The 229,690-nt window shown below is 58.7% G+C and carries 214 protein-coding genes, 1 tRNA gene and 4 pseudogenes (2 of these 219 only partly in view); 133 read left to right on the forward strand and 86 right to left on the reverse strand.

The window, feature by feature from the left end; translation table 11 throughout:
- Both ACA066_RS04685 and yaaA read right to left on the reverse strand, forming a co-directional pair.
- On the reverse strand, positions 1-764 hold the 5' portion of the coding sequence (locus tag ACA066_RS04685; protein ID WP_497698316.1) for a nucleotide sugar dehydrogenase. The gene continues 553 nt to the left of window position 1, outside the view; the window shows 764 of its 1,317 coding nt (coding positions 1-764); it begins with the start codon at positions 762-764; its stop codon lies beyond the left edge, outside the window.
- An 813-nt stretch (positions 765-1,577) separates the two neighbouring features.
- Positions 1,578-2,357 (reverse strand): peroxide stress protein YaaA, encoded by a 780-nt coding sequence (gene yaaA / locus ACA066_RS04690; protein ID WP_017336634.1) that lies wholly within the window; start codon positions 2,355-2,357, stop codon positions 1,578-1,580.
- 308 nt (positions 2,358-2,665) lie between these two features.
- On the opposite strand from yaaA, the gene ACA066_RS04695 reads away from it, so the two are divergent.
- The 13 genes from ACA066_RS04695 to ACA066_RS04755 all read left to right on the forward strand — a co-directional run bounded on the left by ACA066_RS04695 (position 2,666) and on the right by ACA066_RS04755 (position 16,186).
- Positions 2,666-3,790, forward strand: coding sequence for a polysaccharide deacetylase family protein (locus ACA066_RS04695; RefSeq protein ID WP_497698317.1), 1,125 nt, complete (start codon positions 2,666-2,668; stop codon positions 3,788-3,790).
- 336 nt (positions 3,791-4,126) lie between these two features.
- Complete coding sequence (locus ACA066_RS04700; RefSeq protein ID WP_497698318.1) at positions 4,127-5,521, forward strand: PhoH family protein; 1,395 nt, start codon at positions 4,127-4,129, stop codon at positions 5,519-5,521.
- 228 nt (positions 5,522-5,749) lie between these two features.
- Complete coding sequence (moaC, locus tag ACA066_RS04705) at positions 5,750-6,223, forward strand: cyclic pyranopterin monophosphate synthase MoaC (RefSeq protein WP_497698319.1); 474 nt, start codon at positions 5,750-5,752, stop codon at positions 6,221-6,223.
- The gene (gene moaD / locus ACA066_RS04710; RefSeq protein WP_497698320.1) at positions 6,220-6,462 is read left to right on the forward strand and encodes a molybdopterin converting factor subunit 1; all 243 of its coding nucleotides are present in this window, start codon (positions 6,220-6,222) and stop codon (positions 6,460-6,462) included. The genes moaC and moaD overlap by 4 nt, the downstream gene beginning before the upstream one ends.
- Before the next feature lie 3 nt (positions 6,463-6,465).
- On the forward strand, positions 6,466-6,918 hold the full coding sequence (gene moaE / locus ACA066_RS04715; protein ID WP_497698321.1) for a molybdopterin synthase catalytic subunit MoaE: 453 nt from the start codon (positions 6,466-6,468) through the stop codon (positions 6,916-6,918).
- Positions 6,919-7,225: 307 nt separating this feature from the next.
- Positions 7,226-8,002 carry an ABC transporter substrate-binding protein gene (locus ACA066_RS04720; RefSeq protein ID WP_497698322.1) on the forward strand — a complete coding sequence of 259 codons (777 nt, stop codon included), beginning with the start codon at positions 7,226-7,228 and terminating at the stop codon, positions 8,000-8,002.
- A gap of 262 nt (positions 8,003-8,264) precedes the next feature.
- On the forward strand, positions 8,265-8,774 hold the full coding sequence (locus ACA066_RS04725) for a disulfide bond formation protein B (protein ID WP_497698323.1): 510 nt from the start codon (positions 8,265-8,267) through the stop codon (positions 8,772-8,774).
- Positions 8,775-9,601: 827 nt separating this feature from the next.
- Positions 9,602-10,546, forward strand: coding sequence for a ubiquinol oxidase subunit II (cyoA, locus tag ACA066_RS04730; RefSeq protein ID WP_497698324.1), 945 nt, complete (start codon positions 9,602-9,604; stop codon positions 10,544-10,546).
- 3 nt (positions 10,547-10,549) lie between these two features.
- Positions 10,550-12,580 carry a cytochrome o ubiquinol oxidase subunit I gene (cyoB, locus tag ACA066_RS04735; protein WP_497698325.1) on the forward strand — a complete coding sequence of 677 codons (2,031 nt, stop codon included), beginning with the start codon at positions 10,550-10,552 and terminating at the stop codon, positions 12,578-12,580.
- 3 nt (positions 12,581-12,583) lie between these two features.
- Positions 12,584-13,210 carry a cytochrome o ubiquinol oxidase subunit III gene (locus ACA066_RS04740; RefSeq protein WP_497698326.1) on the forward strand — a complete coding sequence of 209 codons (627 nt, stop codon included), beginning with the start codon at positions 12,584-12,586 and terminating at the stop codon, positions 13,208-13,210.
- The gene (cyoD, locus tag ACA066_RS04745) at positions 13,211-13,546 is read left to right on the forward strand and encodes a cytochrome o ubiquinol oxidase subunit IV (protein WP_008025399.1); all 336 of its coding nucleotides are present in this window, start codon (positions 13,211-13,213) and stop codon (positions 13,544-13,546) included. It begins immediately after the preceding gene.
- Positions 13,547-13,557: 11 nt separating this feature from the next.
- Positions 13,558-14,445 carry a heme o synthase gene (cyoE, locus tag ACA066_RS04750; RefSeq protein WP_497698327.1) on the forward strand — a complete coding sequence of 296 codons (888 nt, stop codon included), beginning with the start codon at positions 13,558-13,560 and terminating at the stop codon, positions 14,443-14,445.
- A gap of 229 nt (positions 14,446-14,674) precedes the next feature.
- The gene (locus tag ACA066_RS04755) at positions 14,675-16,186 is read left to right on the forward strand and encodes a Fic family protein (RefSeq protein WP_497698328.1); all 1,512 of its coding nucleotides are present in this window, start codon (positions 14,675-14,677) and stop codon (positions 16,184-16,186) included.
- Between the two features lie 70 nt (positions 16,187-16,256).
- Here the strand turns inward: ACA066_RS04755 and ACA066_RS04760 are convergent, their stop codons facing one another.
- Positions 16,257-16,535, reverse strand: coding sequence for a DUF3077 domain-containing protein (locus tag ACA066_RS04760; RefSeq protein WP_497698329.1), 279 nt, complete (start codon positions 16,533-16,535; stop codon positions 16,257-16,259).
- Positions 16,536-16,922: 387 nt separating this feature from the next.
- Positions 16,923-18,341 (reverse strand): aminotransferase-like domain-containing protein, encoded by a 1,419-nt coding sequence (locus ACA066_RS04765; RefSeq protein WP_497698330.1) that lies wholly within the window; start codon positions 18,339-18,341, stop codon positions 16,923-16,925.
- A gap of 148 nt (positions 18,342-18,489) precedes the next feature.
- On the opposite strand from ACA066_RS04765, the gene ACA066_RS04770 reads away from it, so the two are divergent.
- The 10 genes from ACA066_RS04770 to ACA066_RS04815 all read left to right on the forward strand — a co-directional run bounded on the left by ACA066_RS04770 (position 18,490) and on the right by ACA066_RS04815 (position 27,756).
- Positions 18,490-19,590, forward strand: coding sequence for an MFS transporter (locus tag ACA066_RS04770; protein ID WP_497698331.1), 1,101 nt, complete (start codon positions 18,490-18,492; stop codon positions 19,588-19,590).
- A 42-nt stretch (positions 19,591-19,632) separates the two neighbouring features.
- Positions 19,633-20,913, forward strand: a complete 1,281-nt coding sequence (locus tag ACA066_RS04775) for an ATP-grasp domain-containing protein (protein WP_497698332.1) — start codon at positions 19,633-19,635, stop codon at positions 20,911-20,913.
- Between the two features lie 50 nt (positions 20,914-20,963).
- Positions 20,964-21,461, forward strand: coding sequence for a RidA family protein (locus tag ACA066_RS04780; RefSeq protein WP_497698333.1), 498 nt, complete (start codon positions 20,964-20,966; stop codon positions 21,459-21,461).
- 82 nt (positions 21,462-21,543) lie between these two features.
- On the forward strand, positions 21,544-22,011 hold the full coding sequence (locus tag ACA066_RS04785; RefSeq protein ID WP_497698334.1) for a cupin domain-containing protein: 468 nt from the start codon (positions 21,544-21,546) through the stop codon (positions 22,009-22,011).
- Positions 22,012-22,220: 209 nt separating this feature from the next.
- Positions 22,221-22,865 carry a glutathione transferase gene (yfcF, locus tag ACA066_RS04790; protein ID WP_497698335.1) on the forward strand — a complete coding sequence of 215 codons (645 nt, stop codon included), beginning with the start codon at positions 22,221-22,223 and terminating at the stop codon, positions 22,863-22,865.
- Between the two features lie 31 nt (positions 22,866-22,896).
- Positions 22,897-24,237, forward strand: coding sequence for a KamA family radical SAM protein (locus tag ACA066_RS04795; protein ID WP_497698336.1), 1,341 nt, complete (start codon positions 22,897-22,899; stop codon positions 24,235-24,237).
- Between the two features lie 24 nt (positions 24,238-24,261).
- Positions 24,262-25,134, forward strand: coding sequence for a branched-chain amino acid aminotransferase (locus tag ACA066_RS04800; RefSeq protein ID WP_497698337.1), 873 nt, complete (start codon positions 24,262-24,264; stop codon positions 25,132-25,134).
- Positions 25,135-25,155: 21 nt separating this feature from the next.
- Positions 25,156-25,914: a TauD/TfdA family dioxygenase gene (locus tag ACA066_RS04805; protein WP_497698338.1), complete on the forward strand. Its 759-nt coding sequence runs from the start codon at positions 25,156-25,158 to the stop codon at positions 25,912-25,914.
- Between the two features lie 67 nt (positions 25,915-25,981).
- Complete coding sequence (locus tag ACA066_RS04810; RefSeq protein ID WP_497698339.1) at positions 25,982-26,941, forward strand: diiron oxygenase; 960 nt, start codon at positions 25,982-25,984, stop codon at positions 26,939-26,941.
- A 14-nt stretch (positions 26,942-26,955) separates the two neighbouring features.
- Positions 26,956-27,756, forward strand: coding sequence for an N-acyl homoserine lactonase family protein (locus ACA066_RS04815; RefSeq protein ID WP_497698340.1), 801 nt, complete (start codon positions 26,956-26,958; stop codon positions 27,754-27,756).
- A gap of 110 nt (positions 27,757-27,866) precedes the next feature.
- Here ACA066_RS04815 and ACA066_RS04820 read toward each other — a convergent pair whose 3' ends face one another.
- From ACA066_RS04820 to ACA066_RS04835, 4 genes are all read right to left on the reverse strand, one after another.
- A complete protein-coding gene (locus tag ACA066_RS04820) occupies positions 27,867-29,294 on the reverse strand; it encodes an aminotransferase-like domain-containing protein (protein WP_497698341.1) in 1,428 nt (475 codons plus the stop codon).
- Positions 29,295-29,513: 219 nt separating this feature from the next.
- Positions 29,514-30,218 carry a hypothetical protein gene (locus tag ACA066_RS04825; protein WP_497698342.1) on the reverse strand — a complete coding sequence of 235 codons (705 nt, stop codon included), beginning with the start codon at positions 30,216-30,218 and terminating at the stop codon, positions 29,514-29,516.
- A gap of 101 nt (positions 30,219-30,319) precedes the next feature.
- Complete coding sequence (locus ACA066_RS04830; protein ID WP_497698343.1) at positions 30,320-31,837, reverse strand: sensor histidine kinase; 1,518 nt, start codon at positions 31,835-31,837, stop codon at positions 30,320-30,322.
- Positions 31,834-32,550, reverse strand: coding sequence for a response regulator transcription factor (locus ACA066_RS04835; RefSeq protein WP_497698344.1), 717 nt, complete (start codon positions 32,548-32,550; stop codon positions 31,834-31,836). Before ACA066_RS04835 ends, ACA066_RS04830 begins: the two co-directional genes overlap by 4 nt.
- A 151-nt stretch (positions 32,551-32,701) precedes the next feature.
- Between ACA066_RS04835 and msrB the strand changes: the two genes are divergently transcribed.
- Genes msrB through msrA form a run of 3 tightly spaced genes read left to right on the forward strand, consistent with a single transcriptional unit; the run spans position 32,702 to position 35,757 of the window.
- Positions 32,702-33,220, forward strand: a complete 519-nt coding sequence (msrB, locus tag ACA066_RS04840; protein ID WP_497698345.1) for a peptide-methionine (R)-S-oxide reductase MsrB — start codon at positions 32,702-32,704, stop codon at positions 33,218-33,220.
- 31 nt (positions 33,221-33,251) lie between these two features.
- The gene (locus ACA066_RS04845; protein WP_497698346.1) at positions 33,252-35,018 is read left to right on the forward strand and encodes a cytochrome c biogenesis protein DipZ; all 1,767 of its coding nucleotides are present in this window, start codon (positions 33,252-33,254) and stop codon (positions 35,016-35,018) included.
- Between the two features lie 31 nt (positions 35,019-35,049).
- A complete protein-coding gene (gene msrA, locus ACA066_RS04850) occupies positions 35,050-35,757 on the forward strand; it encodes a peptide-methionine (S)-S-oxide reductase MsrA (protein ID WP_497698347.1) in 708 nt (235 codons plus the stop codon).
- 21 nt (positions 35,758-35,778) lie between these two features.
- Here msrA and ACA066_RS04855 read toward each other — a convergent pair whose 3' ends face one another.
- Both ACA066_RS04855 and ACA066_RS04860 read right to left on the reverse strand, forming a co-directional pair.
- The gene (locus tag ACA066_RS04855) at positions 35,779-36,792 is read right to left on the reverse strand and encodes a sensor domain-containing diguanylate cyclase (RefSeq protein WP_497698348.1); all 1,014 of its coding nucleotides are present in this window, start codon (positions 36,790-36,792) and stop codon (positions 35,779-35,781) included.
- 65 nt (positions 36,793-36,857) lie between these two features.
- Entirely contained in the window at positions 36,858-37,763 is a 906-nt protein-coding gene (locus tag ACA066_RS04860) for a LysR family transcriptional regulator (protein ID WP_497698349.1), read from the reverse strand.
- A 102-nt stretch (positions 37,764-37,865) separates the two neighbouring features.
- Here ACA066_RS04860 and ACA066_RS04865 point away from each other — a divergent pair, with 102 nt between their 5' ends.
- Complete coding sequence (locus ACA066_RS04865; RefSeq protein WP_497698350.1) at positions 37,866-39,041, forward strand: aspartate aminotransferase family protein; 1,176 nt, start codon at positions 37,866-37,868, stop codon at positions 39,039-39,041.
- Positions 39,042-39,063: 22 nt separating this feature from the next.
- Here the strand turns inward: ACA066_RS04865 and ACA066_RS04870 are convergent, their stop codons facing one another.
- Both ACA066_RS04870 and ACA066_RS04875 read right to left on the reverse strand, forming a co-directional pair.
- Positions 39,064-39,564: a P-loop NTPase family protein gene (locus ACA066_RS04870; RefSeq protein WP_497698351.1), complete on the reverse strand. Its 501-nt coding sequence runs from the start codon at positions 39,562-39,564 to the stop codon at positions 39,064-39,066.
- A 37-nt stretch (positions 39,565-39,601) separates the two neighbouring features.
- Positions 39,602-41,524 carry an alkaline phosphatase D family protein gene (locus tag ACA066_RS04875; RefSeq protein ID WP_497698352.1) on the reverse strand — a complete coding sequence of 641 codons (1,923 nt, stop codon included), beginning with the start codon at positions 41,522-41,524 and terminating at the stop codon, positions 39,602-39,604.
- Positions 41,525-41,804: 280 nt separating this feature from the next.
- Between ACA066_RS04875 and ACA066_RS04880 the strand changes: the two genes are divergently transcribed.
- Positions 41,805-42,284: a hypothetical protein gene (locus ACA066_RS04880; RefSeq protein WP_497698353.1), complete on the forward strand. Its 480-nt coding sequence runs from the start codon at positions 41,805-41,807 to the stop codon at positions 42,282-42,284.
- 131 nt (positions 42,285-42,415) lie between these two features.
- Here the strand turns inward: ACA066_RS04880 and ACA066_RS04885 are convergent, their stop codons facing one another.
- Positions 42,416-42,976, reverse strand: coding sequence for an NAD(P)H-dependent oxidoreductase (locus ACA066_RS04885; RefSeq protein WP_497698354.1), 561 nt, complete (start codon positions 42,974-42,976; stop codon positions 42,416-42,418).
- A 91-nt stretch (positions 42,977-43,067) separates the two neighbouring features.
- Here ACA066_RS04885 and ACA066_RS04890 point away from each other — a divergent pair, with 91 nt between their 5' ends.
- Both ACA066_RS04890 and ACA066_RS04895 read left to right on the forward strand, forming a co-directional pair.
- Positions 43,068-43,973, forward strand: a complete 906-nt coding sequence (locus ACA066_RS04890; RefSeq protein ID WP_497698355.1) for a LysR family transcriptional regulator — start codon at positions 43,068-43,070, stop codon at positions 43,971-43,973.
- A 45-nt stretch (positions 43,974-44,018) separates the two neighbouring features.
- Complete coding sequence (locus tag ACA066_RS04895) at positions 44,019-44,387, forward strand: PH domain-containing protein (protein WP_497698356.1); 369 nt, start codon at positions 44,019-44,021, stop codon at positions 44,385-44,387.
- 203 nt (positions 44,388-44,590) lie between these two features.
- Here ACA066_RS04895 and ACA066_RS04900 read toward each other — a convergent pair whose 3' ends face one another.
- The 8 genes from ACA066_RS04900 to ACA066_RS04935 all read right to left on the reverse strand — a co-directional run bounded on the left by ACA066_RS04900 (position 44,591) and on the right by ACA066_RS04935 (position 51,734).
- The gene (locus ACA066_RS04900) at positions 44,591-44,812 is read right to left on the reverse strand and encodes a formate dehydrogenase subunit delta (protein WP_497698357.1); all 222 of its coding nucleotides are present in this window, start codon (positions 44,810-44,812) and stop codon (positions 44,591-44,593) included.
- On the reverse strand, positions 44,809-47,691 hold the full coding sequence (gene fdhF / locus ACA066_RS04905) for a formate dehydrogenase subunit alpha (RefSeq protein WP_497698358.1): 2,883 nt from the start codon (positions 47,689-47,691) through the stop codon (positions 44,809-44,811). The genes ACA066_RS04900 and fdhF overlap by 4 nt, the downstream gene beginning before the upstream one ends.
- Positions 47,688-49,250, reverse strand: a complete 1,563-nt coding sequence (locus tag ACA066_RS04910) for a formate dehydrogenase beta subunit (RefSeq protein WP_497698359.1) — start codon at positions 49,248-49,250, stop codon at positions 47,688-47,690. Before ACA066_RS04910 ends, fdhF begins: the two co-directional genes overlap by 4 nt.
- Positions 49,247-49,723 carry a formate dehydrogenase subunit gamma gene (locus tag ACA066_RS04915; RefSeq protein ID WP_497698360.1) on the reverse strand — a complete coding sequence of 159 codons (477 nt, stop codon included), beginning with the start codon at positions 49,721-49,723 and terminating at the stop codon, positions 49,247-49,249. Before ACA066_RS04915 ends, ACA066_RS04910 begins: the two co-directional genes overlap by 4 nt.
- 527 nt (positions 49,724-50,250) lie before the next feature.
- Complete coding sequence (locus ACA066_RS04920; protein ID WP_497698361.1) at positions 50,251-50,535, reverse strand: DUF3077 domain-containing protein; 285 nt, start codon at positions 50,533-50,535, stop codon at positions 50,251-50,253.
- A 35-nt stretch (positions 50,536-50,570) separates the two neighbouring features.
- On the reverse strand, positions 50,571-50,810 hold the full coding sequence (locus tag ACA066_RS04925) for a pyocin S6 family toxin immunity protein (protein WP_497698362.1): 240 nt from the start codon (positions 50,808-50,810) through the stop codon (positions 50,571-50,573).
- Positions 50,811-50,818: 8 nt separating this feature from the next.
- On the reverse strand, positions 50,819-51,019 hold the full coding sequence (locus ACA066_RS04930; RefSeq protein ID WP_497698363.1) for a colicin E3/pyocin S6 family cytotoxin: 201 nt from the start codon (positions 51,017-51,019) through the stop codon (positions 50,819-50,821).
- A complete protein-coding gene (locus ACA066_RS04935) occupies positions 51,009-51,734 on the reverse strand; it encodes an S-type pyocin domain-containing protein (protein WP_497698364.1) in 726 nt (241 codons plus the stop codon). Before ACA066_RS04935 ends, ACA066_RS04930 begins: the two co-directional genes overlap by 11 nt.
- A gap of 483 nt (positions 51,735-52,217) precedes the next feature.
- On the opposite strand from ACA066_RS04935, the gene ACA066_RS04940 reads away from it, so the two are divergent.
- The 4 genes and pseudogenes from ACA066_RS04940 (at position 52,218) to ACA066_RS04955 (ending at position 53,873) form a co-directional block, all read left to right on the forward strand.
- The gene (locus ACA066_RS04940) at positions 52,218-52,577 is read left to right on the forward strand and encodes a potassium channel family protein (RefSeq protein WP_497698365.1); all 360 of its coding nucleotides are present in this window, start codon (positions 52,218-52,220) and stop codon (positions 52,575-52,577) included.
- A gap of 12 nt (positions 52,578-52,589) precedes the next feature.
- A pseudogene (locus tag ACA066_RS04945) lies at positions 52,590-52,667 on the forward strand (PH domain-containing protein); the annotation flags it as partial.
- An 82-nt stretch (positions 52,668-52,749) separates the two neighbouring features.
- Positions 52,750-53,532, forward strand: a complete 783-nt coding sequence (locus ACA066_RS04950) for a hypothetical protein (protein ID WP_497698366.1) — start codon at positions 52,750-52,752, stop codon at positions 53,530-53,532.
- Positions 53,517-53,873 carry a DUF7079 family protein gene (locus tag ACA066_RS04955; RefSeq protein ID WP_497698367.1) on the forward strand — a complete coding sequence of 119 codons (357 nt, stop codon included), beginning with the start codon at positions 53,517-53,519 and terminating at the stop codon, positions 53,871-53,873. The genes ACA066_RS04950 and ACA066_RS04955 overlap by 16 nt, the downstream gene beginning before the upstream one ends.
- A gap of 158 nt (positions 53,874-54,031) precedes the next feature.
- Here the strand turns inward: ACA066_RS04955 and ACA066_RS04960 are convergent, their stop codons facing one another.
- The 4 genes from ACA066_RS04960 to ACA066_RS04975 form a co-directional block, all read right to left on the reverse strand.
- Complete coding sequence (locus ACA066_RS04960; RefSeq protein WP_497698368.1) at positions 54,032-54,361, reverse strand: hypothetical protein; 330 nt, start codon at positions 54,359-54,361, stop codon at positions 54,032-54,034.
- 417 nt (positions 54,362-54,778) lie between these two features.
- On the reverse strand, positions 54,779-54,988 hold the full coding sequence (locus ACA066_RS04965) for a hypothetical protein (RefSeq protein ID WP_027605401.1): 210 nt from the start codon (positions 54,986-54,988) through the stop codon (positions 54,779-54,781).
- A gap of 169 nt (positions 54,989-55,157) precedes the next feature.
- The gene (locus ACA066_RS04970) at positions 55,158-55,457 is read right to left on the reverse strand and encodes a MafI family immunity protein (RefSeq protein ID WP_497698369.1); all 300 of its coding nucleotides are present in this window, start codon (positions 55,455-55,457) and stop codon (positions 55,158-55,160) included.
- Between the two features lie 129 nt (positions 55,458-55,586).
- Complete coding sequence (locus ACA066_RS04975) at positions 55,587-55,823, reverse strand: hypothetical protein (RefSeq protein WP_150634382.1); 237 nt, start codon at positions 55,821-55,823, stop codon at positions 55,587-55,589.
- A gap of 163 nt (positions 55,824-55,986) precedes the next feature.
- Here ACA066_RS04975 and ACA066_RS04980 point away from each other — a divergent pair, with 163 nt between their 5' ends.
- Both ACA066_RS04980 and ACA066_RS04985 read left to right on the forward strand, forming a co-directional pair.
- Positions 55,987-57,360, forward strand: a complete 1,374-nt coding sequence (locus ACA066_RS04980; RefSeq protein ID WP_497698370.1) for a transposase — start codon at positions 55,987-55,989, stop codon at positions 57,358-57,360.
- Positions 57,361-58,257: 897 nt separating this feature from the next.
- Entirely contained in the window at positions 58,258-58,932 is a 675-nt protein-coding gene (locus ACA066_RS04985) for a DUF3313 domain-containing protein (protein ID WP_497698371.1), read from the forward strand.
- A gap of 15 nt (positions 58,933-58,947) precedes the next feature.
- On the opposite strand, the gene ACA066_RS04990 is transcribed toward ACA066_RS04985, so the two are convergent.
- Entirely contained in the window at positions 58,948-60,222 is a 1,275-nt protein-coding gene (locus ACA066_RS04990; RefSeq protein WP_497698372.1) for a peptidase MATCAP family protein, read from the reverse strand.
- A gap of 194 nt (positions 60,223-60,416) precedes the next feature.
- Here ACA066_RS04990 and ACA066_RS04995 point away from each other — a divergent pair, with 194 nt between their 5' ends.
- The 4 genes and pseudogenes from ACA066_RS04995 to ACA066_RS05010 all read left to right on the forward strand — a co-directional run bounded on the left by ACA066_RS04995 (position 60,417) and on the right by ACA066_RS05010 (position 65,448).
- Positions 60,417-61,979 carry an MltF family protein gene (locus tag ACA066_RS04995; RefSeq protein ID WP_497698373.1) on the forward strand — a complete coding sequence of 521 codons (1,563 nt, stop codon included), beginning with the start codon at positions 60,417-60,419 and terminating at the stop codon, positions 61,977-61,979.
- Between the two features lie 144 nt (positions 61,980-62,123).
- Positions 62,124-62,774 (forward strand): annotated as a pseudogene (locus ACA066_RS05000) (hypothetical protein).
- 42 nt (positions 62,775-62,816) lie between these two features.
- Positions 62,817-63,638, forward strand: a complete 822-nt coding sequence (gene ppk2 / locus ACA066_RS05005; RefSeq protein ID WP_497698374.1) for a polyphosphate kinase 2 — start codon at positions 62,817-62,819, stop codon at positions 63,636-63,638.
- Between the two features lie 49 nt (positions 63,639-63,687).
- Complete coding sequence (locus ACA066_RS05010) at positions 63,688-65,448, forward strand: SulP family inorganic anion transporter (RefSeq protein ID WP_497698375.1); 1,761 nt, start codon at positions 63,688-63,690, stop codon at positions 65,446-65,448.
- Positions 65,449-65,491: 43 nt separating this feature from the next.
- Here the strand turns inward: ACA066_RS05010 and ACA066_RS05015 are convergent, their stop codons facing one another.
- From ACA066_RS05015 to ACA066_RS05040, 6 genes are all read right to left on the reverse strand, one after another.
- Positions 65,492-65,860, reverse strand: coding sequence for a DUF5064 family protein (locus tag ACA066_RS05015; RefSeq protein ID WP_497698376.1), 369 nt, complete (start codon positions 65,858-65,860; stop codon positions 65,492-65,494).
- A 110-nt stretch (positions 65,861-65,970) separates the two neighbouring features.
- Positions 65,971-66,156, reverse strand: a complete 186-nt coding sequence (locus ACA066_RS05020) for a hypothetical protein (RefSeq protein ID WP_142580013.1) — start codon at positions 66,154-66,156, stop codon at positions 65,971-65,973.
- A gap of 922 nt (positions 66,157-67,078) precedes the next feature.
- Complete coding sequence (locus ACA066_RS05025) at positions 67,079-67,354, reverse strand: hypothetical protein (RefSeq protein ID WP_497698377.1); 276 nt, start codon at positions 67,352-67,354, stop codon at positions 67,079-67,081.
- Positions 67,351-68,331 carry an integrase domain-containing protein gene (locus tag ACA066_RS05030; RefSeq protein ID WP_039592137.1) on the reverse strand — a complete coding sequence of 327 codons (981 nt, stop codon included), beginning with the start codon at positions 68,329-68,331 and terminating at the stop codon, positions 67,351-67,353. Before ACA066_RS05030 ends, ACA066_RS05025 begins: the two co-directional genes overlap by 4 nt.
- Positions 68,332-69,319: 988 nt before the next feature.
- Positions 69,320-70,648, reverse strand: coding sequence for a tyrosine-type recombinase/integrase (locus tag ACA066_RS05035; protein WP_027605406.1), 1,329 nt, complete (start codon positions 70,646-70,648; stop codon positions 69,320-69,322).
- 163 nt (positions 70,649-70,811) lie between these two features.
- A tRNA-Leu gene (locus ACA066_RS05040) sits at positions 70,812-70,896 on the reverse strand.
- A 107-nt stretch (positions 70,897-71,003) separates the two neighbouring features.
- Between ACA066_RS05040 and queA the strand changes: the two genes are divergently transcribed.
- From queA to ACA066_RS05070, 6 genes are all read left to right on the forward strand, one after another.
- Positions 71,004-72,053: a tRNA preQ1(34) S-adenosylmethionine ribosyltransferase-isomerase QueA gene (gene queA / locus ACA066_RS05045; protein ID WP_150710071.1), complete on the forward strand. Its 1,050-nt coding sequence runs from the start codon at positions 71,004-71,006 to the stop codon at positions 72,051-72,053.
- Positions 72,054-72,067: 14 nt separating this feature from the next.
- Complete coding sequence (gene tgt, locus ACA066_RS05050) at positions 72,068-73,183, forward strand: tRNA guanosine(34) transglycosylase Tgt (RefSeq protein ID WP_497699806.1); 1,116 nt, start codon at positions 72,068-72,070, stop codon at positions 73,181-73,183.
- Between the two features lie 43 nt (positions 73,184-73,226).
- A complete protein-coding gene (yajC, locus tag ACA066_RS05055; RefSeq protein WP_007982729.1) occupies positions 73,227-73,562 on the forward strand; it encodes a preprotein translocase subunit YajC in 336 nt (111 codons plus the stop codon).
- 63 nt (positions 73,563-73,625) lie between these two features.
- Positions 73,626-75,494, forward strand: coding sequence for a protein translocase subunit SecD (secD, locus tag ACA066_RS05060; protein ID WP_497698378.1), 1,869 nt, complete (start codon positions 73,626-73,628; stop codon positions 75,492-75,494).
- A gap of 9 nt (positions 75,495-75,503) precedes the next feature.
- A complete protein-coding gene (secF, locus tag ACA066_RS05065; protein WP_497698379.1) occupies positions 75,504-76,418 on the forward strand; it encodes a protein translocase subunit SecF in 915 nt (304 codons plus the stop codon).
- Positions 76,419-76,537: 119 nt separating this feature from the next.
- Positions 76,538-77,086, forward strand: a complete 549-nt coding sequence (locus tag ACA066_RS05070) for a glycine zipper 2TM domain-containing protein (RefSeq protein ID WP_064392076.1) — start codon at positions 76,538-76,540, stop codon at positions 77,084-77,086.
- A 245-nt stretch (positions 77,087-77,331) separates the two neighbouring features.
- On the opposite strand, the gene suhB is transcribed toward ACA066_RS05070, so the two are convergent.
- The gene (suhB, locus tag ACA066_RS05075; protein ID WP_008014726.1) at positions 77,332-78,150 is read right to left on the reverse strand and encodes a type III secretion system regulator SuhB; all 819 of its coding nucleotides are present in this window, start codon (positions 78,148-78,150) and stop codon (positions 77,332-77,334) included.
- Between the two features lie 145 nt (positions 78,151-78,295).
- Here suhB and trmJ point away from each other — a divergent pair, with 145 nt between their 5' ends.
- From trmJ to ACA066_RS05180, 21 genes are all read left to right on the forward strand, one after another.
- A complete protein-coding gene (gene trmJ / locus ACA066_RS05080; RefSeq protein WP_084320775.1) occupies positions 78,296-79,066 on the forward strand; it encodes a tRNA (cytosine(32)/uridine(32)-2'-O)-methyltransferase TrmJ in 771 nt (256 codons plus the stop codon).
- Positions 79,067-79,068: 2 nt separating this feature from the next.
- A complete protein-coding gene (cysE, locus tag ACA066_RS05085; protein WP_150710065.1) occupies positions 79,069-79,845 on the forward strand; it encodes a serine O-acetyltransferase in 777 nt (258 codons plus the stop codon).
- Between the two features lie 239 nt (positions 79,846-80,084).
- Positions 80,085-80,576 (forward strand): Fe-S cluster assembly transcriptional regulator IscR, encoded by a 492-nt coding sequence (gene iscR / locus ACA066_RS05090; RefSeq protein WP_007903581.1) that lies wholly within the window; start codon positions 80,085-80,087, stop codon positions 80,574-80,576.
- Between the two features lie 50 nt (positions 80,577-80,626).
- Positions 80,627-81,841: an IscS subfamily cysteine desulfurase gene (locus ACA066_RS05095; RefSeq protein ID WP_497698380.1), complete on the forward strand. Its 1,215-nt coding sequence runs from the start codon at positions 80,627-80,629 to the stop codon at positions 81,839-81,841.
- A gap of 85 nt (positions 81,842-81,926) precedes the next feature.
- Positions 81,927-82,313 carry a Fe-S cluster assembly scaffold IscU gene (gene iscU / locus ACA066_RS05100; RefSeq protein WP_003443374.1) on the forward strand — a complete coding sequence of 129 codons (387 nt, stop codon included), beginning with the start codon at positions 81,927-81,929 and terminating at the stop codon, positions 82,311-82,313.
- Between the two features lie 27 nt (positions 82,314-82,340).
- Positions 82,341-82,664, forward strand: coding sequence for an iron-sulfur cluster assembly protein IscA (gene iscA / locus ACA066_RS05105; protein ID WP_007903589.1), 324 nt, complete (start codon positions 82,341-82,343; stop codon positions 82,662-82,664).
- Positions 82,665-82,672: 8 nt separating this feature from the next.
- Positions 82,673-83,194 (forward strand): co-chaperone HscB, encoded by a 522-nt coding sequence (hscB, locus tag ACA066_RS05110; protein WP_497698381.1) that lies wholly within the window; start codon positions 82,673-82,675, stop codon positions 83,192-83,194.
- A gap of 51 nt (positions 83,195-83,245) precedes the next feature.
- On the forward strand, positions 83,246-85,111 hold the full coding sequence (gene hscA, locus ACA066_RS05115) for a Fe-S protein assembly chaperone HscA (protein WP_497698382.1): 1,866 nt from the start codon (positions 83,246-83,248) through the stop codon (positions 85,109-85,111).
- Entirely contained in the window at positions 85,111-85,452 is a 342-nt protein-coding gene (gene fdx, locus ACA066_RS05120) for an ISC system 2Fe-2S type ferredoxin (RefSeq protein WP_497698383.1), read from the forward strand. Before hscA ends, fdx begins: the two co-directional genes overlap by 1 nt.
- A gap of 14 nt (positions 85,453-85,466) precedes the next feature.
- Positions 85,467-85,667 (forward strand): Fe-S cluster assembly protein IscX, encoded by a 201-nt coding sequence (iscX, locus tag ACA066_RS05125; protein WP_008147746.1) that lies wholly within the window; start codon positions 85,467-85,469, stop codon positions 85,665-85,667.
- 92 nt (positions 85,668-85,759) lie between these two features.
- A complete protein-coding gene (ndk, locus tag ACA066_RS05130; protein WP_007916882.1) occupies positions 85,760-86,185 on the forward strand; it encodes a nucleoside-diphosphate kinase in 426 nt (141 codons plus the stop codon).
- Positions 86,186-86,213: 28 nt separating this feature from the next.
- The gene (gene rlmN, locus ACA066_RS05135; RefSeq protein ID WP_497698384.1) at positions 86,214-87,356 is read left to right on the forward strand and encodes a dual-specificity RNA methyltransferase RlmN; all 1,143 of its coding nucleotides are present in this window, start codon (positions 86,214-86,216) and stop codon (positions 87,354-87,356) included.
- Positions 87,357-87,373: 17 nt separating this feature from the next.
- Positions 87,374-88,132: a type IV pilus biogenesis/stability protein PilW gene (pilW, locus tag ACA066_RS05140; RefSeq protein ID WP_084320782.1), complete on the forward strand. Its 759-nt coding sequence runs from the start codon at positions 87,374-87,376 to the stop codon at positions 88,130-88,132.
- A complete protein-coding gene (locus tag ACA066_RS05145) occupies positions 88,132-89,166 on the forward strand; it encodes a RodZ domain-containing protein (protein WP_497698385.1) in 1,035 nt (344 codons plus the stop codon). Before pilW ends, ACA066_RS05145 begins: the two co-directional genes overlap by 1 nt.
- A gap of 3 nt (positions 89,167-89,169) precedes the next feature.
- Positions 89,170-90,279 carry a flavodoxin-dependent (E)-4-hydroxy-3-methylbut-2-enyl-diphosphate synthase gene (ispG, locus tag ACA066_RS05150; RefSeq protein WP_010457850.1) on the forward strand — a complete coding sequence of 370 codons (1,110 nt, stop codon included), beginning with the start codon at positions 89,170-89,172 and terminating at the stop codon, positions 90,277-90,279.
- A gap of 23 nt (positions 90,280-90,302) precedes the next feature.
- The gene (gene hisS, locus ACA066_RS05155) at positions 90,303-91,592 is read left to right on the forward strand and encodes a histidine--tRNA ligase (protein ID WP_497698386.1); all 1,290 of its coding nucleotides are present in this window, start codon (positions 90,303-90,305) and stop codon (positions 91,590-91,592) included.
- A gap of 42 nt (positions 91,593-91,634) precedes the next feature.
- Positions 91,635-92,276, forward strand: coding sequence for a tetratricopeptide repeat protein (locus ACA066_RS05160; protein ID WP_253436926.1), 642 nt, complete (start codon positions 91,635-91,637; stop codon positions 92,274-92,276).
- Positions 92,269-93,420, forward strand: coding sequence for an outer membrane protein assembly factor BamB (gene bamB, locus ACA066_RS05165; protein WP_497698387.1), 1,152 nt, complete (start codon positions 92,269-92,271; stop codon positions 93,418-93,420). Before ACA066_RS05160 ends, bamB begins: the two co-directional genes overlap by 8 nt.
- A gap of 235 nt (positions 93,421-93,655) precedes the next feature.
- Complete coding sequence (der, locus tag ACA066_RS05170; RefSeq protein ID WP_461996576.1) at positions 93,656-95,125, forward strand: ribosome biogenesis GTPase Der; 1,470 nt, start codon at positions 93,656-93,658, stop codon at positions 95,123-95,125.
- 292 nt (positions 95,126-95,417) lie between these two features.
- A complete protein-coding gene (locus ACA066_RS05175) occupies positions 95,418-96,566 on the forward strand; it encodes a pyridoxal phosphate-dependent aminotransferase (protein ID WP_497698388.1) in 1,149 nt (382 codons plus the stop codon).
- Positions 96,554-97,345 carry an amidohydrolase gene (locus ACA066_RS05180; RefSeq protein WP_497698389.1) on the forward strand — a complete coding sequence of 264 codons (792 nt, stop codon included), beginning with the start codon at positions 96,554-96,556 and terminating at the stop codon, positions 97,343-97,345. Before ACA066_RS05175 ends, ACA066_RS05180 begins: the two co-directional genes overlap by 13 nt.
- 205 nt (positions 97,346-97,550) lie before the next feature.
- On the opposite strand, the gene leuA is transcribed toward ACA066_RS05180, so the two are convergent.
- The 3 genes from leuA to xseA all read right to left on the reverse strand — a co-directional run bounded on the left by leuA (position 97,551) and on the right by xseA (position 101,888).
- The gene (gene leuA, locus ACA066_RS05185; protein WP_497698390.1) at positions 97,551-99,230 is read right to left on the reverse strand and encodes a 2-isopropylmalate synthase; all 1,680 of its coding nucleotides are present in this window, start codon (positions 99,228-99,230) and stop codon (positions 97,551-97,553) included.
- A gap of 453 nt (positions 99,231-99,683) precedes the next feature.
- Complete coding sequence (locus tag ACA066_RS05190; RefSeq protein WP_497698391.1) at positions 99,684-100,505, reverse strand: peptidoglycan DD-metalloendopeptidase family protein; 822 nt, start codon at positions 100,503-100,505, stop codon at positions 99,684-99,686.
- Positions 100,506-100,508: 3 nt separating this feature from the next.
- Positions 100,509-101,888, reverse strand: coding sequence for an exodeoxyribonuclease VII large subunit (gene xseA, locus ACA066_RS05195; protein WP_497698392.1), 1,380 nt, complete (start codon positions 101,886-101,888; stop codon positions 100,509-100,511).
- Positions 101,889-102,092: 204 nt separating this feature from the next.
- Here xseA and ACA066_RS05200 point away from each other — a divergent pair, with 204 nt between their 5' ends.
- From ACA066_RS05200 to tadA, 9 genes and pseudogenes are all read left to right on the forward strand, one after another.
- Positions 102,093-102,842: a sulfite exporter TauE/SafE family protein gene (locus ACA066_RS05200; protein WP_497698393.1), complete on the forward strand. Its 750-nt coding sequence runs from the start codon at positions 102,093-102,095 to the stop codon at positions 102,840-102,842.
- A 186-nt stretch (positions 102,843-103,028) separates the two neighbouring features.
- A complete protein-coding gene (locus ACA066_RS05205; protein ID WP_497698394.1) occupies positions 103,029-103,577 on the forward strand; it encodes a sugar ABC transporter ATPase in 549 nt (182 codons plus the stop codon).
- 186 nt (positions 103,578-103,763) lie between these two features.
- Complete coding sequence (guaB, locus tag ACA066_RS05210; RefSeq protein WP_497698395.1) at positions 103,764-105,233, forward strand: IMP dehydrogenase; 1,470 nt, start codon at positions 103,764-103,766, stop codon at positions 105,231-105,233.
- 126 nt (positions 105,234-105,359) lie between these two features.
- Positions 105,360-106,937: a glutamine-hydrolyzing GMP synthase gene (gene guaA / locus ACA066_RS05215; RefSeq protein ID WP_497698396.1), complete on the forward strand. Its 1,578-nt coding sequence runs from the start codon at positions 105,360-105,362 to the stop codon at positions 106,935-106,937.
- Positions 106,938-107,254: 317 nt separating this feature from the next.
- Positions 107,255-107,497 (forward strand): annotated as a pseudogene (locus ACA066_RS05220) (Arm DNA-binding domain-containing protein); the annotation flags it as partial.
- 368 nt (positions 107,498-107,865) lie between these two features.
- Positions 107,866-108,882, forward strand: a complete 1,017-nt coding sequence (locus ACA066_RS05225) for a glycosyltransferase (protein ID WP_497698397.1) — start codon at positions 107,866-107,868, stop codon at positions 108,880-108,882.
- Positions 108,883-109,719: 837 nt separating this feature from the next.
- Positions 109,720-112,431 (forward strand): AAA domain-containing protein, encoded by a 2,712-nt coding sequence (locus ACA066_RS05230; RefSeq protein ID WP_497698398.1) that lies wholly within the window; start codon positions 109,720-109,722, stop codon positions 112,429-112,431.
- Positions 112,432-112,597: 166 nt separating this feature from the next.
- The gene (locus tag ACA066_RS05235) at positions 112,598-113,974 is read left to right on the forward strand and encodes a multicopper oxidase family protein (protein ID WP_497698399.1); all 1,377 of its coding nucleotides are present in this window, start codon (positions 112,598-112,600) and stop codon (positions 113,972-113,974) included.
- A complete protein-coding gene (gene tadA / locus ACA066_RS05240; protein WP_497699807.1) occupies positions 113,974-114,462 on the forward strand; it encodes a tRNA adenosine(34) deaminase TadA in 489 nt (162 codons plus the stop codon). Before ACA066_RS05235 ends, tadA begins: the two co-directional genes overlap by 1 nt.
- Before the next feature lie 9 nt (positions 114,463-114,471).
- Here tadA and ACA066_RS05245 read toward each other — a convergent pair whose 3' ends face one another.
- The 9 genes from ACA066_RS05245 to ACA066_RS05285 all read right to left on the reverse strand — a co-directional run bounded on the left by ACA066_RS05245 (position 114,472) and on the right by ACA066_RS05285 (position 123,553).
- The gene (locus tag ACA066_RS05245) at positions 114,472-115,236 is read right to left on the reverse strand and encodes a retron system putative HNH endonuclease (protein WP_497698400.1); all 765 of its coding nucleotides are present in this window, start codon (positions 115,234-115,236) and stop codon (positions 114,472-114,474) included.
- A 46-nt stretch (positions 115,237-115,282) separates the two neighbouring features.
- The gene (locus tag ACA066_RS05250; protein ID WP_497698401.1) at positions 115,283-116,527 is read right to left on the reverse strand and encodes an AAA family ATPase; all 1,245 of its coding nucleotides are present in this window, start codon (positions 116,525-116,527) and stop codon (positions 115,283-115,285) included.
- Between the two features lie 148 nt (positions 116,528-116,675).
- On the reverse strand, positions 116,676-117,632 hold the full coding sequence (gene cmoB / locus ACA066_RS05255; RefSeq protein WP_497698402.1) for a tRNA 5-methoxyuridine(34)/uridine 5-oxyacetic acid(34) synthase CmoB: 957 nt from the start codon (positions 117,630-117,632) through the stop codon (positions 116,676-116,678).
- Positions 117,629-118,408, reverse strand: a complete 780-nt coding sequence (cmoA, locus tag ACA066_RS05260) for a carboxy-S-adenosyl-L-methionine synthase CmoA (protein WP_497698403.1) — start codon at positions 118,406-118,408, stop codon at positions 117,629-117,631. The genes cmoB and cmoA overlap by 4 nt, the downstream gene beginning before the upstream one ends.
- Positions 118,409-118,586: 178 nt before the next feature.
- Positions 118,587-119,222 (reverse strand): lysoplasmalogenase, encoded by a 636-nt coding sequence (locus tag ACA066_RS05265; RefSeq protein ID WP_497698404.1) that lies wholly within the window; start codon positions 119,220-119,222, stop codon positions 118,587-118,589.
- A 2-nt stretch (positions 119,223-119,224) separates the two neighbouring features.
- Positions 119,225-119,617, reverse strand: a complete 393-nt coding sequence (locus tag ACA066_RS05270) for a protease inhibitor I42 family protein (RefSeq protein WP_497698405.1) — start codon at positions 119,615-119,617, stop codon at positions 119,225-119,227.
- A 216-nt stretch (positions 119,618-119,833) separates the two neighbouring features.
- Positions 119,834-122,251 (reverse strand): endopeptidase La, encoded by a 2,418-nt coding sequence (gene lon / locus ACA066_RS05275; RefSeq protein ID WP_497698406.1) that lies wholly within the window; start codon positions 122,249-122,251, stop codon positions 119,834-119,836.
- A 194-nt stretch (positions 122,252-122,445) separates the two neighbouring features.
- Positions 122,446-122,949: a L,D-transpeptidase family protein gene (locus ACA066_RS05280; RefSeq protein WP_497399262.1), complete on the reverse strand. Its 504-nt coding sequence runs from the start codon at positions 122,947-122,949 to the stop codon at positions 122,446-122,448.
- A 52-nt stretch (positions 122,950-123,001) separates the two neighbouring features.
- Positions 123,002-123,553 (reverse strand): NUDIX hydrolase, encoded by a 552-nt coding sequence (locus ACA066_RS05285; protein WP_497698407.1) that lies wholly within the window; start codon positions 123,551-123,553, stop codon positions 123,002-123,004.
- A gap of 146 nt (positions 123,554-123,699) precedes the next feature.
- Between ACA066_RS05285 and ACA066_RS05290 the strand changes: the two genes are divergently transcribed.
- The 5 genes from ACA066_RS05290 to purT all read left to right on the forward strand — a co-directional run bounded on the left by ACA066_RS05290 (position 123,700) and on the right by purT (position 127,158).
- Complete coding sequence (locus ACA066_RS05290; protein ID WP_214380851.1) at positions 123,700-124,299, forward strand: CoA pyrophosphatase; 600 nt, start codon at positions 123,700-123,702, stop codon at positions 124,297-124,299.
- Positions 124,300-124,367: 68 nt separating this feature from the next.
- Complete coding sequence (locus tag ACA066_RS05295; RefSeq protein ID WP_497698408.1) at positions 124,368-124,892, forward strand: gamma carbonic anhydrase family protein; 525 nt, start codon at positions 124,368-124,370, stop codon at positions 124,890-124,892.
- Positions 124,889-125,104 carry a DUF1289 domain-containing protein gene (locus ACA066_RS05300; protein WP_497698409.1) on the forward strand — a complete coding sequence of 72 codons (216 nt, stop codon included), beginning with the start codon at positions 124,889-124,891 and terminating at the stop codon, positions 125,102-125,104. The genes ACA066_RS05295 and ACA066_RS05300 overlap by 4 nt, the downstream gene beginning before the upstream one ends.
- A 145-nt stretch (positions 125,105-125,249) precedes the next feature.
- Positions 125,250-125,717 (forward strand): preQ0 transporter, encoded by a 468-nt coding sequence (locus ACA066_RS05305; RefSeq protein WP_497698410.1) that lies wholly within the window; start codon positions 125,250-125,252, stop codon positions 125,715-125,717.
- Between the two features lie 259 nt (positions 125,718-125,976).
- Entirely contained in the window at positions 125,977-127,158 is a 1,182-nt protein-coding gene (purT, locus tag ACA066_RS05310; protein ID WP_497698411.1) for a formate-dependent phosphoribosylglycinamide formyltransferase, read from the forward strand.
- A 114-nt stretch (positions 127,159-127,272) separates the two neighbouring features.
- Here purT and ACA066_RS05315 read toward each other — a convergent pair whose 3' ends face one another.
- The 3 genes from ACA066_RS05315 to ACA066_RS05325 all read right to left on the reverse strand — a co-directional run bounded on the left by ACA066_RS05315 (position 127,273) and on the right by ACA066_RS05325 (position 130,978).
- A complete protein-coding gene (locus ACA066_RS05315; protein ID WP_497698412.1) occupies positions 127,273-128,589 on the reverse strand; it encodes an MFS transporter in 1,317 nt (438 codons plus the stop codon).
- 328 nt (positions 128,590-128,917) lie between these two features.
- Entirely contained in the window at positions 128,918-130,153 is a 1,236-nt protein-coding gene (locus tag ACA066_RS05320) for a transporter associated domain-containing protein (protein WP_497698413.1), read from the reverse strand.
- A 12-nt stretch (positions 130,154-130,165) separates the two neighbouring features.
- Entirely contained in the window at positions 130,166-130,978 is an 813-nt protein-coding gene (locus tag ACA066_RS05325) for a cytochrome C assembly family protein (protein ID WP_497698414.1), read from the reverse strand.
- Between the two features lie 195 nt (positions 130,979-131,173).
- Here ACA066_RS05325 and ffh point away from each other — a divergent pair, with 195 nt between their 5' ends.
- The 10 genes from ffh (at position 131,174) to ACA066_RS05375 (ending at position 141,014) form a co-directional block, all read left to right on the forward strand.
- On the forward strand, positions 131,174-132,550 hold the full coding sequence (gene ffh / locus ACA066_RS05330) for a signal recognition particle protein (protein WP_084321880.1): 1,377 nt from the start codon (positions 131,174-131,176) through the stop codon (positions 132,548-132,550).
- 250 nt (positions 132,551-132,800) lie between these two features.
- Positions 132,801-133,052 (forward strand): 30S ribosomal protein S16, encoded by a 252-nt coding sequence (gene rpsP / locus ACA066_RS05335; protein ID WP_010463010.1) that lies wholly within the window; start codon positions 132,801-132,803, stop codon positions 133,050-133,052.
- A gap of 5 nt (positions 133,053-133,057) precedes the next feature.
- Positions 133,058-133,594, forward strand: coding sequence for a ribosome maturation factor RimM (rimM, locus tag ACA066_RS05340; RefSeq protein ID WP_497698415.1), 537 nt, complete (start codon positions 133,058-133,060; stop codon positions 133,592-133,594).
- 2 nt (positions 133,595-133,596) lie between these two features.
- Positions 133,597-134,349 carry a tRNA (guanosine(37)-N1)-methyltransferase TrmD gene (gene trmD / locus ACA066_RS05345; RefSeq protein ID WP_007897583.1) on the forward strand — a complete coding sequence of 251 codons (753 nt, stop codon included), beginning with the start codon at positions 133,597-133,599 and terminating at the stop codon, positions 134,347-134,349.
- A gap of 45 nt (positions 134,350-134,394) precedes the next feature.
- Positions 134,395-134,745 carry a 50S ribosomal protein L19 gene (gene rplS / locus ACA066_RS05350; protein WP_003175895.1) on the forward strand — a complete coding sequence of 117 codons (351 nt, stop codon included), beginning with the start codon at positions 134,395-134,397 and terminating at the stop codon, positions 134,743-134,745.
- 99 nt (positions 134,746-134,844) lie between these two features.
- Complete coding sequence (xerD, locus tag ACA066_RS05355; RefSeq protein WP_008025604.1) at positions 134,845-135,741, forward strand: site-specific tyrosine recombinase XerD; 897 nt, start codon at positions 134,845-134,847, stop codon at positions 135,739-135,741.
- A 307-nt stretch (positions 135,742-136,048) separates the two neighbouring features.
- Positions 136,049-136,780 carry a bifunctional protein-disulfide isomerase/oxidoreductase DsbC gene (gene dsbC / locus ACA066_RS05360; RefSeq protein WP_309676127.1) on the forward strand — a complete coding sequence of 244 codons (732 nt, stop codon included), beginning with the start codon at positions 136,049-136,051 and terminating at the stop codon, positions 136,778-136,780.
- 134 nt (positions 136,781-136,914) lie between these two features.
- Positions 136,915-138,219 carry a homoserine dehydrogenase gene (locus ACA066_RS05365; RefSeq protein ID WP_027924910.1) on the forward strand — a complete coding sequence of 435 codons (1,305 nt, stop codon included), beginning with the start codon at positions 136,915-136,917 and terminating at the stop codon, positions 138,217-138,219.
- A 109-nt stretch (positions 138,220-138,328) separates the two neighbouring features.
- Positions 138,329-139,738, forward strand: a complete 1,410-nt coding sequence (gene thrC / locus ACA066_RS05370; protein ID WP_462009005.1) for a threonine synthase — start codon at positions 138,329-138,331, stop codon at positions 139,736-139,738.
- 991 nt (positions 139,739-140,729) lie between these two features.
- Positions 140,730-141,014 (forward strand): DUF3509 domain-containing protein, encoded by a 285-nt coding sequence (locus ACA066_RS05375; protein WP_497698416.1) that lies wholly within the window; start codon positions 140,730-140,732, stop codon positions 141,012-141,014.
- Positions 141,015-141,189: 175 nt separating this feature from the next.
- Here ACA066_RS05375 and ACA066_RS05380 read toward each other — a convergent pair whose 3' ends face one another.
- Both ACA066_RS05380 and ACA066_RS05385 read right to left on the reverse strand, forming a co-directional pair.
- Entirely contained in the window at positions 141,190-142,116 is a 927-nt protein-coding gene (locus tag ACA066_RS05380; RefSeq protein WP_497699808.1) for a TIGR02285 family protein, read from the reverse strand.
- Positions 142,097-143,296: a CaiB/BaiF CoA transferase family protein gene (locus ACA066_RS05385; protein WP_497698417.1), complete on the reverse strand. Its 1,200-nt coding sequence runs from the start codon at positions 143,294-143,296 to the stop codon at positions 142,097-142,099. Before ACA066_RS05385 ends, ACA066_RS05380 begins: the two co-directional genes overlap by 20 nt.
- 147 nt (positions 143,297-143,443) lie before the next feature.
- On the opposite strand from ACA066_RS05385, the gene ACA066_RS05390 reads away from it, so the two are divergent.
- From ACA066_RS05390 to ACA066_RS05400, 3 genes are all read left to right on the forward strand, one after another.
- Positions 143,444-143,986 carry a YaeQ family protein gene (locus ACA066_RS05390; RefSeq protein WP_084321888.1) on the forward strand — a complete coding sequence of 181 codons (543 nt, stop codon included), beginning with the start codon at positions 143,444-143,446 and terminating at the stop codon, positions 143,984-143,986.
- A gap of 58 nt (positions 143,987-144,044) precedes the next feature.
- A complete protein-coding gene (recJ, locus tag ACA066_RS05395; protein ID WP_497698418.1) occupies positions 144,045-145,754 on the forward strand; it encodes a single-stranded-DNA-specific exonuclease RecJ in 1,710 nt (569 codons plus the stop codon).
- Between the two features lie 267 nt (positions 145,755-146,021).
- Positions 146,022-147,128, forward strand: a complete 1,107-nt coding sequence (locus ACA066_RS05400) for an NADH:flavin oxidoreductase/NADH oxidase (RefSeq protein ID WP_497698419.1) — start codon at positions 146,022-146,024, stop codon at positions 147,126-147,128.
- Positions 147,129-147,332: 204 nt separating this feature from the next.
- Here ACA066_RS05400 and ACA066_RS05405 read toward each other — a convergent pair whose 3' ends face one another.
- Positions 147,333-148,958 (reverse strand): glucan biosynthesis protein D, encoded by a 1,626-nt coding sequence (locus tag ACA066_RS05405; RefSeq protein ID WP_497698420.1) that lies wholly within the window; start codon positions 148,956-148,958, stop codon positions 147,333-147,335.
- Positions 148,959-149,370: 412 nt separating this feature from the next.
- On the opposite strand from ACA066_RS05405, the gene ACA066_RS05410 reads away from it, so the two are divergent.
- Positions 149,371-149,556 (forward strand): hypothetical protein, encoded by a 186-nt coding sequence (locus ACA066_RS05410; RefSeq protein WP_017340256.1) that lies wholly within the window; start codon positions 149,371-149,373, stop codon positions 149,554-149,556.
- A 261-nt stretch (positions 149,557-149,817) separates the two neighbouring features.
- On the opposite strand, the gene ACA066_RS05415 is transcribed toward ACA066_RS05410, so the two are convergent.
- The 9 genes from ACA066_RS05415 to ACA066_RS05455 form a co-directional block, all read right to left on the reverse strand.
- Positions 149,818-150,324, reverse strand: a complete 507-nt coding sequence (locus ACA066_RS05415; protein ID WP_497698421.1) for a BRO-N domain-containing protein — start codon at positions 150,322-150,324, stop codon at positions 149,818-149,820.
- Positions 150,325-150,770: 446 nt separating this feature from the next.
- Entirely contained in the window at positions 150,771-152,255 is a 1,485-nt protein-coding gene (locus ACA066_RS05420; protein ID WP_497698422.1) for an APC family permease, read from the reverse strand.
- A gap of 253 nt (positions 152,256-152,508) precedes the next feature.
- Positions 152,509-153,933, reverse strand: coding sequence for a gamma-aminobutyraldehyde dehydrogenase (locus ACA066_RS05425; RefSeq protein ID WP_497698423.1), 1,425 nt, complete (start codon positions 153,931-153,933; stop codon positions 152,509-152,511).
- A gap of 190 nt (positions 153,934-154,123) precedes the next feature.
- The gene (locus ACA066_RS05430) at positions 154,124-154,933 is read right to left on the reverse strand and encodes an ABC transporter permease (protein ID WP_392885678.1); all 810 of its coding nucleotides are present in this window, start codon (positions 154,931-154,933) and stop codon (positions 154,124-154,126) included.
- Entirely contained in the window at positions 154,923-155,870 is a 948-nt protein-coding gene (locus ACA066_RS05435) for an ABC transporter permease (RefSeq protein ID WP_497698424.1), read from the reverse strand. The genes ACA066_RS05430 and ACA066_RS05435 overlap by 11 nt, the downstream gene beginning before the upstream one ends.
- Position 155,871: 1 nt before the next feature.
- Complete coding sequence (locus ACA066_RS05440; RefSeq protein ID WP_497698425.1) at positions 155,872-156,909, reverse strand: ABC transporter ATP-binding protein; 1,038 nt, start codon at positions 156,907-156,909, stop codon at positions 155,872-155,874.
- 261 nt (positions 156,910-157,170) lie between these two features.
- On the reverse strand, positions 157,171-158,322 hold the full coding sequence (gene ydcS, locus ACA066_RS05445; RefSeq protein ID WP_497698426.1) for a putative ABC transporter substrate-binding protein YdcS: 1,152 nt from the start codon (positions 158,320-158,322) through the stop codon (positions 157,171-157,173).
- 82 nt (positions 158,323-158,404) lie between these two features.
- Complete coding sequence (locus ACA066_RS05450; RefSeq protein ID WP_497698427.1) at positions 158,405-159,892, reverse strand: gamma-aminobutyraldehyde dehydrogenase; 1,488 nt, start codon at positions 159,890-159,892, stop codon at positions 158,405-158,407.
- Between the two features lie 99 nt (positions 159,893-159,991).
- Positions 159,992-160,906, reverse strand: coding sequence for a LysR family transcriptional regulator (locus ACA066_RS05455; RefSeq protein WP_008072897.1), 915 nt, complete (start codon positions 160,904-160,906; stop codon positions 159,992-159,994).
- Positions 160,907-161,093: 187 nt separating this feature from the next.
- Between ACA066_RS05455 and ACA066_RS05460 the strand changes: the two genes are divergently transcribed.
- Complete coding sequence (locus ACA066_RS05460) at positions 161,094-161,816, forward strand: tellurite resistance TerB family protein (protein WP_497698428.1); 723 nt, start codon at positions 161,094-161,096, stop codon at positions 161,814-161,816.
- 62 nt (positions 161,817-161,878) lie between these two features.
- Here ACA066_RS05460 and ACA066_RS05465 read toward each other — a convergent pair whose 3' ends face one another.
- Complete coding sequence (locus ACA066_RS05465; RefSeq protein WP_497698429.1) at positions 161,879-162,877, reverse strand: hypothetical protein; 999 nt, start codon at positions 162,875-162,877, stop codon at positions 161,879-161,881.
- A gap of 314 nt (positions 162,878-163,191) precedes the next feature.
- On the opposite strand from ACA066_RS05465, the gene ACA066_RS05470 reads away from it, so the two are divergent.
- The 14 genes from ACA066_RS05470 (at position 163,192) to ACA066_RS05535 (ending at position 178,889) form a co-directional block, all read left to right on the forward strand.
- Positions 163,192-164,814 (forward strand): methyl-accepting chemotaxis protein, encoded by a 1,623-nt coding sequence (locus ACA066_RS05470; protein WP_497698430.1) that lies wholly within the window; start codon positions 163,192-163,194, stop codon positions 164,812-164,814.
- A complete protein-coding gene (locus tag ACA066_RS05475; RefSeq protein ID WP_497698431.1) occupies positions 164,814-165,350 on the forward strand; it encodes a chemotaxis protein CheW in 537 nt (178 codons plus the stop codon). Before ACA066_RS05470 ends, ACA066_RS05475 begins: the two co-directional genes overlap by 1 nt.
- Positions 165,347-166,624 (forward strand): CheR family methyltransferase, encoded by a 1,278-nt coding sequence (locus ACA066_RS05480; RefSeq protein WP_497698432.1) that lies wholly within the window; start codon positions 165,347-165,349, stop codon positions 166,622-166,624. Before ACA066_RS05475 ends, ACA066_RS05480 begins: the two co-directional genes overlap by 4 nt.
- Positions 166,621-167,304, forward strand: a complete 684-nt coding sequence (locus tag ACA066_RS05485; protein ID WP_497698433.1) for a chemotaxis protein CheW — start codon at positions 166,621-166,623, stop codon at positions 167,302-167,304. The genes ACA066_RS05480 and ACA066_RS05485 overlap by 4 nt, the downstream gene beginning before the upstream one ends.
- Positions 167,301-169,610 (forward strand): hybrid sensor histidine kinase/response regulator, encoded by a 2,310-nt coding sequence (locus tag ACA066_RS05490; RefSeq protein WP_497698434.1) that lies wholly within the window; start codon positions 167,301-167,303, stop codon positions 169,608-169,610. Before ACA066_RS05485 ends, ACA066_RS05490 begins: the two co-directional genes overlap by 4 nt.
- A complete protein-coding gene (locus ACA066_RS05495; RefSeq protein ID WP_497698435.1) occupies positions 169,607-170,617 on the forward strand; it encodes a chemotaxis response regulator protein-glutamate methylesterase in 1,011 nt (336 codons plus the stop codon). The genes ACA066_RS05490 and ACA066_RS05495 overlap by 4 nt, the downstream gene beginning before the upstream one ends.
- A gap of 48 nt (positions 170,618-170,665) precedes the next feature.
- Entirely contained in the window at positions 170,666-171,667 is a 1,002-nt protein-coding gene (locus tag ACA066_RS05500) for a diguanylate cyclase domain-containing protein (protein WP_497698436.1), read from the forward strand.
- A 270-nt stretch (positions 171,668-171,937) separates the two neighbouring features.
- Positions 171,938-173,033, forward strand: a protein-coding gene (gene prfB, locus ACA066_RS05505; protein ID WP_139272976.1) for a peptide chain release factor 2 whose coding sequence is annotated in 2 segments (ribosomal slippage) — positions 171,938-172,009 and positions 172,011-173,033 — 1,095 coding nt in all. Because the reading frame shifts where the segments join, the coding sequence is not laid out codon by codon here.
- A gap of 102 nt (positions 173,034-173,135) precedes the next feature.
- A complete protein-coding gene (gene lysS / locus ACA066_RS05510; protein ID WP_497698437.1) occupies positions 173,136-174,638 on the forward strand; it encodes a lysine--tRNA ligase in 1,503 nt (500 codons plus the stop codon).
- A gap of 124 nt (positions 174,639-174,762) precedes the next feature.
- Entirely contained in the window at positions 174,763-175,464 is a 702-nt protein-coding gene (locus tag ACA066_RS05515) for a TetR/AcrR family transcriptional regulator (protein ID WP_497698438.1), read from the forward strand.
- A 171-nt stretch (positions 175,465-175,635) separates the two neighbouring features.
- A complete protein-coding gene (locus tag ACA066_RS05520; protein WP_497698439.1) occupies positions 175,636-176,190 on the forward strand; it encodes a hypothetical protein in 555 nt (184 codons plus the stop codon).
- 36 nt (positions 176,191-176,226) lie between these two features.
- A complete protein-coding gene (locus tag ACA066_RS05525; RefSeq protein ID WP_497698440.1) occupies positions 176,227-177,504 on the forward strand; it encodes a flavohemoglobin expression-modulating QEGLA motif protein in 1,278 nt (425 codons plus the stop codon).
- 144 nt (positions 177,505-177,648) lie between these two features.
- Entirely contained in the window at positions 177,649-178,563 is a 915-nt protein-coding gene (locus ACA066_RS05530) for an alpha/beta hydrolase (RefSeq protein WP_497698441.1), read from the forward strand.
- Complete coding sequence (locus ACA066_RS05535; protein WP_497698442.1) at positions 178,560-178,889, forward strand: PA3694 family proteiin; 330 nt, start codon at positions 178,560-178,562, stop codon at positions 178,887-178,889. The genes ACA066_RS05530 and ACA066_RS05535 overlap by 4 nt, the downstream gene beginning before the upstream one ends.
- A gap of 86 nt (positions 178,890-178,975) precedes the next feature.
- Here ACA066_RS05535 and ACA066_RS05540 read toward each other — a convergent pair whose 3' ends face one another.
- The 4 genes from ACA066_RS05540 to ACA066_RS05555 form a co-directional block, all read right to left on the reverse strand.
- Positions 178,976-180,382, reverse strand: a complete 1,407-nt coding sequence (locus ACA066_RS05540) for a metallopeptidase domain-containing protein (RefSeq protein WP_497698443.1) — start codon at positions 180,380-180,382, stop codon at positions 178,976-178,978.
- Positions 180,383-180,523: 141 nt separating this feature from the next.
- Positions 180,524-181,312, reverse strand: coding sequence for a lipotoxin F family OmpA-related lipoprotein LptF (gene lptF / locus ACA066_RS05545; RefSeq protein WP_497698444.1), 789 nt, complete (start codon positions 181,310-181,312; stop codon positions 180,524-180,526).
- Between the two features lie 48 nt (positions 181,313-181,360).
- Positions 181,361-181,774: a DUF4398 domain-containing protein gene (locus ACA066_RS05550; RefSeq protein ID WP_497698445.1), complete on the reverse strand. Its 414-nt coding sequence runs from the start codon at positions 181,772-181,774 to the stop codon at positions 181,361-181,363.
- Between the two features lie 342 nt (positions 181,775-182,116).
- Positions 182,117-182,461 (reverse strand): pilin assembly protein, encoded by a 345-nt coding sequence (locus tag ACA066_RS05555; protein ID WP_497698446.1) that lies wholly within the window; start codon positions 182,459-182,461, stop codon positions 182,117-182,119.
- Positions 182,462-182,663: 202 nt separating this feature from the next.
- Here ACA066_RS05555 and ppc point away from each other — a divergent pair, with 202 nt between their 5' ends.
- The 7 genes from ppc (at position 182,664) to ACA066_RS05590 (ending at position 189,944) form a co-directional block, all read left to right on the forward strand.
- Positions 182,664-185,294, forward strand: a complete 2,631-nt coding sequence (gene ppc, locus ACA066_RS05560) for a phosphoenolpyruvate carboxylase (RefSeq protein ID WP_497698447.1) — start codon at positions 182,664-182,666, stop codon at positions 185,292-185,294.
- Positions 185,295-185,581: 287 nt separating this feature from the next.
- On the forward strand, positions 185,582-186,229 hold the full coding sequence (adk, locus tag ACA066_RS05565) for an adenylate kinase (RefSeq protein ID WP_497698448.1): 648 nt from the start codon (positions 185,582-185,584) through the stop codon (positions 186,227-186,229).
- An 87-nt stretch (positions 186,230-186,316) separates the two neighbouring features.
- Positions 186,317-186,991 carry a tRNA (adenosine(37)-N6)-threonylcarbamoyltransferase complex dimerization subunit type 1 TsaB gene (gene tsaB / locus ACA066_RS05570; protein WP_497698449.1) on the forward strand — a complete coding sequence of 225 codons (675 nt, stop codon included), beginning with the start codon at positions 186,317-186,319 and terminating at the stop codon, positions 186,989-186,991.
- 234 nt (positions 186,992-187,225) lie between these two features.
- The gene (locus tag ACA066_RS05575; protein WP_497698450.1) at positions 187,226-187,531 is read left to right on the forward strand and encodes a hypothetical protein; all 306 of its coding nucleotides are present in this window, start codon (positions 187,226-187,228) and stop codon (positions 187,529-187,531) included.
- Positions 187,531-188,391 carry a DUF72 domain-containing protein gene (locus ACA066_RS05580; RefSeq protein WP_497698451.1) on the forward strand — a complete coding sequence of 287 codons (861 nt, stop codon included), beginning with the start codon at positions 187,531-187,533 and terminating at the stop codon, positions 188,389-188,391. Before ACA066_RS05575 ends, ACA066_RS05580 begins: the two co-directional genes overlap by 1 nt.
- Positions 188,392-188,424: 33 nt before the next feature.
- Positions 188,425-189,246, forward strand: coding sequence for an isocitrate lyase/PEP mutase family protein (locus tag ACA066_RS05585; RefSeq protein ID WP_497698452.1), 822 nt, complete (start codon positions 188,425-188,427; stop codon positions 189,244-189,246).
- A 2-nt stretch (positions 189,247-189,248) separates the two neighbouring features.
- Positions 189,249-189,944 carry an extensin-like domain-containing protein gene (locus ACA066_RS05590; protein WP_497698453.1) on the forward strand — a complete coding sequence of 232 codons (696 nt, stop codon included), beginning with the start codon at positions 189,249-189,251 and terminating at the stop codon, positions 189,942-189,944.
- A gap of 3 nt (positions 189,945-189,947) precedes the next feature.
- On the opposite strand, the gene ACA066_RS05595 is transcribed toward ACA066_RS05590, so the two are convergent.
- Complete coding sequence (locus ACA066_RS05595; RefSeq protein WP_497698454.1) at positions 189,948-190,568, reverse strand: energy transducer TonB; 621 nt, start codon at positions 190,566-190,568, stop codon at positions 189,948-189,950.
- Positions 190,569-190,661: 93 nt separating this feature from the next.
- On the opposite strand from ACA066_RS05595, the gene ACA066_RS05600 reads away from it, so the two are divergent.
- Positions 190,662-191,444 (forward strand): class I SAM-dependent methyltransferase, encoded by a 783-nt coding sequence (locus ACA066_RS05600; RefSeq protein ID WP_497698455.1) that lies wholly within the window; start codon positions 190,662-190,664, stop codon positions 191,442-191,444.
- Positions 191,445-191,576: 132 nt separating this feature from the next.
- On the opposite strand, the gene ACA066_RS05605 is transcribed toward ACA066_RS05600, so the two are convergent.
- Entirely contained in the window at positions 191,577-192,212 is a 636-nt protein-coding gene (locus ACA066_RS05605; RefSeq protein ID WP_497698456.1) for a TetR/AcrR family transcriptional regulator, read from the reverse strand.
- A 93-nt stretch (positions 192,213-192,305) separates the two neighbouring features.
- On the opposite strand from ACA066_RS05605, the gene ACA066_RS05610 reads away from it, so the two are divergent.
- The 3 genes from ACA066_RS05610 (at position 192,306) to ACA066_RS05620 (ending at position 198,010) form a co-directional block, all read left to right on the forward strand.
- Entirely contained in the window at positions 192,306-193,406 is a 1,101-nt protein-coding gene (locus tag ACA066_RS05610; protein ID WP_497698457.1) for an efflux RND transporter periplasmic adaptor subunit, read from the forward strand.
- A 6-nt stretch (positions 193,407-193,412) separates the two neighbouring features.
- Entirely contained in the window at positions 193,413-196,478 is a 3,066-nt protein-coding gene (locus ACA066_RS05615) for an efflux RND transporter permease subunit (protein ID WP_497698458.1), read from the forward strand.
- A gap of 191 nt (positions 196,479-196,669) precedes the next feature.
- A complete protein-coding gene (locus ACA066_RS05620) occupies positions 196,670-198,010 on the forward strand; it encodes a Fic family protein (protein ID WP_497698459.1) in 1,341 nt (446 codons plus the stop codon).
- Positions 198,011-198,042: 32 nt separating this feature from the next.
- On the opposite strand, the gene ACA066_RS05625 is transcribed toward ACA066_RS05620, so the two are convergent.
- The 4 genes from ACA066_RS05625 to plsB all read right to left on the reverse strand — a co-directional run bounded on the left by ACA066_RS05625 (position 198,043) and on the right by plsB (position 202,312).
- Positions 198,043-198,732: a DUF4197 domain-containing protein gene (locus ACA066_RS05625; RefSeq protein WP_497698460.1), complete on the reverse strand. Its 690-nt coding sequence runs from the start codon at positions 198,730-198,732 to the stop codon at positions 198,043-198,045.
- Between the two features lie 40 nt (positions 198,733-198,772).
- Positions 198,773-199,171 carry a YbaY family lipoprotein gene (locus ACA066_RS05630; RefSeq protein ID WP_497698461.1) on the reverse strand — a complete coding sequence of 133 codons (399 nt, stop codon included), beginning with the start codon at positions 199,169-199,171 and terminating at the stop codon, positions 198,773-198,775.
- Positions 199,172-199,272: 101 nt separating this feature from the next.
- Positions 199,273-199,650 carry a YbaY family lipoprotein gene (locus tag ACA066_RS05635; RefSeq protein WP_497698462.1) on the reverse strand — a complete coding sequence of 126 codons (378 nt, stop codon included), beginning with the start codon at positions 199,648-199,650 and terminating at the stop codon, positions 199,273-199,275.
- Between the two features lie 169 nt (positions 199,651-199,819).
- Positions 199,820-202,312 carry a glycerol-3-phosphate 1-O-acyltransferase PlsB gene (gene plsB, locus ACA066_RS05640; protein WP_497698463.1) on the reverse strand — a complete coding sequence of 831 codons (2,493 nt, stop codon included), beginning with the start codon at positions 202,310-202,312 and terminating at the stop codon, positions 199,820-199,822.
- 236 nt (positions 202,313-202,548) lie between these two features.
- On the opposite strand from plsB, the gene ACA066_RS05645 reads away from it, so the two are divergent.
- Positions 202,549-202,758, forward strand: coding sequence for a cold shock domain-containing protein (locus tag ACA066_RS05645; protein ID WP_019647794.1), 210 nt, complete (start codon positions 202,549-202,551; stop codon positions 202,756-202,758).
- 117 nt (positions 202,759-202,875) lie between these two features.
- Here the strand turns inward: ACA066_RS05645 and ACA066_RS05650 are convergent, their stop codons facing one another.
- The 4 genes from ACA066_RS05650 to ACA066_RS05665 form a co-directional block, all read right to left on the reverse strand.
- Positions 202,876-203,253, reverse strand: a complete 378-nt coding sequence (locus ACA066_RS05650) for a hypothetical protein (protein WP_497698464.1) — start codon at positions 203,251-203,253, stop codon at positions 202,876-202,878.
- Between the two features lie 76 nt (positions 203,254-203,329).
- The gene (locus ACA066_RS05655; RefSeq protein WP_497698465.1) at positions 203,330-204,139 is read right to left on the reverse strand and encodes a putative RNA methyltransferase; all 810 of its coding nucleotides are present in this window, start codon (positions 204,137-204,139) and stop codon (positions 203,330-203,332) included.
- A complete protein-coding gene (gene dapE / locus ACA066_RS05660) occupies positions 204,139-205,290 on the reverse strand; it encodes a succinyl-diaminopimelate desuccinylase (protein WP_497698466.1) in 1,152 nt (383 codons plus the stop codon). The genes ACA066_RS05655 and dapE overlap by 1 nt, the downstream gene beginning before the upstream one ends.
- A 213-nt stretch (positions 205,291-205,503) precedes the next feature.
- Positions 205,504-208,095, reverse strand: coding sequence for a glycosyltransferase (locus ACA066_RS05665; protein WP_084322261.1), 2,592 nt, complete (start codon positions 208,093-208,095; stop codon positions 205,504-205,506).
- Positions 208,096-208,372: 277 nt separating this feature from the next.
- On the opposite strand from ACA066_RS05665, the gene tcdA reads away from it, so the two are divergent.
- Positions 208,373-209,185 carry a tRNA cyclic N6-threonylcarbamoyladenosine(37) synthase TcdA gene (tcdA, locus tag ACA066_RS05670; protein WP_168187397.1) on the forward strand — a complete coding sequence of 271 codons (813 nt, stop codon included), beginning with the start codon at positions 208,373-208,375 and terminating at the stop codon, positions 209,183-209,185.
- An 89-nt stretch (positions 209,186-209,274) separates the two neighbouring features.
- On the opposite strand, the gene ACA066_RS05675 is transcribed toward tcdA, so the two are convergent.
- The 4 genes from ACA066_RS05675 to ACA066_RS05690 form a co-directional block, all read right to left on the reverse strand.
- Positions 209,275-209,679 (reverse strand): SufE family protein, encoded by a 405-nt coding sequence (locus ACA066_RS05675; protein ID WP_497698467.1) that lies wholly within the window; start codon positions 209,677-209,679, stop codon positions 209,275-209,277.
- On the reverse strand, positions 209,676-210,881 hold the full coding sequence (locus ACA066_RS05680) for an aminotransferase class V-fold PLP-dependent enzyme (protein ID WP_497698468.1): 1,206 nt from the start codon (positions 210,879-210,881) through the stop codon (positions 209,676-209,678). The genes ACA066_RS05675 and ACA066_RS05680 overlap by 4 nt, the downstream gene beginning before the upstream one ends.
- Positions 210,882-211,041: 160 nt before the next feature.
- Positions 211,042-212,076, reverse strand: coding sequence for a 2,3,4,5-tetrahydropyridine-2,6-dicarboxylate N-succinyltransferase (gene dapD / locus ACA066_RS05685; RefSeq protein WP_214380950.1), 1,035 nt, complete (start codon positions 212,074-212,076; stop codon positions 211,042-211,044).
- Between the two features lie 33 nt (positions 212,077-212,109).
- Positions 212,110-212,472 carry an ArsC family reductase gene (locus ACA066_RS05690; RefSeq protein WP_207203057.1) on the reverse strand — a complete coding sequence of 121 codons (363 nt, stop codon included), beginning with the start codon at positions 212,470-212,472 and terminating at the stop codon, positions 212,110-212,112.
- Between the two features lie 135 nt (positions 212,473-212,607).
- Here ACA066_RS05690 and ACA066_RS05695 point away from each other — a divergent pair.
- Positions 212,608-212,820: pseudogene (locus ACA066_RS05695) on the forward strand (Na+/H+ antiporter); the annotation flags it as partial.
- A 45-nt stretch (positions 212,821-212,865) separates the two neighbouring features.
- Here the strand turns inward: ACA066_RS05695 and ACA066_RS05700 are convergent.
- From ACA066_RS05700 to map, 7 genes are all read right to left on the reverse strand, one after another.
- Positions 212,866-213,615 carry a zinc metalloprotease gene (locus ACA066_RS05700; protein ID WP_497698469.1) on the reverse strand — a complete coding sequence of 250 codons (750 nt, stop codon included), beginning with the start codon at positions 213,613-213,615 and terminating at the stop codon, positions 212,866-212,868.
- Between the two features lie 110 nt (positions 213,616-213,725).
- A complete protein-coding gene (locus ACA066_RS05705; protein WP_497698470.1) occupies positions 213,726-214,550 on the reverse strand; it encodes a M12 family metallopeptidase in 825 nt (274 codons plus the stop codon).
- Between the two features lie 59 nt (positions 214,551-214,609).
- Positions 214,610-215,362, reverse strand: a complete 753-nt coding sequence (locus ACA066_RS05710) for a zinc metalloprotease (RefSeq protein WP_497698471.1) — start codon at positions 215,360-215,362, stop codon at positions 214,610-214,612.
- A 74-nt stretch (positions 215,363-215,436) separates the two neighbouring features.
- Positions 215,437-216,162, reverse strand: coding sequence for a M12 family metallopeptidase (locus tag ACA066_RS05715; protein ID WP_497698472.1), 726 nt, complete (start codon positions 216,160-216,162; stop codon positions 215,437-215,439).
- Positions 216,163-216,316: 154 nt separating this feature from the next.
- The gene (dapC, locus tag ACA066_RS05720) at positions 216,317-217,516 is read right to left on the reverse strand and encodes a succinyldiaminopimelate transaminase (RefSeq protein ID WP_497698473.1); all 1,200 of its coding nucleotides are present in this window, start codon (positions 217,514-217,516) and stop codon (positions 216,317-216,319) included.
- A gap of 197 nt (positions 217,517-217,713) precedes the next feature.
- Positions 217,714-220,416, reverse strand: coding sequence for a [protein-PII] uridylyltransferase (locus tag ACA066_RS05725; protein WP_497698474.1), 2,703 nt, complete (start codon positions 220,414-220,416; stop codon positions 217,714-217,716).
- Between the two features lie 49 nt (positions 220,417-220,465).
- Positions 220,466-221,248, reverse strand: a complete 783-nt coding sequence (gene map / locus ACA066_RS05730; RefSeq protein ID WP_497698475.1) for a type I methionyl aminopeptidase — start codon at positions 221,246-221,248, stop codon at positions 220,466-220,468.
- A 373-nt stretch (positions 221,249-221,621) separates the two neighbouring features.
- On the opposite strand from map, the gene rpsB reads away from it, so the two are divergent.
- From rpsB to bamA, 9 genes are all read left to right on the forward strand, one after another.
- Positions 221,622-222,359 carry a 30S ribosomal protein S2 gene (rpsB, locus tag ACA066_RS05735; RefSeq protein WP_007907989.1) on the forward strand — a complete coding sequence of 246 codons (738 nt, stop codon included), beginning with the start codon at positions 221,622-221,624 and terminating at the stop codon, positions 222,357-222,359.
- 193 nt (positions 222,360-222,552) lie between these two features.
- Positions 222,553-223,416: a translation elongation factor Ts gene (gene tsf / locus ACA066_RS05740; protein WP_214380961.1), complete on the forward strand. Its 864-nt coding sequence runs from the start codon at positions 222,553-222,555 to the stop codon at positions 223,414-223,416.
- A 209-nt stretch (positions 223,417-223,625) separates the two neighbouring features.
- Entirely contained in the window at positions 223,626-224,369 is a 744-nt protein-coding gene (pyrH, locus tag ACA066_RS05745) for a UMP kinase (protein WP_003189161.1), read from the forward strand.
- Positions 224,366-224,923, forward strand: a complete 558-nt coding sequence (frr, locus tag ACA066_RS05750; protein ID WP_033056300.1) for a ribosome recycling factor — start codon at positions 224,366-224,368, stop codon at positions 224,921-224,923. The genes pyrH and frr overlap by 4 nt, the downstream gene beginning before the upstream one ends.
- 13 nt (positions 224,924-224,936) lie before the next feature.
- On the forward strand, positions 224,937-225,692 hold the full coding sequence (gene uppS / locus ACA066_RS05755; RefSeq protein ID WP_084322274.1) for a polyprenyl diphosphate synthase: 756 nt from the start codon (positions 224,937-224,939) through the stop codon (positions 225,690-225,692).
- Complete coding sequence (locus tag ACA066_RS05760; RefSeq protein WP_497698476.1) at positions 225,692-226,498, forward strand: phosphatidate cytidylyltransferase; 807 nt, start codon at positions 225,692-225,694, stop codon at positions 226,496-226,498. The genes uppS and ACA066_RS05760 overlap by 1 nt, the downstream gene beginning before the upstream one ends.
- Positions 226,495-227,685, forward strand: a complete 1,191-nt coding sequence (gene ispC, locus ACA066_RS05765; RefSeq protein WP_497698477.1) for a 1-deoxy-D-xylulose-5-phosphate reductoisomerase — start codon at positions 226,495-226,497, stop codon at positions 227,683-227,685. The genes ACA066_RS05760 and ispC overlap by 4 nt, the downstream gene beginning before the upstream one ends.
- Before the next feature lie 53 nt (positions 227,686-227,738).
- Positions 227,739-229,091 (forward strand): sigma E protease regulator RseP, encoded by a 1,353-nt coding sequence (gene rseP / locus ACA066_RS05770; protein WP_497698478.1) that lies wholly within the window; start codon positions 227,739-227,741, stop codon positions 229,089-229,091.
- Positions 229,092-229,166: 75 nt separating this feature from the next.
- A protein-coding gene (gene bamA, locus ACA066_RS05775; RefSeq protein ID WP_497698479.1) for an outer membrane protein assembly factor BamA crosses the window boundary here: on the forward strand, positions 229,167-229,690 show its start. 1,852 nt of this gene lie beyond the right edge of the window; only the first 524 of its 2,376 coding nucleotides appear in the window; the start codon lies at positions 229,167-229,169; its stop codon lies off the right edge, out of view.

Genomic DNA, 229,690 nt, shown 5'->3' on the forward strand with positions numbered 1-229,690 from the left:
TGCGACAGGTTCAGTGTCTTGTCCTGGCAGACCACGTCCATCACGACACGACCATCGACGCCGACAGCCTTGGCGATGTTGCCGATCTCGTTGGCGAAGGTCACCTTGGTGGCGTGCCACACGTTGCAGGTGTACTTGATCATCTCGGCAACGGCGATGTCCTTGCGGATGATCGGCGCGTCGAGCTCTTCGTACAGCGATTGCAGAACGTCGCCAGACGCCTTGTCGAACTCGCCGATGACGGTCATCGGTGGCAGGTCGTAGTCGGCGATCGCGGTGCTTTCACGCAGGAACTCAGGGTTCACCGCCACACCGAAATCAACGCCGGCTTTCTTGCCGGAGCAATCTTCGAGAATCGGGATGACAACGTTTGCGACCGTGCCCGGCAGAACGGTGCTGCGAACCACGATGGTGTGACGGGTGGTCTTGTCACGCAGGACAAAACCGATCTCGCGGCATACCGCTTCGATGTAGTTCAGTTCCAGATCGCCGTTCTTCTTGCTCGGCGTGCCGACGCAGATCATCGACAGGTCGGTGTCGCGAATCGCCTCGGCGAAGTCGGTCGTTCCGCGCAGACGGCCGGTTTCGATTCCCTTGGCCAGCAGTTCGCCCAGACCCGGTTCAACGATCGGCGATTTGCCGGCGTTGATCATATCGATCTTGTCTTTGGCGACATCGACGCCAACGACGTCATGGCCCCGTGCAGACAGGCAACCGGCACATACTGCACCGACGTAACCCAAACCAAATATGCTGATGCGCATCGCATTTACCTCTGTATTTATCAAGCCATTACATGGCCGGAGTTAATGGTGTTCAGCGGTCATAGTGCACTCGGAAGTTTGGGCGACAGGCGCCGCAATGCCGTGTGCAGGCATATAAGTTCCGAGTGTCTAAATAAGTGCACTCAAGATGTGCGCAACTAGGCCTTATTATTATGATTTGCCCTGTTATGCAGCCGAGTCCTCTGGTCAGAGGTCATCCGTGCAAAGGTCTTGCGCGCTCAATGCCAGGCCGGAAGCCCGTGAATCAAGCGGTTCGGGTGCTCGGGTGAGCACGTTTATAGGGGCGCTGCCTTGGCCGTGTAGGGGATAGTAGTGATGCGTTATCTCCCGTCCTTCATGTGTTGCCCAAATCAGTGATTATTTAGCCAAAGTTATTGTGACAACTTCGCTACGTGATCTCTTCTCTGCGTAAGTTATCTCGTACATGTACAGAGATAATCGTTACCGGTGGTATGAGCTACGCATTTGGACATAGTTCCAGTCCGCTCATCGCGAATTCTGAAATTTCTTGAAATATTGAGAAAGATGGCACTACTTTCAAACTGATGGCACTTGCTGTCTCACCCTTGTTACACGGGGAGATAAGCAAGAACGATAGTTTTGTGCCACTACCGATAAAAATTTTCAGTGCCACTACTGAAAAAAATCATCGAAGTCGAGTGAAACTAAAGTTAGAAAACTGACCGGTGGTTTTTTTGGCGCCAAGATGTTGGCGATTAGGGCGGGAAATTGTTGGACGATCGGACGCAGGCGCACGACGGGAAATTTGCTGTCGTGCGCCGATCAGGCGCGTTACTCGGGAGCGTGATCGCGAAGAAACACCAGGTTGTCCGGTTTGGACTGTTCGGCGCTGTATCGATAGCCCTGGATGTCGAATTGCTTGAGGGCTGCCGGGTCGTTGATGCGCTCTTCGATAACGAAGCGGCTCATCATGCCCCTAGCTTTTTTCGCGTAGAAGCTGATGATTTTGTACTGGCCGTTTTTCAGGTCCTTGAACTCGGTATTGATGATGCGAGCCTTCAAGGCCGTGCGTTTGACCGCCGAGAAATACTCGTTGGACGCCAGGTTCAGCAGCACGTCATCACCCTGGTCGGCCAGGGCTTCGTTCAACCATTCGCTGATCCGCGTACCCCAGAAGGCATACAGGTCCTTGCCGCGGGCGTTGGGCAATTTGGTGCCCATTTCGAGGCGATACGGCTGCATCAGGTCCAGTGGACGCAGCAGGCCATAAAGGCCGGACAACATGCGCAGATGCTGCTGGGCGTAATCGAAATCAGCTTCGCTGAAGGTTTGAGCGTTCAACCCGGTATAAACGTCGCCCTTGAACGCCAGCAATGCCTGTTTGGCGTTTTCCGGTGTGAACGCCGGGGTCCAGCTGCCGAAACGCGCGGCGTTGAGCCCGCCGATCTTGTCGGAGACATGCATCAGCTCGCTGATCTGCGCTGGCGTCAGGTCGCGCAACTGCAGGATCAGCTCCTGGGAATGGTCGAGGTATTGCGGCTGGGTGAAGCGCTGGGTCGCCGGCGGTGTTTCGTAGTCGAGGGTCTTGGCGGGGGAAATCACCATCAGCATGAAGTCGTCTCCTTTAATGTGGGGGCGATTCTAGGGGGTTGTCCTTAATGACTCCAGCTATCAAGGCCATAGGTGATGGGTGGTGAACGCGGATCTCCTGCCTGGAGCAGATCCTGTGGCGAGGGGGCTTGCCCCCGTTCGAGCGCGCAGCGGTCGCAAAAACGCGCTGATGTTTTACCTGAAGAAATGCGAGAACAGGTTTTGGGGTTGCTTCGCAACCCAACGGGGGCAAGCCCCCTCTCCACAGTGGGTTGGGTCAACCTGTATCAGCTATAGTGCCGCGCGGGTTTTGTTATGGAGACATCCCATTGCGTATCGTTTTTCTATTTTCGGTCTGGCTATTGAGTTTCGGTGCCGTTGCGGCGCCGGGCGATGTGGCGACGCTCGATCGCAGCACCTGGCCTGAACAGCTCAGCAACCCGACGCTGTTCGATGTCGCCTCGCGGGCAGAGATTCTGATGTTTGCTCGTGTGCTGCTGGCCAGCGAATCGCTGGACGAGGCAAGCCTGGCCCAGCGCCTGGGCCTGCGCACGATCAATCTGGATTCGGTCAACAGCCTGCGTCAGCGCCTGTGGCAACGCTTGCTGACCAACTACAACTTCGCCCAGCAAAGCTGCGATCAGGATGCTTCCTTCTGTTTTCTGGTCGAAGACATGGCCTCCTTGCGCCAGCAAGCCGCCAAGTTTCAGGTCAGCGACGACAGCTACTACATCAAGTGGGCCGAACCGAGCCGGCTGTTCCATGCGCAGTACCTCGACGAGCAGTTGCGCAAGGCTGCGCTGTTTCCGCAAACCAGCAGCGAAGTCGATCGTTTTGGCGACTACGAGCGCAACGGCGAGCAGATGCATGACCGGCTGTTCCTGTTGACCTTCGACAGCGCCGCCAATGCCGCGCCGGACAACACGGCGTGGGTCACCGAGTACCTGCGCAAGGCGAACATGACGGGCACGTTCTTCGTCCTCGGCAAGGATATTCAGGCGCGTCTGAGCGAGCGTTCGGTGGCGAACCTGCAGGCGACTTACTCGACGCAGTGCATCGGCGTGCAAGGCTGGGAGTTCCGTTCCCACAGCCACTGGCAGGACTGGCAGGATTCGGTGCGGCGCAGTGCCGAACTGGTCAAGAGCAAATTGCCGGAGAACTACGTCCCGCTGTTCCGTCCGCCGGACGGCCAGCGCCGTTCTGACGCGGAAGGCTTCTTCAGGTCCCAGGGCTTGCAGGTGGCGCTGTGGGACATCGATGGCCAGGACGGCGCTGGCAAGCTCAAGGCCAACCAGAGCGCGCAGCGTGTGTTGACCCTGATGCTGTTGTGGCGGCATGGGGTGATCAACTTCAACATTAAACAGGATGGCGTGAAAACGGCGATGCCCTGGCTTGTCACGCAGACTGCGCCCAGCGGGATCGGTTGGGAAGATTGTCAGGACGCCTTTCGCTGAAAATAGCGAAAGCCCGTAAACATTGGGGATGGGGCGAATTTGGAACAGATTTCGGTGCAGGCGGACTTCCGACTTTAACGGGGTGATGGCAGTCCGCCAAGTGTTATTGGTCACTCTGAAAAATAAACTTCAAAAAAGCGTCAAAGTACTTTTTTCTGTCACGGGTTTTGGAGTATTACGAAGACAGACCGCCGAAACCTGCAACACAGGTGGCGTCTCCCAAGACCCATTTTGTGAGCAGTTCACTTGATCCCTCGCAGGTGAGTTCGGCAGTCACTTCGAGGCGCAGCACCGCCAAGGTATTGCGTCGAATGGCTCCCACAAAGGTGACCGAGTATGGATGATCACGGACGTAGTTCTTCCTCCAACCAGCCAATCCTGTATGTACTCGATACCAACGTATTGATTCACGATCCAAACGCCCTGCTTAACTTCGAAGAACACCACGTCGCGATCCCGATGACCGTGCTTGAGGAGCTGGACAAGCTCAAGAGCGGGCATCACAGCGTGGCTGCGGAATGCCGTCAGGCGATTCGCCTGATCGACAAGACCCTGGGCGATGCCAGCCCTGAAGACGTTGAACTGGGTGTACCGATCCAGCGTGGAAAAAGTGGGCCAAAAGGTTTGCTATCAATTCTGATGAGCAAACGTGCCGAACCGAACATCATTCTTCCCGAGCACCTGAACGACAACATCATCATCAACCAGTTGATCGACCTGCACGCGCGCGAGCCAAAGTTGCCCGTGGTGCTGGTCACCAAAGACATCAACATGCGCCTCAAGGCCCGTGCCTGCGGGATCGCGGCCGAGGACTACAGCACTGACCAACTGGTTGACGACGTATCGCTGCTGCCGAACGGCTACCACAACATGGCCGGGTCCTTCTGGGACCTCGTAAGGAATGTCGAAACCCGTCAGGATCACGGCCGCACCTGGCACCAGGTGAAGATGATCGACAACCTGCCGGCAGTGCATATCAACGAGTTCATTATCGACGAACAGGGTTTTGTCGGCTGGATCAAGGAGATCGACGAGGACAAACTGCTGATTCTCGACCTGCATCAGGAACCCCTGTTGCACCAGGAAGCCTGGGGCCTGAAGCCGCGTGACATCTATCAGAGCCTGGCGCTGTACGCCTTGCTGGACCCGGATATTCACCTGGTCAACCTGACCGGTGCGGCCGGATCCGGTAAAACCATCCTCGCCTTGGCGGCGGCGATCGAGCAGACGATGGTCAGCAAACGCTATCGCCGGATCATCGCGACGCGTAGCGTGCAGGGCCTGGACCAGGAGATCGGCTTCCTGCCAGGCACCGAAGCGGAAAAAATGGAGCCTTGGCTGGGCGCTATCACCGACAACCTCGAAGCCTTGCACATGGATGACGAAAACACCCATGGCAGCGTCGATTACATCCTCAGCAAAGTGCCGTTGCAGTTCAAATCCCTCAACTACATCCGGGGCCGGAGCTTCCAGCAGAGCCTGATCCTGATCGATGAATGCCAGAACCTCACGCCGCACCAGATGAAAACCATCATCACCCGTGCCGGCGCCGGTTCCAAAGTGGTGTGCCTGGGCAACCTGGCGCAGATCGACACCCCTTACCTGTCCGCGACCAGCTCCGGGCTGACCTACCTGACTGAACGCTTCAAGGATTTCCCGAACGGTGTCCACATCACCCTGCAAGGGGTGCCACGTTCGATTCTGGCCGAATACGCCGAATCGCATTTGTAACGGCCTCAGCAAAACCGGGCGGCCTCAAAGCCGCCCGGTTTTTTTATGCCCCACACAAAACCCTGTAGGAGCGAGGCTTGCCCGCGAAGACGGCGGCACATCCAATATCAATCCGCCTGACCTACCGCCTTCGCGGGCAAGCCTCGCTCCTACAAGGACATTGCAATCTTGCGTGCGGAAAATTGACCCGCAGGTTTACAATCGAGGCTCTTGATCAGGAGTAACCCTGTGCTGACTCATCTCGATTCCCAAGGTCGCGCCAACATGGTCGACGTCACCGAAAAAGCCGTGACGTTCCGTGAGGCGACGGCCCAGGCGCTGGTGCGCATGCTGCCCGAAACCCTGCAGATGATCGTCAGCGGCGGCCATCCCAAGGGTGATGTGTTCGCCGTGGCGCGCATTGCCGGCATTCAGGCCGCGAAGAAAACCAGCGACCTCATTCCTCTGTGCCACCCGCTGATGCTCACCGGCGTCAAAGTCGAGCTCAGCGCTGAAGGTGACGACATCGTGCGCATCGTTGCGCGCTGCAAACTGTCCGGGCAGACCGGCGTCGAGATGGAAGCGCTGACCGCCGCGAGCGTTGCCGCGCTGACCATCTACGACATGTGCAAGGCCGTCGATCGCGGCATGACCATTGAAAGCGTGCGCCTGCTGGAGAAACTCGGCGGCAAGAGCGGCCATTTCCAGGCGGATCAGCCATGAATGTCACCGTGAAGTTTTTCGCTCGTTATAGAGAAGCACTGGGCGTCGACTCGGTGAAGGTCGAAGGTGACTTCGCCACGGTCGATGACGTTCGCACACTGTTGGCCAAGCGTGATGGCGCCGATGTATTGAGCGAGCAGAACCTGATGTGCGCCCGCAACGAAGACCTTTGCCAACTCGACGAGCCGGTGAGCGACGGCGATGAAGTGGCGTTCTTTCCGACCGTGACCGGGGGCTGAGCCATGGCCATTCGTGTGCAATCCACGGCGTTCGATCCGGGCATTGAAGTCAACGCCATGCACGCCGCCAATGTCGGTGTCGGGGCAGTGGTGAGTTTTGTCGGCTACGTGCGTGACTTCAATGATGGGCTCGATGTGGCGGGGATGTTTCTTGAGCACTATCCGGGCATGACCGAAAAGGCCCTGGGCAAGATTGCCACTGAGGCCGAGCAGCGCTGGCCGTTGCTCAAGCTGGAAGTGCTGCATCGCATCGGCGCGCTGGAGCCGGGCGAGCCGATCGTCTTCGTCGGCGCTGCCAGCGCTCACCGCCAGGCGGCGTTCGACGCCTGCGCCTTTGTCATGGACTACCTGAAAACCCGCGCGCCGTTCTGGAAGAAAGAAAACACCAGCGATGGTGCGCGTTGGGTTGAGGGGCGTGACAGTGATCATGCGGCGGCGGATCGCTGGAAGCAGTAAATTCTGCGGCGTCTACAAATACGCCTTCGCGGGCAAGCCTTGCTCCTACAGGGTTTTGTGTCATACGCACATTATGTGAACGACACAAAACCCTGTAGGAGCAAGGCTTGCCCGCGAAGAGGCCATCCGCAACAACCAATATCTTCCTGACCCACCTCCCGACCACCGGCCGGCACATCCCCATTGCCCCAATTGACGACTTATACATAAAAGTCCAGTATGGAATTATAAGTACAAAAAAGCGTTCCCCCGTTTCTGCTCTTTCTTCTGTCTTGCCAAACCAACAACAACCCGCGAGAGAACGAACATGAAGAAATTCCCCCTCATCACCGGTCTGGCCCTGAGCCTGTTGGCGTGCAGCACTTTGTTCGCCGCCGATAAAACCCTGCGCATCGGCATCGAAGCGGCTTACCCGCCGTTCGCATCCAAAACCGACAAAGGCGAAATCGTCGGTTTCGACTACGACATCGGCAATGCCCTGTGCGCGCAGATGCAGGTCAAGTGTATCTGGGTCGAAGGTGAGTTCGATGGCCTGATTCCTTCCCTGAAAGTGAAGAAAATCGACATGGCGCTGTCGTCCATGACCATCAACGAAGACCGCAAGAAGTCGGTGGACTTCACCCACAAGTACTACTTCACCTCATCGCGTCTGGTGATGAAGGAAGGCGCAACCGTGGATGATCAATACGCCAGCCTTAAGGGCAAGACCGTCGGCGTGCAGCGCGCGACCACCACCGACCGTTACGCCAGCGAGGTGTTCGAACCGAAGGGCATCAACGTGAAGCGTTACGGCAACAACGAAGAGATCTACATGGATCTGGCGTCCGGTCGCCTCGATGCCATTTTTGCCGACACCATTCCGCTGAATGACTTCCTGTCGATGCCGCGTGGCAAGGGTTACGCCTTTGTCGGCCCCGAGCTCAAGGACCCGAAATACGTGGGTGAGGGCGCCGGGATTGCGGTGCGCAAGGGCAACACCGAGTTGGTCAGCCAGTTGAACACGGCCATTGACGGCATTCGCGCCAGTGGCGAGTACCAGAAGATTTCGGATAAGTACTTCAAGTCTGATATCTACGGCGACTGATCAAGCACGCTTCCCTGTAGGAGCGAGCTTGCTCGCGATGGACGTCAACGATAACGCGGGCTGTCTGAGTGAATGCGTTGTCCGGTCATTTTTCGCGAGCAAGCTCGCTCCTACAATGGGCCCGCGTGGAGTGTTACCAGTTAATCCCTTCTTAACCGCCTTATCGTTTATTTCCCGACATCTATTCCATGCGCCCCGGGCTCTCCAAGGTCCGGGCCAGCGTGTAGACTTCCGGTCAATCGATATCTAGAAGGGAAACGCAATGAGCGAGGAAACGATGCGGTTGGGCCGTGAGCGGCGCTACCTGGTGTTGCTGGGCATCATCTGCCTGGCGCTGATCGGTGGCGCGCTGTACATTCAAATCGTACTGGGCGAGGCGCCGTGCCCGCTGTGCATCCTGCAACGCTATGCCTTGCTGCTGATCGCGGTTTTCGCGTTCATCGGTGCGGCGATGCGCACCCGCCGCAGCATTACGGTGTTTGAAACCCTGGTGGTGATCTGCGCCCTGGCAGGCGTCGGGGTGGCCGGGCATCACGTCTATACCCAGTTCTATCCTGCGGTCAGCTGCGGCATTGATGTGTTGCAGCCGATTGTCGACGGTCTGCCGTTGGCGAAGATCTTCCCGCTGGGGTTCCAGGTCGACGGTTTCTGCTCCACGCCGTACCCGCCGATCCTCGGTCTGTCGCTGGCACAGTGGGCGTTGATCGCGTTTGTCCTGGTGGTGGTGCTGGTGCCGTTGCTCACTTCGCGTAACCGCAAGACGCTGCGCTGAGGTCATTCGCCCCATCGCCGCGTGACACAAAAAAACGCCCCGGTCCTCGTTGAGAGGGCCGGGGCGTTTTGCATTTTAGAGACCGGGCAAAAAGATCGTGATGTGCGGCAACGAGGGGTGCGACACATGTGCGACATGTTGTCACAGCACGAGTATCGCAAGGCATTTCAGCGTGCCGGATTGGTACATGTCTAGGCAATGAAATTGGTCTTTTGGCGCCTCTGCCGATTTCCATCCCCGCAACCCGGAACAGGCAGTTTTAACAGGCCCTGGCGAATTGCCAGAGCCCTTGTCTCATGGGGGCTTGGGCAGGGTCGCAGGGGAGGGCAGCGCCTTCGATACTGTCTGAACTGCGTGTGGTAGACCTACTATTTTTGGTGTTTTTGTTAAGAATCAATTTCGATAACATGGCGCGATTTTGCAAAAAACGTCAAGGATTGTTGCTGGAAAGGATAAAAATTATTTCGGGATGAGACATGGTTTATGAATCGCTACATATCTACAATCGCCCGCACTGAATTCCCGGCACTGCTCACCCTGACTCAGGTGCATGAGCAGCAACAGGGTGTCTAGAGGCCTGATGGCTTCCTGTGACGCCCAAGTGTCGGTGCCTTCCAACTATCCGCACCAAATGGAATTGGTCTGTAACAAGGCCTTTGACCACGAATTCGAATAAGAACTCACCGCTAGCCCAGGATTTGTCAAGCAGCGTCTGACGCGCGACGGGCAGCCCTTATTCAATCCAAGAAAATGCCAACCCTTGGCAGGGTGAAGTGTTGGCGATCAAAACCCAACTGCATTGCGCAAGCTGCTTTAGAGGTCGTGAGATGAGTAAAAACAGGTACCCCAGACTACTAGGCTTATTGCCGCTGATCGGCACGTTGTTGCTGTCAGGCTGCAACATGACCTTGCTCGATCCCAAGGGCCAGGTTGGCCTGGACGAGCGAAACCTGATCATCACCGCAACGCTGCTGATGCTGTTGGTCGTGATTCCGGTCATCGTCATGACCTTCCTGTTCGCCTGGAAATACCGCGCGTCCAACACTGACGCCGTCTACACGCCGAAATGGTCGCACTCCACCAAGATCGAAATCGCGGTGTGGGCTGTTCCAGTGCTGATCATCATTGCCCTGGGTTACGTGACCTACAAATCGACCCACGCCCTGGACCCTTACAAGCCGCTGGAATCCGACGTCAAGCCGATCACCATCGAAGTGGTCGCGTTGGACTGGAAGTGGATGTTCATCTATCCGGAGCAAGGCATCGCCACCGTCAACAAGATCGTGTTCCCGGCGCACACGCCGATCAACTTCAAGGTGACTTCGGACTCCGTGATGAACTCGTTCTTCATCCCGGCGCTGGGCGGCCAGATCTACGCGATGGCCGGCATGCAGACCAAACTGCACCTGATCGCCAACGAAAACGCTGAAATGGACGGTATCTCCGCCAACTACAGCGGTGCTGGTTTTACCGGTATGAAGTTCAAAGCTATCGCCACTTCTCAGGAAGATTTCGACGCCTGGGTAAGCGAAGTCAAAAAGGCACCTAAACAGCTTGAAAAAGCTGAATACGAAGCCCTTTCCAAGCCAAGCCAGAACAACCCAGTCGAGCTCTACTCCTCGGTCACGCCAAACCTGTTCCAGATCATCGTCGACAAGTACGAAGGCATGAAACCGGGCAAGCCGATGCACCACGAGAAGAAAGAGAAAGAAGTGGCCCATATGGAAGGGATGGACATGAGTTCGCATTCAGCTGCCGGGGCAGAGGAGTAAACGATGTTTGGTAAATTAAGTTGGGAAGCGGTCCCGTTCCACGAGCCGATCGTGATGGTGACCATCGCCATGATCGCCCTCGGTGGTCTGGCGCTGTTCGCGGGTATCACCTACTTCAAGAAGTGGACCTACCTGTGGACCGAGTGGCTGACGTCGGTCGACCACAAGAAAATAGGCGTGATGTACATCATCGTTGCCATGGTCATGCTGCTGCGCGGTTTTGCCGACGCCATCATGATGCGTACCCAGTTGGCCATGGCCACCGAGGGTTCGCCTGGCTACCTGCCACCTGAACACTATGACCAGATCTTCACCGCTCACGGTGTGATCATGATCATCTTCATGGCGATGCCATTCTTCACCGGCCTGATGAACCTTGCAGTGCCGCTGCAGATCGGCGCGCGTGACGTTGCCTACCCGTTCCTGAACTCCCTGAGCTTCTGGCTGCTGGTATCCGGCGTAGTGCTGATTAACCTGTCCCTGGGCGTCGGCGAATTCGCCAAGACCGGCTGGGTTGCCTATCCGCCGCTGTCGGGCCTGCAATACAGCCCTGGCGTGGGGATGGATTACTACATCTGGGCGCTACAGCTATCCGGGTTGGGGACGACGCTGACGGGGGTCAACTTCCTCGCCACCGTGCTGAAAATGCGTACCCCTGGCATGAAACTGATGGACATGCCGATCTTCACCTGGACCTGCACCTGGGCCAACGTCCTGATCGTGGCTTCGTTCCCGATCCTGACCGCTACCCTGGCACTGCTGACGCTTGACCGTTACATGGATTTCCACATTTTCACCAATGAACTTGGTGGCAATCCAATGATGTACGTCAACCTGTTCTGGGCCTGGGGTCACCCCGAGGTTTACATCCTGATTCTGCCGGCGTTCGGGATCTTCTCCGAAGTCATCTCGACCTTCACTGGCAAGCGTCTGTTCGGCCACCACTCGATGGTCTACGCATCGGGCGCGATCTCGATCCTGGGCTTCATGGTCTGGCTGCACCACTTCTTCACCATGGGTTCGGGTGCCAGCGTCAACGCCTTCTTCGGCCTGGCGACGATGCTGATTTCGATCCCGACGGGGGTGAAGCTGTTCAACTGGCTGTTCACCATCTACCAGGGCCGTCTGCGTTTCACCAGCCAGGTTCTGTGGACCCTGGGCTTCATGGTGACCTTCGCCATCGGCGGCATGACCGGCGTACTGCTGGCCATCCCGGGTGCGGACTTCGTCCTGCACAACAGCCTGTTCGTGATCGCTCACTTCCACAACGTAATCATCGGCGGCGCGGTCTTCGGTTACATCGCAGGCTTCAGCTTCTACTTCCCTAAAGCGTTCGGCTTCAAGCTGCACGAAGGTTGGGGCAAGGCAGCGTTCTGGTTCTGGATCTCGGGCTTCTTCGTCGCGTTCATGCCGCTCTATGCACTGGGCTTCATGGGCATGACCCGTCGTCTGAACGCCACCACCAACCCTGAGTGGGTGCCGTACCTGTACGTGGCCATGTTCGGTGCGGTGATGATCGCTGTGGGTATCGCCTGCCAGCTGATCCAGCTGTACGTCAGCGTGCGTGATCGCAACAAGCCAGAAAACATGTGCGAACACGGCGACCCGTGGAATGCCCACACGCTGGAATGGTCGACCTCGTCGCCACCACCGTTCTACAACTTCGCGGTCCTGCCAAAAGCAGAAACCATCGATCCGTTCACCGAAGCCAAGGAAAACGGTACCGCGTACCAGGCTCCTGCTCGTTACGAACCGATCCACATGCCAAACAACACCGCGACCGGCCTGGTCATGGGTGCTCTGTTGACCGTGTTCGGTTTCGCGATGATCTGGCACATCTGGTGGCTGGCCATCATTAGTCTGGTCGGCACCGTGGGCTACTTCGTGATCCACGCTGCACGTGATGATCAAGGCTATATGGTGCCGGTCGACGTGATCGAGCGCATCGAAGCCGAGCAGCACAAGCGTCTGGTAGCGGCCGGGAAAGTTCCAGCCACCGCCACCCGTGTTGAAACCTCGTTGGAACAGGCTTAAACCATGTCGAACTTAGTGACCAATGCTGGACACACCCATGTCGATGGACATGGGCACGATGACCATCACCACGACTCGGGCGAGATGACCGTATTCGGTTTCTGGCTCTACCTGATGACCGACTGCATCCTGTTTGCGTCGATCTTCGCGGTGTACGCGGTACTGGTTAACAACGTAGCAGGCGGCCCGTCGGGCGCCGACATCTTCGAACTGCCATACGTACTGGGCGAAACCGCTCTGCTGCTATTCAGCTCGATCACCTACGGCTTCGCCATGCTGGCGTTGTTCAAGGGCAAGAAGAACCAGGTGCTGGGCTGGCTGGGCATGACCTTCCTCCTGGGCGCCGGCTTTATCGCCATGGAGATCAACGAGTTCCACGTGTTGATCTCCGAGGGCTTCGGTCCTAGCCGCAGCGGCTTCCTGTCCGGGTTCTTCACCCTGGTCGGCACCCACGGTCTGCACGTGACCAGCGGTCTGATCTGGATGGCGATCATGATGTATCAGGTGCAGAAAAACGGCCTGACGGCGACCAACAAGACCCGTCTGAGCTGCCTGAGCCTGTTCTGGCACTTCCTGGACGTGGTGTGGATCTGCGTATTCACCGTTGTTTATCTGATGGGGACTATGTAAATGGCTAACGCTCATTCCCACGATAGCCACGACGCCGGCCACGGCAGCGTCAAGTCTTACGCTATCGGCTTCATCCTGTCGGTGATCCTGACCGTCATTCCTTTCGGCCTGGTGATGTACCCGTCGCTGCCGAAAGCCCTGACCCTGTGGATCGTACTGGCCTTCGCAGTGATCCAGGTGCTGGTGCACCTGGTGTACTTCCTCCATCTGGACCGTTCGGCCGCGCAGCGTAACAACGTGATTGCGTTTGTGTTCGCCGCGATCGTGATCGTCCTGCTGGTTGGCCTGTCGCTGTGGATCATGTTCAGCATCCACACCAACATGATGGCGCACTGAGGTAAATCCGGATGTCCTTGAAGCACTTTATCCAAATCACCAAACCGGGGATCATTTTCGGTAACGTGCTTTCAGTGGCAGGCGGATTTTTCCTGGCCTCGAAAGGGCATGTCGATCTGGCCATTTTCCTGGCCGCCATGATCGGCACGTCCCTGGTGGTGGCTTCCGGTTGCGTGTTCAACAACTGCATCGACCGCGACATCGACATCAAGATGGAACGCACCAAGAACCGGGTGCTGGTCCAGGGCTTGATCTCCCTGAAACTGGCCCTGGCCTTCGCGACCGTCCTGGGTGTCGCCGGCGTTGCGTTGCTGTACAAGGTGGCCAACCCGTTGGCCGCTTTGTTCGCGGTGATCGGTTTCGTCATCTACGTCGGTTTCTACAGCCTGTACCTCAAGCGCAAGTCGGTTCACGGCACGCTGGTGGGCAGTCTGTCGGGTGCAATGCCACCGGTGATCGGTTACGTCGCTGTGACGAACAGCTTCGACATGGCCGCACTGACGCTGCTGGTGATGTTCAGCCTGTGGCAGATGCCGCATTCCTATGCCATCGCGATCTTCCGCTTCAACGATTACCTGGCCGCATCGATTCCGGTGCTGCCGGTGAAGCGCGGGATTCAAGTGGCCAAGAAGCACATCCTGATCTACATCCTGGCCTTCCTCGTGGCGACCTTGATGCTGACCTTCAGCGGCTACGCCGGCATGAGCTACCTCGCCGTCGCCGCGGCCATGGGCATGTACTGGCTGTACATGGCCTGGACCGGCTACAAGGCAGTGGATGACACGGTCTGGGCACGCAAGCTGTTCGTGTTCTCGATCTTCACCATTACCGCGTTGAGCGTGATGATGTCCCTGGACTTCAAAGTGCCGACCGAGCTGTTGCTGACGTACGCGCCTTAAGCGTCGGATGCTGTAACGAAAAACCCCGCCCTTTGAGAGAAGGAGCGGGGTTTTTTATTGGGCACTCATACGAAGTTATAAACAGTTATAGGGGGAAATCGCTATAACTACGAGCAATGAGATAGAACTGGTCACTTAAGAAAAAATCGAGATATTCTAGGAATCTTAAGATTTTATTGGCCCGCTAAAGAAAAATCGCGCGGCCTGCTCAAAAATGAGGATTTGCGCGATGAACTCAGCTGGATATGCCTGTCTGCAAGACGCACTGCAGCTTTCAGCGTTTCCTTTGCGCCAACCTGCCAGAGTTCAGCCCGTTACACGGCTTGAACGAATCGGCGAGACATTGGCAGTCCCACCTGCAATTGCACCTGCACCAGACGATCTGCTCGGACATGTCCTCTTCGCCTTGAAGCATGAAGGGATCAACCTTGCCATTCTAGCTCAGGCGTTACCTCGAATTCCGGCACAAGCGCTCGAAACCGAATTGCGAAAGGCTCCAAACGGGATCTACATCCGCAAGGCCTGCTTTCTCCACGAAGCATTCACCGGTGAGGAGCTGACCCAAAACTCCCCCGTGAAGGGAGGCTTCATCCCCTTGTTCGACCCGGAGCAGTACTTGACGATGCCAGGGGAACGTAATTCCCGCTGGCGTATTGAGTTCAATGGTATTGGAACACTGGCTTACTGCGCCACCGTTGAGCGAACACCTCAAATCATGGCGTTGCTACAACACGATATCCTTGCGCGTGCGCAGCAATTCATTCAGAACCTGCCATCAGGAATGATGGATCGGGCAATCAACTGGGCCTATCTGAGCGAAACCCAGGACTCGTTCGCCATCGAGAAGGAATCACCGAGCGAAGACAAGTCCCGACGCTTCATCCAGTTGCTCCGACAGGCTCATGAACGCATTCCGTTGAGTGAGGATTACTTGGTGACCCTCCAGAATGCAACGATCTCCAATCCATACGATATGGCCGCTGCGTTCCGTCATGAACAGAACCATCTGGCAAGCGGTCTGCATGGGGCAGCGGGTGTAACGTATGTCCCGCCTGCACCGGACTTATGTCGGGAGCTGATGGAACAGCTGATGGCATTGGGGAATGACGCGGTAAAACATATTGACCCTCTGGTCGCCGCCGGGATCATTTCATTTGGATTCGTCTTTCTTCACCCTTTCATGGATGGGAATGGTCGCCTTTCCCGCTTCCTCATTCACCAGACGCTTTGCCGTGCGGGGGCATTGGAAAATGGCTTGCTGCTCCCGGTGTCGGTGGCAATGAAGCGTGAGGAGCGTCTGTATCTGGAAACTCTGCAGGAATTCTCCCGACCCGCGCGTGAGTTCTGGGACGTGCGGTGGATTGATCAGGGAAACTTGTCCTTCAACTTCACTGGCCATCCGACAATATACCGCTTCTGGGATGCCACGCCCGGCGTTCGATTCACTCTGGAGATGGCCAAGAGAGCTCTTGAAGTAGAGCTTCGTGAAGAGACGGTTTTTCTCGAAAATTACGACAAAATCGTCAAGGCGGTTGATGAGCGATATGACGTCCGAGGCAGTGACTTGGCCAATCTGGTAATGATGTGCTTGTCGCAAAATGGCACGGTCTCAAAGCACCGACGCAAGCAGTACAAGTATTCGGTTCAGGAGGAAGTGTTTGATTACATCGAGCGGGTCACGCAGACCTTGCTTCGAGATCAGGAACAGGAAAAGCAAGGGGCCGAAGTTGCTGACCAGTAATGCCTGGATTGATAGATCAAGCTTCGTATAAAAAGCCCCGCGTTTCGGAAGAATCGCGGGGCTTCTTCATTCAAGCGCGGTTGTTACACGGTGCGTCGAGCACCTTCGCGACATCATCGATAATCGCTTTACTCATATCCTGCAAAAAATGCGACGCCCAGGCATGCCGGTCGCTATCGCGAATCATGGCGGCGTCTGAGGCGAGAAGTTTGGCGATGTGGAGCAGGTCGGAAGCGTGGTAGAGGGCCTGGATTATCGGGACGTCACGGTTGATTCGGAATAGCGGTTGATTGGCGTGATAGGAGAAGGGGGGGAGGCCGATGGTTTTTAGGTCTTTGGGATTGGTCATTGGGCACCTCCGGTGGTTGGGAGGCGACGGGGGACCGGTGGCACAGAAGCATAAATTTTGAACGGATTGCTGGCGTGCATAAAGGAGAACTCCGATTGATGCCTACATCGTGTTCGAGTTATGAGGCCCGGTCGCTGAATTGGCAGCGACGGGTCGAAGTTAGCGTGTGGGAGGCGAGGATCACAATCGTAGCGATCTGGTGGCGGTGGGTGTCATGCGGCCAGTAAACGTTTCGCCGGACGCGATCCCTGTGGCGAGGGAGCTTGCTCCCGCTCGGCTGCGCAGCAGTCGCAAAAGCCTGTAAATACGGAGTGTTGGAAGAAGTGCAGGGGAGCGCTTCGCACTCCAGCGGGAGCAAGCTCCCTCGCCACAGGGGTGGTGTTGCGGTTACTTTTTGTAATCGTCGAGCAACCGAAAGAACCGTTCCCGCACCTGAACGTTATCGCTGTGCGCCACGTTGAAACGCAGAAAGTGACTGGCATCCGGTGCTTTGCTGAGCAAGGTGCCGGGCGCCAGCACCAGGTCGATGTCCAGACCCTTCCTCGCGAGCGTTTCGGCATGCAACCCTTCGGGCAATCGCGTCCAGATAAACAACCCTTCATGCGGCAGCGATGAAACGGAACAACCCGCCTCCACCAGCCAACTCGACACCCGACTGCTCGACTCGTAAAGCCGATCCACCGTGCGCCGGGTGTGTTTGGCATAGCTGCCATCACTGAGCATCGTGCAGATAATCTGCTCCGCCAGTTCCGACGTCATGCCACCGCAGGCCATTTTCAGGGTGACCATCCGTGCTGCCAGTTGCGGCGAAAGCACCGCATAACTGACCCGACTGTTCGCCGTCAGGGTCTTGGAGAAACCGGAAACGTAACTGACATTGTCCAGCCCGCCCGCTGCGAGGCGCGGCGTTGTACGTTGCTGCATGTCGCAATACAAATCGTCTTCGACGATGTGAAAACCATAGCGGTGGCTCAACTCCAGCAAGCGATAGACCTGCGCCGGGGAGAACGAGTGCCCGGTCGGGTTGTGCAGGGTGTTATTGGTCATGTAGAGCACGGGCCGATGGACGATCAGCAATTGCTCGAAGGCGTCCAGGTCCATGCCCTCAGCGCCACGGGGAATGGTGATGACCCGGGCGCCATGCAAGGCCAGATTGGTGTGCATGGTGAAGTAACACGGATCGTCGAGCAGCACCGTGTCGCCGGGTTTGACCAGCAGACGCATCAGCATGTCGATGGCCTGCACGGTGTTGGCGGTGGTGATGATCTGGTCCACTGGTACTTCGATGCCCAAGGTCGCCAATTTGACCCGCAACGCCTCGCGAAGCGGCAGGTAACCGGCGGCGACGCCGTATTCGCCCATGCGCAGGGAAGTTGCACGCAGGGTGCCGCGCACGGCTTTCAACAATTCTTCTGCCGGCAGCCACGAGGAAGGCAGGAAACCGGCACCAGGGCGCAGCGCGCCGTTGTCCTGCAGCACTGCGCGGCGGACCACGCTGAGGGTGTCCTGGGGTTGCAGGTCCGGGCCGGCATCGGTCTTGAGCGTGGTGGTGGAGCGGTGCACATAATGCCCCGAACCCTGGCGTGAAACCACCAGGCCCTTGGCCCGCAAGCGGTCCAGCGCATCCACCACCGTGGACTTGCCCACGTTCATCAACTCGGAAAGTTCGCGAATCGGTGGCAGCCGCGAGCCGTGAGGCAGCCCGCCCTGGCTGATCGCCACCGACAATTGATCGACGATCTGCTGGACCAGCGGCACTCCCGGCTGGAACTCGATGGCGGCGATCACTGCTCGCTGAACCTGCATTTTACTGGTCTCTCCGGCAGTAAAGTTCGTTTGATTCTATACGAACTTGCTCTGATGAAAACAAGCGACTCTCTCTACCATCACCTTACAGACTTTCCTGATTGTTCGCGCTGGACGCCTGAACAATCGCTGGTTCCAGAGGTGTTGCATGAGTGTTCAAACAACGGTCGCCGTCGCCAAACCGGTGATCAATATTCGCCTGTTCACGATCCGGATCATCACCGCCGTGTCGCTGTTTGCCGTGCTGGGCAAGGCCAACGTCTGGCTCGATACCGCCACCAACAGCATCCTCGCCCTCGGTTATCGGGCCTTGCTGTTGCTGCTGCCGCTGACATTGCTGGTGCTGGGCCGTCGGTCACTGAGCGTTACGCTCATGTGCGCTGCCCTCGGGTTGGTGTTGCTGGCGGTCACCAGCAACCAGGGCATGGTGATGTTCGCCGCAGCGTTGTTCGCCTACGGCATTGCCATTGCCGGTTACCTGATCAAGAGCGAAGCCGCCCAGACCAAAGAGGGCGCGGCCTACAACCGCGTCGCCATGAACATGGGCAGTCTGGTGGCGGGGTTGATCCTGCTCTCACCGCTGCTGACCCCAACCCTGTTTTTCCTCGGCGCCGCGGGTTTCGTCCTGCTGTGCCTGCCCATCGCCATGGGCGCGACCTTCACCACGCAATCGGTGGTTGCCCAACCGACCACCCACGACGGCAGCGGCTGGCGCAACAAGCTGCCATGGGTCATCGCCGGCATCATCATGGGCATCAAGCTGTTTGGCGTGTTCTCGATTCTGCCCCAGGCGATCCTGCTCAAGACCGGTGAATTGCCGGCCTGGTATGGCTTGATGCTGATCCTCAACAGCGCCGTGGTGGTGTTCGCCCAGGTGCCGGTGATGAAACTGATCGAGCGTACCGGGCGCTTCAAAGTGGTCGCTGTCATCGGGATCATCATCGGCGGCTTCGCCGTGCTCTCGTCGCCGGATGCGTTCCACGTCGAAACCCTCGCCGGCGCGTTGATCTGGGTCGCGCTGCTGTCCGTCGCCGAGTGCGCGTTCAGCTACCTCGATTACTTCTCCGTCAAACAAAACAACATGTTCGTCAAAGAAGTGTCCCTGGGCGTCGGCGCCGGGCTGACGGTGCTGATCATGCGGGTCATGCCACCGCCCTATAGCGCCCTGGTGCTGGCTGCCATCGGCGCGGGAGGCATCCTCGCCTGGTACTGGCTGAACCGTAGATCCAACGCGTCGCTGCACGACTGAGTCACCGCGTTTGCGTTTTTTACTCCACAGGTCGGAGGCTTCATGAACACCACGTCATGCGTAGTAGTGGTCGGGTACAACGGCAATCGGGTTCACGATATCCAGAAGCTGCGCGACCTCTGCAAGACGCTCTATAACGCCAGGCTGATCCTGGTGGTCGAGCAGATTCAAGCCGATGACGATCAGGTGGCGGATCACGTCTGCACGGCCTCGATGGCACCGCAGGACATCGCCGATTCCGTCGATCTGCTGGTCGGTTGCCTGAGTGCCGATTGCTGGAAGCTGATAGGCGTCCTGCCATTTTCCGACCGTGGTGTGTTGCTGGGTGCCGCGTTGGCCACGCATTTCGACCTGCCCGGCATTACCCCCGGCGAGGCGCGGGCGGGGTTGGATAAACAGATTTTTCGCAAGCTGGAAGCGGCCGCCGACACGGCGCCCGAGGATTACCGTCCGGTGTTTTCCGCACGTATCGAAAGCCTGGGCGAACTGCGTCAGCGGGTAGTCGAACTGGGCGGCAAAGCCTTCATCAAACCGGCCTGCGAAGGTGCGAGCAGAGGTTGCCGGGTCATCCATCATCCGTCCGAATGCGACGAGGCCTGGCAGGCGCTCAAGCCCTATCGCGAAGACGGCATCGTCCTCGAAGAGTTGATTCAGAACGCCTGGGAATACAGCTGGGATTACGTCGCGGGCAGCACTTGGGTCACCGAGAAAACCACCACCGAAGGCGCCTATCGCGCGGAAATCCAGCAAGTGGTGCCGGCACCTTTGGCGGCTGACGTACAGGCTCGCCTGGCGGCTGCCGGTCGGCACATGTCCGGATTGGTCTCGCTGGAAAACGGCGCCTATCACAACGAGATCTTCCTGCGCCGCGACGGCCTGACCTCGGCGGTGGAAACCAACATGCGCCCCGGCGGCATGCACATCTGGGACCTGGCGCGTCTGGCGTTTGTCGATTTCGATCCATGGGAACGCTGGGTCCGCTGGGCGGTGGAAGGCAAGGTCGACCATCACGACCCCGTTGCCCGTGGCTATTGCGGCATTCGCCTGCTCCGGGCGCCGGCCGGCGGTCTTTTGCGCTACGTGCCGGACATCGAGTCCCTCGCCCGGGAACTGAACATCGAGCTGGTCGAGGCGGTGTACGCCAAGCGCCTCAGTGATTCAGTCACCGCACTGGTGAAAGACAACACGTCGTTTATCGGCCACATCGTGTTGTTCAGCGAAGACTACGGGCAGCTCAGCGACAACCTGCTGCGTCTGGCAGAGGCGATCGAATCGCGCGTCGAAGTCACTTGCCTGGCTGTGCCGGCGAGAGCCGTGGGTTGAGCCTTCGGGATCAATGTTTCAAGCATTATTGGTTTAAGAGGGTTGAGTGAATGATTGAGCAAAAAATGTCGTGTGACGAACGTTTCATCGCCCTGGCGAAAGAACTCAACTACGACATCTACGGCGAGAACACCGTGGGCGGACGTTACGCACCGCTGGTTCGGCATCACGATGAAATCTACATCAGCGGTCTGGTGCCGCGCATGAGCGGCAAAATGCAATACCCGGGCAGGGTCGGGCTTGAGCTCAGCCTGACGGATGCACAAGCGGCCGCCAGCATCAGCACCATGCGCGGGCTGGCACTGATCGTTGATGCCATCGGTTCGCTGGACAAAATCAAGTCGTTGATACGGGTCACGGTTTACGTGAAGTGCACGGCGGACTTTGTTGATCTCAGTGAAGTTGCCAACGGCGCATCGGATGTCTTCAGTCATGTGTTGGGCGATGCGGGGAAACATACCCGAACCACTGTCGGCGTCTATCAATTACCTAAGAATGCCGCCGTGGAAGTTGACATGATTGTGGCGCTGCGGCCTTCGGTGTTGTGAGTGTTAGTTGGTCGGCTTTACAGTGATCGATTGTTCGCCTAGTGTCTGGTCACTCAAGTCGATAATAAGTCGGTGTGTGCGGATGAATAACATTCAAGGTGGGTTTTTTTCATATAAGGACTTTCGCCAGAGTTTGAACCAACCGCCGGTCAATGCCCGGGTATGGAAGGGTGATGAACTCACAGACATGCGTCAGAACCTCAAGGACAGCGAGGTCGATATTGTCGCGCTGGCTCACGACGACAGCACCGAAGGTTGCAAGTTGACGCCAGGGATGGCGGTGTCCATGCAATGGTTGAAACCGGGCACGACGCTGAATGGCCATGCGCATTCGTGGTGGCACCTGTTCATCATTCAGTCTGGCAACGGCGCGTTGACCCTGGGCGATGCCGATGCAGTGAACGTCAGCCCCGGCGACGTGTTGCTGGTGCCAGCCTGGACCCGGCACGGCTTCGTCAACACCAGCGCCACTGAACCGCTGGCCATGCTGAACATGAGCAACATGCCCCAAATGGCGCAGCTCTCCAGTGCGGCAGACGCCACGGTCTGACACGCTCAAGTTTCCCCTCTGTTACCCGCCAGGGAGTCCGCATTCGCAGACTCCCTTTTTTATTTCTGTTAAAGCCCTCCTGCCATTGCGTTTTTGAACTTCTGTATCCGTAGAAACAGGTAATTTCTGTATCTGTTCAGCGCTTAACCAACTAACTACGATCGTTTCCAATGCAACGGATTATTGTGGTTAAAGCAAGGGAGCGTTCTATGGATAGTACGAAGCTGAAACTGTATGTCGGGGCAGATTTTGTCAGTGCGTTTGCAATGTCTGCATGTGTGGCACTGAAGGAAAAACAACTTTCATTTGAACTTGTCACGCTTGACTTGAAAGCGCGCGAGAACTATCAGACGAGTTATCAAGATATCTCATTGACCTGCAAGATCCCCACGTTGGTTCACGAAGATTTCGCATTGTCGGAATCTTCGGCCATTGCCGAATATCTGGAAGAGATAGCGCCGGGGCATCCAAAACTGTTCCCGCTGGACCTCAAACAGCGCGCCCGCGCCCGTCAGCTCCAGGCCTGGTTGCGCAGTGATCTGCTGGTCATTCGCAAAGAGCGTCCGGCAGACCTCATTTACTTCGGCAAGAAAGAAACCCCGTTGTCGGATGAAGCCCAGGCAGCTGTCGGAAGACTGTTCTTTGTAGCCGACCGGTTGCTTCAGGAGGGGGCGGATCACCTGTTCGGAGACTGGAGCATTGCCGACACCGACCTCGCAATCATGCTCAACCGATTGCTCGCCAATGGCGATCGCGTTCCTCAGCGGCTCGCGGCCTATGTGCGCCGGCAATGGGATCGCGACAGCGTCCGGGCATGGATGGACATAGAGCGCGCAGCGCCGGCTATTCAGTAAAAACCGCCAGGCAATCACAAGGAGCGCTGCCATGCAGGGACTGTCGGAGCAGGAAAGATACAAACCCTATAACTCACGCACCATTCGCGACACGCCGTACTGGCAAAAACTGACGCCAGCGTTGCAGGAAGCCATGACCGTAGTGGCCCGGGTCATGCCGTTTCGCACCAATGAATATGTCCTCGGCACGCTGATCGACTGGAACAACATTCCGGATGACCCGATTTTCCGCATGACCTTCCCCCATAAGGACATGCTGTTGCCGGACGAGTACACGTCGCTTAAACAGTTGATCGAGCGCGATGACGCCGTCGCCATCAAGCGTCGGATCGAGGCCATCTGGCTGCGCATGAACCCGCATCCGGCCGGGCAACTGACACACAACGGCGCCACCCTCGACGGAAAAATCCTGCCGGGCATACAGCACAAGTACCGCGAGACCGTGCTGTTTTTCCCCGGTGCCGGTCAGACGTGTCACGCGTACTGCACGTTCTGTTTCCGCTGGGCGCAGTTCATCGGCGAGGAAGAACTCAAGTTCAACGCGCGTGAGTCCCAGGAGCTGGTGAATTACCTGCGGGTGCACACCGAGGTGACCGACGTGCTGATCACCGGTGGCGACCCGATGATCATGAACACCCGGTCGCTGGCGGGGTACATCGAGCCGCTGCTGGAATTGCCTCACCTCAAAAGCATCCGCATCGGCACCAAGTCCGTGGCGTATTGGCCGCAACGGTTTGTCAGCGACAAGGACGCGCCGGAACTGCTGGAGCTGTTTAAACGGATCGTTGCGGCGGGGAAACACCTGTCGGTCATGGGGCACTACAACCACCCGGTGGAGATCCGCCAGGACATCGCCCGTCAGGCCGTCGAACGCATTCGTTCCACCGGGGCGACCTTGCGCATGCAGGCGCCGGTGATCCGCCACATCAACGAAAACCCCGCCGATTGGGCCGCGCTCTGGACCGAGGGCGTGCGGCTGGGAGCGGTGCCTTATTACATGTTTGTCGAGCGCGATACCGGGCCGAGCCACTACTTCGCGATGCCGCTGGTGCGGGCGTTCGAGATTTTCCAGGCGGCTTACCGAACGGTGTCCGGGCTGGCGCGCACGGTGCGCGGGCCATCCATGAGCACGTTTTACGGGAAGGTGTTGATCAACGGCATCGAGACCGTGGCCGGGGAAAAAGTCTTCGTGTTGCAATTTCTTCAGGCTCGGGACCCGCAATGGGTATTGCGCACGTTCTATGCGCGATTCGATCCGCAAGCGACCTGGTTCGATGAGCTGCGACCGGCGTTTGGCGAGCGCTCGTTTTTCTTTCAGCCGGAGCCTGTTGCAGCGCCCGAATTGATACCGGTCCTGCTCGAAACGGCGTAGGACGATTCATCAGGAGATATGGATATGAGCGGCATCCCGTTTGATCAACGAGAAGGTTTTATCTGGCTCGACGGCGAGTTCGTCGAGTGGTCCGAGGCGCGCTTGCATGTGCTGACCCATGGTTTGCATTACGCGAGCACCGTGTACGAAGGGGAGCGTGTCTACAACGGAAAGATCTTCAAACTGCGTGAGCACAGCGAGCGGCTGTACCGCTCGGCGCAGTTGATGGATTTCGCGATTCCCTATGAGCTGGCCGAACTGGAAGCGGCCAGCCATGAACTGCTGCAACGCAACAACGTGGTCGACGGTTATCTGCGGCCGGTGGCGTGGCGCGGCAGTGAAATGATCTCGACCTCGGCCCGCTTCAACCGCGTGCACGTGGCGATCGCCTGCTGGCAATGGCCGAGTTACTTCGACCCGGCGGGGCACATGGGCGGCATTCGCTTGAAGACCGCCGAGTGGCGTCGGCCACCACCCAGCAGCAGCCCGTTCGAAGCCAAGGCGTCCGGGCATTACCAGATCGCCACACTCAGCAAACACGATGCGGAAAACAACGGCTATCACGATGCGCTGATGCTCGACTGGCGCGGCCACGTCGCCGAAGCCACCAGCGCCAACGTGTTCTTCGTCAAGGGCCGGACGCTGCACACGCCGCTGCCCGATTGTTTTCTCAATGGCATCACCCGCCAGACCGTTATCGAATTGGCCGGGGCGCTGGATTACCAGGTGGTCGAGCGCACGATTCTTCCTACGGAGTTTGGCGAATTCGATGAGTGTTTTCTGACGGGTACCGCCGCCGAAATCACCCCCGTGCAGAGCATCGACGAACAGCGCTATCGACCGGGCAACGCCTGTCGCGAATTCATTGCCGCTTACACCTCAACCGTTAACGCCTGATAAACCGCCAGGAACACCGCCATGTCAGATCAAGGGATTGTTGCGTCTACACCTTACGTTTCACTGGGCCACCGCCATGATGAATTGTCGTCCCGTGGCTGGACGGTGCTGACCCCAGCCGAATTTGCCTACGATGTCGTCGGCACGCTGCAGGCGTTCGGTCAGATCATCCCGCAATTCAACGGGCAGACGGCGTTCGCCATTACCCGCAAGCCGGGGTATGAAGCGTTGCCGTACTCCCAGAGCATGAACGGCATCGGCCCGCACACTGAAGCGCCGGTCTATGGGCCACCGCCGCGTTATCTGGCGCTGCATTGTCACCAACAGGCGACATGCGGTGGCGGGCATACGGGGCTGGTGGACGGGTATGAGCTCCTGAGGTTCCTGGAACGCACCGATCCCGAGTTGCGTGAATGGATCGACGACACGCCCGTAGAGTTCGTCGCCACCGCCAAACCGGGTGAGACGGCGCAAACCAGGGTCAAGGAGTACATCCTGACGCCTACAGAGGACGGGGACATTTTCCGCTTCAGCTACAACCAGTTTCACTATGGCGATGTGAATCCTTCCGAGGACGATTTGCAGCAATCGAAGGTGGCCAACAGTTCATCGCCACTGGCGAAATTCGCGGTGCTGGGCGAGGAATACTTCATTCGGAACAACACGCCGGTGCTGATTCCCGACGGCTGCATGCTGATTTGGGACAACTGGCGAATGATCCACGCCCGCAGTCGATACACTGACCCGGCGCGAAACCTGACCCGCTACTGGCTGGCCTGATTCATCCGTCGCTCACTATTCCATTGGCGTACCCCTCGGCGGGTACGCGTCCTACAGGTATCGCGTCATGCAAACAGCAATCGAGATCGCCAAGGTCGATCATCAACTGGTCGTGCGGCTCAACCAGGCCTGGACCAAAAGGGCCACGGTGTGTGCGCCGGACAAGGCCTCGGTCAGCGAAGCGTTCGATCCGGCACGCCCGGATTATCCGGAGTGCATGGTGCCGTTCTTCCATCACCCGAAATTCCAGGCCCTGAGCGACGAGCTCAAAAGCACCGTGGTGACCTGGGGCTGGATCGGCTACAACCTGCGTACGGTCACGGCCGAAGAGCACGTGGTGAACCCGGCGCTGAGCGTCATCGCCAATCAGTACCTGGGTAAAAACGACTGGCATTTTCGCGAGGCGATGCAGCAGACGTTGATCGACGAGCACTACCACACGCTCATGCACCTTCGCGCCATCGAGCGAACCAAAGAGGACCGCGCACTCGATCAGGATCTGGAGTTGCCGCCCTCGGTCACCTATCTGCGCCTTGTCGCGCTGCGCGAGGAGTTGCCCGAGCAATGGCAGCGCGACCTGGCGGCGATCACCTTTGCGGTGGTGGCCGAGATCAGCGTCAACGCTTACCTGGATCTGTTGGCCGACGATCAAACCATTCAGCCGCAAAACCGCCGCGTGGCAGAGCTGCATAACCGTGACGAATACGCCCACAGCAAGATTCTCGCTGAAGTGGCGAAGGTCATGTACGCGAACATGCAGCCGACTCAGCGGGTATTTTTCGCACAGACGTTGTCGGTGGCGCTGAGTGCCTTTGTCGCTCAGGACTACTCGATGTGGGAGGCGATCCTGACGCAGCTCGGCGTCGAGGAGGCTGCGCTGATCATTGCCGACACTCGGGAGAGCAACAAGAACGCCACGATCATGCGGGACTACAGCGGCCTGCATCGTCTGGCGCAGGATCTGGGGATTACCGACGAGATCGACTTCGACTTCCGTCCGACCCTCAAAGCGGCGGCCGTTGCCTGAATCAGGAGGTGAAAATGTCCGTTCCTGTGTACGAAGTGTTTGCCATCCGTGTCGGCGCCAATGCCCAGCGCACCGCCCGGGAGAACTTTCTTTACGACGCCTGCTGCGGTGATCCCAATGCGTCGATGCCACTGGATTACTACTTCTGGGTCATTCGCAACGAACAGCAGCTCATCGTGGTCGACACCTGTTTTCAACCGGCTACAGCGGATCGGCGCAACCGTCAGATGTATCGCCTGCCGGAAGAATCCCTACGCCAACTGGACATCGATCCGGCGCAGGTCGAGAACCTGATCCTCACCCATTTGCACTGGGATCACGCCGGCAACCTGGGGCTGTTTCCGAAAGCCACGGTGCATTTGCAGGAAGCGGAGTTGCGCTTCTGCACCGGGCCGAAAATGGCCCATCGCACGGTAAACAAAACCTACGAAGTCGAAGATGTGATGTCGGCACTGCCACCGCTGTTCGAAGGCCGGTTGCGCTTGCATACCGGTACGGTCGAGGTGATTCCCGGCGTGACTCTACATCCGGTGGGCGGCCACACGCCGGGTAGCCAGGTGGTGCGGGTGAACACCGAACGCGGGTGGATTGTCCTGGCGTCGGATGCTGCGCATTTGTGGGCGAACATTCGCCAGCGCAGCCCGTTTCCGATCCTGGATGATCTGGCGCAGACGCTGGAGGCGTTTAACCTGATCGACAGTTTGGCGGACGGTGAGGAGCACGTAATCCCCGGTCATGACCCGTTGATTGCCGAGCGCTTTCCCCATTGGAACGATGATCCACACATAATCTGCCTGCACCAAAACCCGGTCTGAACGCATTCCTTGTAGGAGCAAGGCTTGCCCGCGAAGAACGATAACGCGGTCATTCAGGAGAACCGCGTTATCGTTCTTCGCGGGCAAGCCTTGCTCCTACAGGTGACGTGTCAGCTTTGGTTTTTGAGGAGTTGGCCCAAGGTCGCCAGCGCCTCATCGATCCGCGGCGAATACGACGCCCCACACCCAATCCGCACAAAGTGGCCAAAGCGCTGGGTATTGGAAAAGATATCCCCAGGGGAAATCTGAATGCCCACTTTCAACGCCTCACGAAAAAGCGCCATGGACGAACAGTGTCGAGGCAGTTCCACCCACAGCAATGTGCCGCCCCGAGGGTCAGTCACGCAGGTGCCGGGTGGGAAGTAGCGGGTGATCGCGGCACTCATCTGTTGGCGTTGTTGCGTCAGGGTTTTCCTCAGACGACGCAGGTAACGCTCGTAGGACGGTGTTTTCATGAACGCACCTACCGCCAGTTGCGACAACGCCTCACAGCCGCGGGTCTGGGTGTGTTTGAGCATTTCCACGCGCTCGTGCCATTTCCCCGCGCTGATCCAGCCCAGGCGCAGGCCCGGTGCCAGGGTTTTGTTCAGCGAGGCGCAATAGATCACGTTGTCACTGCAGTCCCAGTGTTTGAGTGTGGACAACGGCTGCTCGGTATCCACCAGGTCACCATAGGTGTCATCTTCGATCAGCACGGTGCCGTGCTCGGCGCACAGTTGCACCAGCCGCGCCTTGTTGGCGTCGGGCATGATGCTGCCCAGCGGGTTTTGCAGGTTGGGAATGACGATCAGCGCCCGGATCCGCTCGGGACTTTGCAGCAGTTGTTCCAGTGCGAACAGATTGATGCCCGCGTGGGCCGTTGCCGGGACTTCGAGCACTCGCAGGTTCAGGCTTTCGAGAATTTGCAGCAGGCCGTAGAAGGTCGGCGACTCCACGGCCACGGTGTCACCGGGTTGGGTCACCGCACGCAAGGCAAGGTTGATTGCTTCGGTTGCGCCGTTGGTGATCACAATCTTCTCGGCAGTCAAATTGGCTTTGGCGGTCAGCGCCCGTCGCGCCAGGATATTGCGCAATGCGAGATTGCCGCAGGTCGAGCCTTGAACACCCAGCAAATGCTGGTCCTGACGCAGCGCCTTGATCATATGCTCCTGCATAATCTTCAACGGATAGAGCTCCGGCGCACAGTAGGCACTGGCGAAATTGACCTTGATCGTCGCACGCTGGCTGGCCTTGAGCACCGATGACACCTGCTCATGAATGCCGAGGTAGACGCCGGTGTCGGACGGCGGGGGAGCGGTCACGACAGGTTTGGGCAAGGTGTCCGGCTGGCGAATGTAGTTGCCGGAACGCGGGCGGGCTTCCAGGACGCCATAGTCCTCAAGCTCCCGGCAAACCTGCACGGCGGTCGACAGGCTGACGGCGTGTTTTTCCATCATCAGCCGAATGGAGGGAAACCGTTCACCGGTTTTCAAGGTGCCGCTGCGGATCGCGTCGAGGTAGTGGTTGGCTAACTGACGGTATAAAGGGGTCGAGTGCATGATGACCTCAGCAATCGCACCACTGAAGTCTTGGGCTGGAAAGTGAGTTGACGTTCCCCGCAGGCGGACCCGTGGTGCTCAAGGGTTAAGGGAAGTGTTTTCTGGCGTCGATACTGAGAGAGTAATCGGGCTTTTGCAGGAATCGCGGGCAATAAAAAGCCCCGCTCTAGGACGGGGCTTTTAGGTCAGTGGCGCCTGAAGCGCTGCTGATGGATCGTGTTACTGCGCGGCGATGCTGTAGCCATCGAATGCGGTTTGCTGCTGAAGCGCGGTAATGATGTTTTTGCGGTTGACCGCTTGTTCAGTCCCGGCGCTGTCCAGGAACGTCTCGCTTTCCAGCTCGGCTTCATCGCCCTCACCGACGAAAGTGAAGCCCAGGAATTCCAGCGCTTCACGGTCAACGTTCAGTCGCGAACGTGGTGTACGCAGCGGCAGGGTGACGCTCACGCCATCCTTGCTGATGGTAAACACTTCGACTTCTTTCTTGGCGCGGGCCGTTTTGCTCTTGCCGCTGGCCGGGTTGCTGATGGCTTGGTGCGTCTGGTTCAGTACCTTCAATGCCAGACCGTAGACGATTTCCTGAAACGCCGGATCGTCCTTGAAGCTGGAAAGAATGCGGCCGATCGAGAATTTGCTGCTCAGGTCTTCGAGGGCCGCGATGTCGGCGGCTTCGGCGTCCTTGAGTTGCTTGAGCTCGCCCATCAGTTCGTAGGCTTTGTCGTCGTCGAAGCGGTCGTGGGCCTGGCGAATCGCGGCGCGCAGCTCGCGGATCTGGTCGCTTTCACGAGTGGACTGGAAAGCGTCCAGAACCATCTCGCTGATGCTCTTGGCCTGGGGCACGTGCTGTGAAAGATTGATGGAGTTTTCGTATTCCGCTTTGGACGACAAGGTGACTACGGATTCAGCGGTATTGGAATCGGACATTGAAATTTCACTACTTCTTTAAACTTGGGTTGAGGCGAGAAAGCGCTGGGCCTTTTCAGGCCGCCTAATCTATTGGACCGAGGCGGCGTTGTCACGAATTCCTATTTTCCCGGCGAATTCAGATTCATCGACCGCACCGCCCATTGCTCTGCGGTCTGTTGATCGACCGGCAACGTGAAGCGAAAGGTCGCGCCACGTCCAGGCACATCGATCAACTGGATATCGCGACCGTGCAGTTGCAGGATCCGATGCACGATTCTCAGCCCGAGTCCGCCATCGCGTCGTGCACCGCCAATGTTGAACGGGCGCAGGAACAACCCTTCGCGCAGTTCAGGCGCGATGCCGGGGCCAGTGTCGCTGACGGTGACTTCGATAAACGGTCCTTGCGGGCGCAGGCTCAGTTCGATGTTCCCACCTGGAGGGGTATGACGCAGGGCATTGTCGAACAGGTTGGTGAGGACCCGTTCGATCAACCCCAGGTCGGCGCAGGCCGCTGCCACGTTGGGGGCGAAGCTGGCCTTGAGTTCGACCTGGCGCGCCTCGGCGGTCAGTTCGAATTTCTGGAAGATGTCCTGCACCAGGTCGGTCAGGGAGAAACGCTCCAGCACGGGCTGCACAAAACCGTGTTCCAGGCGCACCAGTTCCAGCAACGATTGCGCCAGGCCGCCGACCTTGCGGCTTTGGTCCAGAGCGATGCCCAGGTAGCGGCGACGGTCGGCGGGGGACAGCGTGGCGTCCTTGAGCGACAGGGTTTCCAGATAGCCATGCAGCGACGCCAAAGGCGTACGCAGGTCGTGGGAAATGTTCGCCACCAGTTCGCGGCGTTCCTGATCCTGACGGGTCAGCGAGCGCCATTGTTCGCTGAGGCGCGCCTGCATCTGCCGGAAGGTGGCGTCGAGGATGGCGATTTCGTCGTGGCTGGCGGTTTTTTCCGCCGGCGCTGGCGCGGGTGGCGTCGCCGGGACACCATCAATGTCAAACTGGCTGACGGTTTCGGTCAAACGGCGCAACGGCCGGGTGATCAGCGCAAATGCTGTGAGACCGGCGATCAGGCAGAGCAATGCCACCAGTCCGATAGACAGCAGAGCCGTGTTGAGGGCTGCGCTGGTGGCGCCCTGTTCCGCCAGGCGGTCGTGGTCTTCGCCGAGCAACACCACGTAAAGATAACCAACAGGCTTACCGTCGACCTTCAGCGGTGCCGCGCTGAACACCTTGCGCGCATCGACGCTGCGTGGGTCGTCGCCGAGAATCGGCAGGGCATCACCCTTGAGCAGGCGCTGGATGGGCGCAAGGTCGACCCGTTCCCGGTGAATCCGGCCTTCGGGCGCCGCGCTGCCGACAATCCTGCCCCCGATGTCGAGCAGATAGACCTCGACACTGGGATTGACCAGCATCAGCTTGCTGAACAGGTCACGCACGGCATCGGGCATCAGGCCCTGGGTGTCCATCAGCACCGTGTCGCGGGCGATATGTTGGGCCAGATCCCGCGACAGTCCTTGCACCACTTCCTGTTCATGCATCTGGTTGGAACGCACCTGCATCCAGGCCGAGGTGCCGCAGCACACCAGCAACAGCACGGCAAAAACCAGAGACAGCCGTTGCGTCAGGGTCAGCCTCATGGCTGGTCCTCCCTTGCCGCGAATTTGTAGCCACGGCCCCACACCGTGAGGATGCGCACCGGTTGTGCGGGATCGGCCTCGATCTTTGCCCGCAGGCGGTTGATGTGGGTATTGACCGTGTGCTCGTAGCCTTCATGGCTGTAACCCCACACGGCATTGAGCAGGTCCATGCGCGAGAACACTTTGCCGGGCTGGCGGGCGAAGAAATACAGCAGGTCGAATTCCCGAGGCGTGAGGTCGAGGCGCCGACCGTCAAGGGACACCTCGCGGGTGATCGGGTCGATGGAGAGGCCGTCGATGATCAGGCTGCCGGCGTCCATTTTCAGGTTGCGCGCCATGGCGTCGACCCGTCGCAGCAGCGCCTTGACTCGGGCGACCAGCTCGAGCATGGAAAAAGGTTTGGCCAGGTAATCATCGGCGCCGAGTTCCAGGCCCAGTATCCGATGCACTTCGCTGGAACGCGCACTGGTGATGATGATCGGGGTATAGCGGGCCATGGCACGGGCGCGGCGGCAGATTTCCAGGCCGTCGACGCCCGGCAGCATCAGGTCGAGGATCAGCGCGTCCCAGCTTCCTTGCTGCAGCAATCGCATGCCTTCATCGCCATCGGCGCAGTGCACCACCTCGAACTGCTCATCGCGCAGATGCAGGCAGATAAGGTCGGCGATATGCAGGTCGTCCTCGACCACGAGGACGCGTTTGGTCGGTTCCATCAAGCTCAATCCTTCGGCGCAATGAGCGCATTGTGCGGGTTTTCCAATGCCAGAGTTATCACGAATTGTTTAACTTCCCGTGAGGATTTGGCGATCAACCCAAGCCTAGGCTGTGTTCCATGAAAGGCACTTTGGATTTTTGGAGACGGCCATGTTTTCACGGCGACAATTTCTACTGGCGAGCGGCGGGCTGGGGGCTGCAGCCCTGGTGATCGGTGTATTGCCAAAATTTGCCGCCCGTTCCGCACTGGTCAATGAGGCCAGTGCCGAGGAGGTTTTCGAGGTGACCCACAGCGACAGCGAATGGCGCGCCCTGCTAAGCGCCGAGCAGTACGAAATCCTGCGCGAGGAGGGCACCGAACGGGCTTACAGCAGTGCGCTGAACAACGAGCACCGTGACGGCACCTTTGCCTGTGCCGGTTGCGACCTGCCGCTGTTCTCCTCTTCAACCAAGTTCGACAGTCGCACCGGTTGGCCGAGTTTCTGGGCCCCGCTGGAAAAGGCCGTGGCGACCCGTCAGGACCGTTCCTTCGGGGTGCTGCGCGAAGAGGTTCACTGTCGGCGTTGCGGCGGTCATCTGGGGCATGTTTTCGATGACGGGCCCAAGCCCACCGGTTTGCGTTACTGCATGAACGGTCTGGCGATGACCTTCAAGCCACAGGCGGCTTAACCCTCTCTTTCACTTCATGCAGGTCGACACTATGTGGCTTCTGGTCCTCGCTTATCTCGGTGGTGTGCTGACGATCGTCAGCCCGTGCATTCTGCCGGTACTGCCATTTGTCTTCGCTCGCACCGGGCAGCCGTTCATGAAGAGCAGCTTGCCGCTGCTGGCGGGGATGGCGCTGACCTTCGCGCTGGTCGCCTCGTTGGCGGCGGTGGGTGGCGGCTGGGTGGTGCAACTCAATCAGTACGGGCGCTGGCTCGCGTTGGTGTTTGTTGCTCTGTTCGGCTTGACGTTGTTGCTGCCGCAACTGGCTGAGCGCCTGACGCGTCCGCTGGTGGCGGCTGGCAGTCGTTTGTCGGAAGCCGCCGGTGCCGATTCGCGGCCGCGTCCCGGTGCTTCGTTCCTGATCGGTGTTGCCACGGGTCTGCTCTGGGCGCCGTGTGCCGGGCCGATTCTGGGCCTGGTACTGACCGGCGCCGCACTGCAAGGGGCAAGCATCGCAACCACCCTGTTGCTGCTGGCCTACGCCGCCGGTGCCGCCACTTCCCTCGCGGTGGCGTTGCTGTTGGGCGGTAAAGTATTCGCTGCAATGAAGCGTTCCATCGGTGCTGGCGAGTGGGTCCGTCGAGGCTTGGGTGCTGCAATGCTGGCGGGTGTGGCGGCGATTGCCCTGGGGCTCGATACCGGGATTCTGGCGCGGGTTTCGACGGCGTCCACGGGCGGTATCGAACAGGCGCTGGTTGGACGGTTGGCCAGGTCTCCAAATGAAAGCGGGGCAATGATGGCGCGTGATCCCGGTGGTGCAATGAAAGCAGCTGACCAAAAGCCGGGTGCGCTGCCGATCGAAGGTAACCTTCCGCCGCTGGACGGCGCTGTGCAATGGCTCAACTCACCCCCTCTCACCGCTCAGGCGTTGAAGGGCAAAGTGGTGCTGGTGGATTTCTGGACCTACTCCTGCATCAACTGCCTGCGCACGCTGCCCTATGTGAAGGCATGGGCCGAAAAGTATCGTGATCAGGGCCTGGTGGTAATCGGCGTCCATGCGCCCGAATTCGCTTTCGAACGGAATGTAGGCAACGTCACCAAAGCCATGAAGGACCTGGGCATTACCTACCCGGTGGCAATCGATAACGACTACAAGATCTGGCGTGCTTTCAACAACGAATACTGGCCCGCTCACTATTTTGCCGACGCTCAGGGGCGCATTCGTTATCACCACTTTGGCGAAGGCGATTACGCCGAGTCGGAGCGGGTGATCCAGCAATTGCTGCGTGAGGCGGGCGCCGCCAAGGTGGCCGACGGCTTGATCAATGCCAATGCCGAGGGTGTTCAACTCGCGCCGGACATGAACGAAGTGCAGTCACCGGAAACCTATGTCGGCTACCAGCGCTCGGAGCATTTCGTCCCCGAAACCAGTCTGGTTCCCGACAAGTCGACGACCTACAACCCACCGTCGCAACTGGCCCTGAATGACTGGAGCCTGGGCGGCCAGTGGACTGTCGGTTCGGAGCGGGCCACATCAAGCGCGCCGGCCAGTCGCATCGTTTACCGCTTCCATGCTCGCGATTTGCACTTGGTATTGGGGCCTGCCGCCGATGGCAAACCGGTGCGCTTCAAAGTCCTGATTGACGGAAAAGCCCCCGGTGATGCCCACGGTACGGACGTCGCACCCGATGGCAGCGGCAGCGTGACCGAGCAACGTTTGTATCAACTGGTGCGCCAACCCGGCGGTGTCACGGATCGAACCTTCAGCATCGAATTTCTCGATCCGGGCGTCTCGGCGTATGCCTTTACGTTCGGTTGATGGCCCCCTTTATTTCTCAGGAGTCAGCCTCATGAAAACCCTGTTTACCTGGCGCCGCACCCTGTTGGGACTGGCTGCCGCAGGCATCATCGGTCAATGCTCGGCCTTCTCTTTCGGTGCTGCCGAAGAAGCGGTCATCATTCCCCCACCGGCCCTCGACGAAACCACCCAGGCCCACAGCGAAACAGCGGTTTTCGCCGGCGGTTGCTTCTGGGGCGTGCAAGGGGTGTTTCAGCATGTCAAAGGTGTGAAGAACGCGATCTCCGGATACGCCGGCGGTGCCGCCAACACCGCTCGATACGAACGAGTCAGCGACGGCGATACCGGTCACGCAGAATCTGTCGAGGTCACCTTCGACCCCACTCAGGTCAGCTACGGCACCTTGTTGCAGATCTACTTTTCCGTCGCGCACAACCCGACCGAACTCAATCGTCAGGGACCTGACCGCGGTACTCAGTACCGGTCGGCGATTTTTCCTGCAAACAGCGAACAGCAGCGTGTCGCCCAGGCCTACATTGCCCAGCTAGATGCCGCCAAATTATTCAACAAACCGATCGTCACCAAACTGGAAACCTATAACGGTTTCTACCCGGCGGAGGAGGAACATCAGGACTTTCTGACCGAGCATCCGACTTACCCGTACATCGTGATCAACGATCTACCGAAAGTAGCGCAGCTCAAACAGCTGTATCCGGAGCGCTATCAGGAAAAACCGGTGCTGGTGAAGTCGGGGATGTGAGAGGAGGGGCGAGCACGATGCTCACCCCGAAATCACATTCTTGCCTGCCACCTTCGACCGATACAACGCCTGATCAGCCCTGGCCAGCAGCCCGGTTTGTTGTTCTTCGTCAAAGCGCTGAACCACACCAAAACTGAGGGTCAGTTGAAAGTCTCCCACCGGAGGCAAGTCGGCGAGGCTATGGCGGATGGTTTCGGCAAGGGTTCTGGCGTAGGCCAGCGAGGTGTTGGGCAGGACCATGATGAACTCATCACCGCCCCAACGCGCCAGCAAATCGCCCTTGCGGACGCAGCGCTTCACACTCTCGACCACCTGCACCAATGCGGCATCACCCAACGCATGACCGTAGTGATCGTTGATGTTCTTGAAGTCGTCGATGTCCATGGCAATCAGCGACAGTGGCTGTCGAAAGCGCTGGGCGCGGTCACATTCCTGGGGGAGGGTTTTACTCAAGCGATGTCGATTGGCGATTGAGGTCAGCGCATCGGTTTCCGCCAGTTTGCGGTTTTCTTCGAGTTGGATCTGCAACTGCTGGTTGACCCGGGATAACTCTCGAGTGCGTTCTTCGACGATGGCTTCGAGGGATTGATTCCTTAGTTCAAGCGCTTCGAGCAGGAGTTTCTTGTCTTCAATGCTGCGGTGCGCACCGACCATGCGCGCGACCGAACCGTCGGCATTGCGTGCAAGCACGTGGCCACGGTCTTCGATCCAGATATAGCGCCCGTCCTGTGTGCGACAGCGATACTCGGCCTGATAACCGGGAGCTCGTTGGCTCAGGTAGTCGTCAAACAGGGCCATGACCCGCGGGTAATCGTCGGGGTGCATCACGTTTTCCCAGGTCAACACCGTGTTGTCGAGGGAGTGAGGTGCATAGCCAAGCATTTCGTACCAGCCGGGGTTGCGGTAAACGAACCCGGTATTGGCGTTCCAGTCCCAGATGCCGTCACTGACCAGTTCCATAACGGTGTGCAGCATGTTTTCGTTCAAATCGGACAGATTGAACTTCAACGCTTCGATATCCGAGGCTCCACCCATCGCCGCTCTCCCTGACCAAAGTGACCCGTCAGTCGAGGAGATTAGTCGATGGCGCCGCCAGCCCGCTAGTGCTTGCCCCACATCCGCATCGCGAAGTCGACGAAACTGCGCAGTTTTGGCAAACGGTAGCGATCCTGAGCGTACATCAGGCTCATCGGCCGGTTCGGCGGCAGGTAATCCGGCATCACAGCCACCAGTTTTCCGTCCTTGAGGTCTTGGTCCACCAATGCGTCGGGCAACAGCACGATGCCCATGCCGGTGCGTGCCGCTTGATGCAATCCTGCGGAGCTGTTGATCAGCATGGGTCCACTGACCGCCACAGTCACCTCGCCTTCGGCCCCGGTCAGGCGCCATTCCTTTTCCACTGAGTGCCAGTCATCGCCCGCCGGGTAGGCAAAGGACAGGCAATCGTGGTGTCGCAGGTCATCAGGTTTCTCAGGGTTACCTCGGCGCATCAGGTAGCTCGGTGATGCGCACATGGTCAGCGTGTAGTCCTCGAGTGGGCGGGCGATCAGGTTGGTCTGTTCCATGTTGCCCAGCCGAAACGCCACGTCGAAACCGTTTTCGAGCAGATCCGGACGTCGGTTGGTGAGGACCACGTCCAGTTTGACTCGTGGACAAAGCAGGGCGAATTCGCTCAGCGCGGGTGCGAGTTTTTCGGTGCCGAACGTCAGCGGCGCGGTGAGGCGCAGGGTGCCGCTCGGCTCGTCGAGGGCTTGTTCGGCCAGGCGTTCGGAATCGGCCACCAGCCCCAGTACTTCGAGGCAGCGTTGATAATACGCGGTGCCAAATTCCGTCAGCCGCTGGCGCCGCGTCGTACGGTTGAGCAAGCGCACACCCAGGCGTTGCTCCAGTGCCCGCAGGTGATTGCCCACCATGGTGGTCGACATTTCGCACTGAAAAGCGGCAGCGGTCATGCTGCCGGATTCCACCACTCTTACGTAAACGGTCATTGCCTGGAACAGATCCATTATCAAGCCTGACTTTAAAATGATTGAAGTTTTGCAGCGTTTATCCAGCTCTGGTGGATAACCATACTGCAAAAACACCGACTATTGATGGAGCTTGATGTCATGACCGCCGCCTGCCTGATGAGCACTTACCAACCACTGGCCTTGAGTTTCACTAAAGGCCTGGGCACACGCCTGTGGGATCAGGCCGGTCGTGAATACCTGGATGCGGTGGCGGGCGTGGCGGTGACCAATGTCGGCCACTCCCACCCCAGAATTGTCTCCGCCATCAGCGAACAGGCGGGGCTGTTGTTGCACACCTCTAACCTCTACAGCATCGACTGGCAGCAGCGGCTGGCGCAGAAACTGACCCGGTTGGCGGGCATGGAGCGGGCGTTCTTCAACAACTCCGGTGCCGAAGCCAACGAGACCGCGCTGAAACTGGCGCGGCTGCATGGCTGGCACAAAGGCATCGAGCACCCTTTGGTGGTCGTCATGGAAAACGCGTTCCATGGTCGGACGCTCGGCACGTTGTCCGCCAGCGATGGCCCGGCGGTGCGCCTGGGTTTCAATGACCTGCCGGGGGATTTCGTCAAAGTCCCGTTCGGCGATCTCAACGCGCTGGACAAGGTGCAACAGGCCCACGGCCCGCGCATTGTGGCGATCCTGATGGAACCGATTCAGGGAGAAAGCGGTGTGCAACTGGCCCCGCCGGGTTACCTCAAAGCCGTGCGTGAACTGTGCAACCGGCGCGGATGGCTGATGATGCTCGACGAAATCCAGACCGGCATCGGTCGCACCGGCCAGTGGTTCGCGTTCCAGCACGAAGGCATCATTCCGGACGTCATGACGTTGGCCAAAGGCCTAGGTAATGGCGTCCCCATCGGCGCCTGCCTGGCCCGAGGCAAAGCCGCCGACCTCTTCACCCCCGGCAGCCACGGCAGCACCTTCGGCGGTAATCCATTGGCGTGTCGTGTGGGTTGCACGGTGCTGGATATCATCGAAGAACAGGGCTTGCTGGAAAACGCCAAAGTGCAGGGCGAACGCTTGCTCGACAGATTGCGCATAGAGCTGGCCGATGACCCGAACGTGCTAGCCATCCGTGGCCAGGGCTTGATGATCGGCATCGAACTCAAGCAACCGATTCGCGACCTGACCCTGATCGCCGCCCGGGATCACGGTTTGTTGATCAACGTGACACGGGGTAAGACTATCCGGTTGCTGCCGCCGCTGACGATTGATGAGCGGGAGGTGGAGATGATTGTCAGAGGGGTTTGTAGGGCGGTGGGTGCGGCCTGACCTTTCTCGGTAATCGGGGAAATTAGTTGGTTTGTATCAGTGCGTTCGCGAATGCGGCGATTTCGCTTCGATCCATGAGTTTGATTTTTGAACCGCTGAACGTTTCGAACAATCGCTGATGCGTAAAAAAACCACTGGAGTCTTCGCGGGCACGATAACTGCCGGCCCACGCCAGCAGCGCCACTAACAACTCGTCATCGTCCGGTTTGTGTTCTCGCTGGCGAATATTGGCGACGCAATGTTCATCATCAACACACAACCAGATCAACGCTGTTGCGCGGTGGATAGTTTCGCTGACGATCCAGCCGTAAACACCTTCGATCACCCAGAACTCTTCATCTGCCGCGATCCGCGCCATGCCCAATGCTTCAGCGCGTGGACGGGCGATGCTGTGTTCGTCGGATAGCCAGTGGATCGAATCGAGATCGATCCATGGTGATTGTAGATGTCCAGCCAACCGCTCGGCCAGCCAGCTTTTGCCCGAGCCGGAGTTGCCGATAATCAGTGTTCGAGCGAGATTCATATCCAGTGGCCTGCGTTAACGCACTGTGGGAGTACCGTCAATCCTCAGCCTCAGGCGCCACCATCCGCGTCTTCGGCGAACCATCCGAGTTGTGTTGAAAAATTTCCTGCGGCTGTCCTTTCTCATTAAAGAACACCTGCCCGATCCCCGCCGAATTCCACAACCGTTCACCCGCCTCGGCATGCTCCGGAACGTGCGGCACGATGCGCATCCGTCGGCGTTTGGTCAGCCAGTTCAGCGGCGAGCGCGGGGAATACAGCCAGCGATTGAGTCGGTCGAACCATTCAAGCAGCGCCGGTGGAAATTCGTTCTTGATGCCGCTGCTGGTGATCTGCCAAATCCTCGGGCCGGCCTTGCGGTGTCGGATCAAGACTTCGTAGACGAAGGAATAATGCACATCACCCGACAGCACCACGTAGTTACCCGGTGTACGCGAGTGTCGGAAAATGTTCAGGATTACCTGCGCCGCACCGCGATGGGCCATCCAGTTTTCGGCGTCCACCAGCAGTGGATAACCGAACCAGCTGAACACCCGTTGCACGGTTTCTATCAGCTTCACGCCGAACACCGGTGCCGGCGAAACGATGATCGCCGAAGGGTGATCCAGCAATTCCTGTTGCAACTCACTCAGGGCTTCCCAATCCAGAAGCCCCGAGGGCTGCTTGAGCGTCATCTCACTGCGCCAGCGCCGGGTGCGGGTGTCGAGCACCACCATCGCCGGGCTGGTCGGCAGTACGTAATGCCAGTGCTGAAACTTCAGCAGCTCATCGATCAAGGCATCCTGCACCGGACTGTCGAGATAGCCATCGTCCCCGGTCAGGCTAAAACCATCAGTCTTCTCCAGCACCGCGCCGAACGCATCCGGATTATTGCCCCAGCCCTGACACAGCATATAAGCGATCAGCGCATTGCCGATGATGCGCTTGGAGAACGGGTGGCCGTAGGCCGTTTCCTCCCATTGCGCGGAAAGGTTCCAGTCATCGGTAATATCGTGGTCGTCGAAGATCATCAGGCACGGCAAATGCGCGAAGGCCCGTGCGACACCGCCAAGGCCAGCCTTGAAACCATCGATGCGCGTCTGCTCCAGCGCATAACGCTCGCGTCGTTCGGGAATCAATTTCGGCGGTTTGGGCGCGATCAGCGTCCAGGGTGTCGGCGACCACACCAGCAGGTACATGGCCATGACTTCAGCGAACGTCACCAGATGATTGTCGGCACTGCTGCTGGTGAAAATCGGCTTACGCGCACCGCCGAAAAATCGCTCGCGCAGGGTTTCATTGCTCTGCAACGCCGGTAACAAATCCGCACGGTGGTAGTAGCTGGCCGAGTGCTCGTAGAGCTTGGCGCTGTCGCTGACCACGGCGCCTTCGAGGTGTTCGCCGAACAGTCCCAAACGCGCGATCAAGGCATGGATGGCCCGCAGCATCGGCCCCGCGACATCGTCGGCGTACACCTGATCGCCACTCATCATTAGCAGCGCCGGGCGTTCTGTTGCTTCGTGCTCTGACGCCAGCAAGCGATCAACGCAAAGCAAACCGTCAGCGGCGGGATGGTGCGGTTTGCGACAGGAGCCATGAAGCAACTGGTCGATCCTGGAACGCAAAACAAAATTCGGACAGCGTGCTTCGCCATACAGCAGATGCGGCGCCCATTCGGCGATGCCCATTGCGGCTTCATCAATCAGCAGGTCGTACTCGATCAGCGTGTCGCAGGGCAGGGCGGCGTCTAGTGGCACATCGATCAAATGGATGAACGCATGAGTACCGACCGGGATGATCGTGCATAGCCCGGCGTCGAGGCGGATGTCGCCAACACCTTGTAGACGCAACGTCAGCGACAACGCCCGGGTTCCTACGAGCCACAGCACCAGCCGTGTCGGCTCCAGGCGCCGCAGCATTGGGCCGACGAGGACGGGTGGCAATGGGGTTTGGTGGTCAGGCAATGGCAACGGTACGGACATCCGGGGTCAAGGCTCTTGGCGCATAGGGTGGTGATGATAACGCAGGTGGTTACGGTTGCCTGTTAAGCATTGTGCGTCTTGTACTCTGTGGGACGGGTATGCCCAGATCGAATCGAATAAATTTGAAATAGACTGAACTAGATGGTGAACAAAGCTTAAGAAAAGAGCGAAAATTGATAGATTGGAAATATGTTTGATTTTAGGCTTTGAATCGGTGCTGAACTGGATTTTAGTTTTGAAAAAGTATTAATTTTCATAATGGTTTTCGAGGTGGTTGAAAATGGGTATATCAGGCATTAATATTTCGTCGCCTTCAGTAGTGGTTGCTAATAAAGAAGCTGAATACTCTAATAAAGTGTTCAGTCTAGTTTCTAAATTGGAAACAGTTCAACAAAGCGTATCAAAATTAATCGTGAATTTTAAGAGTGAACACCTGTCCGACTCCGAGAAAACCTCTTTTATAAAGGACTCCGTCCCGCAGCTTGAAAGATTGGCTAATGGGATAGCGTCGATAGGCGCGCATAAATTCAGTTTACAAAGCGGCACTTATAAAAATTCCGAAGTTTATACTCGTGGATTGGACTCTATGTCCAATAAAATAAAGGCAAGTTACGATGAGCTGAAAACACTAAGTAATACTTGTGCGGCGAGCTTGTCTGTCGATTCAAAATGGGCTGAAATACCAGCTCAAGAATTTAATGCATCTAAAGCTGAGGCAGGTAAAGAAAAATCAGTTGGTTTTACTTGGTGGACGAAGTAGTAAGTTAAAGTAGGCTGCTTGGTGATCGCAAGATCACCAAGTTTTTCGAAATTGATATGCCGTTACAATGGATTAATCATGCATAATAATTTATGCCCTTTGCATTCGCCGATAGCCCCTCACTCCTGAACTTAATCAGCTTGCGAAACTTCGGTACGCTGAAATCGTTCGATGCTCGCCCGATACCGACTGGCGATCACATCCAGCTCCACCCCCGACAATTTGTTCGCCCGATAAACCAGAAACGGTTCGGTCCAGGCCCATTGGCACCGGTGCGCCGTCGCGCGTAATGGCTGCAACAATTGCTCAAGCGGAAACAGGTTACCCCCGTTTTCGCTGTAAGCCTCAGGCGTGTTACCAGCAGTGGCCGCGATCATGATCGGCATCCCCCCGAGCCTGCGACCCTCGGTTTCATAAGCGATGTAATACATCCGCGTCAGCACACTGTCCTGCCAGGTCTTGAGCAGAGCCGGTGTCGAGTACCACTGCACGGGAAATTGCAGCACCAGCCGTTTCGCCGACAACAAACGTTGTATTTCCAGCGCCGTGTCCACTTGGTCGCTCGGGTAAACCCCGTACAGATCGACGACGGTGATCCCCGGCATATCCTTCACCGCCTCCAGCATTGAACGGTTGGCTCGGGATCCGCTCAAGTCAGGATGAAAACTCAAAATCAGGGTGGTGTCGTTCATGGCTTCGCCGGTTCAAGTGAAGGGAGCCACAGCGTGCCAGCGTGTTGTACATTGTTCCAATGGATGGTTTGTCTAGTTAGGTATTGATTCAATGAATCTACGTTCGGTGGACCTCAACCTGTTGACCGTGCTCGATGCGTTGCTCGACGAAGCCCACGTCTCCCGCGCCGCCGAGCGCGTCGGCCTGTCGCAACCGGCGGCGTCCAATGCGTTGGAGCGTTGCCGGCATCTGTTCCAGGATCGCTTGCTTGAACGCGTGCCGGGGGGCATGCAACTGACTCCAAAAGCGCAGGCCTTGCGCGGCCCGTTGAAGCAGATTTTGGGTTCGGTCAGCACACTGGTCGGCGCCGCCAGTGCCGAGCTGAGCACTTTGCGCCAGACCGTGCGCATCGTCATGGCCGACTTCCCGGCGATCGTCATCGCCCAGCGATTGCAGCAACGATTGGCGGAACTGGCGCCGGGCATCGACCTGGTGATCCAACCGTGGCAGGGCGGTGAGGCGGCTCAGGAAAGCTTGAGTCGCGGCCAAAGCGATCTGGCCATGTCGGTGTTCCCGCCCCTCGGACCGGACTTCACCCGGCGCTTGCTGTTGCACGAACATTTCGTGGTGGCGATGCGAACCGGGCATCCGGCACTCGCGGACTTTGATCTCGACCGCTGGTTGAGTTATCCACACGTGCTGGTGTCCGGGCGCGGCGCAACCTGGGGCCCGCTCGATGAACAGTTGAAGGGCCAAGGGCTTGCGCGGCGAATCGGTATTGTCGTGCCGAGCTTTGTCATGGTTCCGGATCTGCTGCTGGGCTCGGACCTGATTGCGATGCTGCCCAGTCAGTGCCTGTCGATGCCGATGGCCAAGGCGCTGCACACTGTGGAACCGCCGATTGAGGTGGAGGGGTTTGCGTTGCATCTGGCCTGGCATAAACGGCGCGATGAGGACGTGGCGGTGCAATGTGTGGCGCGGGTGTTGGAGGAGGTGATAGGTGTTAGCGGAGATTGATGCCGTATATGTTCGTCAAACTTTTTCAAGAACAGGGACTAGCAGATGATTGATTTCAACAACAAAGGCTTCTTCAAACTCAAGCAAAACGAAGAGTACGCCGAGCGCGTCAGCGCACTGCTACTGGAAGGGGAGCAAGTCATCGATTCCTACAAATCCATGCGCGACGGCGTTGTGTTTACCAACAAACGCATCATCGCGGTCAACGTGCAGGGCCTCACCGGCAGCAAGAAAGACTTCACTTCGTTGCCGTATAAAAACATCGTCGCGTACTCGGTGGAAACGTCCGGTACGTTTGACCTGGATTCCGAGTTGGAGATTTATTTTTCGTCATTGGGGAAGGTGAAGTTCGAGTTCACCGGCAGGACTTCGATGGTGGAAATCTCGAAGCTGATCTCTCAGCATTTGCTTTGAGCTGATTATTGATTCACATAAGTGAACCTCCAGACGATCGAAAACGTGTGGCGAGGGAGCTTGCTCCCGCTGGACTGCGCAGCAGTCCCCTTCTTTTCAGGGATAAGGGGGCCGCTTCGCGGCTCAGCGGGAGCAAGCTCCCTCGCCACAGTTGTTAATGCTAGCCAGCAGGCTAAGGGGCAATCCCAAGGGAGCGTGCGAACCTAAGCCTCCCAACCCGCCCCACTGACCGCCGCCTGCGCCAGCGGGTGCAAGTCTGCTCCGTGATGCTCTGTCTGCCAGGCCAGCAACTCCTTGCGCATGCCGGGCGTCCAGTACATCTGCAGATGATTACGCACACCGAGCACGGCTTGTTTCTGGTCCGGCTCGCTGGCGAAATACAGGGCGATCTGGTTGACCATCTTGATCAGGTTTTCAGTGCTCATCGACGTACCTCCGCTTTAGCGCCACGGGCCTGACGGCGATCCTTGAGCAGACGGTCCTGTTCGTCGCTGAAGGCCTGGTAGCGTTTTTGCCACTCGGAAGGGTGGTAAACGCGGCTGACTTCCACGGCGGTGACCTTGTACTCCGGACAGTTGGTGGCCCAGTCGGAGTTGTCGGTGGTGATGACGTTGGCCCCCGATTCCGGGAAGTGGAACGTCGTGTACACCACGCCCGGGGCGACCCGTTCGGTGACCCGCGCACGCAGTACGGTCTGGCCGGCGCGGCTGCCGATGCCGACCCAATCGCCTTCGTTGATGCCACGGCTCTCGGCGTCGGTCGGGTGGATTTCCAGGCGGTCTTCGTCGTGCCAGGCGACGTTTTCGGTACGCCGGGTCTGGGCGCCGACGTTGTACTGGCTGAGGATGCGCCCGGTGGTCAGCAGCAGCGGATAGCGATTGTTGACCTTTTCCTCGGTGGGCACGTAGCCGGTGAGCATGAAGCGTCCCTTGCCACGCACGAACTGATCGATATGCATGGTCGGCGTGCCGTCCGGTGCTGCGGCGTTGCACGGCCATTGCAGGCTGCCGTGGCGATCCAGTTCGGCGTAGCTGACATTGGTGAAGGTCGGCGTCAGGCTGGCGATCTCATCCATGATTTCCGACGGATGTTTGTAGTTCATCGGGTAACCCAAAGCGTTGGCCAAGGCCACGGTGCCTTCCCAATCAGCCTTGCCGCCCAGAGGGTCCATGACCTTGCGCACCCGCGAGATACGCCGCTCGGCGTTGGTGAAGGTGCCGTCCTTTTCCAGGAACGAGCTGCCCGGCAGGAACACATGGGCGAACTTGGCGGTTTCGTTGAGGAAAATGTCCTGCACCACCACGCACTCCATGGCCGACAGCGCCGCGGTGACGTGCTGGGTATTCGGATCGCTTTGAGCGATGTCTTCGCCCTGGCAATACAAACCCTTGAAAGTGCCGCCCAGCGCTGCCTCGAACATGTTGGGAATGCGCAGTCCCGGATCAGGTTGCAGAGTAACGTTCCAGGCCTGTTCAAATTGCGCTCGCACCACCTCGTTGGAGATGTGCCGGTAGCCGGGCAGCTCATGAGGGAAGGAGCCCATGTCGCAGGAGCCCTGAACGTTGTTCTGCCCCCGCAGTGGATTCACGCCCACGCCTTCGCGGCCGATGTTGCCAGTCGCCATGGCGAGGTTGGCGATGCCCATGACTGCGGTGCTGCCCTGACTGTGCTCTGTGACGCCGAGGCCGTAGTAGATCGCCGCGTTGCCGCCAGAGGCATACAAACGTGCGGCGGCACGAATGTCGGCCGGGGCTACACCGCAAATCTCGCCAATGACTTCCGGCGAGTTTTCCGGACGACTGACCAGCTCACTCCAGCGGGCGAAATCGCTGCCCTCGCAACGAGCGTCAATAAAGGCCTGATTGAGCAGGCCTTCAGTGACGATCACATGGGCCAGGGCGTTGAGCATGGCGACGTTGGTGCCCGGGCGCAGGGCCAGGTGCAGTTCGGCGCGGGCATGCACCGAGTCCACCAGATCAATGCGTCGCGGATCGATGACGATCAGCCGCGCACCTTCACGCAGGCGGCGTTTGAGCTGGGAGGCGAACACCGGGTGGGCGTCGCTGGGGTTGGCGCCCATCACCAGGATCACGTCGGCCTGCATCACCGAGTCGAAACTCTGGGTGCCGGCGGACTCGCCCAACGTTTGTTTCAAGCCATAACCGGTCGGCGAGTGGCAGACCCGCGCACAGGTGTCGACGTTGTTGTTGCCGAAGGCGGCGCGCACCAGTTTTTGCACCAGATAGGTTTCTTCGTTGGTGCAGCGGCTGGAGGTGATGCCACCAATGGAATCGCGGCCGTATTTTTGCTGCAACCGACGGAATTCGCTGGCGGCGTAGGTCACCGCTTCATCCCAGCTGACTTCCTGCCACGGGTCGTTGATGTGCTGGCGGATCATCGGTTTGGTGATGCGATCCGGGTGGGTGGCGTAGCCCCAGGCAAAGCGCCCTTTGACGCAAGAGTGGCCGTGGTTGGCCTGGCCGTTCTTGTCCGGAACCATGCGCACCAATTGGTCGCCTTTCATCTCGGCACGGAACGAACAGCCCACGCCGCAATAGGCGCAAGTGGTGATCACGCTGCGCTCCGGCTGACCCAGTTCGACCACGCTTTTTTCCATCAGCGTCGCGGTCGGGCAGGCCTGCACACAGGCACCGCAGGACACGCATTCCGAGTCGAGGAAGTTCTCGCCACCGGCAGCGGAAACACGGGATTCGAAACCGCGCCCGGTGATGGTCAGGGCAAAGGTGCCCTGGGTTTCTTCGCAGGCGCGCACGCAGCGGTTGCAGACGATGCACTTGCTCGGGTCGTAATCGAAATACGGGTTGGAGGTGTCCTTCACGTCGGCCAGATGGTTGTCGCCTTCATAGCCGTAACGCACTTCTCGCAAGCCGACCTGGCCAGCGACGGTTTGCAGCTCGCAGTTGCCGTTGGCCGAGCAGGTCAGGCAGTCCAGCGGGTGATCGGAGATGTACAACTCCATCACGTTGCGGCGCAGGGTCGCGAGCTTCGGCGTCTGGGTGTGCACGGTCATGCCTTCAGTGACCGGCGTGGTGCAAGACGCCGGATAGCCACGCATTCCATCGATCTCCACCAGGCACATGCGGCAGGAGCCGAAGGCTTCCAGGCTGTCGGTGGCACAGAGTTTGGGAATGGTGGTGCCCAGCATCGCGGCGGCGCGCATCACCGAAGTGCCTTCGGGCACGCTGATGCTGCGGCCGTCGATGTTCAGGGTGACCTGCACGTCGCTTTCGCGGGCCGGGGTGCCGAGATCGATGTCGGTTTTCGGGTCGAAAAGAGTGATCATTGCTCGGCCTCCGAGGCTTGCAGACCGAAGTCGGCGGGGAAGTACTTGAGGGCGCTGGCGACCGGAAAGGAAACCATGCCGCCCAACGCGCACAGCGAACCGTATTGCAGGGTGTCGCACAGGTCCTTGAGGATGATCACCTGCTCATCGCGACCACTCTGGTCCGGCGCGGCCAGCAGGCGGTCGATCACCTCCACGCCCCGGGTCGAGCCGATGCGGCACGGCGTGCATTTGCCACAGGATTCCTCGGCGCAGAACTCCATCGCGAAGCGCGCCATATGGGCCATGTCCAGGCTGTCGTCAGCCACCACCACACCACCGTGACCGAGCATCGCGCCCATGGCGGCGAAGGCCTCGTAATCCAGCGGCGTGTCGAATTGCGACGGCGGCACCCAGGCGCCGAGCGGGCCGCCCACCTGAGCAGCCTTCAGTGGCCGACCACTGGCAGTGCCGCCGCCGTAGTCTTCCACCAGTTCTCGCAGCGTCAGGCCAAAGGCCCGTTCCACCAGACCGCCGTGCCGAATATTGCCCGCCAACTGGAAAGGCATCGTGCCCAAGGAGCGGCCCATGCCGTAATCGCGATAAAACTGCGCACCCTTGGCCAGAATCAACGGCACCGAGGCCAGGGTCAGCACGTTGTGCACCAGCGTCGGTAGACCAAACAGCCCCTTCAACGCAGGGATCGGCGGCTTGGCGCGAACGATCCCGCGTTTGCCTTCGAGCGAATCCAGCAGCGCGGTTTCCTCACCGCAGATGTAAGCACCGGCCCCGACCCGCACTTCCATATCGAAGGCCTGACCGCTGCCACCGACATTGGCACCCAGGTAACCGGCGGACCGGGCAAGGTTCAGCGCCTGGCGCAGAGTGGCCACGGCATCCGGATATTCCGAGCGCACATAGATGTAGCCGTAAGTGGCACCGACGGTAATGCCGGCAATCGCCATGCCTTCGACTAGCAGGAAGGGGTCGCCTTCCATCAACATGCGGTCGGCGAAAGTGCCGGAGTCGCCTTCGTCGGCGTTGCACACGATGTACTTCTGCGCAGCCTCGGTAGCGCGGACTGTGCGCCATTTGATCCCGGCGGGGAAGGCCGCACCGCCACGGCCACGCAGGCCTGAATCGAACACCGCCGTCGCGGTCTGCTCACCGCCAATGGCGACGGCCCTTGTTAAACCCTCGAAACCGCCGTGGGTCCGATAATCGTCCAGCGACAGCGGCCGGGTAATACCGGCGCGGGCAAACAGCAGGCGTTGTTGAGACTTGAGATAAGGCAACTCTTCCACCAGCCCCAAAGCAAGTGGATGCGCGGACGACTCGCCTTTCAGCGCATCAAGCACGGACGGCACATCGGCAGCGGTCAGCGGACCGAAGCCAATACGACCTTGCGGGCTGTCCACTTCCAGCAACGGTTCCAGCCAATACAAGCCGCGAGAACTGGTGCGCTGCAACTCCAACGGCAGATCGCGTTCCCGGGCCTGAGTGATAAGGGCCACCGCCACCTCATCGGCACCCACGGCACGGGCAAGCGAATCAGTGGGCAGATAGAGAGTCGGCATCATGCGTCCTCCCGGCAAGCGTCGAGCAATGCATCCAGACGCTCGGCGCTGAGCCGCGCATGCACCCGGCCATCCAGTTCCAGAGCGGGCGAGCAGGCGCAAGCGCCGAGGCAATACACCGGACGCAAACTGATGCTGCCGTCGGCGCTACTGCCGTGATCGTCCAGTTGCAGGCGTTCGCGCAACTGCGCCGCAAGCTGCTCGGCGCCGCGGCTCTTGCAGGACTCAGCCCGGCACAGCCTCAGGATATGCCGGGCCGGAGGCGCGGTGCGGAAGTCATGGTAAAAACTGATCACCCCGCGAATCTCGGCCTGACTCTGGTTGAGGGCGTGGGCAATCTCGGGGACGGCGACATCGGGGATGTAACCGATGCGTTCCTGAATATCATGAAGGATGGGCAACAGTGCGCCCGGGGAGCCCTTATGGCGCTCCAGCAGGCTGTTGACCAAAGGCAGGTGCAACATCTCATCAGGCATTCAGCAATCCTCACGGTCACGGACAAACCAGATGGTTGTCGGTCGTCCGAAAGTGTCGGCTGCGGCACTCACACCACGTCACGGAATCGTGGCAATTTCAGGCCGTTGGCCAGGGCACCCTGAGCGGGCATCTTGTTGTGCCCGGCACGGTCTTTGCCGCACCTCTTAAAGGGCATAAAGGCAGCTTGCCACGCTGCTTTTGATCGAACTGCACCAAAGCGACGTGTTCGGTTCTGCCTACGACTATCCATTAAGTCTAGATGAGTGCGGCGCGGGGCGTTCACTCACTGGCCTAATGCCCAGAGGGCCTGTCCATGCCTGATGTATATCAAGCATTACAGGTGAGAAGAAGCATCAGAACCAAGGGCAATTCTACGGAACGCCCCGAAAACCTCGAGGCCAATCCAAAATCCCAGCTACCCTACAAAACCCCTGTAGGAGCCAGCCTGCTGGCGATAACGCCAGCCCAACCAACACAAATGCTGAATCAGCTACCACCATCACAAACCACCCACAGGCCTCAAACACTAAGCGTCAGCCTTAGCCCCCGCCCGCTTAGACGCCACCTCATTATCCCGATCCCGATTCAGCACCTTCACCGCATCATCCACCACCGCCTTACTCATCGCCGTCAAATAATGCGCGGCCCAGGCGTGGTAATCGGTGTCTCTGGCGTAAGCCGCATCTTTGGTCAGCGCCTTGGCGAGGAACAGGAAATCAGAAGCCATGGCCAACGCATCGCCGAGGGGGACGTTGCGGGTGACATGGAACAGGGTTTGATCCAGGGTTGTCACCGAGAGGCGTAAGCGCATCGGGCGGTTCCTCCAACGCTGCGGTTATTGGTTCGCTAAGCTTCAACACCGATGAATAGCTTTAAATGCGTTGGAAGTGATTGCCCGATGATTTTTGATATTTGCGCAGCTTGCTCGCCCGTCAGCAGCCATTCCCCTTCTGCCATCGCATTCAGATTTCTATGACCTAGGAGCTGTACGATTTCATCGTTAAAAGAACCATCCAGATCAAGTTCAAATTTAAGTGAGTCATCTTCAGCACTGTCAGGCAGGAATCCATTGATACAGAGATACATAAATACTCCTATTTTTCTACTTTCCGTCCGGGTTTGGCTGGTTTGGTTTGCTCGCCAGTTACCGGATCATATTCGCCTAAATGCTTTCCCTGTTTGTCATACATCTCAACCGCTCCGTGCTGACTATCCCACTCATAAATCCGTCCCTTTCCATCTTTCCACCGCCTACGAGCTCCGCCACCACCCTGTACCCTCGTTTTACAGTACAAGGATGGTGCCTTGGTTGTTGCTGGCGTCGGGGTGGACCATTGGCGGTATGCCTGATCGTCCTCTAGGCGTCCACAGGATAGTGGCGCCGTTTAGCTCGGCTTCTATCGCGGTCCTGGTGGCGTTCCACTCGGCCTGCACCGTGCGCACGGTGTCATCCCCTGACGGGCCCGTATGAATGCCGTAAACCTGTAAAACGCCCTCAACATCTCGGCGGAACTGAAAGCGCACGCGGGTGGGAGCTCGGGTCATACTGCGTAGCTGATCGTCGGTATAGAGCGTGCCGTCGCCCATTTTTGTCGGGAGCATACCCAGCACAAACACGCCGGCAGGACTTCCGCGCAATGCCCAGGTGAATCCCTTTTGCATGATGCCGCCACCTGCTACGCGCCCCAGTACCGCGTCGAAGCCTAGAGCGAGTCCGGCAGCCTGTGCCGCCGACGGGACAAGCATTGATCCAGCCAGCATGACCTTGCCAAAGTCTGAGGCGGGCATGGCGTCGCTACCGGCTTGAGTGCTCCCCCAGTTTTCTGGTGTACAGCACTTGGCAAAGACTGGGTCTGTACGCTCCTTGGGGATTGGCCATTCATCTTTGGGGATGTATTCCCGCTCTGGCTCGGGGGGTGGATTCCAGCCGGCCCACGAGGCGCCACCGTTTGGACGTTTCCGGCTCCAAATGTCGTCGAAAGGATCTTTTTTCCGTTTGTCCTTATTCATGACAATCCCTGTGTGACTTCGTCTCGAGACAGGAGATTGTCGGTCAGTTCGCTTCCCAGTCAATTTGACTCGGTAACCTGAAGTTTCAGACTCTTCGAAGTACGCAAGATCCGCTGCGTGCTTTCATATGTACCAAGTTGTAAGCCCATAATCATGGACGCCATCACACTGTCCTTCTGTGGGAGCGAGCCTGCTCGCGAAAGCGCCAGATCAGCCAACACCACGACTGAACGTACTACCGCCATCGCAAGCAACCCGCCCCCCACAGCACTTCCTACCTCACCAACTAACAGCCATTACCCTCAGCCTTCGCCCCCGCCCGTTTGGACGCGCTTGGCCGACGTCATGGGCGGGGTGGAAATCAAGGATGTGATCAAGACGGGAGGGGAGTGGATCAGTTGGCCACCAGTTTCCCGCGCTTGTGCCAAGCTGATCGAGTGTTAATACGCCTGCCGCTCAGGCAAACCTCAGGAAGCCCATGACATGAAGCCCACTCATGCATCGCACGTCCGTCGAGAATTCTTCAAAGCATTCGGGTTCTACTTGCGCGTTGTCTGGCCGATCTTTTCCGTACTGTTTTTTCTGATCGTGCTGTTCGGCCTCATCATCAGCTACCTGGAGGGCTGGGATCCTTTTGACGGCATCTATTTCGGCTTCGTGACCGGTTTGACCATTGGCTATGGAGAGCTCGTGCCGAAACTTGGCGTCTCGCGGATTCTGGCGATTTTGCTGGGGTTCAACGGGGTGCTGATGACGGCGATATTTGCGGCGATCAGTGTTCGGGCGATTGAGGTTGCAGTGCGGGCGGCGGGGCGGGAAGAGTCGGGTACGCCGACGGCGTGAAGTCATGCTTGGTTGCTACTGGAAGGGGAGCAAGTCATCGACTCCTGTAAATCCATGCGCGACGGCGTGGTGTTTACCAACAAACGCATCAAATTTGACGATGAGGCTCCAACTGGGACGTCGTCTCTCACAGAGAGCTTTTTGAACAGAATATTAGGATAAGGACCATCCTATGACAGAGCCATACCTCGTAACCGGCAGCTATGTCGTTCAGCGTGAGCACGCCTTACAAGACTCTCCGCTCGACAGGGCGTTAGAACTGATGGAAGGCACTGCGCTGAGATTCTCTCTAGACGCGATTTCTGATGAAAAAATCAGGGCGAGCTATCTCAAAAACATAAAGCGCATTTCACAGCAGACGCTGGACGATGTTAAAGCCGGGAAAATCACGGCGCGAGAGGGCGTGCAGTTCAGTAATGAAATGCGAAACAAGATCTTGATGGAGCACCGCAAGGTTACCTCTGTGCAGGGCTTGGCTGTGGTACAACGAAAGAAGGCCGATGGAAGGACGCTTCAAACGCTTTTTGATCGTTACGCGAAGGATCTTTTCCAAAAAAGCTATGACAGCCTTTCCCCGTCGGAACAGAACAAGGTTCATTACACAATATTGGAGGCCGCAGGGCGAGACGATTCCAAGTTTACGAACGGCACTAAAAAAATGCAGCTAATGGGCAAGCTTGGCATTTTGGTTACCGCAGCACTCGCTACTTATCAAATTCTGAATGCTGAAAACAAAGTAAAGGAAACGGCGCGTCAGGGCCTCATAGTGGGTGGCGGTGCGGCGGGTGGCATTCTGGCCGGGCTTGGAGTCAGCGCTCTCTGTGGGCCAGGCGCTCCGATATGTGCGTTTGCCGTTGTAATTGTGGGAACTATTGCCGGAGGCGTCGCAGGCGGAACCGTAGCGGACTCGCTCGATGAGGAATTAGAGGAGTTTTCGCATTGGAACATTCTTTGAGTCAGCCTGAGTTGACAAAAATTAGAGTCGCGCTCTCAGACCCGTTCAATGATTTTCCGGTTGATTACGACTACATAGCAAGGCAGGTGAAGGGTATTGATCCTCAAACCCTGTACGAGATCCTTTACTCCGAAGTTGCGCCCGTGTGCTTCACCAATATTGCGGCGGCCCTTCCAACGGTATGGACAGGCTTCGATCCTGACTCCCTCAACGCCATGATTGAAGAAAGGCTCGCAGCCAGGAGAACCAATTGGTTTCGTAGGCAGTTCGACAGGCTGCTCGTCCGCTGGTTGGAACATAACTACGGGTATATCTGGAAGGAAATAGTCAGCAGGTTGTGAGCTTGCAGCGAGAAGTTTGTTTTTTTGACTGAAGCTCTTAACAAAAAGGGCCCACCTGCGGAAAAGGGAACAGATTTATTTTTTTTGGACATATTACGTGAAGACCAGCGTCGGCCCGGCTATCGGGCGTTCTCGCTTTTTAGGCCGCCCGTCTTCATTTATTGGATGTCTTTCAGATAATCCTTGAGCGCGAAGAGCGGGGCATCAAGCTGCTCCATCGTCTGCGCAGCGCTTAAATCTGCCGCCAATCTATTCAACTCGCTGCCCAGGATTGTATCAACACCGCCAATCGCCTTCAGTGCCAGACTCAGGCATTCATCCACTTTCCTCTGAATCGCCTCGACATCCCCTCGCCGTACCAACAACCCAAACACCTCCCTTTCATAATCGCTCATCATCAAATCATCCCGCAGAATCGGACTTGAATCTTCCGTCTCGTAAGCGAGCTTGAGGGAGAAGAGGGCGACGGTTTCCAGTAGCAATTCCATGGGGGAATCCTTGTGAAATGTCCTACCGATGTAGGAGGTGTGGAAGAGAAGCAAGATCAAAAGATCGCAGCCTTCGGCAGCTCTTACACAGGGCGATGGGGTGTCAGGTGCTTTTTCGCAGACGAAAAAAAGGCCTTGCAAAGCAAGACCTTTCTTAATTTTGGTGCCCCGAGGGAGACTCGAATAATAGCATAACTGTATAATTAACATAGTTTTTTGCATGTGTACACTTCCACGTTGTACCGTGAAGTGTACATCCTACCTGCCTCCAGTAAGGACTGGTGTGGATGGAAGCTTGATAGGATTTCTCCATCCAATTTCCGACGAGCTGTGAATGATATCTACAAAAAACTGGTTACGGATAGACTCCCTGGTCTACCAAAAAATGCCGAACCGACACATGGCGAACTTTCGCGATTAGTCGGGCGTCATGAGTACAGCAAGCGTTATCTTGATGAACTCCTCGTTTCGATCGATCGTGTCCAGGGCGCCCCGAACATTGTCGGCGACGTCCGCCGATCCGCGCATCTCTACCCAGTTCGAAAGCTCCATGATGGCGGCCTCCAGGGCGAGCTGGTTTTCGTTGATCTTAAATAGCAGGGAAGGGAGTAAGTCTGAGTTTGGCATTGTGCAATCCTCCGTGAAATTTTCAGCGTAGCAGGGGGATTACTGACCTCGGTAGGGAGTTGCGCATGGTCGGAAGGACGCGGGAGGATGGTGCATCCACAGTCGATTGCTGCCAGTCACGAAGGGCCGCAGTCGACCCAAAGCAGTCCTTCGGGCGGGTTGATTTTCGTCACTTCGTGAATGGCATCTCCAATTTCTTTGCGATCCGGGCTAATACGTTTATGCATTCGTCAGAAACGGCGAGTGGTGGCTCATTTATCATGTAAAGAAGGTGTTCGAACGCTACTCCCGCCTCGTTGTGATCTACATAATCCAGAACAATCTCAGCCCCATTTCGTAGACCTTCCTGAGCTAACGGATGCTCTTCAGGTACTGGGCCGAGTTGTTCGTATGCTGTCGACATCAGCGTTAAGATTTCCTTAAGTGCCTCTATGAAATCGCCCCTCAAGTCGCTCTTATGGTCGCTCATTACTAACATTCCTTTGATTGCGATGATCTGCGGTCGGTTTGCGTCTGGCCAAAAAGGGTGCCGCCATGAACGTCTACTTTTGGCCGATTTTGCCCTTACGAAGGGCTGTGATCGACCCGCTGCTGCAATTCATTCATCCCTGAGCCTGTCTCGTGCCATCCGCAATATCTCTGCGTAGTTGCCTTCCATTGGAAGGTTCAGGTGTTTTTCAAATACGCAGCATAGGTTCCATAGGGCCCTTTGCTCAGCTTGGTCTTCAATTGCCAAAGTATCGGTATCACTGAAACGACGGACAAACTCAAACAGCACTACCGCTTCGTCCAGTGAAAGGGGAATGGAAATGGTTGTGTTGAGTGGTGAGGGCATCAATAAACTGCCTTAACTGCGTTATGGATTGATGAGTAGTCTGTGGGCGTGCGTTGAATTGTGCTACCCCGATGTCCGCTTTTGGCCGATTCTGTTGAAAAAGTAGCTCTCCTGTCTGGCCTGCGGCAAAATCTCTGCATTGGCCAGCAGGGAAGCACGCAGCATGATGGGACAGTTATCGAGTGGGCAGGAGCGGCTGTTTTACTCGTTCAACCTTGAAGATCACATTCCAGCCAATCACCTTCTGCGCAGCATTGATCAATGTCTCGATCTGAGCGACCTGCGCCATTACCTCGCCGATTTCTATAGCCCGATTGGGCGTCCGTCGATTGATCCCGAACTGATGATCCGCATGCTGATCGTCGGCTATTGCTACGGCATTCGCTCAGAGCGGCGGTTGTGCGAAGAGGCCCATTTGAACCTGGCGTATCGCTGGTTCTGCCGGTTGAGCCTTGAAGACGAAATCCCCAACCACTCGACCTTTTCCAAAAATCGACACGGCCGTTTTCGGGACAGTGATCTGTTTCGCTGGTTGTTCAATGAAGTGCTGCGTCGCTGCATGGACGCCGGTCTGGTCAAGGGCGAAGGCTTTGCCGTGGACGCCAGCATCATCAAAGCGGATGCGAGTCGGCAGCGAGGCGTACCGGGAGATGAACCGGTCAACTGGAGCGATCGATCCCTGAGCACCCGCGCCGTGCGTGAGTACCTTGAGGGACTAGATGAAGAGGCAATGGCCGAAACGCTACCGAAGCGCCTGTCGCTGACGGATCCTCAGGCTCGCTGGACCGCCGCTCCAGGTGGCCCAGCGTTCTACGCTTACTCCACGAATTATCTGATCGATACCGAGCACGGCGTGATCATGGATGTGGAACCCACACCGGCTCATCGAACCGCAGAAGTCGAGAGCACCAAGACCATGATCGAACGGGTCGAAGCGCAGTTCGACATCAAGCCGGAGCGCCTCATTGGCGATACCGCTTACGGTACAGCGCCGATGCTGGCCTGGATGGTGGAGGAAAAAGACATCGAGCCGCATGTGCCGGTGTGGGACAAAACCGAGCGCAAGAACGACAGTTTTTCGAGCAACGATTTCCACTGGAATGAAGAGGCTGAGCAATACCGCTGCCCGGCCGGCAACCCATTGCGCAGCGAATGGCGAGCCTTCAAGAATGAGCGTTCACACGTCACCAAAGCCAACACCATCATCTTCCGATCCCGGCAGACCGACTGCGCTACGTGTCCGATGAAAGCCAAGTGCTGCCCGAACACTGCGTTCCGAAAGATCGCTCGCAGCGTCCATGAAGCCGCTCGCGATGTGGCTCGGCGCATTGCAGCAACGCCGGCATATCAGCGCTCTCGCCATGAACGTAAAAAGGTCGAAATGTTGTTTGCCCACCTCAAGCGCATCCTGAAATTGGATCGCCTGCGGCTACGTGGCATGAGTGGCGCGACGGATGAATTCACGCTGGCCGCCGCGGTGCAGAACCTGCGACGGCTGGCCAAATTTTCATCTCAAGGGCCACCCGTCATGGGATAGGTGCGCCCGCACCAAGCAAAAAACCTCAAATTAACCCAATAACAGAGCAGCAAAGGTCACCGAAGGGCCGAAAAACCACTCAATGTGGTGAGTAGGTTCTCCGGTGGTAGTCGTGCCTGAGCTCAGGCGAGCTGAAAATCCGACTTTTTCAACAGAATCGGCCGATTGCTGTCTATCACGAAGGACTCAATCGATCCATAGGGTCAGAAAATGGCCTGCAATAGCGGGTAGAGTGCCATCGAGGGGAGACCGGTCAGTAGATTGAGGGTATAGGTGACCCTTCTAGCGAGTGTCCTGTCGCAAGCAGCGGCGTTGATCGAATAAGTGGACCATCAGGTAGGTAGGGTTACGGTCAGTAGTTGCGTTCGCACGGCGAAGTTGGTCTAGCCATACTGGCCGACAGCGCTTAGCAATTAGTTTGGTCGCAACGCAGCTTACTTGCCACCTCCCGGCAATCCGTGCTTGCTGGGTATGGAAGTCTAGGGTGACTTCAGTGCATCGCCCAATAGTGCGCACCGCCACAATTTTCCATATTGATTCCACCGCCGATTGTGGAAGAACCAAGCCATACCGCGACGGCGGTGGAAGATTGGTGTGGCATATGACAACAACGCCACTTCGGATGGAAACCGAATTTTTACTCTGCTCATTGCCGAATTCCAGCGCATTGCGGCGGGAGCCACCTATGCTCTGAACAAAGCCACCGACATCAATGTCAGCCGGCCCCAAGGTCTGGCTCGGCGATATATCGGGGGACCAGATCAAGTCCACGTCAGGCACGCGAACTTCCGGTCAGTTCGACAATGCTTGTACTTATGCCGTGACCGGAAACTTGACTTGGTGACTTTGATGCCTTGCTACCGAAAAAACTATTAAATTCATGGAGCACACACCACTATGAATCTGTCCCGAAAACTGTTTGTTGGCGTTGCGCTGGCCAGTCTACTGCTCGGCGGTTGCACCTCGAAAGTCACCGAACGTGAGCAGTATTCCGGCTTCCTGTCCAACTACAACAACTTGCAGCAAGTCACTACCACCAGCGGCGTGACAACCATGCGTTGGGTAAGCCCGTCCTGGAATTCAGATGCTTACAATACTGTGGCCTTCAACAAGCTGGAACTCTACCCGGCACCTCAGCCCAATGAGCGGGTTAACCGGCAAACTCTGGAGGAGTTACAGAATTACTTGACCAGTAAGGTCAAAGGCGTGCTGGGCCAGAAATACAAGGTGGCGTCGAGTGCGAAATCAGCGCCGGCCGGATCGAAAACGCTGATCATGCGCGCGGCGATCACCGGGGTGAATGCCGAAAACGAGGGTATGAGATGGTATGAAGTGATGCCAATTGCAGCCGTCGCAGGGGGTGTTTCCGCTGCCAGTGGTCATCGTGATCAGGACGCCACACTGTTCATCGAGGCCGAGTTTATCGACGCCGGTAACAATCAGACTGTAGCCAAAGTGGTGCGCAAAGTCTTTGGCAGCACACTGTCAAACGCCAGCCAGAAGATCACGACGAAGGATTTCAAACTGGCGATCGACAAGCTGACCAATGATTTGCAAGCTTTCATCAGATAACGCTTCAGATTCAGGCTACGCGCTGGCATCGGCTTCATGCTCGTCGGTGAAGGCCATGAGCACTTCCAGATCGAGTACATCCAACTTGATCCGGGCGATGAAGGCGGAAAAGGCCAGGTTGGCGGCGAGTAGACGTAGGTCGGAAGCCCAGGCCGGGACATGGACCGGCCCCTGGAGCCAGCCGGACTCAAAGAGTGGGGCCAAGCGTACAGTATCCCCCAGACTGAGGCGTCCGGCGAACAGATATCCCACCAGTTCTGGCCGGTTGTCACGGATTGCGATGCGCAGCAGGGTATGCACGCCGAGCAAACCGGTCAGGTAGGAGGCGTCCTTGGTGAACGCCGAACCGCCGCGCAGGTCCGCGCCGCGGAAAACCCGTTGGGTCGAGCGGAAGGACTCTTCCTGTGACTGACCGGCGACGAGAAAACCTTCGAATACCTGAATGAAGTCGGCACCATCCAGCGCCTGCTGGACCGCGAGCACGCGCAGGGCGAGGCGGCGCAGGCGGTTGATGTCCATGCTGCAGGTGAACAGCTCGGCCAGGGTGGCGATGCCCTCCTGAGTCTGGGTCGTGCGTGGCGCCCCCAACCCCAGGCTTTTCAGGTTGCGTTGCAGCGCGCCGTTTTGTGCCGTGGCGACATGCACGAAGGCCTCATGTTGCAACAGTTGGTTCTTGTCCAGTTCCGAGAACAGGGCACTGGCACGCAGGCGGATGCGACTGGCCCCGGCGATGGCCTTGGCGGCCAGGGTCGGATCGAGCACGACGGTGATCCGGGCGGGTCCGAAGAAGCGGTCGAGTTCCGGTTGCATCCAGGCGGCGAAGACCTCGGCCGGAATTTCCGCCGGGCTCGGTGGAATCCGGGTTCCGCCCAGAAGGGCATCGGTGGTCTTGAGGAAGAATTGGGCCGCGTCCAGCATGCTTAGTTTCAGGCGCGAGTAGTAGAAGTCCGGGCGCCGGTACAGCGCTGACGAATACTGAGTAAAGGCGGGTGTGCCGATGGCACCGAGCATATGCCCCGCCGTGGCATAGCTGCGCGCCGTCATGGCGAGGTGGCGCCCGGCCGGATGGTCCTCATCGCAGCGGCCGATAAAGGCTTCGAGGGCGGCGATGTCGGCGCTGTGGTCGCGCGGGCGCAGCTCGATCTTGGGCAGTTTCGCCTGCCCGGCGCGCCAGCGTGTCAGGAATACTTCCTCGACCCCATCTGGCCAGGACAAGGCATCCAACACGCGGATCTTGCGGGCCAGACCGGGTAGAGCGGCATCGAGTTCGGACAGGGGAGCGACGCTCACAGAAATCTCCTTGGGAGACAAGGTTCAATCGTAAAAGCGTAGTCGCTGGCGATGCATCGCGTGCTGATAGGCAAGTCTGAACTAAGCTTTTCTGTGTGCTTGCGGATGTATGGTCTTGGCCATCCGGGCAGGGCTGAACTCAGGATGGAGCAGTTGGAACACGTCAGACCCAAACAACGTGTGGAGCACTGATCATGTTGGGAATCCGCGGTTGGGTAACACATTTTACGGCTCATCCCTCTGCACGCTCAGTGCCGATCACTCACATCCTTGCGGTCCTAGCGTTCACACTTTTCGCTGGCGCGATTGATGCTGCAGCCGAGGCAAAGGCGCCCCCCGAGGCGCCGCTGCGTGAGCAACTCACCCTCCCGACCGAGAGCGCAATGAAGCCGTGGACCGGTGATCTCGACGGGATGATCGATCGACAGATCATTCGAGTCCTGACGGTTTACAGCAAGACGTTTTATTTTGTCGACAGAGGTGTCCAGCGCGGAACGACTTACGATTTTTTTCGTGTATTCGAGGAGGATCTGAACAAGAAACTGGCCAAGGATAAAAAGCTCAAGCACAAGGCGCTGAAAGTGCGGGTGGTGCTCATTCCTGTGGCACGGGATGAACTACTGCCGGCGCTGGCTGCCGGCAAAGGCGATATTGCGGCGTCCAACCTGACCGTGACCGAGGAACGCAAGCAGCTGGTTGATTTTACTTCACCTGTCTATCGCAACGTCAGCGAGGTGGTGGTCTCCGGTCCCGACTCGCCCGCGGTGTCCAGCGTGGACGAATTGGCGGGGCAGGTGGTCTTCGTTCGCAAATCCTCCAGTTACTACGAGAGCCTGATGGCCCTCAACCAGCGTTTCGCCGGCGAGAACAAACCTGCGGTCATCCTCAAGGAAGCACCAGAGGCCCTGGAAGACGAGGATCTGATCGAGATGCTGAACGCCGGAATGATTCCTCTCATCGTCGTGGACAAGCATAAAGCGGACTTCTGGAAGAAGGTCTTCCCGGCTATCACGGTGCATGACGACGTCACGTTACGCACCGGAGGGGAGATTGCCTGGGCGATTCGCAAGGGCAGTCCGCAGTTGCAGGCCTTCACCAATGATTTCATCACTCGTCACGGTCAGGGGACCGCCATCGGAAACATGATCCTGACGCGTTTTTTTAGAAGCGAAAAATATGTAAAGGCCTCTGTCTCCGAGTCCGAACGCAAGAAATTTATCGCATTGGTTCAGTACTTTCAGCAGTACGGGGACAAATATGATGTGGACTGGTTGCTGATGGCCGCCCAGGGATACCAGGAATCTCAACTGAATCAGGCAGCCAAGAGCAAGGTGGGGGCCATCGGTGTCATGCAGGTCATGCCCGCCACCGGCAAGGAACTCGGCGTCGGCAACATTGCTGAAGTCGAGCCAAACATTAACGCCGGGATCAAGTACATGCGTTGGATGATCGACCAGTATTATGGCAAGGAGCCCATGACCAATCTGGACAAGGCCTTGTTCGCCTTCGCTTCTTACAATGCAGGGGCGGGCAGGATTTCCAAACTTCGCAAAGAAGCCACCCTCCGTGGGCTGGACCCGAACGTCTGGTTTCACAATGTTGAGTACGTTGCCGCCGAGAAGATCGGTGCGGAGACGGTTACCTACGTCAGTAATATCTACAAATACTACATTGCCTACCAATTGATCATGCAAGCCAATGCGGCGAAAGCCGAGGCTGCGCAGACGTTGGAAGACCAGAGCAAAGAGTTGCCTTGATTGACCAATGTGACCACAGGAGCGAAAAAATCTTTTCAACCTACACTGAATTGGGTTGAGAACGCCCTGGAAAAAAGCCCCGTGCTTTGGTCTGCGAACCTTACGAGGGCATCACGCTGACGCAGGTGTGGCGAGGATGAGCGGATGCAAAGCACTGGAGAGCCAAAGCGGGCCCGTGTACTTGATCCGGTCGATCGTGTCACGGAGGTCATTTTCGGCCTGCTCATGGCAATGACCTTCACTGGAACCATCAGCGTGGCCACGTCTGGCCGGGAGTTGGAACGCACGATGATGATCACCGCGCTGGGTTGCAACCTCGCCTGGGGATTCGCGGACGCCGTGATGGATTTACTGCGAACCCTGATCGAGCGTGTGCGCAACCGCACGCTACGCGCAAGTCTATGCGGCGCGACTGATGCAGTCACCGGAAAAGCGCTCATTGCTGAGGCATTACCCCCTCGTCTCGCGGCAGTGGTCGGCACGGATGATCTGGAATCGTTGCGTCGTCGTGTGCTCGAGTTTTCATCTATGCCCTTACCGCCGGCCTCGGCTGGGGATGATTTCAAGGGGGGCGTGGGTGTTTTCCTGCTGGTGGTGCTCTCGACATTTCCGCTTGTGGTGCCGTTTCTGGTGCTAGATCAGACGGCGATCGCCGTACGCGTTTCTAACCTGGTCGGACTCGGAGTGCTGTTCATCGCCGGTTGGGTACTCGCGAAATAACCGTGGCAAGGCGCAATTGCGTTGGCAGTCACCGGCGCTGTTCTGATCACCGCGATCATCGCGCTCGGTGGATGAACAGATTGCAACCCTACGCTGTTTATTGGTGAGGTCTCGATCATGGCAAAAGACAAGAAAAAAGCCCCCAAGAATCACTCTGCTGAAAGCCTGAAATTGAAGAACAAGGATTATCTTGAGCAACTGCGCAGCCTGCACGTCGAACTGGTCAAATTGCAGGAGTGGGTAAAAGCCAAGGGCATCAAGATCTGTATCGTCTTCGAAGGGCGCGATGGCGCTGGCAAGGGCGGGACGATAAAAGCGCTCACCGAACGCGTGAACCCCCGTGTCTTTCGGGTGGTGGCGCTAACGGCGCCGAGTGAACGAGAGAAAAGCCAGATGTATGTCCAGCGCTACCTGCCGTACCTTCCCGCGGCTGGCGAAGTGGTGATCTTCGATCGCAGTTGGTACAACCGGGCGGGCGTCGAGCGAGTGATGGGATTCTGCACCAAAGAGCAGGTTGCCAGTTTCATGAAGACAACGCCGCTGGTGGAGCGTGCAATCGTCGACTCTGGCGTGATCCTGCTCAAGTACTGGCTAGAAGTCAGCGAAGACGAACAGACCCGCCGGCTCCAGGCACGCATCAAGGACGGACGCAAAATTTGGAAACTGACCCCGATGGATCTCAAGTCATACAGCCGCTGGTATGACTATTCACGCGCGCGTGATGACATGTTCAAGGCGACCGACACCGAACATGCCCCATGGCTGGTGGCTAACTCGAACGACAAGCGCCGGGCGCGTCTTAACATCATCACCGATTTGCTCAGCCGCATCCCGTACAAGGATGTCGCACGCGAGGAGGTGATATTGCCCAAGCGGCAGAAGCCAGGTGGCTATCGCGACCCGGATTATCCGCACCGGCGAGTTCCCGAAAAATTCTGACGGACACGTTTAAGCGAATCTGCGCTGTACTCCAAAGGGCCACAGTACTATGAGCCATTCGGATTCTTCGCCTCCCGCCCCGGAACCGGGCCGAGTTGCACGTCGCGATGCCGGCGACGAGACCGGCTGGGGCCGCTGGCTTCCTGGACTCCGCACGCTGCGCGGGTATCAGGTTGCCTGGTTGCGTCACGACATCATGGCCGGACTGGTGCTCACCACGATGTTGGTTCCCGTGGGCATCGCCTACGCCGTGGCATCGGGCGTACCCGGCATTTATGGCCTCTACGCGACCATCGTTCCGCTACTCGCATACGCATTGTTCGGGCCTAGCCGGATTCTGGTGCTGGGCCCGGATTCGTCATTGGCCGCCGTTATCCTTGCTGTCGTCCTTCCTCTGTCGGGCGGCGACCCGCATCGCGCCGTCGCCCTTGCGGGCATGATGGCGATCGTTTCAGGAACTGTGTGCGTCCTGGCGGGCATCATGCGTTTGGGCTTCATTACGGAGTTGCTGTCTAAACCAATCCGTTACGGGTACATGAACGGCATCGCGCTGACCGTATTGATCAGCCAATTACCCAAGATATTCGGTTTCTCGATTGAGTCCGACGGCCCGGGGAGAAACCTGTGGGCCATCGCCACCGCGGTAATGGAAGGAAAGACCAACTGGACCGCGTTCATAATCGGCGCAGCCACCTTGGTCGTGATCCTTCTACTCAAACCCCACAAACGGGTGCCGGGCATCTTGATCGCAGTGGTCGGTGCGACTGTCGCCGTCGGTGTTCTAGACCTTGGCGCGCGCGCCGGGGTGTCGGTGCTTGGTGTTCTTCCACAAGGTTTACCTGCGTTCGCCATCCCTTGGATCACCCGCGCTGATATTATCCCCGTGCTCATCGGCGGTTGTGCCGTCGCCCTGGTGTCGTTCGCCGACACCAGTGTGCTTTCTCGTGTGTATGCAGCGCGGACCCGTACCTACGTGGACCCAAACCAGGAGATGGCGGGGCTTGGTTTTGCCAATCTGGCGGCTGGATTTTTCCAGGGCTTTCCAATCAGTAGCAGTTCTTCACGTACCCCCGTGGCTGAAGCCGCAGGCGCCAAAACCCAGTTGACCGGCGTTGTTGGCGCGGTGGCAGTTGCCCTGCTGCTGCTGGTGGCGCCGAACCTGTTGCAAAATTTGCCCAGCAGCGCATTGGCAGCGGTGGTGATCGCGTCGGCCATTGGCTTGATTGAAGTCGCCGACCTGCGGCGCATTTATCGCATCCAGCGTTGGGAGTTCTGGCTGTCGATCGTGTGCACCCTCGGCGTGGCTGTATTTGGCGCGATTGAGGGCATCGGCCTGGCCATCGTAATAGCCGTCATCGAATTTCTGTGGGATGGCTGGCGGCCGTATTCCGCAGTGCTGGGGCAAGCCAAGGGCGTCAAGGGCTACCACGACATCCAGCGTTATCCCGACGCGAGCCTTATACCTGGCCTGGTCCTGTTCCGCTGGGATGCACCGTTGTTTTTTGCCAACGCCGAACTGTTCAATGAGCGAGTGCTTGACGCAGTGGCTGCATCGCCTACGCCCGTACGCTGGTTAGTAGTTGCGGCAGAACCCGTCACCAGTGTGGACGTGACCTCGGCCGACATGCTGGGTGAACTGGACGAAACCTTGCGCGCGGCGGGCATCAAGTTGTGCGTGGCCGAGATGAAGGACCCGGTTAAGGACAAGCTGAAGCGATTCGGGCTTTTCGCAAGGCTTGGCGAAACGGCGTTCTTTCCAACTATAGATGATGCAGTCAGCAGCTATCTCGTGATTCATCCCGTGGATTAGCCGGGTCGGCAGGACGAGGCTCGCTGAGTAGTACTGGAGTCACTCAGCGACGGTCGTTCTCAGCGTTATCCAGATCGACCGACTCGCCCGGTTGGACGCCGAGTTTGTCGCGAATATCCTCGAACATTGCGTCGTATTCTTTGTGCCCGCGCATGATGAGACTGGCATTGGCGGGTACTCCATGCTTGACCGCAGCCTTGGCCACTCGGCTGGCAAAGTTGAAGGCAGTGTCGCGGTGCATATCGAATTCTTCAGTAAAGCTGCGACCTGATACCTCTCCAACCATCTTGAAGTGCATCAGCATGCCTTCCTTGGGGTCGTGACGAACTTCATAGAAGACATCAATGCTGTATTCCGGTACTCCCGGGTTGCCAGGAGTGTTGGAACGATGAAGACGACCTGGGGTAAACATAGGATGCTCCTTTTTTTGGGGGGATAGCCCTATAAAAAATTAGGTTAGGGCGTCTCATCAGCGAACTCCCTCGACACGCTCGCAGCGCTCAAGTCTTGCATCCGGGATGACTATCTTCTGTTCATTCGGGGTTGAATTTGTTGTCGGGGGATAATTCCCATTCCCGTGCGAGCTGGGCTGCCATCCATCGTTTGCTTGTTTTGCAAATTATCCTCTTCTTTTTGGTCGTGACAGGACGCACCACCGAGACAGATGGTAGCGGCAATCAAAAAAATAGGACTCAAATGCTTGATCATCGGAATCTCCACGCTTTGAAAGGTCAAGTGGCTTAGATTCTCTCCATGTAATCGCATTAGGTAAGAGCTTAGGTGAAAGCTAGGGGTTACCTATTGCTGCCCGATAGTCGGACCAAGCTGATTGTGTCTAGATTGCCTTAATGGCTGGGGAACTGCTTTTGGCCGACTTCTGCCTGTCGCGACTGGCCGAAGTCGACCCAGAGCGGTAGGTGAGCCAGTGGGCCAGCGGTCAGACGGTATGAATTATCTGCCGTCTCCGCACTCCACCGCCCGAGGAGCAGTTGTTTCTTGATAGCGGTGAACTCCGCTCCGAGGCAAAGCTATTGGCATCTATCGATGACTTCAGAATCGAGTCACATAAACTCTTAATGGAACTGGACGCTGCCACGATGGGAATGATGATGCTGGTCTCAGCCAGATGTGTTTCAGGCCCCGACTGGGACGCTGCTAGCAAGAGGCAGCACGATGCCTACGAAAGCTGGGACACGTTTATAAATTTCCCATCAGGGCCGGCCTCTGGCAATGCTACGTTTGTCAGCTGAATTGTTGCCGCCTCCTCATACTTACCTTCTTGTTCTGGAGATTTTTATTGCACCGGCGAGAAGCGTTTTTAAAGGAAGCCATCGAGGTCCATCGTGCTTACGAGCAGGCCACGGAAACTTTGCGTCGGCTATTGAGGGAGAACAAAGGATGTAGCCCTGAGTGGGATGAGGTCGTTGAGCATCAGCAGCAGCCCTTAGCGGCGTGGGCGGCACTTCCTGTCAAATACGGCGACTTCGATTCTGAGGACGATCCAGGTTGAGCGCTGTGTCGGCTCGCACCATTAAACTGGTCGTAGCCGCGGGTGGGAAATACATCGTGTTGTCCATAAAAAAGATGTCAGCGGACGAGAGACCGCTTTTGGCCGTTTTCTGACCTTCGCTTAGGGGGTGAACTGCCAGGATTTTCCTAGACGATGAGTGAGTAATTGCATGGTCAGCAAATAGTAATAGCGCGTCGATTCAGTGCGCTGGTTTAGATGGTGATTCAAAAACCATGCAAGGTGTTTTCTCTGCCAAGTCCATGGATTGTCGCATTGCCAGCGCTCAGCGATCGCTGTTTGGATAGTCTTCGCCTGACGCAGGTGGCGTTGGCGTGTGGTGTGTGACCCGGTCAAGACGCCCGCCAGGAACAGCTCCATATCGCATGCCGTGTTCATGCTCGACCACCAATGTAAGCCGATACCACGCCGATACGGCCGTGCCCCAGCTCATAGCTGATTTGTACTCGGGCCTCCTGATCGAGGTGTCGGTTGAACTGATAGCAATGGCCACCGTTGATAGGCGCGGGATGATGGGTGATTTGCTCGTAACGTTCGCATGCATAGGCTGCCCGCAATTCATGGAAGCCTTTGAGGTTGTTCTTATAGAGGATGTCCCGTGCGGGGCCGACGATTCCCTGCAAGAAATCGAGGTAGCGTTCGTTCGGTGCAAGCAGGTTGCGGCTATCGTCGGGCGAGACCTTTTCGGCAAACCTCAGTGCGTCACGAATATGATCATCCTCCCTGATCCAGCGAGGTGCTGACGCGCCTGAACGGCCACCTTTGGTACCGTCCTGGATGTTGATCTTGCCGTATTGTTCGGCCTCATGTTTCAAGCGCGGAAGGTCGGCCAAAATCGCCTCGCGTAAGCGCATGCCTGTGGCTCGGGCCAGCTGCACGATGGCAGCCGCGCGCGGCAGTTGGTATTCGCAGAGCGCCTCGACGATCCGCTTCACCTGTTCACGATCCTGGCCTTGCGGGGTTGCTGTGCGGACGGTTGTGCGCTGCAGTCCTAAAGCCTTGCTCGGACTCGACACCTTCACATACTGATCACCTCTCAGCGCGGCCATGGTCCGATTCACACTGGATAATCGGTTTTGCGCAGTCGCGATAGCGAGCTCACCTTGTTCAACTTGCTGGCGCAGATACCCGGCGTAGTCCAGCAAGGTCTGCCGATCAATTTGTCGCGCATCGTTAAACCCTGGTCCATCCTCCGACCGACACCAGCGTACAAACGCCTGCCAGCGATCACTGTGCGCCTTGACCGTGCCGTAATGCCCACCGCCGAACATGTCTTTCAACGCCTGCGGCCCGGCGTAGCTCAATTGCCGGCCATAGCCAAAATTGCGCCCATCCCGTTTACCGACCAGCGCCATGATCAAACTCCTCTCGAAGTCAAAACGTTGAAGCTTTTCCCCACGTCATCCCGCCAAGAATGTTGAGTGTTATCAGGGATCAAGGCCCCTGCGACCTGTGAGGGTTGTCCACTAACGCGGGACTGTCGGCTCTTTACGACCGGGAGCTTGGGCATCTCATGATCTGGCCTCCTGAACACCGTTACCGGTGGGCGGGTGGAGGCTGCACTGGCTGACGAGACCAGTGCCGCGAGATCCTGAGTCAGGTGAAGGCAGTGAAGCGATGACCGGGGCATGCCTGACTGTCAGTCAGGTGCAGTCCATTCCGTAGGCTGCGGCACCATCATCTGCATCGCCGTTGCTGGTGACTTCGGTGTTTGTCACGCCGATTGTCACGAGGGGAAATGCCGCAAAGCCTTGTACGAGAGGGGCTGCAGCAGCGGTAGGAGCGCCCGTCTCTTTCCGGAAGAAAGAGACGGGCGCAGGTTGGCGCAATGAAATGGCCAAGCGGATAGGTTGCTGCAGGGCAGCTACGAAGGGGTGTGAGTTGCCGCAGTGGGCACTCTGGTAGAAGTAGGCATCCATCACATCGCTGTGACTGTGCGAGCCGCCGGACGCTCATCGCACTTTGGGAGAACCACCACGGTGTGGCGTAGCCTTAAAGGTTCTGGCTACCTGAGTTGCTGTCAACGACAGCGCTTTGCCCGATCTTTTTTACGCCTGTGGATAATTCGGGTCAAGGCTCGAATTATCCGGAGTTCTGCGGCGGTGGGTGAAATTATCCACCGGTGGAAATCAGTAGTTTTCCACAGACAGCTGTATGGGCTTTAGATTTTTTAAGTGAGGTCCATCCAAGCAGGGCGGCTTTGCAGCCCTGTTTGGATGGACCCGCGTGGAAGGCTGGGCTGTGGAGATCTCACCGACTTACCAGTGTTGGAATGCGCCACGGTAGTTTTGCAAGGCGATGATGTTGTCGTCGACCGGGTCGAATTGGTGAGGCGTCACGTGATCACTGAGTCGCCGTTGAGTCTGTCTCGATAGGCAACTTTTGGAGGTGATCATCTTTGTGTGCATGGGATGCTGTTAGAGGCGGTGCAGAAGGGCGTGCGAGGAACTGATTAACGCGAGTATCAAATTGATCGCGAAGGTTGGCTGTAATGCCTTCTTTGAGGGCGTCGAGATAGTCTGCATACCACTGCATCATGATCCGACGTTGCGGCAGGTATAGGGCTTGATTGTACTCGCCAGAGATGCCGCCCTCGACGTGAGCCAGCTGGCTTTCGACATGGTCCTTCAGCCAGCCATGTTCGCGCAGCAGCGTGCTTGCGGTATGACGAGTGCCATGGCTGACGAGTCGTCCTTTATAGCCGATCTTGGCGAACACCAGGTTGATCGTGTTTTCACTGATGACTGGCTGCTTTTCACCATTGCCTGGGAATAGATACCGACTGCGGCCAGTGCTTTGGTTCAGTTTGGTAAGCATGGCGATCAACTGATGAGGTAGAGGGCTGACGTAGTCTCTGCGCATCTTCATGCGGGCGGCCGGGATGGTCCATATCCCTTCCTCAAAATCGATTTCCTCCCATTTTGCGTAGCGAACCATGCCGGGGCGGCTCGCTGTCAGAATTGTCATCCATGATGCAATCCTCGCTGGTAGCCGGCTGGTGGTCTTGCTTAAGGCCCGGAGAAACTCAGGTAGTTCGTGTTCGTGCAGATGTGGGTAGTGTTGAGTGGGCGGTGGGGCTATCGCAATGGCATGGAGTTCGGAGGCTGGATTGTGTTCGCACAGGCCGCGTGCAATGGCTTGACTGAAAATCTGTTTCAGCCAGGTCCGGGTCTTGTCCGCAACATTGAAGGCGCCTCGTTTTTCGATGCAGGCCTGCAGTTTTGCGCAGTCGCTTCGCGTGATGAGCTCCAGTTGCTTCTCGCCGAGAGCGGGCAGTAGATCCTTATCGAGATAGTCGCGGATCTTCTTCAGCGTCGCGCTGCTGCGGCCGGAGTCCGATTTGAATTGGTACCAGTACTCCGCGGCTCGCCTGAAGGTGTTGAGCCCGGCCTCCTGCTGTCGCAGTTTGTCATCGCGGCGTTTGGCGCCGGGGTTGGTGCCTTGCTTGAGTAGGTTGCGGCATTCTGCAGCTCGTTCACGGGCTTCCTGCAAGGAGATATGCGGATACACACCCAGTGACATGCGCGCCGCCCGCCCCTGATAGGTGTACCGGAAGTGCCAATACTTGCTGCCGTTGGGTTTCACCAGCAAGGCAAGACCCGAACTATCACTCAACGTGAACGGTCTGTCGGCAGGCTTGGACGCTTTGATTTGCAAGGCGGTCAATGGCATCGCTGTACACCTCCGGTTCTCGAACTGGAATATGTACAGAAAATGTACCAAAAAGAGGCTGGCTTGCAAGAGATGGGGGTGGAACCCCAGAGACCAAAAAGCCCGCAGTTAGCGGGCTCTAGGGGTGTTACGTAGACGCTGGTAGTCGTCTATGTACTGCAAATGGTGCCCCGAGGGAGACTCGAACTCCCACTCCTTTCGAAAACGGATTTTGAATCCGCCGCGTCTACCAATTCCGCCATCAGGGCTCAATGGCGGCGAAGTATAGAGATGAGATAACCGTCGGTCAATCAGGTACATGGAGAATTTTCACTATTTCCGCTAGACTTCCGGGCCCTGCTAGACGAACCCCATCATGCGCGTTGCTGACTTTACTTTCGAACTCCCTGATTCGCTGATTGCTCGCCACCCTTTGGCCGAGCGTCGCAACAGTCGCCTGTTGACCCTTGATGGGGTCAGCGGCGCCCTGGCACACCGTCAGTTCACTGATTTGCTTGAGCATTTGCGCCCGGGCGATTTGATGGTGTTCAACAATACCCGGGTGATTCCGGCGCGGCTGTTTGGCCAGAAGGCTTCCGGCGGCAAGCTGGAAATCCTGGTGGAGCGGGTGCTCGACAGTCATCGCGTGCTGGCCCATGTGCGGTCCAGCAAGTCGCCGAAGCCGGGTTCGAAGATCCTGATCGATGGCGGTGGCGAGGCCGAGATGCTGGCGCGTCACGATGCGTTGTTCGAGCTGGGGTTTGCCGAAGAGGTGTTGCCGCTGCTCGATCGCGTCGGGCACATGCCGTTGCCTCCTTATATAGACCGCCCGGATGAAGGCTCGGACCGCGAGCGTTATCAGACGGTGTACGCCGAGCGCCTGGGCGCGGTGGCGGCGCCGACGGCGGGGCTGCATTTCGATCAGCCGCTGATGGAGGCGATTGCCGCCAAGGGCGTCGAGACCGCGTTCGTGACCTTGCACGTGGGGGCGGGCACGTTCCAGCCGGTGCGCGTCGAGAAGATCGAAGATCACCACATGCACAGTGAGTGGCTGGAAGTCGGTCAGGACGTGGTCGATGCCGTCGCCGCTTGCCGCGCTCGCGGTGGTCGCGTGGTGGCCGTGGGGACCACCAGCGTGCGTTCGCTGGAAAGTGCCGCGCGCGATGGCGTGCTCAAGCCATTCAGTGGCGACACCGATATCTTTATCTACCCGGGCCGGCCGTTTCATGTGGTCGATGCCCTGGTCACCAACTTCCATTTGCCCGAATCCACGCTGTTGATGCTGGTTTCGGCGTTCGCCGGTTATCCCGAAGCCATGGCCGCTTACAAAGCCGCCGTCGAGCATCAATACCGCTTTTTCAGCTACGGTGATGCGATGTTTATCACCCGTAATCCCGCGCCACGTGGCCCTGAGGACAAAGAATGAGTCGCCAAAGTCGTATGTCGTTTGAGTTGCTTGCTAGTGACGGCAAGGCTCGTCGCGGTCGTTTGACCTTCCCGCGCGGTACCGTCGAGACCCCGGCGTTCATGCCGGTCGGTACTTACGGCACCGTGAAAGGCATGCTGCCGCGGGACATCACCGCGACCGGCGCGGAAATCATTCTGGGCAACACCTTCCACTTGTGGCTGCGTCCTGGCACCGAAGTGATCAAGAAACACGGCGACCTGCACGATTTCATGCAGTGGAAAGGCCCGATTCTGACTGACTCTGGCGGTTTCCAGGTGTTCAGCCTGGGCGCCATGCGCAAGATCAAGGAGGAGGGCGTGACCTTCGCCTCTCCGGTCGACGGCGCCAAAGTGTTCATGGGGCCGGAGGAGTCGATGCAGGTCCAGCGTGATTTGGGCTCGGACATCGTGATGATTTTCGACGAGTGCACGCCGTACCCGGCTGACGAAGACGTCGCGCGGGTATCGATGGAGCTGTCGTTGCGCTGGGCTCAGCGTTCGAAAAATGCCCATGGCGACAACACGGCGGCGCTGTTCGGTATCGTTCAGGGCGGCATGCACCAGGATTTGCGCATGCGTTCGCTGGAAGGCCTCGACAAGATCGGCTTCGATGGCCTGGCCATTGGCGGTCTGTCGGTGGGCGAGCCGAAGCACGAGATGATCAAGGTGCTGGATTATTTGCCGGGTCAGATGCCGGCTGACAAACCTCGTTACCTTATGGGCGTTGGCAAACCGGAAGATCTGGTTGAGGGTGTGCGCCGCGGTGTGGACATGTTCGATTGCGTGATGCCAACCCGTAATGCCCGCAATGGGCATCTGTTCATTGATACTGGCGTGCTGAAGATCCGTAACGCGTTCCATCGCCATGATGATTCGCCGCTCGATCCGACCTGCGATTGCTATACCTGCCAGAACTTCTCCCGCGCTTATCTGCATCACCTGGACAAGTGCGGCGAAATGCTGGGAAGCATGCTCAATACCATCCATAACTTGCGTCATTATCAAGTGCTTATGGCTGGTTTGCGCGAGGCTATTCAACAGGGTACATTGGCCGCCTTTGTCGATGCCTTCTACGCCAAACGCGGGTTACCTGTTCCGCCTTTGGACTGAGTTTCCTGACCCCAAGATTCAACATTTGCAACTGGAGTGCTAAATGAGCTTTTTTATCTCGAATGCCATGGCTGACGCTGCTGCACCTGCTGCAGGCCCAATGGGTGGCGGTTTTGAGTGGATTTTCCTGGTCGGTTTCCTGGTCATCTTCTACCTGATGATCTGGCGTCCACAGGCCAAGCGCGCCAAAGAGCAGAAGAACCTGCTGAGCAGCCTGCAGAAAGGCGACGAAGTTGTGACCACCGGCGGCATCGCCGGCAAGATCACTAAAGTGGCTGACGATTTCGTGGTGCTGGAAGTGTCCGACACCGTCGAAATGAAGTTCCAGAAAGGCGCCATTGCCGCCACGCTGCCAAAAGGCACGCTGAAAGCGATCTAAGTTTCAACTTCTACTCAATCGACGGGGCGCGCAAGGCGCCCCGCGTCATAAGCGGGCGGCGTGATGCTGAACAAATACCCTCTGTGGAAATACATTCTGATCCTGGCGGTGCTGGCGGTCGGTCTGATTTATTCCGCTCCCAATTTATATCCTGATGACCCGGCCATTCAGGTCAGCGGCGCAAGCACTGCGCTGCAGGTTACTCAGGCTGATCTGGATCGTGTGAGCGCAGCGCTCAAGGCATCCGGGATCGAAGTCAAGGCTGCCACTTTGGCAGAGAGCGGCAAGGGCGGTCTTATCCGTCTCGCCAAGGCTGGCGATCAGCTGCCAGCCAAGGATGTCGTACGCAAGGCATTGGGTGATGACTACGTCGTTGCACTGAACCTGGCGCAAACTACCCCGCAATGGCTGCGCAACCTGGGCGCGCACCCGATGAAGCTGGGTCTGGACTTGTCCGGTGGTGTGCACTTCCTGCTCGAAGTGGACATGGACAAAGCCCTCGATGCACGCTTGAAAGTGTACGAAGGCGATGTGAAGAGCCTGTTGCGTAAAGAGAAACTGCGCTATCGCAGCCTGCCGCAAATCGACGGTGCCATTCAGCTGGGTTTCAGTGATGAAGCTTCCCGCGAACAGGCCCGCGCACTGATCCGCAAGAACTTCAACGATTTTGACATTGTTCCGGCCGACCTCAATGGTCAGGCGGTGCTGCGTCTGGCGATGACCCCGGCCAAGCTGGCGGAAATCCGCGAATACTCCATCAAGCAGAACTTGACCACGGTACGTAACCGCGTCAACGAGCTGGGTGTTGCCGAACCGATCGTTCAGCGTCAGGGCGCCAACCGCATCGTGGTTGAGCTGCCGGGCGTGCAAGACACCGCAGAAGCCAAGCGTATCCTCGGCAAGACGGCCAACCTTGAGTTCCGTCTGGCGGCTGAACCTGGTGCATCGAAAGCCACTTCCGAAAGCTTTGAATTCCGTGAAGGCAATCGTCCACCGGCACTGATCGAGCGCGGTCTGATCATCACGGGTGACCAGGTCACCGATGCCAAAGCTGGCTTCGGTGAGCAAGGCACGCCGGAAGTGAACATCCGTCTGGATGGTCACGGTGGCGAGCTGATGAGTCGTGCGACTCGCAGCAACGTCGGTCGCAGCATGGCGGTGATTTTCATCGAGCAACGTCCGGTCACCACTTACGTCAAGCAAGTGGTTAACGGCGTCGAGAAAGACGTACCGGTTCAGACCTTCAAGGAAGAGAAGAAGATCATCAGCCTGGCGACCATCCAGTCGCCGCTGGGTGCTCAATTCCGCATCACTGGCCTGAACGGTCAGGGCGAGTCGTCCGAACTCGCGCTGTTGCTGCGTGCCGGTGGTCTGGCTGCACCGATGTACTTCGCTGAAGAGCGCACCATTGGCCCGAGCCTGGGTGCCGACAACATCGTCAAGGGTGTCGATGCATCGCTGTGGGGCATGCTGTTTGTCTCGCTGTTCATCATCGCCATCTACCGTTTCTTCGGCATCATCGCCACCGTCGCGCTGACGGTGAACATGGTGATGCTGCTGGCCCTGATGTCGCTGCTGGGTGCAACGCTGACCCTGCCGGGTATCGCCGGTATCGTATTGACCATGGGTATGGCGGTCGACGCCAACGTACTGATCTTCTCGCGGATTCGTGAAGAGATCGCGGCGGGCATGACCGTACAACGGGCAATCAACGAAGGCTTCGGCCGGGCATTTACTGCGATTCTCGACGCCAACCTGACAACACTGTTGGTCGGCGGGATTCTCTTTGCCATGGGCACCGGCCCGGTCAAAGGCTTCGCAGTGACCATGTCCCTCGGGATCTTTACCTCGATGTTCACGGCCATCATGGTGACCCGCGCGATGGTCAACCTGATCTTCGGCGGTCGTGACTTCAAGAAGTTGTGGATTTAAGGGGCTGCCATGTTACGTACAATCAACTTCATGGGCGTTCGCAACGTTGCGTTCGGCGTCACATTGTTCCTTACTGCGCTGGCCTTGTTCAGCGTCGCCACCAAGGGCATGAACTGGGGCCTGGACTTCACCGGCGGTACGCTCATCGAGCTGACCTACGAGCGTCCGGCCGATGTCACCAAGGTGCGTGAGCAACTGGCCACTTCGGGTTATCACGATGCAATCGTGCAGAGCTTCGGTGCAACCACCGATTTGCTCGTGCGCATGCCGGGTGAAGACCCGCAGCTGGGCCATCAGGTAGCAGATGCGCTGCTGAAGGTCGGCGGCGACAACCCTGCGTCGGTCAAGCGCGTCGAGTTCGTCGGCCCGCAGGTCGGTGAAGAGCTGCGCGACCAGGGCGGCCTCGGCATGCTGATGGCGCTGGGCGGTATTCTGATCTACCTGGCTTTCCGCTTTCAGTGGAAGTTTGCGGTCGGTGCGATCGTTTCGCTGATCCACGACGTGATCGTGACCATCGGCATCCTGTCGTTCTTCCAGATCACCTTCGACCTGACAGTATTGGCGGCGGTGCTGGCGATTATTGGTTACTCGCTCAACGACACCATCGTGGTATTCGACCGGGTTCGTGAGAACTTCCGTGTGCTGCGCAAGGCCAGTCTGATCGAGAACATCAACATCTCGACCACGCAAACCCTGCTGCGGACCATGGCGACTTCGATCTCCACGTTGCTGGCGATCGCGGCACTGCTGTTCTTCGGCGGCGACAACCTGTTCGGCTTCTCCATCGCCCTGTTCATCGGTGTTCTGGCGGGTACTTACTCGTCGATCTATATCGCGAACGTAGTGCTGATCTGGCTGAACCTGAGCACCGAGGATCTGATTCCGCCGGTGGTGACCGACAAAGAGGTCGACGACCGCCCTTGAAGGAAAATTCCTCCAGCGGCGTAGTCCAAAAAGGCGCGAGTTGAACTCGCGCCTTTTTTTATGCTCCAAGGCTGGGAGAAGCGCGGACATGTTCCGCGGGTGATGGTCAGGAGGTTCATGTGAACAAGTCGTTGCTGGTTGGTGCGGTATTGGGTGCTGTCGGTGTGACTGCCGGGGGTGCTGTTGCCACCTACAGCCTGGTTAAAAGCGGCCCTGAGTATGCGCAAGTTCTAGCCGTTGAACCGGTCAAGACACAAATCAAGACGCCACGTGAAGTGTGCAAGGATGTAGCAGTGACACGGCAGGCGCCGGTGAAAGATCAGCACCAGATCGCCGGTACGGTGGTGGGTGCGCTGGCAGGTGGTCTGCTGGGTAACCAGATCGGCGGCGGCACCGGCAAGAAAATTGCCACGGTTGCTGGCGCGGTCGGTGGTGGTTACGCCGGCAACAAGGTTCAGGAAGGCATGCAGGAGCGTGACACCTACACCACGACGCAGACTCGCTGTAATACAGTGAATGACATCAGCGACAAGGTTGTGGGTTATGACGTTCGTTATTCGCTGGATGGCAAGGAAGGCAAGGTGCGGATGGATCGCGATCCGGGCAACCAGATTCCGGTCGACAAGGAAGGCAAACTGATTCTGTCTCAGAACGAGCCGGCTCAGTAAGAAGTTCAGATAAAAAAAGAAGCACCCTGCGGGGTGCTTTTTTGTGCCCGAGATTTATGCCGCACCACCAATCCCCTGTGGGAGCGAGCCTGCTCGCGATAGCGGTGTGTCAGCCTCCATCAATGTTGAATGTGGCTCAGTCATCGCGAGCAGGCTCGCTCCCACATTTGGTTTGTGGTGTTTTTGGGGATGGATTCCAGGCATAAAAAAAGCACCCCGAAGGGTGCTTTTTTGTGGCCGTTCGCTTAGCGCTTCAGCGAGGCCGGCAGGTGCGGCTGGATCGCCGTCAGGACTGCCTTGAAGCACTTGGTGTTACCGGCAACGATGTGGCCTTTCTCAAGGAAATCGTGACCGCCGGTGAAGTCGCTCACCAAGCCGCCGGCTTCCTGGATCAGCAGGGCGCCTGCGGCCATGTCCCATTCGGACAGGCCCGACTCCCAGAATGCATCGAAACGACCGGCGGCTACGTAAGCCAGGTCCAGGCTCGCCGAGCCAGCACGGCGGATGCCGGCGGTCTGGCCAACCAGGGCGCGGAACATGCCCAGATAGTTGTCGAGGTTGTCCATCTGGTCGTCACGGAACGGGAAGCCGGTGCCCAGCAGGGCGCCGTCCAGGCTGGTGCGACCGCTGACGCGCAGGCGACGACCGTTCAGTTGAGCGCCGCGACCACGGCTGGCGGTGAATTCTTCCTGGCGAACCGGGTCCAGAACAACAGCGTGTTCCAGGCGACCGCGGTATTTGCAGGCGATGCTGACAGCGAAGTGAGGAATGCCGCGCAGGAAGTTGGTGGTGCCGTCCAGCGGATCGATGATCCACAGGTATTCTTCGCCTTCGATCCCGGTGCCGGCGTGCATGCCGGTTTCTTCACCCATGATCGAGTGGTTCGGGTAAGCCTTACGCAGCGCGTCGATGATTTTCTGTTCAGCGGCGCGATCAACCTCGGACACGTAATCCTTGGCGTCTTTTTCGTCGACCTTGATGGTATCCAGGCGCTCGATGGAGCGGAAGATCAATTCACTGGCGCTGCGGGCGGCGCGCAGCGCGATATTCAGCATGGGCTGCATGGATGTGTCACCTAAGGTTGTTAAAGAAAGCCGGGCATTCTATCAGAACTTTTCTACAGGTGAAGGTTGGTGTTCGCTTTCATAGCTTAACGGTAGGATGAACTGTAAGATTCTGCCCCCAATTCTGTGTTCGAGAGCGCCTCCCTTGCTGCATAACATTCGTGTCGTCCTGGTGAATACCAGCCACCCCGGCAATATCGGCGGGGCTGCGCGTGCCATGAAGAACATGGGCCTGTCGCGGCTGGTGCTGGTCGAACCGCGTTTGTTCCCGCATCACGAAGCCGATGCTCGTGCCTCCGGCGCCGGGGACATCCTTGAAAACGCGCAAGTCGTCGCCACCTTGGAAGATGCCTTGGTCGGCTGCAATCTGGTGTTGGGCACCAGCGCTCGTGACCGGCGCATTCCCTGGCCGCTGCTCGATCCCCGCGAATGCGGGACGAAAGTGGTCGAGGAGGCGGGGCAGGGCGCGGAAATCGCACTGGTGTTCGGTCGTGAAGATTCCGGCCTGACCAATGAAGAGCTGCAACGATGTCATTATCACGTGCACATCCCATCAGACCCTGAGTTCAGCTCGCTGAACCTTGGGGCGGCGGTGCAGGTGTTGAGCTATGAAGTGCGCATGTCCTGGCTGGCGGCCGAAGGTCAGCCGAGCAAGGTCGAGAAGGAAGAAGTGGCTTCCGTCAAAAGCGCTGAGCTGGCGACCATGGATGAGCTGGAGCGGTTCTATGAACACCTGGAACAAACCCTGGTGGCCATCGAATTCCTCGATCCGGAAAAGCCACGGCACTTGATGGCGCGCCTGCGTCGGTTGTACGGACGAAGCTCGGTCAGCCGGGCGGAAATGAATATATTGCGTGGCATCCTCACGGAAACCCAGAAAGCGGCCCGTGGTGAGCTTCTAAAGCGGAAGGATTAATGATGTTCGAGCGTTTGCGTGAAGATATCCAGAGTGTTTTCCATCGTGACCCGGCGGCGCGTAACGCTTTTGAAGTCCTGACGTGCTACCCGGGCATGCACGCCATCTGGATCCATCGCCTGTCGGCGGCCTTGTGGCGCGCCGAACTGAAATGGCTGGCACGGCTGGTGTCGAATTTCGGACGCTGGTTGACCGGGATCGAGATCCATCCGGGAGCCAAGGTGGGTCGTCGCTTCTTTATTGACCATGGCATGGGCATTGTCATTGGTGAAACTGCAGAGATCGGTAATGACGTCACCCTTTATCAGGGCGTGACGCTCGGTGGCACCAGCTGGAATAAAGGCAAGCGTCACCCGACTCTGGAGGATGGGGTTGTGGTTGGCGCTGGTGCCAAGGTGCTCGGCCCGTTTACCGTTGGTGCGGGGGCCAAGGTTGGCTCCAATGCTGTGGTGACCAAAGCTGTGCCGGCCGGGGCGACAGTGGTCGGCATACCGGGGCGGATCATCGTCAAATCCGATGAAGAGCAGGATGCCAAGCGCAAGGCCATGGCCGAGAAGATCGGTTTCGATGCGTACGGTGTTGGCGAAGACATGCCGGACCCGGTGGCGCGCGCCATCAATCAGTTGCTCGATCATCTGCAGGCAGTTGATGGGCGTCTGGAGGGGATGTGCGGGGCGCTGAAGGATCTGGGCAGCAATTACTGTGCGAAAGATCTGCCTGAGCTGCGCGAAGAAGATTTCGCCTGTGTGAAGGACAAGGATCAGAGTCAGGCCAGCTAAACCGTGCCGGCCCCTTCGCGGGCAAGCCTCGCTCCTACATGGATTGCGCTGATCCTGTAGGAGCGAGGCTTGCCCGCGAAGAACGATAACGCGCAATTGCTGGCTGTAATCGGCCAGCCTTTGCTATGATGCGGCCGCTCTTTTGCGGGTAATCCTGACTAAAGTACTAGGTCTTATAGTTGACTTAAATACTCGGGAATTGCATACTCGCTCCATTCCGAACTCCGTGGTAATTGTCCATGCGACTGACTACAAAAGGCCGATACGCCGTGACCGCCATGCTCGATCTGGCGTTGCACGCGCAGCACGGGCCGGTGTCCCTGGCCGATATCTCCGAGCGCCAAGGCATCTCCCTGTCCTACCTCGAACAGCTTTTCGCCAAATTGCGCCGCAGCAATCTGGTGTCCAGTGTCCGTGGTCCGGGCGGCGGCTACCAGCTGTCCCGCGACATGCAGGGCATCCAGGTTGCCCAGGTGATCGATGCGGTAAACGAATCGGTCGATGCCACCAAGTGCCAGGGCCAGGGCGATTGCCATCAAGGCGACACCTGCCTGACTCACCACTTGTGGTGCGACCTGAGCCTGCAGATTCACGAGTTTCTGAGCGGTATCAGCTTGGCTGATCTTGTCACTCGCCGTGAGGTACAAGAAGTAGCCCAGCGTCAGGACCAGCGCCGTTGCAACAGCAAGGCGCCACGCCTGGACAAGATTGAAGCGTCCGCCGTCGAATGACAGCCAAAGAGCTAGCGGCACGCCAGCCAGCCTGATTTAGGAGATAGTCCATGAAATTGCCGATTTACCTTGATTACTCTGCGACCACCCCGGTTGATCCGCGTGTTGCGCAAAAAATGAGTGAATGCCTGCTGGTCGACGGAAACTTCGGTAACCCGGCGTCCCGTTCCCACGTGTTCGGCTGGAAAGCTGAAGAGTCCGTCGAAAACGCCCGTCGTCAGGTCGCTGACCTGGTCAACGCCGACCCGCGTGAAATCGTCTGGACCTCCGGCGCCACCGAGTCCGACAATCTGGCAATCAAGGGCGCGGCGCATTTCTATGCGACCAAAGGCAAACACCTGATCACCACCAAGATTGAGCACAAGGCTGTCCTCGACACCATGCGCCAACTGGAGCGTGAAGGCTTCGAAGTGACCTATATCGAGCCTCGCACCGATGGTCTGGTTACGCCTGAAATGATCGAAGCAGCACTGCGTGACGACACCATCCTGGTATCGGTCATGCACGTGAACAACGAAATCGGCACCATCAACGACATCGCGGCCATCGGCGAACTGACCCGCTCCAAGGGCATCCTGTTCCACGTCGACGCTGCTCAGTCCACCGGCAAGGTCGAGATCGACCTGCAGAAGCTGAAAGTCGACATGATGTCGTTCTCCGCCCACAAAACCTACGGCCCTAAAGGCATCGGCGCGCTGTACGTCAGCCGCAAGCCGCGTGTTCGCATCGAAGCGACCATGCACGGCGGCGGTCACGAGCGCGGCATGCGTTCCGGCACCCTGGCGACCCACCAGATCGTCGGCATGGGCGAAGCCTTCCGCGTAGCCAAGGAAGACATGGCTGCCGAGAACGTACGCATCAAAGCCCTGAGCGACCGTTTCTTCAAGCAGGTCGAAGACCTGGAAGAGCTGTACGTCAACGGCAGCATGACCGCCCGCGTTCCGCACAACCTGAACCTGAGCTTCAACTACGTTGAAGGCGAGTCGCTGATCATGGCGCTCAAGGATCTGGCGGTTTCGTCCGGTTCGGCTTGCACCTCGGCTTCGCTGGAGCCTTCGTACGTACTGCGCGCCCTGGGCCGCAACGACGAACTGGCACACAGCTCGATCCGTTTCACCTTCGGCCGTTTCACCACCGAAGAAGAAATCGACTACGCCGCGCAGAAAGTCTGCGAGGCCGTTACCAAGCTGCGCACCTTGTCGCCGCTGTGGGACATGTACAAAGACGGTGTCGACATCTCGAAAATCGAGTGGGCGGCACACTGATTTCAAGTCGCCGCAAACCGGCCCTGTAAACCTGAGGTTGGCAGGGCTTCAAGAGCGACTCTCTGATGAGTGAGGATTAAGAATCATGGCTTACAGCGAAAAGGTCATCGACCACTACGAGAACCCGCGCAACGTCGGCAAGATGGACGCGGAAGACCCAGATGTCGGCACCGGCATGGTCGGCGCTCCGGCGTGCGGCGACGTGATGCGCCTGCAGATCAAGGTCAACGAGCAAGGCATCATCGAAGACGCCAAGTTCAAGACCTACGGTTGCGGTTCGGCTATCGCCTCCAGCTCCCTGGCAACCGAGTGGATGAAAGGCAAGACTCTGGATGAAGCGGAGACCATCAAGAACACTCAACTGGCCGAAGAACTGGCCCTGCCGCCAGTGAAAATTCACTGCTCCGTACTTGCTGAAGACGCTATCAAAGCGGCCGTTCGCGACTACAAGCAGAAGAAAGGCTTGATCTGATTTTTGGCGACGAGTAAGGAGTCACCGATGGCTATCAGCATGACAGAAGCGGCTGCTCAACACGTGCGACGCTCCCTCAACGGGCGCGGCAAAGGTGAAGGGATTCGTCTGGGTGTTCGCACCACGGGCTGTTCCGGCCTTGCCTACGTGCTGGAGTTTGTCGACGAGGTGGTTGCAGAGGATCAGGTGTTCGAAAGTCACGGCGAAAAAGTGATCATCGACCCGAAGAGCCTGGCCTACCTGGACGGCACCGAGCTCGATTTCGTCAAGGAAGGGTTGAACGAAGGCTTCAAGTTCAACAACCCCAACGTACGCGGTGAATGTGGCTGCGGCGAAAGCTTCAATATCTGAGGCTACTTGTGGGTACTCCTTGTCATTTCGCTTTATTCGAGCTGCAACCGAGTTTCAATCTGGACCTCGACCAGCTGGCTACGCGCTACCGTGAGTTGGCGCGCAGTGTTCATCCGGACCGTTTTGCGGACGCTTCCGAGCGCGAGCAACGGCTGGCGCTAGAGCAATCCGCGAGCCTCAACGAGGCCTACCAGACGCTCAAAAGTCCCCCGAAGCGCGCGCGATACTTGCTCGCTTTGAACGGTGGCGAGCTGCCGCTGGAGGTCACGGTGCATGATCCGGCGTTTCTCCTGCAGCAGATGGAGCTGCGTGAAGAGCTCGAAGACCTGCAAGACAGCGCCGACATGGCCGGTATTGCAGCGTTCAAGCGCCGCCTGAAAACCGCGCAGGATGAACTGAACCAAAGCTTCGCAGCCTGTTGGAATGACGCAACGCAACGTGAGCAGGCCGAACGCCTGATGCGGCGCATGCAGTTCCTCGACAAGCTCACCTACGAAGTGCGCCAGTTAGAAGAGCGCCTCGACGATTAACCCAGTGCCGCTCCGGTCGCACGCCTGATATACAGATAAGTCCTGATCACGATGGCCCTACTGCAGATCGCCGAACCCGGCCAAAGTCCTCAACCGCACCAGCGTCGTCTGGCTGTGGGGATCGACTTGGGCACTACCAATTCGCTGGTCGCTGCATTGCGCAGTGGTCTTTCCGAGCCTCTGGCCGACGCTGACGGGCAGGTCATCCTGCCGTCTGCCGTGCGCTATCACGCCGATCGCGTCGAAGTCGGCGAATCGGCCAAACTGGCTGCCGCTACCGATCCTTTGAACACCGTGCTGTCGGTCAAGCGCTTGATGGGTCGTGGTCTGTCCGACGTCAAGCAATTGGGCGAGCAACTGCCGTACCGCTTTGTCGGCGGCGAGTCGCACATGCCGTTCATCGAAACCATCCAGGGCCCGAAAAGCCCGGTCGAAGTCTCCGCCGATATCCTGAAAGTGCTGCGTCAGCGCGCGGAAGCGACGTTGGGCGGCGAGCTGGTTGGTGCGGTGATTACCGTTCCGGCCTATTTCGACGACGCTCAGCGTCAAGCCACCAAGGATGCGGCCAAGCTGGCTGGTCTGAACGTGCTGCGTTTACTCAATGAGCCGACCGCTGCTGCCGTGGCTTACGGTCTGGATCAGCACGCTGAAGGTCTGGTTGCCATTTATGACCTGGGTGGCGGCACCTTCGATATTTCGATTCTGCGCCTGACTGGCGGTGTGTTCGAAGTGCTGGCCACTGGCGGCGACAGCGCCCTGGGCGGCGATGACTTCGACCATGCAATCGCTGGCTGGATCATCGAGAGCGCCGGTTTGTCCGCCGACCTCGATCCGGGTGCGCAACGTAATCTGCTGCAAACCGCCTGTGCGGCCAAGGAAGCGCTAACCAATGCTGCGGCTGTTGAAGTCGCTTATGGCGACTGGAAAGCCGAACTGACCCGCGAAGCCTTCAATGCGCTGATCGAGCCGATGGTTGCTCGCAGCCTGAAAGCCTGCCGCCGCGCAGTGCGCGATTCCGGCATCGAGCTGGAAGAAGTGCACGCCGTGGTCATGGTCGGCGGCTCGACCCGCGTACCTCGCGTTCGCGAAGCGGTCGCTGAAGCCTTTGGTCGCCAGCCGCTGACTGAAATCGACCCGGATCAAGTGGTGGCCATCGGTGCCGCGATCCAGGCCGATACGCTGGCCGGTAACAAACGCGATGGTGGCGAACTGCTGTTGCTCGACGTGATTCCGTTGTCCCTGGGGCTGGAAACCATGGGCGGCCTGATGGAGAAGGTGATTCCGCGCAACACCACCATCCCCGTCGCCCGCGCCCAGGACTTCACCACGTACAAAGATGGCCAGTCGGCCATGGCGATTCACGTATTGCAGGGCGAGCGTGAGCTGATCAGCGATTGCCGCTCCCTGGCCCGCTTCGAGTTGCGCGGCATTCCGTCGATGGTGGCGGGTGCGGCGAAGATTCGCGTGACCTTCCAGGTCGACGCCGACGGCTTGCTCAGCGTGTCGGCCCGTGAATTGGGTTCGGGCGTTGAAGCCAGCATTCAGGTCAAGCCGTCCTACGGCCTGACTGACGGCGAAATTGCCAAGATGCTCAAGGATTCGTTCCAGCACGCCAATGACGACAAGGTCGCCCGTGTGCTGCGTGAGCAGCAGGTTGATGCCCGGCGCCTGATCGAAGCGGTGCAAGCCGCTCTCGAGGCCGACGGCGAGCGTTTGCTCGACGCCGAAGAGCGCATGGTCATTGAGCTGCAGATGCAGGAACTGACCGAACTGATGAAAGGTACCGATGGTTACGCCATCGAGCAGCAGACCAAACGTCTGTCGCAAGTGACCGATGCCTTTGCTGCCCGCCGCCTGGACTCGACGGTGAAAGCCGCGCTGGCGGGGCGCAACCTGAATGAAATCGAGGATAATTGATGCCGCAGGTCATTTTTCTGCCACACGAGAAGTTTTGCCCGGATGGCATGGTTGTGGAGGCCGAGACTGGTACGTCCATTCTCGAACTGGCTCATGAGCACCACATCGAGATGGAAAGTGCCTGTGGCGGCGTCTGCGCCTGCACCACCTGCCACTGCATCATCCGCGAAGGTTTTGACTCGCTGGAAGAAGCGGATGAGCTGGAAGAAGACTTTCTTGATCGGGCCTGGGGTCTGGAGGCGCAATCGCGTCTAGGCTGTCAGGCGATCGTCGGGACTGAAGACCTGACCGTCGAGATTCCGAAATACTCGCTCAACCACGCCGCCGAAGCGCCGCACTGATTCAAGGAAGTGACATGAGTCTGAAATGGGTTGATGTGCTGGAAATCGCGATCCAGCTGGCTGAATCCAAGCCGGATGTGGACCCGCGTTACGTAAACTTCGTCGATCTGCACAAATGGGTGCTGGCATTGCCGGAGTTCAGTGATGATCCGACACGCGGTGGCGAGAAGGTGCTTGAAGCCATTCAGGCCGCCTGGATCGAAGAAGCAGACTGAGTCTGCATCGTACGCAGTTAGGCAATACCCAAGAACCCGCGTATAATTCGCGGGTTTAATTTTTCACAAATTACCGTTTCTGGAGTTACACCATGGCTGTTCAACGTACTTTCTCCATCATCAAGCCTGACGCTGTTGCAAAAAACGTCATCGGCGAGATCACCACTCGTTTCGAAAAAGCAGGCCTGCGCGTTGTAGCTTCGAAACTGAAGCAACTGTCCAAAGCCGAAGCTGAAGGCTTCTACGCTGAGCACAGCGCTCGTGGTTTCTTCGGCGACCTGGTTGCTTTCATGATCTCCGGTCCGGTTGTCGTTCAGGTTCTGGAAGGCGAAAACGCTATCGCTCTGAACCGCGAGCTGATGGGCGCTACCAACCCTAAAGAAGCTGCTGCCGGCACCATCCGTGCTGACTTCGCTGATTCCATCGACGCCAACGCTGTACACGGTTCGGACTCCGAAGCCGCTGCTGCTCGCGAAATCTCGTACTTCTTCGCAGCTACTGAAGTAACCACTCGCTAAGCATTGGCTTATGAGTGAAGGTGAATCCATGACTACATCGACTGTAAAAACCAACCTGCTGGGTCTGACTCAACAGGAAATGGAAAAATTCTTCGACTCAATCGGGGAGAAGCGTTTCCGTGCCGGTCAGGTAATGAAATGGATTCACCACCTTGGCGTCGATGATTTCGACGCCATGACGAACGTCAGCAAGGCCTTGCGCGACAAGCTCAAGGCTATTGCCGAAGTTCGCGGTCCTGAAGTCGTCAGCGAGGACATTTCCACCGACGGCACCCGTAAGTGGGTGGTGCGCGTGGCGTCCGGCAGCTGTGTCGAGACCGTTTACATTCCCCAGGGCAAACGCGGCACCTTGTGCGTTTCGTCCCAGGCAGGCTGTGCCCTGGATTGCAGTTTCTGCTCCACCGGCAAGCAAGGTTTCAACAGCAACCTCACCGCCGCCGAAGTCATCGGCCAGGTGTGGATTGCCAATAAATCGTTCGGCAGCATCCCGGCGACTGCCGACCGTGCCATCACCAACGTGGTGATGATGGGCATGGGCGAGCCGCTGCTGAACTTCGACAACGTCGTTGCGGCCATGCATCTGATGATGGACGACCTGGGCTACGGCATTTCCAAGCGCCGTGTGACCCTGTCGACCTCTGGCGTGGTGCCGATGATCGATGAGCTGTCCAAGCACATCGACGTCTCCCTGGCGTTGTCCCTGCACGCACCGAACGACGCATTGCGTAACCAATTGGTGCCGATCAACAAGAAATATCCGCTTAAGATGCTCCTCGAGTCGTGCCAGCGCTACATGTCGTCCCTGGGCGAAAAGCGCGTGCTGACCATCGAGTACACCTTGCTCAAGGACATCAATGACAAGGTCGAGCACGCGGTCGAGATGATCGAGTTGCTCAAGAACATTCCGTGCAAGATCAACCTGATTCCGTTCAACCCGTTCCCGCATTCCGGTTACGAGCGTCCGAGCAACAATGCGATTCGCCGGTTCCAGGATCAGCTTCACCATGCAGGTTTCAATGTCACCGTACGCACCACCCGCGGTGAAGACATCGATGCCGCGTGTGGCCAATTGGTAGGGCAGGTGCTGGATCGCACCCGTCGCAGCGAACGTTATATCGCCGTGCGCGAGTTGAGCGCCGACAGTGATACGGCGCAAAACGCCGCGAAATAACTCAAGAGAGGATCTCTATGTCCCTGCGCTTCGCGCTGCTTGTGCTGTTGGCCAGTCTTTGTACTGGTTGCGTTCTGTCGGGCGATTTCAACCCGATGAAGACCAGCAAGGGCCGCGACGAAGCGCGTGTCGCATACGTGCAGCTGGGGCTGGGTTACTTGCAGCAGGGCATGACCGAGCGCGCCAAAGTCCCGCTGAAAAAGGCTTTGGAGCTGGACAGCTCGGACCCTGACGCCAACGCCGCCTTGGGCCTGGTGTTTCAGGCGGAGATGGAGCCGGAGCTGGCGGACGAGCATTTTCGCAAGGCGCTGTCTTCCCGGTCCAACGATGCACGCATCCTGAATAATTACGGCAGTTTTCTTTTCGAGCAGAAACGTTACAAAGAGGCTTACGAGCGCTTCGAACAGGCCGCCGCCGATACCCTGTATCCTGAGCGTTCACGGGTGTTCGAGAACCTGGGCATGACCGCTTCCAAGCTTGGCCAGCGTGACCTGGCCCGGCAGCAACTGGAAAAAGCCCTTCGTTTGAACCGTCAGCAACCTCGTGCATTGCTGGAAATGGCTGAGTTGTCTTACGAAGACAGGCATTATGTGCCCGCGCGTGACTATTACGACCGTTTTAGCCTGCTCACCGAGCAAAATGCACGTAGTCTATTGCTCGGCGTTCGGCTGGCAAAAGTGTTCGAAGATCGCGACAAGGCCGCCAGTTTTGGCCTGCAACTAAAACGACTCTATCCCGGTACGCCGGAATATCAGCAATACCTGTCGGAGCAATGATGAAAGCGGCGCATCCCGAAGTTGTAGCAGCGAATCGCGTTAACCCCGGTGAGACTTTGCGCCAGGCCCGCGAAAGCAATGGCTGGTCGCTGGCCGAAGTGGCCCTCAAGCTCAACCTCACCGTCAATTCCCTGAGCAATCTGGAAGCCGGCGCTTTCGACAAGCTGCCTGGGCATACCTTTGCCCGCGGTTATATTCGCGCGTACGCCAAATTGCTGGGCATGGACCAGACCGTACTGGTTCAGCAGTTCGACCAATCCACCGGCACCGACTCCCAGGGCAGCAACGTCCACAGCCTGGGTCGCATCGAAGAACCGGTTCGGGTTTCCCACACCATTTTGCGAATCGTCAGCCTGTTGCTGTTGATTGCGGTGATCGGCGGTGGTTTTGTCTGGTGGCAGGATCAGACCTCATTGCGCACCAAAGACCAGGTCAGCCTGAGCCCGGAACACGTTGAAGTCGAAGGCGCCGACGGCACCACCCAGATCCATCCGCTGGACGAGCCGGAAGACCAGGCTGTCGCGGAAGGTCAGGCGGAAGGCACGACGTCGTTGGCATTGCCGCAAGCCGAGAGTTCCACTGAAGAACCGGCCGAAGCTGAAGCCACTGCGCCTGCTGCCGCTCCAACTGCACCGGCGGCCCCAGCGCCTGCTGCATCGACGCACAGCACCGCGCCGGTTGTCGCGACGCCGGTAGCGCCAGCCCCGACGGCACCTGTGGTATCGACCCCGCCTGCGAGCGCTTCGGTCACGCCAACCATTCCCGTTCCAGCAGCGGCTGCGCCGGCTACCGGCCAGGGTCAGGTTCAACTGCAATTCACCGCCGATTGCTGGACACAAGTCACCGACGGCACCGGCAAAGTGCTGCTGAGTGGTCTCAAGCGTAAAGGCGAAAAAGTTACTGTCAGCGGCAAGCCGCCGTTTGCCGTGCGTCTGGGCTTCGCCCGTGGCGCGCAGGTCAGCTACAACGGGCAGGTGGTTGATGTCGCTCCGTTCACCAGTGGCGAGACTGCTCGCCTGAAGTTGGGTCAATAAGTCATGCACGGCGAATCTCCAATCAAGCGTCGCGAATCCCGGAAAATCTGGGTCGGTAACGTGCCTGTTGGCGGCGATGCGCCCATCGCTGTGCAGAGCATGACCAACAGCGACACCAATGACGTCGCCGCCACCGTCGCCCAGATCAATCGTCTGGAAGCCGCTGGCGTCGATATCGTGCGCATTTCCGTGCCGGACATGGACGCCGCCGAAGCCTTCGGCAAGATCAAGCAACTGGTCAAAGTTCCGCTGGTGGCCGACATTCACTTCGACTACAAGATCGCGTTGCGCGTAGCCGAACTGGGCGTTGATTGCCTGCGGATCAACCCGGGCAACATCGGTCGTGAAGACCGTGTGCGTGCGGTGGTCGATGCCGCTCGCGATCGCGGGATTCCGATCCGCATCGGCGTCAACGCCGGTTCCCTGGAAAAAGACCTGCAAAAGAAATACGGCGAGCCGACCCCGGCCGCGCTGGTCGAGTCTGCCCTGCGTCACGTCGAGCACCTTGAACGCCTGAACTTCCAGGACTTCAAGGTCAGCGTGAAAGCCTCCGACGTGTTCATGGCCGTCGCCGCTTACCGCTTGCTGGCCAAGGAAATCGTCCAGCCGCTGCACCTGGGCATCACCGAAGCCGGTGGTTTGCGTTCAGGCACGGTGAAATCCGCCGTAGGCCTCGGTATGCTGCTCGCCGAAGGGATTGGCGATACTATCCGCATCTCGTTGGCGGCCGACCCGGTCGAGGAAGTGAAAGTCGGCTACGACATTCTCAAATCCCTGCACCTGCGTTCCCGTGGCATCAACTTCATCGCCTGCCCGAGCTGCTCGCGGCAGAACTTCGATGTGGTCAAAACCATGAACGAGCTGGAAGGGCGCCTTGAAGATCTGCTGGTGCCGCTGGATGTCGCGGTCATCGGTTGCGTGGTCAACGGGCCGGGCGAAGCCAAAGAGGCCCATATCGGCTTGACCGGCGGCACGCCAAACCTGATTTACATCGACGGCAAGCCGTCGCAGAAACTGACGAATGACAATCTGGTGGATGAGCTTGAACGCTTGATCCGCCAGAAAGCGGCCGAAAAGGTCGAGGCCGACGCAGCTGTAATCGCTCGCGGCTGATCGAACGAATTTAAGGATTTAAAGTGAGCAAGTCTCTGCAAGCCATTCGTGGCATGAACGACATCCTGCCCGAACAGACTCCCCTGTGGCGTCATTTCGAGGGCACCGTTTCGCGTCTGCTGGATAACTACGGTTACAAGCAGATCCGCATGCCGATCGTCGAGTTCACCGAGCTGTTCAAGCGCTCGATCGGCGAAGTGACCGACATCGTCGAAAAAGAGATGTACACCTTCGAAGACCGCAACGGTGATTCGCTGACCCTGCGCCCGGAAGGCACTGCGGCCTGCGTGCGTGCGGTACTTGAACACGGCATCACCGGCGGTGGCCAGGTGCAGAAACTCTGGTACATCGGGCCGATGTTCCGCCACGAACGTCCGCAGAAAGGCCGTTATCGCCAGTTCCACCAGATTGGTGTCGAGGTGTTCAACCTTGACGGTCCGGACATCGACGCCGAGCTGATCGTGCTGACCTGGCGCCTGTGGGGCGAGCTGGGCATCCGTGATGCGGTCAAGCTCGAGCTCAACAGCCTGGGCACCAGCGAATCCCGTGGTCGTTATCGCGAAGCGCTGGTCGAGTTCCTGTCCGCTCACCTGGACAAGCTCGACGAAGACAGCCAGCGTCGTCTGAAGACGAATCCACTGCGGGTTCTGGACACCAAGAACGCCGACACTCAAGCGATCCTGGTCGACGCGCCGAAAATGGCCGACTACCTCGACGAAGAATCCCGCGTGCACTTCGAGGGCCTCAAGGCTCGCCTGGACGCCGCCGGTATTCCTTATGTGATCAACCCGAAGCTGGTGCGCGGGCTGGATTACTACAGCAAGACCGTTTTCGAATGGGTCACCGACAAGTTGGGCGCTCAAGGCACCGTGTGTGCCGGCGGCCGCTACGACGGTCTGGTGGAGCAGATGGGCGGCAAACCGACTCCGGGCGTTGGTTTCGCCATGGGCATCGAGCGTCTGGTGCTGCTGCTGGAAACCCTGGAGCAGATCCCGGAAGAGATCTCCCGTCAGGTCGACGTCTATCTCTGCGCATTCGGCGAGACTGCCGAGTTGGCTGCGCTGACGTTGAGCGAGAAGGTTCGCGATCAATTGCCCAACCTGCGCCTGCAGATCAATGCCGGCGCCGGCAGCTTCAAAAGCCAGTTCAAGAAGGCCGACAAGAGCGGTGCGCTGTACGCATTGATCCTCGGTGACGACGAAATGGCCCAGCAAGTGGTAGGTTTCAAACCCCTGCGTGGCCAGGGCGAACAACAAAGCATTGCCTGGGATGCGCTTGCTGCACACCTGGCCACCTGCGTCGTGCAGGGTTGAAGCTGTCATAAACAGCCGATTTAGCGATTAAGGAGTATTGGGGTGTCGAGTACCGAAGACGAAAACCTGGCGGATTTAAAGGACTGGTGGACACGCAACGGCAAGCCCCTGGTCACTGGCGGCCTGTTGGCGCTGGTCATCGTGTTCGGCTGGCAGGCCTTTCACAAGTATCAGAGCAATCAGTCGCAAAGCGCCTCGATTCTCTATCAGCAATTGCTCGAGACCACGCTGACGCCTGACGGCAAGCCTGATGCCGCCCGTGTTTCGGACCTGGCCGGCAAGCTCAACAGCGAGTTCGGCGGCACCGCGTACGCGCAGTACGGCAGCCTGTTCGTGGCGAAAGTCGCGGTCGACAGCGGCAAGCTGGACGACGCTGCCACCGAGCTGAAAGCCATCGTTGCCAAACCGGCCAACCCGGCACTGGGTGAAATCGCCCGTCAGCGCCTGGCGCAGGTATTGGCCGCGCAGAACAAGGCCGATGAAGCCCTGAAACTGCTCGAAGGCGATGCCGATAAGGCATTCCTCGCCACTCGCGAAGAACTCAAGGGCGACCTGCTGGTGCAGTTGGGTCGTACCGATGAAGCGAACGCTGCGTATCAAAAAGCCAAGGCGGCACTGTCGGATGAAGCGGCAGTCGGTGGCCTACAAATCAAGCTGGACGATCTGGCCAAAGGGGATGCGTGACGTGATCCGTTGGAAACATGCAGCATTGCTGGCTCTGGCCGTATTGGCCGCGGGTTGCAGCAGCAACAGCAAAAAAGAATTGCCGCCTGCCGAGCTGGTCGACTTCAAAGAAGAAGTGGTCCTGCAAAAGCAGTGGAGTCGTTCGATCGGTGACGGTCAGGGCGAAACCTACAACATGCTGGTTCCGGCGATCGATGGCGATACCATCTATGCCGCCGACGTCACTGGCGTGGTGATGGCGATGGATCGCAGCAATGGCGACGTCAAATGGAAGAAAGACCTCGAACTGCCTGTTTCTGGTGCCGTTGGCGTAGGTTACGGCCTGCTCGTGATCGGTACGACCAAGGGCGAAATCGTTGCGATGGACGCCAGCAGCGGTGAAGAGAAATGGCGCGCTCGCGTGTCCAGTGAAGTGCTCGCGCCGCCGGCCAACAACGGTGACGTGGTGGTGGTTCAGACTCAGGACGACCGTCTGATCGGTCTGGATGCCGCCACCGGCAACCAGCGCTGGTTGTATGACAGCACGCCTGCCGTCCTGACCCTGCGCGGCACCAGCGCACCGATCGTCACCAACCGCCTCGCAGTGGCTGGTTTGTCGACCGGTAAAGTGGTCGCTCTCGATATCTCCAACGGCGTGCCGGTGTGGGAACAGCGGGTTGCGATCCCGCAAGGTCGTTCGGAACTGGAACGTGTTGTCGATATCGACGGTGGCTTGCTGCTGTCCGGCGGTACGCTCTACGTCGCCAGCTATCAGGGTCGCGTTGCGGCACTGGACCTGGAAAGCGGTCGTCAACTCTGGCAGCGTGATGCTTCCAGCTACGCCGGCGTTGCCCAGGGTTTCGGCACTGTTTATGTGAGCCTGTCTTCGGGCACTGTTGAAGGCGTCGACGAGCGTTCCACCACGGCTTTGTGGAGCAACGACTCGCTGGCTCGCCGTCAACTGTCGGCTCCGGAAGTGTTCTCCAGCTATGTTGCAGTCGGTGACATGGAAGGCTACGTCCACCTGCTGAGTCAGGTTGACGGTCGTTTCGTCGGCCGCGAGCGCATCGACAGCGACGGCCTGCGTGCCCGTCCGCTGGTGGTGGGTGACACGATTTATCTGTATGGCAACAGCGGCAAACTGGAAGCCCTGACCATCAAGTAAGGACTATGCTTGGGGTTTAACCCCCAAGCGGCTTCACTGTTTGTAGGACTGTAGGAGCGAGCTTGCTCGCGATGGACGCTAACGATTACGTTGGCGGCCTGAATAAACGCGGTGCTTTTGCGTTTTTCGCGAGCAAGCTCGCTCCTACAGAAAAACACACAGAGGTTGCCCCGAGCACCAGCCGCTGCCTCGCAGCGGCTTTTGTATTTTCTGAAATAACGAAGTGGAGAGCCGCATGGTTCCCGTAATCGCCCTGGTGGGCCGACCGAACGTCGGCAAGTCCACCTTGTTCAACCGCCTGACCAGGACTCGCGACGCCATCGTCGGCGACTTGTCCGGTCTGACCCGTGATCGCCAATACGGTGAGGCCAAGTGGCAAGGGCGTTCCTACATTCTGGTCGACACCGGCGGTATCTCCGGTGACGAGCACGGTATGGACGAAAAAATGGCCGAGCAGTCGCTGCTGGCCATTGAAGAAGCCGATGTCGTTCTGTTCCTGGTAGATGCCAAGGCCGGTTTCACCGCCGCCGACCAGATGATCGCCGAGCATTTGCGCAAACGTAACAAGCGTTCTTACGTGGTAGCCAACAAGGTCGACAACATCGACCCTGAAATGGCCCGCGCCGAATTCGCCCCGTTGGGCATGGGCCACGCGATCCCGATCGCCGGCGCTCATGGTCGTGGCATCACCCAGATGCTGGAAATCGCCCTGAGCGACTTCCCGAAAGACGAAGAAGAGCTGGAAGAAGGCGAGGAAGAGGACGTTGCCGAAGGCGAGGAAGCCAAGCGCATTCCTGGACCGAGCGAAAAAGACGGGATCAAGATCGCCATCATCGGCCGCCCGAACGTCGGCAAGTCGACCCTGGTCAATCGCATGCTCGGTGAAGACCGGGTGATCGTTTATGACCAGCCCGGCACCACCCGCGACAGTATCTACATCCCGTTCGAGCGTAACGACGAGAAGTACACGCTGATCGACACCGCCGGTGTGCGCAAGCGCGGCAAGATCCACGAAGAAGTCGAAAAATTCTCCGTGGTCAAAACCCTGCAGGCGATCAAAGACGCTAACGTCGTGATCTTTGTGATGGATGCCCGCGAAGGTGTGGTCGACCACGACCTCAACCTGCTGGGCTTTGCCATTGAGTCGGGTCGTGCGCTGGTTATCGCGATCAACAAATGGGACGGCATGACGCCGAGCGAGCGTGACTTCGTGAAGGTCGAGCTGCAACGTCGACTGTTCTTCGTTGACTACGCCGACATCCACTTCATCTCGGCCCTGCACGGCACTGGCGTGGGCAACCTGTACGCCTCCGTACAGAACTCGTTCAAGTCCGCGGTCACCCGCTGGCCGACCAACCGTCTGACCCAGATTCTGGAAGATGCGGTCGGTGAGCACGCGCCGCCGATGGTCAACAACCGCCGGATCAAGCTGCGTTACGCTCACTTGGGTGGCGCTAACCCGCCGATCATCGTGATTCACGGTAACCAGATCGAGAAGGTGCCGAAGTCGTACGTCCGTTACCTGGAAAACACTTACCGCCGTGTTCTGAAGCTGGTCGGCACGCCGATCCGCATCGAGTTCAAGGGTGGCGAGAACCCGTACGAAGGCAACAAGAACTCGCTCACTGACCGTCAGGTCAACAAGAAGCGTCGCATGATGTCGCACCACAAAAAGGCCGACAAGAAGCGCCGCGACAAGCGCTGATCCGCAGCCCTACTCCATCTTGTGTGCGGGGATGTTGTGGCGAGGGGGCTTGCCCCCGTTGGGTGGCGTAGCCGCCCCAAAATCATCCACTGCGGTCTATCAGATAAACCGCGGTGCAGGTTTTACGACTGCTGCGCAGCCGAACGGGGGCAAGCCCCCTCGCCACAGAGCAATGCGGTGATGTTTAGAAGAAGGGCGTCAGTTGGCGCCCTTTTTTTATGGGCGCCGTTTGGGCTATCCTCGGGCTCTCCCGCGCCGCCGTTAGAGCCGGGTGTAGAGCAGGGAATCACCGATGATCACCAGTAAGCTGCCGAATGTCGGCATCACTATCTTCACGCAGATGTCTCAGCTCGCGGCGCAAACCGGGGCGATCAACCTGTCCCAGGGTTTTCCCGATTTCGATGCCCCGCAGGCCCTGTGCGATGCGGTCGGTCGGCATGTTGCCAATGGCCATAACCAGTATTCGCCGATGACCGGCCTGCCGGCGTTGCGTCAGCAAGTGGCGGCGAAAATCGCTCGCAGCTATGGCGTCAATGTCGATTCCGACAACGAAGTGACCATCACGCCCGGCGCCACCCAGGCGATCTTCTGCGCGATTCAGGCGGTTATCCACAGCGGCGACGAAGTGATCGTGTTCGATCCGTGCTACGACAGTTACGAGCCGTCGGTTGAACTGGCGGGTGGTCGTTGCGTGCATGTGCAGCTCGGGCTGAATGATTTCTCCATCGACTTCCAGAAACTGGCTGAGGCCATTACGCCGCGCACGCGGATGATTGTGCTGAACTCACCGCACAACCCGAGTGGCGCACTGATCAGCCGCTCCGAGCTGGATCAATTGTCGGATCTGATTCGTGATCGCGATATCTACCTCGTCAGCGACGAAGTCTACGAACACCTGGTGTTCGACGGTGTGCCTCACGTCAGCGTGCTGAATCACGAAGAGCTGTATCAGCGCGCCTTCGTGGTCAGCTCGTTCGGCAAGACCTACCATGTGACCGGCTGGAAAACCGGCTATGTGGTCGCGCCACCTGCTCTCACGGCGGAACTGCGCAAGGTTCACCAGTACGTCAGTTTCTGCGGCGTGACTCCGCTGCAATTTGCCTTGGCCGATTTCATGGCTGATCACCCGGAACATGTCGAAGAACTGCCGGCTTTTTATCAGGCCAAGCGCGATCTGTTCTGCGACTTGCTGACGCCATCGCGTTTCAGTTTCACCCGCGTCACCGGCACCTATTTCCAGTTGGTCGATTACTCGCAGATCCGCCCGGACCTCAACGATGTCGAGATGGCGTTGTGGATGACCCGCGAACACGGCGTGGCGAGCATCCCGATCTCGGTGTTCTACCAGACGCCGCCCGAAGGCCAGCGCCTGGTGCGTCTGTGCTTTGCCAAGCGTGAGGAGACCCTGCGTGAAGCAGCGGCAAAACTATGCGTGATCTGAGTGCACTGCCCAATCTGAACATTGCGCTGGTCCAGACGACCCTGGCCTGGCACGACCGCCAGGCCAATCTGGAGCATTTCCAGCAACTGCTGGAACAGGCTCGCGGCGCTGACCTGATCATCCTGCCGGAGATGTTCACCACCGGTTTCTCCATGGAGTCGGAGACGCTCGCCGAGGCGGAAAACGGTCCCACCAGCAAATGGCTGCGTGCGCAGGCTGCGCAACTCGATGCCGTGATCACCGGCAGTGTCATCGTTCAGGCCGCCGACGGCAGTCATCGCAATCGCCTGTTGTGGGCGCGACCGGACGGTGAAGTCTGGCACTACGACAAGCGTCATCTGTTCCGCATGGCGGGCGAGCACAATCACTACACACCGGGCGAGCGCCAGGTGCAGTTCGAACTCAAGGGCTGGCGTGTGCGGCCGCTGATTTGCTACGACTTGCGTTTCCCGGTGTGGAGCCGTGATGCCCAGGACACCGACCTGTTGCTATACACCGCGAATTGGCCAGGCGCACGGCGTCAGCACTGGAACCGTTTGCTGCCGGCACGGGCGATCGAAAACCTTTGCTATGTGGCGGCGGTGAATCGCATCGGGACTGACGGTAAAGGCTTTGCGTATACCGGCGACAGTCAGGTGCTGGATTTCCAGGGTGAGACGTTGCTCAGTGCCGGCGAAGCCGATGGTGTGTTTCAAGTTGTGCTGAATGCGGCCGACCTTCAGGCTTATCGCACGCGGTTTCCGGCGAATCTGGATGCCGATACGTTCGAGTTCACCTGAGATTTTTTCGCTGTCTGAACTGGCCCTTTCGCGAGCAGGCTCGCTCCCACAGTTGAACGATGTAAACACAGATTTTGTGTACACCAAAAATCCACTGTGGGAGCGAGCCTGCTCGCGAAGAGGCCATGGCAGGCACCACAACAATCGGCTAAACAAAAAGGCCCCGAGGTTCACACCCCGGGGCCTTTTGCATTGCGGTGAAGGCTTACGCCGCTTTCGCTTCCGGCTGGCTCAACGAGCGGTTCAGCGCGCTGAACAGGGCCTTGAAGCTGGCGGTGGTGATGTTTTCATCGATGCCGACGCCATGCACTGCACGTTCACCGTTCACTCGCAGCTCGATGTAGGCCGCCGCCTTGGCGTTGGTGCCCGCGCCGATCGCGTGTTCGTTGTAGTCCATGATCTCCACCGGAACCGGCAGACCGGCCACCAGCGCTTCCAGCGCGCCGTTGCCCTTGCCGCGCCAGTGCAGGTTGGTTTCGCCCTGGCCTTTGCCGGAGACTTCCACTTCGACGGCGCTGTGACCGTTTTCTTCCTGCAGGCGATGGCTGACCAGCGCGTACGGGGTGTTGGCCTGCAAGTACTCGCTGTGCAGCAACGCGTGGATTTGCTGGGCGGTCATTTCGAGGCCCAGACGATCGGTTTCACGCTGCACGACCTGGCTGAACTCGATCTGCATGCGACGCGGCAGGCTGATGCCGTATTCCTGTTCCAGCAGGTAAGCGATACCGCCCTTGCCCGACTGGCTGTTGACGCGGATCACCGCCTCATAGCTGCGGCCGATGTCGGCCGGGTCGATCGGCAAGTACGGCACTTCCCACAGGGCGTCCGGTTTCTGCTGGGCAAAGCCCTTGCGGATGGCATCCTGGTGGGAGCCGGAGAACGCGGTGTGAACCAGGTCGCCGACGTACGGGTGGCGCGGGTGCACCTGGATCTGGTTGCACTCTTCGACGACTTTGCGCACGCCGTCGATGTCGGAGAAGTCCAGCTCAGGGTGAATGCCCTGGGTGTACAGGTTCAGTGCCACGGTCACGAGATCGACGTTACCGGTACGCTCGCCGTTGCCGAACAGGCAGCCTTCGACACGGTCGGCGCCGGCCATCAGGCCCAGTTCGGTTGCCGCGACACCAGTGCCACGGTCGTTGTGGGTGTGCAGGCTGATGATCACGCTGTCACGACGGTTGATGTGACGGCCGAACCATTCGATCTGGTCGGCATAGATGTTCGGGGTCGCGCATTCGACGGTGGCCGGCAGGTTGAGGATCACCTTGTGCTCAGGCGTCGGGTTCCAGACCTCGATGACCGCGTCGCAGACTTCCTTGGCGAATTCCAGTTCGGTCGCGCTGAAGGTTTCTGGCGAGTATTCGAAGGTCCACTCGGTGTTTGGCTGCATGGCGGCGTATTTGACGAACAGCTTGGCAGCGTTTACCGCGATGGCCTTGATCCCGTCCTTGTCCTGGTTGAAGACAATGCGGCGGAAGGAAGGGGAGGTCGCGTTGTACAGGTGAACGATGGCTTTCTTCGCCCCGCGCAGGGATTCGAAGGTGCGCTCGATCAAGTCTTCACGACCTTGGGTCAGCACCTGAATGGTGGTGTCGTCCGGGATGTGGTTGCCTTCGATCAGGGTGCGCACGAAGTCGAAGTCGGTTTGCGAAGCGGCCGGGAACGACGCTTCGATTTCCTTCACGCCGACCTGCACCAGGGTTTTCCAGAAACGCAGCTTCTTGACCGCGTCCATCGGCTCGATCAGCGACTGGTTGCCGTCGCGCAGGTCGGAGCTGCACCAGATCGGCGCGGCGGTGATGGTCTTCGACGGCCAGGTGCGGTCCGGGATGTCGATGGTCGGGAACGCGCGGTATTTCGAAGACGGGTCTTTGAGCATGCTCATCGGGAAATCCTTATTGTGTGGGCCGAAAAAAGGCGGCCTGCCGGTGGATCAAAGTTCTTGGGGAAAAGCGTGGGGCGAGGCACCGCGATTCAGCCCGGCAGTCGTGCGCTGACGAGGCACAGGCTGCGGTGCTGGCGAAGCTGAATGAGGGTGTGAAAGGTTTTCATGCCTTCAACCCTAACCGCGAGGGTGAAGGATGGCAAGCAGTCGAAAAAAATTGAGAGGAATACTCGAATGCGATGTTTTATCGAGATTTTATTGCGGTGAAGGGTAGGGAGCCTTTTGATATTTGCGCGAGGGTTGAGTGATGCGCAATTGGGGTTGTTGGCCTTCGCCTGTGATATCGCCTTCGCGGGCAAGCCTCGCTCCTACAGGATTCGCATAATTCGCGGTCACCACAAACTTGTAGGAGCGAGGCTTGCCCGCGAAGAGGCCAGCGGTCTCAGCGAAGATTCAGGGCTGAAACGCGCCAATGAAAATCGCCGGATCAACCCGAGCATCATTCAGGCTCACATTCCAGTGCATATGCGGCCCGGTCGCACGCCCGGTGGCGCCAACCTTCCCAACCACACCACCACGCGCCAATGGCTGCCCAACCTTCACATCAATCTTCGACATGTGGCAGAACATGCTGATAAAGCCCTGCCCATGGTCGACGAACACCGTGTTGCCGTTGAAGAAGTAGTTACCGATCAGGATCACCTTGCCTGCCGCCGGCGTCTTGATCGGCGTTCCGGCGCCCACGGCGAAGTCCAGGCCCGAGTGGGGGTTGCGCTCTTCACCATTGAAGAAACGGCGCACACCGAACTTGCTCGACAGCGGCCCGTTGACCGGTTTGTCCAGCAACAGGTTACTCGGGGTATTCGGGCTGAACGTGCGGTAGGCGGCGATCTGCTCGGCCAGTTCGCGCTCGATGCGCTTGAGATTGTCCGGGTCTGGATTGACCTGTTGGGTGTTTTTCAGGGTGATGCGCTGTTCCGGGTATTTCTTGTTGCCGACGGTGAAACTCAGGTTGCGGCCGCCGCTGCTGATGGACTGGGCGCCCGGCTTGACGGTCAACGGCACACCGACAATCGCCAGCCAATTGTTCTGTTCCTTGACCACCAGAACCGGTTTGCCTTGATAACTGGCTTTCGGCGCCTGGGCCGCCGCGCCCAGATCCACCACCGCCACACCACCCGGCACCGGTTTGTTCAGCAGGCGGGTGATGTAGCTGTCGGCGTGGGCGTTGAAGGTCAGGCACAGCAACAGCAGCGGAGCTAAAAAACGCGGCATGGATCAATCCAGTAAAGAAAGGGTGACAGGCGTCAGGTGATTGTCTTCGACCCGCACGTGCAGTTCGCCTTCACCCAGTTTGGCTTTCAGGCGCTGGCCGTTGTGGGTTTGCGCGGCGCTGCGGATCGCGTTGCCGCGCTCGTCCAGCAAAATGCTGTAGCCACGGCCGAGGGTCGCCAAAGGACTGACCACATGCAGCGTCTGCACCTGACTTTGCAGTTGCAGGCGACGGGATTTGAGCCCTTCGCGGATGGCCCGGGGCAGACGTTCGGCAAGGCTGTCGAGGCGCTGACGCAGCATCGCCAGTTGCCGGCCCGGATGTTGCCCGGCGAGGCGGGTTTCCAGGCGGATCAGCCGTTCGCGACGGGTATTGAGGCTACGTTCGAACGCGCGGCGCATGCGCATGTCCAGATCATCCAGACGTTGCGCCTGCTGGCGCAGGCGTTCGCCGGGATGGCGCAAGCGCCGAGAGATGCCTTCAAGACGCAGCCGATCACGCATCAGGCGGTCGCGCATGCGCATCACCAGCCGTCGATGCAGGCTCTCGACCCGACGCACCAGGTCGCTGGAGTCCGGCGCCAGCAGCTCAGCAGCGGCGGAAGGTGTCGGGGCGCGAACGTCAGCCACGAAGTCGCTGATCGATACATCGGTTTCATGGCCGACGGCGCTGACAATCGGCGTCACGCACGCGTCCACGGCGCGGGCCACGGCTTCTTCGTTGAAACACCACAGGTCTTCCAGCGAGCCGCCGCCACGGGCCAGGATCAATGCATCGAAACCACGGGCGTCCGCCAGTTTCAGCGCGCGGACAATCTGCGCCGTGGCTTCGCGGCCCTGCACGGCGGTGGGGATCAGCGTCAGCTGCACCTGCGGCGCACGGCGGCGGAACACGCTGATGATGTCGCGGATCACTGCGCCGGTGGGCGAACTGATGATGCCGATACGTTGCGGATGTGCCGGCAGCGGCACTTTGCGCTCGGCGCTGAACAGGCCTTCGGCGCTGAGTTTTTCTTTCAAGGCATCGAAGGCCAGACGCAGCGCACCGTCACCGGCCGGCTCGACGGTGTCGAGAATCAGTTGATAGTCGCCACGGCCCTCGAACAGCGAAACCTTGCCGCGCACCTTGACCGCCAGACCATCCTTCAGCGCCTGACGAACCCGCGCCGCGTTCTGCCGGAACAATGCGCAACGCACCTGGGCGCCGCTGTCCTTGAGGGTGAAGTACACGTGGCCGGACGCCGGGCGGGCGAGGTTGGAGATTTCGCCTTCGACCCAGATATTGCTGAACACGTCTTCGAGCAACACCCGCGCGCGGCCGTTGAGCTGGCTGACAGTCAGGACTTCACGGTCCAGGCCGAGTCTTGCAAAGGGATCTTTAATCATGGGGCGCAGTTTAAAGGCATTCGGCGCCGAATCTCCATGCATCCGCATAAATCCCCTGTGGGAGCGAGCCTGCTCGCGAATGCGGTGTGCCAATCGACATTGATGTTGAATGGTAGACCGCATTCGCGAGCAGGCTCGCTCCCACAGGGGTTACAGTTGTCAGTGGGAATCAAGGAATCCAGGGGGCGGAATGTGCTTGAGCTGATGAATCAATGGCCCTTCGGCGCGACGGATTGGCTGGTCATCGGCCTGGCCATCGCGCTGGCCTATATCGTGTTTGGCATCGCCGGGTTCGGCACCGCACTGGTGGCCGGGCCGATTCTGATTCTGTTCATGCCGCTGTCGAAGATCGTGCCGTTGCTGGTGCTGCTGGATTTTGTCGCGGCGTTCGGCAATCTGCTGCCCTCGCGGCGCGATGTGGCCAAACCGGAATTGCTGCGGCTGCTGCCGTGCATGGCGGTGGGCTGCACGCTGGGTGTGATCTTTCTGCTGAACCTGAAGTCCGACCTGTTGCTGCTATTGATGGGGCTGTTTATCAGCGTCTATGCGGTTTACAGCCTGTGGGTCAAAACCCGGCCGACGCAGTTGTCGGCAGGTTGGGCGGTGCCGATGGGCACGGTCGGCGGGATGTTCGGTGCGCTGTTTGGCAGTGGCGGTTTTTTGTATGCGATCTATTTGAACAGTCGGTTACCGAAAAACGCGGCGCGGGCGACCCAAAGCGCACTGATCAGTTGCAGCACCGTGGTGCGCCTGAGCCTGTTTGCTGTCGCGGGTGTGTATGCCGAGCTACCCTTGTTGATGTTGGCGCTGTGTTTGTTGCCGGCCATGGCGTTGGGACTGTGGGTCGGCCGGCGGCTGACCATGAGATTGTCCCGCGAGGCATTCGTGCGGTTGGTGACCTGGTTGGTGCTGGCTAGCGGGATTGCGTTGATCGGGCGGTATTTGAGTACTTGACCGGATTTCGTCAGGGATTAAGCTGCCCGCCGCTCGGACGCCTTCGCGGGCAAGCCTTGCTCCTACAGGTCTTGTGTCGTTCGATAATTTGCGAACGACACAAGACCTGTAGGAGCAAGGCTTGCCCGCGAAGGCGTCATCCGGTACGCCGCAGAACTTTCCATTTGACGCAGCAGGCTTGCACCCATGAACTCCCAAAGCATCATCGTCCCGAAAATTTCCACGCTGCCGGTGCACGAACCCCGGGCCCGGGCGGTCGTGCGCTGGCTGGTGCGCAAGAACATCATCAAGGAAGAGCTGACCACCTGCGGCCGCACCGGCAACCGCATGGGCCACGCGATCGCTGACGGTGCCCGTGCCGTGGTGCTGCACCCGCAAGCGCTGCCGTTCGGCGAGCCGGTCAATGGCCTGGAGATCATTACCAAGCGCTGCATTTATACGCCGGCCAAGGGTTTCCTTGGAGAAGCAGGCTGCGCCGAGTGCCGCAAGGAAATCGGCGAAGCGCTGTTCGAAAGCCTGGAGGACTGGATGCCGGGGCGCACCGATAACTTCACGTGTCCCGAATGCGGGCATGAAGATGACATCAACGGCTTTCTTTTCCTGCAGGAATGCGGCTTTTCCAACCTGGGATTCATTTTCAACAACTGGGCCGAGGCCGGGTTCAAGCAGAGCTTTATCGATGAGTTCGCCGACTGGCTGGATCAGCCTGTCAGTTGGGTCAAAGTGGAACTGTAGGAGCACAGCTTGCTGGCGATGGCGTCCTCGAGATCGCCATCGCCAGCAAGCTGTGCTCCTACGGGATTTGTGTAGCAAAACCCCCGTCGATCACCGCATCAATAATAGACAGAGTTTTACATTGAACCCGAGGGGGTGTCTGACTATAATGGCGCGCTTCCATTTTCCCGCTCGGGAGCCCCCGCGATGCTGCGTATCAGCCAAGAAGCTCTGACATTCGACGACATTCTCCTAGTGCCTGGTTATTCCGAGGTGCTTCCTAACGAAGTCAGTCTCAAGACCCGCCTTACCCGTGGCATCGAGCTGAATATTCCTCTGGTTTCTGCCGCCATGGACACCGTCACTGAAGCCCGTCTGGCAATTGCCATGGCTCAGGAAGGTGGCATCGGCATCATCCACAAGAACATGACCATCGAGCAGCAAGCTGCCGAAGTGCGCAAGGTCAAGCGTTATGAAGCCGGCGTGGTCAAGGACCCGATCACCATCGAGGCTGACGCCACGGTTCGTGAACTGTTCGAACTGACCCGCATGCACAACATCTCCGGCGTTCCGGTACTGCACGATGGCGACCTGGTCGGCATCGTCACCTCCCGCGACGTACGTTTCGAAAACCGTCTGGACGCCACCGTCCGTGAAGTGATGACACCTAAAGAGCGTCTGGTCACGGTCAAGGAAGGCGCCGACAAGAACGACGTTCGCGAGTTGTTGCACAAAAACCGAATTGAACGCGTGCTGATCGTCGACGACAAATTTGCCCTCAAAGGCATGATGACCGTCAACGACATCGAAAAAGCCAAGGCTTACCCGCTGGCCAGCAAGGACGATCAAGGTCGTCTGCGCGTTGGCGCTGCGGTCGGCACCGGTAAAGACACCGGTGACCGCGTCGCCGCGCTGGTCAATGCCGGCGTTGACGTGGTGGTGGTCGACACCGCACACGGTCACTCCAAAGGCGTGATCGACCGCGTTCGCTGGGTCAAACAGAATTTCCCTGAAGTGCAGGTGATCGGCGGCAACATCGCCACCGGCGCTGCCGCCAAGGCCCTGGCCGAAGCCGGCGCTGACGCAGTCAAGGTCGGTATCGGCCCTGGCTCGATCTGCACCACCCGCATCGTCGCCGGTGTCGGCATACCGCAAATCAGTGCCATCGCCAACGTTGCCGCTGCCCTTGAAGGCACCGGCGTTCCGTTGATCGCCGACGGCGGCATCCGTTTCTCCGGTGACCTGTCCAAGGCCATCGTTGCCGGTGCTTCCTGCGTGATGATGGGCTCGATGTTCGCCGGTACTGAAGAAGCGCCGGGCGAGATCGAACTGTTCCAGGGTCGTTCGTACAAGGCTTACCGCGGCATGGGTTCGCTGGGCGCCATGTCCCAGGCTCAAGGTTCCTCCGACCGTTACTTCCAGGACTCCTCCGCGGGTGCCGAGAAGCTGGTTCCGGAAGGCATCGAAGGGCGTGTTCCGTACAAGGGCAGCCTGAGCGCCATCATCCATCAACTGATGGGCGGCCTGCGTTCCTCGATGGGTTACACCGGCAGTGCCGACATCGAAGAAATGCGCACCAAGCCTGAGTTCGTACGGATCACCGGCGCTGGCATGGCCGAGTCCCACGTCCACGACGTACAGATCACCAAAGAAGCGCCAAACTATCGGGTCGGCTGACGCCGACAGCTATAAGCCACAAGCTAAGAGCTGCAAGCGGTACTGCGTTTACGCAGCTACCGCGTAGCTTCCGACTACTTGCAGCTTGCAGCTTGCAGCTTGCAACTGCTTTTTGAGTTTTTCTCCATGTCCCTCGATATTCACGCTCACCGCATCCTGATCCTCGATTTCGGTTCCCAGTACACCCAGCTGATTGCCCGCCGCGTGCGTGAAATCGGCGTGTACTGCGAACTGCATCCGTTCGACATGGATGAAGAAGCGATTCGCGAATTCGCTCCAAAAGGCGTCATTCTCGCCGGCGGCCCCGAGTCCGTGCACGTAGCCGACAGTCCGCGCTGCCCGCAAGCCGTATTTGACCTGGGCGTCCCGGTCTTCGGTATCTGCTACGGCATGCAGACCATGGCTGAACAGCTGGGTGGCAAGGTTGAAGGTTCCGAACTGCGTGAGTTCGGTTACGCCCGTGTCGACGTGGTCGGCAAGAGCCGCCTGCTCGACGGCATCGAAGACCACATCGACGCCGACGGCCTGTTCGGCCTCGACGTGTGGATGAGCCACGGTGACAAAGTCACCAAGATGCCACAGGAGTTCCACATCCTGGCCAGCACCCCGAGCTGCCCGATTGCCGGCATGTTCGACGATGCTCGTGGCTACTACGGCGTGCAATTCCACCCGGAAGTGACCCACACCAAGCAGGGCGGTCGCATCCTGTCGCGCTTCATCCTCGACATCTGCGGCTGTGAAGCCCTGTGGACACCGTCGAAGATTGCTGAAGACGCCATCGCTCAAGTCCGCGCCCAGGTCGGCACCGACAACGTCTTGCTCGGCCTGTCCGGCGGCGTTGACTCCTCGGTGGTTGCCGCGCTGTTGCACAAAGCCATCGGCGACCAACTGACCTGCGTCTTCGTCGACAACGGCCTGCTGCGTCTGCACGAAGGCGAGCAAGTGATGGCCATGTTCGCGGAGAACATGGGCGTCAAGGTGATCCGTGCCAACGCTGAAGACCAGTTCCTCGACAACCTGGCTGGCGAAAGCGATCCAGAAAAGAAGCGCAAGATCATCGGCCGTACCTTCATCGACGTATTCGATGCCCAGTCCAACAAACTGGACAACATCAAGTACCTCGCCCAAGGCACTATCTACCCGGACGTGATCGAGTCGGCTGGCGCGAAAAGCGGCAAGGCTCACGTGATCAAGTCGCACCACAACGTGGGCGGCCTGCCGGAAGAAATGAACCTCAAGCTGGTTGAGCCCCTGCGCGAGCTGTTCAAAGACGAAGTCCGTCGTCTGGGCCTGGAACTCGGCCTGCCGTATGACATGGTCTACCGTCACCCGTTCCCGGGTCCGGGCCTGGGCGTGCGGATCCTCGGTGAAGTGAAGAAGGAATACGCCGACCTGCTGCGTCGCGCCGACCACATCTTCATCGAAGAATTGCGCAAGGCCGACTGGTACCACAAGGTCAGCCAGGCGTTCGTGGTGTTCCAGCCGGTGAAATCGGTTGGCGTTGTCGGCGATGGCCGTCGTTACGCCTGGGTCGTGGCCCTGCGTGCCGTGGAAACCATCGACTTCATGACCGCGCGTTGGGCTCACCTGCCTTACGAACTGCTGGAAACTGTTTCCGGCCGGATCATCAATGAAATCGAAGGCATCTCCCGCGTCACTTACGACGTGTCGAGCAAGCCGCCGGCGACCATTGAGTGGGAGTGATTGGGCGTCTGGCACTGACCGGCACCAATTAGCAATAAACACCCTGAAGCCCGCGTAATTGCGGGCTTTCGGCTTTTTGGGTCTGGCAAATTCTGGCAGCTCTGTGCATCACCAAGCACCGTGTTTGTGTGGCATGGTACGGGAGCATTGACTGAGCCCAATGCCATGCTCGGTGTTCGATACCATGTCGTCTCTGTAGGGGGGGCATGGTATCAAATCTCATCATCCTCCCGGTTTCATTGGGTTTCATTGGGTTTTCTTGCGGTCTTGGGGTGTTTTCTGAGCATGGTATTTTTTGAACGGAATCCGCGAGCGCCATGCTGACCGATACCAAGCTGCGTAATCTCAAACCGAAAGAAAAACTCTACAAAGTAAACGACCGCGATGGACTCTATGTGGCTGTCACGGCTGCGGGATCAATCTCGTTTCGCTACAACTACTCCATCAACGGCCGGCAGGAGACCGTCACGTTCGGTCGCTACGGGGTAGGTGGTATAGCGCTTGCGGAAGCCCGGGAGCGCTTGGGCGAGGCCAAGAAACTAGTTTCGGCTGGCAAGTCTGAGCCTTATAGCCTCCACGAATGCATTGAAAGTTGGTGATGCTTGCCAGTCGATTACTTCGTAGGCTAATGGATTAGTTTTTTTCAGAGCGGCGCACTAGAATACGCTATAAACATTAATAAATTTGTTGGATTTGGCGCGTATTCTGGCTATTGTAAGAGTTCGATATCGAGAAAATATCTGGAGAGTACCTGATGTCGCACACACTGATTTCGGCCGCTAATTCGAATGTGCTAAGTGTTATTCCTAGTGTGCGATTTTCTCGACAAGGAGATCAATTATTTCTTGATATAAAAGCGGTAGAGGGACTACGCTTGTACTCTAAACTGTGGCCTGGCCTGGTACGATGTCTTTTTAGGGGCGGGCCAATGACATCAATCAGTTTTGGGAAACTATATCATCCGAATGACCTCCCGTTCGAGGTTCATGAAATTGATGAAGATATATCGAAGTCCCGAGAGATTCTTGAAGATAGTTCAATTATTCTTGCGTCTGGTGATAACTTTCGTGATCTTTCAATACATAAAGCTACAAAAAGGCCGGTAGTGTTTGTCATAGAGTATGATTTGAATACAAGGCTCAGAATAATTAATCTTGAAAAGATTGTAATGTTTAAAAAGTTAAAATCGGCCGCTTGGAATTTAAAGACAGAGTTTATACGACGACGTGCGTTTCGAGATGCTGCTGGCTTGCAATCAAACGGCGTCCCCGCGCATCTTTCATATGGTTCTTTGACAAAATCATCACTTTTATATTTCGATAGCAGGATTACTGAAGATGACTCCATTTCTATGGAGGAAATTTCCGAAAAGAAAGCCACGGTGCTCCGTGGATCTCCCCTTCGGCTGGCTTTTTCCGGGCGATTGATTCGAATGAAGGGAGCGGATCATCTTGTCCCGATAGCTTTGGCTCTTGCACGTCGAGGTGTTAAATTCTCACTTGATATATATGGAGATGGCCCTCTTTCTGAGTCAATTAGGAATAGCATTCATAGTTCTGGAATGGAAAAATTTGTAATACTTCATGGGTCGGTGCCATTTTCCGAGAAGCTCGTACCGAGTCTTAAGTCAGATGTAGACGTATTTCTTTGCGCTCATACTCAAGCCGACCCCTCTTGTACGTACTTAGAGACGATGGGGTGCGGGGTTCCGATTGTCGGTTATAATAATGATGCGTTTGCTGGCGTATTAGCTCTTGGTGGTGGAGGTCTGGCTAGGCCTATGTGCAAGCCAGAGGAAATCGCCCAGGCAATTGTGGAACTAGATCACGATCGAGTGAGGCTTGCCTCTCTTATTGATGAGGCGGCAGCGCTTGCATCCAATCACACCTTCGAAAAAACGTTCGCGCGTCGCATTAATCATCTTCGATCCATTGCAGGAATATAAAGGTAAGGCACCGACTTTAAAGGTGTTTCAGATAATCGTGAAATTGGATGCAGGAAATCTTACTGCGCCTAATGATAATGTTTTTGCTGCAACTGAGCGCAGTAGGGATATCGGATCAACCTGCGCGCGAGGTCGACGGTCAGTTTTCCATGCAGCGTCGCGATCGAATTTGAGGCACGCTGTTCGGACCGAATGGACAGTCTTGCTGGATCGTGAACTGCAAGAATGGAAGGTGTTTCGGTAGGCGATCCGTCGTGTACACATCAAAGCCGCCAGTTGAAGCCTGACGCTGTGCTCCCGATTTCAATCCCGAACCATCAGCTATGATGCGGCCGGATGCAAAAGTGGAAAAAAGTGTAACTCTACCTCAAGCCTGTGGACTTCCGAAAGTCCATCGACGATCTGGCCGCGCCTCTCCGCGCCGACCCGGCCTATGCTGTTGAGCTTCTTGCCAAAGTTCGCGCTGATCCTGCCGAACTGGCTATTTTGTTGCGACAGATGGCCAGGGCGTTCGAGCAGGATCAGCGTGGATCCAGGGATGCTAAAGGTAAACTACAAAATAAATAAGTAATACATGGCATTTTTCATGGTATTGCTGGCTAAGGTTATAAACAGTAACTTTAAAACAATGGGTTTCTTTGTCTTGTCGATAATGGAGTGGGAATGAGTTAAACAGCAAGGGCGCCGTAAGGCGCCCTTGTTGCATCTGGTGCACCCACTGGGAGCTGGTGCCCGGCAAAGAGTGATGTCAAAGTAGTGTCATTCGCCGAATCACTCGATTTGGATTCCGACAACATGGATGTGTACAGGCTTTGAACGAGCCTGCGTAAGGGATTTATGGTTTCCATCAACGTGTGCGGTGTAGACAAGACCCGGCAGATCACTGACTGGACGATAAAAAGTGACAGGCGCGGTGGATTTTTGCTGACTTGCCACTATCCATCTGGCAGGAGTTTTCATAACCCGTTGGATGACTGCGAGGTCGTTCCTACTCGAGAGGTGAAAGACCAGCTACTGCGGAAAAAGGGCAGCTCAGTAACAAGCGCAATTGAGAGGGCTGTAATCTACGGTGAGAAATACGCTGTCATTCGGTATCCCGGGAATACGACAAATTACGTGTTCGAGATGGACGCTATCGAACTGGTTCCACCGACGGCGTTGAAGGACGAGCCGGTATTTCACTATTTTCGTTCTGTGGCCAATGCCCGAGTTGATCGAGCCGAGCCGAAGGACAAGCCGATCGCCGAAAATGTGTTGCGCCAGTTGGATGCAATAACTGCATGCGCTGACACGGCATTGCACGCCTACTGCTCTGGGCAGAACGGACGGCATGCACAAACGGGAGACTTCATCTTTCCTTTTGGTATCAATGAAAGCCAACTTCAAGCCGTCGAGCGGGCCTTTACCTCACAGATCAGTCTGATCGAAGGGCCTCCCGGTACCGGCAAGACCCAGACCATTCTGAACATCGTCGCCAATATCCTGTTGCGTGGAAAAAACGTGGCGGTAGTGTCCAACAACAATTCAGCAGTCGCGAATGTCTGTGAAAAACTGGGCAAGTCCGGGCTGGATTATCTTGTCGCCGAGTTGGGCAGCAAAGAGAACCGCGAGGCATTCTTCGCCAACCCTCGTCCTCGACCCTTGGCGATTCTCGAAGCTTCGCCCTCGATGGAGCGCATCCAAGTCGTTTTGCAGCAGTTGAAACAATATCTGCAGGTCCGGAACACGGTGGCGCAGTTGCAGATTGAAATCCATGAATTGGAGGTGGAGCGGGGCTATCTTCGGCAATGGCAGCAGGATAACGGCGTGCAGGCGCCCGTCGCCCTGGACAAGTACAAGCTCTCCCCGCAAAAGGCAGCCGACCTGATGGCTTACCTGACGCATCTTGCAGGCGACCGCGTCAGGATCAAGGACAGGATCGAGTTGCTGTTCAATTTCAGGATTTTGCGCATCAGGCCATTCGATAACTGGGAAAAGCGCAAATCGACCTTCTATGGCCTGCAGCTTCACTACTACGACAAGGCACTGCAGGAACGAAAAACGGCATTGGCCACTCATCAGGAGACGTTGCGACTCGGCAATTACCAGGCGCTGCTGGATGAGCTGACGAGCGCTTCGATGAAGTATCTCAAGCAGCATCTGCATCGGCATGTGCCGGACCCTGAACCCTTTGACGCCAAGACCTACAAGCGCAAATTCGACGAGTTCGTGAAGCGCTATCCAATCATCTCCAGCAGTACGCATTCGATCATCAACTCGCTTCAAGGCGGGGCGATGCTCGACTACGTCATTATCGACGAGGCCTCCCAACAGGACATCGTTCCGGGAATTCTGGCGCTGGGTTGTGCGAAGAACCTGATCATCGTTGGCGACAGAAAGCAGTTGGCGCACATTCCGGCAAAGCTGGGCATGGCGGCGCCCAAGGACCACTTCGATTGCGAGAAATACAGCCTGCTCGATTCGTGCATCAGTGTGTTCAAGGGTTCGATCCCGATGACGTTGTTGAAAGAACACTATCGTTGTCACCCGCGAATCATTCAGTTCTGCAATCAGCAGTTCTACGACAATCAGCTGGTTGCGATGACGCAAGACCGTGGGGAAAAGCCGTTGTCGCTGCTTGTTACCGCAAAGGGCAATCACACACGAAAGACAACCAACTTGCGAGAGCTGGATTCGCTGCTGGCGATGCTTGAAGGTGAAGGCGAAAGTTCATGGGAGGGAGAGGACGGAAGGGGATTCATTGCACCTTTCAGGGCACAGGCGACGCTTTCGGGCACGCTGTTGCCGGCTGATTTCGTCAATGACACCGTGCATAAATTCCAAGGGCGAGAGTGCAACGAGATCGTCTATTCAACCGTGCTGGACAAAAAGAGCAACACGCCGAAATTACTGGCTTTCGTGGACGATCCGCGCATGGTCAATGTGGCGGTATCCAGAGCCAAAAACCGCTTCACCCTCGTCACTGGGGACGAAGTTTTTACGGCGAACAACGGACCTGTCGCAGCGTTGGTGCGCTACATCGAATACTACGCCGAAGAAGGGCAGATGCACCGCGCGCTGGTGATATCGGCCTTCGACTTGCTCTACAACGAATACGACCAATCGCTCGAACGACTCAATGCGCGCTTGCGACGCAATGACTCCAAGTACAAATCTGAGCGGATCGTGGCGCAGATACTGCGAGAGACGCTGGTTCAGGAGGCGTGCCACGCTATCACGTTCCACTCGCAGATCGCGCTGAACCAATTGGCCTCGCCAACCAACGAAAGCCTGACGCCGCGGGAGCGATCATTCATGAACAACGGCGCCAGTTGTGACTTCGTGCTCTATTTCAAGGTCGGAAAAAAGCCGCTGGGTGTGATAGAGGTCGACGGGGGCAGCCATGACAAGCCGGATCAGGCCGAACGCGATGCCTTGAAAGACAGCATCCTGCGCAAGTGTGAAATTCCCTTGCTGCGCTTGCGAACCATCGAAAGCCGCATAGAACAACAGGTGGCCGTTTTTGTGATGCAGTGGGCAACCAGCGTTTCAAAGGAAATTGCGACATAGTTTGAACCGCAGGGGCGTCATGAGGCGCCCCTTTTCACCTCTGGCGGTCGTCGTTGGAGAGCGTGGCGCGACAATACTTCACTTAATCTTTCTCAATTGCAGGTGTATCGTATTCGCCTTTTACAGGCTCCCGGGCCTGTCGCTGATACGTGAGGTAGTTGAGTTCATGTCCTTTACCCGTCGCCAAATCCTCGGTGGCCTGGCCGGTCTTGTTGTCGTTGGTGTCGGAGCGGGGGGCGCGTCGCGGTACTGGCTGGGCAAGATGGCCGACGCCGATGCGGGCCATGACTATGAGCTGATCGCCGCGCCACTGGACGTCGAGCTGGTCGCCGGGCACAAGACCGAAGCCTGGGCGTTCGGCCCGTCGGCGCCGGGCACCGAGTTGCGCGTTCGTCAGGGCGAATGGCTGCGGGTGCGTTTCATCAACCACCTGCCGGTGGCGACCACCATTCACTGGCATGGCATCCGCCTGCCACTGGAAATGGACGGCGTGCCTTACGTCTCGCAATTGCCGGTGTTGCCGGGCGAATACTTCGATTACAAATTCCGCGTGCCCGATGCCGGCAGCTATTGGTATCACCCGCACGTGAACAGCAGCGAAGAACTCGGTCGCGGGCTGGTTGGCCCGTTGATCGTCGAGGAACGCGAGCCGACCGGTTTCAAGTACGAAAAGACCCTGAGCCTCAAGAGCTGGCACGTTGATGAAGAAGGCGCGTTCGTTGCCTTCAGCATTCCTCGCGAGGCGGCCCGAGGCGGCACGGCGGGGCGCCTGTCGACCATCAATGGTGTCTCGCAAGCGGTGATCGACTTGCCCGCCGGGCAGATCACCCGCGTGCGTCTGCTCAACCTCGACAACACCCTGACCTACCGGCTCAACATTCCGGGCATCGAAGCGCAGATTTATGCGTTGGACGGCAACCCCATTGAGCCGCGCCCGTTGGGCAAGGAGTACTGGCTTGGCCCGGGCATGCGCATTTGCCTGGCGATCAAGGCTCCGCCGGCCGGTGAGGAATTATCCCTGCGCAACGGCCCGGTTCGCTTGGGCACGTTCCGCTCCGTGGCCAACAACGACGCGCCAACCACATGGCCGCCCGCGCTGCCCGCCAATCCGGTGGCCGAGCCGGATCTGGCGAATGCCGAGAAACTAAACTTCAATTTCGAATGGGTCGGCTCGGTGTCGGTCAACGTCGACAACGGCAAGCCGCCAAGCCTGTGGCAGATCAACGGCAAGGCCTGGGACATCACCGACAAGACCTGCGCCGACCGCCCGATTGCCAAACTCGAGAAGGGCAAGAGCTACATTTTCGAATTGAAAAACATGACTCAATATCAGCACCCGATTCACCTGCACGGCATGAGCTTCAAGGTCATTGCTTCGAACCGGCACAAGGTCATTCCGTATTTCACCGACACCTATTTGCTGGGCAAGAACGAACGCGCACAAGTGGCGCTGGTGGCGGATAACCCTGGGGTGTGGATGTTCCATTGCCATGTGATCGACCACATGGAAACCGGCCTGATGGCCGCCATCGAGGTGGCATGATGCGTCAGATTCGTCCCGCCGCGATCATCGATCGCAGTCGTGATCGCGACTTCATGCGCGAAGCCCTGGCGCTGGCCGCTCAAGGCGCGGCGCTGGGTGAAGTGCCGGTGGGCGCGGTGCTGGTACAGGACGGTGAAATCATCGGTCGCGGCTTCAATTGCCCGATCAGCGGCAACGACCCGAGTGCTCATGCCGAGATGGTCGCCATCCGCGCCGCAGCGTTGGCGGCCAGTAATTATCGTCTGCCGGGCAGTACGCTATACGTGACGCTGGAGCCGTGCAGCATGTGCGCCGGGCTGATCGTGCATTCGCGGATTGCGCGGGTGGTGTATGGCGCTTTGGAGCCGAAGGCAGGGATTGTGCAAAGTCAGGGGCAGTTCTTCACTCAAGGCTTTTTGAATCACCGGGTGCTGTATGAAGGCGGGGTGTTGGCCGAGGAGTGCGGGGCGGTGCTCAGCGAGTTCTTCAAGGCCCGACGAAGCCGCTGAGCGCGTTGATCAACCTATGTAACCCGTACTCTTCAGGTGCGCTTCTGCATGGTTGCCCAAGTAATCACGAATGGCCGAGAAGAAGGCTGGCCAATGATGATTACTGTCTTTTATCAAAAAGGTTGAGGCTAAATAACTCCGTGCGTCTTCAAGAGATCTGCCGTTATCTACCAATAATTTTAATTGGTCATTAAGTTTGTCGAGAGCCGGCTTTCTGAGCTTACGCAAGCGGGGGCTATCCAGCTGAAGATTGTCTACAGTTGCCTTTGCCTTGGTAATGCAGACCGCGGCGGAATTACAGTTCGTTTCATTGACATGCATTCCACCAGTACTACGATCAAATTTAAATAAACAGTAATCGCTTGTGAGATTCAGCGGGTTCAGAATTACGGCGTCCCAATCGTTTTCTCCTTTTAGAACGTCACAGCTGTGCAAGGCAGTAAAGCGGCTCATCGCTTCAACCACGTCAGGTCTAGAACCTCCATGACAGACGGCCAGGAGATTTTGCCAATCGAGGTGCCAGTTCTTGGGGGCGGAGGCATCTGATTTTGGATGAAAGTGTTCTACACGAAAGTCAGCAACACCTGTGTGGTCTGCTGCTTTCAAGTTGATTTCGCAGTAAGCACATATTCCACTTTGATCGGTAGCCAGTTGACGCTGAACAGCTTTACGTCTGGCTGAGGATCTCTTGAAGTGATCCCAGGTTCGGGTTGGATTGGTGGTTACGTAATTCTTTAGTTCGTTAGGTTCCTGGTTCTTTAACGTGTTTTTCATGAGCGGCGATCCATTTCCTTCAGGCGAACATCCATGTCCAAGCGTATCAGCTCGGGCTCGTGACCAGCCCCCAATTATCGAGTTTCTGTTTAAGTGCCAGTCCATCCTTTGAATCCCATTTATCGTCGGCAACCAGCTGTTGGTATTTTTTCAGGTCACGGACTATCGCTATTTTTTCCGAACGGGATTCTGTGCCCAGTACGTCAGTCAGCATCTGTTGTGCTTCTGCACCCTCTGAAAACTCAACAAGATCCACGTGAGGTTTTCCGTCTTGCCAATCAATTATGCGTAATGATTCGGGTGGAACGGTACTGATCACTTGCGGACTATGAGTAGTAACAATGAACTGAACATCCGGAAAGGTGCGCATAAGGTCAGGAAGAATTTTTTGCTGCCAGCCAGGGTGCAAGTGCAGGTCGACTTCGTCTATGAGGATCACGCCTTCGGTGTCCAACGGATCGGTGGCTTGCGGATTGGCTTCGGCCATGCGCGCAGCAATATCCATAACCATTGCAATCGTGGTTCGATAACCGTCACTCAGCTGTTCGATACGCAACTGTTTGGTTATGCCCTCCACGTTCCAGTCGAGCATTAGCCCGGCAGGATATGCGCCACGAGGATTGCTGAAATCTGGCATTAGTCTACTGATTGCCATTCGTATGGCTCGCAACTCAGGTTGTTCAAAATCAAACGACCTCTGCGCTTTATGTTCGCGACTTTCACAGTCTTCCAGATGATAGAAGTACTCAATGAATCTCTTGAAGTTTGTTCGGCTTTGGAGGGCGCCATCAAAGGCATCAAATCGGTTAAAGCTGTTTTTGAAACCCTTCTTGCGCTGAGGAATATCGAATACGCCTCGTCCCGTTCCGTAGTAAATGAAAACTGGAAGTTTGTAAGGTTGTTTTTCGTTGGCAGCGTCAATAAAGCTGTCGGCGTACTCCGTCAGTGCTTTATGACCAATTGCTGGCGGAATCTGTGCAGCGGTTTTCTTTGTCTGATCTCTTTTTTCTGTGCGATCCCATTGCAAGCCATCGGTGCTTTCACAAAGAATTCGCATGTATGGGGGCTTGCTGCCATCAGGGTAGATCTGATAGTCCGCGTCACGCGGGCTTATGCCGGATACGCCAGGCAGCCTTGAAACAAAGAGTCCGAAAGCGGTCGCCAATGCGTCCAGAACGCTTGATTTGCCTGCGCCATTTCTAGCCACCAATACAGTTATTTTTTCGTCGAATTCAATCTTGAAATCAGCAAAGCGGCGGTAGTGTTTCAGTGTCAGCTGTCTGATTTTCACAGTACATATCCTTTCTGTGATGGCTACTTTCAATGAATGCCGATTTTTCGTTCACTTACCGATGCGCGTGAAAGTAGCAGAGTCTAACTACTCCGGTTAAGAAAATTCTTGTTTGCGCATTGAGCGACTCGCTCCTATGAGAGAGGGACTACTTTCTCGCCACAATCACCGCCCGCATCGGCGCCGGCAGCCCTTCAATCGTCTTGCTGTGATCTTCCGGATCGAGGAAATCGCTCAACGACTGATACTTCATCCATTCCGTCCCGCGCTGTTCCTCGACCGTGGTCACGCTCACGTCCACACAGCGAACATCGGTAAACCCGGCACGCCGCAACCAAAGCTCCAGCGCCGGCACCGATGGCAAAAACCACACGTTCCGCATCTGCGCATAGCGATCTTCCGGCACCAGCACCTGTTGCTGATCGCCTTCAATCACCAGCGTCTCCAGCACCAATTCGCCGCCCTTGACCAGGCAATCCTTCAGCGCCAGCAAATGTTCGATCGGTGAGCGGCGGTGGTAGAACACACCCATGGAAAACACCGTGTCGAAACCTTCAAGGTTCTGCGGCAGGTCTTCAAAAGGAAACGGCAAGTGCCAGGCATTGGGCTCGGACAAGTAGCGCTGGACCGCCTGGAACTGACAGAAGAACAGCCAGTTCGGATCGACGCCGATCACGCTGTCGGCACCGGCACCGAGCATGCGCCACATGTAATAACCATTGCCGCAGCCGACATCGAGGATGCGTTTGCCCTTCAGGTCCAGATGCGGTGCGACGCGCGACCATTTCCAGTCCGAACGCCATTCAGTATCAACGTGCACGCCGAACAGATCGAACGGACCCTTGCGCCACGGCGACAAACCCATCAGTGCCGTACGCATCTGCACGCGGGTTGCGTCGTCGCAAGCCGTGTCCAGCGTCAAACCGTTGAGCAGATCGACCTCGCTCGGCTGGATCTTCGGCAAGGCGTCCAGTGCACTTTGCCAGCGCTCCAGGTCGCCGTGACCCTTTTCCATTTTCTTGTCGAGTTGCGCTTGCAGGGTGTTGGCCCAATCGGCCAGCGGCGTGCCGGCCAGACGGCGGGCGAGAGGGGACAGATCAATCATGGCAAGGCAATCAACGAGGCAAAGTTAAGACACTGGAACCACGGCACGACTTTCGAGAACCCGGCGGCCAGCAGGCGCTCGCGGTGTTCTTCGAGGCTGTCGGGCTTCATGACGTTTTCGATGGCGCTGCGCTTCTGGGCGATTTCCAGCTCGCTGTAGCCGTTGGCGCGTTTGAAGGCGACGTGCAGGTCGGTGAGCAGTGCGTGTTCTTCGGGGTCGTTGAAACGCAGCTTTTCCGAGAGGATCAACGCACCACCGGGCAACAGCGACTGGCGGATGCGCGAGAGCAACGCGGTGCGCTGGTCGGGGGCGATGAATTGCAGCGTGAAGTTCAGTGCCACTACCGAAGCTGGCTGGAATTGCAAAGCGAGGATGTCGCCTTCGATCACTTCGACCGGCAACAATTCCTGGAACATCGAGTCCTGGCCGTTGAGGTATTCGCGGCAGCGCTCGACCATCGCCACGGAGTTATCCACAGCGATGACGCGGCAGCCATCGGTGCGTACATGACGGCGCAACGCCTGGGTCACGGCGCCGAGGGACGAGCCGAGGTCGTAGAGCACGCTGTTGGGCTGGGCGAATTGCGCGGCGAGCACGCCGAGGTTTTCAACGATGGTCGGATAGCCGGGTACCGAACGCTTGATCATGTCCGGGAACACTCGCACCACGTCCTCGTTAAAGGCGAAGTCGGGCACCTGGGCCAAAGGCTGGGCGAAAAGGCGATCGGATTCTTTGCTCACGGCGGTTCCAGCGGTGTAGGTGGAAAAGGCCGGCATTTTAGCCAACTTGGCGCGGGGATGCGCGGGTTGTCTGATAAACCGGGCGGACTCACCTCGGCTAAAGGGAAGAAACACCATTGTGGCGAGGGAGCTTGCTCCCGCTGGGTTGCGAAGCAGCCCCAAATCTGGCGAGCGCTACGCACTCGAGCGGGAGCAAGCTCCCTCGCCACAGGGGTCAGCGTTGTTCTTGAGAAAACGCCGACGCCGCAATCCCCCATTGCCCCAACCAGTAGCTGAGAATGATCACGTAAGGTGCGGCATGAAACGGCGCGACAAACCGGTTGATGCCAATCACGCTGTCCGAGAATACAAACGCCAAGGCACCCGCCGCCGCCAGCAACGCCGAGCGTTTCGGCACATCGGTATCCAGGCGAGCCAGTGCCCGCCAAAGCATCGCACTGATGGCCAAGCCATAGACAATCACCGGGATCAGCAGCGGGCCCAGACCATTGGCAATCAAAATCCCCAACAGCACCGCGCCGACGCCCAGCGCGAGGATCAATGGCAACACCGCCAACCGCCGGCAATCACTCAAATACGCTTTCAGATACGCAAGATGCGCGACCAAAAAAGCCCCGAGCCCGAACACAAACAAATCCCCCGGCCACGCCAGCAACACATCGCCGAGCAGGGAAAAAATCAGGCCCAGGCTGATCCAGCGCCGATATTCGCTGGGCGGCGCGTCGTGCAGCCACCCGAGCAAGGCCAGCACGGGCAGCGGTTTGACCAGCAGGCAAAGCAACGCGGCATGCACGCTCAGGCCGTAGAGAAAAGTCACCGCGCCCATCAGCGCCAGAATCAGCCAGCCCACGATCAGTTAACCGAAATCGCGCAGTCGAAGGTTTCCACCGCCGGTACTTCCGGGGCCCAAGGCTGTTGCGAAGTCAGGCGCAAGCGCCCCGAACCGGCGCCGAACGCCTGAAAGCGCCAGGTCGACACACCGGCCGCGCCCACGACGCCGGCGTCTTCCGGGTTTCGATAAACCTCCGGCCCCATTGAACGCAACACGCCACCGGCCGAATCCTGGATCGCCCAGCGGTAACCCGTGGTCGGGTTGCTCGGCAGGGTCAGGATGAGGTTTTGCCCACTGTTCATTTTCACCGGGCATTCGCTTTGTTTTTCCACGGTCACGTTCTGCTTCGGTTGCGTGGCGCACGCGGCCAGCAAGGCGAGGGCGAGGGGGACAAACAGGCGGGTGGGGGACATAGGGGCAGCGGCTCCGGCATTCACGACGAACGGCGAGCATAACTGAAGATGAGACAAATTGTGACGGACAACGGGATCGATGTCGTTGTCAGTGCTGACGCCTTCGCGGGCAAGCCTCGCTCCTACAGATTGTGTGTTTCACCAAAATGGGTACGACACATAACCGTAGGAACGAGGCTTGCCCGCGAAGGCGATCTTGCAGGCGCTACAGGACCGTCAGAACAGAATCTTCGCCACATCCGCAAAACGCTTGGCGAAATGCACGGTGATCCCTTCTTTCAGATAGTCCGGCAATTCATCAAAACTCCCACGATTCGGCTCGGGCAGAATCAATTCAAAGATCTTCTGCCGTCGCGCCGCGATCACTTTCTCGCGCACCCCGCCAATCGGCAATACATGCCCGGTCAGCGTCAGTTCGCCAGTCATGGCTACGCCTTTTTTCGGCGGTTGGTTCCGAGCCAGGGACAGCAAGGCGCTGGCCATGGTCACGCCGGCGCTCGGGCCGTCTTTCGGGGTGGCGCCTTCCGGTACGTGCAGGTGGACGAAAGCTTCGTCGAAGAATTTCGGATCACCGCCAAACGATTTCAGGTTGGAGCTGACGTAGCTGTAGGCAATTTCCGCCGACTCCTTCATCACGTCGCCCAGTTGCCCGGTGAGTTTGAAACCCCGGTTGAGCGTGTGAATCCGCGTCGCTTCGATCGGCAGGGTTGCGCCGCCCATGCTGGTCCAGGCCAGGCCTGTGATCACACCGGTACCCGACAGTACTTGCTCGTTGCGGAACACCGGATGGCCGAGTGAGTCTTCGAGGTCTTTTGGCGCAATTTTGATCACCGCTTTCGGTTCGTCGATCAACTTCACCACGGCTTTACGTACCAGTTTGCCCAGTTGTTTTTCCAACTGGCGCACCCCGGCCTCACGGGCGTAGCCATCGATCAGGGCTTTCAAGGCACTGTCACTGATGGCCAGGCTGCCTTTCGACACGCCGGCCTTCTCCAGTTGTTTCGGCCACAGGTGACGCTTGGCGATGGCGATTTTTTCTTCGGTGATGTAGCCCGACAGGCGAATGATTTCCATCCGGTCCAGCAGCGGGCCGGGGATCGAGTCCAGGGTGTTGGCGGTGCAGATGAACAGAACTTTCGACAGGTCCAGACGCAGGTCCAGGTAGTGGTCGAGGAATTCGACGTTCTGTTCCGGGTCCAGGGTTTCCAGCAGCGCCGAGGCCGGGTCGCCCTGGTAGCTCTGGCCCATCTTGTCGATCTCGTCGAGCATGATCACCGGGTTCATCACTTCGACGTCTTTCAACGCCTGCACCAGTTTGCCCGGCTGCGCGCCGATGTAGGTGCGGCGGTGGCCCTTGATCTCGGCTTCGTCGCGCATGCCGCCGAGGCTGAAGCGATAGAACGGTCGGCCAAGGGATTCGGCGATGGATTTGCCGACGCTGGTCTTGCCCACGCCCGGCGGACCCACCAGCAGCACGATGGAGCCGCTGATCTCGCCTTTATAGGCACCGACGGCGAGGAATTCGAGGATGCGGTCCTTGATGTCATCAAGGCCGGCGTGGTGTTTGTCCAGCACCTTGCGGGCGTGCTTGAGGTCGAGTTTGTCCTCGCCGTACACGCCCCACGGCACCGAGGTCGCCCAGTCGAGGTAGTTGCGGGTGACCGCGTACTCCGGCGACCCGGTTTCGAGGATCGACAGTTTGTTCATTTCCTCTTCGATGCGTTTCTGTGCCTGCGCCGACAAGACCTTGCCCTCCAGGCGTTGTTCGAACTGCTCGATGTCGGCGCTGCGGTCGTCCTTGGTCAGGCCCAGCTCTTGCTGGATGACCTTCAGTTGTTCCTTGAGGAAGAACTCGCGCTGGTGCTCACCGATCTTGCGGTTCACTTCGGCGGAAATCTCTTTTTGCAGACGCGCGACTTCGACTTCCTTGCGCAGCATCGGCAGGACTTTTTCCATGCGCTTGAGCATCGGCACGCAGTCGAGCACTTCCTGCAGCTCGCTGCCGGTGGCCGAGGTCAGGGCGGCGGCGAAGTCGGTCAGGGGCGACGGATCGTTGGGGCTGAAGCGGTTGAGGTAGTTTTTCAGCTCTTCGCTGTACAGCGGGTTGAGCGGCAGCAGTTCCTTGATCGCGTTGATCAGCGCCATGCCGTAGGCCTTGACCTCGTCGGTGGGCTCGGTCGGCTGGTGCGGGTATTCGACTTCCACCAGGTACGGCGGGCGATGGTGCTTGAGCCAGGTGCGGATGCGCACGCGGGTCAGGCCCTGGGCGACGAATTGCAACTTGCCGTTTTCGCGGCTGGCGTGGTGCACCTTGACCAGCGTGCCGTAGAGCGGCAGGGCCGAGGTGTCGAAATGACGCGGGTCTTCCTGGGGCGTGTCCATGTAGAACAGGGCCAGGGAGTGGTGATCGGATTTGCTCACCAGATCCAGCGTTTCAGCCCACGGTTCTTCATTGACGATGACCGGCAGCACTTGGGCCGGGAAGAACGGGCGATTGTGGATCGGGATGATGTAGACCTTGTCCGGCAGGTTCTGGCCGGGCAGGGCGAGGCCTTTGCCGGTGGAGTGGTGTTCGGCGTTCTCGGGGTCGGCGTACTCGCTCGGGTCTTCGGGGAATTCTTGCTGGTCGCTCATGGGGCACCTGCGCAAAGGGGTATGGGTCTTAGATGGGGCAGGTGGGGGGTGGTTTCAATGGCAGGGGGTATTTCGTGATGTGTGTTCAGGTTTTTGACAGGGTTTGAGATTTTCAGCGTTTGTCAGGGCTACATCGCTGGCAAGCCAGCTCCTACAGGAAGTGCGTAAGCCTTGCAGGAGCTGTCGGGATGGGTTTACGGGCGAATCTCGATCATCGTGCCGTCCGGCACCAGGTTCCAGATTTCACGCATGTCCATATTGCGCATGGCGATGCAGCCGTCGGTCCAGTCCAGGGTGTGGAACAGGTCTTCAGGGGTGTCTTCGGTGTCCGGCGTACCGTGGATCATGATCATGCTGCCAGGCGCGACACCTTCACGGCGGGCGCGAGCGGAGTCGCTGATGTTCGGGTAGGAAATGTGCATCGCCAGATTGAAACGGTCGCTGGTCTTGCGCCAGTCGATCCAGTAGAAGCCTTCCGGCGTGCGTTTGTCGCCCTCCATCAGTTTCGGCCCCTTGGGGCGTTTGCCCAGGGAAATGCGATAGGTCTTGAGCGGCTTGCCGTCGTTGATCAATTGCAATTGGTGGGTGGATTTGAGAACCAGGACTTTTTCGATGACTTTGCCGTCCAGGGTCTCCGCAACGGAAGCCTGTGACAGGGCAACGAACGACAAGCAAAACACGGCAAGCAACCAGCGCATTGAAACGATATCCCTGAAAGGTGTCGCGGCTATTTTATTTATAGAAGTTTTTTTAAGTGATGGCAGGCTGAGCAAGCGGCGGGATCGACTCGGACCGCACGGGGTAGACCTCGGTCCGCCGGTCAGCGAAGAAGCATTCTAAGGTACGGCCCACCGTGCGGAAAGCCAGGTCGGACCACGGGATGTCGGCTTCGTCGAAAAGTGCCACTTCCAGGCTCTCGGGGCCGGCGGAAAAATCCAGGTCCACCAGTTCGGCGCGGAAGAACACATGCACCTGACTGATGTGCGGCACGTCGATCAGCGTATAGATGCTCAGATTGCGCACCCGCGCACAGGCTTCCTCAGCCGTTTCGCGAATGGCCGCCTGCTCGATGGTTTCGCCGTTCTCCATGAAACCGGCGGGCAGGGTCCAGTAACCGAGCCGTGGCTCGATGGCGCGTCGGCACAGCAACACTTTCGAGCCCCAGGTCGCCACGCAGCCGGCGACGATATTGGGGTTCTGGTAGTGAATCGCGTGACAGCTGTCACAGACAAAACGCAGACGCGAATCACCTTCCGGAATGCGTTGGGTCACCGGGTTGCCGCACTGACTGCAAAATTTCATGCTTGGGTTCCTGAATGCTGCGCCTATCTTGGCGTGCGGTGGTGTCTGTCGGCAAGTTGTCGTTTCGCGACACGCGGCAGTGCGGGGGTTGGGCGGTCGATGTGATTGGTGCATGATGCGAGGTAGAGAATAAATCGAGAAGACTCATGCTGGACGAGCTACTGCATCGAGTAAGCAACCACACACCCCGCACACTGGAAACCGACAAGCGTTTCCCTGAGGCTGCGGTACTGGTGCCCATTACTCGCAGTGATGAACCGGAACTGGTCCTGACCCTGCGCGCCAGCGGGCTCTCGACCCATGGCGGTGAAGTCGCCTTCCCTGGCGGACGACGGGATCCCGAAGACCCGGACCTGATTTTCACCGCCCTGCGCGAAGCCGAAGAAGAAATCGGCCTGCCGCCGGGGCTGGTCGAAGTGATCGGGCCGTTGAGCCCGCTGATCTCCCTGCACGGCATCAAGGTCACGCCTTATGTCGGTGTGATTCCGGATTTCGTCGAGTACCGGGCCAACGATGCCGAGATCGCAGCCGTGTTCAGCGTGCCCCTGGAATTCTTCCGCAAGGACCCGCGCGAACATACCCATCGCATCGATTACCAGGGGCGCAGTTGGTACGTGCCGAGTTATCGTTATGGCGAATACAAGATCTGGGGCCTGACGGCGATCATGATCGTCGAGTTGATCAACCTGCTCTATGACGCCAGGATCAGCCTGCACCAGCCTCCCAAGAGTTTTATCAACACCTGAAGCCATCGTTCGTATGGCGTGAGACCTGCTTTTTACCAGTAAGCCTGCCTGGCCTTGAGGACTACACCATGAAATACCGCTTGGGCGACGCCCGTGTCGAGACCCATCCGCAGAGCTGGGTCGCCCCCAACGCCGTGCTGGTGGGCAAGGTCAAACTGGAAGAGGGCGCCAACGTCTGGTTCAACGCGGTGCTGCGTGGCGACAACGAACTGATCCTGATCGGCAAGAACAGTAACGTCCAGGACGGCACCGTGATGCACACCGACATCGGCTACCCGCTGACTGTCGGCACTGGCGTGACCATCGGCCACAACGCCATGCTTCACGGCTGCACCGTCGGTGATTACAGCCTGATCGGCATCAACGCGGTGATCCTCAACGGCGCGAAGATCGGCAAGAACTGCATCATCGGCGCCAACTCGCTGATCGGTGAGGGCAAGGAAATTCCGGACGGTTCGCTGGTCATGGGCTCGCCGGGCAAGGTTGTTCGTGAGCTGACCGAGCCGCAAAAGAAGATGCTGGAGGCCAGCGCTGCGCACTATGTGCATAACTCGCAGCGTTATGCCCGCGATCTGGTCGAGCAGGAAGAATGAGCACGCCAGAACGCCCGGTCCGATCGCCCTGCGTGAATATCTGTGCGCTGGACGACGATGACATTTGCACCGGGTGTCAGCGCACGGTGGATGAGATCACGCGCTGGAGCCGGATGGACAATGAAGAGCGGCGCAAGGTGTTGGGGTTATGTCATGAGCGGGCGAAGTCCAGTGGCCTCGTCTGGATGATCGGTAACAAGTCCGATAGATAGCCCTGTAGGAGCGAGCTTGCTCGCGAAAAACCAGAGGGCGCCGCGTGGCATCCGGTTTTACGCGTCATCGTTCACGACCATCGCGAGCAAGCTCGCTCCTACATGAATTACCCTTTGCCACTCATTACCAGTCTCGCCAATCTCCATGCTCTTCCTGATCGCCTACATCAGCAGCGTCGTACTGATCAACTACGCCTTTTCCACCGCGCCGCACCTGGACATCATCTGGTCCGCCTGGGGCGGTTTGGTGTTCGTTTTGCGCGACATGGTGCAAACCCGCTTCGGCCATGGCGCGATCGCGGCCATGCTGGCGGCGCTGGTGCTGTCGTACGTCACGTCCGATCCTTCCATCGCGCTGGCCAGTGCCACGGCGTTCGCAGTGTCCGAGTGCATCGACTGGCTGGTGTTCAGCGTCACCAAACGTCCGCTGCACGACCGCCTGTGGATAAGTTCGGCCCTGAGTATTCCCCTCGATACCTTCATCTTCTTCGGCATGATCGACGCCTTCACTCCGGCCGTGATCCTCACCGCCATGGGCTCGAAGTTCGCCGGCGTAACGGCCGTGTGGCTAATCATGGCGTGGCGCTTGCGCAAACAGGCTGTCGCCGGCTGAAGCCAAACCCTCAGGTTCATGTAAAATGCCGCGCTTTCTCCCCATGGGAAGCGCGCGAGTAGCGTGTACGGCCAGTTCGTTAGTTCAAGCTCGGATGCAGGAAGCCCATAGCCAAGGCGCTGTGACGAGTCATAGCTCGCTATGGCGAGGAACAGCAACGCAGGATATGGGCTTCCTGCGCCGAAATTGACTAACAGAACTGGCCACACACGCTACTTTCGTTGCATCCCTCGATGATCCGCTCCTTTGAGGACCTGAGATGACCCGTATCGGAACTCCATTGTCGCCAACCGCGACCCGCGTATTGATGTGTGGCTGTGGTGAGTTGGGCAAGGAAGTGGTGATCGAGCTGCAACGCCTGGGAGTTGAAGTGATTGCCGTGGATCGCTACGCCAACGCGCCGGCCATGCAAGTGGCCCATCGCAGCCACGTGATCAACATGCTCGACGGCGCCGCCCTGCGTGCGGTGATCGAAGCCGAGAAGCCGCATTTCATCGTGCCGGAAATCGAAGCCATCGCCACCGCGACCCTGGTCGAACTGGAAGCCGAAGGCTTCACTGTGATCCCGACCGCGCGTGCCGCGCAGCTGACCATGAACCGTGAAGGCATCCGTCGCCTGGCGGCTGAAGAGCTGGACCTGCCGACCTCGCCGTACCACTTCGCCGACACGTTCGAGGATTACAGCAAGGCCGTTCAGGACCTGGGTTTCCCGTGCGTGGTCAAGCCGGTCATGAGTTCGTCGGGCAAAGGCCAGAGCCTGCTGCGCAGCGCCGATGACGTGAAAACCGCGTGGGACTACGCGCAAGAAGGCGGCCGCGCCGGTAAAGGTCGCGTGATCATCGAGGGCTTCATCGACTTCGACTACGAAATCACCCTGCTGACCGTCCGTCACGTCGGCGGTACCACGTTCTGCGCGCCGGTCGGTCACCGTCAGGAGAAGGGCGACTACCAGGAATCCTGGCAGCCACAAGCCATGAGCCCGGTTGCCCTGGCGGAATCCGAGCGTGTGGCCAAAGCGGTCACTGAAGCCTTGGGTGGTCGTGGTCTGTTTGGCGTCGAGCTGTTCATCAAAGGTGATCAGGTGTGGTTCAGCGAAGTCTCGCCGCGTCCGCATGACACCGGTCTGGTGACCCTGATTTCTCAGGACCTGTCGCAATTTGCACTGCATGCGCGGGCCATTCTGGGCCTGCCGATTCCGTTGATCCGTCAGTTCGGGCCTTCGGCTTCGGCAGTGATTCTGGTGGAAGGGCAATCGACCCAGACCGCATTCGCCAATCTGGGTGCTGCGTTGAGCGAGCCGGATACGGCGTTGCGTCTGTTTGGCAAGCCTGAAGTGAATGGTCAGCGCCGGATGGGTGTGGCGCTGGCGCGGGATGAGTCGATCGAGGCTGCCCGGGCTAAAGCGACCCGTTCTTCTCAGGCTGTTGTTGTAGAGCTGTAAACCGAGGCGCGGCAATCGCTAGCAGGCTAGCTCCCACAGGGTTATTGGTTGGTCACAGATTTTGTGTTCACCCAATTTCCATGTGGGAGCCAGCCTGCTGGCGATACTTCTGATTCAGGCAACCCGATTCAAATCGTTATGCCGCGTCTCCTTCAGGCACAGCACCGCAATCAAACTCAGCACCGCCGCCCCCGACACATACCCGCCGACGTAACTCAAACCGCCCATCGCCACCAGCTTCTGCGCGAAGAACGGCGCCGCCGAGGCTCCGACAATTCCGCCCAGGTTGTAGGCCGCTGACGCGCCGGTATAGCGCACGTGTGTCGGAAACAGCTCCGGCAGCAGTGCACCCATCGGTGCGAACGTCACGCCCATCAGAAACAACTCGATGCACAGGAACAGCGCCACGCCCCAGGTCGAACCCTGGGTCAGCAGCGGCTCCATCAGGAACCCGGACAGAATCGCCAGCACGCCACCGATGATCAGCACCGGTTTGCGCCCATAACGGTCACTGGCACAGGCCGACAATGGCGTCGCGGCGGCCATGAACAGCACGGCGAAGCACAGCAGCGCGAGGAAGGTTTCGCGGGTGTAACCGAGCGTCGACACACCATAACTCAGCGAAAACACCGTCGAGATGTAGAAGAGCGCGTAGCACACCACCATCGAACCCGCGCCCAACAGCATCGGTGCCCAATATTGGCTGAAAAGCTCGACCAGCGGGATCTTCACCCGCTCCTGACGCGCCATGGCATTGGCGAACACTGGCGTCTCGTGCAGCTTGAGACGCACGTACAGGCCGACCATCACCAGCGCGGCGCTGAGCAGGAACGGAATCCGCCAGCCCCACGAACGGAACTGTTCGTCGTCCAGCGTCATTGCCAACGTCAGGAACAGGCCATTGGCGGCGAGAAAGCCAATCGAAGGGCCGAGCTGCGGAAACATGCCGAACCAGGCCCGCTTGCCCTTGGGCGCATTCTCCGTCGCCAGCAATGCGGCACCGCCCCATTCGCCGCCCAACCCCAAGCCCTGGCCGAAGCGCAGCACGCAGAGCAGGATCGGCGCCCAGGCCCCGATGCTGTCGTAACCCGGCAGCACGCCGATCAGCGTGGTGCACACGCCCATCAGCAGCAAGGAGGCGACCAGGGTCGATTTGCGCCCGATGCGGTCACCGAAGTGGCCGAACAGCGCCGAGCCCAGCGGCCGAGCGAGGAAGGCGATACCGAAGGTGAGAAACGCCGACAGCATCTGGGCGGTGCCGGAGGTCTGCGGAAAGAACACCGGACCGATCACCAGCGCCGCGGCAGTGGCATACACGTAGAAGTCGTAGAACTCGATGGCGGTGCCGATGAAACTTGCGGTGGCCACTCGGGTGGCGGAGTTCGTCGGTTGCGCGGGGGTGGTTTCGGTATAAGTCGTGCTGGTCGTCATGCGGTTATCCCTGACAGTCATGTGCCCCAGTGGAGCGAATTATTATGGTCGAACACCCAGGGATGTGGGTTTGAAGCGGAGTGCGGGTAGCACGGGGGTGGGGCGGGGCTTGGGTAAGCGGGATCGATTATAGGAAGGTGGCTAACGATCGAACAAGTGGCGGGAGTTGAACGATGGATTTTGTGGCGAGGGGGCTTGCCCCCGTTCGGGCGCGCAGCGGCCGCAAATGGCTGAATGCGTTCTTTCAGGATAATCGTGGCGCCTGATCGGGCCTGCTTCGCAGTCCAACGGGGGCAAGCCCCCTCGCCACAGGGGAATGAGTCAGGCCTTAAATAACAACCGGCACTGAGCTCGTGTGCCAGATCAAAACCCGAGTAACACGATTGTCTTCCGTCTCCAGAATCTCCAGCCGATAACGCCCGATCTTCAGGCACACCGCGCTGTCCGGAATCGTCTCCAGCGCCTCGGTCACCAGCCCGTTAAGGGTTTTCGGGCCATCGCTGGGCAAGTGCCAGCCGAGGCTTTTGTTCAAGTCGCGTATCGACGCCGCACCATCGATCACCAGTCGGCCATCGGCCTGCGGATGGATGTGCGGGTTGTCCAGGCTGTGCTGGCTTTCGAATTCGCCGACGATTTCTTCGAGAATGTCTTCCAGGGTGACGATGCCCAGCACTTCGCCGTACTCGTCGACCACCATGCCCAGGCGCCGCTGCTGCTTGTGGAAATTCAGCAGTTGCAGTTGCAGCGGGGTGCTTTCCGGCACGAAGTACGGATCGTGACACGCGGCCAGCAGCGCTTCGCGAGTCAGGTGGCCATCGGGCAACAGATGGCGGATCTGCCGGGTGTTGAGCACCGCCTCGACCTGATTGATGTCGCTGTGGAAAACCGGCAGGCGCGTGCGGCGATTGGCACGAAGCTGCTCGAGGATTTCTTCGATCGAGTCGTCCAGGTTGATCCCGTCGACATCACTGCGCGGCACCAGAATGTCGTTGACCGTGATGTTGTCCAGCGCGTGGATGCCCGACACGGGATGCGGGCGACAGACAGGCTGTTCAAGGTCGTCGCGCCGATCATTCGGCGTCTCGTCTTCGCTTTGCTGCACCACGTTGGCTTTGCGGGCAAACGGTCGCATCAGCAACTGGCTGATGCCGTTAAGCAGCCAGGCGGCCGGGTAAATGATTTTCAGTGGTGCGCCAAGCAGGGTGTTGCCCAGGGACAGGATCGCGTCAGGGTAGCGGGCGGCGAGGGTGCGCGGCAGGTAGTCGGCGAATACCAGCAGAATCACGCCAGCCCCGAGGCAAGCCGCCCATGGACCATTCTCGGCCCAGGTGAAAATCGCCAGCAAGGTGCTGATGACCACCACTAGCGCGCGGCACAGGGTGTTACAGAAAATCAGGCTGTTGAGCGGAAAACTCAGCTTCGCCACCGGCTTGTCGCTGGAGCGCGAGGCAGTGCGTTGGGCCAGCAAGTACTGCTGCGCCGCCTCGATGGCGGTAAACAGCCCCGACCATAAAATCAGCAGGGCCACTACAGCGAGCATCGGCCCTATGGGCAAGTCGTCCATTAATGCCGCCCGTCAGATGTGCAGGATGTATTCACGGACCAGCTTGCTGCCGAAATACGCGAGCATCAGCAGGCAGAAACCGGCGAGGGTCCAACGAATGGCCTTGTGTCCGCGCCAGCCCAGGCGGTTACGACCCCAGAGCAGCACGCTGAAGACGATCCAGGCCAGGCACGCCAGCAGGGTTTTGTGCACCAGGTGCTGGGCGAACAGGTTGTCGACAAACAGCCAGCCAGAGATCAGTGACAGTGACAACAGCGTCCAGCCGGCCCAGAGGAAACCGAACAGCAGGCTTTCCATGGTTTGCAGCGGCGGGAAGTTCTTGATCAGCCCGGACGGGTGCTTGTGCTTGAGCTGATGATCCTGAACCAGCAGCAGCAAGGCCTGGAACACTGCGATGGTGAACATGCCATACGCGAGGATCGACAGCAGGATGTGCGCAAGGATGCCCGGTTCTTCATCGATGATCTGCACCGTGCCGGCCGGGGCGAACTGCGCCAGCAGCACGGTCGCGGCACCCAGCGGGAACAGCAATATCAGCAGGTTTTCCACCGGAATCCGCGAGCAGGCCAGCAGGGTCAGGGCGATGACCGCGGCGGCGATCAGGCTGGCGGCACTGAAGAAGTCCAGGCCCAGGCCGATGGGCGTCAGCAGATGGGTGAACAGGCTGGCGCTGTGAGCCAGCACGGCCAACACGCCGAGCGTGACCAGCAGGCGCTTGTTCGCCTTGGCGCCGGTGGCCAGGCGAGTGCCCTGATAAATGGTCGCAGCGGCATATAAGCAGGCGGCGGCGAGAGTAGTCAGCAAACTGGGTGACAAGGGGAGCATAAATCCTGTTAGGCAAGCCCGAAAGGCGCTGAGTTTGGCATAGAACCCACGCGGCACGAAAGTGCGAGGTGTCCGCCAGTCGCAGTCTTCGCTATAATCCGCGACCTGCCCACGCCGCAGGCTCGCCGAGCACATGTTGATTCCGGTCTGGGCCGCCATTATCCCGGTCTACACAGGGCCTGAAAGGATCGCGCAATGTTTGAAAACTTAACCGACCGTCTCTCGCAGACGCTGCGCCATGTCACCGGCAAGGCCAAGCTGACCGAGGACAACATCAAAGACACCCTGCGCGAAGTGCGCATGGCGTTGCTCGAAGCCGACGTCGCCTTGCCGGTGGTGAAAGACTTCGTCAATTCGGTCAAGGAACGCGCCGTCGGCACCGAGGTGTCGCGCAGCCTGACGCCAGGCCAGGCCTTCGTGAAGATCGTCCAGGCCGAACTCGAAAGCCTGATGGGCGCGGCCAACGAAGACCTGAACCTGAGCGCCGTTCCGCCCGCCGTCGTGTTGATGGCCGGTTTGCAGGGCGCGGGTAAGACCACCACCGCCGGCAAACTTGCGCGCTTCCTTAAAGAGCGCAAGAAGAAGTCGGTCATGGTCGTGTCCGCGGACGTCTACCGTCCGGCTGCGATCAAGCAGCTGGAAATGCTCGCGGGTGAAGTGGGCGTGACCTTCTTCCCGTCCGACCTGAGCCAGAAGCCGGTCGAGATCGCGCAAGCGGCTATTAAAGAAGCAAAACTGAAATTCATCGACGTGGTCATCGTCGATACCGCCGGTCGCCTGCACATCGACGAAGAGATGATGGGTGAGATCAAGGCCCTGCACGCTGCGATCAACCCGGTCGAAACGCTGTTCGTGGTCGACGCCATGACCGGTCAGGACGCCGCCAACACGGCCAAGGCCTTCGGCGATGCACTGCCGCTGACCGGTGTGATCCTGACCAAGGTCGACGGCGATGCCCGTGGCGGTGCCGCGCTTTCGGTTCGCGCTATCACCGGCAAGCCGATCAAGTTCATCGGTATGGGCGAGAAGAGCGAAGCGCTCGAACCGTTCCACCCGGAGCGTATCGCGTCGCGCATTCTCGGCATGGGCGACGTGCTCAGCCTGATCGAACAGGCAGAAGCGACCCTCGACAAGGACAAGGCCGACAAACTGGCCAAGAAGCTGAAGAAGGGCAAGGGCTTCGACCTCGAAGACTTCCGCGATCAGCTGCAGCAGATGAAGAACATGGGCGGCCTTGGCGGCCTCATGGACAAACTGCCGAACATCGGCGGCGTGAACCTGGCGCAAATGGGCAATGCCCAGGGCGCGGCAGAGAAACAATTCAAGCAGATGGAAGCCATCATCAATTCCATGACTCCGGCCGAGCGCCGCGACCCTGAGATGATCAGCGGTTCGCGCAAGCGCCGGATCGCCATGGGTTCCGGCACCCAGGTGCAGGACATCGGTCGCTTGATCAAGCAGCACAAGCAGATGCAGAAGATGATGAAGAAGTTCTCCGCGAAAGGCGGAATGGCCAAAATGATGCGCGGCATGGGCGGTATGTTGCCCGGCGGCGGCATGCCCAAGATGTAAAGAATCCGCGCAAGGGCTTGCTCTTGCGCAGACCCGCAGGGATGCGGGATCTCCAGCAAACCCGCACTTGGCGGGAGCTGACTGGCCGTTTTCAACGACGGCTCTATAGCAAATCTGGATGGCGGCCGATAGACCGCCGGAAAAAGTCATTTGCAAAAGTCCGGATATTCCTTAGAATATGCGGCCTTTCGGGCACCTATGCCCGCTGTGCCTTTAGATTTGCAGCACCGACTACAGGAACGATGTTCACATGCTAACAATCCGTCTTGCCCTTGGCGGCTCCAAAAAGCGCCCGTTTTACCACTTGACCGTAACCGACAGCCGCAACCCGCGCGACGGTTCGCACAAGGAACAGGTTGGTTTCTTCAACCCTGTTGCTCGTGGTCAAGAAGTCCGTCTGTCCGTGAACCAAGAGCGCGTAGCCTACTGGCTGAGCGTTGGTGCACAACCTTCTGAGCGCGTTGCTCAGTTGTTGAAGGATGCATCTAAGGCTGCGGCCTGAGCAATATGAGCGCGACGCCTGCCATTGCTGATGATTTGATCGTTATCGGCAAAATTTATTCTGTTCATGGCGTTCGCGGCGAAGTGAAGGTGTATTCCTTTACTGATCCAATCAAGAACCTGCTGGACTACAAAACCTGGACGCTCAAGCGTGACGGCAATGTAAAGCAGGTAGAGCTGGTCAGCGGACGCGGGAATGACAAGTTCCTGGTCGCAAAGCTCAAGGACCTCGATGATCGCGAAGAAGCTCGTCTTCTGGCCGGTTATGAGATCTGCGTGCCGCGCAACCTGTTCCCTGAACTGACCGACGGCGAGTACTACTGGTACCAGCTGGAAGGTCTCAAGGTTATCGACACCCTCGGGCAACTGTTCGGGAAGATCGATCACCTGCTGGAGACTGGCTCGAACGATGTCATGGTGGTCAAGCCTTGCGCTGGCAGTCTGGATGATCGCGAACGCCTGTTGCCCTATACGGAGCAATGCGTGTTGGCCGTCGACCTTGCGGCAGGCGAGATGAAGGTGGATTGGGACGCGGACTTCTAAACGTGGCTAATTTGCGCGTAGAAGTGATCAGTTTGTTTCCCGAGATGTTCTCCGCCATCAGCGAGTACGGCATCACCAGTCGGGCGGTGAAACAGGGGCTCTTGCAGCTCACCTGTTGGAATCCGCGAGACTACACGACGGATCGACATCACACTGTGGATGATCGCCCATTTGGCGGTGGTCCGGGCATGGTGATGAAGATCAAGCCCCTGGAAGATGCTCTGGTTCAGGCCAAGGCAGCAGCCGGGGAGGCGGCGAAGGTGATTTACCTGTCCCCCCAAGGCCGTCAACTGACTCAGTCGGCGGTACGCGAGTTGGCGAATCTGGATGCATTGATCCTGATTGCCGGCCGCTATGAAGGCATTGACGAGCGTTTTATTGATGCTCATGTCGATGAAGAGTGGTCGATTGGCGACTATGTACTGTCTGGCGGCGAGCTGCCGGCGATGGTCCTGATCGATGCGGTTACACGACTGCTGCCTGGAGCTTTAGGGCATGCGGACTCCGCCGAGGAAGATTCCTTTACGGATGGTTTGCTGGATTGCCCGCACTACACCCGACCGGAGGTGTATGCGGATCAGCGTGTTCCCGACGTATTGCTAAGTGGCAATCACGCGCACATCCGGCGTTGGCGTTTACAGCAGTCCCTTGGTAGGACCTTTGAACGACGCGCCGATCTTCTGGAAAGCCGCTCGCTTTCTGGAGAAGAGAAGAAGCTGCTCGAGGAATACATCCGCGAGCGGGACGATAGTTAACAACGTATCGATGGTAGATCCGACGATTTACCTTAGGAGCACAGCATGACTAACAAAATCATCCTTGCACTCGAAGCAGAGCAGATGACCAAAGAGATCCCTACCTTTGCCCCGGGCGACACCATTGTCGTTCAGGTGAAAGTGAAGGAAGGCGACCGTTCGCGTCTGCAAGCGTTCGAAGGTGTTGTTATCGCCAAGCGTAACCGCGGCGTAAACAGTGCATTCACCGTTCGCAAAATCTCCAACGGTGTTGGCGTAGAGCGTACTTTCCAGACCTACAGCCCGCAAATCGACAGCATGGCCGTTAAACGTCGCGGTGACGTACGTAAAGCCAAGCTGTACTACCTGCGTGACCTGTCCGGTAAAGCAGCTCGCATCAAGGAAAAACTGGCTTAAGTCCAGCTTCCAATGCAGAAAAAAGCAGCCTACGGGCTGCTTTTTTGTTGCCTGCGTTTTATCTTCCGTGGCCGTACTGTCGGTCTTGCCTGAGTCCTTATGCCCGCCATTGATCATCCTTTGATAGACCAGTTTCTCGACGCGCTGTGGCTGGAGAAAGGTCTTTCCGATAACACCCGCGATGCCTATCGCAGCGACCTGGCCCTGTTCAACGGCTGGCTGCAGGAGAAGGGGCTGGAGTTGATCAACGCCGGCCGCGAATTGATCCTCGATCACTTGGCCTGGCGCCTGGAGCAGAACTACAAACCCCGTTCCACGGCGAGATTTCTCTCGGGTGTGCGCGGCTTTTACCGCTATCTGCTGCGGGAAAAGTTGATCGCGGTCGATCCGACCTTGCGTGTCGATATGCCCCAACTGGGTAGGCCGTTGCCCAAATCTCTGTCGGAAGCAGACGTAGAAGCGCTGTTGAAGGCTCCGGACTTGAGCGAGGCGATCGGCCAGCGAGACCGCGCCATGCTTGAAGTGCTTTACGCCTGCGGTCTGCGGGTGACGGAGCTGATCAGCCTGACGCTGGAGCAGGTCAACTTGCGCCAGGGCGTGCTGCGAGTGATGGGCAAGGGCAGCAAGGAGCGGCTGGTGCCGATGGGCGAGGAGGCGATTGTCTGGGTCGAGCGCTACATGCGCGACGCCCGTGGCGAGTTGCTCGGTGGGCGTCCGAGCGATGTACTGTTTCCCAGCCAGCGCGGCGAGCAGATGACGCGTCAGACTTTCTGGCATCGGATCAAGCATCAGGCCAAAGTCGCCGGGATCGGTAAATCGCTGTCACCGCATACCTTGCGCCATGCCTTCGCTACGCACCTGCTCAACCACGGCGCCGATTTGCGGGTGGTGCAAATGCTGCTCGGCCACAGCGATCTGTCGACCACGCAGATCTACACGCACGTCGCCCGCGCCCGCTTGCAAGACCTGCACGCCAAACATCACCCGCGCGGCTGATCACCAGCCCTTATCGGTACTGCGCGATCCCTGTAGGAGCGAAGCTTGCTCGCGAAGGACGTCAACGATAACGCGTGCTGTCTGGATGAACGTGTTGTCCAGACGTCCTTCGCGAGCAAGCTTCGCTCCTACAGGGATCGCGGCGTTCCGTAAACCGTCTCACTGGGCGGGCGTTGTCTTGTCACCCGCATTCGGCCCCGCTGGCCTTATGTGGTAGGCTTTGCCGGTTTGCACGATGGGCGGTTATGACCCGGTGTTTCGGCACGGGCGTTCTGATCGTCCCATTTGTCCGCCTTCAGGAGTTCTCATGCGTCTGACCCAGATTTTCGCCGCCGCAGCCATTGCGTTGGTCAGCACCTTTGCCGTCGCCGATGACGCGGCCGACAAAGCCATTCGTAAAAGCCTGGAAAACCTCCAGCTCGAAGTGCCGGTAGAAACCATCACCGCCAGTCCGCTGCCTGGCCTGTACGAAGTCAAACTCAAGGGCAGCCGCGTGCTCTACGCCAGCGCCGACGGCCAGTACGTGGTTCAGGGCTACATGTTCCAGCTCAAGGACGGCAAGCCGGTCAACCTGACCGAGAAGACCGAGCGCCTGGGCATTTCCAAGCTGGTCAACGAGATTCCGGTCGCGGAGACCGTGGTTTACCCGGCCATCGGCGAAACCAAATCGCACATCACCGTGTTCACCGACACCACCTGCCCGTACTGCCACAAACTGCACGCCGAAGTGCCTGAGCTGAACAAGCGCGGCATCGAAGTGCGTTACGTCGCGTTTCCGCGCCAGGGCCTGGGCTCGCCGGGTGACGAACAGCTGCAAGCGGTCTGGTGCTCGAAAGACAAGAAAGCCGCCATGGACAAAATGGTCGACGGCAAGGAAATCAAGGCCGCCAAGTGCGATAACCCGGTTTCCAAGCAGTTCGCCCTCGGTCAGTCGATCGGCGTGAACGGTACACCGGCCATCGTTTTGGCCGACGGTCAGGTCATTCCGGGCTACCAGCCTGCGCCACAAGTCGCCAAACTGGCGCTGGGCGCGAAGTAAATTCGCATCGTCACGGCCAGCCTTTGACGATCATGGTCCGGTGGCAACGTTTGCGGGGCCATTAATAGAGAGCCGCGAGCACGCGGTTGTTTTCACGGCCGGCCTTGAGTCGGCCGTTTCATGGGGAGTTCACAGTGAAACCGGTCAAAGTAGGCATCTGTGGGTTAGGGACCGTCGGTGGCGGTACCTTCAACGTACTTCAGCGCAACGCCGAGGAAATTGCTCGTCGTGCCGGGCGTGGAATCGAAGTGGCACAAATTGCCATGCGCACGCCAAAGCCTCAGTTCCAAACGACCGGTATTGCGATTACCAACGATGTCTTCGAAGTGGCCACGAACCCTGAGATCGACATCGTTATAGAGCTGATGGGCGGCTACACCGTTGCCCGCGAGCTGGTACTCAAGGCCATCGAGAATGGCAAGCATGTGGTCACCGCGAACAAGGCGCTTATCGCCGTTCACGGTAATGAAATTTTCGCCAAGGCTCGCGAGAAAGGCGTGATCGTGGCATTCGAAGCAGCTGTGGCCGGTGGCATTCCGGTGATCAAGGCGATCCGTGAAGGCCTGTCGGCCAACCGTATCAACTGGGTCGCCGGCATCATCAACGGCACCGGCAACTTCATCCTCACCGAGATGCGCGAGAAGGGTCGCACCTTCGAAGACGTACTCGCCGAGGCGCAAGCCCTGGGTTACGCTGAAGCCGATCCGACCTTCGACGTTGAAGGCATCGACGCGGCCCACAAGCTGACGATCCTGGCCTCCATCGCGTTCGGCATCCCGCTGCAATTCGACAAGGCTTACACCGAAGGCATCACCAAGCTGACCACGGCTGACGTGAATTACGCTGAAGCGCTGGGCTATCGCATCAAGCACCTGGGCGTCGCTCGCAGCACTGCGGCTGGCATCGAGTTGCGCGTGCACCCGACGCTGATCCCGGCCGATCGCCTGATCGCCAACGTCAACGGCGTGATGAACGCAGTGATGGTCAACGGTGACGCTGCCGGTTCGACCCTGTTCTACGGCGCCGGCGCCGGCATGGAGCCGACCGCTTCGTCGGTGATCGCCGACCTGGTGGACGTGGTTCGCGCCATGACCTCCGACCCGGAAAACCGTGTGCCGCATCTGGCCTTCCAGCCGGATTCGCTGTCGGCGCATCCGATCCTGCCGATCGAAGCCTGCGAAAGCGCCTACTACCTGCGCATTCAGGCCAAGGACCATCCGGGCGTGCTGGCTCAGGTCGCGAGCATCCTGTCGGAGCGCGGCATCAACATCGAATCGATCATGCAGAAAGAAGTCGAAGAGCATGACGGTCTGGTGCCGATGATCCTGCTGACTCACCGTGTGCTGGAACAGCACATGAACGACGCGATCGCCGCCCTCGAAGCACTGACGGGTGTAGTGGGTCCGGTTGTACGGATCCGCGTCGAACATTTGAATTAAATTGAAGCAGCGGCAAGCGGCAAGCTTCAAGCGACAAGTTAAAGGCAGTTCGGCGTTAACTTGTAGCTTGCGGCTTGCAGCTTGAAGCCCAAACCGAAGGTTTGCCCCTATGCGCTATATCAGTACCCGCGGCCAGGCACCGGCCCTGAATTTCGAAGACGTCCTGCTGGCCGGTCTCGCCACCGACGGCGGTCTGTACGTCCCGGAAAACCTGCCACGTTTCACCCAGGAAGAAATCGCTTCCTGGGCCGGCCTGCCGTATCACGAGCTGGCTTTCCGGGTGATGCGCCCGTTCGTCACCGGCAGCATCCCGGATGCCGATTTCAAAAAGATTCTTGAAGAGACTTACGGCGTGTTCTCGCACAACGCCGTTGCGCCGTTGCGTCAGTTGAACGGCAACGAATGGGTGCTGGAGCTGTTCCACGGCCCGACCCTGGCGTTCAAGGACTTCGCCCTGCAACTGCTCGGTCGTCTGCTCGACTACGTGCTGGAAAAACGCGGTGAGCGCGTGGTGATCGTCGGCGCCACCTCCGGTGATACCGGTTCGGCCGCCATCGAAGGCTGCAAGCACTGCGAAAACGTCGACATCTTCATCCTGCACCCGCACAACCGTGTGTCCGAAGTGCAGCGTCGCCAGATGACCACCATCTTCGGCGAGAACATTCACAACATCGCCATCGAAGGCAACTTCGATGACTGCCAGGAAATGGTCAAGGCGAGCTTCGCCGACCAGAGCTTCCTCAAGGGCACGCGTCTGGTGGCGGTGAACTCGATCAACTGGGCGCGGATCATGGCCCAGATCGTTTACTACTTCCACGCAGCCCTGCAGTTGGGCGGCCCGGCGCGTTCGGTGTCGTTCTCGGTGCCGACCGGCAACTTCGGCGACATCTTCGCCGGCTACCTGGCGCGCAACATGGGCCTGCCGATCAACCAGTTGATCGTCGCCACCAACCGCAACGACATCCTGCACCGCTTCATGAGCGGCAATCAGTACGTCAAGGAAACCCTGCACGCCACGTTGTCGCCGTCGATGGACATCATGGTGTCGTCGAACTTTGAACGTCTGCTGTTTGATTTGCACGGTCGTAACGGTGCGGCAATTGCCGGTTTGATGGATTCGTTCAAGCAGGGTGGTGGTTTCAGCGTCGAACAAGAGCGTTGGACTGAAGCGCGCAAGCTGTTTGATTCGCTGGCGGTGGATGATGCGCAAACGTGCGAAACCATTGCTGAAGTCTATGAGCAGACCGGTGAAGTGCTGGATCCGCACACGGCCATTGGCGTCAAGGCTGCGCGTGAATGCCGTCGTAGTCTGGATATTCCGATGGTGATTCTCGGCACCGCCCATCCGGTCAAATTCCCGGATGCGGTGGAGAAGGCTGGCGTGGGCAAGGCGCTGGAATTGCCGGTGCATCTGGCTGATCTGTTTGAGCGGGATGAGCGTTGCACCGTGCTGCCGAACGACCTGAAAGCTGTTCAGGCGTTTGTCAGTCAGCATGGGAATCGTGGGAAGCCGCTTTAACGGAATACGCTGTGTACATATCCGTTTCTGCGGTAACGGCGGCTTAGGGTTCCGCCCTTACGGCGGGTCACTTGGAAGAGCGCCAAGTAACCAAGCGCTTTTGCCCCTTTCGTTCGGTGGCGAGCCTAGGCTCGCCATGCCCTCGCTCCGGTCCTGCTCCGTGGGCCCGCCGCCATCGGCCATCCATGGCCGGGGGCGGCTAACCCGGCATCCCTGCCGGGTTGCCCACTACGCAGAACCTCCACTCGGCCTCTCGAGGGGGCGACTACCGCCACAGCACCGCGAGGCGGCCTATACCGGCCGGCCTGGCTCTTCAAGCGCACGCGTTCCCCCTGTGGGAGCTAGCCTGCTAGCGATGGACGTTAACGATAACGCGTGCGGTCTGAATGAACGCGGTGTCTGGACGCCCATCGCTAGCAGGCTAGCTCCCACAGGGGATTGTTGTCCGGCACTGCATCGGGTTACTCCGCAGGTGTTCAGCCGAACCAGACCAGGTCGGCTATCAGGCCGCCTCGCTTTGGCTGTTGATCTGGCTTTTGATCTTGATCTGCCCCGTCGGAAGGCCGAGTGGAGGTTCTGCGCAGTGGGCAACCCGGCATGGATGCCGGGTTAGCCGCCCCCGGCCATGGATGGCCGATGGCGGCGGGCCCACGGAGCAGGACCGGAGCGAGGGCATGGCGAGCCTAGGCGAGCCACCGTACGTCAGGGGCGCAGGCGCTTGGTTACTTGGCGTTTTTCCAAGTAACCCGCCGTAAGGGCGGAACCAATAGACGCCGTTACCGAAGAAACGGATATTCACCCAATCCCAATCCCATCCATCCCCCCGCTGCCGCACATACACAGACCTGTCATCTCCACCATGCATGCTCCATCAACCAGAGACGCCGACGCGTCTGCAACTGGAATCCAGAACTTTCTTCTCGGGCCGGTGGTCACTTATTGTGGACACGCCCCAGGCACTTCGTTTTCGGACTATTGAGTGGTGATCGAGATGGAAAGTATCAGTCTATTGCTCGGTGAGGCTCTGAGCCCGTACCAGGTGACGTTGACCCCGTCGGGCACCCATGGCGAATGCCTGGTGACATTGAAAAGCGCAACCGGCGCCATCGTGGTCGAACGGGAATTCAATCAGGCTCAGTTGAGCGACAAACGTCTGCTCACGGATGTGGTCGACGGTTTGCATCGCGACCTGATGATTGCCGAAGGACGCCTGGAACCCTGCGTAATAACAGCGTTGCGCAATGCGGCACAGGACAAGGTCCTGGGCCGGCCGTAAGTGAATTATTTTTTATGGGAACCTTACGGGCCCAAGGTCAGTCAGAGCATGTAACAGCAGGATCAAGCATTGTGCTCCGGTGCTTGTAGTCCTGCTGCTACTGGTCTTTATGTAGACCACGTTTAACCCCGAGTCGTCTCCCCACTTCTCGGGGTTTCTTTTTGCCCGCGATTTATCATTGCCCGGCCTGATGCTCAAAAAACGCCTTGGTTTCCTTCAGGTAGTCGCTGCGGCGCGCGGGATCCAGCCAGTCTGCGTACAGCGAATCCAGGTGTTCGCGGGACAGGTTGCGCAGCAGCTGGTTGATCTCGCTGATCGCCTGCCGGCCCTGAGGCGTGTTCGAACAACCGATGTGCCCGGACAGGTATTTGCCGGTGTCCTTGATCGGATAAAACTCCAGCTGGTCGTCAGTGATGAATTTTTGACTGGCCTGATAGCGGATCTCTGGCCAGTAACCCAAGACCACCTGCAATCGGCCCAGGCGCTGCATCTGCAGCAGGCTGCCGAGGGCATCGTTGCCGTAATGAGGCGTCAGGGCTCCTTCCGGTGCCAGCCGCAGAAGGGCGTCGACCACTTCACCGTAACTCCGCTCGGCAACCACGCCGACTTTATTCCTGCCGCTTTTCAGCAGCGCCGCCAGATCGACTTCTCCTTCAATCAGAAAAGGTTCCAGCACCGATCGATCTTCCTGGCGGACGACGAGGCCATTGCTGACAGCGCGGAACGCTGGAACAGAAAATGAAATCCACTGTTCGCGCTCCTTGGTCCTGAGCAACGACGGGTCGCACGTAAACGATTCTTCGTGGAGCATTTGCAGGGCGCGTGCCCGGTTCACCCGCATCAGCGTGTGCTGGTATTGCGGCATACCGGCGATCAGCTGCGGCAAAATTTGATCGATGATCCCCTGACCTTTTTTCGGCCCCTCGAAGATTATCGTGGGTGGTAGATCTCGCAGCAACCAGATCAGAGTTTCCTTCGGTTGCGCCCAGACTGTCGATACCGGCCCTGCCAATAACGCGAAAGCCGCCGCTGCCCGCCAGGTGCGGGAGTGGTGGAGTGCTGTTGAAAGCAGGCGCTTCAGCTTAAATAGCCCCGTCTTCACGCAGCTTTGCGATCTGTTCCTTGTCATAGCCAAGATCGTTGAGTACCTGCGCATTGTGTTCGCCCAACTGCGGCCCGACCCATTCCGAACTGCCGGGTGTCTCTGAGAGTTTCGGCACGATTCCCGGCATCTTGAAATCTTTGCCGTCCGGCAGCTTTGCCTTCAGGAACATTTCCCGCGCCAGGTACTGCGGATCATTGAACATGTCTTCGGCACTGAAGATCCGGCTGGCGGGAACGTCGGCCTGATTCAGCTGCTCGATGATGGTGTCCAGAGGCAGCGAATTGACCCAGCGATCAATCACTCCATAAATCTCGTCGCGACGGCTGTCACGTCCGTCGTTGCTGGCCAGAGACGGGTCATTGGCCAGGTCTTCACGGCCGATGATCAGCATGAAGCGTTTGAAAATCGCATCGCCGTTGGCGCCGATCTGCACATGTTTGCCATCAGCGCTGGTGTGGATCGAGGAGGGTGTGATGCCGGGCATGATGTTGCCGGTGCGTTCGCGAATGAAGCCGAAGACGTCGAACTCCGGGACCATGCTTTCCATCATGGCGAAGATCGCTTCGTACAGCGCCACATCCACCACTTGACCCAGACCGCCGTTGACCTCGCGATGACGCAAGGCCATCAGCGCGCCGATCACGCCCCAGAGCGCGGCAATCGAGTCGCCGATGGAAATCCCGGTGCGCACCGGTGGCCGATCCTCGAAACCGGTGATATAGCGCAGGCCGCCCATGGATTCACCGACGGCGCCAAAGCCCGGCTGATCCTTCATCGGCCCGGTCTGGCCGAACCCCGAGAGACGCACCATCACCAGTTTCGGGTTCAGTGCGTGCAAGACTTTCCAGCCCAGACCGAGCTTTTCCAGCACGCCGGGGCGAAAATTCTCGATCAGGATGTCCGCTTCACCGAGCAGCTTTTTCAGGATCGCCAGGCCGTCCGGGTGTTTCAGGTTCAGGGTCAGGGACTTTTTGTTGCGTGCCTGAACGAACCACCACAACGAAGTGCCTTCATACAGTTTGCGCCATTTACGCAACGGATCACCGCCGTCGGGGGATTCGATCTTGATCACTTCGGCGCCGAATTCGCCGCAGATGCGCGAGGCAAACGGCCCGGCGATCAAGGTGCCCAATTCAATGACTTTCAGACCTGAGAGTGGTTTGGCGGTGAACGGCATGCTGGATCCTGTAGGACGAAGGCTTGGCTGATAGAGCGTTTTAGCATAGCCCGCTGTCAGTCGCTCAAGGTTGATGGTCGCGAATTCGTTGATTGCCTGCCGCATCGGTTAGACTTGCCGCCTTTCCACGTATCAAGAAGCCCGTTCATGGCCCAGCCGTCCACGACCTACAAGTTTGAACTGAACCTCACCGACCTCGACCGCAGCATTTACGAGACGGTGAAGCAGACCATCGCCCGTCACCCGTCGGAAACCGAAGAGCGCATGACTGTGCGACTGCTGGCCTACGCCTTCTGGTACAACGAGCAGCTGTCGTTTGGCCGTGGTCTGTCAGACGTGGATGAACCCGCCCTGTGGGAAAAGAGCCTGGATGACCGCGTCCTGCACTGGATCGAAGTCGGCCAGCCAGACGCCGATCGCCTGACCTGGTGCTCCCGTCGCACCGAGCGCACCAGTCTGCTGGCCTACGGCAGCCTGCGCGTCTGGGAAACCAAAGTGATCCCGGCGATCAAGAACCTGAAAAACGTACACATCGCTGCTGTGCCGCAGGAAGTCCTGGAAACCCTGGCCAAAGACATGCCGCGCGTTATCAAGTGGGACGTGATGATCAGCGAAGGGACGATTTTCGTCACCGACGACCGTGGTCAGCACGAAGTCCAGTTGCAGTGGCTGAGCGGCGAACGCGGCTGATTTTTCACCGCGTCATCCGGTTTTATCCTACGTATTCAAGAGAAGCACCTGTCACCCCATGCGCATTGAACCTCGCCTGTTGCCCGACACCCTGCCATTCCTCGGTGATCTGCCGCCGCTGCTGACCCGCCTGTATGCGGCGCGGGGCGTGCTGTCCGAGGCTGAACTGGACAAGAGCCTGGCGCGGCTGATTCCGTTCCAGCAGCTCAAGGGTATCGATGCCGCGGTGGATTTGCTGGTGACGGCCCTGGAGCAGCGTCAGCGGATTCTGATCGTCGGCGACTTCGACGCTGACGGCGCGACGGCCAGTACCGTCGGCATGCTGGGCTTGCGTCTGCTGGGCGCGGCGCATGTCGACTATCTGGTACCGAACCGATTCGAGTACGGCTACGGTCTGACACCGGAAATCGTCGAAGTGGCGCTGACCCGCACACCGCAGCTGCTGATCACCGTGGACAATGGCATCTCCAGCGTGGAAGGCGTGGCGGCGGCGAAAAAGGCTGGCCTTCAGGTGCTGGTCACCGACCACCACTTGCCCGGCGATGAACTGCCGTTGGCCGATGCCATCGTCAATCCCAACCAGCCGGGTTGCGGGTTTCCGAGCAAGGCACTGGCCGGCGTCGGGGTGATTTTCTACGTGCTGATGGCATTGCGCGCGCGTCTGCGCAGCCTCGGCTGGTACGAGAGCAAACCGCAGCCGAACATCGGCGAGTTGCTGGATCTGGTGGCGCTGGGCAGCGTTGCCGACGTGGTGCCGCTGGACGCCAACAACCGGATTCTCGTACACCAAGGCCTGGAGCGAATTCGCGCCGGACGCGCACGACCGGGGATCAAGGCGATCCTCGAAGTCGCCAAGCGCGACCACGCGCGCATTACCTCTACCGATCTGGGATTCATCGTCGGCCCGCGTTTGAACGCGGCAGGGCGGCTGGATGACATGAGCCTGGGCATCGAATGCCTGCTCACCGAAGATGCCGGACTCGCCCGGGAAATGGCCGTTCAGCTCGACGGCATGAACCAGGACCGTAAATCCATCGAGCAAGGCATGCAGCGCGAGGCGCTGGCTCAGCTCAAGGACTTGCCGGTTGAGTCAATGCCCTTCGGTCTATGCCTTTTTGACCCCGAGTGGCACCAGGGCGTCATCGGAATCCTCGCTTCGCGTATGAAAGAGCGTTATTTCCGTCCGACGATTGCCTTTGCCGACGCGGGCGATGGCATGCTCAAGGGCTCGGGGCGTTCGGTTCAGGGTTTTCATATTCGCGACGCCTTGAGCGTGGTGGCGGCGCAGCACCCAAACCTGATCAGCAAGTACGGCGGCCACGCCATGGCGGCAGGTTTGACCTTGCCGGAAGCGAATTTTCCGCTGTTTGCCGAAGCCTTTGACACTGAAGTGCGTAGGCAATTGCGCGAGGAGGACCTGACCGGGCGTTTGCTGTCGGACGGGACGTTGGCGGCCGAGGAGTTTCACCTTGAACTGGCGCGTGCGCTGCGGCATGCCGGTCCTTGGGGACAGCACTTCCCGGAGCCGTTGTTTCACGGGGTGTTCCAGTTGGTCGAACAACGGGTTGTTGGCGAACGGCACCTCAAAGTGGTGCTGCGAAGCGAATGTGGTTCGGTGAAACTGGACGGCATTGCTTTCGGCATCGACCGCGATATCTGGCCGAACCCGACCATCAAATGGGTGGAATTGGCCTACAAGCTCGACCTCAACGAGTTTCGCGGTAATGAGACGGTCCAGCTGATGATTGCCCACATCGAACCGCGCTGACCCTGTCGCCAGCAAGCCGGCTCCTACAGGATTTGCGCACACCCTGTAGGAACCGGCTTGCTGGCGATAGCGATTTTGCGGACGCTGAACCTCTTGGAACCCTCCCTCATCCCCCATTGTCGACTAGGCTCTAAGCACTGCTTGATTGGCCTTGTGACGTCTTGTCAATTTTTTGCCCGCGGGGGCGGGTGCTGCACCTTTTTCCTGTCACTCGTCGACTTTTCAAACAGAACCCTGGAGCCTGCCCACTGATTCGAGAGGTGCCCCATGAGTCTGCTGCTTGAACCCTATACCCTTCGCCAATTGACCCTGCTCAACCGCATCGCGGTGTCCCCGATGTGCCAGTATTCCAGCGTCGATGGCCTGGCCAATGACTGGCACCTGGTACACCTCGGCAGCCGCGCTGTCGGCGGCGCCGGTCTGATTTTTACCGAAGCCACGGCCGTCACCGCCGATGGACGCATCACCGCGGAAGACCTCGGTTTGTGGAATGACGAACAGATCGAACCGCTGCAACGCATCACTCGCTTCATCGCCGCCCAAGGCGCTGTCGCCGGTATTCAGTTGGCCCACGCCGGGCGCAAGGCCAGCACCCATCGGCCGTGGATTGGCAAGCACGGTAGCGTCAAACCTGAAGATAGCGGCTGGACGCCAGTCGGCCCTTCGCCAATTGCTTTCGACCCGCAACACACGCCACCGAAGCAGCTCGATGAGGGCCAGATCGCCGAGGTCGTCCAAGCTTTCGTCGACGCGGCGAAACGGGCACTGACCGCCGGTTTCAAAGTTGTCGAAGTCCACGCCGCCCACGGTTACCTGCTGCACCAGTTTCTTTCGCCCCTGAGCAATCAGCGCCGCGATCAATATGGCGGTTCGTTCGAGAATCGTATTCGGCTGGTGCTGCAAGTCACCGAAGCGGTCCGCGCGGTGTGGCCGGAGGAATTGCCGGTGTTCGTGCGCGTGTCGGCCACCGATTGGGTCGAGGACGGCTGGAACCCTGATGAAACCGTTGAACTGGCGCGACGCCTCAAAGACTTGGGCGTGGACCTGATTGACGTCTCCTCGGGCGGTACGGCGGCCAACGCGGAAATTCCTACAGGTCCCGGTTATCAAACCCGCTTCGCCGAACGTGTGCGCAAGGAGTCAGGCATTGCGACCGGCACTGTAGGAATGATCACCGAACCGGCGCAGGCCGAGCACATTCTGCGCACCTGTCAGGCGGACATCATATTCCTCGCCCGTGAGTTGTTGCGCGATCCGTACTGGCCATTGCATGCCGATGACGACCTGGGAGGGCACAAGGCCATTTGGCCGGCGCAGTATCAGCGCGCGACGCATCGGGATCAGCCGATTCATGAGTCGGATCTGCGTGACTGAGTGATGCGGTAAAAGCAAAAAGCCCCGATCGATGTGATCGGGGCTTTTGTGTTTCCGGGCGGGGAGGTTTGTTGTTTGTCAGGCCGCTTTCGCGAGCAAGCTCGGCTCCTACAGGGGCGTGTCGAGCTTATCATTCTCGTTCGACACAAACCTGTAGGAGCCGAGCTTGCTCGCGAAGGGGCCGGCCCATTCAATCCTTTACTATCAGGTGTACTTCCGCTTCTCCGGCGCCGGCGGGAAGTACTGATACAACCAGGTTTCGCTCAGCGTCCGGTCATTGGTGCGAATGAACAACCGCAGCTCCACCGGTGCGACGCTGTCATTGGTCGGGAACCAGTCAAACGTAATCCGGTAGCCCTTGATGTCATCCAGCACCAGCACGTTGAAGTCCTTGACCTGGCCGTTGGAGCACGTCACCACAGGCTCAATGCCTGTGCCTTCAGGCAAGCGGTCCAGACCGCCGCCAGTGAAGTCCACCGCAAACCGGCGTGCCCAGACCTCCGGGTAATGCTCGCCTGGCGCCCAGCCCTCAGTGAAGCCGCCCATGCCCGAACGGGTCGCGGCGACCCGCGCCAGCGGTGTGCCGACCGGCGGCAAAGCGCTCCAGTACAGCTTGTAGCCGTAGTTCAGGGAATCGCCCGCCGCGACCGGTTTTTTCGGGGTCCAGAACGCGACGATGTTATCCAGGGTTTCGCCGGTTGTAGGAATTTCCAACAGATCGATAGAGCCTTCGCCCCACGCGGTCGTAGGTTCGACCCACAGGCTTGGACGCTTGCTGTACCAGTCGACCGTGTCCTGATAATTGGCGAATTCGTGATCGGTCTGCACCAGGCCGAAACCTTTCGGGTCGGTGTCGGCGAACGCGTTGAATTGCAGGGTGGCCGGGTTGTTCAGCGGACGGCAGATCCACTCGCCGTTGCCACGCCACATCGCCAGGCGATCCGAGTCATGGATCTGAGGGTGAATGGTGTCGCACATGCGCCGCTCGTGGGTGCCGCAGCTGAACATGCTGGTCATCGGTGCAATGCCGAGTTGCTCGATGGCGGTGCGCGCGTTGATGTGGGCATCGACAGCCATGACGACCTGACTGGCCTGGCAATCGATGTCGAAACGGTAGGCACCGGTCGCGCTCGGCGAATCCAGCAGGGCATACACCACGAAACGGGTGCTGTCCTTGTCCGGGGTCTCGAACCAGAACTTGGTGAAGTCCGGGAATTCCTCACGCTTCTTGGCGTAGGTATCGACCGCCAGACCGCGGGCCGACAGACCGTACTGGCCCGTGGCGTCTACCGCGCGGAAATAACTGGCGCCGAGGAATGACAACACGTCATGTCGGTCCAGCTCAGGCGCCTTGAACAGCTTGAACCCGGAAAAACCCAGGTCTCCCGTGAGCTGCTTGGTGTCGACCGTGGTGTTTTCATAGTTGAACAGCGAAGGGCGGAAATGCACCTCCCGCGCCTGACGCGTCTTGGGGTCGACGCTGTACATGCGCACCGGCTGCTTGAAACCCATGCCGACGTGGAAAAACTGTACGTCCAGCTGACCCTTCAAATCCTTCCACAGGGAATGATTGCCGTCGTAGCGGATCGCATTGAAGTTTTGTGGGGTCATGGTCGCCAGAGTCGGCGGCAGCACCTGCTTGGTGTCCTGATAGCGGTTGCCGGCGAGTTGCTTGGCCTGGATTTTCAGGGCTTGGAAATCGAAGGCCTGAGCCTCGCCATCAGCGGTGCCACTACCCGCCCAGGCCCGCGCGGCCAGCAGGCCGGTGGCGGACAAACCGGTGTAGGCAGCGATGGCCATGGACGCTTTGAGCAAATTCCTGCGATGCATAAGTACAACCTGTCGTGAACAATCCCGCGCCGTTCCTGGCACGTGCTGGATCAGAAATGGAGGTTCGGACATGCCTTCGACCAAACGCAACGGACTTTAAACAGATGCCAAATAGCTTAAACCGTTCGGTGGCAGAGCAAAAATGATTGATGGCGTGACGATAGCATCGCAATGAAACAAGACGTTTCGGTTAACGTTTCCCACAGAGATTTCTGATTTATAGGGCGTTTCTGCTTTTTTCGACTAATTACTCTAAAAACCGCTTTTCAGCGCCCGGATAGTTTCTATTCTATGGGCATGACCGGTTTCTGCCCTCAGGCCGGTGGGATTCAGTTGTACAAGGACGCGGCTGAAAAAGAGAAGGGCGATGCGGTATCTGAAGTTTTCTTTGACGTAGAGAGGGACATCGTCCATGTCGAAAGTACAAGGCATCACCGAAATGCTGGGAATCTTCCCTTGCCTGGGCATCGGGCGGCGAAGGCGTCGGCTTAATTCCGAGGAGTTGAAACTGGTGGAGCGGTATCGCGAGTTGTCGGAGAGTGACCGGATTGCGATGCGGTATCTGGTGGATGCGATGCGGAGTGTTTCGCGGTTTTGATGGTTGTAGTAACCGTGTAAACCTTATTCAGGACGAGAAAACTCCAAGTAAAAGGGGCGGACTGTAAAGTCTGCCCCTTTTACTTGGTGCTGGTTTGGAGAACACTTGATTCTCAACGTGGGCACGGTCTCCTGTGTAGGAGCCGGCTTGCTGGCGATGGTCGTTAACGATAAAGCGTGCTGTCTGATTCAAAGCGGCGCGCTTCAGTCCATCGCCAGCAAGCCGGCTCCTACAGGTATCGCGTTGTCAGACCCCCTGTCTTCAGCTGCAGGTGCCCATGATCGGGAACGGTCGCTGTGCCTGCACCAGATCAGGCATGTCCCGCCATTTGATCCAGGCCGACTGTTGCCAGTGCAGTAGCGGCACCGAGAGTCCGCCCCATTGCAACGAACTCAGGCTCGGCATGTTATCCACCGACATCGCATTCGACTCACGCAGCGCAGGTATGACTTCGTTGCTTAGCCATTGGCGCAGGTTGCGGTTTTCCGGGACGAAATGGTGGACCAGCAAGGCGTACATTCCAGACTCGCTGACCATGAGTGATTCGATGGTTTTGCCGTTTTTCAGCAGCCAGATGTATCGACGCTGATCTGGATCGAGTTTTTGGGTGAGTCGCTGATCCAATGGCCGGCCCATCAAACGTCCGAGGTCCTGGACGCAGAACCAGGCTTGGTTTGCTTGGATGATGGCGTGGAGGAACCGGTTGTGGCGGGGGAAGATGGTTGGGGTGAAATAAGAAAGGAGCGAGTTTTGAGCGTGCTCTGACATGACGTGAATTCCGTTTTGATTAGGAAAGTCACCACCAACCCTTCGACAGGTTGGGTGGCGAGCCGAGTGGCGTTCGAAGTCGGGACACTTCCAGGTCAAAACGGAAGCCGAAAGGCCCGCGCCACACGGCCCGCCATAAAGCAGAACTAGAGGTAGAAAAGCAGCCACAGTTCTATGGGGGCACGTAAGCACCGTTCTGACATTTCCCGGCTTCGACTCCGGATCGCTGATTTTGCAGCGACGGGACAAAGCCTATCGGTCAGGCGCTAGCGGCGCCAAGTCTACTCTGGCGACGCTTGTCGTAGGAATCAGAGTCTTTTCAGGAAGGCTCGATCTGTAGGAATTTCCTATTTTTGCGGTTGAGCAAAAAACGGGGAGTAGCGCAATTACGATCAATATTTGGAATAACTCGCCCCGGCGCCTGATCGGCACCGGGGCGAATTCAATTACCGACTAACCTTCCACGCATCCCCCGCAGGCGCCGTACCATGGTCATACGGCTTGGCAATCCACATATAAAGCAACCCCAACCCAATCACGATCGCAGTACTCAACACCATCGCATAATTGATGTACCACGCCGCATCCGGTGTACGCGGCCAGGCCATGTTGATGATTGCGCCGACGCCGTAGACCAGCGCGCCGATGTTCACCGCCCAACCCCATGCACCGAGGGTGAATTTGCCGCTCGGTTTCCAGCCTTTCAGGCGGGCATACAGCGCCGCGAGCACGATCATCTGGAATGCGAGGTAGATGCCGATGGCGGCGAAGCTGACGATGGTGGCCACCGCGTCTTGCAGGAAGAAGCCCAGAATGATGATCAGCGCCGGCAGTACACCGGAGACGAACAGCGCAGCAATCGGAACCTGGGTGGTAGGGGAAATCTTCTTCAGCAGTGAGCTGCCGATGACCATTTCATCCCGGGCGTAGGAATACAGCAGACGACTCGCCGCCGCTTGCAGGCTGATGACGCAGGAGATGAAGGAAATCATCACCACGCCCATCACCACTTTCGAACCGACCGGGCCGAAGGCGTTGTTGAGGATGGTGGTGACCGGGTCTTTGTCGGTGCCGTTGATGACGGCTTGCATGTCCGGCACGGCGAGGATCAGCGCCAGGCAGGCGAACATCGCCGCGATGCCGCCGATGTAGATGGTCATGCGCATCGCCACCGGGATTTGCTTGCTCGGGTTCGGGGTTTCTTCAGCCACGTCGCCGCAGGCTTCGAAACCGTAGTACAGGAACATGCCGGCCAGGGATGCAGTGAGGAATGCTGGCAGGTAGGAACCGTTGATGCTGATGTCGAAGGTGTTGAACAACACGCTGATCGATTGATGGCGTTCGAAGATCAGCAGGTAAACGCCGACGATCACCGCGCCGACCAGTTCGCAGAGGAAGCCGAACATGGCGATTCGCGCCAGCACTTTGGTGCCGCTGAGGTTGATCAGGGTGGCGAACAGCGTCAGGAACAGGGCAATGACGATGTTGGTGTTGTTGCTCGGTTCAAAACCCATCATCGCGGCCAGGTAAGGACCGGCACCGACTGCGACGGCGGCGATGGTGACGCACAGGGCGATGGAGTAGATCCAGCCGACCATCCACGCCCAGCGCTTGCCCACCAAGCGGCGCGCCCATGGGTAGACGCCACCGGAAATCGGGAACTGCGAGACCACTTCACCGAAGATCAGGCACACCAGTAACTGGCCGCAACCGACCAGCAAATAGGCCCAGAACATCGGTGGCCCACCTGCGGCCAGGCACAGGCCGAAGAGGGTATAAACCCCAACGACCGGCGAGAGGTAAGTGAAGCCCAGGGCGAAATTTTCCCACAGGCTCATGCTGCGATTGAAGTTGGACGTGTAACCCAGCTTGCGGAGTTGCTCGGCATCGCTGTCGGCAGCGGCTGCGGAGAGTTCGGGGATTGCGCTCATGGTGTGTTAGCTCCGGAAAATCGGCAGATTTCGGATGTCCGAAACCGTGGCGGGGCCTGGGGGGCGCTGCCCGGATCGGTGGTTATTGTTTTTTTGGTGTGGCTTTGAAACCTGGTGGTGCTTGTTGCCGGTTTCTGCCTTGAAACCGGGGTGACGCCTTCGCGGGCAAGCCTCGCTCCTACAGGTTGGAGGGTGTTCGCAAAAATTGCGTACGACGCAAAACCTGTAGGAGCGAAGCTTGCTCGCGAAGCTGTTAGTGCTTGAACATCACATGCCGCACAACGGTGTAATCCTCCAGCCCATACATCGACATGTCCTTCCCGTAGCCGGACAATTTCTGACCGCCGTGGGGCATTTCGCTGACCAGCATGAAGTGCGTGTTCACCCAGGTGCAGCCGTACTGCAAACGGGCTGACAGGCGATGCGCGCGACCGACGTCGGCGGTCCACACCGACGACGCCAGGCCGTAGTCCGAATCGTTGGCCCAGCCGAGCACCTGTGCTTCATCGGTGAATTTCGTCACCGACACCACCGGCCCGAACACCTCACGGCGGACGATCTCGTCGTCCTGCAGCGCGTCGGCCAGCACCGTCGGTTCGAAGAAGAAGCCGTTGCCTTCGACTGCCTTGCCGCCAGTGATCAAGCGGATGTGCGATTGCGCCACGGCGCGCTCGACAAACCCGGCCACACGATCGCGGTGTTGCGCGGTGATCAGCGGCCCCAGTTCGGTCGCCGGATCATCTTGCAAGCCGTACTTGATGCTGCTGACCGCCGCGCCGAGCTTCTCGACGAATTTGTCGTAGATGCCTTCCTGCGCGTAAATGCGGCACGCGGCGGTGCAATCCTGGCCGGCGTTGTAGAAACCGAAGGTGCGAATGCCTTCCACCGCGGCGTCGATGTCGGCGTCGTCGAAGATGATCACCGGGGCCTTGCCGCCCAGTTCCATGTGCATGCGTTTGACGCTGTCGGCGGTGCTGGAAATGATGTTCGAGCCGGTGGCGATCGAGCCGGTCAGTGACACCATGCGCACTTTCGGGTGGGTGACCAGCGGGCTACCGACCGTAGGACCACGGCCGAACACCAGGTTGAGCACGCCGGCCGGGAAGATTTCCGACGCCAGCTCGGCCAGGCGCAGCGCGGTCAGCGGGGTTTGTTCCGACGGCTTGAGCACCACGGTATTACCGGCGGCGAGGGCCGGGGCGATTTTCCAGGCGACCATCATCAGCGGGTAGTTCCACGGCGCGATGGAGGCGATCACGCCCACCGGGTCGCGGCGGATCATCGAGGTGTGCCCGGCCAGGTATTCACCGCCGGCCGAACCGCTCATGCAACGGCTGGCGCCGGCGAAGAAACGGAACACGTCGGCAATCGCCGGGATTTCATCGTTCAGCGCGGCGCTGTAGGGTTTGCCGCAGTTGTCGGATTCGAGTTTGGCCAGTTCTTCGCCGTGGGCTTCGATGGCGTCGGCGAGTTTGAGCAGCAGCCGCGAACGCTCTTTGGGCGGGGTGTGCGACCAGCTGTCGAACGCCGCGTCGGCGGCCCGCACGGCGGCATCGACCTGGGCTTCGCTGGCTTCGTTGATTTCCACCAGCACGCGACCGAGCGCCGGGTTGAACACCGGTTGGGCGGGGCCTTCGCCGTCGAGCAGTTGGCCGTTGATCATGAGTTGGGTTTGCATGGCGTTGTCCTCGTTGACGCTATTATTTTTCTGTCGGAACCGAATCCCTGTAGGAGCGAGCGGTGCGACGATTCGACTTGCCCGCGAAGGCGGTGTGTCAGCCAACATCAATGTTGAATGTGATGGCCCCTTCGCGGGCAAGCCTTGCTCCTACAGGATCCGGTTTCCACATTGGGATCTGAGTTGTCAGTTACTTCCCGCCACTCCCCGCCACACTCTCACCGCCACGGGTCAGGTAATAGGCGCCGAGAATCGGCAGCATGGTCACCATCATCACCAGCATCGCGACGACGTTGGTCACCGGTACGTCCCGTGGGCGGCTGAGCTGGTTGAGCAGCCACAGCGGCAAGGTGCGTTCATGGCCGGCGGTGAAGGTGGTGACGATGATTTCGTCGAACGACAGCGCAAACGCGAGCATGCCGCCGGCGAGCAACGCCGAGCCAAGGTTCGGCAGGACGATGTAGCGGAAGGTCTGCCAGCCATCGGCACCGAGGTCCATCGAGGCTTCGATCAAACTGTGCGAAGTGCGGCGCAAACGGGCGATGACGTTGTTGTAGACGATCACCACGCAGAAGGTCGCGTGGCCGACGATGATGGTGAACATCCCCGGCTCGATGCCCAGCGTCTTGAACGTCGCCAGCAGCGCGATCCCGGTGATGATCCCCGGCAACGCGATGGGCAAAATCAGCATCAGCGAGATGCCTTGCTTGCCGAAGAAATCCCGTCGGTACAACGCCGCCGATGCCAGCGTGCCGAGCACCAATGCAATCAGCGTGGCGACGGAGGCGATCTGCAGCGACAGCTTGATCGCTTCCAGCACGTCCGGCCGCGAGAACGCCACGCCGATCCACTTCAGGGTGAAGCCCTTGGGCGGAAAGCTGAACGCTGCGTCTTCGGTATTGAAGGCGTAGAGGAAGATGATCAGGATCGGGAAGTGCAGAAACACCAACCCGCCCCAGGCTGCGATTTTTAATCCTAAAGAAGCTTTCTCAGAGTGCATCGAAGGCCCCCAATCGTTTGACGATGGTCAGGTAAATGGCGATCAACACAATCGGCACCAGCGTGAAGGCCGCCGCCATCGGCATGTTGCCGATCGCGCCTTGCTGGGCGTACACCATGCTGCCGACGAAGTACCCCGGCGGGCCCACCAGTTGCGGCACGATGAAGTCGCCCAGGGTCAGCGAAAACGTGAAGATCGAACCGGCGGCGATGCCCGGAATCGACAGCGGCAGAATCACCTGAGTGAAGGTCTGGCGCGGCTTGGCACCGAGGTCGGCGGAGGCTTGCAACAGCGAGGGCGGCAAACGCTCCAGCGACGCCTGAATCGGCAGGATCATGAACGGCAGCCAGATGTAGACGAACACCATGAAGCGGCCCAGGTGCGAGGTCGACAAGGTGCTGCCACCCACGCCCGGAATGCCCAGCACGAACTGCAACACCGGCTCCAGTCCAAGGTGTTGAACGAACCACTGCGCCACGCCGCCCTTGGCCAGCAGCAAGGTCCAGGCGTAAGCCTTGACGATGTAACTGGCCCACATCGGCATCATCACGGCGATGTAGAAAAACGCCTTGGTTTTGCCCGTGGTGTAGCGCGCCATGTAGTAGGCAATCGGGAACGCGACGATGGCGCTGGCGATCGACACCACGACGGCCATGCTCAAGGTGCGCAGGATGATGTCGAAGTTCGACGGCTGGAACAGCGCGGCGAAGTTGGCCAGGGTCAGGTCCGGCGTGACCGCCATGGTGAAGTCGTCGAAGGTGTAGAAGCCTTGCCACAACAGCACCAGCAGCGAACCGAGGTAGATCGCGCCGAACCACAACAGCGGCGGCACCAGCAGCAGCGACAGGTAAAAATTCGGTCGGCGATACAGCAGGTTGGAAAACCTGCGCAACGGCGAGCCGCCGGCCGGAGTTTGAGGGAGAGCCACGCTGGTCATCTCACACCCCGCCGGCAACGGTGTCGTGCAGTGGGATCATCGCTTCCCGCGCCCAGCGTGCGCTGATGCGCTGCCCGGTCTGATGTTGCGCGCTGACGTCCAGCCACTGGTTGTTGGCCTGGCTGATGTTCAGGGTCTGGCCGTTTTCCAGTTTCAGTTCATAGCGCGTGGCGCTGCCCTGATACTGAATGTCGTGGAGCAAACCACTGACTTCTATTTCGTGGCTGGCCAGTGGTCCTTCGGAGAAACGCACGTGTTCCGGGCGAATCGAAAATGGCTGCGGATTGCCGCTCAGCTGTTGCGCCAGATCGCCGCGAATCACGTTGGAGGTGCCGACGAATTCCGCGACAAAGGTAGTCGCCGGTTTCATGTAGAGGTTGCGCGGCGTGTCGACCTGCTCGATGCGTCCCTTGTTGAAAACAGCCACGCGATCGGACATCGACAGTGCTTCGGTCTGATCGTGGGTGACGAAGATGAAGGTGATGCCGAGCTGGCGTTGCAGCTTCTTCAGCTCGCTCTGCATTTGCTCGCGCAGCTTCAAGTCGAGGGCGCCGAGGGGTTCGTCGAGCAGCAGCACCCGAGGGCGATTGACCAGGGCGCGGGCCAGGGCCACACGCTGGCGTTGACCGCCGGAGAGTTGCACCGGCTTGCGCTCGCCGTAGCCGCCGAGGGCGACCATGTCGAGGGCTTCTTCGGCGCGTTTGCGGCGTTCTGTTTTGCCGACGCCTTTGACTTTCAAACCGTAGGCCACGTTGTCGAGCACGTTCATGTGCGGGAACAGCGCGTAGTCCTGAAATACCGTGTTTACGTCACGCTCATACGGTGGTAACCCGGCGGCTTCGTGGCCATGAATCCGGATGGAGCCTGCGCTCGGTTGTTCAAAACCGGCGATCAGGCGCAAACACGTGGTTTTGCCCGAGCCGGAAGGGCCCAGCATGGAAAAGAACTCGCCGTCCTGGATGTCGATGGAAACCCGGTCTACGGCTTTCACTTCGCCGAATAGACGGGAAACGTTGGTGAACTGGACTGCAAGCGTCATGGTGCGGTGCTCCGAAAAGGCGAGGGCCGTCACAGCGGCCCTGCCAGGACATCTGAAAAGTCTGAATCTGGATCGATGGGCTTTTGTGGCTGGAATGCTCACTGTGGCGAGGGGGCTTGCCCCGTTGGGGGGCGAAGTCGCCCCAGAGCCAGCCACCGCGGTCTAGCAGGTAAACCGCGTTCTCCGTTTCAGGGCTGCTGTGCAGCCCAACGGGGGCAAGCCCCCTCGCCACAAAAGCCCCTTTGCCACAGATGCGCGGTGTTATCTGCCGCCCATGATCGCGATGTAGTCCTGGGTCCAGCGGCTGTACGGCACGAATTTGCCGCCTTCAGCCTGCGGGGTTTTCCAGAAGGCGATCTTGTCGAACTGGTCGAAACCGTTGGTCTTGCAGCCTTCGGCGCCGAGCAATTCGCTCTCCTTGCACCCCGCCGGAACCGACGGCAACGAACCGAACCAGGCGGCCAGGTCACCCTGGACTTTCGGTTGCAGCGAATGGTCCATCCACTTGTAAGCACAGTTCGGGTGCTTGGCGTCGGCGTGCAGCATGGTGGTGTCGGCCCAACCCGTTGCACCTTCTTTCGGAATGACCGAGGCCACCGCCTGCTTGTCCGCCACCAGGCCGTTGACCATGTAGCCCCAGCTGCTGGACGCCACGACGCCTTCGTTCTTGACGTCACTCATCTGCACGGTCGCGTCATGCCAGTAGCGATGGATCAACGGCTGCTGCTTGCGCAGCAGGTCCAGCGCCGCTTTATATTGTTCTTCGTTGAGCTGATACGGGTCCTTGATCCCCAGTTCCGGCCGTTTCGTTTTGAGATAGAGCGCCGCATCGGCGATGTAGATAGGACCGTCGTAGGCCTGAACCCGGCCCTTGTTGGATTTGCCATCCGACAGGGTCTGTTCCTCGAACACCACACCCCAGCTGTCAGGGGCCGTCTTGAATACGTTGGTGTTGTACATCAGCACGTTCGGACCCCACTGATACGGAGTGCCGTAGGTTTGTTTATTGACGACGTACCACGGGCCATCCTTGAGACGCGGGTCGAGGTTCTTCCAGTTCGGAATCAACGCCGTGTTGATCGGCTGCACCCGCTTGCCGGCGATCAACCGCAGCGACGCATCGCCCGACGCGGTCACCAGGTCGTAACCGCCCTTGGACATCAGGCTGACCATCTCATCGGAAGTGGCAGCCGTTTTCACGTTCACCTTGCAGCCGGTTTCTTTCTCGAAACCGGTCACCCAGTCGTAGGCCTTGTCGCTTTCGCCACGTTCGATGTAACCGGGCCAAGCGACGATATCCAGCTGACCTTCGCCGGCACCAACGGCTTTCAGCGGTTCGGCGGCCTGGATACTGGCACTGGCCAGCAGCGCCGTGGTGATTGCACTGAGCAGTGCGGTCTTGTGCACGAACATGGGGATTCCCTCTTCTTTAATTATGGTCGGGGCAGTTGTGAACGTGGTGAAGCATGCCGTTAGCGGCTTGTTATTAGCGTAGTCAGAGATGCTGTCCGTGGCGCGCCATGATGTGCCGCACCACGCTGTAGTCCTGAAGCGAATCGCTGGACAGGTCTTTGCCGTAGCCCGAACGTTTCAGGCCGCCGTGAGGCATTTCGCTGACCAGCATGAAATGGCTGTTGATCCAGGTACAGCCGTACTGCAAGCGCGCGGCGACTTGCATGGCCTTGTCGAGGTTCTGGGTCCAGATCGAGGAGGCGAGGCCATATTCCGAATCGTTGGCCCAGTCCACTGCTTGTTCGAGCCCATCGAAACGGGTCACGGTGACTACCGGCCCGAACACTTCGCGCTGGACGATTTCATCGCTCTGCTTACAGCCGGCCAGCAGCGTCGGCTGGTAATAGAAGCCGGCGCCGGAATGCACGGCCGCGCCAGTCACGCGCTCAATGTGCGGCTGGCCGAGGGCGCGTTCGACGAAACTGGCCACGCGGTCGCGCTGGCGGGTGCTGATCAATGGACCAATTTCATTGTCGGCATCGCGTTTACCGGCGAAGCGCAGGCTGCTGACCGCGGCGCCGAGTTCGGCCACCAGTCGGTCATGAATTCCGGCCTGTGCATAAATCCGGCAGGCGGCGGTGCAGTCCTGGCCGGCGTTGTAGTAACCGTACGTGCGCACACCTTCGACCACGGCTTGAATGTCCGCATCGTTGCAGACAATCACCGGCGCCTTCCCACCGAGTTCGAGGTGCGTACGCTTGAGGGTTTTTGCGGCGGCCTGCAGGATTTTTTGCCCGGTGACGATATCGCCGGTCAGCGACACCATGCGGATTTTCGGGTGACTGACCAAGTGGCTGCCAACGCCTTCACCACCGCCACAAATGATGTTGATCACGCCGCGCGGCAGGATCTCGGCCAGCGCGGGCGCCAGGGCCAGAATCGACAGCGGCGTGTGCTCGGACGGTTTGAACACCAGCGTGTTGCCGGCGGCGAGGGCCGGGGCGATTTTCCACGCGGCCATCATGATCGGGTAGTTCCACGGCGCGATGGACGCTACAACCCCAATAGGATCGCGCCGCACCATGCTGGTGTAACCCGGCAAGTATTCGCCACTGAGCTGGCCGGTCTGGCAGCGCACGGCGCCGGCGAAGAAGCGGAACACGTCGACCGTCGCGCTCAAGTCGTCCTGACGAGCCAGGTGCAAGGGTTTGCCACAGTTCAGGGATTCGAGACGGGCAAGCAGGTCGGCTTGTTTTTCGATGGCGTTGGCAATGTCCAGCAGCAGGTTCGAGCGCTGCTGCGGCGTGGTCCGCGACCAACTGGCGAACGCACGATGGGCAGCGAGGATCGCGGCTTCGACTTGCTCGGTGCTGGCTTCGGCGATGTGCGTCAGCACCTCACCCGTGGCCGGATTGAGGATCGGTTCGACAAAACCCTGACCTGCGACCAGTTCGCCATCGATCAGCAACGCGGTGAACAACGGGGTCTGCGCGCCAGCCATTTTTCGGGTTCTCTTTTCTTGTGTGGACATGCTGCTCCCTGTGACTGGGGCCGGCCGTCTTATAGATGAACCAAGACTAGTGCCCGACCCCGAGGTCGACAAATACTAAATACTGAAGGTGGTGTTCGATTAAATAGATGGCTTGCGCCCGCCGTGGGGTTGCTCGCGAGCGACGGTCAGGAACGGGTCCACCAGCGCCGGGCGTGCCGTCCCACGGCGCCATGCCAGGCCGACATCGAGGGTCTGGCTCAGGTCGGCGATTGGCCGCGCTTCGATGATGTCGCCTTCCAGCGACCACGGGCGGTAGGTCATGTCGGGCTGGATCGACACGCCCAATCCTGCGGCCACCAGGCTTCGCACCGCCTCGGTCGAAGCGGTTCTCAGGGTGATGCGCGGTTGAAGCGACGCCGCCGACCACATGCGCTGGGCGTTGCGGTCCATTTCATCGACGTTCAGTTGTATCAGCGGCTCACGGGCGACGTCAGCGAGGTTGATGCTGTCGTGTTCCAGCAGTGGATGCTGGGCCGGCAGCCATAACCGATGGGGCGAATGGGTCAGCACTTCCGTTTGCAGGGCGTGACGGTCTTCGAGGTTGGAGAGGATCAACACGCCGACATCGATCTCGCCGCTGACCAGCAAATGCTCGATGTACGGGCGCTCGTCCTCCATCACGCGGATCTCGACGTTGGGGTAGGCGCGTTGAAAACGGGTGAGCAAATCCGCGAGGTAGTAACCGGCGACGAGGCTGGTCACGCCGATGATCAATTGCCCGGCGACCTGGTCGGTGCTTTGTTGCAGGCTGCGCTTGGCGTTGTCCACCGTCGCCAGAATCAGGTGCGCCTGACGCAGGAATTGATGACCCTGGTGGGTCAGTGTCATGCCCTTGGCATGACGGTTGAACAGCCCGACACCGATTTCCTGCTCCAGTTGCTGGATGGCCAGGGTCAGTGTCGATTGGGAAATGAACGCGGTTTGCGCGGCGGCCGAGATCGAGCCGGTCTCGGCCACGGCGATGAAATGGCGGATTTGACGCAAGGTCATCATGAAGAATTACCCGGTGGGCGGTTTTTATAGATTAGCTTGAGTGTATATCTTTTTTATCGAAGGGCTTTTTAGCGTTACAGGAAATGAGCAACATCTGGAAGCACTCTCTCCGGGAGGGGCTGGGCACTTTCGATCTAGGCTGGTGGCCTTAAGTGTCCGGTTTACCCTTTTCGTGGAGGCGGCAAGAATGAATACCCGTGGATTGCTCGATCAGTTACTTAAATCTGGCCAGGACATGCTGCAGAACAAGGCTGGGGGCACGCAGAACAAGGCGTCCAGTGGTGGTTTGGGTGGGCTGCTCGGTGGTAACGGTGGTTCGGGTGGCCTTGGCAGTTTGCTCTCGGGTGCGGGTGGAGGTGCGCTGGCGGCGGGCGCCATGGGCCTTTTGATCGGCAACAAGAAGGTTCGCAAGGTCGGCGGCAAAGTCGCCATTTACGGCGGCCTCGCAGCGCTGGGCGTCATTGCCTACAAGGCCTACGGTAACTGGCAGGCCCAGCAGGGCACGGCGCCGGGGAGGGAACCGCAAACCGTGGACCGCCTGCCCGCCGCCCAGGTTGAGCAACACAGTCAGGCGATTCTCAGGGCGCTGGTGGCCGCGGCCAAGGCTGACGGCCATGTCGACGAGCGCGAACGTGCACTGATCGAAGGTGAGTTCACCAAGCTCGACAACGATCAGGAGCTGCAACACTGGCTGCACGCGGAACTCAACAAACCGCTCGATCCAACCGATGTAGCGCGCGCCGCCAGCACCCCGGAAATGGCCGCCGAGATGTACATCGCCAGCGTGATGCTGGTGGACGAAGAGAACTTCATGGAGAAGTCTTATCTGGATGAACTGGCACGCCAACTCAAGCTTGAACCGGCGTTGAAGGCGGAATTGGAAAAGCAGGTACGTCAGGCTTTGGTTTGATTGCTCAGGTAAAAACTGCGACGAGGGGCATGCCCCCCCCGTCCAGCCTACACACGCCTTGCCTATGCCGTAACGGGGACGTTGTACGCCCAACCAGAAAACGTGTTCTCAACATACTTTACTTTTGAAAAATGCTGCCGGGCAGTTAGCATCATTTCTGGATGTAAACCCGTGGCCTGGATTTCCCAGCTACCATCCAGTTTGGCAATCCCTTTACCGTGAAAGCTCCCCACTCCCGCTTGAGCCAGCACGATATCTGCCCCTGGAACACCATTCTGCCCGCGTATCATTGAGCTCATGGACGAATGTGTGATAACTGGCGGGTCAAGTACCACAACACGCAAGGTATTGCTACGCATGTACCAATCATAACCATCATGCCCGTCCAGGTAGACATGCAAATCATGGACACCTTGTTTCAGATCATCGTTGAGCCTCAGGTCGGTATCCCCATACTGGTCTGTCTTTACATGATTGGTTAATTCAATACCCGTATGGGAATCGATAATCCGTAGCCAACTTCTGGCATGACCACCCACACCAAAAGTAGGGCGTCGTTCCACTTTCATTCCCTGATATGTTCCGCGGAAAAACGGTCGTGTGTACATCACAGTGTTGCGGTCCTCTTGGTTCTCGCGTCCCGCACCGGGTACTGAAGTTTCGAACTCACCCTCATTGGTGTCATCGCTCTCCTTGCCCGGTACTACGTAGATGCGGGTGATGAGGGTGTCCATGGTCCAACTGCCATCTTTCCACAAGGCAAGGATTATGTCGTTGACTCCAGTGGGCAAATTTCTGTTCACAGGCAGCACGTACTCTCCATACTTATTCGTTACACCCACCCCGCTCAACGGCTCCATAGTGTGTGCATCCCTTAACTGGACACTACTGGCGGCGTGTCCATACACTTGAAAATTTGGGCGTGAACCAGTTGTAGCTCCCCATCTTGGCGCATCGACCCTTGGCGGAGTTTCTAAAGGTTCAACACCTTTATCCCTTACGTTGCCTTCCTGTACGCAAATTTCTTCTGTTGCACTGAACTCGCTTTCTGCTTTTGACATGATCTCGCTCCTGCGAATGCCGCTCGTTATTGAGTGACTTGCCACTGTCGTTCTACGCCCACGTCGGGCGTAGCAAACCTGTCATAAATGACAGTTCAGACCAGCGGTAACAGTGCTCCTCCGCAAGTCCTCTGCGCGCTCCAGGTCTCAGTGCGCGGCTACACACGTTGCATTGCTGTGGCTCGTCCTCCGCACTCGCCCGCGATGGCGGCCGAGAGATCGCCAGCGCCGAGTTGCCCTGTGCAGTCGCTGATAAAATGCGGCGTGCCCTCGGCTATACTCCCCAGCATTTGAAATGGCCCCGAGGACTGACTGTGAAGAACTGGACGTTGCGCCAACGCATTTTGGCGAGCTTTGCGGTAATTATCGCCATCATGCTGCTGATGGTCGTCGTCTCGTATTCTCGGCTGTTGAAGATCGAGGTCAGCGAAGACAGCGTCCGTGACGACGCGCTTCCCGGGGTCTATTACAGTTCGATGATTCGTGGCGCCTGGGTCGACAGCTTCCTCCACATCGAGGAGATGCTGGGTCTGAAGGAAGGGCAGGGTATCAGTGCCGAAGATGTCGCCGACCTCAAGAACTATGAAGCGCAAGTGCAGGAAGCGATGAACAACTATCGCGGCACTGTGACTACGGAAGTAGACAAAGTTGAGTTCGCGGCTTTCCAAAAAATCCATCAGGATTACGGCAAGGTGCTGGCCGCGGTGTTCGACTTGCATCAGCGCAACCAGCGAGCCGACGCCATCAAGTTGTTCAACGAACAGCTGACCCCGGCGTGGACCGCGGGGCGTCTGAAACTCAATGACATTCTTGAGTACAACAAAACCGTGGCAGATCAGGCCATGGCGGACATCCATGACGCCGTGCTCACCGCTGAAGTCATCATGGGCATTTCCCTGCTGGTGGCGGTGCTGGCCGCCGGCCTCTGCGGCCTGTTGCTGATGCGCGCGATCATGGCGCCGATGAACCGCATCGTGCAGATCCTCGAAATCATGCGCACCGGCGACCTCAGCAGCCGCTTGAACCTGGAGCGCAAGGACGAATTCGGCGCCGTGGAAACCGGCTTCAACGACATGATGACCGAGCTGACGTCGCTGGTGTCCCAGGCTCAGCGCTCCTCGGTGCAGGTCACAACGTCGGTCACCGAGATCGCCGCCACCTCCAAGCAACAACAAGCCACCGCCACGGAAACCGCCGCCACCACCACAGAAATCGGCGCGACATCCCGTGAAATCGCTGCCACCTCGCGCGACCTGGTGCGCACCATGACCGAAGTCTCCACCGCGGCCGATCAGGCCTCGGTGGCCGCCGGTTCCGGACAGCAGGGCCTGGCGCGGATGGAAGAGACCATGCACTCGGTGATGGGCGCCGCGGATCTGGTCAACGCCAAACTGGCGATCCTCAACGAGAAGGCCGGCAACATCAATCAAGTGGTCGTGACCATCGTCAAGGTGGCGGACCAGACCAACCTGCTGTCGCTGAACGCTGCCATTGAAGCCGAGAAGGCCGGTGAATACGGCCGCGGGTTTGCCGTGGTCGCCACCGAGGTGCGGCGTCTGGCGGACCAGACCGCCGTGGCCACTTACGACATCGAGCAGATGGTGCGCGAGATCCAGTCGGCGGTGTCGGCCGGGGTCATGGGCATGGACAAATTCTCCGAAGAAGTGCGCCGCGGCATGTCCGAGGTGCAGCAGGTCGGCGAGCAGTTGTCGCAGATCATCCATCAGGTTCAGGCGCTGGCGCCGCGGGTGTTGATGGTCAACGAAGGCATGCAGGCCCAGGCCACCGGTGCCGAACAGATCAACCACGCACTGGTGCAGTTGGGCGATGCCAGCAGCCAGACCGTCGAGTCGCTGCGCCAGGCCAGTTTCGCCATCGATGAGCTGAGCCAGGTGGCCGTCGGGCTGCGTAGCGGCGTTTCGCGATTCAAAGTCTGATGAGCGAACTCACGGCCAAACGCATCGCCGTGAAGCCGGCGTTGCACGCATTGTTTCTGGTGTTTCGCATCGGCAGCGAGCGCTATGCCCTGCAAGCGATCGAGGTGGCGGAAGTGCTGCCGCGTCTGCCGTTGAAGCCGATTCCCCGCGCACCGGATTGGGTCGCCGGGGTGTTCGCCTATCGAGGCGCGGTGGTGCCGGTCATCGACCTCAGTGCGCTGACGTTCGGTTTGCCGGCTCAGGCCCGCACCAGCACGCGCCTGGTACTGGTCAATTACCGTCCGGATGAAACCGTTGAAGCGCAGTTGCTCGGGCTGATCCTGGAGCAGGCGACCGACACGCTGCGCTGCAACCCGGCGGATTTTCAGCCTTATGGCCTCGACAATCGCCAGGCGCCTTACCTCGGGCCGGTCCGTGAAGATGCGCAAGGTTTGCTGCAATGGGTGCGTGTCGCCGACCTGCTGGATGAACAGGTTCGCGCACTGCTGTTTCCGTCACCGCCACTGGATCCGGCGTTGCTTGAGGAGCGGCCATGAGCAGCGATCAGCGGTTTTTCGATTTTCTCAAGGAACGCATCGGCCTCGACGTGACCTCGGTGGGCCCGGCGATCATCGAGCGTGCCGTGCGCCAGCGCAGCACCGCATCGCGGTCGCAGACGGCTGATGAGTATTGGCACACCTTGCAGGGCTCGCGGGATGAGCAGCAAGCGCTGATCGAGGCGGTGATCGTTCCCGAAACCTGGTTTTTCCGTTACCCGGAATCCTTTGCCACCCTGGCGAAACTGGCGACCAAACGACTGGCCGACATCAACAACATGCGCGCGCTGCGAATCCTCAGCCTGCCGTGTTCCACCGGCGAAGAACCCTATTCCATCGCCATGGCGTTACTGGATGCCGGACTCAAGCCGCATCAGTTCAAAGTCGAAGGCATGGACGTCAGCCCGCTGTCGGTGGAAAAAGCCAAGCGCGCGCTGTACGGCAAGAACTCGTTTCGTGGCCAGGACATTGCATTCCGCGAACGGCATTTCATCGCTGAGGACGATGGCTATCGCCTCAGCGAGCGAGTTCTGGAACAGGTGCGTTTGCAGGTCGGCAATCTGCTGGATCCGGCGTTGCTGGCCAACGAACCGCCGTATGACTTTGTGTTCTGCCGCAACCTGCTGATCTATTTCGATCAGCCGACTCAGCAACAAGTCTTCGAAGTGCTCAAGCGCCTGACCCATGTCGACGGCGTGCTGTTTATCGGCCCGGCCGAGGGCAGTTTGCTGGGGCGCTTTGGCATGCGCTCGATTGGAATCCCTCAATCTTTCGCGTTCAGCCGTCAGAGCGCCCCTGCGCCTGAACCTGTTCCAGCCGTTGTGCCAAAACTGCTGCCGACTCCGCTGCCGGTGCGTCAGCCGGTGCGCAGCGTGACGCCACCCGTGCGCAACCGGCCTTTCGCAACCGTGACACCGTTGCCGGTGGTGACGAAAGCCGCCAACCCGGACGCCGCCACGTTGCTGGCCAACATCGCCGCACTGGCCAACGAAGGCAAAAGCGCCGAAGCCCGTGCCGCGTGCGAAAGCTATTTGCGCAGCCATGAACCGGTGGCCCAGGTGTTTTACTGGCTCGGACTGCTCAGCGATGTCGCCGGTAGTGTCCTCCAGGCCCAGGGGTTCTATCGCAAGGCGTTGTACCTCGAACCGCAACATCCCGACGCGTTGATGCACCTGGCGGCCTTGCTGCAATCCCAGGGCGACACGGCGGGCGCCCGACGATTGCAGGACCGCGCCGCCCGTAGCGAGCGCGCAGACAGTGAGCGCAAACGATGACCGCCGCCGACACCTTTAGCCTCACCCATGAAGATGCCCAGGCCATCGACGATTGCTGGAATCGCATCGGTATCCACGGCGACAAGTCCTGCCCGCTGCTGATCGACCACATTCACTGCCGCAATTGCGCGGTGTATTCGGCCGTCGCCACGCGTTTGCTTGACCGCTACGCGTTGCAGCAGGACGACCGCGGGCAAGTCTCGGTCGCGGTCGAAAGCGACGTGAAAACCCGCTCGCTGTTGATGTTTCGCCTCGGTGAAGAATGGCTGGGCCTGGCCACCCGCAGTCTGGTGGAAGTGGCGCCGCTGCAAGCCATCCATTCCCTGCCGCACCAGCGCTCCCGGGCCTTGCTCGGCGTGGCGAACGTACGCGGCGCACTGGTGGCGTGCCTCTCGCTGGTGGAACTGCTGGGGCTCGACGCCACCAACAGCGTGGCTTCAGGCGCGCGCGTGATGCCGCGGATGTTGATCATTGCCGCCCACGGTGGGCCAGTGGTGGTGCCGGTGGACGAAGTCGACGGCATCCATGCCATCGACGAGCACACCCTCGACGCGGCGTCCCGCTCCGGCAGCCAGGCCAGCGCCAAATACACCCGTGGCGTGTTGCAATTCAAAGGTCGCAGCCTGCGTTGGCTGGATGAAGAACAGCTGCTGACCGCCGTGACCCGGAGCCTCACATGACCCCCGAGCAAATGCGCGACTCCTCTTTGCTGGAACTGTTCAGCCTGGAAGCCGAGGCCCAGACCCTGGTGTTGAGCACGGGGCTGCTGGCGCTTGAACGCGATCCGACCCAGGCCGATCACCTCGAATCGTGCATGCGCGCGGCCCACTCGCTCAAAGGCGCGGCGCGGATCGTCGGGGTCGATGCCGGGGTCAGCGTTGCCCATGTGATGGAAGATTGCCTGGTCAGCGCCCAGGAAGGCCGGTTGTACCTGCGGCCCGAGCACATTGATGCCTTGCTGCAAGGCACCGATTTGCTGATGCGCATCGCCACGCCGAACAACGCACCGACGCCTGCGGAAATCGAGGGCTATGTGGCGCTGATGGCGCGCTTGCTGGATCCGCTGGCACTCGCCGCGCCGATCAGCACGCCGATTGCGCCGTTCATGACCGGGCCAGAAGTACCATCCGTCGAACTGATGATTCCAGAAATCGAGCCGGTCATCGCCGCACCGTCAGCGCCCGACGTGCCGGCTGAACCCGTCGCGCCGCGCAACACCAAACGCACCACCGAAAACGGCGAGCGTGTCCTGCGGGTCACGGCCGAACGCTTGAACAGCCTGCTCGACCTGTCGAGCAAATCCCTGGTGGAAACCCTGCGGCTCAAACCGCACCTGGCCACCATGCAGCGCTTGAAACGCATGCAGAACAATGGCCTGCGGGCACTGGAAAACCTCAACGTCCACCTCAAGGAGCAGACCTTGAGCCTGGAGGCCCGGGAAGCCCTCGACGATGCTCGCCGGCTGCTGGCGCAATCCCAGCAATTGCTGGTGGAAAAAAACGCCGAACTGGATGAATTCGCCTGGCAGGCCAGTCAGCGTGCGCAAGTCTTGTACGACACGGCGCTGGCCTGTCGCATGCGGCCGTTTGCCGATGTGCTGACCGGGCAAGTGCGCATGGTCCGCGACCTGGGTCGCAGCCTCGGCAAACAGGTACGGCTGGAGATCGAGGGCGAGAAAACCCAGGTCGACCGCGACGTCCTGGAAAAACTCGAAGCGCCGCTGACGCACCTGCTGCGCAACGCCGTCGATCACGGCATCGAATCCCCGGAGCAACGGCTGCTGGCCGGCAAGCCGGAAGAAGGCTTGATCCGCCTGCGCGCGTCCCATCAGGCCGGTCTGCTGGTACTGGAGCTGAGCGATGACGGCAACGGCGTCGATCTGGAAAAGGTTCGCCGCAGCCTCATCGAACGTCAGTTGTCCCCACCGGACACCGCCGCGCAGTTGAGCGAAGAGGAACTGCTGACGTTTCTGTTCCTGCCGGGTTTCAGCCTGCGGGACAAGGTCACCGAAGTGTCCGGACGCGGCGTCGGCCTGGACGCGGTTCAGCACATGGTTCGTCAGTTACGCGGCGCGGTGGTGCTGGAGCAGACGGCGGGCGAGGGCAGCCGTTTCCACCTGGAAGTGCCGCTGACGCTGTCGGTGGTGCGCAGCCTGGTGGTGGAAGTCGGCGACGAGGCGTATGCGTTTCCGCTGGCTCACATCGAGCGCATGTGCGACCTGGAGCCGGCGGACATCGTGCAGGTCGAAGGTCGTCAGCACTTCTGGTACGAGGGCCGGCACGTCGGATTGGTCGCCGCGAGCCAATTACTCCAGCGCCCGGCGAGTCAGAACAATCAGCAAACCCTCAAGGTCGTGGTCATTCGCGAGCGCGATGCGATCTACGGCGTCGCGGTCGAGCGGTTTATCGGCGAGCGCACGCTGGTGGTTCTGCCACTGGACGAACGTCTGGGCAAGGTGCAGGACATTTCTGCCGGCGCCTTGCTCGACGACGGTTCGGTAGTGCTGATTGTCGACGTCGAAGACATGCTGCGGTCCGTGGATAAACTGCTCAATACCGGTCGCCTGGAACGTATTGCCCGCCACAGTAATCAGGCGGCCGAAGCAGCGCGCAAACGGGTGCTGGTGGTCGACGATTCGCTGACCGTTCGCGAGTTGCAGCGTAAGCTGTTGGTCAATCGCGGCTACGACGTGGCCGTGGCGGTGGATGGCATGGATGGCTGGAACGCCCTGCGTTCGGAGGATTTCGATCTGCTGATTACCGATATTGACATGCCGCGCATGGACGGCATCGAACTGGTGTCTTTATTGCGCCGGGACAATCGATTGCAATCGCTACCGGTTATGGTGGTGTCCTACAAGGATCGCGAAGAAGACCGTCGTCGTGGACTGGACGCCGGGGCCGACTATTATCTAGCCAAAGCCAGTTTTCATGACGACGCCCTGCTTGATGCAGTGGTTGAGCTCATCGGAGGAGCGCGGGCATGAAAATCGCAATCGTCAACGACATGCCCATGGCGGTAGAGGCTCTGCGCCGCGCCTTGGCATTTGAGCCGGAGCATCAGGTGATCTGGGTTGCCAGCAATGGGGCCGAGGCCGTGCAACGTTGCGTGGAATACACCCCGGACCTGATCCTGATGGACCTGATCATGCCGGTGATGGATGGCGTCGAGGCGACCCGGCGGATCATGGCCGAGACGCCGTGCGCCATTGTGATTGTCACGGTCGACCGCGAGCAGAACGTGCATCGGGTGTTCGAGGCCATGGGGCATGGGGCGCTGGATGTGGTCGATACGCCGGCGATCGGTGCCGGCAATGCCCAGGAAGCTGCGGCGCCGCTACTGCGCAAGATCCTGAATATCAGCTGGCTGATCGGCGACAAGGGCAATCGGGTGCGACCCGCGCCGAGTCCGTCGCGCCACTCGGGCTCTCGGCAAAAATTGATCGCCATCGGTTCGTCCGCGGGCGGGCCGGCAGCGCTGGAAGTGCTGCTCAAGGGACTGCCCCGGGATTTCCCGGCCGCTATCGTGCTGGTGCAGCACGTCGACCAAGTGTTCGCCGCCGGCATGGCCGAGTGGCTCAGCAGCGCCAGCGGCCTGGACGTGCGCCTGGCCCAGGAAGGCGAACCGCCACAGGCCGGCACCGTGCTGCTGGCCGGCACCAACCACCATATCCGCTTGTTGAAAAACGGCACGCTGGCGTACACCGCCGAGCCGGTCAACGAGATCTATCGGCCCTCGATCGATGTGTTTTTCGAGAGCGTGGCCAGTTACTGGAACGGCGATGCAGTGGGTGTTTTGTTGACCGGCATGGGGCGCGATGGCGCGCAGGGGCTTAAACTCATGCGCCGACAGGGCTACCTGACCATCGCTCAGGACCAACAAAGCAGCGCGGTGTATGGCATGCCGAAAGCGGCAGCGGCCATCGACGCGGCTGTGGAGATTCGCCCGCTGGACAAGATAGCGCCACGATTGCTGGAGATTTTCACCAAATGACTACGCTTAGCAGCAATCCTGGTCCAGGCAGTACTCAGGTGACCGCACATGAATGAATTACAGCTCGACGGCTTCAAAACCGACGAAAACGCCGCCATGGTGTTGTTGGTGGACGATCAGGCCATGATCGGCGAGGCGGTACGCCGCGGGTTGTCGAATGAAGAAAACATCGACTTCCACTTCTGCGCCGACCCGCATCAGGCGATTGCGCAGGCCATCCGGATCAAACCGACGGTGATCCTGCAGGATCTGGTCATGCCCGGTCTCGACGGCCTGAGCCTGGTGCGTGAATACCGCAATCACCCGGCCACCAAGGATATTCCGATCATTGTGCTGTCGACCAAGGAAGACCCACTGATCAAAAGCGCGGCTTTCGCGGCCGGGGCCAATGATTATCTGGTGAAACTGCCGGACAACATCGAACTGGTGGCGCGCATCCGCTATCACTCGCGCTCCTACATGACCCTGCTGCAACGCGACGCGGCGTACCGCGCGCTGCGGGTCAGCCAGCAGCAATTGCTCGATACCAACCTGGTGCTGCAACGGCTGATGAACTCGGACGGTCTGACCGGGCTGTCGAACCGCCGTCACTTCGACGAATACCTGGAGCTGGAGTGGCGCCGTTCGTTGCGCGATCAGAGCCAGTTGTCGCTGCTGATGATCGATGTCGACTACTTCAAGTCCTACAACGACAGCTTTGGCCACCTCGAAGGCGACGAAGCCTTGCGCAAGGTTGCCACGGCCATTCGTGACGCCATCGCCCGGCCTTCGGACCTGCCGGCCCGTTACGGGGGTGAAGAGTTTGTTCTGGTGCTGCCCAATACCACACCGGGTGGAGCGCGACTGGTGGCGGAAAAGCTCCGCCTGACCGTGGAGGCGCTGAAGATCCCTCACATTTTCCCCCGCGAAGGCTCAAGCCTGACCATCAGCATCGGCCTGTCGACCATGATCCCGCAGCCGGGCAGCGATAGCCGGCAACTGATCTCGGCGGCGGACAAGGGGCTGTACCTGGCGAAGAACAATGGGCGTAATCAGGTGGGCATCGAATAGCGCTCAAACGCCGGCCTCTGGCCTGATGCGTACCCTGTGGCGAGGGGCTTGTCGGAACGCCGCATCGCCCCGTTCGGCTGCGAAGCAGTCGTAAAACCTGTATACCGGGTCTGACTGAAAGAATGCCGGGGCCGCTTCGCGACCCAACGGGGGCAAGCCCCCTCGCCACAGGTTTTATGTTGCCCCTAAGCCGCCAGGCGGGCTGCCGTGACAGTCTGATTACGTTATACTCGCCGGCTTTCAAAAGTTCGCCAACGAGTGCTGCCCGCCATGGAAATCAACCCGATCCTTAACAGTATCAAGGACCTGTCCGAGCGCTCCGAAACTATTCGGGGGTATCTTTGACTACGATCAAAAGCATGAGCGTCTGACTGAAGTCAATCGCGAGCTTGAAGATCCGTCTGTCTGGAACAACCCGTCGTACGCTCAGGAACTGGGTCGCGAGCGGTCCCTGCTGGCGCAGATCGTCGAAACCCTCGACGAAATGCACACCGGCCTGGCCGACGCCAAAGACCTGCTGCTGATGTCCGCAGAGGAAGAAGACCAGGCCGCCGTCGATGACGTCGCCGCCGAAGTCGAGCGTCTGCGCGAGTCCCTGGAAAAACTCGAATTCCGTCGCATGTTCAGCGGTGAAATGGACGCCAACAACGCCTACCTGGACATCCAGGCCGGCTCCGGCGGCACCGAGGCCCAGGACTGGGCCAACATCCTGCTGCGCATGTACCTGCGCTGGGCTGACAAACGCGGTTTCGACGCGACCATCATGGAGCTGTCGGCCGGTGAAGTCGCCGGGATCAAGGGCGCCACCGTGCACATCAAGGGCGAATACGCCTTTGGCTGGCTGCGTACCGAAATCGGCGTGCACCGTCTGGTGCGCAAGAGCCCGTACGACTCGGGCAACCGCCGTCACACCTCGTTCTCGGCCGTGTTCGTGTCGCCGGAAATCGATGACAACATCGAAATCGACATCAACCCGTCGGACCTGCGCATCGACACCTACCGCTCCTCCGGTGCCGGTGGCCAGCACGTAAACACCACCGACTCGGCCGTACGGATTACCCACGTACCGACCAACACCGTGGTCAGCTGCCAGAACGAACGCTCCCAGCACGCCAACAAAGACACCGCGATGAAAATGTTGCGGGCGCGCTTGTACGAGCAGGAAGTGCAGAAACGCAACGCCGCCTCGCAAGCCCTGGAAGAGACCAAGTCGGACATCGGCTGGGGTCACCAGATCCGCTCCTACGTACTCGATGCGTCGCGAATCAAGGATTTGCGCACTAACATCGAACGCAGCGACTGCGACAAGGTGCTCGACGGCGACATCGACGAATACCTGGTGGCGAGCCTGAAACAAGGCCTGTAACCCGGATCGGCTGACACACAGCGATCCCTGTAGGAGCCGGCTTGCTGGCGATCCCCAGCCGAAGGCTGGGGACAATGAACCTGTGATGGAATTTTTAAAGACATGAGCGACCTAGAACTCGACCCGCAAGCCCTGCAACAGGAAGAAAACTCCCTGATCGCCCTGCGCAAGGAAAAGCTTGCTGCCGAGCGCGCCAAGGGCAATGCCTTCCCGAACGACTTCCGCCGCGACAACTACTGCGAAGACTTGCAGAAACAGTACGCGGACAAGACCAAGGAAGAGCTCGCAGAGGCTGCAATCCCGGTCAAGGTTGCCGGTCGCATCATGCTCAACCGTGGCTCGTTCATGGTGATCCAGGACATGTCCGGTCGCATCCAGGTTTACGTCAACCGTAAAACCCTGTCCGAAGAAACCCTGGCCGCGGTGAAAACCTGGGACCTGGGCGACATCATTGCCGCCGAAGGCACCCTGGCCCGTTCCGGCAAGGGCGACCTGTACGTTGAAATGACCAGCGTGCGCCTGCTGACCAAATCCCTGCGCCCGTTGCCGGACAAGCACCATGGCCTGTCCGACACCGAGCAGCGCTACCGCCAGCGTTACGTTGACCTGATCGTCAACGAAGACGTGCGCCAGACCTTCCGCGTGCGTTCGCAAGTGATTGCGCACATCCGCAGCTTTTTGATGAAGCGCGACTTCCTCGAAGTCGAAACGCCGATGCTGCAAACCATCCCGGGTGGCGCGGCGGCCAAGCCGTTCGAAACGCACCACAACGCGCTGGACATGGAAATGTTCTTGCGCATTGCGCCTGAGCTGTACCTCAAGCGGCTTGTTGTTGGTGGGTTTGAAAAGGTGTTTGAGATCAACCGCAACTTCCGTAACGAAGGCGTTTCGACCCGTCACAACCCTGAATTCACCATGTTGGAGTTCTACCAGGCGTACGCCGACTACGAAGACAACATGGACCTGACCGAAGAACTGTTCCGCGAACTGGCAGAGCTGGTTCTGGGCAGCACCGACGTGCCGTACGGCGACAAGGTGTTCCACTTCGGCGAACCGTTCGTGCGTCTGTCGGTGTTCGACTCGATCCTCAAGTACAACCCCGAGCTGACTGCCGATGATCTGAATGACATCGACAAGGCGCGCGCCATCGCCAAGAAGGCCGGTGCCAAGGTGCTGGGCTTCGAAGGACTGGGCAAACTGCAGGTGATGATTTTCGAAGAGCTGGTCGAGCACAAGCTGGAGCAGCCGCATTTCATCACTCAGTACCCGTTCGAAGTGTCGCCGTTGGCCCGTCGTAACGACGACAACCCGAACGTCACCGATCGTTTCGAACTGTTCATCGGTGGCCGTGAAATCGCCAACGCCTACTCCGAGTTGAACGACGCGGAAGACCAGGCCGAGCGCTTCATGGCGCAGGTGGCCGACAAGGACGCCGGCGACGACGAAGCCATGCACTACGACGCCGACTTCGTTCGCGCGTTGGAGTACGGCATGCCGCCAACGGCCGGTGAAGGGATCGGCATCGACCGCCTGGTGATGCTGCTGACCAACTCCCCGTCGATCCGCGACGTGATCCTGTTCCCGCACATGCGGCCGCAAGCGTAAGTGAAAGCCGCCTCTCAGACAGGCGGCTTTTTTTTGATTTTGGGGAGGCGGCAGTTGCAAGCTGCAAGCCACAAGCTGCAAGCCAACTCCGTCCGCTTTTGACTTGTAGCTTGGAGCTTAAAACTTGCCGCTTCTTTCCTCGAGTATCGCCACTGCGGTCGCTGAAAGTGTTCAGTACCAGGGCCGCAAGGCCAGCCGCCAGGGCAGTGAGCAGCGTCGACAGGACATTCTCGATGCCGCCATGCGCATTGTCGTGCGCGATGGCGTGCGGGCCGTGCGTCACCGTGCGGTCGCCGCTGAAGCCGGTGTGCCGTTGTCGGCCACCACCTACTATTTCAAGGACATCGATGACCTGCTCACCGATACCTTCGCCCAATACGTGGAGCGCAGCGCGGCGTTCATGGCCAAGTTGTGGGTGAACAATGAAGGCCTGCTGCGCGAGATGGTCGTCAGCGGCGACGGCAGTCCCGAGTCGCGCTCGCAACTGGCGGACGATATTGCGCGGTTGATGGCGGACTATGTCCATCGGCAACTGATCAACCGCCGCGAGCATTTGATGGCCGAGCAAGCGTTCCGTCAGGAGGCGTTGCTCAACCCTCGCCTGGCGGAGCTGGTGCGCTCGCACCAGCAAATTCTCCTGCAGGGCACGTGTCAGCTTTTCCAGGTTTTGGGTTCCCGTGAACCACAACAAGATGCCAAAGTGTTGACGGCGATTATCGGACGGATGGAATATCAGGGCCTGCTCAACGACGCCGAGCCCGCCGCCGAAGCCGAAATGCTCGGTATCCTGACGCGGTACATGCATTTGGTATTGGCGTCGGTGTAATCCCTCGCTTGACCGCAACCCTGTAGGAGCGAGGCTTGCCCGCGAAGGCGGTTTAACATTCAACAGGTATGTTGACTGACACAACGCCTTCGCGGGCAAGTCGAATCGTCGCACCGCTCGCTCCTACAGGGACGATGACCATTCGGGGACTGTGTTCATAGGGAGTGTTGAATGAAAGCCTGGCGCGTCGTTGTGATCGCCTTGTCGTTCCTGCTGCTCAGTGGCTGCCTGGTGACCTTCAAGGAGCCACTGCCCACGAGCGACCCCGCGCCCAAGGGATTACTCGGCAAATGGACCAGCACCAACGCCTGGGGCGAACCGATGAACCTGGAGCTGACGCGCATCGGCGACAATCGCTATCAGGCGGTCAGCTATTTCAAGGCCAAACCCAAGGAACGCGAAGCCTATCCCTTCATCGTCTCGCGCCATGGCAGCCGCTGGTACCTGTCGGCGAAAGTGCCGGCGCAGTTCGGCGGGCATTTCACCATTGCCGGTTTTGAACTCACCGACAAGCATGAACTGGTGGTCTACAACCTCGACCTCGAGCAGATCAATCAGGCCCTGGGGCAGAAAGCTCTCAGCGGCGAGGGCTTTCAGACTGACGATGGCGACGGCGTGCTGATAAACACCAACATGGATCAGGTCTTCGCTTACCTCGATGATCCGGCCAATTCCGATGTCTTCGTCGAGGCCGTGCGCTATCAGCGCCTGACCAAAGCCAAGTAAACCCAGCACATAACGGTTTTTCTACAGGAGTTTCGGGTGGACGATTACCAGCAGTCGATACGCATTTTGTCCGATCGCATCGTGCTGGCGCAGACGCCGATACGCGTCCTGGATGCGGTGAAGTGGGACGAGAACATTCGTAAGAGTTTCCTCAAGGCCAAGGGCAAGGAAATGCCGGCGGTGGACCGCGATTACTACCTGAACCGGCCGCTGTCGTTCGATTCCAGCAAAGTGAAGCTGGAGTTCCAGAACATCGAGCGTGACATCACCCGCCAGCTCGGCCAGTTCAACCCGGTCGGCCAGATCATGCGGCGCATGTGCAAGGAATACCGGATGGTGGTGCGCATGCTCGAAGCACGCGGCACCGAGGATTTCGGGCTGATTTCCCAAGAGTTGTACGGCGCGGCGTCCGATGCGTTTCACGCGGGTGACCCGACCCTGTCCGACCTGGGCCTGATGCTCTCCGATTACCTGAACAACATCGATGGCCGTGGTGACCTCAAGGATGAGCCGAAAACCCTCACCGCCAAGGACGCCGTGCATTTGTTGCAAACCCGGCTGAGCAAAGTGTTTGGCGAGGCCGAGGAAACCATTCGGGTATTCGAGTCCGACGGGATCGTCGCCGATGCGGCGGCCGGCGCCGACTACATCAAGATCCGCACCGACGCGATGTTCAACGAGCGTGACGTGCGTGCGCTGGAAGTCCATGAAGGGCTGGTGCATGTCGGCACTACGCTCAACGGTCTGAACCAGCCGATCTGCACCTTCCTGTCCAAGGGGCCACCCTCGTCGACGGTGACCCAGGAAGGCCTGGCGATCCTGATGGAAATCATCACCTTCGCTTCCTACCCGAGCCGCCTGCGCAAACTGACCAACCGCACCCGCGCCATTCACATGGTGGAGGAGGGCGCGGACTTCCTGCAGATCTTCGAGTTCTTCCGCGAACAGGGCTTTGAAATGGCGGAAAGCTACGGCAACGCCAGTCGGGTTTTCCGTGGTTCGGTGCCGAACGGTCTGCCATTTACCAAAGACTTGTCCTACCTCAAGGGCTTTATCATGGTTTACAACTACATTCAGTTGGCCGTGCGTAAGGGCAAGCTTGAGCAGATACCGCTGCTGTTTTGCGGCAAGACCACGCTGGAAGACATGCGCACCTTGCGCCAATTGGTCGATGAAGGGTTGGTGGTGCCACCGAAGTATCTGCCTGAACAGTTCCGCGACATGAACGCTCTGTCGGCGTGGATGTGCTTCTCCAACTTCCTGAATCACCTGAGCCTGGACCGGATCGAAGCGGATTACTCCAACATTTTGTGAGCCATGAGCCCCCTGTAGGAGCCGAGCTTGCTCGCGATGACGGCATTACATTCAACATTTGTATCGCCTGAACCACCGCTATCGCGAGCAAGCTCGGCTCCTACAGGTACAGTGTTCCAAACCTATTTCGCGAGGTTTCAACGGATGAGAATCCTCGGCATCCTCTGCCTTCTCCTGACCCTTGGCGGTTGCAGCTCCTTGCTGTTCTACCCCGAATCCGGCCAGTTGTTCACCCCGGAAAAAGCCAAACTCGAGTACCGCGACGTCACCCTCACCACCGCCGACGGCCTCAAGTTGCACGGCTGGTGGCTGCCGGCGAAAAAAGGCGTCGAGGTCAAAGGCACGGTGCTGCACCTGCACGGCAACGGCGGCAATCTGCCCATGCATCTGGGCGGCAGCTGGTGGTTGCCGGAAGAGGGTTATCAGGTCCTGCTGATCGATTATCGCGGCTACGGTTTGTCCGAAGGCGAGCCGAGTTTGCCGGCGATCTATCAGGACATCGACGCCGCATTCAAGTGGCTCGACCAGGCGCCGGAGGTCAAAGGCAAACCGCTGATCCTGCTCGGCCAAAGCCTCGGTGGCTCTATGGCCGTGCATTACCTGGTCCAACACCCCGAACGCCAGAAGCAACTCAAGGCCTTTGTCCTCGACGGCGTGCCCGCCAGTTATCGCAGCATCGGCCAGTTCGCCCTCAGCCATTCCTGGTTGACCTGGGCATTTCAAGTGCCGCTCTCGTGGCTGGTGCCGGACGGTGACAGCGCGATCCACTCCATGGAGCAGCTCAATGGCGTGCCGAAACTGATCTATCACAGCATCGACGATCCGATCGTGCCCCTTTCCAACGGCATCCGTCTGTATCAAGCTGCGCCGCCGCCGCGGGTGCTGCAACTGACTCGAGGCGGCCACGTGCAGACGTTCGCCGACCCGGTCTGGCGCAAGGTGATGTTGCGTTATCTCGATGACCCGCAGCATTTCAACGGCCTGCGCCGACTGGGTGAAATCCCCAATTACCCGGCACCCCCGAATTCAGAAGATGAACCACCAGAGAGCCCGCAATGAGTGAAGAACGTAACGCCATCCCGCTGATCATCACCGGTATCTGCAGCATCCTCGGCACAGTGGGGGCCCTGTGGTGGTACGGCTACCTGCACTTCGCCAAGCCCGAGGATGCGCTGCTGCTCAACGAATTCACCATGCTCAAGACCGTGCCGGGTGAAGACTACAAAGTCTCCCTGGAGCCGGCGGCGCAAGTGGCACAGTGCATCGATGGTGTGCTGGTGCTGTTTGATACCGAACAGAAAGGCCTGAGCGGGGTGCTGATCAACGACCGGAAAAAAGCGGTGCGCTGCATGGGGCAGGAAACCCCGCAGAAGCTGCAACCGTAGCTGATCACACAACGGGCTTCCCTCCTTTTTCAGTTAGCGGTGACTGAATCCGGAGAGGAGCCCGTTTGTACGGCGACTAAACAGCATCAAGGCGCGATGTCAAAATCGCGAAGTTCATCCCCCGATACGTTCAAGCCTACTGCTTGATTCACTTTGCCGTTGTATTTGCCAGCCGGTAGCGAGGGCAGGGGTGCCTCCCAGTGCCCTGTCGCATCAGCGGTCACTCTGGACAGGGTCCAGTTATCGCCGAGTTTTCGATAGGAAACAGCGATCCACGCCCCGGGAAGGCTTGTGCCTGAAAAAACGATAGGGTTTGGAGTGGCTGGCGCTCCTGCTACAGGTGTCTGGATGGTGGGCGGCGAAAGGCTCATACGGCAACCAGGCAGAGGTTCTCCATTCACCGCAACGGCAATTACCGCCGCTGTAGCGGGAGCGGCACACACCGCGACGGAAATCTTCGCAGCCTCATCTTTCAATACTTTACCCAGGGTCAGTGTCGGGTCAGCGGTCGAAGCCGTCTCCGGTGTGGCGTCAAGTTGAGTGTTTTGAACAAAGCCTGCCATGTTGGTGTACCTGACCCAGACGCCATTCACTCGATTATCGGTGGGTGGGAAGTTATCGAACGGGGTGGACTTGCGGTATTCAAGAGCCAACTGAGCAGGTGCCAATCCCGGACGATTAATGAGGTAAAGCTGCGGCCCCTCCTGGCCCAGTACACCCAGGCGATAGAGACCGCTACGTTCGATGACGGCCACTTGCTTGTTATCCAGCCAGCCGGAATACCAGCGGTTGTTCGCAGGGTAGAGTGTTCCTCCCCCGGAAACCGAATCTCCCGAATCACCGTACCCAATCACAGTGCACTCGGTTGGAGCGGTCACAATGTCTTCTTCTTTGGGGCATTTGGTGTAGGTATTGCCATGGGCGTATCCCAGGTTGTGTCCTAACTCATGTTTGTAGACGTGAGGGCTACCCGCTTGGCCATAAATCCCCATGATTCGTCCTGGTCTGAAAGCTGATGCGCCTCCACCACAGTTAATGACATTGATCAGAAAGTCGAAGTTTGCCGGGTCTAACCCGTGGGCCTGTGCAGCCTCTGCCACTACATAGGTCGCCAGCGATATTCGTTGGGACGAGGGTGCGTTACAGAGTTCCGGACGAGGATGCTCGGAGGTATAGGAGATCACCTGTCCTTCCAGTGTGAGCTTTCCGTTGGAGGCAGCCAGGATGTAAGACCGTAATGAATCGGGATCTGTGGACAGCGTGTGTTTCTCGATCAAGGGTGTGTTCAGAACGTTCTCACCCTGCCAGTGCACCACGCTCACCAAAACTTTTTTCACCCCGACGACGGGACGCTGATTGACGCCCGGTTTGGGCAAGGGAACATCGGTGGGAATGGCATCCCTCTCGTCATACATAACGTCATTGAATCGCCCATCGGGCTGCATGCAGCCTGCAAGGATGGACGCTACACAAAACATCACTGTCTTACGCATCACTGGCTCCTTAATTACTCAATGACTACCGAAGCCAAACTAAGCGCAATTGGAAAGCGCGACTACTGTCATAAATGACAGTCATGAAAAAGCCCCGCCTGATCAGATCAGGCGGGGCTTTTGTGTTTCAGCAGTTGTGGCCTAGTTCGAGCTAATCGCCGAACGCGGGATCACCGGCTGGTTGTCGTTTGAAATGGTCACTTCCACCCGGCGGTTCATCGCCCGGCCCGAGACGCTGGAGTTCTCCGCGACCGGGTATTCCTTGCCGTAACCCTGAGCAACGATGCGTGCCGGATCAACGCCCATCTTCACCAGCGCCGTGCGTACGGAACCGGCGCGACGCTCGGACAGCGACTGGTTGTGCGACGCCGTACCGGTGCTGTCGGTATAGCCTTCGACAATCGCCTTGCGGTCCGGATTTTCCTGAAGGAACTGCGCCAGTTTGTTGATGTTCACCAGACCGCTGGATTTCAGGTCGGCACGGTCAGTAGCAAACAGCACATCACCAAAAGTCACCAGCGTCCCACGATCGGTCTGCTTGGCGTTCAGGCTGTCCTGCAACTGCTTGATCTGCTGATCGCGAGCATCGAGACGCGCCTGGGCACGTTGCCCGGCGGCGTTTTTCAGATTGGCTTCAGCGGTGCGCAGGGCGATGGTCTGCTTCGCCACTTCAACCCGCTGATTGGTCAGGTAAGCCATTTGGTCGACCGTATGCTCGTCTTGCTTGTCCAGGTAAGCCTTGTCGGCCTTGTCCAGGTAATCGCTGGCGTCCTTGGTTTCCAGCGCCGCGACTTTGCTCGCCTGCGGGTTGGCTTGCAGGCCGCTGTAGTTGGTGCGGGCCTGTTCCAGGTTCGCGTTAGGCGGCGTCGAGCAGGCGGCCAGTGCAACGCTTGCGGCCAACAGGGCAGGGATCATCAATTGTGTGCGCATTTTGGTTTCGTCCTTTTAAGTCGAGAAAGAAGTACGTCGAAGCGGCGCTTATTGCACGGTGCGCTGGCTTTCCTGACGCAGTTCCTGAACCCCTTTCTGAGAGTCCTTCACAGCTTGTTCGGCTTTGATCGCCTGGGCTTTGCGTTCGGCGACACGAGCGTCCCACTCGGCCTGTTCGGCGAGCATTCTGGCTTCGTCATACTTTTTGTCGTGCATGGCGATTTCGGCTTGTTTGAGCTTGTCCTGGGCGGACTTCATCTCAACCGCGGCGAACTCGGTGCCGCCTGCGCTGACGGCGCTGTTCACGGCGGATTGGGTCACGGCGTATTGCTCGGTCGGCGGGTTACCGGCGCAACCGGCCAGAACGAAGCTGCTGCCGATCGCCAAGGCGGCCAGTTTCAGGCTACGCAGGTGGTTGGACGAGGACTTGGCAGTGCTGATTTTCATGGTCTTCAACTCCATTGGAAAAACTCCTGAAAAACTAAAAATCCATCCTGGGCAAGGAGCCGCAACCATCAAATTTCGAAGCGTTTTGAAACGGCCGTCCCAGGCGTGGTTACTGGTTACGACCCGAGGCATTTTTTAAAAGTTCAGAGAAGATGGCCTATCGCCGGAAAAAACTTTGACCGAATGGACAAGGCTCTAAATCGGGAACTTTGGAGTGGCGAGGTGGTATACGAACCTGTAGGAGCGAGCTTGCTCGCGATGGATTCCGACACGCCGCGTCTCTTCAGGATTCGCGCGTTTTCGTTGACGACCATCGCGAGCGAGCTCGCTCCTACAGGGGATTCATTGGCCGGGGAATCAGTGTTTCTGCTTGTCGTCACCGGATGACAAATCATGCAAATGACGACGGGACAACGCGAGAAAACGCGGAGTCGGACCGACGTCTTCGTACAGTGGATCGCCTTCTTCATCGGTGGCCACGATGGTTGAGCCCTTCACGTACGGAAAGCTCTTTTCCAGCTCTTCCAGCGCAGCGCCGATCAGTTCGCCGAGCAGTTCTTCGGGATGCCGTTTGGGGTACATCTCGATGATAGCCGCCAGTCGTGCGGCGGCCTCCATATCCAGATGAATCGCGTAGCCGGTGTCGGTCAGGCGACCCTTGGCGTTTTCTTCCCAATGATGGGCAAGCTCGCGGATTTTCATAAAAACCTCATTGCGTGCCTGCTCGTGGCAGGCAGGGTAAGTCTCCGGCGATGGCCGGCGAAAGCCGTTGTACGGCTTACTCTTCAGACTAGCTCGCGGGCCTGAGGTTTAAAGTCCCTTCGTCGTCTGCTTGTAAGAAGCGCTTTAGGGCGGCACTCTTAAACGAACGAAGCACACCGGATTTTTCGCTGGAGAACGGCTGATGACCGATATTGATGCACGCTTGCGCGAAGACGTTCACCTGTTGGGTGAGCTGTTGGGCAACACCATTCGTGAGCAGTACGGGGTCGGTTTTCTCGACAAGATCGAGCAGATCCGCAAGGGCGCCAAGGCTGACCGTCGCGGTTCGATGGACGCCGAACTGAGCGCCAGCCTCAACCAGTTGAGCGAAGACGAGTTGCTGCCGGTGGCGCGGGCGTTCAACCAGTTTCTCAACCTCGCCAATATCGCCGAGCAATATCAGCTGATTCACCGCCGCGAAGAATCGCAGCCCGCACCGTTTGAGGCGCGTGTACTGCCCGAATTGCTCGCGCGCCTGCTTGCCGAAGGCCACGGTACCGAGTCCCTGGCGCGGCAATTGGGACGACTGGAAATCGAGCTGGTACTGACCGCGCACCCGACCGAAGTGGCGCGCCGTACGCTGATTCAGAAATACGACGCCATCGCCGCGCAACTCGCCGCTCAGGACCATCGCGACCTGACCACCGCCGAGCGCGAGCAGATCCACGCAAAGCTCCAGCGCCTGATCGCCGAAGCCTGGCATACCGAAGAAATCCGCCGCACCCGCCCGACGCCCGTGGACGAGGCCAAATGGGGTTTCGCGGTAATCGAGCATTCGCTGTGGCAAGCAATCCCGAACTATTTGCGCAAGGCCGATAAAGCCCTGCATGACGCCACCGGCCTGCATTTGCCACTGGAGGCCGCGCCGATTCGCTTTGCGTCGTGGATGGGCGGCGATCGCGACGGCAACCCCAACGTGACGGCTGCCGTGACCCGTGAGGTATTGCTGCTGGCGCGTTGGATGGCCGCTGATTTGTACGTGCGCGATGTCGATCACCTGGCCGCTGAGCTGTCGATGCAACAGGCCAGCGACGCGCTGAAAGCCAAGGCCGGCGACAGCGCCGAACCGTATCGCGCCGTCCTTAAACAGTTGCGTGAACGCCTGCGCGCCACCCGTAACTGGGCGCATGCCGCCTTGACGACCGCGACGCCGGCGCCCGCCGATGTGTTGCAAAACAATAGAGACCTGCTCGATCCCCTGGAGCTCTGCTACCAGTCGCTGCATGAGTGCGGCATGGGCGTGATCGCCGATGGACCGCTGCTTGATTGCCTGCGTCGGGCAGTAACGTTCGGCCTGTTCCTGGTGCGTCTCGATGTGCGCCAGGACTCGTCGCGGCACTCGGCGGCGATGACTGAAATCACCGATTACCTTGGCCTCGGTCGCTACGAAGACTGGAGCGAAGAGGAGCGCATCGCCTTCCTGATGCGCGAGCTGAACAACCGTCGGCCGTTGCTGCCGGCGTACTTCAAGCCCTCCGCCGACACCGCTGAAGTGCTGGCGACGTGCCGGGAAATCGCCGCCGCACCGGGCGCTTCGCTCGGCTCGTATGTTATTTCCATGGCCGGCGCCGCGTCCGATGTGCTCGCCGTGCAACTGCTGCTCAAAGAGTCTGGCGTGTTGCGGCCGATGCGCGTGGTGCCGCTGTTCGAAACCCTCGCCGACCTGGATAACGCCGGCCCGGTGATCGAAAAACTGTTGCTGCTGCCGGGTTACCGCGCGCGTCTGCAAGGGCCGCAGGAAGTGATGATCGGTTACTCCGACTCGGCCAAGGACGCCGGCACCACGGCGGCGGCCTGGGCGCAGTACCGGGCGCAGGAACGACTGGTCGATATTTGCCGCGAGCAGCAAGTCGAGTTGCTGTTGTTCCACGGTCGCGGTGGCACCGTGGGCCGTGGCGGCGGCCCGGCGCACGCGGCGATTCTGTCGCAGCCACCGGGGTCGGTGGCGGGGCGTTTCCGCACCACCGAGCAGGGGGAAATGATTCGTTTCAAATTCGGCCTGCCGGACATCGCCGAGCAAAACCTCAATCTGTACCTCGCGGCCGTGCTGGAGGCGACTTTGCTGCCACCGCCGCCACCGGAGCCTGCCTGGCGCCACTTGATGGATGAATTGGCGGCAGACGGTGTCAGCGCTTACCGCGCCGTGGTGCGGGAAAATCCGCAATTCGTGGAGTATTTCCGCCAGTCCACCCCGGAGCAGGAGTTGGGACGCCTGCCGCTGGGCAGCCGTCCGGCCAAGCGTCGCGCCGGCGGGATCGAAAGCCTGCGGGCAATTCCGTGGATCTTCGGCTGGACCCAGACACGTCTGATGCTGCCGGCCTGGCTCGGCTGGGAAGCGGCGCTGAGCAAGGCGCTGGAGCGTGGCGAAGGGGAGTTGCTGGGGCAAATGCGTGAACAATGGCCGTTCTTCCGCACGCGCATCGACATGCTGGAAATGGTCCTCGCCAAGGCCGACGCCGACATCGCCCGATCCTACGATGAGCGGTTGGTCGAGCCGGATCTGCTGCCTTTGGGTGCGCATTTACGCGACCTATTGTCGCAGGCGTGCTCGGTGGTCCTGGGGCTGACCGGTCAGTCGCAGCTACTGGCACATAGCCCAGACACCCTCGAATTCATCCGCTTGCGCAACACCTACCTCGACCCGCTTCATCTATTGCAGGCCGAGTTGCTGGCGCGTTCGCGGCAGCAGGAAGTGGCACAGGGCAGCCCGGTAGAACAGGCGTTGCTGGTGTCTGTGGCGGGGATTGCCGCCGGTTTGCGAAATACCGGCTAAGGTTTTTGTCGTGGGTTCGGGCACTCGATGCGGGCGTTGAGTGCCGGTTTGCGCAGGGCTGGAAAGTGCTGCCAGGCGACAGTTAATGATGGGGTTGCGACTTGGGGTACCCCGTCGCAGGGTCACGCAAGGCGCGGGTTTCTCCGACTTTCGGCGGCTTGTGTGGTCCGGGCCTGCTGTGTATCTTGATCAGCCTTTGGCCGTTTGGGCGGTCACGACCCTGTTTTTGAGATTGGCCCCACGAGGCGAATCCGTTGTTATCTATATAAAAATTGAGGAGCACATCGATGCGCGTCATTCTGCTGGGAGCTCCCGGGGCCGGTAAAGGTACTCAGGCTAAGTTCATCACCGAAAAGTTCGGCATCCCGCAAATCTCCACCGGCGACATGCTGCGTGCCGCGGTCAAGGCCGGCACCGAGCTGGGCCTGATCGCCAAGAGCGTGATGGACAGCGGTGGCCTGGTTTCCGATGACCTGATCATCAATCTGGTCAAGGAACGCATCAGCCAGGCGGATTGCGCCAACGGTTTCCTGTTCGACGGTTTCCCGCGCACCATTCCTCAGGCTGAAGCCCTGGTGAAGGCCGGCGTCGAGCTGGACCACGTTGTGGAAATCGACGTCAAGGACGAAGACATCGTTCAGCGTATCGCCGGTCGTCGCGTTCACGAGACCAGCGGTCGCGTGTACCACATCGTCTACAACCCGCCGAAAGTTGCCGGTAAAGACGACATCACCGGTGAAGAGCTTGTGCAACGGAAGGACGATACCGAAGAAACCGTGCGTCATCGTCTCTCGGTCTACCACGCTCAAACCGAGCCACTGGTGAAGTTCTACCAGGAGTTGTCTGCTGCTCAGGGCAAACCGAAGTACAGCCACATCGAAGGTGTTGGCTCGGTTGAAGCGATCACCGGCAAGGTGCTTGAAGCGCTGAACTAATCACCGCTTGATCTTCTACGGCCCGCTTGCGGGCCGTAGTTGTTTATACTGGCGCACTTTTTTCTGACCTCTCTTACGGAAACATCGATGAGCACCTTGCTGGCCCTGGACACCGCGACTGAAGCTTGCTCCGTTGCCTTGCTGCATGACGGCAAAGTCACGAGCCATTACGAGGTGATCCCGCGCCTGCATGCGCAGAAGCTGTTGCCGATGATCCAGCAATTGCTCGCCGATGCCGGGACCACCCTGCAAGCGGTCGATGCGATTGCCTTTGGCCGTGGGCCGGGCGCGTTCACCGGCGTGCGGATTGCCATTGGCGTGGTGCAAGGCCTGGCGTTTGCGCTGGATCGCCCGGTGTTGCCGGTGTCGAACCTGGCAGTGCTGGCGCAGCGGGCGTATCGCGAGCATGGCGTGAGCCAGGTCGCTGCGGCCATCGATGCGCGGATGGATGAAGTGTACTGGGGTTGCTACCGCGAAACGGCGGGGGAGATGCGGCTGGTCGGCAACGAAGCCGTATTGCCGCCGGAAGTGGCGGCGTTGCCCGCCGATGCCTGCGGTGAGTGGTTTGGCGCGGGCACCGGTTGGGGGTATGCCGAGCGCATTGCCGTCAGCCTGACGGGGCAGGACGCGGGCATGTTGCCTCACGCCGAAGACCTGCTGACCCTGGCGCGATTCGCCTGGGAACGCGGTGAAGCGATTGTGGCGGATGAGGCGCAGCCGGTTTACCTGCGCGATAAAGTCGCGACGCCAAAGGCGCGTTAATCAGCGATACCGAGTTGTCTCCTTCGCGGGCAAGCCTCGCTCCTACAGGATTTGCGCGAACCCCTGTAGGAGCGAGGCTTGCCCGCGAAGGCGATCCAACGGATGTAACCAATCGTCGTTTTATCCCCCCGCTTTTAAACCTTTTCGCTTTTCTGTGTTCTAGTTATCACTCGGCGGTTTGCGAAGTGGGTTATGTGCCACTAGACTGCCATTATCGATACCGAGCATGACTTTATGCGTATAGACGGCCTTTCCTCTCAGTCCTATCCCATCAAGCGCAAGCCTCGCAAAGGGCATGTGGTTGAGGACGAATCCGTCGATATCGAGGGTGAGCTGGAATTCCCTTCCGAAGAGCAACTGGCCACCCGCGCTGCCAAAGCCTCCGCGCAGCGCCTGAGCAATCTCCCCGCGCGTCAACAAGACATGATTTACCATCGTGCCATGAGCAAAAGCGTCGCGAGGGCCCTGGCCAGCTACCTCAGCACTGCCGGTTTTGTCGATTGGGATTCGGATGTAATGGGTCTCGACCTGTACATCTGATGCGGCAGCCTTACTACCTCGGCTGCCCGTCCTGGAGTGAAAATGCCTGGCGCGATTACCTCTATCCGCAGGACGCAAAATCCTCCGATTTTCTAAAACTTTATTCTCAAGTATTCAACGCCGTGGAAGGCAACACGACCTTCTACGCGAGCCCGGCTGCCAGCACCGTGCAGCGCTGGGCAGAGACCATGCCCGAACACTTTCGCTTTACCGCCAAATTCCCCGGCGACATCAGCCACGGCGGTGACCTGCGTGAACAGCTGACCGCCACCGAAACCTTTCTGCAACTGCTCAGCCCCTTGGGTGAGCGAGTCTCGCCACTGTGGTTGCAGCTATCGAAAAGCTTCACACCCCAACGATTGCACGAGTTGGCGGGTTTCATCGATGCGGTGGACCGGCCTCTGGCCATCGAAGTGCGACACGACGATTTCTTCGCCAAGGGTGATGCCGAGCGCTCGCTCAATCGTCTGCTGCTGGATCGTGGCGTCGAACGTATCTGCCTCGATCCGCGTGCGCTGTTCAGCTGTACGTCGACCGATCCTTCCGTACTTCACGCCCAATCGAAGAAACCCAGGGTTCCGCCCCGTCCGGCGGCGTTCACTCAGTTCCCGCAAGTGCGCTTCATCGGCCATCCGCAACTGGAAGCCAACGATCCGTTCCTGTTGCCCTGGGTCGAGAAAATCGCCCTGTGGATCGAAGAAGGCCGCACGCCCTATATGTTCCTGCACACCGCCGACAACCTGCTGGCCGCGAAGCTTGCGCAACGTTTTCACGCAAAACTGATGCTGCGTTTGCCTGGCCTGCCGCCGCTGCCTGAGCTATACAGAGATCCCGCCGCCGAGCAACTTGGCCTGCTCTGAGGCGGATTCCCTGCCTTTTTCAGGAGCCTGCCAATGGATGCGCAAACCCTTCGAGCCCAGGCGTTCAAAGCACTGCATGAACGCGACGGGGCTTTTGTCATTCCCAACCCGTGGGACGCCGGCTCGGCGAAAATGCTCGCCAGCCTGGGCTTCGAGGCGCTGGCGACCACCAGTGCCGGTAATGCCTTTTCCCAGGGTCGTCCCGATGGCGGACTGACGCTGGACGACACGCTGGCGAACGTCCGGGCGATTGTCGCGGCTACCGATCTGCCGGTGGCGGTCGATCTGGAAAACGGGTTTGCCGACGATCCGGCCGAGTGTGCGCAAAGTATTTTACGAGCCGCCGCAGCGGGCGCCGTGGGTGGCTCGATCGAAGATGCCACGGGCCGGGAAGAGGCGCCGATCTACTGCTTCGAGCATGCGGTGGCACGGATCGAAGCCGCTGTCGCCGCCGCTCGCAGTTTGCCGTTTCCCTTCACGCTGACGGCCCGGGCCGAGAACTTTCTGCATGGCAATCCCGATCTGGACGACACCATTCGCCGCTTGCAGGCCTTCGCCGAAGCAGGCGCCGACGTGCTGTATGCGCCGGGTCTGCGCAGCGCTGAAGACGTGTTGGCGGTGGTCCGCGCCGTGGCGCCCAAACCGGTGAACGTGTTGATGTCTGGCGGGCTCAAACTGACGGTCGAGCAGTTGAGTGAAATGGGCGTCAAACGGATCAGTGTCGGTTCGGCACTGGCGTTGGCAGCGCTTGGCGAGTTCTACCGCGCGGCCGAAGAGATCAAGACTTCGGGCACGTTCAGCTTTACGTCGCGGTCCATGCCGTACGCGCAGGCCAATCAATTGTTCAAAGGCTGACAATGCGGTTTTTGCGGGTGCTGCTTGTGTTGGTGGTGATGGTCGGTGTGGCGGGCGTGAGCGTCTGGCGTGGCTGGATCTCGCTGCCGCCGCAGTGGAATCCTTGGGCGCCGCTGGACGTGAAGGCCGAACCGAACCTGTTGACCCGCTACAAACTGATGCGGCTGCGCGATGATCCGCAATTGTGCGAGCAAGCCCTGAGCAGTTCCGGATTGCGCGTGGCTCATCAGGCTGACAGCCCTGACGCAAAGTGCCCGTTGTCCGACACCTTGCGCGTGCAGGGCGGCGACGTCACATTGAGCAGCAGCTTCCTCGCCAGTTGCCGCCTGGCGGTGTCGTTTGCCCTGTTTGAACACCATGCGTTGCAACCCGCTGCGCAGGCGGTCTACGGGCAAGCGGTTACCCGCGTCGACCATCTGGGAAGCTTTGCCTGCCGCAACGTCTACGGCCGTGAGAATGGCAGACTCAGCCAGCATGCCACGGCGAACGCGCTGGATATCGCCGGTTTTCGCCTGGCTGACGGCCGATCGATCAGCGTGCTCAAGGATTGGCCGAAGGATAATCAGGAAGCACGGTTTTTACGTCTGGTCCGCGACGGCGCCTGCGACGTGTTCAGTGTGGTGTTGAGCCCGGACTACAACGCCGCCCATCGCAATCATTTTCACGTGGATGTCGGGCCGTGGTGGGTGTGTCGCTGATGTTTAGGCGGCGATGCGCAGGTTCTGCAGAACGATCGGGCGTGCCCAGCCGATGTCGAAATCGAAGTTCTTCTGTTGTTCCGCGAGCTCTTCGGTCGGGAACGGCGGGAATGGCTTGTCCAGCAGGTCCATTTCGAATTCGGCGATCGGCAGGTGCAGTGGACGCGGTTGCGGCGCCGGGCCGGCTTCTGGCACGGGTTGACCCGCGGTCAGCACGATCGGGCGAACCCAGCCGCTTTCGAAGTCCTGCTGTTTCTGCTGAGCGGCGATTTCTTCTGCCGGGAACGGTGGGAACGGTTTGTCGGCCAGGTCCATTTCGAGCTCGGCAATCGGTAGGAACAGCGGCTCGGGTGGCTTGACCTGGGTTTCCTTCACATCGCATTCACGCTGGGAAACGATGTGCGCCAGCAGCTCGCTGCCAATCGTAGGTTCGACCGGGCTCTCGAGATCGACCGCTGGAAAATCGAGAGAAGCCGGCACGACATCGCCCGACTGATCGGCCAGGGCCTGGGCAAAAAAATCCTGCCACAGGTGACTGACGCCGCTCAGTGCCTGGGAGTTTCGCAGGCCAAAATCGCCGTGGGGCGAGATGTAACCTATCGATGTGCGTTGAATGTCTGACATTTCTCTCGGTCGACGCTCAGCTCTGGCAAAATGCTCGTTAGTTTTGTTATCGGCCGTTTTTGCCGATCATTAATTTTTTGAGCGTGTTTTCCCATGATTGAGCAACCGGCGGCTTGCCGCATCCATGTTGAGGCCCTGGGCGCGGCTTTTCAGCCACAGGCCGAGCAATGGGCCGAACGCCTGGGCCTGCCTTTGCAGGTGACTGATGGCGAGTTTGCCTTGCAGGTGGGCGAGCAGGGTTTGCAGTTGCAACAGCTGGGGCCGGACGCGCCGGGGCCGGTGCGGGTGGACTTCGTCGAGGGGGGCGCAGCCCATCGCCGGTTGTTCGGCGGTGGCACCGGTCAGATGATCGCCAAGGCTGTTGGCATCGCGCAGGGCGTGCGTCCGCGGGTGCTGGACGCCACGGCGGGGCTGGGCAAGGATGCGTTCGTGCTGGCGAGCCTGGGCTGCGAGATGAGCCTGATCGAACGCCAGCCGTTGATCGGTGCATTGCTTGAGGACGGGCTGGCACGCGGCGCGGAAGATTTCGACGTGGCGTCGATTGTGGCGCGCATGCGTTTGCTCAAGGGCAACTCGATCGAGGTCATGCGCAACTGGGAGGGCGAGCCGCCGCAGGTGATCTACCTCGATCCGATGTTTCCCCACCGTGAGAAAACTGCGTTGGTGAAGAAGGAAATGCGCCTGTTCCGGCCGTTGGTGGGGGATGACCCTGATGCGCCCGCGTTGCTGGAGGCGGCGTTGGCATTGGCCAGCCATCGGGTGGTGGTGAAGCGCCCGCGCAAGGCACCGTGCATTGCGGGACCGAAGCCGAGTCATGCGCTGGACGGGAAATCCAGTCGGTATGACATTTATCCGAAGAAGGCGCTGAAGCCTTAAGACCGCGTCGACCCATTCCGCGGGCAAGCCTCGCTCCTACAGAAGCACCGCCGCCCCCGTAGGAGCGAGCGGTGCGACGATTCGACTTGCCCGCGAAGGCGCCCTCCACAACGCGCAAGCCCATCAGGCTGCCTAAGGGCGATAAGCCCGCATAAACAACCCCACCACTTCCCGCACATGTTCCTCGGCCGCATCCCCGGTCAACGGCTCACCACAGCCATACAACAACCGAAAATTCCCCGCGCCCTTGAGCAGGCAAAAGAAATGCTCCGCCGCGTTACGGGGCTTGTCGATGCTCAACGCACCGCTCTGATCAACCTTGCTCAACAACCGCTCCATGCCGTGCAGCATGCGCTCCGGTCCGGCCTCGAAGAAGATCTGCGAGAGCTTCGGGTCCTGGCTGCCCAGCGTCATCATCAACCGATGCAGGTTCACCGATTCATCGCTATTGATCAGCTGATGAAAACCGCGCGCGATATTCAACAGCACCGTTTCCACTGAAATGCCGTCAGGCAATTCGAAAAACAGCGTAGGCAATTGTTCTTCGCACTTGGCGACGACGGCGGCGGAGAACAGCGTCTCCTTGTCGTTGAAGTGGCTGTAGACGGTCAGCTTCGACACGCCAGCCTCGGCCGCGACGGCGTCCATGCTGGTGCTCGCATAGCCATTGCTCAGAAACAGGATTTTCGCCGCATCGAGGATGGCCTGGCGCTTGGCCAGATCCTTGGGGCGGCCCGGACCATTGGGTGCTGAAAGATTGTTCGCCATATTCGTTTTTAATACTGGACTGGTGAGTTTGCTATTAATAACATACTGGTCAGTATAATTATTCCAAGCACCATTAGCGAAAGGTCCTTCGCCATGTTCCGCTATGCCTTGCCCCTCGCATTGCCAATCAGTCTGACGTTTTTATTGTCTGCGTGTGGTCACGAAGAGGCGCCGCAAGTCACTGTTCGACCGGCCATGGTCGTGCAGCCAGAGCCCTCGGCCCAGGCGATGGAAAGCTATCCCGGTGAAGTTCGTGCCCGTTACGAGCCGGACCTGGCCTTTCGCATTGGCGGCAAAGTCAGTCGACGACTGGTCGAAGAAGGGCAGCGGGTCAAGGCCGACCAGCCCCTGGCGGAACTCGATCCCCAGGACGTGCGCCTGCAATTGGAAGCTACCCGCGCCCAGGTCGCGGCTGCCGAAGCCAATCTCAATCTCGTACGCGCCGAGCGTGATCGCTACAAGACCCTGATGGACCGTCAGATGGTCAGCCGTTCCCAGTATGACAATTCTGAAAACCTCTACAGATCCGGTGAAGCGCGCCTGAAGCAGATCAAGGCCGAGTTCAACGTCTCTACCAACCAGGCCAGCTACGCCGTATTGCGCGCGCCTCAGGACGGCGTCGTGGCCAAGCGCGCGGTGGAAGTCGGGCAAGTGGTCGCCGCCGGTCAAACCGTGTTTACCCTCGCGACCGATGGCGAGCGCGAAGTGCTGATCAGCCTGCCGGAGCAGAGCTTCGGTCGTTTCAAGGTCGGTCAGCCGGTGTCGGTGGAACTCTGGACCCAACCCGATCAACGATTCGCCGGACGCATCCGCGAGCTGTCGCCCGCCGCCGATCCAAAGTCCCGCACCTTCGCCGCCCGCATTGCGTTCACTGCCGGCAAAGTCCCGGCCGAACTCGGCCAGAGCGCCCGGGTATTTATCCAGACTGCCGACGTCGTGGCGCTGTCGGTACCGCTTTCGGCAGTTACCGCCGAAAACGGCGCCACCTACGTTTGGGTGCTCAACGCCAACAACACCCTGAAAAAAGCCCCGGTCCGGGTCGGTGCATTCGGCGAGAAAACCGTACCGGTGCTCGAAGGCCTGAACGCCAGCGACTGGGTGGTGGCGGCCGGTGTCCATGTGCTTCATGACGGGCAGCAGGTGCGCCCGGTGGATCGCTCCAACCGCGTGGTCAATCTGGCGGACAAGGAGTAATCCCCGATGGGTTTCAATCTTTCCGAATGGGCGCTGCGTAATCGCCAGATCGTACTGTTCCTGATGCTGTTGCTGGCGATTGTCGGCGCACTTTCCTACACCAAGCTCGGCCAGAGCGAAGACCCGCCGTTCACCTTCAAGGCCATGGTCATCCGCACCAACTGGCCGGGGGCCACCGCCGAGGAAGTGTCGCGCCAGGTCAGCGAACGTATCGAAAAGAAGCTGATGGAAACCGGTGAGTACGAGCGCATCGTCTCGTTCTCACGACCGGGCGAGTCCCAGGTGACGTTCGTTGCGCGTGACTCCATGCACTCGGTGGAGATTCCGGATCTCTGGTATCAGGTTCGCAAGAAGGTCAGCGATATTCGTCAAACCTTGCCACCGGGCATTCAGGGGCCTTTTTTCAACGATGAATTCGGCACAACGTTCGGCAATATCTATGCGCTGACCGGCGACGGTTTTGATTACGCAGTGCTCAAGGACTACGCCGACCGCATCCAGATCCAGCTGCAACGGGTCAAGGATGTGGGCAAAGTCGACCTGCTCGGGTTGCAGGACGAGAAGATCTGGATCGAACTCTCCAACGTCAAACTCGCCACCCTCGGCTTGCCGTTGACGGCCGTGCAACAGGCGCTTGAAGAGCAGAACGCGAAGTCCACGGCGGGCTTCTTTGAAACCACCAGCGAGCGATTGCAGCTACGGGTTTCGGGGAATTTTCAGACGGTTGAAGAGATCAAGAACTTCCCGATCCGGGTTGGTGATCGTACGTTCCGTATCTCTGATGTCGCGAACGTTCGTCGCGGTTTCAACGATCCTCCGGCGCCACGCATGCGCTTCATGGCGCAAGACGCCATCGGGCTGGCCGTGGCCATGAAGGACGGTGGCAACATTCTGGAACTCGGCAAGGCGCTGGAAATCGACTTCGCCCGAATCCAGAAAAACCTCCCGGCGGGCATGCAGCTGCGCAAGGTCTCCGATCAGCCGGCCGCAGTGAAAACCAGCGTGGGTGAATTCGTTCAGGTGTTGGTGGAAGCGCTGGCGATTGTGTTGCTGGTGAGCTTCTTCTCCCTCGGCGTGCGCACCGGCATGGTGGTCGCGCTGGCCATTCCGCTGGTGCTGGCGATGACCTTCGCCAGCATGTATTACTTCGGCATCGGCCTGCACAAGATTTCCCTCGGCGCGCTGGTGCTGGCGTTGGGTTTGCTGGTGGACGACGCGATCATCGCCGTGGAAATGATGGCGATCAAGATGGAGCAGGGCTTCGACCGGATCAAAGCCGCGAGTTACGCCTGGACCAGCACCGCGTTCCCGATGCTCACCGGTACGCTGATCACCGCTGCCGGTTTCCTGCCGATTGCCACTGCGCAATCGGGGACTGGCGAATACACCCGTTCGATTTTCCAGGTGGTTACTATCGCGTTGCTGGCATCGTGGGTTGCGGCCGTGGTTTTCGTGCCGTTCCTGGGGGAAAAACTCCTGCCGGATCTGGCGAAAATTCATGCCGCCAAGCACGGCACTGGCCAGCCTGACCCGTACGCCACGCCTTTTTATGAACGTGTGCGACGTCTGGTGGAGTGGTGCGTGCGCTGGCGCAAGACGGTGATCGCGCTGACGGTGGTGTTGTTCATTGCCTCCATCGTGTTGTTCCGTTTTGTGCCGCAGCAATTCTTCCCGGCCTCCGGGCGACTGGAATTGATGGTCGATCTGAAACTGGCCGAAGGCGCTTCACTGAGCAACACCGCCGACGAGGTCAAAAGGCTTGAAAGTTTGTTGAAGGATCACGCCGGCATCGACAGTTACGTGGCTTACGTCGGCACCGGTTCGCCGCGCTTTTACCTGCCGCTGGATCAGCAGCTGCCTGCCGCAAGCTTCGCTCAGTTTGTCGTCCTGGCCAAGACCATCGAGGACCGCGAACCCTTGCGTGCGTGGCTGATCGAAACCCTCAATGAACAATTCCCGGCCCTGCGTTCACGGGTGACGCGCCTGGAAAACGGTCCGCCGGTTGGCTATCCGGTGCAGTTCCGGGTCACCGGTGAGCACATCGAGGAAGTCCGCGCCCTGGCCCGCAAAGTGGCGGCCAAGGTTCGCGAAAATCCCCATGTGGCCAACGTTCACCTGGACTGGGAAGAACCGAGCAAAGTGGTGTACCTGAACGTCGATCAGGACCGCGCCCGAGCGCTTGGTGTGAGCACGGCGAACCTGTCGAAGTTTCTGCAAAGCTCTCTCACCGGGGCCAGCGTCAGCCAGTACCGGGAGGACAACGAGTTGATCGAAATCCTCCTGCGCGGCACGTTGCATGAGCGCACCGAACTGTCGTTGCTTCCGAGCCTGGCGGTACCGACCGATAACGGCCGCAGCGTAGCGTTGTCGCAAATCGCGACGCTGGAATATGGTTTCGAAGAAGGCATCATCTGGCACCGCAACCGCTTGCCGAACGTGACGATTCGCGCCGACATCTACGGCAAGGAACAACCGGCGACGCTGGTGCAGCAGATCATGCCGACGCTCGATCCGATCCGTGCTGAACTGCCTGATGGTTATTTGCTGGAAGTCGGCGGGACCGTGGAGGACTCGGCCCGTGGTCAGAACTCGGTGAAGGCCGGTGTGCCGCTGTTCATCGTGGTGGTGCTGACGTTGCTGATGCTGCAACTGCGCAGTTTCTCACGCACGGTGATGGTGTTTCTGACAGCGCCATTGGGATTGATCGGCGTGACCCTGTTCCTGATGGTGTTCCGCCAACCGTTTGGTTTTGTGGCCATGCTCGGGACCATTGCGCTGTCCGGGATGATCATGCGCAACTCGGTGATTCTGGTGGACCAGATCGAGCAGGACATCGCCGCCGGGCTCAAACCCTGGCAGGCGATCATCGAGGCCACGGTGCGTCGTTTCCGGCCGATCGTGCTGACCGCGCTCGCCGCCGTATTGGCGATGATCCCGCTGTCACGCAGCGTGTTCTTCGGGCCGATGGCGGTGGCGATCATGGGTGGCTTGATTGTGGCGACGGCGCTGACGTTGCTGTTTTTGCCGGCGCTGTATGCGGCGTGGTTCCGCATCAAGAAAGAACCCACCTGACCCTTGTAGGAGCGAGCTTGCTCGCGATGGTCGTCAACGATGACGATGCAATCCTGACACCCCGCGGTGCTCTCCGGTTTATCGCGAGCAAGCTCGCTCCTACAAGTATTTCAGAAACCTCTGATATTGAGTCAGAGGGACCTGAATGCTGTACTCAAGCCTCGGTTTCATGAGGTTTTGAGACAGCAATAATGAAAAAACCACCGAAGCTGAAGGGGCGGACCGATCCGGTGTTCGACCTGTTGGGGAAGTCTCCCCACAAAGAGCGCCTCTCGGATTACCTGGCCTTGCTCAAGCCGCTGGATGATCAAGGGCGCTATCGACCTTTCGACGAATTGCGCTACCGCTGGGCTCCAGGACTGGATTCGAACCTGTGCTGGGCTCTGGTAAAGAAAGCTCGGACAGCACAGTACTCAAGTCTGTTGCCACTGGGCGAACCGCTTCAGTGGGGCAACTTTGTGCTCACACCGCTGGCACAGAAAGCTATCTCCGCCGTCGACCGACAAGCGACTATGGCCGCGCTGGAGTTCATGACCAGTCAGATCGGTGAGCATGCGCACTTCAGTTATCTGCTCAACGATCTGATCGAAGACGAAGCGATCAGTAGCAGTCAACTCGAAGGCGCGGCGACGACTACGCGGGTGGCCAAGGACATGCTCAAGCGCAAACGCCTGCCACGTACGCCGGACGAGCGAATGGTGATCGGCAATTACAAGATGATGAACTTCGCCTGGGAAAAGCGTTATGAAGCCCTGAGCGTCGAGCTGATTTCAGCCATGCACCGGGTGGGCGTCGAGGGTATCGATAATGCGCAGTATTCGCCGGGGGAGTTCAGGGACAACGATGACGTGGTGGTGCAGGATGGCGAGGGCAACACCGTGCACACACCGCCGCCCGCAGCAGGGCTGGTGTCACGATTGCGAGTGTTGTCGACGTGGATCAACCAGTCCCACAACGATCCTGAGCAACGGGAGTACCTTCATCCTCTGATCAAAGGCATCGCGCTGCATTTTGCGCTGGGTTATGAGCATCCTTTTCGCGACGGCAACGGCCGGTTCGCGCGGGCGTTGTTTTACTGGTTCATGTTCAAGAATGACTTCTCGGCCTTTCGCTACATTGCGATCAGCATTTTTCTACGCAACGCGCCGGTGAAATACGGGCGGTCTTATTTGAACACTGAAACTGATGACCTCGATCTGACATATTTCATCGACTTTCAATGTGCGGTCATCCTTCGGGCTGTCAGTGGTTTTACCGAGGCTTATCGGAAAAGTCTGGCGTATGCCGACAGCTTTGATCGCTGGTTGCTGGCGTCAGGTTTTTTCGACCGATTGACCGAGAAGCAACGGGCCTTGTTCCAGGTGGCCAAGAGCGGGATGGCCAAGGAATTTACGGCGGTCAATGTGAAGGAAAATCTGGACTGCTCTTACAACACCGCGTCGGCCACCCTGAACGGGTTGGTTGAGTTGAAGGTGTTCGAGAAGAGGAAGATGGGGCGCGAGTGGGTGTTCTTCTTGCGTGGAGTCCCGTAGGAGCTGCCGAAGGCAGCTCCTACGGGTGATCGTTACAGCGAACCAAACACCTTTTTCGCCAGACTGGTCGCTGCTGCCGCAGGATTCTGGCGAATGGTTTCTTCCTGTTTGCCGATCATCTCGAACAGACCGTTCAGCGCCTGCTCGGTCACGTAGCTTTCGATGTTGGCATTTTTTGTATCGATCACGCCCATGGTCGCGGCCTGGCCGGCGAACGAGTTGTACTGCTTGGCCAGGCCGACCTGGTCGGTGGCTTGCTTGACGATTGGCAGGAACTTGGCGCGGATCTGTTCGCGGCTGGTTTTGTTCAGGTATTGAGTGGCCGAATCGTTGCCGCCGCTGAGAATCCCTTTGGCATCCTCCACGCTCATTTTCTTCACCGCATCCACGAGAATTGGCTGGGCCTGGGTCACGGCGGTTTCAGCCGCTTTGTTCATGCTGGTTTCCAGTTGATCAACCTGGTCGCCCATGCCGAACTGCTTCATCTTGCTTGCGACCTTGCCCAGCTTGCCCGGCAGTTCGATTTTCACGTCCGGGTTGTTGCTGAACCCGCCCGGTGTACCGAGTTGTTTCACGGCCAGTTGCGCGCCTTGGGTCAGGGCATCCTTGAGGCCGCCGGTGGCGTCTTTTTGCGACAGGTCACTGAGCGCCAGCGCCATGGCGCTGGCGGAAATCATCAAGCCTGCGCAGAGGCCGGCGAAGCGAAGGGTAGGGCGAAACATGGGGGCTTCCTTGTTCGGAAAAAATTGAGCAAAAAGAAATTTAGCGGACAGCGTCGACGCGGATTTTCAGTGGCTGCGGATCGCTGCCATCCAGTTGCACGGCGTGGTGTTCGGTGGTGATGAACACCAGTTTGCCATCCACTTCGATGCGCGCGCTGACGGAATATCGATGGCCGGGTTTGACCTGAGCCGGATCGTAACTCAGATGGAATGGCAGCGGCACCTGACCTTTGACGGGGCCTTTCTGTTCGTCGAGCACCACGGCGGGGGCATCGGCCAGAGACACGTCCTGCAAGCTGACGCTCAGGGTGGCGGTCGGCGGCAGGGCGATGCGTTGGAGGTAGAAGACTTCGCCATCGAGGCTGGTTTTGGCGGCGGGTTGCAGGGTTTGGCAGGCACTGAGCAGAGCGGCGAGTCCCAGAAGCAAGAGTTTTTTCATGAATTCAATCCTTGTCGTTGGCGCCTGAAGAAGACTGGCGCCAACGACAATTTAGCGGATTTTGCCGGCGAATTCGCCCGGCAACTTGTTGCCAGGAAGACTTAACGCCGATAGGCCGATTGCGCTGACAGCGGCTCACTCACGAGGCTGACCAGAACTTCCTGCGGCTGCAAGTAATCGACATCCAGCAACACCTCGTGAAGTTGCGTAGTGGTAAAGGCCAGTCTGTCATTGTCAGTGATGGATGCACGAATTGCGTAGGTGTGACCGGGAATGAAGTCCGCTGCCCTGTACGCCAGGGTGAAGTTCAATCCCTCGGTTTCAGCATTTCGGGTCACTTGCCGGGCCAGTTCTTTCCCGGGGCCGTCTATCAGTGAGATATCTTGCAGGCTGACATAAAGTGTGGAGTTCGGCGAAAGCCCAATCCTTGGAAGGTAGTGCACTTTGCCACTGATGCTCTTTAAGGTATCGCTGCTCATTTTTTGATTTCCTTATCAAATTTTTCGTCGGAAATGACGAGCAGTCAGCCTATTGCCGTAGCTATCAACCGGATGTAGGGCGATTCCTGTAAGGCGAGCCGAATTTAAGTCAAAGTCGATCAGAAGCTTCCTTGCTTCTGAAAAAAAGCCGCGCCATTGCCTCAATGGATCAGAGCGACGTTACCAACTCCGCCGCATCTTCACTGCGATGCAACGCCACCTGACGAATCGACAAACGAATCTCCGCCGGCAACACCCGTTTGGCCGCGCCTTCGGCCAGTTCGCCGAGCAGTTCGTGATAGCTCAACTTGCCGGCTTCGTCGCGCTTGAGCACGTCGAGGTCGAGCAGGGTCTGGATGAAGTGGCGGAACAGGCTCTTGTCGAAAAACTCCGGGGCGTTCAGACCATGCAGGATCGACAGGCGCTGGGCCATCACCGTGCACAGGTCCTCCAATTCTTCCGCGCTGATGCTGTTCTGGCCGCTATTGAGCAGTAGGGAAACGGTCATATAGAAGCGCTGCAAGGTCTGGGCAATGCTTTTCGACAGCAGTGTCAGCAGTACAAAATGCCGCGAACTCGGCGCCGGACGCAGGTAGACGTCGTTCTCGAAACGCAGCAGGCCTTGCTCGACGAACGCTTCAAGCCATTGATCGATCACTGCATCCAGTTCGTCCAGCGACCAGCGTATGAACAGCTCCGATTGCAGGTACGGATACAGCGCGCGGGCGTAGCGCAGGATCTGCTCGCGGTTCATGCGCGAGGCGCTCTGGAAGAAGCTCGCGAGCAGGCCCGGCAACGCGAAAATGTGCAGCACGTTGTTGCGGTAGTAGGTCATCAGGACGGCGTTTTGCTCATCCAGGTACAGAATCTTGCCGAGCGCATCACTCTGTTCGGACAGCAGATCCATGTCCTTCACATGCTCGATCAGCGCGCGCCCGTCACCTTCCGGCAGCGTGGTGTGCGGCGAGTACGGAACCTTGCGCAGCAGCGCCAGATACAGATCCAGCACCCGCGCCATGGCGCGATCGTCCAGCGCCAAACGACTGGTGGACAGCAATGCCAACGCCACCAGATTGACCGGGTTGATCGCCGCCGCTTCGTTCAGGTGCTGCGCGACTTTCTCGCCGAGGCGGTTGGTGGTTTCGTTGAGCCACGCCGGTTTGAACTGCGGACCGAGTTCCTGTTGGCGCCAGTCCGGCTGTTCGCTGTCGAGGAATTCCGCCAGTTTGATCGGCTCGCCGAAGTTCACCGCCACCTGGCCGAAACGCTGCTTCAGGGCGCCGATGACTTTGAAGATGTCGAAGATCGATTCTTTCTTCTTGCTCGCGCCGCGCAGTTCGCCGAGGTAGGTCCGGCCTTCCAGCACGCGCTCGTAACCGATGTACACCGGGATGAAGACGATCGGCATGCGCGACGAACGCAAAAAGCTGCGCAAGGTAATCGCGAGCATCCCGGTTTTCGGTTGCAGCATGCGTCCGGTGCGCGAGCGGCCACCCTCGACGAAGTACTCGACCGGGAAACCTTTGGTGAACAGGGTGTGCAGGTATTCGTTGAACACCGAGGTGTACAGCGGGTTGCCCTTGAAGGTGCGGCGCATGAAGAACGCGCCGCCACGACGCAGCAGGCCGCCGATCCCCGGCATGTTGAGATTGATCCCGGCGGCGATGTGCGGCGGAGTCAGGCCGTTGCGAAACAGCAGATAGGACAGTAGCAGGTAGTCTATGTGGCTGCGGTGGCAGGGTACGTAAATCACTTCGTAACCCGGGGCGACCTTCTGCACGCCTTCGATGTTGTTGACCTTTATACCGTCGTAGATCTTGTTCCAGAACCAGCTCAGCACCACTTCCATAAAGCGGATCGCGGTGTAGGTGTAGTCCGAGGCGATCTCGTTACCGTAGCGCAGGGCCTGGGCCTTGGCTTTCTCCGGGGAGATGTTTTCGCGCTCGGCTTCGTCGAGGATCGCTTGCTTGACCAGCGGCTGATTGAGCAGGCCTTTGACCAGGTTGCGGCGGTGGGAAATGTCCGGGCCGATCACCGCGGCTTTGAGGTTGCGGAAGTGCACCCGCAGAATCCGTTGGGCCATGCGCACGGTGCGCTCGTGGCCCTTGTTGTGCTCGATCAGTTCACGCAGGTGGATCGGCGCGGAGAACTGCACGCGGGTCTTGCGCCCGAGCACGATGATACTCAGCAAGCGGCGCAGACGCCCGGTGACCGCCCAACTGTCGGCGAACAGCAGTTTCCACGGGCTCGATTCGCTGTCCGGCGACTGGCCCCAGAACACGCTGACGGGAATGATCTGCGCGTCTTCGGCGGCGTTCTGGCTCAGGGCGCTGACCAGGCGGGTCAGGGTCGGCGGTGCACCGCGCTTGTCCTGGCGACCGAGCCAGTCGGGGTCTGGCGTCAGGTAAAAGAACGCGGCGGGTTCCAGCAGGTTACCCACCGACACCGGCAGCACCGGCCGGGGCAGGCCGGCTTTGCTGCATTCGGTGTCGACCACGGCGAGGTCGGTCAGCGAAGGGTTTTGCAGGACGTAGAACACCGGACGACTGCGGTCGAGGTTGAGGGTGAACGACGACTGGTTGATCGTCTCGGAGCGAACCCAGAGATAGAGCAGTCGGCGCAGGGTGCCAAACACAAGACGGCGGAACGGGGAACGGGTCATACGGCATCTGCATGAGTGAATAAAACCGAGCGTTTGCTCGGGCGGCCGATAGTGTGCCGGATTCGTCGAAAATCGGCAAAAAAGCGCACAAGTAAACTCCTGTTGAGAGTTTTAGTGCCTGACATATACTCGGCTAGCCCGCACTGGCCAGATAGTGGCACCTGGTCCGTGCAAGCAATGTTCCCGAGGCTTTCCTGCGAAAAGCCCGATCAATAATAAAAAAGGGGTATGAACAAATGGCAACACGTGAAACCGGCAACGTGAAGTGGTTCAACGACGCCAAGGGCTACGGTTTTATTCAGCGCGCGGACGGGGTGGATGTGTTTGTGCACTACCGCGCGATTCGCGGTGAAGGCCACCGGTCGCTGACGGAAGGTCAGCAGGTCGAGTACGCGGTGGTGGAAGGGCAGAAGGGGTTGCAGGCTGAAGACGTAGTCGGCTTGTAAACCCACCCTTCAGATCACAAGTCACCTGTAGGAGCGAGGCTTGCCCGCGAAGGCGTCATCACTGGCGCTAAAAGCTTCGCGGGCAAGCCTCGCTCCTACAGGTTTGTGGAGCGCGAATTAAGCGGTTTTCCAGGTGATCTCTTCTTCACCAGCGGCGCTGATGCGCATCCAGCGATCCGCTGTTTCCTCACCTTCTTCCTCGACCCAGCTGCCCGGTGCGCAACGCACTTCGACGTTCAGCGCGGCAAACGCGGCGCGGGCGCAGGCGATGTCGTCTTCCCACGGGGTCTGGTCGCTTTCCAGGTACAGGCTGTTCCATTTGCCTACGGCTTTCGGCAACCAGGTCACCGGCACGTTGCCGGCCTTGCACTTGTACGTCTGGCCTTTCTGAACCCAGTCGGTGCACGGGCCCAATGCGGTGCCGAGCCAGGCCGCGATGGCCTTGTAGTCGACGTCGGCGTCTTTCAGGTAAATCTCGATATCGGGTTGGCGCATGGATGTCCTCACTGCGGGTCTGAAAAATCCATTCGCGGATTTAGCCGGTCTCAAGCCGTTGCTCAAGACCAAAAAATTATTGAAGTACGAAGTAATCGTAACGCATCGACACGGTGACCTCGAACGGCTCGGCCTGTTCGATGACCGCCGCCCGGCGTTCGGCACTGGCGCGCCAGCCGTGGGGCGTCATGGCCAACAGGTTGGCGCGATCCTGACCACTTGCAAGCGTCAGTTTGAACTCCAGGGTTTCGCTGTGCTGCAAAGCCATGCCTTCCGGGACCAACGCCAAGTGCTTGTCGTCGGTGTACTCACGCACTTCATCGTACAGTCGTTCGCGCAATTCCATCAGATGGCCGCTGGTCGGCCCGACTTTCATCAAGCCGCCGCCGGGGCTGAGCAAGCGCTTGGCTTCTTCCCAGTCCAGCGGGCTGAAGACGCTGGCAAGAAACTGGCAACTGCCAGACGCCAACGGCACCCGCGCCATGCTGGCGATCAACCAGGTCAGCTGCGGGTTGCGTTTGCAGGCGCGTTTGACCGCTTCCCGGGAGATGTCCAGCGCGTAACCGTCAGCGTTGGGCAGGGCCTCGGCGATTTGCGCGGTGTAGTAACCCTCGCCACAACCGATGTCGAGCCAGCGCTGCGGCGCGTATTGCGCTGCCAGTTCCGCCAGTCGCTTGGCCACCGGCGCGTAGTGGCCGGCGTTCAGGAAGTCGCGACGGGCTTCGACCATCGCCAGGTTATCCCCAGGGTCGCGGCTGTTTTTGTGCTGCACCGGCAACAGGTTCAAATAACCCTGGCGCGCACGGTCGAAGCGATGCCCGGCGGGGCAGGCCACGCCGTTGTCCACCGCGTTCAACGGTTCGCTGCAGATCGGGCAGGCGAGCATCAGGCGAGCAACTTGATCAGGGTCTGGTAGTAGATTTCGGTCAGCACGTCGAGGTCGGCGGCCAGTACACGCTCGTTGACCTGGTGGATCGTCGCGTTGACCGGGCCCAGCTCGACCACTTGCGTGCCCATGGTTGCAATGAAGCGACCGTCGGAGGTGCCGCCGCTGGTGGAGGCTTTGGTTTCGCGACCGGTGATGTCTTTGATGCTCGACGCCACGGCGTCCAGCAACGCGCCCGGTTCGGTGAGGAACGGCAGACCGGACAGCGCCCAGTCGATGTGCCAGTCCAGACCGTGTTTGTCGAGGATGTCGGCGACGCGCTTTTGCAGACCTTCGACGGTGGATTCGGTGGAGAAGCGGAAGTTGAACACCGCCACCAGATCACCCGGAATCACGTTGGTCGCGCCAGTGCCGGAATTCACGTTGGAAATCTGGAAGCTGGTTGGCGGGAAGAAATCGTTGCCATGGTCCCAGTGCTCGGCGGCCAGTTCGGCCAGCGCCGGGGCGGCGAGGTGGATCGGGTTCTTGGCGAGGTGCGGATAGGCCACATGACCCTGCACACCGTGCACGGTCAGTTTGGCGCCGAGGGAACCGCGACGGCCGTTCTTGACCACATCACCCACCAGCGTGGTGCTAGACGGTTCGCCGACGATGCACCAGTCCAGGCGTTCCTTGCGGGCGGCGAGGCGCTCGACGACCGCCTTGGTGCCGTGATGCGCCGGCCCTTCTTCGTCGCTGGTGATCAGGAACGCGACCTTGCCCTTGTGATCCGGGTAGTCGGCGACGAAGCGCTCGGCTGCCACGGTCATGGCGGCGAGGCTGCCTTTCATGTCCGCCGCGCCACGCCCGCAGAGCATGCCGTGTTCGTCGATCAGGGCGTTGAACGGCTCGATCTGCCAGGCCGTTACCGGGCCGGTCGGCACCACGTCGGTGTGACCGGCGAAGCACAGCACCGGGCCGTCGTGTTTGCCGTGGGTCGCCCAGAAGTTATCCACATCTTCGATGCGCATCGGTTCCAGCGTGAAACCGGCATCGCCCAGGCGCTGCATCATCTGCTTCTGGCAATCGGCGTCGACCGGCGTCACGGACGGACGGCGGATCAGGTCGATGGCGAGTTGAAGGGTCGGCGAAAGGTCGGCGTGGGCCGTCATGGAAAAACTCCGGAAGCTTTTATTTGTAGGAGAGAGCGGTGCGGCGATCCGACTTGCCCGCGAAGAACGATAATGCGGTGCATCTGTTACACCGAGTCGCTTCATTCGCGGGCAAGCCTCGCTCCTACAGGAATGGGGCGTGGCGCGCAAAATGGCGGTTATCTTAAAGCAAAACGGCGGCCATTGGCCGCCGTTTAGTGCATCTGCAAAGATTTAGACTGCCGGTGCCGTTTCGGCCTCGACGGCCGGTTTCGGCAGCGAGGACAGGAACGCCATGATCAGCGCCGCCAGGTACGGCAGCGACTGCACCAGCAACATGATGACCCAGAAGCGCATGTCGTTGCTCGGCAGCCCGTTCACCAGGAAGATCCCCAGCGCCGCGCCCCACAACAGCAACATGATGAACATCTCTTCACGCGCCTCCGAAATCGCCACCCAGAAGCCGTGGTTATCGGCGTTTTTCGGCGTACGGAAGAACGGAATGCTGCTGGTGAAGAAGCCGTACAACACCGCTTTGGCGATGGTGTGCGACAACGCCAGACCGGCCAGTGCCGCGCAGAACGCGTCCTTCAGGTTCACGCCAACGGCGCGACGGTAAAGGAAGATGATCTTGCCGACCTTGAACACGAACAGCGCCAATGGCGGGATCGCGAAAATCAGCAACGGTGGATCGACTCGCTGCGGAACGATGATCATCGCCGCCGACCACAACAGTGCGCCGACGGTGAAGAAGATGTTCATGCCATCCGCCACCCACGGCAACCAGCCCGCGAGGAAGTGGTAACGCTGGCCACGGGTCAGTTCGGTGTCCTTGCCGCGCAGCAAACTGGCGGTATGACGCTTGATGATCTGAATCGCACCGTAAGCCCAGCGGAAACGCTGTTTCTTGAAGTCGATAAAGGTATCGGGCATCAGGCCTTTGCCGTAGCTGGTGTGGTAATACGCCGCCGACAAACCTTTCTCGAACACGCGCAGACCCAGTTCGGCGTCTTCACAGATGCACCAGTCGGCCCAGCCCAGCTCCTCGAGCACCGAACGGCGGGTCATGGTCATGGTGCCGTGCTGGATGATCGCGTCGCGGTCGTTACGGGTGACCATGCCGATGTGGAAGAAGCCTTTGTATTCCGCATAGCAAAGCTTCTTGAAGGTGCTTTCGTTCTGGTCGCGATAGTCCTGCGGCGACTGCACCACAGCGATTTTCGGATCGGCGAAGTGCGGCACCATGTGCTTGAGCCAGTTCGGGTCGACGCAGTAATCCGAGTCGATCACCGCAATCACTTCGGCATCCTTGGCGGTGTGCGGAATCAGGTAATTCAGCGCGCCACCCTTGAAACCGGCCAGCGGTGCGACGTGGAAGAACTTGAAGCGCGGGCCGAGGGTTGCGCAGTAATCGCGCACCGGTTCCCAGACCGCCGGGTCCTTGGTGTTGTTGTCGATGATCAGGACTTCGAAGTCCGGATAGTCGAGGTTGGCCAGGGCATTGAGGGTCTGTTTGACCATCTCCGGCGGCTCGTTGTAGCAAGGGACGTGAATCGAGACTTTCGGTCTGTAGTCCGAATCGCCCACCACCGGCAGGAATTCGCGCCGACGTTTGTGGGTCCAGACCGCTTCGGCCAGTTCATGCGCCTCGGTCAGCAGAACGATAAACACCCCGAGCGCGCCGAGTGCGAGCAGGAAACCGACCGTCAGGCTGAACCAGGTGCTGTATTGCTGGCTGTAGTCGTAGCCGATCCATACCAATACCGAACCGCAAAGAAACGCGATAAAGGTCAGGAAGGTGCGGCCACGTTGACGCAGGGCCGAGCCGTCAATCATCAGCAAGGTCAGGGACAGCAAGGCCAGCACCGCCGAGCCGATGGCCAGCACGCGCCATTGCGGAATCGCGACCACCGGGCCTTCGAAGTTGAATTTCTGCTGACGCGCGGCGTTGAACACGCCCCAGTACGCGCCCACCGAACCTTCGTCACTGGCCTTCCACGGCTGGTCAAACGCTTCGATCACGAAGTAGTTGAAGCCCTGGCGGTTGAGCTTGTTCACCAGCGTGCGCAGGTAGATCGCCTGATCCGCCGGGCTCGCATCGGTGCCGCCACGCATGCGGCCGTTGCTCGGCCAGCCAACCTCCGAGAGCAGCAACGGTTTTTTCGGGAACATCTTTTTCAGGTCGCGGGCGCGGTCGAGGACGAATTGGCCGGCCTTGTCCACCGGGACGTATTCCCAGTAAGGCAGGACGTGGGCGGCAATCAGGTCGACGTGCTTGGCCAGTTCAGGGTGTTCTTCCCAGACGTGCCATTGCTCGGACGTGGTGACCGGCACCTTCACGGCGGCACGGACGCGGTCAAGGATCACGCTCAGTTCCGCAGCGGTAATTTCCTTACGGAAGATCGCCTCGTTGCCTACAACCACGCGAACCACGCTGCGTGAGGAGTTGGCGATTTCGATGGCACGGGTGATCTCGCGCTCGTTGCGTTCCAGGTCCGGACTGATCCATATCCCAAGGGTGACCCGCAGGCCGAACTCTTCAGCCAGCTTGGGAATGTCGCCCAGGGTGCCATCGACCGAGTAAGTGCGGATGTTGTCCGTCAGCTTGCTCATGATCTCCAGATCGCGACGCATTTGATCGTCGGTCGGGTACTGCTCTTTCTGCGGGTACTGGCCTTGCTGGAACGGCGAGTAGGAAAACCCGGAGATCTGTTCGGGCCAGTTGGGGGCGGTGACCGGGCGATTGATGAGCGCCCAGAAGCCGGTAAACAAGGCAGCGATGGCGAGCACCACGACCAGGTTGAGTCCAAATTTACGCGATGACATGGCTATTTCGGGTTCCAAAGGCTGTGGAACGAAGTTACGGTCGGCGACTGCCAAGGGGCGCGCATCCTACACCGGGCGTTCCCTGACCGTACAGCGGATAGGGAAGAGCCGGACGTTGGGCAATCCAACTCGGCTTAAGTTCTTTCGTTGGACCTTGTAGGTTAAATCTTGGTTCTGTGTAGGCTGAATAATGAGGCCAAGACGCCCGTTCATAGCCCAAAGATGCTCTTGGCCGCCGACGGCCCTATAATGCGCGCCGGTTTTTGGGGTAATGGTCATGAGTACAGAAGATCCGCGGTTTGCAGGCATCGCCCGTTTGTATGGCATCGAAGGTCTTGAGCGCTTGCGCGCGGCCCACGTGGCGATCGTCGGCGTCGGTGGCGTCGGTTCCTGGGCGGCGGAAGCCGTAGCCCGTTGCGGCGTTGGCGAGATTTCGCTGTTTGACCTCGACGACGTCTGCGTCAGCAACGCCAACCGTCAGTTGCACGCGCTGGACAGCACTGTCGGCAAACCCAAGGTCGAGGTGATGGCCGAGCGCCTGCGCGGGATCAATCCGGACTGCACGGTGCACGCGGTGGCGGACTTCGTCACCCGCGAAACCATGGCCGAGTACATCACGCCGAACATCGACTGCGTGATCGATTGCATCGACAGCGTGAACGCAAAAGCGGCGCTGATCGCCTGGTGCAAACGCCGCAAGATCCAGATCATCACCACCGGCGGGGCGGGTGGGCAGATTGACCCGACGTTGATTCAGGTCTGCGACTTGAACCGGACTTTCAACGACCCGTTGGCCTCGAAAGTGCGTTCGACCCTGCGCCGCGACTACAACTTCTCCCGCACCGTGACCCGTCATTACAGCGTGCCGTGTGTGTTTTCCACCGAGCAACTGCGCTACCCGAAGCCGGATGGCAGCATTTGCCTGCAGAAGAGTTTTGTCGGGGATGGCGTGAAGCTGGACTGCGCGGGCGGGTTTGGCGCGGTGATGATGGTGACGGCGACGTTTGGCATGGTCGCGGCGACCAAGGCTGTGGATAAGATTGTGGCTGGGGTTCGGCGGCCGGCGGATCGGGTCAAACCTGAGGTTTGATCGGTGTGGCTGATGACCTCATCGCGAGCAGGCTCGCTCCCACAGGGGAATGCATTCCAATGTGGGAGCGAGCCTGCTCGCGATGGCGGTTAGCCAGCCAACTCATTCATCCGCTGGAGCACGGCGTTGAGGCCATTACTCCGCGACGACGAAAGCTGTCGCGACAGGCCCAGCTGATTAAACCACTCCGGCAAATCCACCTGCTGCAACTCAACTGCCGACAACCCATTGACCCGTGCCAACAGCAGCGCCACCAAACCGCGAATCAAGCGAGCATCGCTGTTGGCGTTGAACTGCCAATGACCGTCCTGCAGTGCACCGACCAGCCACACCTGACTTTCACATCCATGCACGCGGTTGGCCTCGACCTTGTCCACATCGCTCAACGCAGGCATTCGGTCGCCCCATTGCATCAGCAGCCGCGCCCGTTGTTCCCAGCCAGCGGCAGCCTGAAAGGTTTCGAGCGCCGTGATGGCATCAGCCGGGAGGTTCATCGCAACAACTCCAGCGCCTGATCCAGCGCTTCAAAGAACCGCTCCAGATCTTCGGAATCGTTGTACAGCGCCAACGACACCCGAATCGCCCCGGCCAGTTCAAAGCTTTTCAGCAACGGCATGGCGCAGTGATGACCGGCGCGCACCGCGATTCCCTGTTCTGTCAGCAAATGCGCCAGATCAGAGTTATGCACACCCTCGACGACAAAACTCGCCAGCGCCAGTTGCGGTTTGCCCAGCAGTCGGATGCCGTTGCGTGCCTCAAGACCTTTCAACAAATAGTCGTGCAGCGCCGCTTCATGGGCCGAGACCGCGTCCTGATCGAGACCGGCGAGGTAATCCAGCGTCGCCCCGAGGCCGATCACACTGGAAATCGGCGGCGTGCCCGCCTCGAATCCCAGCGGCGCCGGGCGAAAGCGTGCGTGCTGGTAATCCGCGTCCAGCACCATTTCACCGCCGAATTGCCAATGACGCAGTTGCTTGAGCGCTTCGTGGCGCCCGAACAGCACGCCCAGGCCATCGGGGCCATAGAGCTTGTGACTGGAAAACACATAGAAGTCGCAACCGAGTGCCTGCACGTCATGCCGACCATGGACCACGCCTTGAGCGCCATCGACCACGGTCAGCGCGCTGTGTGCCTTGGCCATTGCCAGCAAGGCGGGCAGCGGCTGCCAGGCGCCGAGCACGTTGGACAACTGACTGACCGCCAGCAAGCGAGTCCGCGGGCCGATCAGCGACGCGGCGGCATCGAGGTCAATCAAACCGCCGGTATCCAGCGGCAGGATCACCAGCTTCAAATCGCGACGGTGGGCCAATTGCTGCCATGGCAGCAGGTTGGCGTGATGCTCCAGGGCGCTGATGACAATCTCGTCGCCCGGATTGAACAGGTGTTGCAGGCCATAGGCCAGGAGGTTCAGCGCGGAGGTGGCGCCGTGGGTAAAGATGATCTGCCCGCAATCGCCGACATTCAGCCAGTGGGCGACTTTGCTGCGGCTGTCCTCGAACGCCTGGGTGGCATGCGCGCCGGGCAAGTGTTGCGCCCGATGCACGTTGGCCGCGCCATTGGCGTAGTAATGCGCCAGGGCATCCAGCAGGGCTTGAGGTTTTTGAGTGGTGGCGGCGTTGTCCAGATAGGTCTGGTCTTGCCGTTGCAAAGCGGCGATGGCCGGAAAGTCGGCGCGCCAGGGAGAGGGAATCATCATGCAATTTGGCCCTGCTAAACATGGGCGGGGTGTACGCCTGGCCCCTGTAGGAGCGAGCTTGCTCGCGATGGACGTTAACGATAACGCGCGATAACTGGAAAACCGCGTCGCCCTTACGTTCTTCGCGAGCAAGCTCGCTCCTACAGGGTGATCGCTCTGCTTAGTTGTGAGCGTGCAGCGCTTCGTTCAGTTCGATCGCCGATTTGTGGGTTTTGCATTCCACGGCACCGGTTTCCGAATTGCGACGGAACAGCAGGTCAGGTTGACCGGCCAGTTCACGGGCCTTCACGACCTTGACCAGTTTGTTGTTCTCGTCCAGCAGCGCCACTTTGGTACCGGCGGTCACGTACAGGCCCGATTCAACGGTGTTGCGGTCGCCCAACGGGATACCGATACCGGCGTTGGCGCCGATCAGGCAGCCTTCGCCGACCTTGATCACGATGTTGCCGCCGCCCGACAGGGTGCCCATGGTCGAGCAACCGCCGCCCAGGTCCGAACCCTTGCCGACGAAGACACCCGCGGAAACGCGGCCTTCGATCATGCCCGGGCCTTCGGTGCCGGCGTTGAAGTTGACGAAACCTTCGTGCATCACGGTGGTGCCTTCGCCGACGTAGGCGCCCAGACGAATACGCGCCGCGTCGGCGATACGCACGCCGGCCGGTACCACGTAGTCGGTCATTTTCGGGAACTTGTCCACCGAGAACACTTCCAGCAGCTCGCCGCGCAGACGGGCTTCCAGTTGATGCTCGGCCAGTTCGGCGAGGTCGATTGCGCCCTGGCTGGTCCACGCGACGTTCGGCAGCAGCGGGAACACGCCGGCCAGGTTCAGGCCGTGCGGCTTGACCAGACGATGGGACAGCAGGTGCAGCTTGAGGTAAGCCTCAGGCGTAGAAGTCAGTTGCGCGTCTTCGGCCAGAATGGTCGCGACCAGCGGCTTGTGGCTCTCGGCCAGACGGGTCAGCAGCGCAGCCTGTGCCGCGTCGACGCCTTTGACGGCTTCAGCCAGTTGCGAAGCCTGAGCAGTGCTGAAGGCGATGGCCTGGTTGCCTTCGGTGTAGCCCAGGACCGGGGCGATGGCCGCTACCAGTTCGGCCGAAGGATTGAGCAAAGGCTGTGCGTAAAACACTTCCAGCCACGCGCCTTGACGGTTTTGAGTGCCGACACCAAAGGCCAGGCTGAATACGGTAGTGGACATGTAAATACCTCTAACAAAATTGAACGGGCGGGCTTACTTGAGCGCTGCCGCGTAGATATCTGGCTTGAAGCCAATCAGGGTTCGGTCACCGAGATCGAGCACCGGGCGCTTGATCATCGAGGGTTGTGCGAGCATCAGTTCGATGGCTTTCGGCTGGTCGAGATCGGCTTTACGTTCGTCGTCGAGCTTGCGAAAGGTCGTGCCTGCACGGTTCAGCACCACTTGCCAGCCGTGCTCGTCGCACCATTGGGTCAGGTGTTCACGGTCGATTCCGACCGTTTTGTAATCATGAAAGTCATAGCTGACAGCGTGTTCATCGAGCCAGGTGCGCGCCTTTTTCATGGTGTCGCAGGCTTTGATGCCGAAAAGGTGCAACGTTTTGCTTGAAACGGTCAAGGAATTGCCCCCTTTGCAGGTGCTGGAAAAAAAAGGTGAAGGATTATGCCATGGATGCGCAAAACCTGTGGGAGCGAGCTTGCTCCGGGCGGCGTTCCGACGATAGCGGTGGTTCAGTCAACATTGATGGCCGGGCATCAACAGGAGGTGTACAACAACTCTGCGCAAGCCCGGTCGCTGGCGTTTCAGCTGGATTTGCTGGAGCGGCGTTTGCGATTGAAGGCGCTGCGGACGCAACGCCTGGAGTTGTATAGCCTCAGTCATCATCACCAGATTGGTGATGATGTGTTGCGGGAGGTGCTGGGGGAACCAGACCTGAGTGAAGCGAAAATGAGCGTTGTGAAGTAGCAGGCTCACATTCGCTATGGCGTTGTGTATCGCGTCAAGCGATCTTCAATCCTTGGGGTAAGCTTTGCGCATCATCGCAATGTCACCGGGACTGATAGTCCAAGTTTCCGATTGTCCCCAACCTCCAAAAGTCCATTCCGGGCGAATTTCGTAATGCATGACCGAGTCTCCGTCATACGGCTCGTAAGTATGTTGGTCACTTTGCGGCAAGGGTAAGATGTTTTTGTCGACAGCGTTTTTGTCCCAGCCATAGCTTTGTGCGCAGTGTCTGTACGTGCTCTGGACATCCCACGGTATTTGCGAGTCAGGGTGCTGGTGTGCGTGCTCAGCTCCCAGCGCATGTCCAAATTCATGTAAAACGCAGTATCTAAAGCGTTTATCTCCAGGAACCCAATTGAGAAACATACTGGGCCCACGCCGCTGTTCGTCAGTACCACCGATGTCGTCGATAAGTGCGTCTGTGCCGATTTCAGAGCCCTGAACCCCGTTCGCAGGATTGAGGAAAATTCGGATGTCGCCAATATCACCCGTTACGAAGTCAAACTGCAGGTTGACGAAAGATAACCATTCACTAGCGGCAACGCGTACCGCATCGATCGCTTCGTCACTCGCGTTGTACATGGCAATTTTAAGTTTTTTTCCGGGTGTCCAGTATTTGGTGTGAGCGCCTATGTTTCTTTGAGGGCGATTTGATGGGGGGCGACGGGCGTTCAGCGGGTTTTCTTGAATGGCCGCTTTAAAAGATGCCGAGTTGCTAATGGGGTGTGTGGTTTTGCAAGGGGTGAATCGTTGCATGGGTATTACGTCCTTGTACTTGGATGGCCCCCGGGTCATATGGCGAGGTGCGCGTGCTGGATGTTTCCAGTGTTCTGAATAAGTTGTGAACTAATGAATCTCTTTGCCGGTTATAGCTCCTCATTGAATAGTGATAAACGAAGGGGCTTCCAAGGAGTATCTGCTTTGGTTTTTTTGGGGGCGATTGAGGTGAAAAGAGCTTTTTGTTTTTTTGGATAAAGTGATTTCATTAATTTCTTGTCTTTTTTGCTGATCTTGCGATTGATCGTGAGTTTCCAGTCACCCAGCGTCAATGTGTTTGGTACTGGGTAGTGCATGATGGATTTTTTGTCGTAGGACAAATGAAAAGCATCCGATGCGTTGAAGGGGGTAAATATGTGCCTGTCAATTTGTGCCCGAGTGAGTGGGTTCATCTCGCGGTTCTGATAGAACTCATACACTGCCGGCTTATCCCAAGGGATATCTGCGTGTGGGTGCTGGTGTTCATGCATCGCACCCAGTGCGTGACCGAATTCATGAATCACAATGACCTCGAAGTCCTCATGTTCGGGTTTGACAGCAAGGTTCATGGTGGGCATGTCAGGATGAATGAGCAGCGCGTTGGTTCCCAGCACAGAGCTGTTTTTATTATTTTCGGTGGCAATGCGAATGTCGCCCTGATTATCATCGACGAAATCAAAGCGCAGGTTGACATACGGCAACCACTGGTTCGCTGCGTCAATTATTTTCTGTTTATGGTCGGCCGGCAGGTCATTCATAAAGGCAATTTTCAACGTTCGACCGTTAGTCCAAAGTTTTGAGTAGTTCACCAGCGATCGTTTGCGGCGATTACCGCGGGTGGAACCGATATTGGCAGCGCTTTCATCAATGGCGGCCTCATGAGTTGCCTGGTGTTCTGCCCACTGTATTGGCTGGTAGTCTGAAATATCATTCATTATCGGTCTCTTCCTTGAGGGTTTGGAGTTAGAGCTGTTTGGATGGGGCGATGAGCAGATCACTCGCTTGTTTCTTCAGGGTAAGGGTAAGCCTCAGTCATGAACGCCTTATCCTTTTCGCTGAGAACAAAGTTCAGGAATATTTCAAAGTCACCGTGCGTCCAGTTCTGACTGATTTGGTAGTGCATGATCGACTTTGGGTCATAAGTCGAATAGTTGACTTCGCTGGCATCGAGTAACTTGAAGTAGCGCTCGTCAACTTCCTTTCGCCTGAAGTCATCTTCATCGGCGTCTTCAGGTACCCAGTGGTCCGCATAGACCGCAGGCTTGTTCCAGGGAATATCCGCCTCTGGGTGCAGGTGCTCATGCTCGGCGCCCAGTGCATGACCAAACTCGTGCATGACATAGTGGGCGAAAAGCCTGGGTTGGAGCATCCAGTCCGAGATCACCATCGTTGGGCCTTCTTCCGTCAGTAGCGCGTCGGTACCGATATTGGACCAGTAGATTCCCGGCTCAGTGCGAATACGGATATCCCCGACTTCACCGTCGACGAAGTCGAATTTGAGATTGATATAGGGCAGCCAGTTACGTGCAGCAGCCTTGACGCCATCCTTGAATGCTTGATCACCGTTCAGAAACGCAATGCGCAGCGTGCGCCCGGGAGCCCAGAATTTTTTGTGACGGCCGACTGCCCGTTTTTGGCGGCCCGAAGCCGAGGTGTAACGATTTGCAGGGTTTTCGGCGACCGCAACGTAGTAAGAAGCTTGAATGTCGTCCGGTTTTTTGACGACGCAATAGGGTGAGTTGTTCATATGAACATCCTTGTTGTAATTAAACTAATGATCTGTTTTTGTCTTGATGGAAATTGCTGTTGCGCGGTTGATTGTTATTTTGGATAAATCTTGCGCATCAGTCGGCGGTCGTTCTGGCTAATGGCTGTGTTCTTTTCTACGGACCAGTCACCCGTGGTCAACTCATTTGGGATTCGATAATGCATGATTGACGTCGGATCATAGGGCGTAGTTCGAGTATGGGTCGTTTCCAGTTTTCTGAATAAGTTGTGGTCGACTTCCTCTTTTGACCAGTTATAGGCGGTCAGATAAAAGTGATAGACGGCAGGCTTGTTCCATGGGATATCGGCTTTGGGGTGCTGGTGTTCATGTTCCATCCCGAGTGCATGACCGAATTCGTGTAAGACAGAACCTTCGAACCCGGCATGTGTCAGCTCGGTACCGATGTTCATGGTGTTTTCGCCTGGGCCGCGCAGCGTGGCATCGGTACCAATGGCTGAGTAGTTGGAAGGCGCTTCCATGCTGATTCGAATATCACCCTCGGCGTTGTCGGAAAACGCCAGGGTCAGGTTGATAGAGGGTTGCCATTGTTTGATGGCTTTTATCGCGGCTTCACGGTGTGCCTCGGAAGGCGGTGCAAGAAAAGCGACCGTAAGCGTTCTGTGGCTGGCCCAGAACTTTGTATGAGTGGCGACACCACGCTTGTTTCTACCACCTGTAGAAAAGGTATTGGCATTGATTGGGTTTTCTTTAATGGCGGCATCATAAGACGCTTGATCATTAAAAGAGTTAATGACTTTGCATGGCTGTAAGTAAGTCATTGCTGATTTCCTTGTCGAAACTTTTGAGAGGGTTCTGCTTTGTTCGACTTGGAGGTTAGTGGTGTATGTGGCGCGGCGTAAAGTTTCTATGTGTTAGTTGTTTTTGCGGATAATAAGGCCTGCGCCGTGTTGCACGGTGCAGGCCTGTTTCGTATTACTTGTTGCGAGTTATAAAGTTGCGAATTCGCTCTGCCGCTTCAACACATTCGGCCAGTGGCGCAACCAGTGCCATCCGCACTCGACCGGCGCCCGGATTGGTACCGTCGACGTTGCGCGACAAATAAGAACCCGGCACCACCGTCACATGTTCTTCAACGAACAGATCACGGCAGAACGCCTCGTCATCGCCTTCAACATTCGGCCACAGATAGAAGCCGCCATCCGGGCGTTGCACGTCCATCACCGGGCTGAGGATTGCCAGCACCGCATCATACTTCTCGCGATACAGCGCACGGTTGGCCCGCACATGCACTTCGTCATTCCACGCGGCAACGCTCGCCAGCTGAGTCTGAACCGGCATCGCGCAGCCGTGATAAGTGCGGTACAGCAGGAAGCCTTTGAGAATATCGGCATCACCGGCCACGAAACCCGAACGCAGGCCTGGCAGGTTGGAGCGCTTGGACAGGCTGTGGAACACCACGCAGCGCTTGAAGTCCTTGCGGCCCAGTTCCACGCAGGCGCTAAGCAGGCCGGCTGGTGGGGTTTGTTCGTCGAAGTACAGTTCGCTGTAGCACTCGTCCGCAGCAATCACGAAATCGTATTCGTCGGCGAGGGCGATCAGCTTTTTCAGGGTCTCGACCGGGATCAAGGCGCCAGTCGGATTGCCTGGCGAGCACAGGAACAGGATCTGGCAGCGTTTCCAGATGTCAGGGGAAACGGCATCGAAGTCCGGGTTGAAGCCGTTCTCATCCAGGCACGGCAGGTAATGCGGCTTGGCGCCGGCGAGGAACGCGGCACCTTCATAGATTTGATAGAACGGGTTCGGGCTGACCACCAGCGCGTCGTCGCCACGATTAACCACGGTCTGGGTGAAGGCGAACAGCGCTTCGCGAGTGCCGTTGACCGGCAGCACGTTGCGCGCCGGGTCGAGCCAGCCGCTCGGAACGTTGAAGCGGCGTTCGCACCACGCGGCGATGGCTTCACGCAGCGCTGGAATGCCGAGGGTGGTCGGGTAAACGGCCATCTGATCCAGATTGCTGGACAGGGCTTCGGCGACAAAGCTTGGCGAACGGTGCTTCGGCTCGCCGATGGACAGTGCGATAGGGCGTTTGTCCGGGTTTGGCGTGACGCTGCCGAGCAGGGCGCGGAGCTTCTCGAACGGGTAGGGCTGGAGCTGGGACAAAGCGTTGTTCATGGGGGGCCTCGTTCAGTGTGGAGGCAGGCCTTTGTGGCGAGGGGTCTTGCCCCCGTTCGGCTGCGCAGCAGTCGTAAAACCATGATGTGCGGTTTATCTGATACACCGCGTTTGCTGGTTTTAGGGCCGCTTCGCAGCCCAGCGGGGGCGAGCCCCCTCGCCACAGAAATCTGCTTCCACAGTGGGAAATTTGTTAATCAGATACTGATTCGCGACAACTTGATATCGGGTTCGTTACTGACGCTTAGCTGTTCGACGATCGCATCCTGCAAGCGGCTGCACAGCAGCGGGTCGGACAATGGCTGGTTGTTGGCGTCGGTGATGAAAAACACGTCTTCCACGCGCTCGCCGAGGGTGGCGATCTTGGCGTTCTGCAGTGACAGATCGAACTCCAGGAAAATCGTACCGATCCGCGCCAGCAAACCCGGCCGATCCGGGGCACTGAGCTCCAGCACCGTTACCGGCCGCTGGGCGTCGTTGTGGATCGTCACCTGTGGCGCAAACGCGAAATGCTTGAGTTGACGCGGCACCCGCCGCTGGATGATCGTCGGGTAATCGTCCGGGTTGCGCAGTGCTTCGGTCAGGCCTTCGCGGATCTGTTTGACCCGTGCCGGGTTGTCGCCGATCGAATCGCCGTCAGTGTCGAGCACAATGTAGGTGTCGAGGGTGAACTGACTGCTGGAGGTGATGACCCGGGCGTCATGAATGTTCAGGTTCAGCTGATCCATCGCCGCTACGGTCACGGCGAAGAAGTCGTGCTGGTCCGGCGCATAAATGAAGATTTGCGTACCGCCCTCGAACTCGCGCTGGGTAGTTTCCTTGATCAGCACCAACGGCCCGCCATCAGCCGGCTGCTGCAGGATCGCGTCGGTGTGCCAGGCCACATCGCCGGCGGTGTGACGCAGGAAATAATCATCACCCAATTGCGACCACAATTGTTCGACGTCGTCTGGGTCGGTGCCGCCGCGCACCAGAATATCGAGGGCGGCGCTCTGGGTCTGGCGGATCTGCATTTCACGATCCACCGGGTTCTCCAGGCCGCGACGCAATGCTCGCTTGGTCTCGGTGTAGAGCTGGCGCAACAGGCTGGCGCGCCAGGAGTTCCACAGTGTCGGGTTGGTGGCGTTGATGTCGGCGACGGTCAGCACGTAGAGGTAATCGAGGTGCGTTTCGTCACCGACAATCTGCGCGAAGTCGTGGATCACGTGCGGGTCGGACAAGTCCTTGCGCTGGGCGGTGGTCGACATCACCAGGTGGTTCTGTACCAGCCAGACGATCAGGCGGCTGTCCCACACCGGCAATTGGTGGCGCTGGCAAAAGGCCTCGGCATCCACCGCGCCGATTTCCGAGTGATCGCCGTGCCGGCCCTTGCCGATGTCGTGATACAGACCGGCGAGGTAGATCAGTTCAGGCTTGGGCAGTTTGCCCATGAGCTTGCTGGCCAGTGGGAATTTTTCCGACACTTGCGTGTACTGCAACTTACGCAAGTGTTTGATCAGGTTCAGTGTGTGCGCATCGACCGTGTAGATGTGAAACAGGTCGTGTTGCATCTGCCCGACAATAAAGCCGAACTCCGGCAGATAACGTCCGAGAATACCGTAACGGTTCATCCGCCGCAGGTTGCGGTGGATGCCGATCTTGCACTTGAACAGTTCGATAAACAGGCTGGTATTGCGAATGTCATTGCGGAAATCGTCGTCGATCAGATGGCGGTTTTCCCGCAGCAGACGAATGGTGTCGGCGCGCACGCCTTTGATTTCCGGCTGCTGGGCCATCAGCACGAAGATCTCGAGCATGGCGAACGGCGTGCGGCGGAATACGTTGTCGTTGCGCGCTTCGATGTAACCGTCGTGCAACTGGAACCGCGAGTTGATCGGTTGCGGCGGCGCTTCATCTTCCGGCGCCAGGATGACTTCCTCGAAGTGCTGGATGATCAGGTCGCTGAGCTGGGCGATGCTCATGACTACCCGGTAATACTGCTGCATGAAGTTTTCGATGGCTTGCTTGGCGTCGTCGCCCTTGAAACCCAACAGGCCGGCAATCGAGCGCTGGTGGTCGAACAGCAAGCGGTCTTCGGAGCGACCGGCGAGCATATGCAGCGCGTAACGAACCTTCCACAGGAATTCCTGGGAGGAGGCCAGCAGGGCGTTTTCGCTTTCGACCAGGAAACCTTCGCCTGCCAGTGCCCGCAGGTTCAGGGTGCCGTACTCGCGTCGGGCCACCCACAGAATCGTCTGAATATCCCGTAGTCCGCCGGGCGAGCCTTTGACGTTGGGTTCCAGGTTGTATTCGGTGTCGTTGTACTTGTGGTGACGGGCCTTCTGCTCGGCGCGCTTGGCCAGAAAGAAGTCCTTGCTCGGCCACATGTGCGCGGTGCTGGTGACGTCGAGCATGCGCTGGCGCAAGCGCTCGGGGCCGCAGATGGTGCGGCTTTCCATCAGGTTGGTGACAACCGTCAGGTCGGCGCGGGCTTCAACGGCGCATTCGTCCACCGAGCGCACACTCTGGCCGACTTCCAGGCCGATGTCCCACAACAGCGTCAGAAAACGCTCGATGGAATCACGGAAAACTTCGTGGTCGGCGCTGTCCAGCAGGATCAGCAGATCGATATCCGAATAAGGGTGCAGCTCACCGCGACCGTAGCCGCCGACCGCGACCAGCGCGATGTCGGCGTCTTCGCTCCAGTTAAATTGCTCCCAGGCCTTTTGCAGGATGTTGTCGACGAACCACGCGCGATCCTCGATCAGCCGGCGAATCTCACGGCCGCTGCGAAAACGCGCGTCAAGGACCTCGCGGGCCTGGCGGATCGCCTTCTTGAAAGCTGCGATCGGGCTGGCCTTCAGGGCAAGTTCCGCCTGGAACTGGCCACGGTCGAAGAGTTCGGGATCCACCTGCGGCATTGATTGGCTTTCCTATCTATCTATAAGGCTGGGAGCGGCGCGGGTCGGATCAGACCGAAACGCGCGGGATGGTGTCATCGCTGCGCAAGGTGAAGATCTCGTAACCGGTTTCGGTCACTGCCAGCGTGTGCTCCCACTGTGCCGACAATTTGCGGTCCTTGGTGATCGCGGTCCAGCCGTCGCCCAGCACTTTGGTGTCGGCCTTGCCCTGGTTGATCATCGGCTCGATGGTGAAGGTCATGCCGGCCTTCAGTTCCATGCCGGTGCCGGCGCGGCCGTAGTGCAGGATCTGCGGCTCTTCGTGGAACACCTTGCCGATGCCGTGGCCGCAGAACTCGCGAACCACCGAGAAACCGTTCTTTTCGGCGTGCTTCTGGATCACTTCACCGATGTCGCCCAAACGGCAGCCGGGTTTGACGATTTCGATGGCCTTGTACATGCACTCCTGAGTCACTTGCGACAGACGTTCGGCCCAGACCGGCACGGTGCCGACGTGGAACATGCGGCTGGTGTCGCCGTGGTAGCCATCCTTGATCACGGTGACGTCGATGTTCAGCGTGTCACCGTCCTTCAATGGCTTCTCGTTCGGAATGCCGTGGCAGACCACGTGGTTGATCGAGGTGCAGATCGACTTCGGGTAGCCTTTGTAGTTGAGCGGGGCAGGAATGGCCTGCTGCACGTTGACGATGTAGTCGTGGCAGATGCGGTCCAGTTCTTCGGTGGTGATGCCCGGCTTGACATGTTCAGCAATCATTTCCAGCACATCGGCGGCCAGTTTGCCGGCGACACGCATTTTTGCGATGTCCTCCGGGGTTTTGAGGGTGACGGTCATACAGGCTCTCTCTGCGCTCGATGGCGCTTGCTAACACGGAATGGGCAGTGTGCGATCGATGTTCGCCGCCCTGAAAAACGCGATTCTAACAGACGATCAGCGCAAATCTGAGCCTCTGTGCATCGCTTCTCTCTATAGATAGGCGCATTCTTGAGCGATTCCAAGGGCGCGGATGAAGGCGCGCGTCAGGAATTGAGAATCCGGGTTCCGTTTTTGCGAGCCTTGTGATATAAAATGCGCCGCTTTCCGGGGATACCCCGAAAGGCTTAAATCCACACACGTGTCGACACGATGACCTGGGTGCCTTCAGCTGATGCTGCTGGTTGGTCATTGGGATACGTGGAGGCCAAACCCGACTTATTAAGGAACTATCATGTCCCAAGTCAACATGCGCGATATGCTGAAGGCCGGTGTGCACTTCGGTCACCAGACCCGTTACTGGAACCCGAAAATGGGTAAGTACATTTTCGGCGCGCGTAACAAGATCCACATCATCAACCTTGAAAAAACCCTGCCAATGTTCAACGAAGCTCTGACTTTCGTAGAGCGCCTGGCCCAGGGCAAAAACAAGATTCTGTTCGTCGGCACCAAGCGTTCCGCTGGCAAGATCGTTGCTGAAGAAGCAGCACGTTGCGGTTCGCCGTACGTCGATCACCGCTGGTTGGGCGGCATGCTGACCAACTTCAAAACCATCCGTGCTTCCATCAAGCGTCTGCGTGACCTTGAAGTGCAAGCCGAAGACGGTACTTTCGCCAAGCTGACCAAGAAAGAAGCGCTGATGCGCACTCGCGATCTTGAGAAGCTCGATCGTTCCCTGGGTGGTATCAAGGACATGGGCGGTCTGCCAGACGCTCTGTTCGTTATCGACGTTGATCACGAGCGCATCGCGATCACCGAAGCCAACAAGCTGGGCATCCCGGTTATCGGCGTAGTCGATACCAACAGCAGCCCGGAAGGCGTTGACTACATCATCCCAGGCAACGATGACGCAATCCGCGCTATCCAGCTGTACATGGGTTCGATGGCTGACGCTGTAATCCGCGGTCGCAACCACGTTGCTGGTGGCACCGAGCAGTTCGTTGAAGAAGCTCCGGCAGCTGCAGCTGAGTAATTGACGCCTTGGCGTTGACTCAGTAAGCAAAAAGGGGGCTTGGCCCCCTTTTTGCCACCTCGAAAACCATTTGTCCGGTGGCGCATTTACAGCATTTGTAACTTGCAGCTGCTAACAAGGGTGGTTCGGGAAGAATTGAACGCCCGTTCGATCGGGTGGAATGGTTGAAAACCTATCCAAGAGGAATTTTGAAATGGCAGAGATTACTGCAGCGTTGGTCAAAGAACTGCGCGAGCGTACTGGCGAAGGCATGATGGACTGCAAAAAGGCCTTGACCAAGGCTGGCGGCGACATCGAAAAAGCCATTGATGACATGCGCGCTTCGGGCGCCATCAAGGCTGCCAAGAAAGCAGGCAACGTGGCTGCTGAAGGCGCGATCGCTCTGAAGGAAGACGGTAAATCCGCCGTTCTGCTGGAAGTGAACTCGCAGACCGATTTCCTGGCTCTGCAGGACGACTTCAAGGCATTCGTTGCTTCCAGCGTTGAAAAAGCATTCGCTGACAAGCTGACTGATGTTGCTCCGCTGATCGAAGCTCAAGAAGCCGATCGCCTGGTTCTGGTCGGCAAGGTTGGCGAAAACGTCAACATCCGTCGCCTGGTTCGCGTTGAAGGTGATGTTGTTGGTGGTTACCTGCACGGCAACAAAATCGGTGTTGCGGTTGTTCTGAAGGGCGGCAACGTTGAGCTGGCCAAAGACATCGCTATGCACGTAGCGGCCAGCAACCCTGAATTCCTGCTGCCATCGGAAGTTTCTGCTGAAGCTATCGAGCGCGAAAAAGCCGTGTTCCTGCAGCTGAACGAAGAAAAAATCAAAGGCAAGCCAGAAAACATTGTTGAAAACATGGTCAAAGGCCGCATCAGCAAGTTCCTGGCTGAAGCGAGCCTGGTTGAGCAGGCGTTCGTCAAGAACCCTGAAATCAAGGTCGGCGAACTGGCCAAGAAGGCCGGTGCTGAAATCGTTTCTTTCACCTACTTCAAAGTAGGCGAAGGCATCGAGAAGCCGGTCGACAACTTCGCTGAAGAAGTTGCTGCCCAGCTGGCTGCCGCCAAGCAATAAGACGGTTTTTAACTGTCGCCCTGAAGAGGCTGCCCGCTTACGCGCGCAGCCTCTTTTCAGATGGGGCACCAATTTTTTATTGGATTCCCTTTGGAACTGGCTTACAAAGCCATGTTCCGATGGCGCTGAAGCAGCGCCAAGCTAGAGTGAACGCCAGCTGTAAACAGCTCGCAAAGAATTTTTAAAATACGCCGCAGGAGAGATTCGCAATGGCTCAGCAGGGCAGTGGTTATCAGGCTCGCTATAAACGCATTCTACTCAAGCTTAGCGGCGAGGCCCTGATGGGCTCGGAAGAGTTCGGGATCGACCCGAAAGTTCTGGATCGCATGGCGCTGGAAGTCGGCCAACTGGTCGGCATCGGTGTTCAGGTCGGTCTGGTGATCGGCGGCGGCAACCTGTTCCGCGGTGCAGCGCTGAGCGCGGCCGGCATGGATCGGGTCACCGGCGACCACATGGGCATGCTGGCCACTGTGATGAACGCCCTGGCCATGCGCGATGCGCTGGAACGTGCCAATATCTCGGCCATCGTGATGTCGGCCATTTCCATGGTGGGTGTGACCGATCACTATGATCGCCGCAAAGCCATGCGCCATCTCAACTCCAAAGAAGTCGTGATCTTCGCGGCAGGTACTGGCAATCCGTTTTTCACCACGGATTCGGCAGCCTGCTTGCGTGCGATCGAAATCGACGCTGACGTCGTACTGAAAGCGACCAAGGTCGATGGTGTTTACACCGCAGATCCATTCAAGGACCCGCATGCCGAGAAGTTCGATCATCTGACCTACGATGAAGTGCTGGATCGCAAGCTGGGCGTGATGGATCTGACGGCCATTTGCCTGTGCCGCGACCACAAGATGCCGTTGCGCGTATTTAACATGAACAAGCCCGGCGCTCTGCTGAACATCGTGCATGGCGGCGCTGAAGGGACCCTGATCGAGGAAGGCCAACAATGATCAACGAAATCAAGAAAGACGCTAAAGAGCGTATGCAGAAATCCGTCGAGTCGCTGATGCACAACTTCGGCCGTATTCGTACCGGCCAGGCGCACCCGAGCATTCTGGAAGGCGTGATGGTGCCGTATTACGGTTCCGACACTCCGATCAAGCAAGTGGCGAACATCACCGTCAAAGACGCCCGTACCCTGCAAGTCGTTGCCTTTGAGCGCAACATGCTGGGTGCCGTCGATAAAGCCATCGGCAGCGCCGGTCTGAACCTCAACCCGACCAACCTGGGTGAGCTGCTGCTGATCTCCATGCCAGCCCTGACCGAAGAAACCCGCAAGGGCTTCACCAAGCAGGCTCGTGATGTCGCGGAAGACGCCCGTGTTGCCGTGCGCAACATCCGTCGTGACGCGAACAGCCAGCTCAAGGATCTGGTCAAGGAAAAGGAAATCAGCGAAGACGAAGAGCGCCGCGCCACTGGCGAGATCGATGATTTGACCAAAAAGTTCGTGGCTGAAATCGACGCGAATCTGGCGCAGAAAGAAAAAGACCTGATGGCCGTATAAGGGTCGCGTTTTCATGGAAAAGACCAAGCAGGTTGCGCCGTCCGCGGTGCCGCGCCATGTCGCGATCATCATGGATGGCAATAATCGCTGGGCGAAAAAACGCTTTATGCCGGGTGTCGCCGGGCATAAAGCGGGAGTGGATGCAGTTCGTGCAGTGATCGAGGTGTGTGCCGAGGCCAAGGTCGAGGTACTAACCCTATTCGCCTTCTCCAGCGAGAACTGGCAGCGCCCGGCCGATGAGGTCAGTGCCTTGATGGACCTGTTCTTCAAGGCATTGCGTCGCGAAGCCAAACGCCTCAACGAAAACAACATCAGTCTGCGCATCATTGGCGACCGTTCGCGCTTTCATCCAGAGCTTCAGGCGGCCATGCGCGAGGCTGAAGCCATGACGGCGGGTGCCAATCGCTTCGTCCTGCAGATCGCCGCCAACTACGGCGGTCAGTGGGACATCGCGCAAGCCGCGCAGCGTCTGGCGCGGGAAGTCCAGGCCGGCCATCTGCGTCCGGAAGACATCACCCCCGAGCTGTTGCAAACCTGTCTGGCCACCGGCGACCTGCCGTTGCCGGATCTGTGCATTCGTACCGGTGGCGAGCACCGCATCAGTAACTTCCTGCTGTGGCAACTGGCCTACGCCGAGTTGTACTTCTCCGACCTGTTCTGGCCGGACTTCAAACACGACGCCATGCGCACCGCGCTGGCCGATTTCGCTTCTCGTCAGCGTCGCTTCGGTAAAACGAGCGAGCAGGTCGAGGCTGGGGCCCGGGTTTAATGCTCAAACAACGAATCATCACCGCGCTGATATTGCTGCCGATCGCCTTGTGCGGGTTTTTCCTGCTCGAAGGTTCCGGCTTCGCGCTGTTCATCGGACTGGTCGTGACCCTTGGTGCCTGGGAATGGGCGCGCTTGGCAGGTTTTGCCGCTCAGTCGATTCGCGTCGCTTACGCTGCGGTGGTTGCGTTGATGTTGTTTGTCATGCACATCCTGCCGGGGCTTGCGCCCTGGGTGTTGGGCGCCTCGGTGCTGTGGTGGGGCGTGGCGACGTATCTGGTGCTGACCTATCCGCGCTCCAGTGAACTTTGGTCCAGTGCCGCTTGCAAGCTGGTGATCGGGCTGCTGATCCTGTTGCCGGCCTGGCAAGGTCTGGTCCAGATCAAACAGTACCCCTTGGGCAACTGGTTGATCATGGCGGTGATGGTGCTGGTCTGGGGGGCCGATATCGGTGCCTACTTCTCCGGTCGCGCGTTTGGCAAGCGCAAACTGGCGCCGCAGGTCAGTCCCGGCAAGAGCTGGGAAGGGGTGTATGGCGGGTTGGCGCTGAGCCTGGTGATCACCGTCATTGTCGGCCTGGTGCGCGACTGGACGGTTGCCGAACTGTTCAAAGGGTTGATCGGTGCGGCAATTATCGTGTTCATCTCGGTGGTGGGTGACCTTACCGAAAGCATGTTCAAGCGCCAGTCCGGGATCAAGGACAGCAGTAATTTGCTGCCAGGTCACGGTGGTGTGCTGGATCGCATCGACAGTCTGACGGCCGCGATCCCTGTATTTGCTGTGCTGTTGTGGATGGCGGCACCGTGAGCCGCCCACAGCAGATTACCGTTCTGGGGGCGACCGGTTCGATCGGTCTGAGCACGCTCGACGTCATTGCTCGTCATCCCGAGCGTTATCAGGTTTTTGCCTTGAGCGGCTTCACGCGTCTTAGCGAGTTGCATGCGCTTTGCGTCCGTCATGTGCCGCGGTTCGCCGTAGTGCCAGAGCAGAGCGCCGCCCGGGTCTTGCAGGACGATTTGCGTGCAGCCGGTCTGTCGACTCGCGTGCTGGTGGGGGAGGAGGGCCTGTGTCAGGTCGCTGCCGATCCTGAAGTCGATACGGTCATGGCGGCCATTGTCGGTGCGGCGGGCTTGCGTCCGACCCTGGCGGCAGTTGAAGCCGGCAAGAAAATTCTCCTGGCCAACAAAGAAGCGCTGGTGATGTCCGGCGCGCTGTTCATGCAGGCTGTACGCAAAAGCGGTTCGGTGCTGCTGCCGATCGACAGCGAGCACAACGCGATTTTCCAGTGCATGCCACAGGATTTTCCCCGTGGGCTCGGGGTCGTGGGCGTTCGTCGGATCTTGCTGACAGCCTCGGGCGGTCCGTTCCGACTGACACCCTTGGCCGAACTGGCCGATGTTTCGCCTGAGCAGGCCTGTGCGCACCCGACCTGGTCCATGGGGCGCAAGATCTCCGTGGATTCGGCGAGCATGATGAACAAGGGGCTCGAGCTGATCGAGGCTTGCTGGCTGTTCGACGCCAAGCCGTCCCAGGTAGAAGTGGTGATTCACCCGCAGAGCGTGATTCATTCGCTGGTCGACTACATCGACGGTTCGGTATTGGCTCAGCTGGGTAATCCCGACATGCGCACACCGATCGCCAACGCCCTGGCCTGGCCGGAGCGCATCGATTCGGGCGTTGCTCCGCTGGATCTGTTCGCCATCGCACGTCTGGACTTCCAGGCACCCGATGAAGAGCGTTTCCCATGCCTGCGGCTGGCGCGTCAGGCTGCCGAGGCGGGCAATAGCGCACCAGCGATGCTCAATGCGGCAAATGAAGTGGCGGTCGCCGCCTTTCTCGACGGGCGGGTTCGTTATCTGGAAATCGCGAGTATCATCGAAGAAGTCTTGAATCTCGAGCCTGTGGTTGCGGTGGATGATCTCGAGGCGGTGTTCACGGCTGACGCGAAAGCGCGAGTCCTGGTGGAGCAATGGTTGAGTCGTCACGGGCGGTAAGTGCTGCAACACGTTGGCCCATGCAGCACTGGATAGGATTGCGGAGAAAGTAGATGAGCGCGCTCTATATGATTGTCGGCACCCTGGTAGCCCTGGGCGTGCTGGTCACCTTCCACGAATTCGGCCATTTCTGGGTCGCGCGTCGCTGTGGGGTCAAAGTGCTGCGCTTCTCCGTGGGCTTCGGCATGCCTTTGCTGCGCTGGCACGACAAGAAAGGCACTGAGTTCGTCGTTGCTGCGATCCCGCTGGGCGGCTACGTGAAGATGCTCGATGAGCGCGAAGGTGAAGTGCCAGCCGATCAGCTCGATCAGTCCTTCAATCGCAAATCCGTCCGTCAGCGCATTGCCATTGTGTCGGCCGGGCCGATTGCCAACTTTTTACTGGCGATGATTTTTTTCTGGGTGCTCGCGATGCTCGGCAGCGAGCAGGTGCGGCCTGTCATCGGTGCCGTCGAGTCCGGCAGTATCGCCGCCAAGGCCGGTTTGAGCCCGGGTCAGGAAATTGTCGCCATCGATGGTGAGCCGACTTCGGGCTGGGGCGCAGTCAATCTGCAACTGGTCCGTCGCCTCGGCGAGAGCGGTTCCCTTCAAGTGCTGGTCCGCGAGCAGGGTTCCACAGCGGATTCGCCTCGTGAGCTGGTCCTGGATAAATGGCTCAAGGGCGCCGACGAGCCAGATCCGATTCATTCCCTGGGTATCCGCCCTTGGCGTCCGGCGTTGCCGCCAGTTCTGGCTGAGCTCGATCCGAAAGGCCCGGCGCAGGCGGCTGGCCTGAAAACCGGCGACCGGTTGTTGGCGCTTGATGGCAAGGCGCTCGATGATTGGCAACAGGTGGTCGACATCGTCCGTAAGCAACCGGATACCAAAATCATGCTGCGCGTCGAGCGCGATGGTGCTCAAATCGACGTCCCTGTGACGCTCGCTGCTCGCGGCGAGAAAAAATCACCCAGTGGTTATCTTGGCGCCGGGGTGAAGGCAATCGATTGGCCGCCGGAGATGATTCGCGAGGTCAGTTACGGTCCTTTGGCCGCGATTGGCGAGGGGGCTCGACGCACCTGGACCATGAGCGTACTGACCCTCGATTCGCTCAAGAAAATGTTGTTCGGTGAGCTCTCGGTAAAAAACTTGAGTGGACCGATAACCATTGCTAAAGTGGCGGGCGCTTCTGCCCAGTCGGGTGTTGCTGATTTCCTGAATTTCCTTGCTTATCTGAGTATTAGCCTGGGGGTTCTGAATTTGTTGCCCATTCCTGTACTGGATGGGGGACATTTGTTGTTTTATCTGATCGAGTGGGCGCGTGGTCGTCCCTTGTCGGATCGGGTGCAGGGTTGGGGGATACAGATCGGCATCAGTTTGGTGGTCGGGGTGATGTTGCTTGCTCTGGTCAATGATTTGGGCCGTCTGTAACACTTCGCTGATATTGCGAATCTGCCGCATTTTGCGGCAGTTTGTTTATTGCCAGTTGGAATAAGAAAGGACTTCATGAAACGTCTGCTGCTAACTGCGGTTCTCACCGTATTGATGATCGCCGAAGTTCACGCCGAGTCCTTCACTATCTCTGATATTCGCGTCAATGGCCTCCAGCGGGTCTCCGCGGGTAGCGTCTTTGGTGCCTTGCCGTTGAACGTCGGTGAACAGGCGGATGATCGTCGCCTGGTGGAATCCACTCGTGCGCTGTTCAAAACCGGGTTCTTTCAAGATATCCAGCTGGGCCGCGATGGCAACGTCCTGGTCATCACGGTAGTCGAGCGCCCGTCAGTCGCCAGTATCGAGATCGAGGGTAACAAGGCGATCTCCACTGAAGACCTGATGAAAGGCCTCAAACAATCCGGTCTGGCCGAAGGCGAGATCTTTCAGCGTGCCACGCTCGAAGGTGTGCGTAACGAACTGCAGCGCCAATATGTCGCGCAGGGTCGCTACTCGGCTACCGTCGACACCGAAGTGGTGCCGCAGCCGCGCAACCGCGTCGGCCTGAAGGTCAACATCAACGAAGGCACCGTCGCTGC

The organism is Pseudomonas sp. LBUM1651 (genome assembly GCF_059716135.1).

Bases quoted from the DNA above. Each gene is read 5' to 3' on its own strand.
- msrB (WP_497698345.1), top strand. From the start codon at position 32,702: ATGTTTTCACGGCGACAATTTCTACTGGCGAGCGGCGGGCTGGGGGCT.
- ACA066_RS05490 (WP_497698434.1), top strand. From the start codon at position 167,301: ATGACCCCCGAGCAAATGCGCGACTCCTCTTTGCTGGAACTGTTCAGC.
- ACA066_RS05010 (WP_497698375.1), top strand. From the start codon at position 63,688: ATGAGCCATTCGGATTCTTCGCCTCCCGCCCCGGAACCGGGCCGAGTT.
- ACA066_RS05460 (WP_497698428.1), top strand. From the start codon at position 161,094: ATGAATACCCGTGGATTGCTCGATCAGTTACTTAAATCTGGCCAGGAC.
- ACA066_RS05405 (WP_497698420.1), bottom strand. From the start codon at position 148,958: ATGCATCGCAGGAATTTGCTCAAAGCGTCCATGGCCATCGCTGCCTAC.
- ACA066_RS04960 (WP_497698368.1), bottom strand. From the start codon at position 54,361: ATGGAATTGCTACTGGAAACCGTCGCCCTCTTCTCCCTCAAGCTCGCT.
- ACA066_RS04860 (WP_497698349.1), bottom strand. From the start codon at position 37,763: ATGGATCTGTTCCAGGCAATGACCGTTTACGTAAGAGTGGTGGAATCC.
- ACA066_RS05725 (WP_497698474.1), bottom strand. From the start codon at position 220,416: ATGCCGCAGGTGGATCCCGAACTCTTCGACCGTGGCCAGTTCCAGGCG.
- cyoE (WP_497698327.1), top strand. From the start codon at position 13,558: ATGTCCTTGAAGCACTTTATCCAAATCACCAAACCGGGGATCATTTTC.
- ACA066_RS05235 (WP_497698399.1), top strand. From the start codon at position 112,598: ATGTCCTTTACCCGTCGCCAAATCCTCGGTGGCCTGGCCGGTCTTGTT.
- ACA066_RS04895 (WP_497698356.1), top strand. From the start codon at position 44,019: ATGATTGATTTCAACAACAAAGGCTTCTTCAAACTCAAGCAAAACGAA.
- cmoA (WP_497698403.1), bottom strand. From the start codon at position 118,408: ATGCCGGCCTTTTCCACCTACACCGCTGGAACCGCCGTGAGCAAAGAA.
- ACA066_RS05550 (WP_497698445.1), bottom strand. From the start codon at position 181,774: ATGGAGTTGAAGACCATGAAAATCAGCACTGCCAAGTCCTCGTCCAAC.
- ACA066_RS04950 (WP_497698366.1), top strand. From the start codon at position 52,750: ATGACAGAGCCATACCTCGTAACCGGCAGCTATGTCGTTCAGCGTGAG.
- ACA066_RS04805 (WP_497698338.1), top strand. From the start codon at position 25,156: ATGTCAGATCAAGGGATTGTTGCGTCTACACCTTACGTTTCACTGGGC.
- xerD (WP_008025604.1), top strand. From the start codon at position 134,845: ATGCCCGCCATTGATCATCCTTTGATAGACCAGTTTCTCGACGCGCTG.
- queA (WP_150710071.1), top strand. From the start codon at position 71,004: ATGCGCGTTGCTGACTTTACTTTCGAACTCCCTGATTCGCTGATTGCT.
- ACA066_RS04835 (WP_497698344.1), bottom strand. From the start codon at position 32,550: ATGGAACCGACCAAACGCGTCCTCGTGGTCGAGGACGACCTGCATATC.
- ACA066_RS05715 (WP_497698472.1), bottom strand. From the start codon at position 216,162: ATGACTTACTTACAGCCATGCAAAGTCATTAACTCTTTTAATGATCAA.
- dapD (WP_214380950.1), bottom strand. From the start codon at position 212,076: ATGTCCACTACCGTATTCAGCCTGGCCTTTGGTGTCGGCACTCAAAAC.
- plsB (WP_497698463.1), bottom strand. From the start codon at position 202,312: ATGACCCGTTCCCCGTTCCGCCGTCTTGTGTTTGGCACCCTGCGCCGA.
- ACA066_RS05605 (WP_497698456.1), bottom strand. From the start codon at position 192,212: ATGGCGAACAATCTTTCAGCACCCAATGGTCCGGGCCGCCCCAAGGAT.
- ACA066_RS05205 (WP_497698394.1), top strand. From the start codon at position 103,029: ATGAACTCCCAAAGCATCATCGTCCCGAAAATTTCCACGCTGCCGGTG.
- ACA066_RS05535 (WP_497698442.1), top strand. From the start codon at position 178,560: ATGAGTGAAGAACGTAACGCCATCCCGCTGATCATCACCGGTATCTGC.
- ACA066_RS05030 (WP_039592137.1), bottom strand. From the start codon at position 68,331: ATGGCGCTGGTCGGTAAACGGGATGGGCGCAATTTTGGCTATGGCCGG.
- ACA066_RS04925 (WP_497698362.1), bottom strand. From the start codon at position 50,810: ATGTATCTCTGTATCAATGGATTCCTGCCTGACAGTGCTGAAGATGAC.
- ACA066_RS05200 (WP_497698393.1), top strand. From the start codon at position 102,093: ATGAATCAATGGCCCTTCGGCGCGACGGATTGGCTGGTCATCGGCCTG.
- lysS (WP_497698437.1), top strand. From the start codon at position 173,136: ATGAGCGACCTAGAACTCGACCCGCAAGCCCTGCAACAGGAAGAAAAC.
- iscX (WP_008147746.1), top strand. From the start codon at position 85,467: ATGAGTCTGAAATGGGTTGATGTGCTGGAAATCGCGATCCAGCTGGCT.
- ACA066_RS04870 (WP_497698351.1), bottom strand. From the start codon at position 39,564: ATGAATCTCGCTCGAACACTGATTATCGGCAACTCCGGCTCGGGCAAA.
- ACA066_RS04865 (WP_497698350.1), top strand. From the start codon at position 37,866: ATGACCGCCGCCTGCCTGATGAGCACTTACCAACCACTGGCCTTGAGT.
- ACA066_RS04810 (WP_497698339.1), top strand. From the start codon at position 25,982: ATGCAAACAGCAATCGAGATCGCCAAGGTCGATCATCAACTGGTCGTG.
- uppS (WP_084322274.1), top strand. From the start codon at position 224,937: ATGGAAAAGACCAAGCAGGTTGCGCCGTCCGCGGTGCCGCGCCATGTC.
- suhB (WP_008014726.1), bottom strand. From the start codon at position 78,150: ATGCAGCCCATGCTGAATATCGCGCTGCGCGCCGCCCGCAGCGCCAGT.
- ACA066_RS05440 (WP_497698425.1), bottom strand. From the start codon at position 156,909: ATGACGCTTGCAGTCCAGTTCACCAACGTTTCCCGTCTATTCGGCGAA.
- ACA066_RS05285 (WP_497698407.1), bottom strand. From the start codon at position 123,553: ATGAAATTTTGCAGTCAGTGCGGCAACCCGGTGACCCAACGCATTCCG.
- ACA066_RS05385 (WP_497698417.1), bottom strand. From the start codon at position 143,296: ATGCCGTTCACCGCCAAACCACTCTCAGGTCTGAAAGTCATTGAATTG.
- ACA066_RS04825 (WP_497698342.1), bottom strand. From the start codon at position 30,218: ATGTCCGATTCCAATACCGCTGAATCCGTAGTCACCTTGTCGTCCAAA.
- ACA066_RS04725 (WP_497698323.1), top strand. From the start codon at position 8,265: ATGAGCGAGGAAACGATGCGGTTGGGCCGTGAGCGGCGCTACCTGGTG.
- recJ (WP_497698418.1), top strand. From the start codon at position 144,045: ATGCGCATTGAACCTCGCCTGTTGCCCGACACCCTGCCATTCCTCGGT.
- yajC (WP_007982729.1), top strand. From the start codon at position 73,227: ATGAGCTTTTTTATCTCGAATGCCATGGCTGACGCTGCTGCACCTGCT.
- ACA066_RS04910 (WP_497698359.1), bottom strand. From the start codon at position 49,250: ATGATGCCGACTCTCTATCTGCCCACTGATTCGCTTGCCCGTGCCGTG.
- ACA066_RS04915 (WP_497698360.1), bottom strand. From the start codon at position 49,723: ATGCCTGATGAGATGTTGCACCTGCCTTTGGTCAACAGCCTGCTGGAG.
- ACA066_RS05095 (WP_497698380.1), top strand. From the start codon at position 80,627: ATGAAATTGCCGATTTACCTTGATTACTCTGCGACCACCCCGGTTGAT.
- fdhF (WP_497698358.1), bottom strand. From the start codon at position 47,691: ATGATCACTCTTTTCGACCCGAAAACCGACATCGATCTCGGCACCCCG.
- rpsB (WP_007907989.1), top strand. From the start codon at position 221,622: ATGTCCCAAGTCAACATGCGCGATATGCTGAAGGCCGGTGTGCACTTC.
- ACA066_RS04755 (WP_497698328.1), top strand. From the start codon at position 14,675: ATGAACTCAGCTGGATATGCCTGTCTGCAAGACGCACTGCAGCTTTCA.
- ACA066_RS04890 (WP_497698355.1), top strand. From the start codon at position 43,068: ATGAATCTACGTTCGGTGGACCTCAACCTGTTGACCGTGCTCGATGCG.
- ACA066_RS04995 (WP_497698373.1), top strand. From the start codon at position 60,417: ATGTTGGGAATCCGCGGTTGGGTAACACATTTTACGGCTCATCCCTCT.
- cmoB (WP_497698402.1), bottom strand. From the start codon at position 117,632: ATGATTGATCTGTCCCCTCTCGCCCGCCGTCTGGCCGGCACGCCGCTG.
- ACA066_RS05390 (WP_084321888.1), top strand. From the start codon at position 143,444: ATGGCCCAGCCGTCCACGACCTACAAGTTTGAACTGAACCTCACCGAC.
- ACA066_RS05650 (WP_497698464.1), bottom strand. From the start codon at position 203,253: ATGCGCCAACCCGATATCGAGATTTACCTGAAAGACGCCGACGTCGAC.
- yaaA (WP_017336634.1), bottom strand. From the start codon at position 2,357: ATGCTGATGGTGATTTCCCCCGCCAAGACCCTCGACTACGAAACACCG.
- tcdA (WP_168187397.1), top strand. From the start codon at position 208,373: ATGAGTACAGAAGATCCGCGGTTTGCAGGCATCGCCCGTTTGTATGGC.
- ACA066_RS04800 (WP_497698337.1), top strand. From the start codon at position 24,262: ATGAGCGGCATCCCGTTTGATCAACGAGAAGGTTTTATCTGGCTCGAC.
- ACA066_RS05175 (WP_497698388.1), top strand. From the start codon at position 95,418: ATGATCACCAGTAAGCTGCCGAATGTCGGCATCACTATCTTCACGCAG.
- ACA066_RS05145 (WP_497698385.1), top strand. From the start codon at position 88,132: ATGAAAGCGGCGCATCCCGAAGTTGTAGCAGCGAATCGCGTTAACCCC.
- tadA (WP_497699807.1), top strand. From the start codon at position 113,974: ATGCGTCAGATTCGTCCCGCCGCGATCATCGATCGCAGTCGTGATCGC.
- rplS (WP_003175895.1), top strand. From the start codon at position 134,395: ATGACTAACAAAATCATCCTTGCACTCGAAGCAGAGCAGATGACCAAA.
- ACA066_RS05590 (WP_497698453.1), top strand. From the start codon at position 189,249: ATGCGGTTTTTGCGGGTGCTGCTTGTGTTGGTGGTGATGGTCGGTGTG.
- ACA066_RS04975 (WP_150634382.1), bottom strand. From the start codon at position 55,823: ATGCCCTCACCACTCAACACAACCATTTCCATTCCCCTTTCACTGGAC.
- ACA066_RS05315 (WP_497698412.1), bottom strand. From the start codon at position 128,589: ATGACGACCAGCACGACTTATACCGAAACCACCCCCGCGCAACCGACG.
- ACA066_RS05585 (WP_497698452.1), top strand. From the start codon at position 188,425: ATGGATGCGCAAACCCTTCGAGCCCAGGCGTTCAAAGCACTGCATGAA.
- ACA066_RS04765 (WP_497698330.1), bottom strand. From the start codon at position 18,341: ATGCAGGTTCAGCGAGCAGTGATCGCCGCCATCGAGTTCCAGCCGGGA.
- ACA066_RS05760 (WP_497698476.1), top strand. From the start codon at position 225,692: ATGCTCAAACAACGAATCATCACCGCGCTGATATTGCTGCCGATCGCC.
- dsbC (WP_309676127.1), top strand. From the start codon at position 136,049: ATGCGTCTGACCCAGATTTTCGCCGCCGCAGCCATTGCGTTGGTCAGC.
- cyoB (WP_497698325.1), top strand. From the start codon at position 10,550: ATGTTTGGTAAATTAAGTTGGGAAGCGGTCCCGTTCCACGAGCCGATC.
- fdx (WP_497698383.1), top strand. From the start codon at position 85,111: ATGCCGCAGGTCATTTTTCTGCCACACGAGAAGTTTTGCCCGGATGGC.
- ACA066_RS05485 (WP_497698433.1), top strand. From the start codon at position 166,621: ATGACCGCCGCCGACACCTTTAGCCTCACCCATGAAGATGCCCAGGCC.
- ACA066_RS05020 (WP_142580013.1), bottom strand. From the start codon at position 66,156: ATGATCAAGCATTTGAGTCCTATTTTTTTGATTGCCGCTACCATCTGT.
- ACA066_RS05420 (WP_497698422.1), bottom strand. From the start codon at position 152,255: ATGAGCGCAATCCCCGAACTCTCCGCAGCCGCTGCCGACAGCGATGCC.
- ACA066_RS04700 (WP_497698318.1), top strand. From the start codon at position 4,127: ATGGATGATCACGGACGTAGTTCTTCCTCCAACCAGCCAATCCTGTAT.
- ACA066_RS04845 (WP_497698346.1), top strand. From the start codon at position 33,252: ATGTGGCTTCTGGTCCTCGCTTATCTCGGTGGTGTGCTGACGATCGTC.
- ACA066_RS04855 (WP_497698348.1), bottom strand. From the start codon at position 36,792: ATGGGTGGAGCCTCGGATATCGAAGCGTTGAAGTTCAATCTGTCCGAT.
- ACA066_RS04720 (WP_497698322.1), top strand. From the start codon at position 7,226: ATGAAGAAATTCCCCCTCATCACCGGTCTGGCCCTGAGCCTGTTGGCG.
- ACA066_RS05225 (WP_497698397.1), top strand. From the start codon at position 107,866: ATGACATCAATCAGTTTTGGGAAACTATATCATCCGAATGACCTCCCG.
- rpsP (WP_010463010.1), top strand. From the start codon at position 132,801: ATGCTAACAATCCGTCTTGCCCTTGGCGGCTCCAAAAAGCGCCCGTTT.
- iscA (WP_007903589.1), top strand. From the start codon at position 82,341: ATGGCTATCAGCATGACAGAAGCGGCTGCTCAACACGTGCGACGCTCC.
- dapE (WP_497698466.1), bottom strand. From the start codon at position 205,290: ATGACGGCCCACGCCGACCTTTCGCCGACCCTTCAACTCGCCATCGAC.
- rimM (WP_497698415.1), top strand. From the start codon at position 133,058: ATGAGCGCGACGCCTGCCATTGCTGATGATTTGATCGTTATCGGCAAA.
- ACA066_RS05180 (WP_497698389.1), top strand. From the start codon at position 96,554: ATGCGTGATCTGAGTGCACTGCCCAATCTGAACATTGCGCTGGTCCAG.
- ACA066_RS05305 (WP_497698410.1), top strand. From the start codon at position 125,250: ATGCTCTTCCTGATCGCCTACATCAGCAGCGTCGTACTGATCAACTAC.
- leuA (WP_497698390.1), bottom strand. From the start codon at position 99,230: ATGAGCATGCTCAAAGACCCGTCTTCGAAATACCGCGCGTTCCCGACC.
- secF (WP_497698379.1), top strand. From the start codon at position 75,504: ATGTTACGTACAATCAACTTCATGGGCGTTCGCAACGTTGCGTTCGGC.
- ACA066_RS05190 (WP_497698391.1), bottom strand. From the start codon at position 100,505: ATGCCGCGTTTTTTAGCTCCGCTGCTGTTGCTGTGCCTGACCTTCAAC.
- ACA066_RS04820 (WP_497698341.1), bottom strand. From the start codon at position 29,294: ATGCACTCGACCCCTTTATACCGTCAGTTAGCCAACCACTACCTCGAC.
- ACA066_RS05375 (WP_497698416.1), top strand. From the start codon at position 140,730: ATGGAAAGTATCAGTCTATTGCTCGGTGAGGCTCTGAGCCCGTACCAG.
- ACA066_RS05495 (WP_497698435.1), top strand. From the start codon at position 169,607: ATGAAAATCGCAATCGTCAACGACATGCCCATGGCGGTAGAGGCTCTG.
- ACA066_RS04770 (WP_497698331.1), top strand. From the start codon at position 18,490: ATGAGTGTTCAAACAACGGTCGCCGTCGCCAAACCGGTGATCAATATT.
- ACA066_RS05710 (WP_497698471.1), bottom strand. From the start codon at position 215,362: ATGAACAACTCACCCTATTGCGTCGTCAAAAAACCGGACGACATTCAA.
- ACA066_RS05600 (WP_497698455.1), top strand. From the start codon at position 190,662: ATGATTGAGCAACCGGCGGCTTGCCGCATCCATGTTGAGGCCCTGGGC.
- ACA066_RS05665 (WP_084322261.1), bottom strand. From the start codon at position 208,095: ATGTCATCGCGTAAATTTGGACTCAACCTGGTCGTGGTGCTCGCCATC.
- ACA066_RS05415 (WP_497698421.1), bottom strand. From the start codon at position 150,324: ATGTCAGAGCACGCTCAAAACTCGCTCCTTTCTTATTTCACCCCAACC.
- ACA066_RS05480 (WP_497698432.1), top strand. From the start codon at position 165,347: ATGAGCAGCGATCAGCGGTTTTTCGATTTTCTCAAGGAACGCATCGGC.
- ACA066_RS05300 (WP_497698409.1), top strand. From the start codon at position 124,889: ATGAGCACGCCAGAACGCCCGGTCCGATCGCCCTGCGTGAATATCTGT.
- frr (WP_033056300.1), top strand. From the start codon at position 224,366: ATGATCAACGAAATCAAGAAAGACGCTAAAGAGCGTATGCAGAAATCC.
- ACA066_RS04785 (WP_497698334.1), top strand. From the start codon at position 21,544: ATGAATAACATTCAAGGTGGGTTTTTTTCATATAAGGACTTTCGCCAG.
- ACA066_RS04980 (WP_497698370.1), top strand. From the start codon at position 55,987: ATGATGGGACAGTTATCGAGTGGGCAGGAGCGGCTGTTTTACTCGTTC.
- ACA066_RS04885 (WP_497698354.1), bottom strand. From the start codon at position 42,976: ATGAACGACACCACCCTGATTTTGAGTTTTCATCCTGACTTGAGCGGA.
- ACA066_RS05290 (WP_214380851.1), top strand. From the start codon at position 123,700: ATGCTGGACGAGCTACTGCATCGAGTAAGCAACCACACACCCCGCACA.
- ACA066_RS04780 (WP_497698333.1), top strand. From the start codon at position 20,964: ATGATTGAGCAAAAAATGTCGTGTGACGAACGTTTCATCGCCCTGGCG.
- rlmN (WP_497698384.1), top strand. From the start codon at position 86,214: ATGACTACATCGACTGTAAAAACCAACCTGCTGGGTCTGACTCAACAG.
- ACA066_RS05630 (WP_497698461.1), bottom strand. From the start codon at position 199,171: ATGAAAAAACTCTTGCTTCTGGGACTCGCCGCTCTGCTCAGTGCCTGC.
- tsf (WP_214380961.1), top strand. From the start codon at position 222,553: ATGGCAGAGATTACTGCAGCGTTGGTCAAAGAACTGCGCGAGCGTACT.
- ACA066_RS04985 (WP_497698371.1), top strand. From the start codon at position 58,258: ATGAATCTGTCCCGAAAACTGTTTGTTGGCGTTGCGCTGGCCAGTCTA.
- guaB (WP_497698395.1), top strand. From the start codon at position 103,764: ATGCTGCGTATCAGCCAAGAAGCTCTGACATTCGACGACATTCTCCTA.
- pilW (WP_084320782.1), top strand. From the start codon at position 87,374: ATGTCCCTGCGCTTCGCGCTGCTTGTGCTGTTGGCCAGTCTTTGTACT.
- ACA066_RS05555 (WP_497698446.1), bottom strand. From the start codon at position 182,461: ATGAAAATCCGCGAGCTTGCCCATCATTGGGAAGAAAACGCCAAGGGT.
- ydcS (WP_497698426.1), bottom strand. From the start codon at position 158,322: ATGTTCGTGCACAAGACCGCACTGCTCAGTGCAATCACCACGGCGCTG.
- ACA066_RS04830 (WP_497698343.1), bottom strand. From the start codon at position 31,837: ATGAGGCTGACCCTGACGCAACGGCTGTCTCTGGTTTTTGCCGTGCTG.
- ACA066_RS05520 (WP_497698439.1), top strand. From the start codon at position 175,636: ATGAAAGCCTGGCGCGTCGTTGTGATCGCCTTGTCGTTCCTGCTGCTC.
- ACA066_RS05035 (WP_027605406.1), bottom strand. From the start codon at position 70,648: ATGCCATTGACCGCCTTGCAAATCAAAGCGTCCAAGCCTGCCGACAGA.
- ACA066_RS04970 (WP_497698369.1), bottom strand. From the start codon at position 55,457: ATGAGCGACCATAAGAGCGACTTGAGGGGCGATTTCATAGAGGCACTT.
- thrC (WP_462009005.1), top strand. From the start codon at position 138,329: ATGCGCTATATCAGTACCCGCGGCCAGGCACCGGCCCTGAATTTCGAA.
- ACA066_RS04880 (WP_497698353.1), top strand. From the start codon at position 41,805: ATGGGTATATCAGGCATTAATATTTCGTCGCCTTCAGTAGTGGTTGCT.
- ACA066_RS05400 (WP_497698419.1), top strand. From the start codon at position 146,022: ATGAGTCTGCTGCTTGAACCCTATACCCTTCGCCAATTGACCCTGCTC.
- ACA066_RS05475 (WP_497698431.1), top strand. From the start codon at position 164,814: ATGAGCGAACTCACGGCCAAACGCATCGCCGTGAAGCCGGCGTTGCAC.
- ACA066_RS04740 (WP_497698326.1), top strand. From the start codon at position 12,584: ATGTCGAACTTAGTGACCAATGCTGGACACACCCATGTCGATGGACAT.
- hscA (WP_497698382.1), top strand. From the start codon at position 83,246: ATGGCCCTACTGCAGATCGCCGAACCCGGCCAAAGTCCTCAACCGCAC.
- ACA066_RS05245 (WP_497698400.1), bottom strand. From the start codon at position 115,236: ATGAAAAACACGTTAAAGAACCAGGAACCTAACGAACTAAAGAATTAC.
- ffh (WP_084321880.1), top strand. From the start codon at position 131,174: ATGTTTGAAAACTTAACCGACCGTCTCTCGCAGACGCTGCGCCATGTC.
- ACA066_RS05295 (WP_497698408.1), top strand. From the start codon at position 124,368: ATGAAATACCGCTTGGGCGACGCCCGTGTCGAGACCCATCCGCAGAGC.
- ACA066_RS05655 (WP_497698465.1), bottom strand. From the start codon at position 204,139: ATGCTCGCCTGCCCGATCTGCAGCGAACCGTTGAACGCGGTGGACAAC.
- purT (WP_497698411.1), top strand. From the start codon at position 125,977: ATGACCCGTATCGGAACTCCATTGTCGCCAACCGCGACCCGCGTATTG.
- rseP (WP_497698478.1), top strand. From the start codon at position 227,739: ATGAGCGCGCTCTATATGATTGTCGGCACCCTGGTAGCCCTGGGCGTG.
- ACA066_RS05230 (WP_497698398.1), top strand. From the start codon at position 109,720: ATGGTTTCCATCAACGTGTGCGGTGTAGACAAGACCCGGCAGATCACT.
- ACA066_RS05320 (WP_497698413.1), bottom strand. From the start codon at position 130,153: ATGGACGACTTGCCCATAGGGCCGATGCTCGCTGTAGTGGCCCTGCTG.
- lptF (WP_497698444.1), bottom strand. From the start codon at position 181,312: ATGCGCACACAATTGATGATCCCTGCCCTGTTGGCCGCAAGCGTTGCA.
- secD (WP_497698378.1), top strand. From the start codon at position 73,626: ATGCTGAACAAATACCCTCTGTGGAAATACATTCTGATCCTGGCGGTG.
- ACA066_RS05700 (WP_497698469.1), bottom strand. From the start codon at position 213,615: ATGCAACGATTCACCCCTTGCAAAACCACACACCCCATTAGCAACTCG.
- ACA066_RS05455 (WP_008072897.1), bottom strand. From the start codon at position 160,906: ATGATGACCTTGCGTCAAATCCGCCATTTCATCGCCGTGGCCGAGACC.
- moaE (WP_497698321.1), top strand. From the start codon at position 6,466: ATGGCCATTCGTGTGCAATCCACGGCGTTCGATCCGGGCATTGAAGTC.
- ACA066_RS05325 (WP_497698414.1), bottom strand. From the start codon at position 130,978: ATGCTCCCCTTGTCACCCAGTTTGCTGACTACTCTCGCCGCCGCCTGC.
- ACA066_RS04935 (WP_497698364.1), bottom strand. From the start codon at position 51,734: ATGAATAAGGACAAACGGAAAAAAGATCCTTTCGACGACATTTGGAGC.
- cyoD (WP_008025399.1), top strand. From the start codon at position 13,211: ATGGCTAACGCTCATTCCCACGATAGCCACGACGCCGGCCACGGCAGC.
- guaA (WP_497698396.1), top strand. From the start codon at position 105,360: ATGTCCCTCGATATTCACGCTCACCGCATCCTGATCCTCGATTTCGGT.
- iscU (WP_003443374.1), top strand. From the start codon at position 81,927: ATGGCTTACAGCGAAAAGGTCATCGACCACTACGAGAACCCGCGCAAC.
- dapC (WP_497698473.1), bottom strand. From the start codon at position 217,516: ATGAACAACGCTTTGTCCCAGCTCCAGCCCTACCCGTTCGAGAAGCTC.
- ndk (WP_007916882.1), top strand. From the start codon at position 85,760: ATGGCTGTTCAACGTACTTTCTCCATCATCAAGCCTGACGCTGTTGCA.
- ACA066_RS05615 (WP_497698458.1), top strand. From the start codon at position 193,413: ATGGGTTTCAATCTTTCCGAATGGGCGCTGCGTAATCGCCAGATCGTA.
- ACA066_RS04900 (WP_497698357.1), bottom strand. From the start codon at position 44,812: ATGAGCACTGAAAACCTGATCAAGATGGTCAACCAGATCGCCCTGTAT.
- ACA066_RS04775 (WP_497698332.1), top strand. From the start codon at position 19,633: ATGAACACCACGTCATGCGTAGTAGTGGTCGGGTACAACGGCAATCGG.
- ppk2 (WP_497698374.1), top strand. From the start codon at position 62,817: ATGGCAAAAGACAAGAAAAAAGCCCCCAAGAATCACTCTGCTGAAAGC.
- ACA066_RS05450 (WP_497698427.1), bottom strand. From the start codon at position 159,892: ATGTCCACACAAGAAAAGAGAACCCGAAAAATGGCTGGCGCGCAGACC.
- map (WP_497698475.1), bottom strand. From the start codon at position 221,248: ATGACCGTCACCCTCAAAACCCCGGAGGACATCGCAAAAATGCGTGTC.
- ACA066_RS05680 (WP_497698468.1), bottom strand. From the start codon at position 210,881: ATGATGATTCCCTCTCCCTGGCGCGCCGACTTTCCGGCCATCGCCGCT.
- ACA066_RS05465 (WP_497698429.1), bottom strand. From the start codon at position 162,877: ATGTCAAAAGCAGAAAGCGAGTTCAGTGCAACAGAAGAAATTTGCGTA.
- ACA066_RS05435 (WP_497698424.1), bottom strand. From the start codon at position 155,870: ATGACCAGCGTGGCTCTCCCTCAAACTCCGGCCGGCGGCTCGCCGTTG.
- ppc (WP_497698447.1), top strand. From the start codon at position 182,664: ATGACCGATATTGATGCACGCTTGCGCGAAGACGTTCACCTGTTGGGT.
- yfcF (WP_497698335.1), top strand. From the start codon at position 22,221: ATGGATAGTACGAAGCTGAAACTGTATGTCGGGGCAGATTTTGTCAGT.
- ACA066_RS05625 (WP_497698460.1), bottom strand. From the start codon at position 198,732: ATGTTTCGCCCTACCCTTCGCTTCGCCGGCCTCTGCGCAGGCTTGATG.
- tsaB (WP_497698449.1), top strand. From the start codon at position 186,317: ATGAGCACCTTGCTGGCCCTGGACACCGCGACTGAAGCTTGCTCCGTT.
- der (WP_461996576.1), top strand. From the start codon at position 93,656: ATGGTTCCCGTAATCGCCCTGGTGGGCCGACCGAACGTCGGCAAGTCC.
- ACA066_RS05430 (WP_392885678.1), bottom strand. From the start codon at position 154,933: ATGCACTCTGAGAAAGCTTCTTTAGGATTAAAAATCGCAGCCTGGGGC.
- ACA066_RS04965 (WP_027605401.1), bottom strand. From the start codon at position 54,988: ATGCCAAACTCAGACTTACTCCCTTCCCTGCTATTTAAGATCAACGAA.
- ACA066_RS05425 (WP_497698423.1), bottom strand. From the start codon at position 153,933: ATGCAAACCCAACTCATGATCAACGGCCAACTGCTCGACGGCGAAGGC.
- xseA (WP_497698392.1), bottom strand. From the start codon at position 101,888: ATGATTAAAGATCCCTTTGCAAGACTCGGCCTGGACCGTGAAGTCCTG.
- pyrH (WP_003189161.1), top strand. From the start codon at position 223,626: ATGGCTCAGCAGGGCAGTGGTTATCAGGCTCGCTATAAACGCATTCTA.
- iscR (WP_007903581.1), top strand. From the start codon at position 80,085: ATGCGACTGACTACAAAAGGCCGATACGCCGTGACCGCCATGCTCGAT.
- ACA066_RS05025 (WP_497698377.1), bottom strand. From the start codon at position 67,354: ATGAACACGGCATGCGATATGGAGCTGTTCCTGGCGGGCGTCTTGACC.
- ACA066_RS05580 (WP_497698451.1), top strand. From the start codon at position 187,531: ATGCGGCAGCCTTACTACCTCGGCTGCCCGTCCTGGAGTGAAAATGCC.
- ACA066_RS05540 (WP_497698443.1), bottom strand. From the start codon at position 180,382: ATGCGTAAGACAGTGATGTTTTGTGTAGCGTCCATCCTTGCAGGCTGC.
- ACA066_RS04875 (WP_497698352.1), bottom strand. From the start codon at position 41,524: ATGTCCGTACCGTTGCCATTGCCTGACCACCAAACCCCATTGCCACCC.
- ACA066_RS05635 (WP_497698462.1), bottom strand. From the start codon at position 199,650: ATGAGCAGCGATACCTTAAAGAGCATCAGTGGCAAAGTGCACTACCTT.
- ACA066_RS05500 (WP_497698436.1), top strand. From the start codon at position 170,666: ATGAATGAATTACAGCTCGACGGCTTCAAAACCGACGAAAACGCCGCC.
- ACA066_RS04815 (WP_497698340.1), top strand. From the start codon at position 26,956: ATGTCCGTTCCTGTGTACGAAGTGTTTGCCATCCGTGTCGGCGCCAAT.
- bamB (WP_497698387.1), top strand. From the start codon at position 92,269: ATGCGTGACGTGATCCGTTGGAAACATGCAGCATTGCTGGCTCTGGCC.
- ACA066_RS05575 (WP_497698450.1), top strand. From the start codon at position 187,226: ATGCGTATAGACGGCCTTTCCTCTCAGTCCTATCCCATCAAGCGCAAG.
- ACA066_RS04795 (WP_497698336.1), top strand. From the start codon at position 22,897: ATGCAGGGACTGTCGGAGCAGGAAAGATACAAACCCTATAACTCACGC.
- ACA066_RS05410 (WP_017340256.1), top strand. From the start codon at position 149,371: ATGTCGAAAGTACAAGGCATCACCGAAATGCTGGGAATCTTCCCTTGC.
- moaD (WP_497698320.1), top strand. From the start codon at position 6,220: ATGAATGTCACCGTGAAGTTTTTCGCTCGTTATAGAGAAGCACTGGGC.
- ACA066_RS05595 (WP_497698454.1), bottom strand. From the start codon at position 190,568: ATGTCAGACATTCAACGCACATCGATAGGTTACATCTCGCCCCACGGC.
- cysE (WP_150710065.1), top strand. From the start codon at position 79,069: ATGTTCGAGCGTTTGCGTGAAGATATCCAGAGTGTTTTCCATCGTGAC.
- ACA066_RS05280 (WP_497399262.1), bottom strand. From the start codon at position 122,949: ATGCGCTGGTTGCTTGCCGTGTTTTGCTTGTCGTTCGTTGCCCTGTCA.
- ACA066_RS05610 (WP_497698457.1), top strand. From the start codon at position 192,306: ATGTTCCGCTATGCCTTGCCCCTCGCATTGCCAATCAGTCTGACGTTT.
- ispG (WP_010457850.1), top strand. From the start codon at position 89,170: ATGCACGGCGAATCTCCAATCAAGCGTCGCGAATCCCGGAAAATCTGG.
- cyoA (WP_497698324.1), top strand. From the start codon at position 9,602: ATGAGTAAAAACAGGTACCCCAGACTACTAGGCTTATTGCCGCTGATC.
- ACA066_RS05015 (WP_497698376.1), bottom strand. From the start codon at position 65,860: ATGTTTACCCCAGGTCGTCTTCATCGTTCCAACACTCCTGGCAACCCG.
- lon (WP_497698406.1), bottom strand. From the start codon at position 122,251: ATGAGCGACCAGCAAGAATTCCCCGAAGACCCGAGCGAGTACGCCGAC.
- tgt (WP_497699806.1), top strand. From the start codon at position 72,068: ATGTCGTTTGAGTTGCTTGCTAGTGACGGCAAGGCTCGTCGCGGTCGT.
- adk (WP_497698448.1), top strand. From the start codon at position 185,582: ATGCGCGTCATTCTGCTGGGAGCTCCCGGGGCCGGTAAAGGTACTCAG.
- ACA066_RS05645 (WP_019647794.1), top strand. From the start codon at position 202,549: ATGGCAACACGTGAAACCGGCAACGTGAAGTGGTTCAACGACGCCAAG.
- ACA066_RS05270 (WP_497698405.1), bottom strand. From the start codon at position 119,617: ATGTCCCCCACCCGCCTGTTTGTCCCCCTCGCCCTCGCCTTGCTGGCC.
- ACA066_RS05620 (WP_497698459.1), top strand. From the start codon at position 196,670: ATGAAAAAACCACCGAAGCTGAAGGGGCGGACCGATCCGGTGTTCGAC.
- ACA066_RS05530 (WP_497698441.1), top strand. From the start codon at position 177,649: ATGAGAATCCTCGGCATCCTCTGCCTTCTCCTGACCCTTGGCGGTTGC.
- ACA066_RS04940 (WP_497698365.1), top strand. From the start codon at position 52,218: ATGAAGCCCACTCATGCATCGCACGTCCGTCGAGAATTCTTCAAAGCA.
- msrA (WP_497698347.1), top strand. From the start codon at position 35,050: ATGAAAACCCTGTTTACCTGGCGCCGCACCCTGTTGGGACTGGCTGCC.
- ACA066_RS04760 (WP_497698329.1), bottom strand. From the start codon at position 16,535: ATGACCAATCCCAAAGACCTAAAAACCATCGGCCTCCCCCCCTTCTCC.
- ACA066_RS04920 (WP_497698361.1), bottom strand. From the start codon at position 50,535: ATGCGCTTACGCCTCTCGGTGACAACCCTGGATCAAACCCTGTTCCAT.
- ACA066_RS05705 (WP_497698470.1), bottom strand. From the start codon at position 214,550: ATGAATGATATTTCAGACTACCAGCCAATACAGTGGGCAGAACACCAG.
- ACA066_RS05675 (WP_497698467.1), bottom strand. From the start codon at position 209,679: ATGAACCTCCCGGCTGATGCCATCACGGCGCTCGAAACCTTTCAGGCT.